The following is a 225,434-nucleotide window of genomic DNA, read 5'->3' as shown; positions in this document are numbered from 1 at the left end:
CGCCCGGGGGTTGCCCTTCTTGATCGCCGCGATGTCCAGGCCCAGCTGGAAGCCGGGCCGCCGCCAGGGCACCCACACCACCCGGTCCCCGAAGATCCGCGCCGTCAGCGCCTCCCCGTCGGCGGCGGTGGCGATCGCGATCCCCGCGTCGGGGTGCAGGTGGTCCACGTGCGCCGCGTCCACCAGGCCGTGCATCGCGGTGTCGATCGAGGGCGCGGCGCCGCCCGTGCCGAAGGCGCAGAAGTCGAACGCCGCGACCATCTCGTCCTCGCGCTCGACCCCGGGGTACACCCCCGCCAGCGCCCGCAGCCGGTCCAGCCGCAGCACCGCCAGGCCGCGCTCGGCCAGGGTGCCCAGGTCTCCCCCGGACCCCTTGACCCACATCACCTCGGCCGGGGTGCCGGTCACGGGATCGGCCGCCGTCCCCTTGGCCGAGGTGTTGCCCCCCGCGAAGTTCGTGTTCCGCGGATCGGCCCCCAGCGCGTGCGACCGCTGCAGCAGTTCCTCAACCGGCGACGTCATGACACCTCTCCGCTCGCTCGTTCACCCGTCACCTCCCGCGGACACCCGGCGGGGCCTTCGTGGGAGACCCGGGGCGCGGCGCGGCGAGATCTTTTTAAAAACGTTTTAACGACGGTGAAAAAGCTATGTGACACGCATGACACTGTCAACGCCCCCATGTCGGATCACGGGCCGAAAACCGTCAGGCGGGCCGAAAGTACCGCCGCCGACTGGCGGACCATCGGTTGTTACGTTTTAATCAATGCACATGAGTTCGGTGAGCATAAAGGAAGTCGCGACACGGGCCGGGGTGTCCCCCGGCACGGTCTCCAACGTGCTCAACCGCCCGGAGAAGGTCGCCGAGGCCACCCGCACCCGGGTCGAGGAGGCCATCCGCGACCTCGGGTTCGTCCGGCACGGCTCCGCCTCCAGCCTCCGGGCCGGGCACAGCCGCACCGTCGGCCTGTCGGTGATCGACATCGGCAACCCCTTCTTCACCGACGTGGCGGCGGGGGTCGAGGAGGTGGCCAGCGAGCGCGGGTACGCGGTGATCCTGGGCAACTCCTCGGGCGACCGGCTCAAGGAGGAGCGCAACCTGCTCGTCTTCGCCGAACAGCGGGTCCGCGGGGTGCTCATCACGCCCGCCGGGGCGAACCTGGCCAAGCTCGACCAGCTCAAGGAACGCGGCATCAGTGTGGTGCTGGTGGACCACCCCGCCGAACGCGCCGACCAGTGCTCGGTCGCGGTCAACGACATCACCGGCGGCTCGCTGGCGGTCTCCCACCTGCTGTCCACCGGCGCCGAGCGGATCGTCTACGTCACCGGCCCCCTCACCATCCGCCAGTGCGCCGACCGCCTGATCGGCGCGGAGCGGGCGCTGGTCGCGGCGGGCCGCGACCCCGGGGAGACGCTGGAGGAGATCGCGATGAGCGCGATGAACGCCAGGTCGGGGCAGCAGGCGGCGGAGAAGATGATCGCCGAGGGGCGTCTGCCCGACGCCGTGTTCTGCGCGAACGACCTGCTCGCCCTGGGCATGCTGCGCGGGCTGCTCCAGGCGGGCGTGCGGGTCCCCCGGGACGTCTCCCTCATCGGCTACGACGACATCGACTTCGCCTCGGCGTCGACCGTCTCGCTCAGCTCCGTCCGGCAGCCGACCCACCGGCTCGGCCGGGTCGCCACCGAGCTACTGCTGGACGAGTGCGACAATCCCGAGTCGCACGCCCATCAGCAGATCATGTTCCAGCCCGAGCTGGTCATCCGCGAGTCGACTCTTTGAACCCGCTTCACCCGGTGGTCCCGTCCCCACCCGGGGAAGGACGCCTGCGCGCCTCCTTGGCGGCCTGCCTGGCCGCCTCCTTCGCCTCCTTGGCGGCACGGGCGGCCTCGACCTTGGCGCTCGCGGCGTATTTGTCGACGTACTCCTGACCCGAGAGCTCCATCAGCGCGTACATGATCTCGTCGGTGACGGCGCGCAGGACGAGGCGGTCCTCCTCCATCCCGTAGTAGCGGGTGAAGTCGAGCGGCTTGCCGAACTTCACCCCCGGGCGGATGCCCAGCTTGGGAAGGACACTGCCCGGGGGCATCATCTCGAAGGTGTTGACCATCGCCCACGGGATGACCGGCACGCGCGACTCCAACGCCAGGCGGGCCACACCGGTCTTGCCCTTGTAGAGGCGGCCGTCGTGGGAGCGGGTCCCCTCCGGGTAGATGGCGAGCACGTGCCCCTCGTCGAGGATGCGCCTGCCGGTGCGCAGGGCCGCCTCGCTGGCCTTGCCTCCGGAGCGGTCGATGGGGACGGTGCCGACACCGCTGAAGAAGGCCTTGCTCATCATTCCCTTGAGACCGCGGCCGGTGAAGTAGTCGGACTTGCCGAGGGAGATCACCTTGCGCCGCAGGAACAACGCACCGAAGAAGTGGTCGGCGAACGACAGGTGGTTTCCGGCCAGGATCACCGGCCCCTCCTTCGGCACGTTCCCCACGCCCTCCACCCAGGGACGGAAAATCAGATGGAGGAAGGGCGAGAGGATGGCCTTCACCACCCAGTAGAACACTCGATGCTCCTTCGGTTGACAGGCGTGGACCTGGAGTTATCCTCCCACTTCCGATCCCGGTCACCTACCCCGCCGAACCACCCAAATCGACCTCTCGCAAAACACGTCCCAGTCGTGCGACGATCGGGCGAAACTTACTAGGAGCCGCGATGCCAGTCATGCCCGGTGCGGAGGCGTACCACCATGCGGGGGGACAGATCGGCGTCCTGCTCTGTCATGGATTCACCGGATCGCCACAGTCGTTGCGCCCCTGGGGTGAATACCTGGCGGCGGCGGGCATGACGGTGGCGCTCCCGAGGCTGCCCGGCCACGGCACCACCTGGCGGGAGATGGCGCGCACCCGCTGGGAGGACTGGTACGCCGAGCTGGACAAGGCCCTGGCGGACCTGCGCGGCAGCTGCGCCGAGGTCTTCGTCATGGGCCTGTCGCTCGGCGGGTGCATGGCGCTGCGGCTGGCCGAGGTGCACGGTGACGGGATCAAGGGACTGGTGGTCGTCAACCCGTCGATCGTCAACGACGCGCCGCTGCTCAGGCTGGCTCCCCTGCTCAAGTTCGTGGTCGCGTCGGTCCCCGGCGTCGCCGGGGACATCAAGAAGGAGGGGGCGGCCGAACTCGGCTACACGCGCACGCCGGTCAAGGCCGCGGCCACCCTCCTGCGGCTGTGGTCGTTGACCCGATCGGAGCTGGGTAAGATCACCCAGCCTGTCCTGGTTTTCCATAGTCCGCAGGATCATGTTGTGAAACCGGGGAGTGTGCGTATTCTGCGTGAGAGGCTGACCGGGGGGAATCTGAATGTGGTGGAGCTCGCCGACAGCTATCACGTCGCGACGCTTGACAACGATGCTGATCGGATCTTTGCGGGGAGCCTGGAGTTCATCACCGCGAACGCGTCTGTACCCTTGCAGAGAGACTGATCGCGAGCGGGGGATGCGCGGTCTCCGGGAGAAAGTGATCGGCCGATGAACAACGGGCCCAGCTAGGTGACACCTCAAAGCGATGAGGACGAGGTCTGGCGTCAGATCGTCGCGTCCTTCAACGACACCGCCGAGCGTGACTCGGCGAATCAGCCGTGGCCGGACAGTGAGAACCTTCCGGCCGAGCCTCCGCGACGGGTGATCAAACAGTCGGACGAGGAGGACCTCCTGAGGGAGGACGACCCCGCGGACGACACCGAATCCGGTACGGAACAGTCCGGCGGCGAGGAAGAAGAGGGGCACTACGTGCCCCCGCCCCCACCCCCACTGCCCAAGACCGACGCCACCACCAAGATCGCATGGCTGGCGCTGTTCGGCGGCCCCGCCTACCTGCTGCTGAGCGCCGCGCTCAACTGGAACCTGGAGGGGTGGATGCTCTTCACCGCGGTCGCCGCGTTCATCGGCGGTTTCGTGGCGCTGGTGGTCCGCATGGGCGACGGCCCGCCCAACGACTCCGGCTGGGACGACGGCGCCGTCATCTGAGCGGGGCGCCCGGCCACGGCCACCCCACCCGGGCGGGTCATCGGCCGCGGCCGTCCGAGCGGGTCATCCGGTCGCGACCGGCTGAACAGATCATCTGCCACGCTCGCCCGAGCGGGTCGTCCACGATCGCCGGGCACGACCGTCGCTGCCCGGACTACGGCTTGGCGCGCTCCGAGGTGCCGAAGCGCTCGATCACGTCGGTGTACTTGCCGGAGGCGTCGACCACGTGGCCGACGGTCCACACGGTGCCGGTGCCCGGCAGGTAGGCCACCGACTGGAGCCGCACCGTCCGGGGAGCGGCGGTCTCCGGACCGCGCAGCGCCTTGACCGTGCGCCCGTCGTAGCGGAGCAGGAACGCCTCGCCGGGCCGCTCCAGGTCGACCCCGGAGATCCAGAAGTGACCCTTGCGGTCACCCGTCACCCCGTACAGGCGGACGTCACCGGCGGGGAGGGACACCCGGGACCACTTCTTGCCGTTCCACGACAGGACCAGCGGGACGATCCCGCCGGCCTCCCGGTAGACGCCACCGACGGCGAGGGCCCGCTTGGGCCCGTCGAGGTGGACGTCACGCAGATAGCCGCCGGCGATATCGGGGGTCTTGAAGGTCTTCCAGCGCCCGCCGGACTGCTTCATGATCAACGGCTTGCCGCCGGTGTCGCCCACCGCCCACCCGTCGTTCTTGCCCGACAGCGCCACCCCGTACAGCGTGCCCCGCTCGCGAAGGTGGGTGAGCTTCCACTTCGAGCCGGCGCCGGTGCCGGTGACGATCATGGGCAGCTTGTCGCGGCGGCCGACCGCGACCACCCGGCCGGGAACGGCCGCCACCCCGCCCAGCCAGTCGCCCGAGTGCAGCTTGTCGACGATGATCCTGTCGAAGGACGCCCCGTCCCCCCTCGCCAGATAGGGGAGGCCGTCGTGCCCCTCGCCGACGGCCCACAGCTCGGTCGCCGAGGCCGCGGCGACGGAACGTAGGGGCCCTGCGCCGGTCGGGTCGTTGCGGATGCCGACCTCGTTCCAGGAGGAACCGTCCCAGTGGGTGATCGCGCCGCGGCTCTGCCAGACGTCCCAGACGCTCTGCTGGCCGACCGCCCACACGCTCGTGGCCGAGACCCCCGCCACGTCGGACAGCGATCCGTCACTGCTCAGGCCCGCGCTCACCGGAGCCTGCCATGCCTCGGCCGCGGGCGGGCTGACGGGGTCGGCGTGGGCTGGGAACGTTTGCGGAGACAGCAGGAGCAGGCCTCCCGCGCAGAGAACCAGCGCACGCCGCGGAAGGCGACGGGTCATGTTTCAAATGGTACGGGGCTCGCGTGCTCCCCGTGTGCCGGTCTCCCCACTTGACCGGCGCGATCTGGAAAGACGGCCTGTCCTTGGTCATCGGAAGGGTCACCGGGACGCCGGACCTCCCGGCTCTCCCGCCTCCCCCGGAAGGCCCTGAAGGCCCGGATCGGGCTCTCCTCGCGCGGGGCCCGCGTGGTCGCCGGTGCCGGGGGATCTCGCCGGGGCCGTACCGGGACCGGCGTCCGTGACAGCGTCCGCGACGGGGTCCGCGACGGGGTCCGCGACGGGGTCCGGGGGCGCCTCGCCTTCGGGGCGCGGGTGGTCCAGCTCGGCGACCACCGGCAGGTGGTCGGTGGCGGCCACCAGATCGGCCGGGTCGGCGTCGACCCCGCCGCAGGAGACCACGGAGAAACCCTCGACCGCGAAGATCGCGTCGATCCGCTTGTGCGGGCCCCTGGCGGGGAAGGTGAAGCCGTCGCCGCGCGGCGAGACCGGATAGCAGTCGGTCAGCCGTTCGGCGAGGTGTTGCCAACTCGGCTGGCCGGACTGCTCGTTGATGTCCCCCGCCAGCACCGGCAGCGCGCCGAACCGGTCGGCCACCTCCCGCAGGAGCCTCACCGCCTCGTCCGCGTGACGGCGGCGGGCGGTCTCGTCGAGGTCCAGGTGGATGGAACCGACGGCGACCCGCCGTCCGCCCGCCTCCACCACGGCGATCGCGATGGCGCGCCGCTCCAGGGGGAAGAAGGACTCCAGGAGATGACCCTCCCCGTGCAGCAACCGCACCCCGGGACCGGTCAGTACGGCGACTCCGCCCCTGCGGCGGCCCGCGGCCACGACCAGCCCGCCGAAGGCGGCCAGCCGCCTTCGCCTGCGGCGCCAGCACAGGAACCGGGGCGCCTCCTGCACGCAGAGCACGTCGGCGCGGAGCGCGGCGACCACCCGCCCCAGCGCCGGGACGTCGTCCTTCATGGAGCGCACGTTGTAGCTGGCGATCCTGAGCACCACGGCCACCTCACTTCGCGACGCGTGCCGCGAGGATAGCCGCGCGCCGCCGGGCGTACCAGCCGCCCGCTCCGATCGGCATGCTCACCGCCGGGCGTGCCGGGCGTTCACCCCGGCCGGCACGCTCACCGCCGGACGTGCCGGCCGCCCGCCCTCATCGGCATGCGGGCGGCCGTACGCGCCGGAAGCGGTCAGCGCCTGCGGGCGAGATCCGCGGCACCCACCAGACCCGCCGCCGCGCCGAGCTCGGCGCAGCGGATGTCGGCCAGCGGGCGGTGCCCCCGGCCGCTCAGATGGGTGTTGTAGAACTCGCGGGTCTCGTCGATCCACAGGTCGGCGGCACGCGAGACGCCACCGCCGAGGACGAAGCAGCCCGGGTCGAGGACCGCGGCGAGGTCGGCCAGGCCCTGGCCGATCCAGCGGGCCATCGAGGAGAACGCGGCCAGCGCGGCCGGGTCGCCCTGCCGGGCGGCCTCGGTGACCTCCTGACCCTCGATCTGGTCGGGCGTTCCTCCGGCGATCTCCAGGAGTTTGACCGCCTGGTCCGGCTCGGCCTCGGCGATCCTCTTGGCCTCGCTGACCAGGGCGCTCCCGCTGGCGTACTGCTCCCAGCAGCCGAGGTTGCCGCACCCGCACAGACGTCCGCCGGGAACCGCCTGCATGTGGCCGAGCTCGGCGCCCATGCCCCAGCGCCCCCGGTAGAGGGAGCCGTCGAACACGATGCCGCCGCCGATGCCGGTACCGACGGTCACGCACACCAGGTGGGTCTCGCCGCGACCGGCACCGAACCTGGCCTCGCCCCACGCCATCGCGTTGGCGTCGTTCTCCACCACGACGGGAAGGCCGACCATGTCGGAGACCTTCTTCTGCAGGGGCTCCTCGCGCCAGGCGAGGTTGGGGGCGAACCGGACAATGGACCTGGTCTCGTCGACGAACCCGGCCGCGCCGAGACCGACGGCCTCGATCTCCCGACCCTTGGAGAGCTCCAGGATCGCGTCACCGATCGTGTGGGCGACCTGGTCCGGATTCTCCGCCGGGGTGGGCCGCAAGAGATGCTCGACGATCTGGCCGTCCTCGTCCACGACTCCCGCCGCGACCTTCGTACCGCCAATGTCCACACCGATGGTCAGCGCCATTGTCCATTCATCCTCTCCCCCTGGGCTCACCCCAGGTCGATGTGCTCCACGGGGGTGTCTCCTCGCTCGCGCTCCCGTTCCCGCTGCGCGGGAGCGGGCTTGCCGAGTCCGTCGACGGCCGACTTGAAGGCGGCGAACAGCTCGGTGCCCGCCTGCATGAGGTGGTCGGTGACGGCACCGCCACCGCCCGACTCGCGCTGTGCGGCCATCGCGCGGCAGACGGGGCAGGCCCGGCAGATGTACTCCTCATGCTCCGAGACCGCCTCCTCCCACACGTCCCGCTCTCTTCTGCGGCCACCACCGGAGAACGCGCCGCCGACCCCGGTCATCGTGCCCTTGATCAGGTTCTTGCGCAGTTCCCTGGTCGCTTTCTGCTGCAGCGTGTCGAAGAGCTTGAACGCCTCCTCGGCGGCGGTGCCCAGCGGGTCCTTGCCGCTCTGGGACCGCTCGTCACGCGCTCGTTCGTCCCGTGCCCGTTCCTTTTCCTGCTTTCCGGCCGCGCTGTCCTTCTCGCGCTCCACGGACCCGGCGCGGTCGCCGGGCCGGGCCCACGGGGTCCATCCGGCCCGCTCCTCCTGCCTGGCCCGCCTGGCGCGTTCCTCGAACCACTCGGCGCGCGCGTCGCGATCGGTCTGCGCCGGACCCGAGGCCCCCTCGGAACCCGTGGCCTGCTCAGGGCTCGGGTCCTGCTCGGAGCTCGGAGCCCGCTCGGAAGGCGCGGCCTCGGCCACGGCCTCCACCTCGACCACCTCCAGGCGCGCGACCTTCTCGACGCTCTCGCCCCCCGCGGGCTTCCCGGCGTTCTCCGGCCGCTCGACGGACTCGACCCGCTCGACCCGCACGACGGACTCGACGGACTCGACGGACTCGACGGACTCGACGGACTCGGACGATCTGGTGCGCCCGCCCTTCGGGGACTTCCCCGCCGGGTCCGCGCTCCGCCCCTTCTGGGTCGTCTTCCCCGCGCGCCGGCCCTTCTGGGCCTTGCCGGTGCCCTCGGCGCCCTCGGGACCCCCGGTGCTTCCGGCGATCCCGGTGCTCTCGGTGCCTACGGCCTCGGACGGCGGCGTCACGGCGCCTGCGGCCTTCCGTGGCTTCCTCGGCGCGCGCGGCTTCGGGGTCTTCTCTGCGTCGTTCGTGTTATCGGTCATCAGGCCCTCCCGATTCGAACCGTACCCGGAGAAACCCGTCTCGGAGCGCGGCGTCCCGCACCGACCTGCGGGCCAGCGCGGCGGGCAGGGCCAGGACCCGGCGGTAGGAACCGGCGTTGACGATCAGCTCGTCGCCCTTGCGCGCCAGATCCACCTCGTCCTTGTCCGCGAGCGGCAGGGCCAGGATCAGCTCGCCCTCGGCGGTGATCCGCAGCGGCGGGTCGACGGAGGGCGGGGCGAAGGGGTCGCCCTCGCCGTACATGGCCTCGGCGACGGCGGCGAGGGCGTCGAGGCCGACGGGCTCGGCCTCGAGGTACGGCACGATGTGCACGGGCAGCGGCGCGAAGGACTCCCCGACCTCGGCCAGGTGCCGGGCCTGGGCCCGCACCCATTTCCGCCGCCACAGGTCGGCGCCCTCGGAGGGGAAGACACGGTTGGCGATCACCGCGTCCACCCGGTAGCCGTACAGGCTGAGGGAGGTGAGCGTGCGCCGGGCCTCGGCGAGCACGACGGCCTCGGGGGTGAGCACCAGCCGGACGCTCGCCCCGGGCCCGGTGAGCAGCTCGCGCACCTCCATCAGGCCCCGGTGGAGCCGCTCGCCCGCGCCGATCACGTGGTCTTCCGGCATGCTGACCTGCGCCAGGCGGCGGACCAGCGGGGAGATGGTGCTCAGCAGCCGCCTGCCGATGGGCAGCAACCGGTTCACGTGCCAGTCGAGGGCCTCGGGCAGGGCGAGCAGCCGGAGCGTCTCAGCGGTCGGGGCGCAGTCGATGACGATGACGTCCCACAGCCCGGTGCGCGCCTGCTCGCGCAGCTCCAGCAGCGCGATGACCTCCTCTGCGCCGGGCAGCACCGTGATCTCCTCGGCGGTCACCTCGTCGAGGCCGAGCTCGGCGAAGACGCCTCTGGCGTAGTCGCGCAGCTCACCCCACTGGCGTTCCAGCGCCCTCTGGGTGTCGACCTGGTGGAGGGAGAGACCGGGCGCGATCTCCGTGGGCTCCCCGCCGGCCCGCACGCCGAGGGCGTCGGCCAGCGAGTGGGCGGTGTCGGTGGAGACCACCAGGGTCTTCAGCCCGGACCTGGCGGCGAGCGTGGCCGTGGCGGCGGCGACGGTCGTCTTGCCGACGCCGCCCTTGCCGGTGAAGAGCAGGACCCTGCTCACGCCGCCTCCCGGCGGGAGGGCGCGGGACTCCGCTCCGCGACCGCGCCGTGCCGCGCGCCCCGCTCCCTCATGGGGTCTCGACGCGCTTCTTCAGCCCCTTCAGGGCGGTGTCGATGATGACCTTCTCCGCCTTCCGCTTGATCATGCCGATCATCGGCACCTTGAGGTCGACGGCGAGCTCGTACGTCACCTCGGTGCCGCTGCCCGCGTCGGCAAGACGATAACTTCCGGTGAGCCCGGAGACCATCTTTCCCGCCTCGGCGATGCTCCAGTCGACGGACTCGTCGCCGTGCCAGGTGTAGCGGAGGGTGTACTCGTCGCTGATCACGCCCGCGTCGAGAACGAACCGGACCGTTTCCGGCCGGCCGTCCTCTCCCGTGGAGAGGACGCGCGCGGCCTTCACCTGCCCGGCCCACTCCGGGTACGAGGGGAAGTCGGCGATGACCGTCATGATGGTCGACCGGTCCGCGCCGATCGTGATGCTGGAGGTGGTGCGATCAGCCATGGGGCAACCGTACTGCTTCACGATCGTCCGCGTACGCCCGGCGGGGCCGGGCGCGGCTGCCGCGGTGGCCGCTACCACTCCAGGACGTAGGGGACGCCTCTGTTCCGGAAGTGCCCCACGTTGAGGCATTCGGTCCTGCCGATCCGGGTGCGGGCGGCGAGGGGCTGGTGCACGTGGCCGAAGAGGGCGTAGCGCGGCTGGGTCCGCCTGATCGCCTCCAGGGTGGCCTCGCTGCCCCGCTCGAAGCGCCGGGCGACCACGTCGTAGAGCAGTTCGGGGATCGCGGGAGGGATGTGGCAGCAGAGCACGTCGACCTCGCCGACGGCCTCGACCTTGCGGGCGAACTCCTCGTCGTCGATCTCGTGCGGCGTCCGGTACTGGGTGCGCAGGCCGCCCCCGACGAAGCCGAAACGCAGGCCGCCGATCTCCACGGTCTCGCCGTCGAGCACGTGGTGGCCCTCCCTGACGTACTCGGGCCAGTAGATCGGCAGGTCCACGTTGCCGTAGGTGAGGTACGCGGGAGTCGGCATCGCGGCGAAGATCTCGCCGTACTGCCGCCGGACGGAGCGCTCGATGTGGTCGCGCGGGTCGCCCTCCAGCGAGGCCCACAGCGCGGAGGACATCGCCCGCGCCTCGTCGAACCGCTTGGCCGTCCGCAGCGCGATGAACTCCCCCGCCCGCTCGGCCCCGAAGAGCTCGGCGAAGATGCCCTGGGAGTGGTCCTCGTAGTCGACGAACAGGATCAGGTCGCCCAGGCAGATCAGCGCGTCGGCGCCGTCTCCCGCGCGGGCCAGCGCGTCGGCTCTTCCGTGCACATCGCTGACGACATGAACCCGCATGCCGGACATCCTAACTACCAATAAATAGGGCCACATGGGACGAACCCGACGAGGCGGGAACGTGACGGGACACACGGCGCGGCCGACGGTCCGGCGCGACGGTAGTTGCTACCGTGAAATCCCTCTTCTTGACATCTTCGCCTCCCTGAAGGGAGGGGATTCTCACGGTCGCCCGTGAGGGTTCCTGCTTCACCGCCAACCGCCCGCCAGAGAGGACTCTCCTTGAGGTCTTACGTCAGCTCCACAGGCGTTTTACCTCTCCGCCAGCCCGGCGGCGAGGATGTTCTTCGCGGCGTTGACGTCCCGATCATGGGACGCGCCGCACGCGCATACCCACTCGCGGACACCCAACGGCATGGACCGCTGGATCGTGCCGCACGCCGAGCACAGCTTCGACGAGGGGAAGAACCGGTCTACGACCAGAAGTTCCCGCCCGTACCACTGCGTCTTGTACTCCAGCATGGACCGCATCTGGCGCCAGGAGGCGTCGGAGATGGCGCGGGCCAGGCTGTGGTTCTTCACCAGGTTGCGCACGGCGAGGTCTTCGATCACGACCGTTTGGTTCTCACGGACGAGACGAGTGGTGACCTTGTGCAGATGATCACGCCTGCGGTCGGCGATACGGGCATGCACCCGCGCCACCTTGAGTTTCGCTTTTCGCCGGTTCGCCGAGCCCTTCTCCTTGCGGGAGAGGGTGCGCTGAGCCTTGGCGAGCTTGCGGCGGTCGGCCCGCTCATGCTTCGGATTGACGATCTTCTCTCCGGTGGAGAGCGTCGCCAACGCCGTGATACCCGCGTCCACCCCGACCACGTTCGGAGTCGGGGGGAGCGGGGTGATGGTGTCCTCGCACAGGATCGACACGAACCAGCGCCCTGCCGCGTCCTTGGTCACGGTCACCGTGGACGGCTGCGCGCCCTCGGGAAGGGGGCGCGACCACACGATGTCCAAAGGCGCGTCCATCTTCGCGAGGGTGATCTGAGCGCCCCGGTGCTTGAACGCCGAGCGGGTGTACTCGGCGCTGAGGCGGGACTTCTTGCGGGACTTGAACGCCGGGTACTTCGCCCGCTTGGCGAAGAAGTTCGTGAACGCTGTTTGAAGGTGCCTGAGGGCCTGCTGGAGCGGGACCGACGACACCTCGTTCAAGAACGCGAGATCCTCGGTCTTCTTCCACTGCGTCAGCGCCGCCGACGACTCCACGTAGGAGACCTTGCGTCCTTCCAGCGTGTAGGCACGGGTGCGCTCTTCGAGAGCTTTGTTGTAGACGAGGCGGGCGCAGCCGAACGTGCGAGACAGCTCCGCTGCCTGCTCGTTCGTCGGGTGGAAGCGGAACTTGTAGGCCCGCTTCACGATCTGCGCCATGCCTCACATGCTACCGCAAGATCAGTTAAGTTCCGGGTGGGGCGGGTTGTATGGATCCAGGCCCGCTCAGGCGCCACAGCGCCTTCCCGCTCCCGTTTCCTCCCCGGCCTGAAGGCCGGAGTATCCACAGGAGTTATTCGATAACGCCTGGGTGACGAATTTACTCATGCGTAACTTATCGCGATAACTTCCAGGCAGCCCATCGATCGTGCGTCTCCAGGAGTGACCCGTGCGCGAGTACAGCGTCCCCGTGCTGGTGGATGTCCCCGCCTCCGCCAACCTCACCGACACGGTGTTCCGGCGTGCCGAGGAGGAGCCCGACGTCGTCGCCCTGCGGCGCAAGGTCGGCGACGACTGGACGGCGGTCACCGCCAGGGAGTTCCGCGACCAGGTCGCCGGGGTGGCCAAGGGCCTGATCGCGGCGGGGGTGGAGTCCGGTGACCGGGTGGCCCTGATGTCGCGCACCCGCTACGAGTGGACCGTGATCGACTACGCGATCTGGACAGCCGGGGCGGTCGGCGTGCCGATCTACGAGTCCTCCTCGGCCGACCAGGTCGCCTGGATCATCTCCGACAGCGGCGCGAAGGCCGTGTTCGCCGAGCTGGAGTCGCACGAGGAGACCATCCGCGAGGACGCGGCCGGGCTGCCGGGCCTCAAGAACGTCTGGCGCATCGACGGCGGCGCCCTGGACGAGCTCACCGCGCTCGGCGCCGAGGTCCCCGACGGCACGCTCGCCGAGCGCAGGACCGGGCGCGGCATTGCCGACCTGGCGACCATCGTCTACACCTCGGGCACCACCGGCAGGCCCAAGGGCTGCAGCCTGACCCACGACAACCTGCTGTTCACCGCCAGGAACGTCGCGCAGGGGCCGCTGGAGCGCCTGTTCGTCGTGGACGGCAGGGCGGCGCTGCTCTTCCTCCCGCTCGCGCACGTCTTCGCCCGCATCATCGAGATCGTGCTGATCGAGACCGGCACGATCCTCGCCCACACCCCCAACATGAAGAACGTCGCCCCCGACCTGCAGGCCTTCAAGCCCACGTTCCTGCTGGGCGTGCCCCGCGTGTTCGAGAAGGTCTACAACGGCGCCGAGCAGAAGGCGTCCGCCGAGGGCAAGGGGAAGATCTTCCACGCCGCGGCCGACACCGCCGTCGCGTGGAGCAGGGCGGAGTCGGCGGGCGGCGCGGGGCTGGGCCTCCGGCTCAGGCACGCCCTGTTCGACAAGCTCGTCTACCGCAAGATCCGCGCCGCGACCGGAGGCAGGCTGACGACGGCGGTGTCCGGCGGTTCCGCCCTCGGCGAGCGGCTCGGCCACTTCTTCCGCGGCGTGGGCATCGAGACCCTGGAGGGCTGGGGCCTCACCGAGACCTCCGCGCCGTCCTCGGTCAACATGCCGGGGGCCAACAAGATCGGCACCGTCGGCAAGCCGTTCCCCGGCGTCACCATCGGCATCGGCGACGACGGTGAGGTGCTCGTCAAGGGCCGCCACGTCTTCCAGGGCTACTGGAACAACGACGAGGCCACCGCCGAGGCGATCGACGCGGACGGCTGGTTCCACACCGGCGACATCGGCGAGCTCGACAAGGACGGCTACCTCCGCATCACCGGGCGCAAGAAGGAGATCATCGTCACCGCCGCGGGCAAGAACGTCGCCCCGGCCCCGATGGAGGACCACATCCGCGCCCACCCGCTGATCAGCCAGGCGATGGTGGTCGGCGACGACAGGCCGTTCGTCGCGGCGCTCGTCACGCTCGACGTCGAGGCCCTGGAGCAGTGGAAGGCCGCCAACGGCAAGGCGGGGGCGGACCTCACCGAGCTCAGCTCCGACCCGGCGATCGTCGCCGAGGTGCAGAAGGCGGTGGACGGCGCCAACAGGTTCGTCTCCAAGGCCGAGCAGATCAAGAAGTTCGCCGTCCTCGACATCGACATCAGCGAGGAGAGCGGGCACCTCACCCCGACCCTGAAGATCAAGCGCAACATCGTGATGCGCGACTTCGCCAAGCAGGTCGACTCCCTCTACAGCTAGGGGTCTCCGCGGGCTCCGGGCACCCTGGAGCCCGCGCGGGTCTCCGTGTGGCTCGGCGCGACATGACAGCCCGCGGCTGTGATCCGCGTCGCTGTCAGGCGACGTGTCCCAGCACCAGGGCGGCGATGACCGGGCCCATGTACAGCAGGGGGAAGACGACGGTCGAGTACGAGCGCGCCCGGAGCACGGTGACGACGGCTCCGGCGAAGTACAGCACCAGGCAGATCCCGGCCAGGACGCCGATGACCGGCACGAACAGGCCGGCGAGCAGGCCCACGGCCCCCGCGGCCTTGGCCGCGCCGAGCCAGGTCCACCACGAGCGGGGAACGCCGTAGTCCGTCAGCGGCTCCACGACCCAATCAGCGCGGCGGAGGAGAGAGAAGGCCGAGAAACCCACCCAGAGGGCGGCGAGGACGGTGACGACGACGGCAGTGGTGGACATGGGGACACTCCCTGGTGGTGCTTCCTTGTGACACCGATCCTGCGAGCCCCGGTTGATATCTCCGCGATGCGTTCACGATGCACGGCCTCCCGGCCTCCCGGCCTACCGACCGGCCTGCGACCCGGCGGGGACCGTTTCGCCCGAGGTCCGGTCAGCGGCCGCGGGCGGTCGGTGACCGGGTGACGGGCCGGTCGGTGGCGCGGTGGCGCCGGAGGGCGGCGGTCGACGCGGTTCGGCCGCCGGGCGGCATGGGGACATCCGGCCCGCCAGGGACGTGCCTCACGGGCAGGCTCACCGGCCGGTACGCGTCGCCGTACCTGTTCCGTGCCCGTTCCCGGCATCGGGACCTGCTCGTCTAGGGGGTCTCCGCGGGCTCCAGGAGGCGGGCGAAGCGGGAGGCGGCGAGGTCCCAGTTCCACTCGCGCGCCGCCCACTCGCGACCGCGCTCCCCCATCGCACGCGCCCCGGCCGGGTCCTTGAGCAGGCCGACCAGGGCCGCCGCGACCTCGTCGGGGCGGGTGCCGTCGACGACCAGGCCGGTCTCCCCGTTCAGCACGGCGTCGGGGGCGCCGCCCGAGGAACCGGCCACCACGGGCAGGCCGCTGGCGGAGGCCTCCAGGTAGACGATGCCGAGTCCCTCCACGTCGACGCCGCCCAGGCGGGTGCGGCACGGCATGGCGAACACGTCGCCCGCGGCGAGGTAGCCGGGCAGCTCCGCCTCCGGCACCGGGCCGGTGAGCCTCACCGAAGCGCCCATCGGCCGGGCCAGCCGTTCCAGGGTCCTGCGGTACGGGCCCCCGCCGACGATCAGGAGCACCGCGCCGGGCACGTCCCCGACCACGACGGGCCAGGCCCGCAGGAGCGTGTCCTGGCCCTTGCGCGGCACCAGCCTGGACAGGCAGACCACCACCGGCCGCTCCCCCAGGCCGAGTCGCGCGCGCACCCGCTCCCCGCCGGCCCCCGGGTGGAACACCCCGGTGTCGACGCCGGGCGCGAGCCGCACCAGCTTGTCCGCCGCTATCACCCTGGCCAGCCGCCGCCGGGTGTACTCCCCCAGGTAGGTGACCACGTCGGCGTCCGCCCCGATTCTGGCGAGCACCCGGCGGCCGATCGGTATCCCGGCCCAGCCCGCCTCGTGGCCGTGGGTGACCATGACGACGTGACGGACCCCGGCCTCGCGCATCCGGGGCGCGAGCAGCCCGAGCGGTGCCGCCGCCCCGAAGACCACGGTGTCGCACCCGAACTCGGCGACCAGCCCGGCGGCCCGGCGGGCGACGGCGGGCGTGGGCAGCATCAGCGAGGTCGGGTGCCGCACGACGGGGTACGGCTGGCGCAGGTCGAAGGCCGCGCTGCCGGCCCACCGGGGGGCGTAGACGACGACGGAGCCGGGCGGGCGGCGGGCGATGAGACCGTACACGAACGACTGGATCCCCCCCGCGCGGGGCGGGAAGTCGTTCGTGACGACCAGCGTGCGGCTCACGGTTCGGGGAGGCCGTTCAGCCGTGCCCAGGATCGCGCCAGGGCGATGCGCTGCGGCGTCGTGGGATGCGATGCATAAAGTACATATTCGACTAGATCAGGTGACAAATCCGAAATATTGGTACCCGCCAGTCGTCTCTGCATGGCGACGAACGTCGCCGGGTCCCTGGTCAGGTCCAGCGCGTGCACGTCCGCACGGGCCTCGATCTGCCTGCTCACCAGGTTCTGGGCCGGTCCCGACAGGACCGTGGCCAGGCTCAGCAGCCCCATGACCAGCCCCACCGCCCTCGGGTCGCCGAGGGAGGAGATCCCCGCCCGGCGCCGTACGGCCCCCGCGGAGGTCACCGCGTAGAGCAGGCACGCCCCGAACGCCGCGCCCAGGCCGCCGACGAGCGTGCCCGACAGCACGTCGCCCGCCTTGGCGTGGCCCAGCTCGTGGGCGACCACCAGCTCGACCTCGCCGGCGGGCGCGCGGAGCAGCGTGTCGTAGACCACGATCCTGCGGGTCGCGCCGAATCCGGAGACGTAGGCGTTGAGCGCGGTGGTCCGCCGGGAGGCGTCGGCGACGAGCACGTTCTCGACCGGCACGCCGTCCCTGGCGGCCATGGCGAGCAGGTCGTCGCGGAGCTGCCCAGCCTCCAGCGGCCTGAAGTCGTTGAAGACCGGCTCGACGAGCACCGGGTAGGCGAAGGAGGCGACCACGGTCAGGGCGAAGGCCCCGGCCGCCGCGGGGATCCACCAGCGCCGGTAGCGCCGCGCCAGGGCGATCACCGCCAGCACCATGATCGCGGTCAGCGCGGTGCCGATGCCGGTGCTCTTGGCCCGGTCCGCCGCCCACGCCGGCCAGGCCTGGGTGGACAGCCCGAAGTCGCGCAGGTAGCTCTCCGACCACATCCCCAGGGGCCAGCGCAGGATCGCCACGGCCACCGACAGCGCCAGCACGCCGAGGAGCGCCCGCAGCCACCAGGGCCCCGGCAGCCGGCCGGCGAGCCGCGCGCCCAGCGGGGTGGCCACCAGCACCCCCGCCACGACCAGCGTCAGGCCGAGCGACAGGTAGCCGGGAAGGCTGACCAGCGCGTCGAACGTCTCGGCCCTGGCGATCTGCTCGGCGGTGAAGTCGCGGGCCGGATCGGGAGCGACGGCCGGGGCCCCCTCCGGCAGCGCCCTCCAGGGCGTGGTGAACGCCACGACCGCCAGCGTGACCACCCCCAGGGCGGCCAGCGCCCACCCCGCCGGCCGCACGCCCGCGGGCGTGTCCGTCGTGCTCAGCATCACGTGAGTTCCTCCCTGAGGTAGTCGCGCCAGGCTCGGGTGAACTCGTCCACCGGCAGGCCGAGCGTGCTCCCGACATCGCTACCGTAGAGCCTCACCAGGGCCTTCTCCCCGAAGCGCTCCGCGACGAACCGGCAGGCGAGCCACGCCTCCTCGTAGGCCTGCGCGAGCCTCGGCGCGCCGGGGGCGAAGTCGGCCGGGCCGGGGAGCCGGTCGGGCAGGACGCCCGAGCGCACCTCGGCGGCCAGTTCGGCGGCGGCCGTACGCACCGCGATCCCGGCGTCGCGGTAGCCCGCGTAGTCGGCGAAGCCCTCCGACAGCCACATCGGCACCCGGCCGCCGCGGGTCGCGCCGGTGGCCACGTGGGCGAGCTCGTGGGTGATCACCACGTCCCTGCCGGTCGCGGTGAGCCGGGCGTACCCCGACGGCAGGACGATCACCCGGTCCGCGGTCGCCATCGCGGCCAGGCCGCGGGTGCTCCCGGCCCCGGCGAGCGCCGCGGCCTCGGCGTCGGTGGCGGGGAAGAGGACCACCACGGAGACCGGCCCCCAGATCGCCGCGATCGTCGCGCGGGCCCGGTCGGCCCTGGCCGCCAGATCCCGCAGGACGCCGGCCGGGACGCCGTGGCCGATCACGAGGGAGTGCTCGCCCCGGACGGTGACCGCGGCGCCCTGCCACAGGTCGCGGGGGTCGCGCGGGCTCCGGGAGGCGTACGGGACGAGAGTGCGGGGGGCGCGCGGGAGGGGCGCGGCTCCGGCCAGGAGGGGTCCCGTCCCGGCGAACGGACCGGCGCTCATCAGCGCCAGCATCCCGGCGAGCACGGCGCGGCGCCCTTTCGGGACGGACACGAGCCGATGGTACTCGACCGGCATGGAGCGGCCCCGGCCCTCCTGGTGGAGGGCCGGGGCCGCTTTTCCGTGCTCGGGCGCGTGCTCGGGCATGTGCTCGAGCGCGTGCCCCGACGCGGGCTCGGGCTCAGGTTCCGTGCCTGGGCTCCGTGCTCACGCGGGTGCCGGGCGCCGTACGGGGCTCAGACCCCGGGCCGTACCGCTCCGGCGAAGGAGGACCTGTAGTAGCCCGCCAGCCTCACGACACGGACCGTCTTGCCGCTGCTCGGCGAGTGGACCATCCTGCCCTTGCCGACGTACATGCCGACATGGCCCTTTCCACTGAAGAACAGCAGGTCACCGGGGCGCAAGTTGCTCCACGAGACCTTTTTCCTGATCGACCTGTACTGGCTGTGCGTGATCCTGGGAAGGGACACGCCCGCCTTCCGCCAGGCGTACCGGACGAGCCCCGAGCAGTCGAACGCTCCGGGACCGGAGGCTCCCCACCGGTACGGATCGCCGATCTGCCTCTTGGCCGCCGAGACCGCCTTACCGGCCCGGACCTTCTGCAGTGCCGCCCTGCTCTTCTTGACCTTGACCTTGACCTTGGCCTTGGTTTCTGCCTTGGCCCTGGTCCCGGCCTGAGAGGCGGTCTTCTTGGTGCTCCCGGCCTTCTCTGAGACCCCGGCCACGCTGTTGACCAGTATCTCGGAGGGGCCGTCCACCGCCTGCGCCGCCGTGGACCCCAGGGTGACCGCTCCGGCTGAGGCGGTCAGGGTGAGGGCGATGCCGCCGAGGGAAAGGCGGAAAAGGCGCGACAGACGGGGGTTGTACGGGGTGGTAGACAGGATTTCTCCTTGGGACTTCCACTGATGCCTACCGGGTTAGCTGACGGATTCGGGCTTGGAAGATGCCCTACGGCACAAACGCGCCGATTCACCCCTGGCCACGCTGTATCGGGCCTTTTGGGTCCCCGGTTCCATGCCTCCTGGCTGCATAGATTCGGCGGGCCGCCGCGATGAGCCCTGCCCCCGGGTGGGGGCGCGGCGGCCGGTTGGATTTCTATAGGGACACCGGCCCGAAGACCGACATTCGCCGCGACGGCGTGGCTTGCACGTCGCGACGCCAGAAGTTACCCCGATCTCCAACTTTCGGCAAAGCATTCGCCAAATCGGGAGCACGGACACCCCTATTGATCTTCCTGTTACCCCTGCTTAATAGCTATTTATGCTATTGAGATATGACTCTCGTCACACCCTCGACATCACACCCGACAAATCACGATTTTGTAATGTTCATCACATTCTTCGTGATCCAGGTTCGAGCCCCGCGAGTGGACCCTCCCGGGGCGGCCGGCCGGACGCTCCCAGCGCCCGGCGCACGTGCATGCGCCGTAGATCGACTTCCGCAAGTCCGCCTCGGCGATCTCGAATCCGGCGGCGTTCCACCCCCCGGCCAGAAGGGCCCTCCCCGATCGTCGGGGGCGTCACAGCACCATCAAGCGCGAGGGATATGTACCTGTTTGAGGGATTTTGGGTTGGGTATGGCGGGCACGTCACCTCAAGGGGGCGGTAGCAATGTCGAACCGCTTGTTCCAAGACCGACACGACGCGGGCCGGGTACTCGCGGGTCTCCTTGAGAAGTACCGGGGCCGGCCCGGCGTCGTCGTCCTGGGGCTGCCCCGGGGTGGCGTACCGGTGGCGTACGAGGTCGCCACGGCCCTGGACGCCCCGCTCGACGTCTTCCTCGTCCGCAAGCTCGGCGCTCCCGGAAGGGAGGAGCTCGCGATGGGGGCGATCTCCAGTGGCGGGGTGATCGTCATCAACGAGGACATCGTCAGGGGCCTCGACATACCGCCGGAGACCATCCGGCAGGTCGCCCAGCGCGAGGGACGGGAACTGCTCCGGCGAGAGCAGGCCTATCGTGAGGGGCGCCCGCCACCGGACCTCGCGGGCAGGACCGTCATCGTGGTGGACGACGGCCTCGCGACGGGTGCGAGCATGTGGGCCGCCCTGAACGCCCTGCGCCGCTCCCGGCCCGCCAGGACCGTCGTCGCCGTGCCGGCCGCGCCGGAGTCCACCTGCCAGGATCTCGCCGCCGTGGTGGACGAGGTCGTCTGCGCCACCACGCCGTCGCCCTTCCTCGCAGTCGGGCAGTCATACTGGGACTTCTCTCAGACGACCGACGAGGAGGTAGGCGACCTTCTCCGCGCCGCGTCGAGGTCACATCCGACCGCGACGGGCGCGCGGGCGGTCCCCGACGTGGCCGTCATCCGGCTGGAGGCGCGTCCCACCGAGGACGGCGCACCGGATGATCACCTGCTGTTCGATCTGGTCGGCGACGCGCGCTTCGTGCTGATCGGCGAGGCCTCCCACGGCACCCACGAGTTCTACGCGGCGCGCGCGCGGATGACGCGGCGGCTCATCGAGGAGAAGGGGTTCTGCGCCGTGGCGGCGGAGGCCGACTGGCCGGACGCCTACGGGTGAACCGCTACGTCCACGCCCGGAGCGACGACGCGACCGCCGAGGAGTCGCTGCGCGGCTTCGAGCGCTTCCCGGCCTGGATGTGGCGCAACTCGGTGGTGCTGGACTTCGCCGGGTGGCTGCGCGAGCACAACGACGACATCACCGGGGGCGAGCGGTCGAAGGCGGGGTTCTACGGGCTGGACCTCTACAGTCTCCACCGGTCGATCCACGAGGTCATCTCCTCCCTGGAGCGGATCGATCCGGCCGCCGCGTCCCGCGCCCGCGAGCGTTACGCCTGTTTCGACCACCGCTCAGCCGACGACGGCCAGGCCTACGGCTTCGCGGCGGCCTACGGGGCGGGCCAGTCGTGCGAGCGGGAGGTGGTCGAGCAGCTCGTCGACCTACAGCGCCATGCGCTGGAGTACGCGCGGCGAGACGGGCTGCTCGCCGAGGACGAGCTGTTCTACACCGAGCAGAACGCCCGGGTGGTCAGGGCCGCGGAAAAGTACTACCGCACCATGTTCGGCGGGCGGGTCTCCTCCTGGAACCTGCGTGATCGCCACATGGTGGAGACCCTGGAGGCACTGGCCGACCACCTGAGCCGCCGACGGGGCAGCCCTGCGAAGATCGTCGTGTGGGCGCACAACTCCCATGTCGGCGACGCGCGCGCGACCGAGGCCGCGGCCCGCGGTGAGGTCACCATCGGCCAGCTGGTGCGGGAACGGCATCCCGGCGACTGCCGTCTCATCGGCTTCACCACCTACACGGGCACGGTGACCGCCGCAGACGACTGGGGTGGACCGGCCGAGCGCAAGCGAGTGCGGCCGGCGCTCTCCGAGTCGATCGAGGAGCTCCACCACGAGGTGGGGGAGAAGGAGTTCCTCCTCTCGTTCGGTACCGCGCCGCGGGTGGCCGAGGTGTTGCGCAAGGCACGCCTGGAGCGGGCGATCGGCGTCATATACCGCCCGCAGACCGAGCGGCGGAGCCACTACTTCCAGACCCGCGTCTCCGAGCAGTTCGACGCCGTGATCCACATCGACGAGACGCGAGCCGTGGAGCCTCTCGAACGGACCGCCGGCTGGGAAGAGGGAGAGCCGCCGGAAACCTACCCGTTCGCCGTGTGACGCGTCGCCGGGTCAGGCGGGCTCACCCGCCCGGATCGCCGTCACCCGAGCGGGCGCGTCGCGGTATCGCCACCGGCACGTCGCACGAGCCGGGGAGTGAGATACGGGGCCAATGGCGACAACGGGGTCGGGCCCGGCGCGGTCAGGGGCGGACGGCTCCGACGATGCGGCGGCCGTAGGCGGACAGCGGGACGACCTTGACGACGTCGCCGGTCTGCGGGGCGTGCACGATCTGGCCGTTGCCCGCGTACATGCTGACATGGCCGAGACCCTCGCTGAAGATGAGGTCGCCCGGCTGGAGCTCGCTCAGCGAGACCTTGCGGCTCGCGCCCCAGCTCCACTGCTCCCAGGTCGTGCGGGGGAGGCTGACTCCCCCGCTGCGCCAGGCGCTCTGGACCAGGCCGGAGCAGTCCCAGCCGCCGGGGCCCGTGCCACCGTACTGGTAGGGCTTGCCGACCTGGGCGAAGGCGAACTGCAGGGCGGCGCGGGCATTGCCCGAGGCGGAGCCGTTGTACTGGATCCCGGCGCTCTCGGGGTTGCCCGTCCTGAAGGCGTTGAGCTCGCGCAGGATCTTCGTCTGAGCCTTGACCATCTTGTCGGCCTTGGCCTTCTCCCTGGCCAGCTCGTCACGCGTCTCGTCGGCCTCGGCCAGCGCCTTCTTGGCCTGGTCCCGGCTGGTCCGCAGCGCCTTGGTGGCCTCGTCGAAGGCGTTCAGGGACTGGGCGCGGGAGGTGGACATCTGGTCGGCGGCGGCCAGGCCGCTCAGCAGGGCGCCGGGATCGGCCTGGTAGATCATGCCTTCCCAGCCGTTGACCACGCCGACCTGGTAGGTGCTGACGGCCATCGTGACGAGCTCCTTGCGCAGCCCGGCGACCTGCTCGTTCTGGCGGGTCAGGTCCTCGTTGAGCGTGCTGTACTTCTTCCTGGCCCGCTTCCACTTCTCCGAGGCCTGGTTGTACTTCTCGACGACCTGGTCGGCCTGCTCGTTGAGCTTCTCCAGCTTCTTCTTGGCCTGGGCGGCCGTCGGCCTCGGCTCGGCGGACGCTCCGCCCACCGGCAGCGTCAGCAGCGCGAGAGCGAGCCCGGCCGCCACCGGTATCCGAATCAGTCCAACCGGCAAACCCGCCACGGCCACGTCAACGCCTCCCGACTGCACCAGACCTGCGGCGAATAGTACAGAAGAAGTAATGATTGACTCACCTTTTCGCCGGGTTTGCTCCTTAATTGCAGGTGAACCCCTTTACCCGCGACCGGCGGCGCCCGTCTCGCGAGCGGCGGCGCCCCGGCCACGGGGGCGGTCCGCCTTCGCGGGAAGCGGTCCGCTCCGGCCCCTGGGAGCGGGGAGCGGCCCGCCCCGGACCCCGCCCGGTCGCGCTACCCGCAGGCGGCGATGGCGCAGATCTTGGCGGTCATCTTCCTGGCGTCACGCAGCTGAACGGTCCAGTCGCTCCTCGCGGGCTTGGCGTACTCGCCCGCCCAGAGGTAGACCAGGACGGCGTTGCCCTTCCTGACCAGCACGCTCCGGTCGCCGCCCACCCCGGCCCTCCTGCCGTAGTAGACCTGCCCGGAGATCCTCAGCGCCTCGTCGCCGAGCCCGGTCAGGCGCGAGGAGGCGTAGCGGTAGCCGGTACCCGAGCCGGTCCTGGCCCCGCACCTGGTCAGGGCGGCGCGCACCTGGGCGACGGCCGAGGCGGCCGAGGCCCGCGAACCGTACAGGATCACCTGCTCGACCTTCATGAAGTCCGGCACGCCGGTGAAGGTCACCGTCCGCGCGGCCACCCGGCCGGTCGCGGCCAGCGTGCTCCTGTCACACGGGTTGACGGCCAGCCTGGCCTTCGCCGAGTTGCCGACCTGCCAGTTGGTCTCGGGGTCGTCGTCCTTCTTGGCGGCGTCCTTCTCGTACAGCAGGAAACCCTTGGGGATGGCGGCCGTCGTGGCCGCCGCGGGTGTGGTGACGGTCGCTCCGGCGGCCAGGACGGCGAGGGCGAGCGTTATGATCTTCTTCATCGAATCAAACCTCCTGGGTGATCCGATGCTCGGCGACCGCGAAAGGTTTACGCGCGCCCCAGACGCCGGAGAAGAAGCACCGAGGGCACCGGCCTGGCGCCCATCCTGCGGACCGACTCGGCCACCTCGCGATCAGAGGAGACCACCGCGACCGCACGCCCCGCGGGCTCGGCGCGGACCAGCTGTCGGATCAGGTCGTCGGCGATCTGGTTCGGGGCGCTGAACATCACGCGCACCCCCCTGGGTGCCGACACCGGGACCGGCCCGTTCAGCTCGGCGCCGTCGAAGACACAGGTCAGCTCGGTGCGGGTCTGCGCGTAGAGCGCGCCGAGACCGGTGAGGAGGCGGGTGCGCTGGTCGGCCAGGGTGAACGTGCCGTAACCGGTCTTGGTCACGTTGTAGCCGTCGACGATCAGGTGGATCTGCGGCAGCGCGAGCAGCTGGTCGAGCAGGGCGGGGTCGTCGTCGGCGAGCGCCCGCGCGGGAACCGCCTGGACCCCCTGCCTGCCGGGCGCCACCGAGGCCACCGAGTCTGCGGGACGGTGGATGCCCGAGGGCAGGGCGAGCTCCCTGCGCAGCCCGGCGGCGGCGTCCTGCAGGGCGTCGAGCAGCATGCGCACCTTGGTGTCCTCCACGCTGCGGCCCTCGCGGGCGGCCCTGCGCGTCGACTCCAGCTGCCGCTCGGCGTCGGCCAGCCGCTCGCGCAGGCGGCGCAGCTCGCTCTCCACCGTGCTCCCCGCCGAGAGCGCGGCGGCGCGCGCCTCGTCGGCCACCTCCTGGGCGGCGGCGGCGCGCGCCTCGGCCGCCCTGGTCCGCTCACGGGCGTCGTGCAGCCTGCGGCGCAGGTCGGAGACCTCCGAGCGCGAGGTCTTGAGCTGCTCGCGCAATCGCTCGGACTCCTCCTTGGCCGCGGTCTTCTGGGCGGCCAGCTGCTCGCGCAGCCGGGATACCGTCTGCTCCTGCGCCGAGCCCTCGGCCACGGCGGCCGACCGCTCCAGGTCGGCGCGGGCCGTCTCCACCATGTCCACCCAGCCGGGCGGCCGGGTCAGGTAGGCGGCCGCGGCCACCATGACGGGCTCGGCGGCCGGCGGGACCGTGCCCTCGGCGAGGCTCGCGACCAGCTCGGGCCAGCCCTCGGTCAGCGTCTCCGCGACCAGCTCGCGGAACTTCTTGTCGGTCTCCAGCTGTGCGGCGATCGGCGCCCCGCCCAGCCTGGCCCGCTTGCGGGGGTCGAACCTGGCGATCCCCTTCAGGGGCAGCGGCACCGAGGCGGCGGGCATCGAACCGAGAATCTGGGAGGCCAGCTCCACGACATGTAAGCGAACCTGCTCGGGTAACGGACGAGACAGGCCCTCTCCGGCTGAACTCATCACGGCCCCTACTCGGATCGGTCTTCACGTCAAGGGTACGGCTACCGCACCCTGACCCCGACCTGACCGGGAGTCGACCGGTGGCCGACGAGCCCGTGAACGCTTTGTGGACAAGCGCTTGCTGGTGGGTTACGACTGTGCGGATCGCCTTGTGACGCACGCCACCCGGGAGAGCGCGATGGACGAGCCGACGAACGAGCCCGGCCGGCAGGCCGACAAGAGCCTGCGGACATCGACCCGCGACCTCGAGGAGTTGCGGGAGCGAATGGGCTCGTGGCTCGCCGGAAGGGTGGGCTCCCCCGTCGCCGTCTCCCCGCTGTCCCGCCCCTCGGGCAACGGCATGTCCAGTGAGACCCTGCTCTTCGACGCCTCCTGGACCTCCGCCGAGGGCGGGCACGACCTCGCGTGCGTCGCCCGGATGGCCCCGGCGGCCGAGGCGGTGCCGGTCTTCCCCGGCTACGACCTCGGCAGGCAGTACGAGGTCATGCGGATGGTCAGGGAGCGCGCGGGCGTGCTCGCGCCCCGGGCCCTGTGGTACGAGCCCGACCCCGGGCGGCTGGGCGCCCCGTTCTTCGTGATGGAGCGGCTCAGCGGCGACGTGCCGCCGGACGTGATGCCCTACACCTTCGGGAGCTGGCTGCTGGACGCCTCCCCCGCCGACCGCGACCGGCTGCAGCGGAGCAGCGTCGAGATCCTGGCCACGCTGCACGACGCCCCGTTCACCGCCGAGGAACTGCGCCCCCTGGAGATCCCCGGGACGGGCGGGACCGCGCTGCGCAGGCACGTCGACGAGCAGCGGGCCTACTACGAGTGGGCGCACGGCTCGATGCCCGTCCCGCTGCTGGAGCGGGCGTTCGGCTGGCTGGAGGAGCACTGGCCGGCCGATCCGGGGCCCGACGTGCTGAACTGGGGCGACGCCCGCATCGGGAACGTGATGTACCGCGACTTCACCCCGGTGGCGGTGCTCGACTGGGAGATGGCCGCGATCGCCCCCCGCGAGCTGGACATCTCCTGGATGATCTTCCTGCACACCTTCTTCCAGGACATCACCGAGTTCATGGAACTGCCGGGGATGCCCGACTTCATGCGGCGCGAGAACGTCTGCCAGACGTACCACGAAATAACGGGATACAAGCCCCGGGACATGGAGTTCTACGAGACGTACGCCGCCCTCAGGCACGGCATCATCATGGCCCGCGTCCGGCAGCGCCAGGTCCACTTCGGCGAGCAGGCCATGCCCGACGACCCCGACGACCTGGTGATGCACCGGGCCCTCCTCGAACGGATGCTGGACGGGAGTCACTGGAGCTGAGGCCCCCAGGAGGCCCCCAGGAGGCCCTCGCGGCCGCCGGAGGGCGCGGGCTCTCCCGGTACCGGCGCGCACCGGCCCGGGATGGCCCGGTGCGGTAAATGTCGGTCGGGGCTTCTATGGTCGTGAATCGTGGACTACGCCGTGCAGGGAACACTCGACGAGCTGGGCACCCCGCTCAGCCAGATCACCTTCGTCGTGTTCGACCTGGAGACCACCGGCGTCTCGGCGGGCGAGCACGCGATCACCGAGATCGGGGCGGTCAAGGTCAGGGGCGGCGAGGTGCTCGGCGAGTTCGCCACCCTGGTCGACCCCGGCTCGCCGATCCCGCCGTTCATCTCGGTGCTGACCGGCATCACCGACAGCATGGTGGTGGCGGCGCCGAGGATCGAGTCGGTGCTGCCGTCCTTCCTGGAGTTCGCGGCCGGTTCCACCCTGGTGGCGCACAACGCGGGCTTCGACCTGGGGTTCGTCAGGGCGGCCTGCGCCGCGCACGGCTATCCCCCGCCGGCCCACCAGGTGGTCGACACCGTCGACCTGGCCCGCAAGCTGCTCACCCGCGACGAGGCGCCCAACTGCAAGCTGTCCACGCTCGCCAAGATCTTCAGCCACACCGAGCCCTGCCACCGCGCGCTCGCCGACGCGCGGGCCACCGTCGACGTGCTGCACGCCCTGCTGGAGCGGGCGGGCTCCTTCGGGGTGCAGACGCTGGAGGAGCTCAAGGGCTTCGTCCGCGCGCCCACCCCCGAGCAGCGCCGCAAGCGGCACCTGGCCGACTCTGTGCCGGCCGGTCCCGGCGTCTACGTGTTCGAGGACGAGGGCGGCGACCCGCTCTACGTCGGCAAGAGCACCAACCTGCGCAACCGCGTGCGCGGTTACTTCACCGCGAGCGAGACCAGGCCGCGCGTCCGCGAGATGATCGGCATCGCCGCGCGGGTCAGGTCGATCGCCTGCGCGACCTCGCTGGAGGCCGAGGTCAGGGAGCTGCGGCTGATCGGCTCGGCCAAGCCCCGCTACAACCGCAGGTCGCGCTTCCCCGAGAAGATGTTCTGGCTCAAGCTGACCGACGAGCCGTTCCCCCGCCTGTCGGTCGTCCGCGAGGTCAGGGATGACGAGGCCTCCTACCTCGGCCCGTTCAACAGCATCCGCGCCGCCGAGGACGCCCGCACGGCCCTGCACGAGACGATCCCGCTGCGGCAGTGCACCGAGCGGATCACCCCGCGCACCAGGCGCTCCGCCTGCGCCCTCGCCGAGATCGGGAGGTGCGGGGCGCCGTGCGAGGGCCGCCAGAGCCCCGGCGAGTACGCCGTGCACGTCGTGGCGGCCCGCCGGGCGATGGAGCTGGACGCGGCCCCGGTCTTCTCCGCGATCGAGGCCAGGATGGAGCGGCTCGCCCTCGACCAGCGCTACGAGGAGGCCGCGGCCGACCGCGACCGGCTCGCCTCCTACATCCGCACCTCGGCCCGCATGCAGCGGCTGCGGTCGCTGACCGCGATCTCCCAGATGGTCGCCGCCGCCCCCCTGCCGAGCGGCGCCTGGGAGATCCACGTCATCCGGTACGGGCGGCTAGCCTCGGCCGGGGTGATGCCGAAGGGCGCCCACCCCACCCCGTTCGTCGAGGCGCTGACCGCCACCGCGGAGACGGTGCCGCCGGGCCCCGGGCCGGTCCACGCGGCCAGCGCCGAGGAGACCGAGTGCGTCCTGCGCTGGCTGGAGACCCCCGGGGTGCGGCTGGTGCAGGTCGAGGGCACCTGGAGCCTGCCCGTCTCGGGCGCGGGGCGGCTCAAGGCCCGCATCGACCGCGCCTACCAGACGGTCGAGCCGCGCCGGGCGCGCGAGGGCCGCCCGCTGCGCTGACGTCCGCGCTGATAGCTTCTGAGACGAAATGCCGCACTCAACGAGGAGGAAGCTCGTGGTCACCGCGATCGTTCACATCAACGCCGAGGTGGACCGGATCTCCGAGGTCGCCCAGACGGTCGCCGAGATCGACGGGGTGAGCGAGGTCTACTCCATAACCGGGGAGTACGACCTGCTGGCCATGGTCCGCGTCCCCGCCTACGAGGAGATCGCCGAGGTCGTCCCCGGCCGGATCAACAAGGTGGACGGGGTGCTGCACACCGAGACCCACGTCGCCTTCCGCGCCTACTCGCGGCACGACCTGGACGCCGCCTTCTCGATCGGCCTCGGCGAGTCCGACTGATCCTCACCCGGGCCGACACCCGGGCACGGCCCGGCGGGTCCGGCGGGGGCCGCCTCACCCGGGCCGGCGCGGCCCGAGGCGCGCCGTGACGGTGACGTCACCCTCGCCGGTACGGCCGCCGGTCTCGCCCGCGGTGGGCAGCCGCGCCCGCACCTCGAACCCCCCTCCGGGCAGGGTGCCGGCCGCCAGCGTCCCGCCGAAGAGGGCGGCCCGCTCGCGCATGCCGAGCAGGCCGTGCCCCGCGGCCGCCGCGGGGACGGTCCTGCCGTCGTCCCGTACGAGAACGTCGAGGAGACCCGGCCGCCAGCGCAGCGTGACGCGGGCCGAGCGGGCACCGGCGTGCCGCAGGGTGTTGTCGAGCGCCTCCTGGACGATGCGGTAGGCCACCAGTTCCAGGGCGAGCCCGACCTCGGCGGGCCTGCCGTCCTCGACCACGTCCACCCGCAGGCCCCGCGCCCTGACCCCGGCGAGCAGGTCGCGCAGGTCGGAGAGCCTGGGCTGGGGCGTCCTGCCGGCCGAGAGACCGTCGAGGTCGAGCAGCGCCAGGGTGCGCTGGAGCTCGACGAGTGCCTGGCGCCCCGACTCCTCGGCCACCCTCAGGGTCTCCCTGGCCCGCTCGGGGTCCTTGTCCATGATCATTCGACCGGCGCCCACCCCGAGCGTCATCATGCTGATCCCGTGGGCGACGACGTCGTGCAGTTCGCGGGCGATGCGCGCCCGCCTCTGGGCGAGCTGGGCGCCGGCCAGCGCCTCCCCCTGGTCGGCGAACCTGGTCTCCCAGGACCTGAGCCTCAGCAGCAGGAGTCTGCGCTCCCGCACCAGGCCCGCCACGGCCACGCACAGGACGAGCGTCGCGCACGACAGCAGGATGGGGAACATCTGCCCGGTCAGGAGGTCGGCACGCCACATGGCCGCAATCTAGAACGGCCGCCCGGGGCGCTACATCCCCTCGTGGGCGGATCTTGTATCCGCCCACGAGAGGAGGACCTCCGGCGCCGTGGCGACTCGGGCCGCCCGGCCGGGACGGTTCCCGGCCGCGGGCCGGAACGCCTCCGGCCGTCCGGGACGACGCCGCCCAGACGGCCTTGGCGGGCGAGGCGGCCGGGGCCTCGCCCGGCCCCCTCCCCGGCGAAGGTCAGGACGACTTCAGTGCCCGGCTGACCTCGATCCAGCGGTCGAGGGTCTCGGCCGCGGCACCGGAGTCGACGGCCTTCGTCGCGCGCTCGTACCCCGCGGCCATCGCGGCGTTCAGGTCGTCGCCGGCACCGTCGCCGGCACCGTCACTGGCACCGTCGTCCGCGCCCTCGCCCGCGCCGTCGAGGGCGACCAGCGCGGCGGCGGCGTTCAGCAGCACCGCGTCGCGGACCGGCCCCGTCCTGCCGCCGACCAGGTCGCGGACGGCCTGGGCGTTGAACACCACGTCCCCTCCGCGCAGCGCGTCGGGCGCCGCCCTGGGGATGCCGAGGGCCGCCGGGTCGAAGACGACCTTCTCGAGGGCGCCCCTGCGCACCACCCAGACCGTGGAGGTCGTGGCGATGGTGAGCTCGTCCAGCCCGTCGTCGCCCCTGAAGACCAGCGCGGAGACCCCTCGCTCGGCGAAGACGCCCGCGACGGTGGGGAGCATCCCCGCGTCGAAGATGCCGATCGCCTGGGCGGCGGGCCTGGCCGGGTTGGTCAGCGGGCCCAGGAAGTTGAAGATCGTGGGGACGCCGAGCTCCTTGCGCGTGGGGCCCACGAAGCGCAGCGCCGGGTGGTAGACCGGCGCGAAGCAGAAGGCGATCCCGGCCTCGACGGCGACCCTGGCGGTGTCGGCCGGGGCCAGGTCGAGCACGATCCCGAGGTGCTCCAGGACGTCGGCGGCGCCGCAGGAGGAGGAGGCGGCCCGGTTGCCGTGCTTGACGACCCTGGCCCCCGCCGCGGCGGCCACGATCGCGGCCATGGTGGAGACGTTGACGGTGTGGGCCCGGTCGCCGCCGGTGCCGACGACGTCGACGACGGGGCCCTCGACCGACAGCGGGGTGGCCCGCTCCAGCATCGTGCGCGCCAGGCCGGTCACCTCCGCGACCGTCTCGCCCTTCGCCCTCATCGCCACCGCGAAGCCCGCGATCTGGGCGGACGTGGCGGAGCCGGACATGATCTGGTTCATCGCCCAGGCGGCCTCGTCGGCCGTCAGGTGCTCGCCCGCGATCAGGGCGGACAACAGCGCGGGCCAGGTGGTGCGCGCGTCCATGGAGGTCTCCAGGGGGGTTTCCGGGGGGTCTACCGGGCGGACAGGCGGGTGGACAGGCGGCGGCGCATCAGGTCGGCGACGGTCTCGGCGAGGACGACCGGGTCGATCGGCTGCGGCACGACGGCCTCGGCCCGCGACCACTCGGCCAGCCAGCGGTCGTCGCGGCGGGCGATCAGCAGGCAGATCGGCGGGCAGTCGTGGACCTCGTCCTTGGCCTGGCGGGCCACGCCCATGCCGCCGGCCGGCTGCGCCTCGGCGTCGAGCACCGCGACGTCGATCTCCCCGGAGTCGAAGTGCTGGACGACCTTGGCGTGGGTGGCGCACTCCACGATCTCCACGAGGGGCACGTCGCCGGCGGGGCGGCGGCCGATCGCCTGCCGCACCTTCTCGCGGGTGCTCGCGTCGTCGCTGTAGACGAGGACCCTCATCTTGTCGTCGGTGCTCACGGTCGCGCTCACTATCCCTCGTCGATGTATGGTCACCTGGGATGCTACCGGTCAGCCGGTCCGGAGACCCAGGCCGGAGCCGACGGCGAGCGAATTGCCCCATACGTCCACTTTGGGGGGACGTGCGCACCCGCTATCGGGGGGTCGTGCGGCGACCCGAGCAGGAGAGCCGCAATAATGCTGCCCGTGGCGACAGCATCCGCAATTTCAACGACGACGACAGCACACTCGTCCCGCAGACCCGATCTGGTCAGCGTCGGGACGATTGTCTGGCTGTCCTCCGAGCTCATGTTCTTCGCGGCGCTGTTCGCGATGTACTTCACCATCCGGTCGGTGAGCATCGGCCAGGGCCTGCCCTGGCCCGAGGCCCATCTGAACGTCCCGTTCGCCCTGGCCAACACGATCATCCTGGTCCTGTCGAGTGTGACCTGCCAGCTGGGCGTGTGGGCGGCAGAGAAGGGCCAGGTCGCCAAGCTGCGCTTCTGGTACATCGTCAGCTTCCTGATGGGCGCCGTGTTCGTGGGCGGCCAGCTGTACGAGTACAGCCAGCTGGTCCACGAGGGGCACACGCTGTCGCACTCCGCGTACGACTCCGTGTTCTACCTGACCACGGGCTTTCACGGCCTGCACGTGACCGGTGGACTGATCGCGTTCCTGTTCATGCTGGGACGCACGTACGCCGCGAAGCGCTTCACCCGTGAGCAGGCGACCAGCGCGATCGTCGTGTCCTACTACTGGCACTTCGTCGACGTGGTCTGGATTGGCCTTTTCGTAACCATCTATGGCATTCACTAAGGAATCGGGGATCTCTGTGAATAGGATCACCGCTGGGCGGCGGCATCCCCTCGCGAGATACGCCGTCCTGCTCCTGGCCCTGGGCCTGATCGGCGGGGTCTACACCGTCGCGCTCGCGGTCTCCCCCAGCCGGCAGGCCGACGCCGCCATCGCGTCCGGCAGGGCCGACGACGTGGCGGAGGGCAAGAAACTCTTCGAGCAGAGCTGCTCCAGCTGCCACGGCCTCAACGCCGAGGGCACCGCGCAGGGTCCGACCCTGATCGGCGTCGGCGCCGCCTCCGTGGACTTCCAGGTCGGCAGCGGCCGCATGCCCCTGGCCAACCCCAGCGCGCAGGCACCGCGCAAGCCCCTGGCGCCCTGGGTCAACGAGGACACCGTCCGGCAGCTCGCCGCCTACGTGCAGTCACTCGGCGGCGGCCCGACCGTCCCGACCGACGAGCAGGTCGACGCCTCCAAGGGCGACAAGTCCAAGGGCGGGGAGCTGTTTCGCGCGAACTGCATCCAGTGCCACAACTTCGTCGGCGCCGGCGGCGCCCTGACCCAGGGCAAGTACGCACCGCCGCTCCACGAGGCCACCGAGAGGCAGATCTACGAGGCGATGATCACCGGTCCGCAGGCGATGCCGGTGTTCAACGACAGCATCATCACCCCCGAGCAGAAGCGGGACATGATCGCCTACATCGTGGGCGTGCGTGAGGAGCCCAACCCGGGCGGCGCCGGTCTCGGCCGCATCGGCCCGGTCACGGAGGGTCTGGTGGCCTGGGTCGTCGGGCTCAGCCTCCTCTCCCTGGCCGCCATCTGGATCACCGCGAAGAGGCGACAGGCCAAATGACTGACAACAATCACGACATCGAGCAGCCGGAGGAGCGCGCGCCGAAGCGCGTGATCGGCACCCCCTCCCCGGCGGCGAGCACCTCGCTTCTCGGCCGCGACGAGCCGAGGAAGACGGACGTCGTCCAGGTTCCCGGGGTGGTCCCGCAGGACGAGGCGACCGCGAAGAAGGGCGAGCGGTACGCCGCCCTCTGCTTCCTGGTCGCCTTCCTGGGGGGCATCGGCTTCGTGGTGTCGTACGTCGTCTTCCAGGTCGGCGACATCGAGAAGACGCAGGTCTCCAACCTCGCGCTGGGCGGCACGCTCACCCTGGCCCTGCTCGGGCTGGCCGCGGGCCTGACCACCTGGGTCCGCATGGTCATGCCCAAGTACAACCTGGTCCAGGAGCGCCACACGATGGCCTCCGACCCCGAGACCAGGTCCTACGTGGCCGAGACCTTCCTGCAGGGGGCGAACGAGAGCGGCATCGTCAAGCGCCCGCTGCTGCGCCGCACCCTGCTGGCCGCCGCCGCCCCGCTCGGCCTGGCCCCGCTGGTCCTGCTGCGCGACCTCGGCCCGAGCCACACGAACTTCCCGGAAAAGCTCCGGCACACCGTCTGGGGCGAGAAGACCAAGGACGGCAAGCCGCGCAAGCTCCTCGTCGAGGGAAGCGGCTCTCCCATCAGGGCCGCCGACTTCAACTCCCCCGGCGGCATCCTCTCCGTGGTGCCCGAAGGGTACGAGCACGACCTGAACGCGCTGGCCAAGGCCACACTGATCCTGATCAAGTTCCGTCCCGAGGAGCTCAAATCCGGGACCAACCTGAACTGGACGCACGACGGGATCGTGGCGTACTCCAAGATCTGCACGCACGTCGGCTGCCCCGCGGCCCTGTACGAGCAGACCACCCACCACATCCTGTGCCCGTGTCACCAGTCGACCTTCGACGCCGCCGACGGCGCCAAGGTCATCTTCGGCCCGGCCGCTCGGCCGCTTCCTCAGCTGCCGATCGCCGTCGATAATGAGGGATATCTCGTCGCAACGGCGGATTTCGCGGTCCCTGTCGGTCCCAGCTTCTGGGAGCGCGGCGACGCCGAGGCCGAGGTCCGTGAGAACGGAGCCCAACAGTAATGAGCATCGAAACCGTTCCGAAGCCCATCGAGGGTGCGAGCACCTTCGTCGACGACCGCATCGGCGCGGGAAACTTCCTCCGGCGCAACCTGCGGAAGATCTTCCCCGACCACTGGTCGTTCCTGCTGGGTGAGATCGCGCTCTACTCGTTCATCATCCTGCTGCTGACCGGCACGTTCCTGACGTTCTTCTTCAAGCCCGGCATGGGCCACGTCGAGTACGCCGGCTCGTACGGCCCCCTGCAGGGCGTCACCATGTCCGAGGCGTACGCCTCGTCGCTGAGCATCAGCTTCGACGTGCGCGGCGGCCTGCTGATGCGGCAGATGCACCACTGGGCGGCGCTGCTGTTCATCGGCGGCATGATGGTGCACGCGCTCCGGGTGTTCTTCACCGGCGCCTACCGCAAGCCGCGCGAGCTCAACTGGCTGATCGGCGTGCTGCTGCTCACGCTGGCGCTGCTCGAGGGCCTGACCGGTTACTCCCTGCCCGACGACCTGCTCTCCGGCGCCGGTCTGCGGATCACCGAGGGTGTGGCGATCTCGCTGCCGCTGGTCGGCACCTGGATCACCTTCTTCCTCTTCGGCGGCGAGTATCCGGGCGAGGACGTCATCGCGCGCTTCTACTCGCTGCACATCCTGCTCATCCCCGGCATCCTGCTCGCGCTCATCACGGCTCACATGATCCTGATGTGGGTCCAGAAGCACACGCAGATGCCGGGCAAGGGCCGCACCAACGAGAACGTGGTGGGCGCGCCGTTCTACCCGGCTTTCATGATCAAGGCCGGCGCCTACTTCATGTTCACCTTCGGGGTCATCGCGATGCTGGGCACCTTCGCCCAGATCAACCCGATCTGGCTGTTCGGTCCCTACACCCCCGCCGACATCTCGGCGGGCTCGCAGCCCGACTTCTACATGGGCTTCCTCGAAGGCGCGCTGCGCCTGATGCCCGCCTGGGAGCTCAACCTCTTCGGCGGCGCGGGGGGCACGCTCGCGATGAGCGTGCTGATCCCGGCCCTGGTGCCGATGGGCATCGTCATGACGGGCCTGGCGCTGTATCCGTTCATCGAGCAGTGGGTCACCGGCGACCGCCGCGAGCACCACGTCGCGGAGCGTCCCCGCAACAACCCGCACCGCACCGCGATCGGCATGTCGGCGGTCACGTTCTACGGCGTCCTGTGGCTGCTGGGCGCCAACGACGAGATCTCCGCGTTCTTCCACATCTCGCTGAACTGGACGACCTACGCGGGCCGGTTCCTGGTGATCGCCGGCCCCGTGCTGGCGTACATCATCACCTACCGGACCTGCCTGGGCCTGCAGCGCAGCGACGCGGCGATCATCAGCCACGGTGTGGAGTCCGGTGTGATCAAGCGGCTGCCCCACGGCGAGTACATCGAGGTCCACGTCCCGCCGCACGAGGCCATCGAGGCCCACATGCGGGGCAAGGAGGCGATCCCGATCGTCTCCGGAGACGGCGCGGGCCCGAAGAACCGCGACGACATCCCGTCCAAGGGGATGCGCGGCCCGCTCGGCAGGCTGCGCGCCAAGATGAGCGCGGCGTACGGCGGCGAGAAGATCCCGCTCGACGACGGCCACGGTCACGGCCACGGCGAGGACCACGACGCCATCGGCGCGGGTCACGGGGAGCACGCGGCGGTCGGCCAGTCCGGAGACGACAAGTCTCTGACCCGCTGACCCGCCACGGCTGACGCCACCCGGAGGGCCCGGACACCGCATGGTGTCCGGGCCCTCCGTTTTGCGCGTCACCGGAGGCGTCACCGGAAGACGGCCTCGCATGTCACCGGACGCCGGACGACGGCCTCGTATGTCCTCGGAAGTCGGACGACGGCTCCGCACGTCACCTGACGACGGCTCCGAGTGGTGCCGGACGACGGGCACGGCAGTGCCCCCGAGCTGCCCCCGAGCTGCTACAAGGCCCCCGCGGAGGCCCCCAGAAGGCTTCTGCGGGCCTTTCCCCGGCCGAGGCCAACAGGGGGGGACTCATCCCGTGCCCCCGGCGCTCCCAGGGGACGTCAGGACGCCGCCGGTCAGACGTCGTCGGTGTTGAAGTGCTTGAGGCTGCTCCACTTGAGCCACTCTTTCCAGCTCTCCTGCCAGTGGCCCCACCCGTTCAGGGGCTCCAGGACGCGGGGCGAGCCGGTGATGATGATCGGGTCCCCGATCAGGGTGTTGTCCAGGAACCACTTGGCGTTGCTCGGGCTGACGTTGACGCAGCCGTGGCTGACGTTGGAGTTGCCCTGGGAGCCGACCGACCACGGAGCGGCGTGGATGTACTCGCCGCTGTTGGAGATGCGGACGGTGTCGTAGACGGTCAGCTGGTAGTAGCCGGGGGAACCGGGCCCGATGCCCGGGGAGGTCATGACGGTGACGTTCTCCCGCGACATGGCCAGGTGCACGCCACTGGTCGTGTGGTACTTCCAGTTGCCGCCCTGCCCGGCGCTCATGGGAATCTCGCGGACGACCTTGCCGTCGCGCTTCACGGTGAGGTGGTGCGTCTGGACGCTGCCCCGGGTGATCTGCGAGCGGCCGATCTTGAAGTTGACGGTCTTGTTCGCCGCTCCGTACAGGCCGTTGCCGCCGCGTACCCCCGCCAGGCGGGCCTCGACCCGGACCCTCGTACCGGCGGGCCAGAACTTCTTCGGGCGGAAGTGGACGTTGCGGGCGTCGAACCAGTGCCACGCCCCCAGGACCGGCCTGGAGGTGCGGACGAACAGGTTGCGCTCGATGGAGACCCGGTCGGTGACGTCACGGTCGAAGGTGATCATCACCGGCATGCCGACCCCGACGGTCAGGCCGGTCGTGTCCCTGCCCGGCATGAAGTTCTCGATCGCGAAGGCCTCGCGTTTCCTCACCGTGGAGAAGGAGGAGGTCGTGGTGGTGACGGCGCCCGCCGGGTTGACGGCCGTCACGGAGACCTCGTAGGAGGCCCCTGGAGCCGCGACACCCCTGCTGCGCCACTGGGTACCGTCGGCGCTGAGAACGCCCGGCAGGGAGCCTTTGGCGCCCTTCACGGCCCTGACGGCGACCTGCCGCAGGGTGCCGCCCTGCGCCGCGACCAGGACGGGGGTGTCCGTGGGAACGCCCCTGGCCCTGTCGAGAGGGGCCACGGTGACGACGGCCGCGGCGACGGCGGCGGGTGAGTTCTGCGACGCCTGTGGCGTCCGGCCGCCCTGTACGGCGGTGTTTCCCGAGTTTCCCGAGCAGGAGGCCACCAGCGCGAGAGTCAGCAGTCCCGCTCCCTGGCTCGAACCACGGATCGCGTGCCCCACATGAACTCCCCTGTCCCGGACTGAACCACTGATTCAGTTATTACCCGGAGTAAGCGGTTCACCACATAAGACATCCACCCTAGGCGCCAAATAAACGCCAAAAAGCGGGCCACGGAAGCTTTCCGTGGCCCGCTCGGACGGCGGTGGGACGCGGGGTCAGTGCGAGAAGTTGCCCCGGTAGTACTCGAAGACGAAACCGATCATGCTCATCACGATCGCGAACACGCCGATCAGGAAGAGCCACCAGCCGATGACCAGGCCGACCGCGCTGAGCGCGACGGCCAGGCAGACGAAGAGCGGCCACCAGCTGTGCGGGCTGAAGAAGCCGAGTTCGCCGGCGCCCTCGCTGATCTCGCCCTGCTTGTCGTCCTCCGGCTGATCGCCGATCCGGCGGGCCGTGTACATGAGGTAGTAACCGATCATGAACGCGAAGCCCACCGAGATGGCCATCGCCGTCGTGCCGACCGGCTCCTTGGACCAGTACCAGTAGACGACGTCCACGGCGGCGAAGAAGACGCCGCACAGGATGAACAACCAGCCCTGGACCTTCATCGGTTCTCCTCCAGCTCACGGGCCGGGATGTGCGGGTGCTTGAGGTCGAACGCCGGGCGCTCGGACCGGATCCGGGGCAGCGAGGTGAAGTTGTGCCTCGGCGGCGGGCAGGACGTCGCCCACTCGAGCGAGTTGCCGTACCCCCACGGGTCGTCCACGGTGACCTGCGGCGCGGTCTTGTGGGTCTTCCACACGTTGTAGAGGAACGGCAGCGTGGAGGCGCCCAGCAGGAACGCGCCGACCGAGGAGACCATGTTGAGGTCGGTGAAGCCGTCGATCGGGCTGTAGTCGGCGTAGCGGCGCGGGAAGCCCTGCGCGCCGAGCCAGTGCTGGACCAGGAAGGTGGTGTGGAAGCCGACGAACAGCGTCCAGAAGTGGATCTTGCCCATCGTGTCGTTCAGCATCTTGCCGGTGAACTTGGGCCACCAGAAGTAGAAGCCCGCGAACATCGCGAACACCACGGTGCCGAAGACCACGTAGTGGAAGTGCGCGACCACGAAGTAGGAGTCGGAGACCTGGAAGTCCAGCGGCGGGGAGGCCAGGATGACGCCGGTCAGCCCGCCGAACAGGAACGTCACCAAAAAGCCGATCGAGAACAGCATCGGCGACTCGAACGACAGGTGGCCGCGCCACATGGTGCCGATCCAGTTGAAGAACTTCACCCCGGTGGGCACCGCGATGAGGAACGTCATGAAGGAGAAGAACGGTAGCAACACCTGTCCCGTGGGGAACATGTGGTGCGCCCACACGGTGATCGACAGACCCGCGATGGCGATCGTCGCGCCGACCAGGCCGATGTAGCCGAACAGCGGCTTGCGGCTGAAGACCGGCAGCACCTCGGTCACGATGCCGAAGAACGGCAGCGCGATGATGTAGACCTCCGGATGGCCGAAGAACCAGAACAGGTGCTGCCAGAGCAGCGCGCCTCCGGTCTGGGAGTCGAAGATGTGCGTGCCGAGCTTGCGGTCGGACTCCAGCGCCAGCAGCGCGGCGGCGAGCACCGGGAAGGCCATCAGCACCAGGATCGAGGTGAGCAGGACGTTCCAGGTGAACATCGGCAGGCGGAACATGGTCATGCCCGGCGCGCGCATGCAGACGATCGTGGTGATGAAGTTCACCGAGCCGAGGATCGTGCCCAGACCGCTGATGGTCAGGCCGACGATCCACAGGTCGCCGCCGATTCCCGGCGAGCTGATCGCGTTCGACAGCGGGGTGTAGGCGAACCAGCCGAAGCTGGCCGCGCCGCCCGGGGTGATGAAGCCCGACAGGGCGATGAGGCTGCCGAAGGTGAAGAGCCAGTAGCTGACCATGTTCAGCCGCGGGAAGGCGACGTCGGGGGCGCCGATCTGCAGCGGCATGAGCTCGTTGGCGAAGCCCGCGAACAGCGGGGTCGCGAACATCAGCAGCATGACGGTGCCGTGCATGGTGAACAGCTGGTTGAACTGCTCGTTGCTGGTGAACTGAAGACCCGGCTGCGCCAGCTCCGCCCTCATGACCAGCGCCATGACGCCGCCGATCAGGAAGAAGATGAACGAGGTGATCAGATAGAGATGTCCGATGATCTTGTGATCGGTGGACGACGCCCACTTCGTGATGATCGAGCCCTTGCGGGTCGGCACCGGGGAGAGGACGAGGGGTTCGTTAAGTGCGGTCACTGGGCACCCGCCTGGCTAGCGATGTACTGGTCGAACTCGTTCTGCGGAACGAGCTTCACCGAGAAGAGCATCCTGCTGTGGTCCACGCCGCAGAGCTCGGCGCAGCGGCCGGCGTAGACGCCCGGCTTCACGGTGTCGACCTCGAACTTGTTGGTCACGCCGGGGATCACGTCGCGCTTGAAGTGGAACGCCGGGACCCAGAAGGAGTGGATGACGTCCGGCGAGTGCAGGTCGAACTCGACCTTCTTGCCGGCCGGCAGCACCAGCTGCGGGCCCTTCGTGTAGTCCGCCGCGGGCTTGCCGACGACCTGGACGGTCTTGCCGTTGTACTCCGTGGTGAAGCGCCAGCTCCACTGGAAGCCCTCGACCTTGACCTTCACGTCGGGCTTGCCGGACATCTCGTTGATGTAGTTCTGGTCCCGCGCGGTGAAGAAGAAGAACACGCCGACCATGATGATCGGCACCACCGTGTAGAGGATCTCGATCGGGAGGTTGTACCGCACCTGAGGCGGCAGCTCCTCCTTGGAGTTCTTCTTCTTGCGGTGGAAGGCAACGGACCAGAGGATCAGGCCCCACACGACCACACCGGTGGCGAGGGCGGCGATCCACGAGCCGTTCCACAGACTCTGGACGGCGTCGGACTGCTTGGTGACGCCCTCGGGCAGGCCCCCTCGGGACCAGTCTTCGGCACTGCACGCCGTCAGGGAAACCAGCAGCAGCGCCAGAGCGGCAGCGCGTGGCACCCGGCGGCGGGCCAACGAACGCCGTGCAGAACGGCGGGTCGGACTCACGGATCGCCTACCCCACAGATGAAGCCCAGGAGTCGCTCCTGGGCGGTCGTTTGTTCACGTTCAAGATTTCGTAGTTCACAGCTTCACACTGGGGGACACATTAGCGCGGACACCCCTCGCCCTCCCCCGCAGCCCCCGCCCGCACCACGCGTGGTGCGACGATTGGGGACGTGGCGTACTTCGACGCGGCTTCCACGGAGCCGCTGCACCCCCAGGCGCGCGAGGCTCTCATCGCGGCCCTCGACGTCGGCTGGGCCGACCCCGCCAGGCTGTACGGCTCCGCCCGCCGGGCAAGGATGTTACTGGAACAGGCGAGGACCGAGGTGGCCGAGGCCCTGGGCGCCAGGGCCGACGAGGTCTCGTTCACCTCCTCCGGCACCCAGGCGGTGCACCTGGGCGTGCTCGGCACCCTGCGCGGCCGCCAGCGGGCCGGTCGCCGCCTGGTCACCTCGGCCGTGGAGCACTCCTGCGTGCTGCACGCGGCGGGCGTCCACGAGCGCGACGGCGGCTCGGTCGAGACGGTCGGCGTCGGGATCACCGGCGCGGTCGACCCGGAGGTCTTCGGCGAGGCGGTCCGCGCCGAGGGCACGGCCCTGGCCTGCCTGCAGAGCGCCAACCACGAGGTCGGCACGCTCCAGCCGGTCGCCGAGGCGGCGGCGGCGTGCGCCGAGGCGGGGGTGCCGCTGCTGGTGGACGCGGCCCAGACGGCGGGCAGGATGCCGCTGCCCCCCGGCTGGTCGGTGCTGGCCGCCAGCGCGCACAAGTGGGGCGGCCCCGCGGGGGTCGGCGTGCTGGTGGTCCGCAAGGGCACCCGGTGGCGCACCCCGCTGCCCGAGGACGACCGCGAGCGCCGCAGGGTCCCCGGGTTCGAGAACGTGCCGGCGATCGTCGCGGCGGCCGCCGCGCTGCGCGCCACGGTGGCCGAGTCGGCCATGGAGTCGGCCAGGCTCTCGGCGCTCGTGGACCGCGTCAGGACCGAGGTGCCCCGGCTGGTCCCGGACGTCGAGGTCATCGGCGATCCGGTCGTACGAGCGCCGCACATTGTCACCTTTTCGTGTCTTTACGTGGAAGGTGAGGCGTTGCTGACGGAACTCGACAAGGCCGGGTTCTCGGTATCGTCCGGCAGCTCCTGCACGGCGAGTACGCTTCGTCCGTCGCATGTTCTGGAGGCCATGGGAGTGCTCACGCACGGGAACGTCCGCGTTTCGCTACCCCGGGGCACCTCGGCGACGGATGTCGACCGTTTCCTCGCCTTCCTGCCGGACGCGGTGCGGAGGATACGCGAGGAGGCCGGTGTCAAGCTTTGATCAACATTCGGGGAGTGAAGACGTGATGACCTCCGGCCAGACCACTCCGGCGGGATCGGCACAGCCTCCCGCCCTGACCATCGACGCGCTGGGCAAGAAGTGCCCGATCCCGATCATCATGCTGGCGGCGCAGATCAACGACGTGCCGCGCAACGGGATCGTCGCGGTCCTCGCCGACGATCCGGCCGCCTTCACCGACATCCCCGCCTGGTGCCGGCTGAAGTCACACCACCACGTGGGCAGCTACGAGCTCCCGGAGCGCGGCTGGGCCATTCACGTGCGCCGCAACTACTGACATGTCCTGAAATTGGGTATGACCTCCCCCGAAAACACGCCAAATGGTTCGGGGGGACGGCATGAGCGGTGAGACGGCCAGAGATCTGATGCACGCCGGGGTCCGGTGCGTCGAGGCACACGAGACACTCGACCGGGCGTCACAGATGATGCGGGACATGAACGTGGGCGCGCTGCCCATCTGCGGCAGCGACGACCGGCTGAAGGGGATCATCACCGACCGCGACATCGTGGTCAAGTGCGTGGCACAGGGCCTGGACCCCTCCCAGATGACCGCGGGAGACCTCGCGACCGGTCTGGTCTGGGTGTCCTCGGACGCGAGCGTCGAGGAGGCGCTGGCCAAGATGGAGCAGAACCAGATCCGGCGGCTGCCGGTGATCGAGGACGGCCGCATCGTCGGCATGATCACCGAGGCCGACCTGGCCAGGAAGCTGTCCGACGACAAGCTGGCCGAGTTCGTGCACCGCGTCTACGCGAGCGGCGGCTGACACCCGGCCCGCGCGAGCACCTGACACGGCGGCCCGGCCGGTGGACCGTACCGGCGGTACCGGCGGTCCACCGCCGGGCGACGGGCCCGGCGGTGGACCGGTGGCGGCGCGGTGGCGGCGCGGTGTCCCGGCCGTGGCGGCTCAGGCGTGGTGGCACTTCACGAAGGGGGCCACCTCCGCGGCGGCGTCGGCGCCGTAGGCGTCGGCGAGGCGCTCCAGGAAGACCTTCTGGCCGAGCTCGTACTCCTGACCGCCGACACGCTCCAGGACGTGGGTGGCGGTGAGGTTGCCGACCTGGCCGCAGCGCTCCAGGGACAGGCCCCAGGCCAGGGCGGACAGGAAGCCGGAGCGGAAGGCGTCGCCCACGCCGGTGGGGTCGGCCTTGCCGAGCTCGGGCGCCGGGGGGACGTGCAGGGACGGCTCGCCCTTGCGGTCGATGACGACACCCTTGGGACCGAGCGTGGTGACGCGGACGCCGACCCGATCGAGGATCTCCTCGTCGCTCCAGCCGGTCTTCTGCTCGATCATGCCCTTCTCGTAGTCGTTGCCGAACAGGTAGGCGGCGCCGTCGACCAGCTCGCGGATCTGCTCCCCGGGCATGCGGGCGAGCTGCTGGGAGGGGTCGGCCGCGAACGGGATGCCGCGCTGGCGCGCCTCGGCGGTGTGCCTGAGCATCGCCTCGGGGTCGTTGGGGCTGATCAGCACCAGGTCGAGGCCGCCGACCCGCCGGGCGACCGGGTCGAGCTCGATGAGGCGGGCCTCGGCCATCGCGCCGGTGTAGAACGACGCGATCTGGTTGTGGTCGTCGTCGGTCGTGCACAGGAAACGGGCGGTGTGGTGCGTCTCGGAGACGTGGACGGAGTCGCAGTCCACACCGTGGCGCTCCAGCCAGGAGCGGTAGTCGGCGAAGTCGGTGCCGACCGCGCCGACCAGAAGGGGCTTGAGTCCCAGGCAGCCCATTCCGAACGCGATGTTGGCCGCGCAGCCGCCGCGGCGGACCTGCAGGTCGTCCACGAGGAACGACAGGGAAACCCGATCAAGCTGGCCGGCGATGAGCTGGTCGCTGAAGCGGCCGGGGAAGGTCATCAGTTGATCGGTCGCGATTGAGCCGGTGACGGCGATGCGCACGGGGTTCTTCTCCTCGTTGTCTGCATCTTCGGAACGTGGGCGATTGAGCCGCACGGGAAGTTGAGCCACGCAAGAATACGCGACCTTCCCCACGTCCCGCTCTTACCCCACGGGCTACCCCGATCGGGCACGCCAAAGCCCCGCGGAGTGACCGAGTCACCCCGCGGGGCCGGGCGCTCTCGCCGGTCCGGCTCGCCTGCCGAGCTCGCCTAGTTGAACGAGTCTCCACAGGCGCACGAGCCGGTGGCGTTGGGGTTGTCGATCGTGAAGCCCTGCTTCTCGATGGTGTCGACGAAGTCGACGGTGGCGCCCACGAGGTAGGGAGCGCTCATCCGGTCGGTGACCACGCTCACGCCGTCGAAGTCGGAGACGACGTCGCCGTCCATCGAACGGTCGTCGAAGAAGAGCTGGTAGCGCAGACCGGAACAGCCGCCGGGCTGCACGGCCACGCGCAGCTGGAGACCTTCCTCGCCCTGCTGCTCCAGCAGGCTCTTGACCTTCGCCGCGGCCGCGGAACTGAGGATCAGGCCCTGCGCCGTGGTCTCGCTGCTCTCAACCGACATGTTGGTGACTCCCGCGTCTGCGTCAGCCGCTCCCCGGGAACGGCTGTCTGTTTATGACGTCCTTCTCAGACGCTACCAACACCCGTCCCCCTGTACACATTCCTGAGACGACAGACACATCCACCTTCGGACAAAAACCCATCCCCCGGAATAAAGCCCCAATCCTGTGTGTCATCATTAGTCGTCACTTCGACGATAAGGGGGTGTGGCCATGACGACCACCGAGACCGGGCTTCCGCTCTTCGTCCTCGGCAGAGGTGTCGACCCGCACAGCGAGCGCGGCGTCGACTGTCCCGGCGAGTTGCCGTCGGCTTCCGACCCGGCGCTCGTGGAGCGCGCCAGGAGGGCCAAGGCGGCGCTCGGCGACCGGGTCTTCGTGCTGGGCCACCACTACCAGCGCGACGAGGTCATCCAGTTCGCCGACGTGACCGGCGACTCGTTCAAGCTCGCGAAGGAGGCCGCGGCCCGCCCCGACGCCGAGTACATCGTCTTCTGCGGCGTGCACTTCATGGCCGAATCCGCCGACATCCTCACGTCGAGCTCCCAGAAGGTCGTGCTGCCCGACCTCGCGGCCGGGTGCTCGATGGCCGACATGGCCACCTTCGACCAGGTGGAGGAGTGCTGGGAGGCTCTGGAGGACGCGGGGATCGCCGGGGTCACCGTCCCCGTCACCTACATGAACTCCAGCGCCGACATCAAGGCGTTCTGCGGTCGCAACGGCGGCGCCGTGTGCACCTCCTCCAACGCCAGGCGCGCCCTGGAGTGGGCCTTCTCACGCGGCGAGAAGGTGCTCTTCCTCCCCGACCAGCACCTGGGCCGCAACACCGCGGTGCTGGAGATGGGCCTGTCGCTGGACGACTGCGTCGTCTACAACCCGCACCGGCCGAACGGCGGCCTGACCGCCGAGCAGCTCGAGAACGCCAAGGTGATCCTCTGGAAGGGGCACTGCTCGGTGCACGGCCGCTTCAGCGCCGAGTGCGTGGACGACGTCCGCGCCCGCATCCCCGGCGTCAACGTGCTGGTGCACCCCGAGTGCAGGCACGAGGTCGTCACCAAGGCCGACCACGTCGGTTCGACCGAGTACATCATCAAGAAGATCGAGGAGGCTCCGGCCGGGTCCTCCTGGGCGGTGGGCACCGAACTGAACCTGGTCAAGCGGCTCGGCGCCATGTTCCCCGACAAGAACGTGACATTCCTGGACCGGACGGTCTGCTACTGCTCGACGATGAACCGGATCGACCTGCCGCACCTGGTGTGGGCGCTGGAATCGCTCGCCGCCGGCCAGGTCGTCAACCAGATCACCGTGGACGACGACACCGCCCACTGGGCCGGGGTCGCCCTGGACCGGATGCTGGCCCTGCCCTGACATCGGCGGACGTCGGCGGACCTGAGCGTGGACGGGCCCCGGCGGGTGGTGACCCGCCGGGGCCCGTCGCGTGCCGGGGACCTGTCGCGTACCCGGGGTCGGGGGAGCACCGCGTGAGCGGGGCCTATTCGAGCTCGTAGACCACCTTGACGCTGACGGAGACGTTCCGGCGGCCGGGGCTGATCGACGCCCTGTCGACGGCCGCGGCGAAGCCGAGGATCGGCGTCGGCGGGGTGACGTTCTGCTCGCTTATCTCCATGACACGGCCGAGCCCGCGGGCCGCGAGCCTGGCGTACTGCGTGGCGCGGTTCTGGGCGTCCCTGAAGGCGGCCTCGCGCGCCAGCCTGAGCGGCGCGCGGTTGTCGGACACCTCGAAGGAGATGCCGTTCAGCCGGACCGCCTCGCCGACGGCGGCCGCCGCCTCCACCACGTCGTCCGCGTCGTCGATGTCGCGCACTATGGCCTCGACGCCCTGCGTGGCCCGGTAGCCGGAGATCGTGGGGTACTCCTTGTACTCGGGGCCGAGGGTCAACTCGTCGGTCCGCAGGTCCCTCGCCGCGACCCCGGCCGCGAGCAGCGCCCGCGTCAGGTCGGCGGCGGCGGTACGGGCGGCGGTGAACGCCGCGCCGGCGGTGGGACGGCGCACCTCGACGCCGGTGTCCAGACGCATGATGTCGGGGGTGGTGGACACGGTGCCCTCGCCCACGATCGTGATCTGGGGGCGATTTCCCTCCGCGGTGGTCGCGGAGGGCTCGGAGTCCGCGAGCGCGGTGCCGCCGGACAGACCGGCGAGGAACAGTCCCGTGGAGACGAGCACGGCCGAGGCCACCGCCTGAGACGTCTTGATCATAAAGTCATGGCACCACGGGACCGCGGCCGCGGCGGCGAGCGCTGCGTGGGCCCTGTCGTGTCTTGGCCGAATCCCGGACGGGTATTTTGCCGCCGACCGGGTTGGATTCCGGGCAGATCGCGGCGAGCGGGCACGAGCCGGTCTTGGGCGGGCGGACGCGGCCCGGTCCCGGGCGGGTGGACGTCGCCCGGATCCGGGTCTGTGGAAGCGGCCCGGATCCAGGTGGGTGGAAGCGGCCCGGGGCCGGGTGGGCGGACGCCGTCTAGATCCGGGTGAGCCCCCGCCACCAGCCCAGCAGCCCGCCGTCGCCCTCGATGGCGTAGTCGTCGGGGCTGCGTCGCCCCCAGACGACCTGGAGCAGGTCGGCCGACGTGGCGGCGCGCACGGTCACGGTGCCCGGTTGCAGGGACCGCCGGTGGTGGAAGCGGTCGGGATCGAGGGTGATCACCCACCCGGCTCCGGTGTCGGCCTGCAGGGAGATCGTCTCGCCTCCGCCCCTGAGGTCTGCCACGTCCGGGTTCCACTTCACGTATGGCAGGACGTCGAGGAACTCCTCGACCCCGTCGGCCGCCACGTGCTCGTCGATCACGACCGGGACGCCCAGCGCGAGCTCGGCGTCCACCCGGTGCACGAGGGTCTCGTGGAGCATCCGCCTCGACCAGAACCGCACCCGCTTCTCCCCGCCCCAGGACCACACCGGCGCCTGCGGGTCCTGCGACAGCAGCGCCTCGGGCAGGAAGGCGGCGCCCTCCCCGAGCCAGGCGGGATAGCCGCCCGGGTCGGCGGGCAGGCCCATGTCCATGCCGTCGCGGTCGTATCGCCGCTCGGCCAGGTCGCGCACCATGGCGGCCACCCACCGGTGCACGCCTCCGGTGTGGGTGACGAGCCTCGCCAGATCCCAGCCGGGACAGGTCCGTACGGAAACGGACATGTCACGCCCCTTCAGGACGTCGGCCATCCGGGCGATCTCCACGGCGGCGGCCGCGGCGTGCTCGGCGTGGGTCCACTCCCTCATGTCAACCCTCTCGCGTGAAGCGCATGAACTGCTTCTCGTACTCCTTGGCGTCGGTGCTGGTGACCAGCAACCGCTGCACCTTCCCGGTGAAGTCGAACACCACCGCCTCGTAGCCGGAGCCCTTGCGCCGCCAGCCCGCGATGTGCTCGTCGTCGTACCAGCCGATGAGCCGCTCCGTCTCGAACGGGATCCGGACCTTCGCCGGAGCGTCGGAGCCGGTGGACCAGACGCAGATCTCCTTCTTGCCCTCCTTGCAGTACGTCAGCAGGGACGAGCCTGACGGGGAGATGTCGTCGCCCTCGACCGTGATCGGCGTGCCCACGTCCAGCAGCGTCTGCAGCACGGTGCCCTGCGTGTCGTAGAAGCGGATGCGCTGGGTCTTGCCGGTGAGCGCCCAGGTGCCGACGGCCCGGCCGTCGCCCCGCCAGAAATAGCTCCACTTGCCCGCGTCCTTCTCCTTCACGCGGACGACCTTCGCCTTCTTCGTGGCGACGTCGATGATCGCGAAGCCGTACTCCTTGCTGATGTCGCCGACCGCCTCGTAGAGGGTCACCAGGCCGCGCCTGCCGTCCGGCGACCACTGCGGCAGCGTCGGGTAGATCGGCGCCTTGGTGATCCTGATCCTACTCGCCGCGCCGGATCGATGATCGACGATCGACACGATCGCGTAGCTCTGCGCGTCGTACATCCGGTCGGTGCCCAGCGCCTGGGTGCCCTCGGCGTTGACCGTGTACTGGAAGTACTTGCCGTTCTTGACGAACCGCCCGGTGTCCCGCTCGCGGACGTAGAGGGTCTTGTCCCAGTCGAGGCTGTAGGAGCTCAGCTTGATCGGGTCCTGGTCGCTCTCGTGGAGCGTGAGCGAGCTGCCGGGCAGCTTGATCGTGCTGTCGGCCTCCGGCACCGTCGGAGCGGTGGGAGTAGGGGTGTTCGCGGCCTTCGTACTGCCCGCCCGGGTGGTCCCCGGCGTCTCGGTGGTGCCGCGCAGCGCCAGCACGACGCCCCCGGCCACGAGGGCGGTGACCAGCACGCCTCCCACGATCACCGGCCACGCCCCACGCCCGCGCCGGGCGGGGGCGGCCTGTGCCGGGTACTCCGGTGCCGCGGGGTTCCGGTACGGCGCCCCCTCCGAGGAGGGGTAGGTCGCGGGACCGCCGTAGGGCTGGTGTCCTGGCTGTCCCGGATATCCCGGCGGCGGGTGCCCGGGGCCCTGCGGGGGGTAGCCGCCCGCGTAGCCGTCGGGGCCGGGATACCCGCCGGGGGAGGACCGCGTGTGAGGCGGCCCCTGCGGCGGGAAACCGTGGGGCCCGGACTGCTGGACGTGGCCGCGAGGGTCCGGCTGCCGGACGTGCCCGGGGTTCTGGGCATGACCGTGGGGGTTCGACTGCTGGGGGTACGGGACGTGGCCGCGAGGGTCCGGCTGCTGGGGGTGACCGGTGGGGCCGCCCTGCGGGCCCTGCGCCGGGTGTCCCCCGCCGGGCCCGCTCGGCTGGGAGAACGGCTGCGGCCCGGAGTGCTGCCGGTGGGCCCACTGGACATGGTCGTCGCCGCCCGGGCTCCGCTGCCCGTACACGGTGTGCCCGGGGTCGTTCCCGCCTGAGCCGGGGCCGGTCCGCTGTGCCGCGGCGGCCGAGCCCTCGGCCAGGATGCCGCGCGGCGCGGTGGGCGGCGCCGCACCGGTCACGCCACCCGGGCCGCCCGCGTGGCCGAGCAGCCGCAGCAGCGCCTCACCCGCCGCGGGCCGCTGGGCGGCGTCCTTGGACAGGCACTGCCCGACCAGGTCGCGCAGCGCCGGATCGGTGATCGCCCCCAGGTCCGGCTCCATGTTCATGATCCGGTTGAAGATCGCCGGAAGACTGTCCGTACCGAACGGCGGCTGCCCGGTGGCCGCGAAGACCATCGTGCAGCCCCAGGCGAACATGTCGGCGGGCGACCCCGCGTTCTCCCCGGCCAGCTGCTCGGGGGTCATGTAGGAAGGGGTGCCGATCGCCATCGCGGTCAGCGTGGAGGTCCGGTCGAGCGCCTTGGCGATGCCGAAGTCGATCACTCGGGGGCCGTCGGGGGCCAGCAGCACGTTGGACGGCTTGAAATCGCGGTGCACGATCCCCGCCTGGTGGATGGCGACGAGCGCGGTGACCGTGCCGATCGCCAGGCGGTGCAGGCCCGCGCCCTCGCGCGGGCCCTCGGTGGTCACGACCGCGTCGAGCGTCGGGCCGTCGATGTACTCGCTGACGATGTACGGGCGATGCCGGTCGACCCCGGTGTCGATCACCGCGGCGGTGCAGAAGGGCGCGACACGCTGGGTCGTGCTGACCTCGCGGACGAAGCGTTCCATCGCCTCCTCGTCCTGCGTGAGATCCGCGCGGAGCAACTTGACCGCGACGCGTGCCCCCGTCGGGGAAACGCCCAGGTAGACCGTGCCCTGGCCTCCCTCCCCGAGCCTGGCGGTGAGCCGGTACTCCCGCACGTGCTCGGGATCCCCGGGCCGCAAGGACGCGAGGTCCGCCATGGTCACACCCTTCTCCCGCGATGGATTTCCGGTCCCATTGTGGGGGCAAAGGGTCACAGGACGTACATCAAATCGCAAGCCGGACAGCCACGATGGCGCGTTCCAGACGGCCGCGCGCATCGCGCGGAAAGGCCGGGCGGGAAGGGCTTCGCGAGGACCTCTCAGAGGCCGGGCGCACCCCAGAGGGGGAACCAGCGGCCGAGATCCGGCTCGATCTCCAGCTCGCCGCCGATCGCGCCGCGCACCTGCAACTCCAGCGCGTTGTCCCTGCGCTGTGCCCGCCCTCCCCCGTACCCGGACGCCTGCCCACCCGCCCGCTCGGCGGGCAGCGGGGCGAACGGGTAGAAGGTGCCCTGCTTGTAGAGGTAGACCAGGGCGAGCCCGCGACCGTCGGGGGCGGCGAAGGAGACCAGCGAGCAGAGCAGGGAGGGGCCGAAACCCGCCGCCTCGAGGGAGGAGTTGACCGCGTGCAGGTCCGTGACCAGGTCACCGAGCATGTCGGGGGCCCGGCGCACCAGCAGCCACGTGTAGCCGAAGGAGTCCTTCGACACCTCCACCGGGGGGCCGCCTCCGGCGTCCAGCAGCTGGGTGACGTCGCGCTCCAGCTCGGCGAACGCCCCGCCCTCGGCCGAGCGGAAGCAGACCGCCCCCACCCCCGTCGGCGCCAGATCGGTGGCGGCCTGCAGGGTGACCGCGGCCGAGGGCAGCGCGAACAGCGCGTCCAGGTCGGCCCTGGCCGGTTCGCTGCGCCCCATCAGCGCGTCCCACCAGCGCATCGGATCACTCCCCCCTCACGCCCCGTGCGACCGGGCGTCCGGTCACCCGCCCTGCCCGAGCTGGGCGGAGATCCTGCCGAGCTGCTCCAGTCGTCGCTCCAGCGGCGGGTGGGTCGCGAAGAGCGCGGCCAGGCCGGCCTTGCCGGACAGGGCCGGCGCGAAGAAGAAGGCGTTGAACGGCTCGGCCTCGCGCAGGTCCTTCGTCGGGATGCGGGCCATCTCACCGCTGATCTTGACGAGGGCGCTGGCCAGGGCGGAGGGGCGCTGGGTGAGCAGTGCTCCCGCGCGGTCGGCGGCCAGCTCGCGGTAGCGCGACAGGGCACGGGTGAGCAGGAAGCTGACCGCGTACACCAGGACCGAGACGAGCAGGATGATCACGCCGATCGGCAGGCCGCCCCTGTCGTCGCGCCCGCGCCCGCCCAGGCCGCTGTAGAGCGCGACCCTGGTCATCAGCCCGGCGACGATGCCGAGGAAGGACGCGATCGTCATGACCGCGACGTCACGGTGGGCCACGTGGGACATCTCGTGGGCCAGCACGCCCTCCAGCTCGCCGCCGTCGACGCGGCGCAGCAACCCCGTGGTCACGCAGACCACGGAGTTCTTCTGGTTACGGCCGGTGGCGAACGCGTTCGGGACGTCCGAGTCGGCGATCGCCACCCGCGGCTTGGGCATGTCGGCCAGCGCGCACAACCTGTCGACCATGCCGTGTAGCTCCGGAGCCTCCTGCGGGGAGACGACACGTCCGTGCATCGCGAACAGCGCGATGCGATCGGACATGAAGTACTGCACGAGCAGGATGCCGCCGGCGATCAGCAGCACCACGACGGCCCGGACGCCCAGCGCGATCAACACGGCCACGAAGACCACGTAGAGCAGTCCGAGCAGGAACATGGTGACCACCATGCGCCTGGTCAGGCCCCGGTCCGGGGCGAACCGGGTTTGTGCCATATGCCCAAGCTAGCCGGGAATCAGCCCTTCATTGCCGAGCATCTCCCGCACTTCGTCCATGGATGCGTCGGCCGGAGGCAAAATCAGCTCCGAGGACTCCAGGCTGTCGTCGGGCAGCGCCTTGCCGACGTGACGGACCTTGTCGAGCAGGGCGTGCAGCCGCACCCGGAAGGCCTCCTCCTCGCCGGCCTCGATGGCGGCCTCCAGCTCGGCGTCCAGCGCGTTCAGCACGTCGAGGTCTGCGGGGGCGATGTCGATCTGCCCCTCCCCCATGATGCGGACGATCACAGGCCCTCCCCCGGCTGGCGCAGCTGCTGCGTCTGGTTGGACTGCTGCTGCTGAGGCGGCTGCTGGGGCTGGGGCTGCTGGTGGGGCTGGGCCGGGCCGGGCGTGATCGCGCCCTGCGGCGCGGGGCCCTGGCCGAGCTCGGCCTTCATCCGCGCGATCTCCAGCTCCACGTCGTGCCCGCCGCCCATGCGGTCGAGCTCGGCCTGGATGTCGTCGCCGCGCTGGCCGCTGAAGTCGTCGAGCGCGCCGCTGGCCAGCAGCTCGTCGATGGCACCCGCGCGGGCCTGCATGGAGGCGGTCTTGTCCTCGGCGCGCTGGATCGCCAGGCCGACGTCGCCCATCTCCTCGGAGATGCCGGAGAAGGCCTCGTTGATCCGCGTCTGCGCCTCGGCGGCGGTGTAGGTCGCCTTGATCGTCTCCTTCCTCGTACGGAAGGAGTCGACCTTGGCCTGCAGCCGGTGGGAGGCCGTGGTGAGCTTCTCCTCCTCGGCCTGCAGGTTGTCGTGCTGCACGCGCAGGTCGGCGATCTGGGTCTGCAGGCTGCCACGTCGGGTCAGCGCCTCACGGGCCAGGTCCTCGCGGCCGACTCCGAGCGCCTTGCGGCCCTGCTCCTCAAGCTTGCGCGACTGCGCCTCGATCTGGTTGATCTGAAGCTCCACGCGCTTGCGCGAGGTGGCGACGTCCGCCACACCCCGGCGCACCTTCTGCAGCAACTCCAGCTGGCGCTGATATGAGTAGTCCAGGGTCTCGCGAGGATCTTCCATCTTGTCCAACGCGTTGTTCGCCTTGGACCTGAAGATCAGCGAAAGTCTCTTCATCACGCTCATGCGCGTCGGCCGTCCCCTTCTTCAAGTGCGCTTCGGGTCACCCCAAGTGAGTCCAGCCCCCCGAAAAGCACCGGAGCCACCATAGGGTTCACCCTACGCATAACGCGCGGGGGCGTCACTAAGTTGCACTCCCGGTAGGCTGACGTTGTGTTCCGACGTACCCAGACCACCGCGGACGACTCCCCCGCCTCCGCCAACGATCCTAAGCCTGCGGGCAAGGGGCGTCCCACACCTAAGCGACGGGACGCCGAAGGCCGTCGCCGGCAGCCGGTGAACGCCCCCCAGAACCGCAAAGAGGCCTACAAGAACCTCCGCGAACGCCAGGCCAGCGAACGCGTCAAGGCGCGCGAGGGCATGCTGCGTGGCGACGAGCGTTACTTCCCCGCCCGGGACAAGGGGCCCGCCAGGAAGTTCGCGCGTGACTGGGTCGACTCCCGTCGTCTCGCCAGCCAGTACTTCCTGCCGTTCTCCCTCCTCATCCTGCTCCTCACCTGGATCCCCTTCCCCGCTGACATCCGCGGGTACGTCTACGTCGCGGTGATCACGGTCGGCTGGCCGCTCATGATGGTCGGCGTGCTCCTCACCTCGATCTGGGTGTCCTGGAAGGTGAAGAAGCTGACCGCCGAGAAGTTCCCCAACGAGAACCTCAAGGGTGTCGGCTTCTACGCCGCCATGCGGGCGCTGCAGATCCGCAAGCTGCGCTTCCCGCCGCCCACCGTGCTGCCCGGCGGCAGGCCCGTCCCGCCGAAGAACTGACGGCGGAGCCGGCCACGGAGACAGCGGCGCCCGGGAGGCACCGCGGCCGAGCGCGTTCCCGGACCCCGTCCCCTCCACGAGGGGGGCGGGGTTCTTCGCGTCCCCGCCGGCGAACCCCACTCGCGAACCGGACGAGCGTCATCCTGGACGACGGTCACTCCTCCATGACGGTCACTCGACGACGTTCCAGTCCAGCTCGCCGCCGGTGACCACCGGTTTCCAGAAACCGATGGACCCGCCGGTCTCCAGGGCGTGCGCCGTCGCCCGCAGCAGGCCGTAGTACGACCTGATCGGAACGCCGCCGGGCGTGAAATCCATCATGCCCTCGTGATCGGTGTCGCCGACGTCACGTATCACGGAGTCGATCACCAGGTGGTTGCCGCTCCCGTCGGCGCCGAACGGGATCATCCGCCCGTCCCACCACTCCGTCCGCGCGTCGGCGTCCGTACCGTCCCCCTCGACCTCTCCGTCTATCTCGCACAGCCGCCGCCAGGTGTCACGGATCTCGCGGACCCCCTGGTTCCATTTGCCGAGGAACCCGAACGGCCAGGTGTCGGCCACGGCGGAGGCCCCGTCGTGGCGCAGCAGGGAGGCACGTAGATCATCGGGGAAGCGCAGGCCCATCTGCGCCTCGGCGACGGCGATCGTACGGGCTCTGGCGGGCTTGCCCAGCGTGCGAAGGCTCGCGGGGGCGTTGGCCTCCAGCCACCTCTCGATGCGGCGCCACTGGCGGTTCACCGCCCGGGTCACCCTCGGATCGACCGCCCGCACTCGCGCGGCCCGCGCCCGTGGGCGGCAGTCGGCGTCGGGAACGACCACGGGGGTCTCGGCGGTCTCGTACGGCCGGACGGGATCCAGCCCTTCCCCGGCGGCCTCGAAGAGCTCCCGCACCTCGGGCGCCTCGGGCGCCTCGGGCACTCCGCGGCACGAGTCCCCCGAACACTCGTCCTTCCGGCACACGACGGCGGTCAGATTCCTCGTCGGCTCCACCTCGTCCGTGGGGCGCGCCGCCGAGTCCGCCGGGCCGCTCGATCGCGGAAGCTCGCACATGTCGTCCGCGCCGGGCGAGTTCCGGAAACCGGTCGCCTCGACCGTCTCCGTCCCGTTCGAGAAGACCGCGCTCTCCAGCGCCTGCGTGCCGAAGGCGAGCAGGCACAGCCCGATCCCCACGGCACCCCAGTGGACCAGGCGGCCCCGGGTGGCCTCGTCCAGCGGCCCTCGCGGCGTCCGCGGCCCCCGCTCGAACATCCGCTCGACGGCGGTCCTGACGGCGGAGGGGGGCCTGGCGTACCGTCTGAGGTCCTCGTCCGTGGGGGTGCCGAGGATGGGCGCGGGGGGCCATCGCGGCGCGCGCCCTGCTCCCGAGCCCGGCTCCCCGGCCGGGGAGGCGATCCCGGATCTCTCGACCGGAGAGGCGGCCCGGCGTTCCTCCGCCCGGCGCCACAGGCGGGCGACCGCCACGACGACGGCCGCCAGCGCCGCCGCGGCGAGCGCGCACTTTACCCTCCGAGAAGTGATCAACCGCAACACGCCCGGCAGGGTATCCCGAATCATTCCGAAATACGGTGCCTACTAATGTCGGACCATGGAATTCCGCCACCTTGGCCGCAGCGGTCTCATGGTCAGTGAGATCAGCTACGGCAACTGGATCACACACGGTTCCCAGGTAGAGGAGGACGCCGCCAGGCAATGCGTGCGAGCGGCACTCGACGAGGGGATCACCACCTTCGACACCGCCGACGTGTACGCGGGTACCAAGGCGGAGGAGGTTCTCGGCCGCGCTCTCGCGGGGGTTCGCCGCGAGTCTCTGGAGATCTTCACCAAGGTCTACTGGCCGACCGGACCCGGCCCCAACGACCGGGGGCTGTCGCGCAAGCACATCACCGAGTCACTGCACGGCTCGCTGCGCCGCCTGCAGACCGACTACGTCGACCTGTACCAGGCACACCGCTTCGACAACGAGACGCCGCTCGAGGAGACCCTCAAGACCTTCGACGATCTCGTCCGCCAGGGCAAGGTCCTCTACATCGGTGTCAGCGAGTGGACCGCCGACCAGATCGGCCGGGCACTGAAGATCGCCGACGAGATGGGCTTCGACCGCCTGGTCTCCAACCAGCCCCAGTACTCCATGCTGTGGCGGGTCATCGAGGCCGAGGTCGTGCCGCTGAGCGAGAAGGAGGGCGTCGGCCAGGTCGTCTTCTCCCCCATCGCCCAGGGCGTGCTCACCGGTAAGTACCGGCCGGGGCAGCCGCCTCCCGCCGGTTCCCGGGCCACCGACGACTCCGGAGGGAAGAACTTCATCGCCCGGATGCTCAACGACGACGTGCTCACCCGCGTTCAGCAGCTGGAGCCGGTCGCCGCCGACCTCGGCCTGACCATGGCCCAGCTCGCGGTGGCCTGGGTGCTGCAGAACCCCAACGTGTCCTCCGCCATCGTGGGGGCCAGCAGGCCCGAGCAGGTGCGCGACAACGTCAAGGCCTCCGGGGTGAAGCTGGAGTCCGAGGTGCTGAAGAAGATCGACGACATCCTCGGCCCGATCGTCGAGCGCGACCCCGCCAAGACCGTGAGCCCCGAGCGGCGTCCGTAGCGCGGTGACCGGTCCCGGCGAACGCCGGAGGCGTTGACCGGGTCTCTCGCGTCCGTGCGCGGGCCCGGAACGGGAAAGAACCCCTCGGTTCCTCATCTTCAGCGAGGGTCCGAGGGGTTCTCCATTCATCCGGGTTCACTCCGGGCGCAGTGACATCCCCTCGTACTCGACGCGCTCGCCTTCGAGCAGGGTGACCTTCTCGACTCCGGACTCAAGCAGCTCACGCCAGCTTTCACCGAGCCACGACTCGGCATCCGCCTGGCTCGGGAACGTGTCGGACGGCGAAACACCCTCGACCACCTCGCCACCATTCGCGTTTTCGTAACGCCAGCGCCACGTCATGCCATAGCTCCTTCTCACGGGTCCTGCCGGTGCCCCTCGGCGGCTCAGCGAACACTACCTCTCCCGGGCACTCCCGGGCATGAAGGCGAGATCATGACCTCGTGCTCCGCCGCCGGGACGTTCCCGGCACCCCCGGCACGCCGCGGGAGTCGTCAGCGTCCGCCAGGAGACGGAGGCGCGCGACCTCTCGACCGGCTCCTCGACCCGACAGGAGAGCGGGCGTGAAGATCTTGATCTCCGGCACGGCGAGCGCGGGCGGATGGCCGGCACCGGACTGCGGGTGCGCCTCCTGCGCCCGTGTCACGCCGGGCCGCCGCCCCGTCTCCGTGATACTCGACGTCCCGGTGGCACCCGACGGCTCCCTGATGCCCGGCGGCTCCCTGCCGCTCGACGGTCCCGGTGGCTCGGTGCCCCTCGACGGTTCGGTGACGCCCGGTGGTTCGGTGACGCCCAGCGGTTCGGGAACACTCGACGGCTCGACGGCAACCGGCGGCTCGACGGCGCCCGGCGGTCTCGCGCGGCTGCCGCCGACCGGCCCGCTTCCGCCCGGCTACCACACCTCGGCCGGCCCGGACGGCCTCACCGTCACCACCCCCGGCGGCCGGCGCGTCCTCCATGCCGCTTCTTCCTCGCCCGTCTCTCCCCCGTACAGCGAGTCCCCGCCCGGCGGGCCTCCGCGCGACGAGCGGGGCGTGCGGGAGGGGGATACCGGTGGCGCGGGAGAGGCGTTGGACCTGGTGCTGCTGGACGTGCTGGACCGGCCAGAACGGCTTGGGGACCTGCGCCGGCGGGGCCTGGTCGGTGAGCGGACGCACGTGGTGGCCGTCGGTGTCGACCACCGGGTCCCCACGGAGGCGGAACTGAACAGGCGGGCCGCGCTGTGGGGCGTGCGCGTCGTACCGGACGGCACGATCGTCGACACCGGCGAGCCTCCGCCCGCTCCGGTTCCCCCGCCCAGGAGGACCCTGCTGCTCGGGGGGAGCCGGTCGGGCAAGTCGGCGGAGGCCGAACTGCGGCTGGCGGCGGAGCCCGAGGTGCTCTACGTCGCGACAGGCCCGTCCGGCGCCGGCGACCCCGAGTGGCTGCGCCGGGTCCGGGCGCACCGCGACCGCAGGCCCGCGCACTGGAGGACCATCGAGACCACCGACCTGGCCGGGCTGCTGCGGTCCGCCGACGTCCCGCTGCTGATCGACGGGCTCGGTACCTGGGTGGCCGCCGTCTTCGACGAGTGCGACGCCTGGCCGGGCGGCGACGGCTCCACCCGCGAGGACGGCAGCGGCGGCAAGGGCGGCGGGAACGGCGGGAACGCGGTCGCGGCCCGGTGCGACGACCTGGTGGCGGCCTGGAGGCAGACCCGGGTCCGGGTCGTGGCGGTATCCGACGAGGTCGGGCTCGGCGTGGTGCCCGGCACCGCCGCCGGCCGGATGTTCCGGGACACCCTCGGCCGGCTGAACCAGCGCCTCGCCCTGGAGTCGGAGGACGCCACCCTCGTCGTCTCCGGCCGTCTCCTCCCGCTCCCCGTCTGATGCCTCCCCGTCTGGCCTTCCCCCTCCGCTCTGTCCCGTGGTCCCCTTCCCCTCTGACCTCCCCCACCCGCTCCCTCCCGTGGCAACCCCCGCTTGTCCGGCTTTCCTGCCTGTCCGGCCTTCCTGAGGCTGTGACCGGCAGCCCTCACCGGGCTTCCAGCACGGCTCCGGCCGAGGCCGTCCCCGAGACGGCACGCCACCGGACCCGGTGGATGTACGCGGGCACGGCGCCGGAGAGACCAAAGGCTACGATCGTCGGTCATGTCCAACCCCTCGCCCCCTCCCAAGGACGGCCCGTCCACGTTCGCCGACGGGGTGCGCCTCGCGATCGGCACGCTGAGCGTCTTCCCGGTCCGTCCAGGAGTGGTCGACCGCCGGGCGGGGGGGATCGCGATGACGGTGGCGCCGCTGGTGGGAGCGGTGATCGGGGCCGCCGGCGGGCTGGTGCTGGTGATCTCCCTGTGGCTGGGGATGACACCGCTTCCGGCGTCGGTGCTGGCCGTGACGATCGTGGCGCTGCTCACCCGGGGACTGCATCTGGACGGGCTGGCCGACCTCGCCGACGGGCTGGGCAGCGGGAAACCCGCCGAGCGGGCGCTGGAGATCATGAAGCGGTCGGACATCGGCCCCTTCGGCGTGGTGACGCTGGTCCTCGTCCTGCTGGTCCAGGTGACGGCCCTGCAGGAGGCCGTCACCCGTGCCGGCGCGGGCGCGGGCGCGATCACCCTGGTCGCGGCCTGCGCGGCCGGACGGCTCGCCCTCACCTGGGCCTGCCGCACGGGCGTTCCCCCGGCACGTCCCGACGGGCTCGGCGCGATGGTCGCGGGCACCGTACGGCGGAGCGTCGCGGTGGCCGTGACCGCACTGGTGCTCGCGGGAACGACGGCGCTGGTCCACCTCCACGGCATCGGTGCCTTCGCCCTGGGGTCTTCCGGCTCCCCGTCCGAGTCCTCCGGCGGATGGGGCTATTGGGCCTACGCGGAAATGCCCTATCCCGGGATGGGCGTCACCGGTATGGATCTCGTGTCTGGCCTGGGGCTGGGGCCGTTCCTCGCCCCTTTGGGTCTCCCCCTGGCCATGCTCGTGGGACTGCTGGCGGCCTGGACCGTACGGCGCAGGGCCGTGCGGCGGCTCGGCGGCGTCACCGGCGACGTGCTCGGCGCGCTCGTCGAGATCGCCACCGCGACGACCCTGCTGGCCTGCACGATCCTCGCGAACTGACCATCTCCCCTGCCTGGACCGAAGCTTGCGGGTGCTTTCGCCCCGCCCGCTCCCGTCGCACACTGACCGTCTTCCCCCGCCCGGCCCGAAGTGGTCGACGTCTCCTTCCTCGTCCATGCCGGTCCGACGCCTCGTTCCTCGTTTACGCAGAGGGCGACCTCTCCTCTTCGTTCGCCCACGTCTGCTGGGTGCCGGGCGAACGAAGAGGTCCGGGGCCCTCTCCCGCCCGGTTCTCACGCCACGGCGGCTGGGATCGATCTCTCGACCGGACGGTATTTGAACAGCAGCGCCGATACCACGGCCAGCAGCGCCGACCCGACCAGGCCGGTGATTCCCGCGACGGCGAACACCGGCGGGTCGGCCGCGTCACCGACGAGCAACATCAGGCCCGCGGAGGCGTTCAGCGATCCGTGCCCGACGACCGCGGGCCAGACGCTTCCCGAATAGAGGCGGAGCCAGCCGAGCAGGGCTCCGAAGGTCACGCAGAAGACGATGAACATCGGCGCGGCCCACGCCCCGAGCTCGGGGTAGTTGTATCCGCGCAGGGTGAGCGGGAAGTGCCAGAGCCCCCAGATCACCCCGGACACCAGGAGCGCCCGCCAGGTGCCGAGTGGCATCAGGCGCGGCAGCAGCCAGCCTCGCCACCCCCACTCCTCGCCGAAGGCCGCGACCGAGTTGATCACCGGAGCGATCAGAACCATCGACGCGACCTGCACGGCCATCAGGACTCCGGCCTCCACCGGAGGCGGCCCGCCCGCCGCGGCCGCCAGGCTCTCGCGGAACAGGCTGAACTCTCGCAGGTCGACGGAGAGCAGGCCAAGGGCGGCGCTGAGCGCGGTCGCGACGACGACCAGCACGGGGATGCCGAACCAGGCCAGTGCGACCAGTGCGAGCGTGCGGCCCCGGCTCCCGCCCGCCGACAGGCCGGTTCGCACGGCCCACTCGCGCCCGGTGGCGACGTCTCCGAGCCGCCTGCCGCGCAGCCGGACGGCGAGGACCCCGAGCGTCGGGGTGAACATTATCGCCACCCCCATCGCCAGGAACACGGGCGTGCTGCTCGACGCGTCCGTCAGCCAGATGGGGAGGGCGAACAACCAGGACAGGCCGAACGCGACGAGCAGGAACAACCACAGGTCAGGGAACCGACGAAGCATGAAACCGCCTTCAGGCGCTTGGACGCGGACGGAAGGAAAGGAAGTGGAAGGCGGCGGAGACGGCCATGAGAGGGCCGACCGCTGCGAGGGGAAGGGGCTGGGCGGAGGGAGGATGGAGTGGATGGACGGGCGGGAACGGGGTGCAGCGGGCGGGGACAGAGGTCAGCGGACGGAGGACACGGGGACGGAGGAGAGGGGGCAAAAAGTCGGCGGGCGGAGGTCAGCGGGCGGCCGGCCCGGTGGACGCCCGGTCCACGAAGGTGTTCAGCAGGGCGGCCCCGCTCTCGGCGTCGTCGATCGAGACGGCGAAGCGGCCACCGGAGACGTAGTCCACCACCAGGCACTCCCCGCCGCGGATCATGACCGTCACGGCCCCGGGCAGGCCCCTGATCCCCCAGCCTCCGACGTTGGACGGGAACCGCTCCTCCGACCAGGCCCGCTCCACCCGCTCGATCGGGATGTGCTTGCGGGGCAGGCGGAACGGCCCGTAGAAGAGCACTACGCCCTCCTCGGTGACCTGCACCCGCACCGAGCCGAAGGTCAGCGCCAGCAGGCCCGCCAGGAACGTGATCGTCGCGGGGATCCACAGCGCGTCGTCGCCGCCGATCAGGGCGAGCACGGCGAGCCCGAGGCCCGCCGCCAGGACGGAGCCGCCGAGCGCGGTGAGCGGGCCGCTGCTCACCGAGGAGACCCACACCGCGCGCTGGCCCTGGCGGAGCGGGAGCCGCCGCGTGGGGACGGCGGACGGCTCGGGACGGTCGTCGGGCCCTGGGCGGGCGGCGAGGGCGCCGAGCCAGCCGCCCAGCACCAATCCCGCGACCGCGAGCAGCGCCCCCCACCCCAGGTCGGCGGCCCGCTCCCAGTCGGGCGCGTCGAGGTTGGCCACCAGCGTGACCGCCTGCAACCCCGGGAAGAACAGGCCGACACCGCCCAGCAGGGCGCCGATCGCCATGCGGCTCGCCCTGCGCCTGAACATCGCGGTGTTGACGAGCGCGAACCCCAGGGCCCCGCCCGCGAGCAGCGCCCACAGGCCCGCCTGGAACAGCAGCGAGACGGTGAACGGCATCGAGCCGTCGGGGGCGCCGGACGGCCCCCAGTGCGTGGCGATCGGATCGGGCAGCCGGTCCCGCAGCGCCAGCGGCGCGGCGATCAGTGCGGCGGTCACCAGTGCGACCCAGCCGGCGGCGATGGACAGGAATCGGGCTCGCAGACCCATGTCGGTCACCCCTTCCAAGGACCGGGCTCCCGGCCCGGTCACGACAGTTCCCTGATGAGCTCGATGACGTCGTCGTGGCGGTAGCCGTACTGGACCGCCTCGTCGAGCAGGGAGCGCAGCTTCTCCTCGATGACGCTGCGCGGGTTCGGGCGGCTGAGCACGCTCACGCCACGGCCCCGGCGGAACTCCAGCACCCCCTCGTCGCGCAGGTCCCGCAGGGCGCGCAACACCGTGTTGGCGTTGATGCCCAGCGCGGCGGCCAGGTCGCGAGCCGGCGGGAGCCGGTCTCCCGGAGCGTACGAACCCTCGGCGACGGCACGTCTGATCGCCTCGGCGACCTGCTCGTGCAGCGGCCGGGGATCGTTCAGATCCAAGGTGAGCAACATAGTGCTAGTGACATTAGCACCAAACCCTCGAATGGTGCCACTGCGAATAGCACCATCGGGCGACAGGATTCGTAGGACGAACCCTCGTTTATGCGTACTGCGCCAGCCCGACTAGCATCGGCCTACGTGACCACTGTGCGGCTTACCCCAACTGACAACGCTGTCTCGTTCGATACCGACGCGCTGGTCGTCGGCGTCCACACCGGACCGGACGGCCTGCTCCCCGCTCCCGGGGCCGAAGGCCTCGACCAGGCGCTCGGCGGCAGACTCGCCGCCACGCTCGAGAGCGTGGGCGCCAAGGGTAAGCCGGGCGAGATCTCCAAGATCCCCACCTTCGGCTCGCTGACCGCGCCCCTGCTGGTCGTCGTCGGCCTCGGCGACGCCCCCGGCGACGGCTACGACGCCGAGGTCCTGCGCCGCGCCGCGGGCACCGCGGTCCGCGCCCTGGCCGGCACCGGCCGGGTGGCGCTCGCCCTGCCCGCCGCGAGCGCGGAGCACGCCGGTGCCGCCGCCCTGGGCGGCCTTCTCGGCGCCTACTCGTTCACCAGGTACCGCACCGTGGGAGAGCAGAGCTCCCCGGTGGGCGAGCTGGCCGTGCTGAGCGACGCCGAGGGCGCCCAGGCCGCGATCGAGCGCGCCACCACGCTGGCCGAGTCGGTCTCGCTGGTCCGCGACCTGGTCAACACCCCGCCGTCGGACCTGTGGCCGGCCCGCTTCGCCGAGATCGCCGAGCAGGTGGGCACCGAGGCCGGTCTGTCGGTGGAGGTCCTGGACGAGAAGGCGCTCAAGGAGGGCGGCTACGGCGGCATCGTCGCCGTCGGCCAGGGGTCGGCCAACCCGCCCCGGCTGGTCCGCCTCTCCTACAGCCACCCCGAGGCCACCAAGAAGCTCGCGTACGTCGGCAAGGGCATCACCTTCGACTCCGGCGGCCTGTCGCTCAAGCCGACGGCCTCGATGGACTGGATGAAGTCGGACATGGGTGGCGCCGGCGCGGTCTTCGGCGCGCTCCTGGCGATCGCCAGGCTGGGCCTGAAGGTCAACGCGGTCGGCTACCTCTGCCTGGCCGAGAACATGCCGAGCGGTACCGCGCAGCGCCCCTCCGACGTGTTCACCAGCTTCGCGGGCAAGACCGTCGAGGTGCTCGACACCGACGCCGAGGGCCGCCTGGTCCTGATCGACGGCATCGCCCGCGCCGGGCAGGACGACCCCGACGTGATCGTCGACGTCGCCACGCTCACCGGCGCTCAGATCGTCGCGCTGGGCTGGCGGACGGCGGGCGTGATGGGCAACGACGACGACCTCCGCGCGGAGATCGTCGCCACGGCGGGCGAGCAGGGCGAGGCCGCGTGGCCGATGCCCCTGCCCGACGAGCTCCGCAAGGGGCTCGACTCCCCGGTGGCCGACATCGCCAACCTGCACCCCGAGCGTTTCGGCGGGATGCTGACGGCGGCCATCTTCCTGCGGGAATTCGTACCGGACGGGGTCCGTTGGGCACACATTGACATGGCTGGTCCCGCCTTCAACAAGGGCGAGGCCCACGGCTACACGCCGAAGGGCGGCACCGGGGCGATCACCCGGACGCTCGTCGGCCTCGCCGAACGCCACGCGGGCGAGCCCGCGCGGTAACCGTCGTCGCCGCGCAAGCGGGTCACAAGCAACCCAGACAAATGAAAAGATGCGGTTGCCGGGGTCAGGCCAAGGGCGGGCACCGGCACGGCGCCGAGCCGGGTTCGGTGGCGGCGTGGATGCGATCGAGGATCCGCGCGGCCGTCCAGGGCACGACAAGGGGCGCGACCGCGAAGACGGTATTCCGATCCGACAAGGAGCTTTCCTGTGGCTGATGGCAGCGGCCCCTACGACATCGTCGTCCTAGGTGGCGGTAGCGGTGGGTATGCCTGCGCTCTGCGGGCGGCCGAGCTGGGCAAGACGGTCGCGCTGATCGAGAAGGACAAGATCGGCGGTACGTGCCTGCACCGCGGGTGCATTCCCACCAAGGCGCTTCTGCACTCCGCGGAGGTCGCCGACGAGACGCGGGAGAGCGCGACCTACGGCGTCAAGGCCCGCTTCGAGGGCATCGACGTGCCCGCGGTCCACGCGTTCAAGGACAAGATCGTCACTCGCGCCTGGAAGGGTGTGCAGGGCCTTCTCAAGAGCAAGGGCATCACGATCATCGAGGGTGAGGGCCGTCTCGCGGGCCCGAACCGGGTGTCGGTGGGCTCCGAGGTCTACGAGGGCCGCAACATCGTGCTGGCGACCGGCTCCGCGCCCAGGTCCCTTCCGGGCCTGGAGATCGACGGCGAGCGGGTCATCACCAGCGAGCACGCGCTCAAGCTCGACCGGGTGCCCACCTCGGTGGTCGTCCTGGGCGGCGGCGTCATCGGCGTGGAGTTCGCCAGCGTCTGGCGCTCCTTCGGCGCCGAGGTGACGATCGTCGAGGCCCTGCCGCACCTGCTGCCCCTGGAGGAGGAGTCCAGCTCCAAGCTGCTGGAGCGCTCCTTCCGCCGCCGCGGCATCAAGCAGGAGCTGGGTGTCTTCTTCGAGGGCGTCAAGACCACCGACACCGGCGTGGTCGTCAGCCTGGCCAACGGCAAGACCCTCGACGCCGAGCTGCTGCTCGTCGCGGTCGGCCGCGGCGCGGTCTCCGCGGGCATGGGCTTCGAGGAGGCGGGCATCGCGATCGAGCGCGGCACCGTCACGGTGAACGAGTTCTGCCAGACCAGCGTGCCCGGCGTGTACGCGGTCGGTGACCTCATCCCGACCCTGCAGCTCGCGCACGCGGGCTTCGCCGAGGGCATCCTGGTGGCCGAGCACATCGCCGGCCTGAACCCCATGCCGATCGACTACGACGGCGTGCCCAGGATCACCTACTCCGACCCCGAGGTCGCCTCGGTGGGCATCACCTCCGCCCAGGCCAGGGAGCGCGGCCACGAGATCGTCGAGCTGACCTACGACCTCGCGGGCAACCCCAAGAGCCAGATCCTGCAGACGCAGGGCGCCGTCAAGATCATCTCGGCGAAGGACGGCCCGGTGCTCGGGGTCCACATGGTCGGCCGCCGCATCGGCGAGCTGGTGACCGAGGGTCAGCTGATCTACAACTGGGAGGCCCTGCCCTCCGAGGTCGCGCAGCTCATCCACGCGCACCCCACCCAGTCCGAGGCCGTCGGCGAGGCGATGCTGGCGCTGGCCGGCAAGCCGCTCCACGTCCACAACTAACGCAAGCCCTCACTCGGAACGCGAGAGAAGACAACCCATGCCGAAGTCCGTACAGATGCCCCAGCTCGGTGAGAGCGTCACGGAGGGCACCGTCACCCGTTGGCTGAAGAAGGAGGGCGAGCGCGTCGAGGCCGACGAGCCGCTTCTCGAAGTCTCCACCGACAAGGTCGACACCGAGATCCCCTCGCCGGCGGCGGGCATCCTCACGAAGATCGTGGTGGCCGAGGACGAGACCGTCGAGGTCGGCGCCGAGCTCGCCGTCATCGACGAGAACGGCACCGAGGGCGCCGCCGCCCCGGCGCAGGAGAAGGCCCCCGAGCCGGAGCCCGAGCCCGAGCCCGCTCCGCAGCAGCAGCAGCAGGCGCAGCCGGCCTCCTCGATCCCGCAGCCCGCTCCGCAGGCTCAGGCCCCGGCGCCCGCGCAGCAGGCTCCGGCCCCGCAGCAGCAGGCCCCCCAGGCACAGGCTCCGCAGGCCCAGGCTCCGCAGACCGTCCAGCCCTCCCCGTCCGCGCCGCCGTCCCCGATCTCGGCGTCCGAGCCCGTCGCGCAGCCGTCGGGCGACAGCCCGTACGTCACCCCGCTGGTGCGCAAGCTCGCCGGCGAGCACAGCGTGGACCTCGACTCGCTGACCGGCACCGGCGTCGGCGGGCGCATCCGCAAGCAGGACGTGCTGGAGGCCGCCCGCGACCAGCGCGAGCGTGCCGCCGCGGCCCAGGCCCCCCAGGCCCCCCAGGCCCCGGCTCCGCAGGCCGCCCAGGCTCCGGCCCAGGCGTCCGCCCCGCAGGCCCCCGAGCCGGTCGTGGTGGACACCACGCTGCGCGGGCGCACCGAGAAGATGTCGCGGCTGCGCCAGACCATCGCCAAGCGCATGGTCGAGTCGCTGCAGGTCTCTGCCCAGCTCACCAGCGTGGTCGAGGTCGACGTCACCAAGATCGCGCGGCTGCGCGACCAGGCGAAGGCCGAGTTCCAGCGTCGCGAGGGCGTCAAGCTCACGTTCACACCGTTCTTCGCCCTCGCCACGATCGAGGCGCTCAAGCAGCACCCGAAGCTGAACGCCACGATCAACAGCGAGACCAACGAGGTCACGTACTTCGACACCGAGCACCTCGGTTTCGCGACGGACACCGAGCGCGGCCTGCTCGTCCCGGTGATCAAGGACGCCGGCGACCTCAACATCGCCGGGCTGGCCCGTAAGATCGCCGACCTCGCCGAGCGCACCCGCACCAACAAGGTGAGCCCGGACGAGATCACCGGCGGCACGTTCACGCTGACCAACACCGGCAGCCGCGGCGCGCTGTTCGACACGCCGATCCTCAACCAGCCGCAGGTCGGCATGCTGGGCACCGGCGCCGTCGTCAAGCGCCCGGTGGTCCTGGACACCCCCGAGGGCGAGGTCATCGCCGTCCGCTCGATGATGTACCTGGCGCTCAGCTACGACCACCGCCTGGTCGACGGCGCCGACGCCGCCCGCTTCCTGACGACGATCAAGCGTCGTCTCGAGGAGGGCCGTTTCGAGAACCAGCTGGGCCTGAACGGCTAGTCACCCGTTCTCTCCCACCGGGCCGGTCCGCGATCTCGCGGGCCGGCCCGGCTCGTTCTCCCCCGGGCGCGGGCGGCTTCCCGCGTCCCGCCGGCCCTCAGGGGTTGAGGGGGCCCGGTAGCCCTCCGAGAGCCCTCGGCGGTGACGCGAATCCGATGGGCGCCCGGTTTCCGAAGATCCGGGGGGAGGTCGATTACATTGGACGACATGAAGATCACAGTGACCGGGTCCTCGGGCCTGCTGGGATCGGCTCTGGTCAAGGCTCTGCGGGACGACGGCGCCAGGGTGGTCCGTTTGGTCAGGCGGGTGCCGAAGGGCGACGACGAGGCCTTCTGGAACCCGGCGAAGGGGGTCGTCGACCGGGAGGCGCTGGAGGGCGCGGAGGCGGTGATCCATCTCGCCGGCGCGGGCATCGGCGACCGGCGCTGGAGCGAGGAGCACAAGCGCGAGGTGGTCGCCAGCCGGGTCGAGGGGACCAGGACCCTGGCGGGCGCGCTCGCGGGTCTGGCGGCGAAACCCGCGGTGTTGCTGTCCGGCTCGGCGATCGGCTTCTACGGCGACACCGGGGACGTGGCGGTGGACGAGACGGCCCCGGCCGGTTCCGGGTTCCTCGCGCAGGATGTGGTGGTGCCGTGGGAGGCGGAGACGGCGCCCGCCGAGGAGGCGGGCATCCGGGTGGTGACGCTCCGTACCGGCCTGGTGCTGAGCGGGCGGGGCGGCATGCTGTCGCAGATCCTGCCCCTCTTCAAGGTCGGGCTGGGCGCCCCGCTGGGGTCGGGGCGGCAGTACTGGTCGTGGATCTCCATCGACGACTGGGTGCTCGCCGTACAACACATCCTGAAAAATCCTGAAATCTCGGGCCCGGTGAATCTGACGGCCCCCGAGCCGGTCACCAACGCCGAGTTCACCAAGGCGCTCGGAGCGGCGCTGCACCGGCCCACGATGCCGCTGCCCGTGCCGGGCTTCGTGCTGCGCACGGTCCTCGGGGAGTTCGCCGAGGAGGGGGTGCTGACCGGCCAGCGGGTGCTCCCGCGGCGCCTGCTCGACAGCGGTTACGCGTTCCGGCATACGCGTCTCAACGAGGCACTGGCCGCCGTACTCTAAAATCCCTGTTTTCGGCGTTCTGGCCGATGAGATCACTTGGGAGACAGACATGGGCAGCCCCGGGCAGTCGCACATCCTCGCGATCGGAGGCGGCTCGTTCCGCGCGTCCACGCGTCAGGGGATCATGGAGGCGAGCCCGCTGCTCAGGTACGCCCTCGACCTCACCGGCCAGGACCGGCCCCGCCTGGGCCTGCTCGCCACCGCCACCGGCGACGACGCGGAGTGGCTGCTGAAGATGTACGGCGCTTTCGGCGCGTGGGACGTCGAGGTCAGCCACCTGACCGTGTTCCCGATGACCAACGTCGAGGACCCGCGCGAGTGGGCGCTCAGCCAGGACATCATCTACGTCAGCGGCGGCAGCGTGGCCAACCTGGCGGCCCTGTGGCGGCTGCACGGCCTCGACGAGATCTTCGAGGAGGCGTGGCGGGCGGGCGTGGTGCTGGCGGGCCAGAGCGCCGGGGCGCTGTGCTGGCACGTGGGCGGCAACACCGACTCCTTCGGGCCGACGCTGCGGGTCTGGTCCGACGGCCTGGGCATGCTGCCCTACTCCTGCGGCGTCCACTACAACTCCGACCCGCAGCGCCGCCGGCTGCTGCACGAGGCGGTGGCCTCGGGCGAGCTGCCGGAGGGCTACGCCGCCGACGAGGGCGTCGCCCTGCACTACGTGGGCACCGAGTTCATCCAGGCCGTCAGCGTGCACCCGGACGCCTACGCCTACAAGGTCGAGCACGACGGGGCGGGCGGGGCCAAGGAGTTCCGCATCGAGCCTCGGCTTCTCACGTCTTAACCACGGACGGGTCAACTACTCTTGAGGCGTGAGTGACCTGGCAATCGTCCGTCTTGGCGTTGACTTCCCCTACGAGCAGGCATGGGATCTTCAGCGGCGCATCCACGCGCGCCGGGTGGCCGAGGAGATTCCCGACACCTGCCTGATGCTCGAACACGCGCCGGTCTACACGGCGGGCAGGCGCACCGCACCGCACGAGAGGCCCTCCGACGGCACCCCGGTCGTCGAGGTCGACCGGGGCGGCCGGATCACCTGGCACGGTCCCGGCCAGCTGGTCGGCTACCCGATCGTGCGGCTCGGCGGCCCGCTCGACGTGAACGCCTACGTGAGGCTCCTGGAGGAGACCCTGGTGCACGTCTGCGCCGACTTCGGGGTCCAGGCGGGCCGGGTGGAGGGGCGCGGCGGCGTCTGGGTGGCCGGAGACCCCTCGCACGGCCTGCCGGACCGCAAGGTCGGCGCGATCGGCATCCGGGTCTCGGGCGGCGTCACGATGCACGGGTTCGCGCTCAACTGCTCCAACGACCCGAGCTGGTACAACCGGATCGTCCCGTGTGGCATCAGCGACGCCGGGGTCTCCTCGCTGTCGGCCGAGACCGGCCGCCGGATCGTGGTCGACGAGGTCCTGCCGTACGCCGAGAAGCACCTGGCGGAGGCGCTCGGCGCGCAGGCCTTCGAGCTGCCCGAGGAAGACCTGTTCAGGCGCTGACCCCGGCACCGTCCTCAGGGCCGTTCTCCCCGCCTCCTCACCCACCGCGACCCGGGTCCGCCGCGACCCGCGGCGGGACATAAGCTGGTGAGGTGAGCGAGCGTGACGATATTTACCGCACCTCGATGTGCACCACCTCGGTCCCTCGACCGACGAAGGAGCTCGCATGACCGTCGCCCCCGAAGGGCGGAAGCTCCTCCGCCTCGAGGTCCGCAACGCCGAGACCCCCATCGAGAAGAAGCCCGACTGGATCAAGACCAAGTTCAGGGCGGGCCCGAACCATACCGAGCTCCGGGCGCTGGTCAAACGCGAGGGGCTGCACACCGTCTGCCAGGAGGCCGGGTGTCCCAACATCTCCGAGTGCTGGGAGGACCGCGAGGCCACCTTCCTCATCGGCGGCGACCAGTGCACCCGGCGGTGTGACTTCTGCCAGATCGACACCGGCAAGCCCAAGGCGTACGACACCGACGAGCCGCGCCGCGTGGCCGACTCGGTGCGGCAGATGGGGCTCAACTACGCGACCGTGACCGGTGTCGCCCGCGACGACCTGCCCGACGGCGGCGCGTGGCTGTACGCCGAGACCGCGCGGCAGATCCACACGCTCCTGCCCGGGTGCGGCGTCGAGCTGCTGGTGCCCGACTTCAACGGCGACCAGGCCCAGCTGGAGGAGGTGTTCTCCTCCAGGCCCGAGGTGTTCGCGCACAACATCGAGACCGTGCCGCGGATCTTCAAGCGCATCCGGCCCGCGTTCCGCTACGACCGGTCCCTGGGAGTGATCACCAAGGCCCGCCAGGCCGGTCTGGTGACCAAGTCCAACCTGATCCTCGGCATGGGCGAGGAGCGCGAGGAGATCGTCCAGGCCATGCGCGACCTGCACGAGGCCGGGTGCGACCTGCTCACCGTGACCCAGTACCTGCGGCCCACCCCGCGCCACCACCCCGTCGAGCGCTGGGTGAAGCCCGAGGAGTTCGTGGAGCTGCAGAAGGAGGCGGAGGCCATCGGTTTCGCCGGAGTCCTCTCCGGACCGCTGGTCCGCTCCTCCTACCGGGCGGGCCGCCTGTACAAGCAGGCCGTCGAGGCTCGTCAGCACGCCTGAGCCCCGGCTCCCCCGAGCCCCGCGTGAAACCGGAAGGACCCCGCTCCCGAGCGGGGTCCTTCCGGTTTTCCGCCCTCGGCTCCCCTCCGGCGTGGCCGGTCCGCGGGCCCCCTCCACCCGGAAAAAGGGAAAGGGGACGGCGGGGCCGCCCGGCTCCGGCGAACGCGTACGGTCACCGGCACCCGGCGGCTCCCGTGCCGGGACCGGCACTCGGCAGGTCACGTTTTCACTTCTTGAGCCCTGGATTTGTATCCTTCAGAACATGGCCAAGAAGCCCGAAGACTCAGAGCGCCCGGGGCGCATCAAGCAGCTCCGCATGATCGCGAAGATCATCAAGGAGGCCAACCCCAAGGGGATGCCGATCGTCTACGCCTCGGCGCTGGGCACGCTCGCGCTGTGCGTGGTGATCGGCCTGGTCACGGGATGGTTCTGGTATCTCCTCATCATCGGGATCATGCTGGCCATGACCGTCGGGCTGGTGGTGTTCGGCCAGCTCGCCCAGAGGGCCCAGTACTCCATGCTGCACGGGCAGATCGGCGCCGCCGCCGCGATCCTGCAGGGCATGCGCGGCAACTGGGAGGTCACCCCCGCCGTCGCCGTCACCCGCGACCAGGACATCGTGCACCGCGTGGTCGGCTACCCCGGCATCATCCTGGTCTCCGAGGGTCCGGGCAGCCGCGTGCAGAAGATGCTGGTCGCCGAGAAGAAGCGCGTCCAGCGGGTCGCGCTGGACGTCCCCGTCTACGACATCCAGTCCGGCGACGGCGACGGGCAGGTCCCGCTGGCGAAACTGCAGCGGCATCTGATGAAGCTGCCCCGCAACCTCAAGAAGCCCGCCCTGTACGAGATCAACAACCGGCTGAAGGCCCTCCCGCAGACGCTGCCGATGCCCAAGGGCCCGCTGCCGCGCGGCGCGAAGATGCCGCGCCCGAAGATGCGCTGATGAGCCTCGCCGGGGTGGGCCGCCACCGGGTGGACGCCGCGGCCACCTCCCGGGCCAACCGCGGCTGGTGGGACGGCGCCGCCGACGAGTACCAGGCGGAGCACGGGGAGTTCCTGCGCGACGCCGGGTTCGTCTGGGGCCCCGAGGGCCTGGACGAGGCCGACGCCCGCCTGCTGGGCGACGTCGCGGGCAGGGACGTGCTGGAGATCGGCTGCGGCGCCGGGCAGTGTGGGCGCTGGCTGGCCGGGCAGGGCGCCAGGGTGGCCGCCTTCGACCTGTCCTTCCGGCAGCTCCAGCACTCCGGCCGGATCGACCTGGAGGCCGGATCCGCGCTGCCGGTGGTCCAGGCGGACGCGGAGGCGCTGCCCTTCGCCGACCGGACGTTCGACCTGGCCTGCTCGGCCTACGGCGCGTTGCCGTTCGTGGCCGACGCCGGGGCCGTCCTGGCCGAGATCCACCGGGTGCTGCGCCCGGGGGGCCTGCTGGTCTTCTCGGTGAGCCACCCGGTCCGCTGGGCCTTCCCCGACGACCCGGGCCCCGCCGGGCTGACCTCCGACCGCTCCTACTTCGACCGTTCCGCGTACGTGGAGATCGGCGAGGACGGGCGGCCGTCCTACGTCGAGCACCACCGCACGATGGCCGACTGGATCGGGCTCATCACCGCGTCGGGGCTGGTGCTGCGAGGGCTGGCCGAGCCCGAGTGGCCGCCGGGCCACGACCGCGAGTGGGGCGGGTGGAGCCCGCTGCGCGGCCACCACCTGCCCGGCACCGCGATCTTCACCTGCGCGCGGTAGACGACCCGCGCACGGCAACACGACCCGCGCACGGCAAGGGGCGCGGAACCCCGCCGGGTGACCCGGCGGGGTGGACCGCTCGCGCCGGACGCGCCCTAGCGGTCGCCACCGACGTTCACGACCAGTCCGCCGAGGGCCTCGAAGGTGGTGAAATCCCCGGCGGAGACGAGGTTCTTGGTCACGGCGACCGTGATCCCGGTGGCCGTGTCGGCGTACGCGGCCGATCCGCCGCTGCCCGCCATGCCGAACAGGGTGAGGCTGTCGAGAGTCCCGGTGGCACCGAGGGCGTACCCGAGGGACCTGGTGGCCGGGAAGGCGGTGACCTCGTCCACGCCGCCGAACTCCGCCGCGGTGATCTCGCGGAGCCGTTCCGGCGAGACGAGCCGGACGCCGTCCACCTCGCCCAGCAGGGCGGCGTACATGCGGGCCACGGCGCGGGCGGACATGGTGCCGCCCGCCGGGATGTCGGAGGTCAGCACGTCGGCGCGGTTGCCGAAAGCGGCGTCGGGCATCGCCGCCATCGGCGCCGCCGTGTAGCCGTCCACGACCCTGAAGAACGGGATGTCCGCGAACATCGCCTCCATGGACACCCCCTCGGGCATCTCGAAGTCGCTCGGCGCGTCCTCCAGGCGGGCCAGCCTGCCCAGCTCGGACTCGGGGACGCCGAAGAACAGCTCGTCCGCCACCCCCAGCGGCCCGGCGACCTCCTCCCGCAGGACCTGGGAGATCGGCGTGCCGGTGGCCCGGCGGACGATCTCACCGACGATGTAGCCGAACGACTGGGGGTGGTAGCCGCTCTTGGTGCCCGGCTCCCACCAGGGCCTGGCGTCGGCGATCGCCGCGCACATCTTCTCCCAGTCGCACAGGTCCTCCGGGGTGGTGTCCACCGGTACGCCGGGCACGCCCGTCGAGTGGGTCAGGGCGTGCCGCACGGTCGCGCGCTCCTTGCCGTGGGCGCCGAACTCCGGCCACAGCTCGACGATCGGCGTGTCGTAGCCGAAGACGCCCCGCTCCACGAGCACGTGCGCCACGGTCGAGGTGACGCCCTTGCCGGTCGAGGCGCTCCAGAACGGCATGTCCGGCGTGACGAGGCGCCCGGTGGCCGGATCGGCGACGCCCGCGACGACGTCGACCACCTGCTCGCCGTGCCGGTACGCGGCGACCTGCAGGCCCCGCTCGGCCCCGGACTCCACCAGCTTGTCGGCCGCTTCCTGGACCCGCTTCTGCATATCGTTCACGGTCTTTCCCTTCGCGATGAGGTGTGTGACCCGTATGACGGCCGGACTCCGGGAAAGGAATCGGTCCGGGGACGGGAAATCGGCCCGGATCTCGGGAACGGGAGATCAGCGCGAGGATCGCCGGGAGATCGCGAGCAGGACGGCGGGCTCCCGCCCGGGATTGCGCAGTGCTCGCACCGGCAGCCCGTCCAGCCACAGCACGTCGCCGCGCCGGAAGGCCCGGTGATCGCCGTCGGAGCAGACCAGCTCGATACGCCCGCGCTCCAGCAGGACGATCGCCCCCCGCCACTCGGCCCCGTCGTGGACGCGCGAGCCGCCGGGCTCGACCACGACCCTCCGCACGTCGAACGACGGCCCGAACCCTTCGGGAGGCGAGGGCGCCGGGTTCTCACCGGCGCCCGTCACAGCGTCTGGGGAAGGTCGAAAGCCGGGAAGAGCTCGGCGCCGAAGGTGGTGATCTGGGTGACCAGCCCGTCCTCGACCCGCAGGACCCCGAGCCACGAGCCGTGGTACTCGGACTCGCCGGCACGTTTGACGTACGCCGCCGCCGCGGGCTGCCGGTTGGCGCGGGTGGGCAGGACCCGCCAATCGCCCCACGCCTCGGGGCCGATCATCGCCGGACGCCACGCGTCGACGATCGCCGGCCCTCCCAGGATCCAGATCGGCGCCGGTGGCATCGACTGCCACGCGTCCGCGCGCAGCACCCCGGCCAGGACGGCGGGGTCGGCCTGCTCGACGGCGTCGATGTAGCGCTGCAGCACCGCGCGCTCCTCGCCGGTCGGATCCGAGGACGGCGCCCACTCCAGCCGTCGCGCCGGCAGGTTCTCCCGCATCGTCGACCGTGCCCGCTGCAGGGTGCTCTTCACCGAGACGACGCTCACTTCCAGCAGCGCGGCGGTCTCCTGCGCCGACCAGCCGAGGACGTCGCGCAGGATCAGCACCACCCGTTGCCGGGGAGGCAGGTGCTGGATGGCGGCCATGAACGCCAATTCGATCGTCTCCTTGGCGACCACGGCGGCGTCCGGCTCGGCGCCGGCGGGCGCGACCGGCTCCAGGAGCCGGTCCGGGTAGGGGCGCAGCCAGAAGACCTCGGTCGGCGACGGCGACGGCACGCCGGGAGTGGCCAGCACCGGCGCCTCGCGCGGGCGCGGGCGGCGCGGGTGGCGGTCGAGGAAGTCCAGGCACGCGTTGGTCGCGATCCGGTACAGCCAGGCCCGGAACGTCGAACGCCCCTGGAAGCTCTCCCGCTTGCGCCAGGCGCGCAGGAACGTCTCCTGCACCATGTCCTCCGACTCCTCGAACGAGCCGAGCATCCGGTAGCAGTGCACCCGCAACTCCCGCCGGTACCTCTCCGCGAGCGCGCCGAACGCCGGCTCGTCACCCGCCAGCGCGGCGGCCAGGACCTCGCCGTCCTCCACCGTTTCCCGGTCTGTCTCGTCCCTGGTCACGACCTCATACCTCCCCTACGGCGTCCCGCCCGGCGCGGCCGCCCCCGGTATGACGGCCACCGGCCGGGAAAGGAATCGGTGCCGGCCCCGATTCCCTCCCGCCCGGACCGCGGGATCCGGCACGAGCCCGGAAACGGGCGGCGATCCCGGAGCCGAAACGGGCACGGGCGAGCACGGGGCGAGCACGGGCACAGGGCGAGGGTAGTGCGGGCGCGATCACAAGCGCGAGCACGGGCGAGAAGAGTGCGGGCGCGATCACGAGCACGGAGCACGGAGCACGGACGAGGAAATGCGGCGCGGAGCGAACGCCGGGGAGGTGGGAGCGGCGAGCCGGGTGCGGGGCCGGCTCAGAGACGTACGACCACGGTGTTCGCCGCGCGGTCGTGCAGGCCGCGCTGGTCGCGGTCCCAGACGAGGGCGGGCACGGCCAGACAGAGCAGGAAGGTCCGTACCAGCACGGCGACGAAGCCGGGGGCGCCGCCACCGAGCGCGGCGACCCGGATGCCGAGCAGGCGCATCCCGAAGGTCATCCCCATGGTGCCCACCAGCAGGAGGTATTCGGCGGCCAGGACCAGGACCGGCACCCAGGGCGACGCGGTGGGGTCGATCCGCAGGAGCCCCTGGGTGATGGCCCAGGTGCAGATCAGCCAGTCGATCACGATGGCACCGATCCTGCGGCCGAATCCGGCCACCGAGCCGCTGCCCTCGGCGGGCAGCCCGAGCCGCTCCCCCGGATGGCCGAGATCGACTCCGGCGGACCTGACGCCGCCGAGCCAGGTCTGGGTCCAGCGGGGCTGCTTGCTGCTCATGCCTCAACGGTAGCCGCACGGGACGCCGCCCTCGCATCCGCCCGCACCCCCTACCGGCTACCGGTATCACGCGAAAGCCGTGGATACCTCCTCTCGCGCCGAGGACGGCACGCCCCTGGGAACCTCCGAGAACCGAGATCGGGGACGTGAAACTCGGGTAAAGGAAAGACCTCTCATACCCGTCAAGAGCGGACTTGAGGACTACCGTGGAGGCGATGTTCGCTTAACACGGGTGAAACAAACGAGACACGGGACGGTAACGGCGCAGGCATACTTTCGGGCTGTTAGCCCGTCCCATGGGAGGTTCGCGTGTTCAACTCCGCCGACGACGTCCTGAAGTTCATCAAGGACGAAGGGGTGCAGTTCGTTGACGTCAGGTTCACCGACCTGCCGGGGACGACGCACCATTTCACGTTCCCCTCGGAGAATTTCGGGGCCGGCGTCTTCACCGACGGCCTGATGTTCGACGGCTCGTCGATCCGCGGGTTCCAGGCCATCCACGAGTCGGACATGCTGCTGCTGCCCGACCCGTCCACGGCCGTGCTCGACCCGTTCAGGCAGCACAAGACGCTCAACATCAACTTCTTCGTGCACGACCCGCTGACGGGCGAGGCCTACAGCCGCGACCCGCGCAACGTCGCCCGCAAGGCGGAGGAGTATCTCAAGGGCACCGGCATCGCCGACACGGTCTACTTCGGCCCCGAGGCCGAGTTCTACATCTTCGACGACGTGCGGTTCGAGACCAACGCCCACTCGAGCTACTACCACATCGACTCGATCGAGGGCGCCTGGAACAGCGGCAAGGCCCAGGACGGCGGCAACCTCGGTTACAAGCCGCGTTTCAAGGGCGGCTACTTCCCGGTCCCGCCGATGGACCACTTCACCGACCTGCGCTCGGAGATGGTCCGCAAGCTCATCGACGCCGGGATCGACGTCGAGATGCAGCACCACGAGGTGGGCACGGCCGGTCAGGCCGAGATCGACTTCCGGTTCAACACGCTGCTCAAGTCCGCCGACACCCTGATGCTGTACAAGTACATCGTCAAGAGCACGGCCCTGGAGCACGGCCACACGGTCACCTTCATGCCCAAGCCGATCTTCGGTGACAACGGCTCCGGCATGCACTGCCACCAGTCGCTCTGGAAGGACGGCGAGCCGCTCTTCTACGACGAGGTCGGCTACGCGGGCCTGTCCGACACCGCCCGCTACTACATCGGCGGCCTGCTCAAGCACGCCCCGTCGCTGCTGGCGTTCACCAACCCGACGGTCAACTCCTACCACCGCCTGGTGCCCGGCTACGAGGCCCCGGTCAACCTGGTCTACTCCCAGCGCAACCGCTCGGCGTGCATCCGCATCCCGATCACGGGCTCCAACCCGAAGGCCAAGCGCATCGAGTTCCGGGTCCCCGACCCCTCCTGCAACCCGTACTTCGCCTTCGCCGCCCAGCTCATGGCGGGCATCGACGGCATCCGCAACAAGATCGAGCCGGTCGAGCCGGTCGACAAGGACCTTTACGAGCTTCCCCCGGAGGAGGCCCGCAACATCCCGCAGGTCCCGGGATCGCTGTCGGACGTGCTCGCGGCCCTGGAGGCCGACCACGAGTACCTGCTGGAGGGCGGCGTGTTCACGCCGGACCTGATCGAGACCTGGATCGCCTACAAGCGCGAGAACGAGATCGACCCGATCCGCCTGCGCCCCCACCCGCACGAGTTCGAGCTCTACTACGACGTCTGAGCCATCAAGCTTCTGAGCTGCGGAAACGCTGACGGTTGATCTGTCAGGGCACACCCAGGCACTCAGGCATCCCGCGAAAGGCCGTCGATCGTCCCTCCGTTGAGGGCACGCTCGGCGGCCTTTCGCATGCGCTCCTCCCCTGGCTCCCCTGACTCCCCTGACTCCCCCGACTCCCCGACTCCCCGACTCCCCGACGGCATGAAGCGCGTGGAGCTTCGCGGCGTGAGTCCGGGATCCCCTGGGTGAACCGGCGAATGTGATCACGTTCGCCGATGAAACTTACATCGGCGAACGTGATTCACCACCGCCGATGTGAGCGGCCTTCTCCCTCGGCCTGCCCGGAACACGGGCCGTCCGGTGCGCCGCGGGCACCGCGTGGAGGATTGCGCCGGGCCGCCGGAAACCGGCGCGGCGACAAAGGCACCGGCCCTTGGCCTGGCAGATCGGGCCCACGGGCCGCCAGGTCGCACCGTACGTATGACCGGCGAGGTCCACCGTGACCCGCGGGAAGTCCGCCATGTCGCGGAGGACCACCCGGCGTCGCGATGCCGGGGTGGATGAGAATGCGCCTTCCCCTGCTCTATCGACTATTGCGAGACACCTCTGTTAATGGGACATTACCCCCAGACATCATTCGGCATACGTCATACGTTACGAGATGGTAACGCCACGTCTGCCACGGATTCTTAGGGCGTGTCATGAGGAGACCTCTCACCGGCGGCGACCCTCGTCAGCGCGGTGCCGGGGCGGACGGCCAGGGCTTCTTCAGTACCGGCGAGCTCGTCCTTCGCGTGCTGGAGGGACCATGAGCCGCCTGTGGCCAATGCTCGGTGCGAAAGAGCGGCCGGCACCGCTCATCCCGCGGCAGGGACATCCGGCCTCACCGACGACGAATCCGCCGAGGCCCACGCTCTACCGGCGATCGCCGCGCATGGCGTGAGGGCGGTCGAACCCCTCGGCCCGGAAAGGCGCACAGCCCTCCGATCGATGTCCTCAACCGCAAGACAGGCGCCGCGCCCGCGCGATGGCACACCCCGACGAGTTCTGCCACGGCGGGGTGATCGCGCGGCGAACACTCTGCTCGGAACCAGCGAAAGGAACAGAGCGTGAAGTCAGCCTTGTCCACCACTGGGAAGGCGTTAGCGGCGCTTGCGGTGTTCGTTGCCGCCGTGTTGCTGCCGACCTTCGCAGGCAGTACCCCGGCATCGGCAGCGGTCCAGGCGACCTACTACGTCGCCCCCGACGGCAACGACGCCAACCCCGGAACGATCGCGTCACCGTTCAGGACCCTGCAGCGCGCGAGGGACGTCGTTCGCACGGTGAACGCCAACATGACCGGCGACATCTACGTGTATCTCCGCGGGGGCAACTATTCGGTCGGCAGCACGATCGACTTCACGCCTGCCGACTCCGGCACGAACAACTACCGGGTCGTATACGCCGCGTACCAGAACGAGACGCCGATCCTCAGCGGAGGCGTTCAGGTAACCGGCTGGACGCAGCACAGCGGCAACATCTGGAAAGCCCCGCTGAATCGCAGCAACAAGCTCCGCGCGCTCTACGTCAACGACAAGCGGGCGTACATGGCCTCGAAGACAATAGGCTCGGCGGGGTGCACCGGAACCTACAACATCACGGCGGGGCAGGCGTCCTGGGCGTGGGAATCGGGTTCGCAGTGCGCGGGAGCGAAGTACGGTCTGAATGACTTCCCCGCCATCGCCGGCAATCAGGACGACATCGAAATAGAAACGGGAACGACCTGGACCACGGCCATCGTGGGAGTACGGCAGGTCACCTCTGACGGCACGAACCGCATCGCTCAGTTCCAGCAGCCGGGAGCGGCCATCGCCCAGGGCGCCTTCAACGGGAACGCCCAGGTCGGCGGCACCCACAAGGTCATGAACGCCTACGAGTTCCTGGACACACCGGGCGAGTTCTTCTTCGACAAGACGAGCCGGACGGTGTACTACTACAAGGCAAGCTCCGAGAACATGGCGACCGCGACGGTTTTCGCACCGAACAACGTGTCCACCCTCATCAAGGTCGCCGGCACCTCCACGAGCGCTCGCGCCCGGAACATCACGTTCTCCGGCCTCACGGTCCAGCACTCCGACTGGAACCTGTTCAACGTGGCCGGCTCGGCGTTCAAGCAGGCCCAGCAGGGTAATCTCGGCGCACAGGCATATGCCAAGCAGAACTTCCACGTCTATTACTACCGCAATGTCGACATGGCGCCCGGCATCATCCAGATCGACAACGCCGACGGGCTCGTCCTGGAGAGGAACCGGATACAGCACACCGGCGTCGACGGAATCAACATGGTCAACGACGTGGTGAACACGCAGCTGATCGGGAACTACACGAACGACATCGCCGGATCCGCCATCGCCGTGGGCCATCCCCAGCACGTCTACATCGGGGACCACACCTCGACGAATCGCGAGAAGTATCCCGCCCAGGTCGAAGGGGCGCCCAAGAACATCACGATAAAGAACAACTACATCTACGACAGCGCCGTGCTGTTCAACGGGCACAGCCCCATCTCGGCGTACTTCGCCGACGGCCTGTCCATCCAGCGCAACCGCATCGAGAAGACCCCGTGGTCCGGCGTGACGCTCGGCTGGGGCTGGTGGAACTTCGACGGCTCGTCAGGCTCGATCGCGCCCAACCGGCCGACCACCACGGCGAAGAACAACACCATCAGCCACAACCACTTCATCGACACGGTGCAGCGCCTGAGCGACACGGCTCCCGTCTACACGCTGGGCAACCAGCCGGGAACCACGATCACCAACAACTACATGCAGGGCGTCCCGTCCGGTCACAAGTACGGACTCCACCCGGACGAGGGCTCGGGGAACATGACCTTCCGCGACAACGTCCTGAGCGTGGACAAGAACATCACCTGGCTCATCAACTCCGACGACTTCGGGCGCAAGCACGATCTGAGCATCACGCAGACCTACGGTCCCATCAACAAGGTCTCCAACAAGAACCTGCCGAACAGCACGATCCACGACATTCTCGTGTCCTCCGACTACGTCTGGCCGTCGCAGGCCTACGGCATCACCGTGAACTCCGGGCTCGAGGACGCGTACCGGAACATCATCCCCCAGAGCAACCTTTCCCTGCCGGATTACGTCCTGCCCGCCAGCACGTTCGTCGCGGCCGGTACGACGTCGATTCCCATCCGGAGCGCCGGGGACGCGAGCAAGTCGGTCTGGCTGGCCCCCTTGGGCACGACCTCCTTCGCCGTCGGCAACACGATGACCAGGGCGAGCGGAACCGCGACCTCCATCGCCGTTCCGACGTCGACCGGCGAGTACCGGCTCTACGTCGTGGACGCCCAGGGGAACCGGTCGGCCGAGTCGAAGTCGCTCGTCAGGCAAGGAAACGGCGGCGGAAGCGGCCAGACCGGCACGATCGTGGGCGGCCAGTCGGGCCGATGCGTGGACATCACCGGCGGCGCCGCGACCAACGGCGCTCAGGCGCAGCTGTGGGACTGCAACGGCGGCACCAACCAGCGGTTGACGTACACCTCCGGCAAGCAGCTGCAGGTGTTCGGCAACAAGTGCCTGGACGCCTACGGGCAGGGCACCGCCAACGGCACCCAGGTGATCATCTGGGACTGCAACGGACAGACCAACCAGCAGTGGAACCTCAACTCCAACGGCACCATCACCGGTGTGCAGTCCGGGTTGTGCCTGGACGCCAACGCCGGCGGCACCGCCAACGGTACGAGGATCATCCTGTGGTCGTGCAACGGCGGCGCGAACCAGCAGTGGAGCCTGCGCAGCTGACGTGAGGTCTCCACCGGGCCGCGGACGATCATACGCGCACCGTCCGCGGCCCACCCCGCCGACGATCGGGATTCCGTCCGAAGTCGTCCCCGTACGAGACGGGGACGACTTCGGATTTTCCCCGTGAAAGTCTTTTGAACCGGGACAATCCAGCCTGCCCAGAAGGTGGGCGTGAGGTCGTCCTACGGCTGGGTGTGGCCGACACCGCGTCCCCTCCCGGCGTTAGATCACCGCCGGACGGGACAGAGAGGTAGAGCCGGACACCGACGCGTCCGGCCGAGGACCAGCACCTGGAGGTTGTGCATGCTTGCTCAGACCACGCGGAAGGCGGCACTGGTCGCCGCGACGGTGGCGGCGCTCGTCGGCCTGGTCGGCGGTTGCGGGGGCGGCGGGGACGACGACGGGGACGACGGTCCCGACGTCGTCAACACGACCGGTCCTGGCGTGGACGACGACGGCGGCACGGACGACGACGGGGACGACAACTGACGGCCACCCCGCGAGGCCACGGGCCGGCTGCGCCTCCACACCGCGCCCCGGCACCGCACCCGGCACCGCACCTGGCACCGCACCTGGCACCACCGCGACCCGCGTGCCCCGCACGCGGGTCGCCGCATGTCGCGATGCCCGCCACCCGCTCGTCCCGGTCGTGACGGTCGTGACGGCCCGATCCTCCGTTTCGAAGCCCTGAGGCCACGATCGGCGATTGCCACCAAGCCCGCACAAAGCGCGTCAAAACCACGCGCGCCGCGCATCGCCGACTTATTGGGCAGACTGGTCATGGCTCACAGGGACCGACCAGGCGAGGTGACGTGGCGGCGCTCCGGGACGAGGAGGCGTATCTCAGGCCTCCCCTGGCCGGGGAGCGGCATTCCGTCCCCCTCGGACCCCTCGGACCCCTCGGACCCCTCGGACCCCTCGGACCCCGGGGACGCTACCGGTTCCCCGGACGTCGCGGTCTCTCCCGGCTCCTCTCCGGCCTTCCCTGGCTTTCCGGTCCTCCCGGCGGTCACGGTCTCCCCCGGCGTCCCGACCCTCACCGGCGCCGCAGGCAGGCCGCCGCGGCCGTGCTCCTGGGAACGTTCCTCCTCCTGAGCGCCTCCACCTGGATACCGACCCGGCCCGTCACCCCCAACCGGATCACCGCCATCGCGTACGCGATCGAGGCCGGGCAGCACCAGCCCGGCTGGCGGGGCGGGGAGATCCCCTACTCCTGGGGCGGCGGCCACGACGATGACCCCGGCCCCTCCTTCGGCACCTGCCAGGGTTACCGGGGGTCGATCAAGCCCTGTCCCGCCACCAGAACCCGCGGCCTCGACTGCTCCGGTCTCGCCCGCTGGGTCTACCACCTCGCCTACGGACGCGACGTGCTGGGACCGGGCAACACCGACGACCACGTCAGACGACTCAAGAAGATCCCCGCCGCCGTGGCGAGGCCGGGGGATCTCGTCTTCTACGGCAAGGTCGGCAAGCGTAAAGTCAGGACCCACCACGTCGGCATCTATGTCGGCCAGGGCAAGATGATCAATGCGCGGAGGACCGGGACCGAGGTGCGGATCGATCGCGTAGCGGCCATCGACGACCTCGCCGGTTACTTCCGCTACGCGAGGAGCCTCTGAGGTCCCGCGAAAACGGCACAGCGGGACCTCCCGCCGTTCACTAGGAGAGATATGCGCCTGGGCGTCATGTTCGACCGTGACCTTCCCCCCGAGTCACTCATCCCCTTCTGCCGCCATCTGGACGCGGCCGAGGTGGACGACGTCTGGGTGGTGGAGGATCTCGGCTGGACCGGGGCCGTCTCGTCGGCGGCCACCGCGCTCGCCGTCACCGAGCGCCTGCGGGTGGGCATCGGGATCACCCCGGCGCCGCTGCGCAACCCGGCCCTGCTCGCCATGGAGCTGGGCAACCTTGCCAGGCTGCACCCGGGCAGGCTCGCGGCCGGCATCGGGCACGGCGTCCAGGACTGGATGCGCCAGGTGGGCGCCCTCGCGCCCTCGCCGCTGGCGTTGCTGGAGGAGACGATCACGGCGGTACGGGGGCTGCTGCGCGGCGAGACGGTCACCCTCCAGGGCAGGGCCGTGCGGCTCGACGGGGTGAGCCTGGTGCATCCCCCCGCCGTCGTGCCGCCGGTGCTGGCCGGGGTGGTGCGACCCCGCTCGCTGGAGCTGTCGGGACGGGTGGCGCAGGGCACGATCCTGCCCGAGGGGGTCGGCCCCCGGCAGATCGAGGACGCCCTGAAGCTGACCGGCGAGGGCGATCACGAGATGGTGGTCTTCGTGAACCTCTACCTCGGTGACGATCCCACGGTGGTCACCGCCCTGACCGAGGGCACCGCCGGGTTCCTGAAGGTCGCCCCGGAGGAGGTCGTGATGGCGGTGGGCTCTCCCGAGGAGGCCGCCGACCAGGTCAGGTCCCTGTGGGAGGCGGGTGCCCGCACGGTCGTGGTCCGCCCGTACGGGCCGGACCCGCTCCCCCAGGTCGACCTGCTCCTGGGAGAGCTCCGCTAGGGGCGGCCGCCGAGGACCGGGGGCCGTCGTGAGCTAGGAGCGGTCGCCCCGGACGCCGGTGAGGCGGCGCAGGACGTCCCACCAGAACGAGGCGCCGAACAGCAGCGCGACCATGGTGAGCAGGTAGCCGGGCCAGTGCCCGGGAGCGATGAGCCGGTCCCACCAGGCTCCGCCGTTCCAGTGGAAGGACGGATCGGCGGAGCCGTCGGGCGGGATCGTGATGCTCACGATCGCGTGATCGAAGATCTTGACCAGCGCCGGGGAGCTGAGGGACTCGGTCACGCACTGGTACGGCTCGGCGAGACCGATCTCGCCACCGGCGCACTTGTCCTTGAGCGCGGCGTACCCGTCCCCGCCGCCGCCCGCGATGGCGCTCACCCCCGCGCGGTAGGCGTTGTCGCGCAGCAGGGTCTTGCCGTACTCCAGCGCGTCCATGCTGAACGCCAGCGTCAGCACCACGCCCAGCGCGAACACCACCCACTTCACGTAGCGGGCGTAGAGCGTGGACAGGCGCTGCATCTCCCCGTTGAACCAGTCCTCGACGCCCTTGCGGAACCTGGGCAGGTCCCGCTGGGCGCCCTCCCAGACTCCCTTGAGGTGGCCCGCGAGCGGGCTGTTGATGGCCTCCAGCTTGGCGAGCAGGCCGTCGATCCCGCCCTCCTCGGCGGCGACCAGCTCCATCACGGCGCCGGAGAACCGCTCGGGCGGGATGTTGGCGATGCTGGTACGGGCGCCCTTGGGGTGGTCGATCTCCTGCAGCCGCTCGTACAGCCGCGCGGTCATGTCCACCGGCGGCGCGAGCCTCTCCGGCGCTTCCCCGGCGCCGGGCCCGCCGTCCACGGGAGAGCCGGTGCCCGCCCCCTCGGCGGCCTCCCCTGCGGCGCTCTCCGGGGCGATCCCCCCGGCGACCTCCTCCGATCCCCTCTCCGCGGCCGCCTGGGCGGCCAGGACCGTGGCCGCGTCGACCCGCATCGGCTCGACCACCGCGGGCGCGGGGTCGGAGCTGTGCACCGGGCGCGGATCGTCCTTGGAGAAGGGCAGCTTCGCGAAGACGTCGGCCATCTTCGACGGGATCCACGACCTGCCGTCCTCCGAGCCGTCCAGGGTGTCCCTGAGGTAGGCCCACAGGAACTTGCTGCGGATCCCGAGCAGCCGGACGAAGGCCTCGTTGATCCCGCTCACCAGGAGCGACAGGAGCAGAAAGGCCAGGATCAGGCCGATGGCCAGGTCAATGTAAACGGATATCAAATGGATCACCCGGACCGTTGATACACGGACGCCCCCGGCGGCGCAACGCGATCACCGAAACAGGTCGGTTTTCGTGACCGGGAGGACGCCCGCGCGAACGGGCACGCGGGCGCGCGGGTGAGTCCTCGTAGAAGCGGGTCAGTCCTCGTAGAAGCGGGTCAGTCCTCGTAGAAGCGGGTCAGTCCTCGTAGAAGACGCGCTCCACGACCCGGCGGGCACGCCGGGTGGCGCGGCGGTAGTCGTCCACGAAATCCTCCATACCGTCGGGCGGGTAGCCGAGGGCGCGGGCGATGAGCCTGCGCTCGCGGGCGTCCACCGGGATCGCGTCGGAGGCGCGGCCCCTGACGGCGACGATGGCGTCGCGGATGCGCGAGGCGAACCGCCACGCCTCGGCGAGCACGGCCTCGTCGGCCTCCGACAGCAGCCCCTCCGCGACCGCCGCGCCCAGCGCCTCCAGGGTGCGGGTGGTCCGCAGCGACGGCCGCGATCCCGCGTGCCGGAGCTGGATGAGCTGGGCCACCCACTCCACGTCGGACAGCCCGCCGGGACCGAGTTTGGTGTGCAGCGCGGGGTCGGCGCCGCGGGGAAGGCGTTCGGCCTCCATCCGGGCCTTGAGCCTGCGGATCTCCAGCACGGCCGCGTCGGAGATGCCCCCCTCGGGGTAGCGCAGCGGGTCGGCCAGGTGCAGCAGCCCGACGCCGAGCTCGGCGTCCCCGGCGGAGAAGCGGGCGCGCAGCAGCGCCTGCGACTCCCACGGCGACGACCACCGCTGGTAGTAGGCGGCGTAGGAGGCCAGGGTACGGACCAGCGGCCCCGCCTTGCCCTCGGGGCGCAGGCCGGGGTCGATGAGCAGCGGCGGGTCGGGGGCGGGCAGGGCCAGCAGGCGGCGCAGCTCGTTGGCCACCTCGAACGCCGTCTCGGTGGCCTGACGCTCCGGCACGCCCTCCAGCGGCGAGTGCACGAACATCACGTCGGCGTCGCTGCCGTACGAGGACTCGATCCCGCCCAGGCGGCCCATCGCGATCACCGCGAACCTCGTGCCCAGCGGGGTGCGGCGCTCCATCTCGACCTTGTCGATCGCGGCGTCGAGCGCGGCCTGGATCGTCACGTCGTTGAGCCCGGACAGCGTCTGGCCGACCTCCTCGATGCCGATGATCCCGGAGAGGTCGGCGACGGCCGTACGGAACAATTCCCTGCGGCGCAGCGCCCGGACCGCGGCCACCGCGCCCTCGGCGTCCCCGGGATGGCGGGCGACCACGGTCCGCGCCTCGGACAGCACCGCCTCGACGGGCCTGGGGGCCAGCTCCGTGTCCGAGCCGAGCATCGCGACCGCCTCGGGGGCGTTCATCAGCAGGCCCGTCACGTAGCGGCTGGTACCGAGCATTCTGGCCAGGCGCGACGCCACGGCGGTCTCGTCGCGGAGCAGCCGCAGGTACCAGGGGGTGGAGCCGAGCTTGTCGGAGATCTGGCGGAAGCCGAGCAGGCCGGCGTCGGGGTCGGGGGCGTCGGCGAACCAGCCCAGCATGACCGGCAGCAGGGTCCGCTGGATCGCGGCGCGGCGGGAGACCCCCGTGGTCAGCGCGCTGATGTGGTTCAGCGCCCCGCCGGGGTCGGCGTAGCCGAGCGCCTCCAGCCGTGCCTTGGCCGCGGCCGTGGAGAGCCGGTCCTCCGACTCGGGCAACCGGGCGACGGCCTGCAGCAGCGGCCGGTAGAACAGCTTCTCGTGCAGGCGCCTGGCCTCCATGGCGTGCTGGCGCCACCTGGTGGTGAACTCCCCCACCGGGTCGGCGGTCATGCCCAGGCTCCGGCCGAGGCGGCGCAGGTCGGCGTTGCCCTCGGGCACCACGTGCGTGCGGCGCAGCCGGTGCAGCTGGATCAGGTGCTCGACCTGGCGCAGGAAGGTGTACGCCTCGGCGAGGGCCTTGGCGTCGTCCCTGCCCACGTAGCCGCCGCGGGAGAGGGCGCCGAGCGCGGGGAGCGTGGCCCGCCGCCGCAGCAGCGGGTCGAGGCGGCCGTGGACGAGCTGGAGCAGCTGCACCGCGAACTCGATGTCGCGCAGCCCGCCGGGCCCGAGCTTCAGCTGGCGGTCGGCCTCTCCGCCGCGGACGTGGGCCTCAACCCGGCGGCGCATGGCCTGGACGTCCTCGACGAACTTGTCGCGGGTGGCGGCCTGCCAGACCATCTCGTTCATCGCGGCCACGTACTGCTGGCCGAGCTCGGCGTCGCCCGCGACCGGCCTGGCCTTCAGCAGGGCCTGGAACTCCCAGGTCTTGGCCCAGCGCCGGTAGTAGGCGAGGTGGCTGGCGAGGGTGCGGACCAGTGGCCCTGCCTTGCCCTCGGGGCGCAGCGCCGCGTCGACCTCCCACAGCGCGCCCTCGGGAGTGCTGGTCGAGCAGGCGCGCATCATGCCCTGGGCCAGCCGGGTGGCGAGCTTGATGGCCGCGTGCTCGTCGAGGGAGCCGTCGGGCCCCTCACGCGGCTCGGCCACGAAGACGACGTCGACGTCGCTGATGTAGTTGAGCTCGCGTGCCCCGCACTTGCCCATGCCGATGACGGCGAGCCGTACCGCCCCCGCCTCGGGGTGCTCGGACCTGGCGACGGCGAGTCCCGCCTCCAGCGCGGCTCCGGCCAGGTCGGACAGCTCGGCGGTCACCCCGGGCAGCGAGACGACCCCGGTGACGTCGCGCGCGGCGAGGTGGAGCAGGCGGCCCCGGTAGGCGGCGCGCAGTGCCGACAGGGTGGCGGTGGAGGCGTCCGTGGCCCTCGGCTCGGGGTCGTCCGGCTCGGCGCCGACCGCGAGCAGCAGCTCCGCGCGGAGCTCCTCCGAGGTCGGGCGGTTCGCGTCCGGTGCCCCGCCGAGCAGGCGCCAGTGGTCCGGGTGCCTGACGACGTGGTCGCCGAGCGCGGCGCTGACGCCGAAGACGCCGATCAGCCGCTCGCGCAGGCCGGGGTCGGCCCGGAGCGCTCCGAGCACGCTGGGATCCTGCTCGGCCAGCCGGTTCAGCGAGGTGAGCGCCAGGTCGGGGTCGGCCGCGGCGACCAGCGAGGTCAGCAGGTCGATGTCGCCGACGGCCTCGGGACCCAGTTCGTCGAGCAGCCGCTCGGCCCTGGCGCCGTCGGCGAAGCCGAGCCTCGCCAGGCGCCCGGCGGTCGTCTGCATCCGAGGCACGGTTTCCACCGACCCTCCATGGTCCTCGATCACAAGCACGGGTGCCCTTCCTCAATCCCTACCCCGAGCGATCAAAGGTGCACGCTCCCCGCGGTCGCGTGGGCCTCGGTTCCCCCCGACGGGTGGGCGGGATCGGCGCGACTCGCCTCCGGATCCCCACCCTGGCCCGTGTCTCAGGCTTTCGGAGCGTCGCCGCACAGGCTAATCCTGAAACTGTGCGGCGTCGTTAGCGGATTCGGAACGTAATCGCGTGGTCACGCGTTTTGGACGGCGATGACGGCCTCGGCGAAACGCTCGGCGAGCGGCTTCCACGCGGCCACCAGGCCTTCCTCCCCCGCCTTCACCTGTGCGTTGAGCTCCTCGACCGAGTGTCCCAGGCCGGTCAGGGCGTCGGCCGAGCCGGCCGTCCAGCCAACGAAGATCTCCGGGGTGGCCTCGGGATGGAACTGCACCGCCCAGGCGTTCTCCCCCAGCCGGTAGGCCTGGTTGGGGTACGGGTCCCCGGTGGCCAGCGGCACCGCGCCCGGGGGGAGTTCTGTGATCGCGTCACGGTGGTACTGCACGGCGGGGGAAGGGCCGAGGCCGGCGAACAGCGGATCCGCTCCGGCGGCGGCCAGCGGGACGACCTCGGTCACGCCGACCTCCAGCCCGTGCTGCCCGCGCCCGACGGCACCGCCGCAGGCGAGCGCCATGAGCTGTGCCCCCAGGCAGATTCCCAGGGTCGGCACGCCCTCCTCGACGCAGACGCGGATCAGGTCGCGGGTGGCCGGCAGCCAGGGACACCGCTCGTCCTCCCAGGCCGCCGCCTCGCCGCCGAGGACGATCAGCCCTGCGGCGGCCCGCTCGGGCACGGCCTCGCCAAGGTAGGGGCGGACGACCTCGCAGACGGCTCCGGCCCCGGACAGCCATCCGGCGAGAAATCCGAGTCCCGCGTCGGCCTCGTGCTCGATGACGGTAATCCTCATACGGCAATTATGGGCTTATATGGGCACAAGGCGGTCAGGGTCGGCGGGGCACGGAAGCCCGCCGCGCTTCATGTCGGCCGTGGACATTGACCTCGGGCACGGGCACCCGCCACCTTGGCATCAGCCCCGCCGGAACCGGAGGCGGGGCTCCATCTCCAAGGAGAACCGATGAACCCCGTCCTCAGTGATGTCGAGGTCCCCGGCGGCGCGCTGCGTGTCGCCCGCTTCGGCACCGGGCCCCGCGTGATCGTGGCGGCGCACGGCATCACCGCCTCGCTGATGGCCTGGGCCGGCGTCGCCCGCCGGCTCCCCGCCGAGTGGTCGCTGGTCGCGATGGACCTGCGGGGCCGCGGCCACAGCGCCGGGCTCCCCGGCCCCTACGGCCTGGCCGCGCACGCCGAGGACGTGAACCTCGTCACCCGCTCCGTGGGCGCCGAGTCCGGCATCGTGCTCACCGGTCACTCGATGGGCGCCTACGTCGCGGCCCTCGCCGCCGCGGGACACGACTACGCCAGGGTGGTGCTGATCGACGGCGGGCTCCCGCTGCCGCTGCCCCCCGGCGCCGACCCCGACGCGGTCCTGGAGGCCACGCTCGGCCCGGCCCTCGCCCGGCTGGACCAGACCTTCCCGAGCATCGGCGCGTACCTGGACTTCTTCAAGGCCCACCCCGCCTTCGCCGAGACGTGGACGGAGGAGGCGGAGGAGTACGTCCGCTACGACGCGTCGGGGCCCGAGGGGCCGGTGCGCTCACGGGTGCGGCGGGAACCGGTCCGCGAGGACGGCCGGTGGATGCTCACCGAGGGCGAGACGGTCGGCGCGGCGCTGCGCGCGATCACCTCGCCCCTGTCGCTGCTGCGCGCCCCGCGGGGGTTGCTGAACCAGCCGGTCGGCATGCTGCCCGACGAGCTGGCCGCCGCGTGGGCCAGGCGGCTGCCCGCGCTGGAGGACGAGGTGCTCGACGACTGCAACCACTACACGATCCTCTTCGACGACCGCTGCGCCTCGCTGGTCGCCGAACACCTCTCCCGCTGAGCCCTCCGGCTGCTCCCGCCGGGCTCCCGGCGGGAACCGCCGGACCGGGCGCGGGTCAGCCGGCCTGGGCGGGAGTGATCCAGATGGCCTTGGCCGCGGCGACCAGGGTGCCGTCGGTCTCGTAGACGGCGCTCTCGCCGAAGAGCTTGCGGCCCTCGCGGCCGGTGGCGCGGGCGACGACGGAGTAGGTGCCACCGGGGTAGATCCGGCGGTGGATCCGCGCGGTCAGGCGGCCGAGCAGGGCGAACTCGCCGGGCCCGAAGTGCGCCCAGCCGGTGGGGCAGTCGAGGGCGGCCCACAGGATCGCGTCGGGGACGGTGCCGTCCGCGTCGGTGATGGTCATCGGGACCCGCCAGCCGGCGGCGACCAGGTCGGTGCCGGGCACCGGGCCGGGGAAGATCCGCAGGCCGTCGCCGGGATCGCGCAGGCCGCACGCGAAGCAGCCGGGGAAGGCGTGCCCGACGAGACCGGCGAAGCCGCCCTCTGCCTTCGCGGCCTCGTTGAAGGGCACGAAGGCCGGGACGTCGAACTCCTCGGCGACCGTGATGGCCTCGACGAGGAGCTTCTCACCGTGGGTGAGGGTCGCGGTGTTGGCGAGGTGGCCCAGGGACAGCTCGGTGTCCAGCGGGGTGGGTGCGTGCAGCGTGACCTCGACGGCCGAGTCGTGCCGGGCGCCGTGCAACGCCTCCGAGACCGTGCCCGCGATCCAGCCGCCGTTCGCGGAGCCCTCGGGACCACGGAAACGCGCCGGAACGGTCAGCACGGTCTGCAGCTCGGACGTCGTCGTCATGCCGCACCTCCTGTCGCCTTTATGGCGATCAATCCTCAGAAATCACGTTAATCGGACCGACCGATTTTACCGGACTGCTTGTACATACAGCCAACTCGGGCTCGATGACGCCCTCATTAGCTGCGGGTAACGCCGGTATGACGTTCGGCGGGCGGCCCCGGAGTACCTCGCCGGGGCGATTCCTCGCCGCGGTGCCCGGATCGCCGCCCCGTCCTCTGGAGAGGGCGGGATCCTGTCATTCCGCCGAGGGTTTCTCCCTCTGTCGCCGCAGGACTTCCTCTACTGCGGAGCCCGCTGCCACCGGAATTGACCGGGGGCGGGGCCGGACGGCTCGTCGCCGTCCGGCCCCGCCCCCTTCACGGTGTGAGAATCAATCCGACCCGGGGTTACAGGACCGGCAGATAGCGGCCGAGCTCGAACTCGGTGACCTGCCTGCGGTACTCGCTCCACTCGGCGCGCTTGTTACGCAGGAAGTAGTCGAAGACGTGCTCGCCGAGGGTCTCGGCGACGAGCTCGCTGCGCTCCATGACCGCGATGGCCTCGTCCAGCGACTGGGGCAGCGGCTGGATGCCCAGCGCCCTGCGCTCGGCCGAGGTCAGCGCCCACACGTCGTCCTCGGCGCCGGGGGGCATCTCGTACCCCTCCTCGATGCCCTTCAGGCCGGCCGCGAGGATCACCGCGAAGGCGAGGTACGGGTTGCAGGCGGAGTCGAGCGAGCGGAACTCGATGCGGGTCGAGCCGCCCTTGTGCGGCTTGTACATCGGCACCCGGACCAGGGCGGAGCGGTTGTTGTGACCCCAGGAGACGTAGCTCGGGGCCTCTCCGCCCGCTCCGGCGATCGCCTCGGCGCCGCCCCACAGCCGCTTGTAGGAGTTGACCCACTGGTTGCAGACCGCGGTGATCTCGGCGGCGTGCGTGAGCAGGCCGCCGATGAAGGACCGCCCGATCTTGGAGAGCTGGTAGTCGGCACCGGGCTCGTAGAAGGCGTTGCGGTCGCCCTCGAAGAGCGACATGTGGGTGTGCATGCCGGAGCCGGGGTGCTCGGTGAAGGGCTTGGGCATGAAGCTCGCCCAGATGCCCTGCTCCAGCGCGACCTCCTTCATGACCAGGCGGAAGGTCATGATGTTGTCGGCGGTGGTGAGCGCGTCGGCGTAGCGCAGGTCGATCTCCTGCTGGCCGGGGCCGCCCTCGTGGTGGCTGTACTCGACGGAGATGCCCATCGACTCCAGCATCATGATCGCGTTGCGCCGGAAGTCGTGTCCCGAGCTGTGCGGCGTGTGGTCGAAGTAGCCGCCGCCGTCGATCGGCTCGGGCCGCTCGCCGCCCTCCGGCCGGCTCTTCAGCAGGAAGAACTCGATCTCCGGGTGGGTGTAGAAGCTGAAGCCCATGTCCGAGGCCTTCGCCAGGGTGCGCTTGAGCACCCAGCGCGGGTCGGCGTGCGAGGGCGAGCCGTCCGGCATGAGGATGTCGCAGAACATGCGGGCCGCGCCCGGCGTCTCGCTGCGCCAGGGAAGGATCTGGAAGGTCGACGGGTCGGGCTTGGCGAGCATGTCCGACTCGTAGACCCGGGCGAAGCCCTCGATGGCCGAGCCGTCGAAGCCGATGCCCTCGGCGAAGGCCCCTTCGAGTTCGGCCGGGGCGATGGCCACCGACTTCAGGAACCCGAGCACGTCGGTGAACCACAGCCGGATGAACCGGATGTCGCGCTCCTCAAGGGTGCGGAGAACGAACTCCTGCTGGCGGTCCAAGGCTTCTCCTTCATTGCCGACGTGCTGCAACACGCCTAGTGGTCTCCCAGTTTGCCCTCTCAGTGTTTCGCACACGTTACGAGGAAGAACGGTGAGATGTGGCATCCGGGCCGTCGCGCCTCCACGTGCCGGCTCCCCTCTCCTCCTACAGTGTGCGACCGGAGCCGCTGGAAGTTCGATCCGGGGGGAAACGATGACGCGTACCGAAGTTCACGGACCACCGCACGCGGTCTCACCACCGGCCAGGCTCACCGAACGCCTCGCGGCACTGGCGATGCCCTGCCCCGTCCATCCGTCGATACACCTGGTCGAGGCCGCGGCGGCCGACTGGGCGCGCGCGGCCGGGTTGGACCCCGATCCCGCCGCCTCCCGGCTGGCCGGGAGGGCGTTCGCCCGTTGCGAAACCGGCGCGGTCACGTCGCTGGCCCGCTGGCTGACCTGGATGTCGCGCCTGCGCCAGGCTCCCGGGGCCCTCACCCCGGTCCTCGCCGTGGCCGCGGGAGGCGAGCCGGGGCCGGCGCCGCTGGAGCGGGCCTTCTCCGGCCTCTGGGCGGCGTGCGCGCCGAGGATGAGCGGCGCGTGGCGCGAGCGGTTCACGGCCGGGCTGGCCGCCCAGCGCGAGGCGATCCTCCTACGCGAGCCACCCGCGGCCCTCTCCCCAGGGACACCCGCGAACTCCCCCGGGGCACCCGCGAAGCCGCGCCCCGCAGGGACACCCGCGAAGCCCTGCTCCCCGGGGACACCCGCGGAGCCGTGCGGGGACGCCTTCGGCCGCTACCTGTTCGACCTGGTGGAGCCGTGCCTGGGGATGGAGGTGCCGGCCCCGGTGTGGCGGAGCCCGCAGTGGCGGGCGCTCGTCGAGGCGAGCGGCGACGTGGCCGCCCGGTGCGAGGAGGCGGTGGCCGGACGCGGCCATGCGGGCACCATTTTTTTGGAACGCTCCAATCGGGAGGCGGAAGAGTGGATCATCGACAGGGTCGCCACCCGCATGGAGGAGCTGTGGACGGCCGCCCGCGCGATCCCCGCGCTCACGGAGCGGCACGACCTGGGCTTCACCGCCTCCCGTGAGGTGACGCGGGTGGCATGCGCTTTCTTGACCATCCCTCGGGCTTACCTGGAGTGGCTCCTGGAAACACCTCGCTATCGTCACTTAGGGTAACGGTTCGATTTCGACAAGTAATGCTGGAGTAACGATGAGCACCATGCTCCTCAATCACAAGCTCGACCGTGCCTTCGGGCACATGGACGTCGACGGCAGCGGATCGATCGAGCGCGAGGACCTTCTCGGCCTCGGTGCCCGGATCCTCGTCGGCTTCGGCGAGTCGCCGACCTCCCCGGCCGGTCACAGGCTCGCCCAGGGCTTCGAGGGGATCTGGCGGACCCTGGCCGCGGAGATCGACACCGACGGCGACGGCGCCATCTCGTCCGAGGAGTTCCGCGCGGGCATGACCTCGGCGTTCATCGAGGGCGACCACTTCGACGCGGTGTTCGCGCCCGCCGCCGAGGCGGTGGCCGGCCTGTGCGACACCGACGGCGACGGGGCCGTGGGGCCGGACGAGTTCTGGACCATGATGGCCGCGTTCGGCACCGCGCGCGAGGACGTGCGGGCCACCTTCGAGCGGCTCGACGGCGACGGCGACGGCGTCGTGTCCGTGGGCGAGCTGGTCGAGGCGACCCGGCAGTTCTACACGAGCGCCGATCCGGAAGTGGCCGGCAACTGGCTGTTCGGTCCGCTGTAGTGGCGCTCACCCCAACGTTCGGCGATCCCCTCACCCGTTCCCGACCCCACCCACAGCCCTTGTCGCACTCCATGTCACTTTCCCTGTCCCCTTCGTCCCCTTCGTCCCCCTCGTCCGCCGCGCCCTCCGGAACACCGGGTCACCCGGAGCCGCCGCGGCCCTCGGGAGTGGCCGCGGCACTGCTGCTGCCCCTCACCGAGGTCGTGCCGGTGATGTCGGCACCGTGCCCGATGCACCCCTCGGTCGACCTGATCGGCACCGAGCTGGCCGCCTGGGCCCGCGAGGTCGGGCTCGAACCTCCCCCCGGCGCCGGATTCGAGCGGATGGCCGGTCGTGCCTTCTGCGGATTCGGCGTGGAGCCGGCGCTGCTGTTCGCCAAATGGCTGACCTGGCTGTTCCACTTCGACGACGAGTGGGACGAGAAGCCCGCCGGGCGCGCGGCCGAGATCGTCGAGGCCACCTTCGCGCGGCTCGACCTCGTCGCCCGCGCGCCCGCGCACGCCTCCTCGCCCGTCGAGCTGGCCTTCGGCGACCTCTGGAAGGCCACCACCGGGCGGATGAGCACCCGCTGGCGGCACCGGTTCCTGGCGGGGCTGGCGGCGCAGGGCGAGGCCTGCCGTACCGAGGCCGAGAACCGCTGCGCGGGCCGCGTGCCCTCCCCCGCCGAGTACCCGCGGCTGCGGCGGGGCACCGCCGGCCCCTACCTGTTCGACCTGGTGGAGCCCTGCCTGGGGGTGGAGGTGCCCGCGGGACTGCGCGAGAGCACGACCTGGCGGACGCTGGTGGACGCTTGCAACGACGTCACCGCCTGGTGCAACGACGTCGCCTCGCACCACAAGGAACGGGCCAACGGCGACGTGCACAACTACGTGACGGTCGCCGCGACCGCGTTCGGCCTCTCCGACACCGGAGCCGTCGCCTGGGTGAACGACCGGATCGCCGCCCGCGCCGAGGACCTGCGGACCTCCGCACGGCGGCTGCCGGCGCTGTTCGACCGTTTCGGGTTCTCGACCGGCCAGGCCAGAGACGTCAGCAAGGTCGCGTGCGCCTTCCTGACGGCGCCGAGGGCCCAGCTGGAATGGCTCCTTGAGTCCAGCCGGTACGACGTGCCGTGACCCGGTGACCGCCGGCCCCCGTTGATCGCTCGTTGATTAAATTGCGGTCTGCGCCGGTTAAGGTCCTTTTAAGCACAAATGAAGGGCCTAAACCATCATGCGCGGGCTGTACCGGGGAATCCCGAGGGTGACGCCCGTCCAGAGGCGGATCACGGCGGTGCTCGCCGCCGCCGCGTCCGTGGCGATGGAGTGCGTCAACATCTGGGTCACGGCGCAGCTCCCGCAGCCTTCCTACACACCGCTGCCGTTCGCGCCCGAGGACGTGGCCGGCGCCGTGTTCCCCGTCCTCGGTGCGCTCCTGGTGTTCCAGCGGCCCCGGCTGGTCATCGGCTGGCTGCTCTGCCTGGGCGGGCTGTGCTCCGCGCTGAACAGCCTCACGGTGAACCTCGCGCTCCTGGACACCGCGCGAGAGTGGATGGTCCTGCCGAAGGCGATCTGGGCGGTCGCCGGGGTGAGCTGGAAGCTGGCCGTCCTCTTCCTGGTCGTGCTGCTGCCGCTGCTCTATCCGGACGGGAAACTGCCCTCCCCGCGCTGGCGGGCGCTGGTCTGGGGCTCCGTCGCCGTCCTGGCGGCCGACGTGCTCGTCACGGACCTGATGCCCCTTTTCGGGCAGCGGCCCGTGGGTTCCTCCCCCCACTTCCTGCGGTTCTCGCTGGACATGCTCACCAACGCGATGATGATCCTGGCCTTCGCCTCGCTGGCCACCCGGTTCCGGCGAGCCGGTCACGAGGAGCGCGGGCAGATCGTCTGGACGCTGGTCGCGCTCGCCACCGTGATCGTCCCCTGGGTGGTCGGCAACCCGGTGTGGTGGCTGGCGTCGTTCACGATCCCGCTGGTCCCGGTCGCGATCACCTTCTCGGTGCTGCGGCACCGCCTCTACGGAATCGACACGCTCATCACCAGGACGCTGGTCGGCGCGGGCCTGGTCGGCGTGATCGGCGGGGTGTACGTGGCGGTGGGCGCCGCCTCCAGCCTGTTCCTGTCGGACGTGGACCGGATCGGCGGCCTGGTCGCCGCGCTCTGCGCGGGGGCGTTCTTCCACCCGATGCGGCGGCTGCTCCAGCGCGGCGCCGACCGCCTCCTGTACGGCGGCAGGGGCGACCCGGTGGCGCTCGCCGCCGAGCTCGGGCGCAGGCTCCAGCGCACCGATCCCGCGGGAGGACTGGCCGCGGCCCTGGACGTGCTGCGCGACGGCCTGGCGGTCACCGGCACGGGCGTGCGCTTCCAGGGCGGCTGGCCCGAGGAGTCGACGGTGGGGACGCTGGAGGAGGTGGCGCGCGACATCCTGCTGGTCTGGCACGGCGAGCCCGTCGGCCGCCTGCTCATCGGCCCGCCGGGCGCCCGGCGCCTGCCGGCCGCGCACAACGAACGGGTCATCACCGCGCTCACGCCGTACGTGGCCGACGCCGCCCACGCGGTCCGGCTGGTCGGCGCGCTGCGGCGCTCCCGGGAGCGGATCGTCACCACCCGCGAGGAGGAGCGCCGCCGCCTCCGCCGCGACCTGCACGACGGTCTCGGCCAGTCGCTCAGCGGGATGGCGATGTCCATCAACGCGGCCAGGCTCTCCCTGCGCGCCTCCCCCGAGACGGCCGAGCGCATGCTCGGTGAGCTGCGCTCCGGCATGGACAGCGTCACCAACGACATCAGGCACCTGGTGTACGGCCTGCGTCCGCCGGCGCTGGACGACCTCGGCCTGGCCGGGGCCGTGGCGGAGATGGCGGGCCCCGACGTCGCCGTGGAGGTCAGGGGCGAGCTGCCGGGCCTGCCCGCCGCGACCGAGGTCGCCGCATACCGGATCGCGCAGGAGGCGCTGACCAACGCGCGCAAGCACGCCGGGGCCGCGACGGTGCGGGTGTCGCTGGAGCGGGGCGAGAACGACCTGAGCGTCCGGGTGCGCGACGACGGGATCGGCGTCCCTCCCGGGCGTCGCTCAGGGGTCGGGCTGGCGTCGATGCGCGAGCGCGCCGCCGAACTGGGCGGGACATGCGTGATCACGACGCCTCCCGAGGGGGGCACCGTGGTCGAGGCGGTACTCCCGGTGAACTTGAATGTGAAGATCTGACCACCGATGTTTTCTTACGGCTCGTGAACGATGGTGAGTATTGCCCTATGACGTTGGTCCAGGTAGCCCTACCCTTGCGCCTGCAATGCTGACATTTCGTGCTCTCGGCCCGTTCCAGGCCCTTCATGGTGAGACATCACTCGACCTCGGCGGCCAGCGCCAGATGGCGGTGCTGGCCCGGCTCCTCGTGGCCGGTGGCCGCGCCGTCCCGGTGGCCATGCTCATCGACGAACTGTGGCCCGGCGAGCCTCCCGCCCAGGCCCTGTCGACCATCCAGGGATACGTGTCGCGGCTGCGGCGCGCCCTGGAACCCGGCCGCGCGCCACGGGAGGAGGCCGAGGTCCTGGTCTCCGCCCCGCCGGGGTACGCGCTGCGCGCCTCGCCCGGTCAGGTGGACACCTGGAGTTTCGAGAGCGCGGTCAAGACGAGCGGCGAGCCCGCCGAGGTGTGGGATCGCCTGGAGGCGGCCCTCGCCCTCTGGCGCGGCCCGGCCCTGGCCGAGTTCTCCGACCTGCCGTGGGCGATGAGCGAGGCGGGCAGGCTGGAGGAGCTGCGGCTGATCGCGGTCGAGCGCCGGGCCGACGCGGGGCTGCTGCTGGGACACTCCGGCGCCCTGGTCGCCGACCTGGAGGCGCACGCCTCGGCGCATCCGCTGCGGGAGGAGGCCTGGCGGCTGCTCGCGCTGGCCCTGTACCGCAACGGCAGGCAGGGGGACGCGCTGGGCGCGCTCCGGCGCGCCAGGATGATGCTCCGCGACGAGCTCGGCCTCGACTTGGGCGCCACCCTGCAACGTCTGGAGTCCGACATGCTGGCCCAGGCCGTGCATCTCCATCCGCCCGCGGAGCCGGTGCGGGCCGCGGAACCGGTAGCGGCGGCGGCGCGCGTGACGCCCGCCGAGAAGCCGGCGCTGCCGGGGCTGCGCGTCGTGGTGGTGGACGACCAGGCGCTGGTCCGCACCGGCCTGCGAGTGGTGCTGGACAGCGAACCCGGTTTCGAGCTGGTCGGCGAGGCCGAGAACGGCGAGCAGGCGATCACGGTGGTCAGGGAGACCTCCCCCGACCTGGTGCTGATGGACATCCAGATGCCCAGGCTGGACGGGCTGACCGCCGCGCGCAGGATCCTGGCCGACGTGGCGCCGCCGAAGGTCGTGATGATGACCACGTTCGGCACGGACGACAACCTCTACGCGGCGCTGCGGGCCGGGGTGAGCGGGTTCGTCCTCAAGACGTCGGCGCCCGAGCAGCTCATCACCGCGATGCGGGCCGCGCAGGCCGGTGACGCGCTGATCGACCCCGCCGTCACCACCCGCCTGATCGCGGCCTTCGCCGGGCGCACCGACCCGTCGGCGCCACCCGGCCTCGCCGGTCTCGGCGACGCGGAGCTCGACCTGATGAAGCTGGTCGCCCGGGGGCTGACGAACCGGCAGATCGCGGCGACCCTGGCGGTCCCCGAGCGGTCGGTCTCGCAGTCGGTGGTCAAGCTGCTCGACCATCTCGGACTGTTCGACCGGGCCCAGCTCGTCGTCACCGCGTACGAGTCCGGGCTGGTCAACCCCGGCGACGTGGGCAGATAGCCATGTCCATGCGGCAGCGCGACCGCGGCCGGGTGCTCGACGGCACCGGTGGCGTGCCCAGGCGGGTCGTCGACGCGGTCACCGTGACCGGCACCGTGACCGGCACCGTGACCGGCACCGTGACCGAGGACGCCCCCGCCTGGCCCGCCCCCTCGCTCGCACGCGGGCTGCTGCGCTCCCCGCTGCGGCTCGCCGCCCTCTCCACGGCGCTCCTGTCGGTCGGACTCACCGTGATCGGCCTCGTGCTGCGTCTCGACCTGCCGCCCGGGTGGCAGCCGGAGCAGCCGGCCACGCCCGACCTGGCGGCGGGACTGACGTTCCCCGTGGTGGGGGCCTTCCTGCTGGCGCACCGCTCGCGTCCGGCCACGGCGTGGCTGATGTGCGCGGGCGGCCTGATGTGCGCGGTCAACTCCTTCTCCGAGGCGGCGATGTTCGCCTTCGCCGCGGCGGGCGACATGGAGGCCGCCGGGTACCTCCGCCTGAGCATGGTCACGGGAAAGGCGGCCGGCGGGTTCCTGCTGGCGATCCTGTTCCCGCTGTACTCCCCCGACGGCCGGCTGCCCTCGCGGCGGTGGTGGCCGCTGGCGGCGGCCGGCGTGGCCGTGTTCGCGGCGAGCCTGCTGCTGAACCTCACCCGCCCGGACCCCGACCCCGCGATCTATCCCTGGCCGCGGGTCATCCCCAACCCGCTCGCGGTGGACGTCCTCGCCCCCTACAACATGGCGGCGCGCGAGGTCGTCGCCGTCCTGATCTCGGTCCTCGCGGTCCTGGCGCTGGTCTCCCTGGTGCTGCGCTTCCGGCGGGCGGACTCCGAGCTGCGTCGCCAGATCGCCTGGCCGGTCTTCGCCTTCGCCGTCTACGTCGCCTTCCTGCTCGCCGGTCCGGCCTGGTGGCTGGCCGCGACGATCTGGACCGGGCTGATCCCGGGGGCCATCGTCTTCTCGGTGCTGCGCTACCAGCTCTACGGCATCGACACGGTGGTGAGCCGCGCCTTCGTCGCCGCCGGGCTGATCGCCGCGGTCAGCGCCATGTACGCGGTCGGCGCGGTCGCCGGGCTCGCACTGTCGGGATACGACCGGATCGGCGGCCTGGTGGCGGCCCTGCTCGCCGGGGTCGTCTTCCAGCCGCTCCGGCACCGGCTCAGGAGCCTGGTCGACCGGCTCATGTACGGCACGCACGGCGACCCGCAGGCGCTCGCCGAGCGCCTGGCCAGAGAGGTCCGCGAGACCGAGCCGGCCAACGCGCTCGCCGCCGTCGCCGCCGTGGTCAAGGACGGGCTGAGCGTCACCGGCGTCGCCGTCGAGGTCTACGAGCCCGGTGCCAGGCAGGTCCAGGTCGGCCTGCTGGGCCCGGCGCCGCGCCGGGTGCCGCTGGTCTGGCACGGCGAGCCGGTCGGACGGCTGCTCCTCGGCTCCCCCGGCCCCCGCAGGTTCGCCGCCGCGCACAACGGCCGCCTGGTCGCGGCGGCCGTCCCGTACGTCGCCGACGTGGCGCACGCCGTGCGGATGACCGCCGACCTGCAGCGCTCCCGGGAGCGCATCCTCACCGCCCGCGAGGAGGAACGCCGCCGCCTGCGCAGGGACCTGCACGACGGGCTCGGCCACGCGCTGACCGACATGGCCATGTCGATCAACATGGCCAGGATCAGCCTGCGCACCGCCCCCGCCTCGGCGGACAGGCTCCTGCTCGACCTGCGCGGCGGCATGGACGCGGTCAGCGAGGAGATCAGGGAACTGGTCTACGGCCTGCGCCCGCCCACCCTCGACGAGCTCGGCCTGGCGGGGGCCGTCCGGGCCCTGGCGCAGGAGGGCACGCCGCGGGTCGCGGTGGAGATCGAGGGCGACCTGTCGGACCTGCCCGCGGCGGCCGAGGTGGCCGCGTACCGCATCGCGCAGGAAGGACTGACCAACGTCCGCAAGCACGCGGGGGCCGGCTCCGCGGTGATCTCGTTGCGGCGCGGGGAGTCGCTGGTGGTCCGCGTCCAGGACGACGGGCGCGGGCTGCCCTCGGGACCGCGCTCGGGGGTCGGGCTGCTCTCCATGCGTGAGCGGGCCGCCGAGCTGGGCGGTACCTGCGTGATCGAGGCGGCCCCGGGCGGCGGGACGGTCGTGGAGGCCGTGCTGCCGATCCCGGCCGCACCGATCACGGCGAGCCGCCACACCCGGAGCTCACCGAGCCTTTAGGGTTCACCCGTTGACGAATGCTCATGTCCAGCGAGAAATCATAATTTCTCGAAAATTGCCGAAATAAACAAAAAATAGGCAAAATCAGATTCTTCTTAACTTACTCCGAAAATACGAAAATGGGTAGTTCGGTCCTTTGGTCCGAACGGCTTGCCTTATATCTTTCCCCCTAATCACGGCCGTCGAGCGAGCTCTGCTCACGGCTCGATCAAAGGAGAAAGCATGTACGGCAAGCGACAGCTGACGGTGCTCGGGGCGGCACTCCTCACCGCGCTCACCCTCGGACCGACCTCGTTCTCACAGGCCTCGGCCACGCCGGATCCCGAGCCGGGCGTGACGGCGAACACCCCGCAGAAAGAGGCCGTGACGGACCCGGCCCCATCGGCGGAAAGCCCGAGGGATTACTGGCGGGGATATCGGGACGGCTACCGGGCCGCCGGACGGGACTGCCGCAGGGCCAGGTCACGCAGCTACATCGGACCGCCCAGCGACTACGACAGAGGTTGGCTGGACGGCTACGACGCCGGATACGCCCGTTTCTGCTGAACGGCGGAACGAGGACACCGAAGCACGACGGGCTGTTCGAGTCCGGCGCCGGGTACCGGGAAAGGACCGGGAAGTGAGCCGAGGCCCCTGGAGGAGGCCTGACCGGAGAACCCGGCGACGGCAGGCGGTCACCTCCTGGCGTCCGCGCGCGTCCATCGGCGGCCGGGGCGGAATCACCTGCACGGCGGGCTCCGGGCGCGCCCCAATAGGATGGCCATGTGGCTCAACTCCGCATCGCCCTGGCCCAGAGCAATCCCGCCGTCGGTGACCTGGCCGCCAACACGGACAGGCTCGTCGAGTGGACCCGCCGCGCCGCCGACCGCGGCGCGCACCTGGTCGTCTTCACCGAGATGTTCCTGACCGGATACCCCGTCGAGGACCTCGTGCTGCGCACCTCGTTCGTGGAGGCGTCGATCGCCGCGATCGAGGAGGCCGCGCGACGGCTGGACGAGGCGGGGCTCGGCGAGATCCCCGTGGTCGTCGGCTACGTGGACCGCGCGAAGCTCGCCCCGCGCGTCGGCCAGCCCAAGGGCGCCCCGCTCGACGCGGCCGCGCTGCTGCACCGGGGCCGGGTGGTCGTCAAGACCGCCAAGCACCACCTGCCGAACTACGGCGTCTTCGACGAGTACCGCTACTTCGTCCGCGGCGACCGCCTGCCGATCTTCCGGTTGCACGGCGTCGACGTGGCGATCGCGGTCTGCGAGGACCTCTGGCAGGAGGGCGGCCCCGTCGCGGTGGTGGCCGAGGCCGGAGCCGGGCTGCTCGTGGTGCCGAACGCCTCCCCGTACGAGAAGGAGAAGGACGACGTACGCCTGGCCCTGGTGGCCAGGCGCGCCCGCGAGGCCGGATGCGCCCTCGCCTACGTCAACCAGGTCGGCGGCCAGGACGAGCTGGTCTTCGACGGGGACTCGGTCGTCGTCTCCGCCTCCGGCGAGCTGGTCGCGCGCGCGGCGCGCTTCTCCGAGGAGCTGCTGATCACGGACCTGGAGCTGCCCGAGGCCAGGTACGGAGGGCTCGGCACCTTCCAGGTGGACGCCGGCGACGGCACCGTGATCACGGTGGACCGGCTGGAGCTGTCGGCCCGCCCCGTCGAGCCGTACGAGCCGCAGGCCCCCACGATCGCCGAGCACCTCGACGACACCGCCGAGGTCTACTCGGCACTGGTCCTCGCGGTCCGCGACTACGTCGCCAAGAACGGCTTCCAGTCGGTCGTCCTCGGCCTGTCCGGCGGCATCGACTCGGCGCTGACCGCCACGATCGCCTCCGACGCCATCGGCCCCGACCGGGTGCACGTGGTGCTCATGCCCTCCCGCTACTCCTCGGACCACTCGGTGAGCGACGCCCAGGAGCTGGTCGACCGGCAGGGGATCAACGCCAGGACCGTGCCGATCGCCGACATCGTCAGCGGCTTCGAGAAGGAGATCGAGCTCTCCGGCCTGGCCGCGGAGAACCTCCAGGCCCGGGTGCGCGGCATGATCCTGATGGGCCTGTCCAACGAGCACGGCCACCTCGTCCTCACCACCGGCAACAAGAGCGAGCTGGCCACCGGCTACTCCACTCTCTACGGCGACTCGGCGGGCGGCTTCGCCCCCATCAAGGACGTGCTCAAGACCCTGGTCTGGGAGCTGGCGCGCTGGCGCAACGCCCAGGCGGGCCGGTCGGGCGAGTTCCTGCACGGGTTCGCGGTGCCGCCGATCCCGGAGAACTCGATCGAGAAGGAGCCCAGCGCGGAGCTCCGCCCCGACCAGCGCGACACCGACTCCCTGCCCGAGTACGACATCCTGGACAGGCTGCTGGACGACTACGTCGAGAAGGACATGGGATCCGCCGAACTCGTCGCCGCCGGACACGACCCGGCCCTGGTCACCCGGGTGATCCGCCTGGTCGACCTGGCCGAGTACAAGCGCCGCCAGTATCCCCCGGGCCCGAAGATCACCCCGAAGAACTTCGGCCGCGACCGCCGCCTCCCCATCACCAACCGCTGGCGCGAGACCACCACCTGACATATCGCGTTTTCCACGCCCTGAACCAGCCATTTTTGAATGTCATCTCGCCGTGCAGGAAGCCGATCTGTAAAGTCGACAGGGTGCGACGTGTTGCGGGATGCGCCCTGATACTGCTGTTGGCCACCGGCTGCGGCGCCAGTAGCCCCACCCTGGACCAGGCCGCCCAAACGCTGGCCAAGGACGCCAAGAAACTTGAATACTTACACCCCACCGTCAATAAGAAAATTGTAGACAAAACCGGGGGAGATGGAAACGATTTTACAACCTGTCCGGAAAAGGGTACTGCATTTCGCTTTCACCAGCTCAGTGGCGACTTTGCAAAAGACAACCAGTACACTCCCGCACAGTTAGCCGACCTAACTACTCGCCCGCTGCAGGACGCACTCATGCGTGTCGGCTACAAAATCGACCGGAACGCCAGCTGGGTGCAGCCCGGTCGAAGCTTCGTGATCCTCCATAAAGAAGATCCAGGCATCACCTTCATCGTTCTCGTACAGGCTTCCCAACCCAACATCGAAGTGATCGGCAAAACTGACTGCCTGTCGGTGAGCCAGTAGTCACGAGGAATTCTCGAAAAGGCGCGCCTGCTCTCGAAGGTGCAGAGCAGAGCGTTTCAGATTTCTTGCAGCGATTCGGCACTGTTCCGCGAGCCGGTCCATGTCCGATCGCCGTCGAACGACGTCGTGATCGAAGCGCTGAGCCGCCGGTCCCGTCCAAGCACGCTCGCCGTGGACCGACCCAGTCTTGATCTGATCAAACAATGTCGTCAGATTCCTCACATAGCCATCAAAGCGGTCCGCGAGCAGTTCTTTCTCATCCGCGAGACGCAGCAGTTCAGCACGTTCGCTCATCGGTCATCCTCCGCGCGCTCTCAGTGCCGCCTCCAACACAGGCTCCAAACGCCCGTAGAAAATATCCTTGAGCTGACGGAGATCCGATTCACCGAGTGGCGGCTGGCCGTGACTTTCGCGCGAGGCGTTGAAAGCAGATAATTGGCTGTCGACAAGCACATCAACAAGATCCGATGCCTCTTCAGGCGATCCCTCGTCCAGAAAATTCTCGATCTCGTCCTGCAGAGTGTTCTTCCAAGCGAGATCGACGGCTTTGGACGCCGTCGCCCCAGCCAAGACGGAGTCCGCAAGGAGATGGCCTGCCCAGCCGCCGACCAGCGCATCCAGAGGGAGAAACAAGAGCTCGACAGCGAACTTGCGATTTTCCTCCGCATCGAGATCAGCCTCGTGTAAACCACTGAAAAACAATGATGCGAGTGCTCCGGCCCTTACTGCCTTGTCGTAGAAAGCTCGGCGCTGCCCTTCTCTTCCCTCTTCCGTGGACGCGTTGCCGAACGGATGTTCCCTACCCAGATCGAGGTCTTCAAGAAATCCGCCGTATCCGCTTCTGAGTGGTGACAGCGCCGCCGGATCACGCAAGAGCCCACCAAAGAAGTTCACCACCGACTCCGCGTTGAGATTCCGCCACCCCTCACCTGGGGCCGTAGGCAGAGAGTCATGTTCTCTGCTCCAAACGACGGCGAGTTCGGGAAAATACTGGGAGATGTGCCTGGCGAGGACCTGGCCGATTGGCGAGGGGACAGGTATGACCTTGGTGTCGCCGGGGAGGTAACGCTTGTCCGACGGCTGGCCGTCCAGGGGCGGGAAGTATTCCAACTTGCTTGGTTCGGGGAGCAGAGAAGGCCATGCCGTCTTGTCTCCGAACACTTTGATGACATTGATCCAGGCGTCCCGGCGGAGGGTGACGACTCCCGCGCCGGGAGCCAGCGCCTTGTCCAGGGCGGCGGCGAGCAACTTCTTGAATCCTGGACGACCCTCGTCGTTGACCACTTCGGGACGCAGCAGCAGCGTCGCGTTGTCGCCGGAGGCAAGCAGTTCCTGGGTCGCCTCGCCGTTCTTGCTCAGCGCCTTGACCAGCCAGTAGGTATTCCAGTCTTCCTCGTCCTCACGGTGACCGCTTTGCTGGGCGAGTGTGGTTCCCGCCTGGACCAGGAATTCGCGCGACTGGCGGGCCAGGCCGAGCAGTGCCGCCATGTCCGCGATGGGCAGATCCCCCAACGCGCGGTCGCGCAGATCTTTAGGAAGGGTGCCCGCCGCGTCTGTTGAGGCGAAGGCCTCGGCCAGCGGGCCCAGGTCCTTCTTCGCCTTCGCCAGGTTGGCCGGGCTGTAGCCGCGCGCGTCGTTCTGGTTTCTCGCGCTCACCGCGGCGAAGATGCCCGCGAAAGTGCCTGCGCCCAGCGTGGCCAGCAGTCCCGCCGAGTAGGCGGCGTCGGCGGTCTTGCCCTGCCCTTCCCCAAGCGCCTCCTGGACCTTCTCCCAGTTCTGGACGCTGGGGTCCTTCTGGTACGCCTGCCATGCCGCCAGGGTTCGTTTTCCGGCGAGGGTCCCGGCGGTCCGGGCCTCCGTCGCGTCGCCGAACGCGAACTCCGCCGTTCTGAGGCCCCCCTGTGAAGCAGTGCCCTCGACGCGCTCGATCGTCTGGGTCCGCCAGGTCAGATCCCGCCGTGTCTCGTCGAGGAAGCGGCCGACACCGTCGAGCACCTCGGCGCCCGGTCCGGCGGGCCAGTCGGTGCCGGCCTCGGCGATGGAGGCCGACAGCCATGGCCTCAGCGTCTGAACGCGCTGCGCGGCGTCGTCCATGGAGGTGATGAGACGCCGTGCCCCGGCCGGATCAATTCCGACAAACTCCGCCATTCGGCCCGGCCTCCTCGGGGAACAGACGCCAGAACAACAAAGCCTCAACAGATTATCGCGGATTCTCAACAACTGAAGATGTTGATAAGAAAAGACTGGCGGCCATCGGGGAAATATGTATCCAACGAGGCCCTCGACTGTGGACCCAAAGCACTTTTCACCGCGTTTCGGATACGCGCTTCCTATTGCGGCAACGGACCATTACTTTTCGTAGTGATCCGATGACGAAACACGCGTCGGTCCCCCAGCGGCCCCGGCACGAGAAAGGAGCCCGCGATGCCCACCCCGCGTGAGCCGGAAGGTGAGACCAGTCCCCTCACCTTCTTCGCCTCCGAGCTTCGCCGCCTGCGCGATCAGGCCGGACTGTCACAGGAACAGCTGGCCCAGCAGATCGCCTATTCGACCGGCCTGGTCAGTATGGTCGAGACGGGCAGGCGCAACCCGTCGCTCGACTTCACCGAACGGTGCGACCGGGCGCTCAGCGCCAACGGCGTGCTCATCCGAATCTGGCCAATGCTGACCTACGGCGTCCTCCCGCCGCGCTTCCGCCCCTGGGTGGACATCGAACAGCAGGCCCACACCCTGCGGGGCTGGGACCCGTTGCTCGTCCCCGGCCTTCTCCAGATCCCCGACTACGCCCGTACGATCCTGGAGGCCTATCCGGGGGTGACCGACGAGCGGGTGCAGGAGCTGCTGACCGCCCGCCTGGAGCGTCAGAAGATCCTGGCGCGCGACAACCCTCCGCCGCTGTGGACCGTGCTCGACGAGGGAGTCCTGCATCGAGGCGTCGGAGGTCCGGACATCATGCGCGATCAGCTCGCCGCGCTTCTGACCGCGTCCGAGCACCGGAACATCTCCATCCAGGTCGTACCAAAAAGCGCCTACGTGACCGGCGGTGCGATCGCTGGTCTGGAGGGAGGATTCTTCATTGCGAGCGCCGAGGGCAGCCTGGATAGTGTATTCGTGGAGTCCGCCGCCGTAGGGCACGTCACGGACCATCCTCGCGACGTGGCGGCGATCTGCAGGCGATACGAAGCGGTCCGCTCGGCGGCCCTGCCCGCGCGGGCGAGCGCCGACCTCATAGCGAAGGTGATGACGGAATGGCAGCAGACCTGACCGGCGCGACCTGGCGCAAATCCTCCCTGAGCGGCTCCGAAGGCGGCAACTGCGTCGAGGTGGCCGTCATCGGCGCCCCTCGCACCGGGTACAAGGCGGACCTCGGCGCACTGCACGTGCTGCGCGACTCCAAGAATCCCGGCGGGCCGAAGCTCTTCTTCACCCGGGCCGAATGGGACGTCTTCATCGCGGGCGTGAAGCTCGGCGAGTTCGACCACCTCGGCGACTGACACCTCACGTCCGAGACGCCGAGGTGCCTGAGCACCGGAAACGCCGAAACCCCGGCGGCCACGGCCGGGGTTTCGTGACGACATCCATGACGCTGCCCGTACGAGGGCCACCGCCCCCAGACGGCCGTACGGGAAAGCCTCAGGGGCCGAGGCCCGCCAGGAGGTGGTCGACGATCCGTTCGGCCAGGTCAGAGGACGCGGCGTAGTCGTCGACGCCCTCGGTGCGGATGTACCACATGACGGTGCCGACCAGGTTCGCCATCGCGAGGGGGACGTCGAGGCCGGCCCGCAGCTCGCCGGTGGCGACGCCGCGCCGCAGCAGGGCGGTGATCGCCGCCCTGCGCGGCTCGATGGTCGCCTGGCGGATGCGCTCCACCAGGCGGGGGTGCCGCTCGGCCTCGTTCATCGCGATGTTCATCACGCAGCGGTTGCGCGCGTCGCACGCGTCGCGCAGGAACACCCGCGCGTAGACGACGAGATCCTCGCGGACCGAGACGCCCGCGACCGGGGGCAGCGGCGTCTTGAGCGTGGACAGCGCGTCGACGAGCAGGTCTTCCTTGTTCGACCAGCGCCGGTAGATCGTGGTCTTGCCGACCCCCGCGCGAGCGGCGATCGCCTCGATCGACAGCTCGGAGAGACCCGCACTCTCCCCGATCAGGTCGAGGGTCGCGTCGATGATGGCCTTCTCCGCCCTGGCGCTGCGGGGACGGCCCGCGGGACGGGGCGTCTGGGCCCCTGCCGCCTGAATCTCGTCGGTGGTCGTCATAGCGCTCCTACACTACCGCCGGTTCCTTACCTGGGCTGATCTCCTCGGGGACGGGAACGGCCCCGGAGGACTTGCCGGGCAGCCACCTGAACACCACCAGGGCTCCGAGCAGCGCGATGACCGCGGAGACGAGGGCGGTGATGTGCATGCCCTCGACGAAGGCGAGCTTGGCCGGTTCGACCAGCGCCGCACCCCGGGCGCCGAGGCCCTGGGCCACGCCCAGCGTGCCGGTCAGCGACTCGCCCGCCAGGTGCCTGAGCTGGTCGGGCAGGCCTGTCAGGGCCGGGGCGATCTGGTCGCGGTAGGTGGCCGAGAGCAGCGAGCCGAGAAGCGCGACGCCGAGCGCTCCGGCCACCTGGCGGACCGTGTTGCTCATGGCCGAGCCGACGCCGGCCTTCTCCCTGGGAAGCGCCTCCATGATCGCGGTGGTCGCCGGGGGCATGATGTTGGCCATCGCCGCGCCCTGGACGAAGAAGACGATCTCCAGCAGGACGACCGGGGTGTTCTGGTCCATCAGCGCGTAGGAGGCCAGCGCGGCGGCCACGACGACCATGCTGACGGTGGCGCTCAGCTTGCCCCCGAAGCGCACGGCCATCTGCTGGCTCAGCGGCGCGAAGATCAGCTGTGCGGCGGCGAAGGGGATCATCAGGGCGCCGGCCTGCAGCGCGCTGAATCCCAGCACGATCTGCAGGTAGAAGACCAGGAAGAACATCGCGCCCATCATCGCGAAGAACACGATGCCGATCATGCCGACCGCGGTGGCGAAGCGCGGGTCGCGGAAGTAGCTGACGTCGAAGGCCGGGTGGTCGATACGGCGCTCGTACCAGATGAAGGCGGCGAGCACGACGATGCCGAGGATGGTCGGTACGAGCACCTCGGCGCTGGCGATCGTGGCCAGCTCCCCGCCCCGGATGATGCCGTAGGTGACGGCGACGAGGCCGATGATGGAGAGGACCACGCCGACCGGGTCGAGCCTGGAGGGCTTGGGGTCACGCGACTCGGGCACGACCAGGCTGATGAGCACCATGCTGATCAGCACGATCGGCAGGTTGACCAGGAAGACCGAGCCCCACCAGAAGTGCTCGATGAGCAGGCCGCCGGTGATCGGGCCGATCGCCACGGCCAGGCCCACCCCGCCGGCCCAGACGCCGATCGCCTTGCCGCGCTCCTGCGGGGGGAAGACGTTGGAGATGATCGCCAGCGTGGCCGGCATGATCGCGGCACCGCCGATGCCCATGAACGCGCGGGCGACGATCAGCTGCATGGGGTCCTGGGCGTAGGCGCTGGCCAGCGAGGCCAGGCCGAAGAGCACCATGCCGACCATGAGCATGCGCTTGCGCCCGGTGCGGTCGCCGATCACCCCGAAGGTGAACAGCAGGCCCGCGAACACGAGCGTGTAGGAGTTGATCGCCCATTCCAGCTGGCTCTGGGTGGCGCCCAGACCCTCCACGGGGTCGGCGATCGTCTTGAGTGCGACGTTGAGGATGGTGTTGTCGAGCACGACTGCCAGGAGGCTGAAGACCAGCACTCCCAGGATCTGCCACCGCCGCGGGTGACCGAGCTGTTGTTCCACGAAGGCCCCGTATTCGATACGCTTAAGTTTCGAAACACCACCGTAGCGTTGATCATTACGATACGCAACCGTATCGTTTCATATTTGTCGTGAAATATCTTGATCTCAGGGTGCGCCCTCCGAGGTGACGCACCGGGACGGGCGGCGGCCGGGATCGGCGACAGCCCGGACCGGGTACGGCTGGAGTAGCGCCGCCCCCGTGCCGCCCCCGTGCCGGCGACAGCCCGGAATCGGGTACGGCCGAGGTCAGGCGGCCACCGGGACAGGTTCGTCGGCCACGGCCGCGGTGCGCCGCCAGAACGGCAGGGCGACCAGCACCATCACCACACCGACCAGCCCGGCGGCGGCGAAGGCCCAGCCGGGACCGGGGCCGTCGATGATCACACCCGCGATGGGCGCCGCGGAGCCGGCGCCGATCAGCAACGCCGTGCCGTGCAGGCCCATCGCCTCGCCACGGGCCCCGGCGGGCACCCAGCGGGTCACGGTCTCGATCGTGGAGGACAGCGCGGGGGCGCACAGCACCCCGGCCGGCAGCAGGGCCAGGACCAGCCAGTGCCAGTCACCGCCGACCAGCCCGACGGGGACGGTGAGCACGCCCATGGCGCCGATCAGGATCAGCGGCGACACCCCTCGGGGCAGCATGCCGTACACGAAACCGCCCATCAGCGAGTAGGCGCACCACAGTCCGATCGCCAGCCCGATCCAGGCGGTGTCGCCGCCCTGCTTCATCGTCGCCACCAGGGACAGCTCGGTGGCGGCCAGCACGAAGGTCGCCGCGACGACCGTGCCGAGCAGCCCGAGCATGCCCGGGGTGAGCCACTGGCGCCGCGAGACCTTTCCCGCCACCTCCTGGAGCTCCTCCTCCGAGCGGACGGGCGGGTTCAGCGCGATCAGCGCCACCCCCGAGGCGACCAGGCCGGCCGCGACGATGCCCATGGTGGGCACGCTGCCGAGGAGGGTCACCCCCGCGACCGCCAGGGCGGGACCGGCCATGTAGGAGAGTTCCACGATCATGGAGTCGAGGGAGAAGCCCATCCTGCGCTGGTCGACCGGGACCAGCGCCGTGAGGCACTGCCTGATCACGCTGAACACCGGAAGGCTGAGCAGGCCCGCGGGCACCGAGGCCGCGAGCAGCAGGGGGAACGGCATCGCCCACGCGGTGGACCAGAAGGCGAGCTGGGCGAGCGTGGTCACCACCAGCACCGGACGCAGGCCGTGGCTGTCGACGAACCTTCCGGCCAGCGGCGAGCCGACCGCCATCCCCACCGTGCTCGCCATGGTCACCAGACCGGCCGCGGCGAAGCCGAGCCCTAACCCGCTGGAGTCGACGACATGCATGGTCAGCGTGATGGCGACCGCGGTCGAGGGGATGCGGGCGACCAGTCCCACCAGCAGCAACGACCGCACGCCCGGGATCGCCAGCAGGCGGCGGTAAGGTTCGAAAGCCATTGTGATTACTTACCTCCGCGAGCATTGTGCCGTACGCCCCTGACACTTCCGCCACTGGATTACCGCGCCGAGGTGCCGCGCACCGCCCGCCGGACACCCCTGACGCACCGCGCACCGCCCGCCCCACCCTGAACGCGCGCACCCGCCGGCGCCCGCCCGCGCGGCACCGGCATGTTCGCCACGGAATATCGTCCGGACGCGCGTCCTCACACTCCGTTACGGCGCCAAAAGGACGAACGTGTCACATACCACCCACACCTGCCCATTGGATTACCACGTCGATCGGGTCTGTTGAACCTGTCGTACGCGTGCAATCATCGAAAACGTCCGGGGACGCCACAGGGGCGCCTCGAGACTTCACTGGAGGTCCCATGTCCTCTTCCGTCACCAACCGGCCGACCTCTCTGTACGGCGGCCAGGCTGGACGAAGGATCACCGTGCGCGACGTCGCCGCCGCCAAGGAGCGTGGCGAGCGGTGGCCGATGGTCACCGCGTACGACGCGATGACCGCCAGGGTCTTCGACGAGGCCGGCATCCCCGTGCTGCTCGTCGGCGATTCGGCCGCCATGGTCGTGTACGGGTACGACTCGACACTGCCCGTGTCGGTGGACGATCTCATGCCCCTGACGGCGGCCGTGGTCCGCGGTTCCTCCCGCGCGATGGTCGTGGCCGACCTGCCGTTCGGTTCCTACCAGTCATCTCCCCAGCAGGCCCTGGAGACGGCCGCCCGATTCATGAAGGAGGCCGGGGCCCACGCGGTCAAGCTCGAGGGCGGGCGGCGGGTGCTTCCCCAGGTCGAGGCCCTGGTCTCGGCCGGCATCCCGGTGATGGCCCACCTGGGCCTGACCCCCCAGTCGGTCAACGCGCTCGGCGGCTACCGCGTGCAGGGCCGCGGCCAGTCGGGCGACGAGCTGATGGCCGACGCCAAGGACCTGGAGTACGCCGGGGCGTTCTCGGTGGTCCTGGAGTGCGTTCCCACCGACCTGGCCGAGCGGGTCACCGCGTCCCTGTCGATCCCCACGATCGGCATCGGCGCCGGGCCCGGCACCGACGCGCAGGTCCTCGTCTGGCAGGACCTGATGGGCCTGACCGCCAGCCCCGCCAAGTTCGTCAAGAAGTACTTCGACCTGGCCCACGAGATGGACAGGGCCGTGCGCAGCTTCGCCGACGAGGTGTCGACCGGCGCCTTCCCCGCCGCCGAGCACAGCTACCGCTGACCGGCCGGGACCGCGCCGCCCCCGGGCGCCGCGGAACCGGTGACCACCGCTGAGCCGCCCCGGCGCCCCGGCGCCCCAGGAGAACCTGGCGGCGCCGGGGCGTCCTCCGTCGTACGGAACGTACGAGAGTCAGACGAGCGTGGCGGGGTCGGTGTTGGCGCCGCACACGACGACGGCCACCCGCTCGCCGGGGGCCGGGGTGTGGACGCCGGACAGCAGGGCCGCGTACGCCGCGGCGCCCGCGTGCTCGGCGGCGATCCTGTGCTCCCGCCACAGCTCGCGCCGCGCCTCGACGATGGCCTCGTCGGAGACCAGGAGGCTCCGCACCCCCGCCGCGCTCGTGATCTCGTAGGCGATCTCGCCCGCCCGGCTGGCGCCCAGGGCGTCGGCCCCCACCCCCGAGACCTCGACGCCGACCGGCCCGCCGGCCTCCAGGGCCCGGTGCAGGGTCGGGATGAGCTCGGGCTCGACGGCGACCACGCGGGCCCGGCCGCCGAGGGCGACGGTGATCCCGGCGACGAGCCCGCCGCCGCCGACCGCGACGACGACCGTGTCGACGCCCCCGGTCTGTTCCAGGAGCTCCAGGCCGACCGTGCCCTGCCCGGCGACCACCTCCGCCTGGTCGTAGGCGTGGATGTCCAGGGCGCCGGTCTCGGCCGCGCGCTTGACCGAGGCCTCGTACGCCTCGGCGTAGACGGCGCCGATCTGGGTCACCCGCGCGCCCAGCGCGCGCAGCCCGGCGACCTTCACCGGGCTGGACACCGTCGGCACGAAGATCTCCGCCTGGACGCCGAGGCTGCGCGCCACGTACGCCACCGCCAGGCCGTGGTTGCCCCCGCTCGCCGCGATCAGCCCGGCCTCGGGGATCCTCTCCGAGGCCAGGGCGCGGTTGAAGCCTCCGCGCGCCTTGAACGACCCCGAGTGCTGCAGCCCCTCCAGTTTCAGGAACACCCCCGGCGACACCTCGACCACCGGTGTGCGCAGGACATGCCCGGCGATGCGCTCGGCGGCCCGCTCCACGTCCCCGATCGACACGCTCACGCGCGCTCCTTCCCCGCAAAACGATCCGGAGGCGGCCGCCCGGCCCTGCGGGCGGCCCCGCGCCGCAGTGTAGAGGGCCGCGGTGCAGAGACGGCGCGGGCCGCGCTCCCGGCGGCGTCAGAAGTCGTCAGGAGAGCGCCTGCTCGAAGTCGGCCCACAGGTCCTCGACGTGCTCGATGCCGACCGCCACCCGCACGGTGCCCTCGCCGATCCCGTGCCGGGCGAGTTCCTCGGCCGTCAGGGAGCGGTGGGAGGTGGTCGCGGGGTGCAGGATGAGCGTCTCGACGCCGCCGAGGGACGGGGCCAGCAGGGCCAGCTTCACCGAGCTCATGAACCGCTCCCCCGCCTCCCGCCCGCCCGCCAGGTCGAAGGAGAAGACCCCCCCGAAGTCGGGCAGGAGCTTGGCCGCCAGCTCGTACGAGGGGTGCGAGGGCAGTCCCGGCCAGTGCACGACGGAGACGGCGGGGTGGGCGTTCAGGCGGGTGGCCAGCTCGCGGGTGTTGGAGCAGTGGCGCTCCATCCGCAGCGGCAGCGTCTGGATGCCGCGTAGGGTGAGCCAGGCGGCGAACGGGTCCGCGGTGGCGCCCAGCTTGGTGGTGAAGGACCACACCTTGCGGTACAGCTCGTCGGAGGCGAAGACGGCGATCCCGCCGAGCACGTCGGTGTGCCCGCTCAGGTACTTGGTGGTGGAGTGCACCACGATGTCGGCACCGTGCTCGATCGGCCTGCACAGGATCGGGGAGGCGAAGGTGTTGTCGACCACCGAGACCAGTCCGGCCTCGCGGGCCGCGGCGCACATGCCCGGCAGGTCGGCGACCTGGGTCACCGGGTTGGCGATGGTCTCCAGGTAGACCAGCCTGGTCTCCGGCCGCACGGCCTCGCGCAGCGCCGCCGGGTCGTCCTCGGGGACGTAGGAGACCTCGATCCGGAACCGCGCCACCAGGTCGTTGATCATCGCGGCGGTGCCGCCGTAGAGCGGCTTCTGCGCGATCAGGTGGTCGCCGGGCTCCAGCAGTCCGAGCAGTACGGAGTTGATGGCCCCCATCCCGGAGCCGGTGGCCACGGCGCCGACGCCGCCCTCCAGCCCGGCGACGGCCTCCTCCAGGGAGCGGACCGTCGGGTTCGACAGCCGCCCGTAGACGAAGGCTCCGTCCGGGCGGCCCATCCCGTCGGCGAAAACGGCCGGGTCGTCGAAGACGAACCCGGAGGTCTGGTAGAGCGGCACCGTGATGGGACGGCTGCCGTTCAGGGGCGGCTGGGGCAGGTGGACGGTGCGGGTCTCCGGACGAAAATCAGTCATGTGTCAAGGATGTCCGGTTAACTAGCTATTTGTCAGATCCAATCAGGCAAGATTGGCCCGCTTCGGGGATCGGGTCCGACCGGTTGGCCACCGGCCGAGCCTGCATGCCTCACCGCCCCCGCACCCACACGACCGGCCACCAAACCGTCCCCGGCTTCCCTCCACGGGCCACCGAAGCACCCCGGGGCCACTCCACGGGGCGCCGAACCACGCGGCCGGCCGGCGAGACGACGACCACGGACGAAGGCCCGCTCGTCGCGGGCCGGAACGCCGCCCAGCTAGATGTCGGTGACGCGCAGGCCCGCGTGGGCCTTGTAGCGGCGGTTGATCGAGATGAGGTTGGCGGTCAGCGCCTCGACCTGGTGGGCGTTACGCAGGCGGCCGGCGTACACGCCGCGCACGCCGGGGATCCGGCCCGCCAGCGCCTGGACGGTGTCGGTGGCCTCGCGGTCGTCACCCGCCACGAGCACGTCCAGGGCGATCTCCTCGACCTCGGGATCCAGCAGCAGGACGGCCGAGACGTGGTGGAAGGCGGCGACCACGCGGCTGTCGGGCAGGACTGCGGCCGCCTGCTGGGCGGCGCTGCCCTCCTCGACCGCGAGCGCGTAGGCGCCCTGCTTGTCGAACCCGAGCGGGTTGACGCAGTCGACGACGATCTTCCCGGCCAGCTCGGAGCGGAGGGACTCCAGCGTTGAGCGGTGCCCGTCCCAGGGAATGGCCACGATCACCACGTCGGCCTCGGCCGCCACGGTCGGGTTGTCCGTGCCGCGCACCGATCCGCCGATGCTCTCCGCCGCGGCCTGAGCCCGTTCCGCGCTCCGCGAGCCGATCAGCACGGTGTGCCCGGCGAGGGCGAACCGCCGGGCCAGGCCCTTGCCCTGGTCGCCGGTCCCGCCCAGGATCCCGATCGAGATCTTGCTCACGTCCGGAATGTCACTGCTCACTCGCCGCTCCTCATCGTCCCCGGTCGCTCAGGGCCGGACTCCATCGACCATATCGCCTGTCCCGATCATCTCAGGGTCGCGTTTCCGGGATCGGCGCGGGGTGTCTGGGGCACGATGGTGCGATGGACGCTGGGTCGGTGACGCTGCTGCGTGAAATCCTGGCCTCGACCGGCTGGGTCGAGCGGACCCGCGAGCTGGGCCTCGCCCTGCGCGCGACGCGCTCCCCCGGCGGGCTGCTGGTGGTCGGCACGCCTCAGGAGGAACCCTGGCACCTGACCGCGCACCTGAGCGACGAGGCCAGGTTCTCCGGGATGCCCCAGCTCACCCCGACGCTGGTCCGCTGGGCGCCCGCCCCAGGAGCGCCCGAGCACCTGCGGGTCGGGCTGGAGCGGATCGAGCGGGCCGGGCGGGGCGAGACGCTGTTCGTGGTGGCCGAGGAACGCGCCCCCGAGGCGCTGCTGGAACGGGTGAGCGACGCCCGCAGGACCGGTACGACGATCCTGGCCCTGGGCGGTGGCGACCCGGATCTGACGGGTCTGGCCCACGACGCGCTGACGATCCCCGAGCGGGCGCCGTTCTCCTTCGACGGAGCCCAGCACCTGGTGAGCATGGCCGCGGGCGAGGTCGCCCGTCGTCCAGGCCCGCGCGACCGCCTGGCCAGGCTGCTGGAGCGGATCAGCGGCCCGCGGGTCACCGACTAGGCCCTCGGAGCGCCGACCGGCCCACCGGCCAGGCCCGCGGCCACCGGCACCACCCGCCCGCCCCAGGCCACCGGCGCCCCTCACCGTCCGGGCATCAAGTCACCGCCCTGGCCAGGCAGCACGGCCGGGCACGACGGGGACAGGGCCGGGTCAGGGCGGGGGACAGGGCCGGGGCACGGCCAGACGGCTAGGGGGCGTTCCAGCGCGCTCCGAGCCGTCCCGACAGCTCCTCGGCCGCGTCCCTGAGCGCCGCGATGACCACGGCCTGCACCGGGTCGGGCTCACCCGAGCGGGTACGGCCGAGGCGGGTCACCGCGTCCAGCTTCCTGGCGCCCACGTTGGTGATGCCCGTGACGACGACCTCGCCGTCCGGGACGTCGAGCAGGGCCAGCGACGGCACGATCGCCACCCCGTGCCCCGCCGCGACCAGGGCGAGCGTGGGCGGGAACTCCTGGATCATGTGCACCCGGTGCGGGGTGAATCCGTGCAGGACGGCGAACCGCTCCAGGGCGTGGCCGCAGGCCTGGTCGGGCGGCCCGGCGATCCACGGCACCCCCGCCAGGTCCGCGACCTGGCGCGGGACCTCCGCCCAGCCCGGCGGGGCCACGATCCGGTACTCGTCCACGTAGAGGGGGTGGGAGACGATGGACTGCCGCGCCGCGACGGTCTTGCCGGCCTTGTCGGCGTCCTCCTCGGTGAGGGCGAGGTCGACCCCGCCGAGGCGGAGCTCCTGCAGCGCGGGCGGCCCGTACAGTTCCCGGATGTGCGGCGTGATCTGGGGGTGGCGCTCGGCCAGCCTGCCCAGCGCGGGCACCAGCAGGTGCCGGATGACCGTGGGGAACGCGGCGATCGCCACCGGCCCGGCCAGCCGCTCGGTGAAACGGATCAGCTCCCGCCTGGCCTCGCCCAGCTCCTCCTCGACGCGCTCGGCGTATCCGGCGAGGACCCTGCCCGCGGGAGTGAGGGCGACCCGGCGCTGCGACCTGTCGATGAGGGAGAGCCCGACCTCCCGCTCTAGGAGCGCGAGCTGCTGCGAGACCGCCGAGGCCGTCAGGTGGAGCGCCTCCGCCGCGCGCATGACGCCGCCGCGACGGGCGACCTCGTGGAGCACCCGCAGCCGCCGGGGATCGATATCCATGCAGCTCAGCTTACGTGGACATTAAGAAAACTTTATTTGCCCTTTAGCGAGCGGGGCGGAAATCATGAGGTCATGAGCTTCTCACGGAAGGAGGTGAGCGCCCCGTGACCCGGCTGGTCGAGCTGAGCCACCCCATCACCGAGGGGATGATCACCTACCCCGGCGTCCCCGGCCCCCGCCTGGGCGTGCACCTGAGCCGGGAGGCCTCGCGGGAGGTCTACGCCCCGGGCACGGAGTTCCACATCGGCAGCGTCGAGCTGGTCGCCAACACCGGCACCTACCTCGACACCCCCTACCACCGCTACCCGCAGGGGCCCGACCTGTCGGGGATGCCGCTGGAGTCACTCGCCGACCTCCCCGGCCTGGTCGTACGGGCCGAGGGGGCGCCCTCCGTGGGGCTCGACCGGTTCTCGGGGCTGGACGTGCGCGGCAGGGCCGTACTCCTGCACACCGGCTGGGACCGGCACTTCGGCACCGAGACGTACTTCCACGGCCACCCCTACCTCGAACCGGAGGCGGCCCGCTGGCTCGCGGAGCGGGGGCCCGCGCTCGTCGGCATCGACAGCCTCAACATCGACGACACCCCGCCCCGCGGTGAACGTCCCGCGCACACGCTGCTGCTCGGAGCGGGCATCCCGATCGTGGAGCACATGACGGGGCTGGCCGCGCTGCCCGGCAGCGGGTTCCGCCTCCACGCCGCGCCGCCGCTGCTGGCCGGCCTGGGGACCTTCCCCGTCCGCGCGTACGCCGTCGTGGACGGCTAGCGGCCGGCCGGCGACCAGCAGACAGCCAGCCGACAACCTCAGTCGTCCCCGTCCCAGGCGCGGTCGTTCTTCTTCCACTCCTCGTTCCTGTCGGCCGCCGTCTTCAGCGCGGCGGCCGCCGCGTCGCGGGTCGGGTACGGTCCCATCCGGTCCTTGTTCGGGCACCCGTCGTCGGGCTCGACGGCCATGTGCGTCAGGCAGAACCACCATTGATCACTCATGCGGCAATACTGCCCAGTGGGAAGCACAACTAGACTGGGGGACCATGACGACACTGCTCCAGCCCGGGCGGATCTCCCCCATCCGCAAGGTGCCCTCTCACATCCAGCGGCCGGAGTACGTCGGGAAGAAGTCCCCGAAGACCGGGGAGTCCGACGTCAAGACCCCCGAGATCATCGAACGGATGCGGGTCGCGGGCAGGCTGGCGGCCCAGGCGCTCGAAGAGGTCGGCAGGCACGTGGCACCCGGGGTCACCACCGACGAGCTCGACCGGATCGGCCACGAGTTCCTCTGCGACCGCGGCGCGTACCCCAGCACGCTCGGCTACCGCGGGTATCCCAAGTCGCTGTGCACCTCGATCAACGAGGTGATCTGTCACGGCATCCCGGACGACACCGTGCTGCGCGACGGCGACATCGTCAACATCGACATCACCGCCTTCATCGGCGGCGTGCACGGCGACACCGACGCCACCTTCCTGGTCGGCGACGTGGACGAGGAGTCGCGCCTGCTGGTCGAGCGCACCCGCGAGGCCACCAACCGGGCCATCAAGGCCATCGCCCCCGGCCGCCAGCTCAACGTGGCCGGCCGCGTGATCGAGGCCTACGCCAAGCGGTTCGGCTACGGGGTGGTCCGCGACTTCACCGGCCACGGCATCGGCACCACGTTCCACTCGGGCCTGATCGTTCCCCACTACGACGACCCGTCACTGGCGGTCACGCTGGAGCCGGGCATGACGTTCACGATCGAGCCCATGCTGACGCTCGGCACCATCGACTACGACATCTGGCCCGACGGCTGGACCGCCGTCACCAAGGACCGCATGCGGACCGCCCAGTTCGAGCACACCATCCTGGTGACCGAGACCGGCCACGAGATCCTGACACTCCCCTGAGGCGCCGGCCCGCTCCGCGGCCACACCACCTCTGAGCTGGGAGAACGGCGAGATCCCCCGGCCGCGCGAGCCCCCTCCCGCAGGTGGGTGCCCGATCCGGGCTAGTCCTGGCAGGGCACCACACCGGTGACGGTGGTTCCCTCGCCGGGAACGCCGTTGACGCTGCACGAACCGCCGAGCTGTTCGAAGTGGGCGCGCATGGCGGCGACGCCCCGGCCCTTCGCCTCCCCGAAGAAGCCGATGCCGTTGTCACTCACCGTCATGCGCAGGCCGCCACGCCCGAAGGTGACGGCGACGGAGACGACACGGGCACCGCTGTGCCGCTCGACGTTGGACAGCGCCTCCCCGAGCGCGGCCAGCACGGCTCTGGCGACCCCGGGCGGAACGTCCTGGGCGGGCAGGGCCCAGATCTCGACGGCGACCCCGGTGCGCTCGGCCCATTCGGTGAGATGCTCTTCGAGCGCCTGGGCCAGGCTCCGGCTGCGGCCCTCACGTACGCGCACTTCCTCGGACACAGCTCAACCTTCCTGATGCACATTGCAGCCACCGGCCCCCCGACCGGATGTGTGACTGGGCGTGGCGCGCGGTGAAAAAGCGCTGCACCCGCTGCGGTGAGCACGAGCCCCCTGGAATACAGGCTACCGGGAGGTGTCCAGGAGAGAGCTCGAAGATAGAAGGGCGTAGCCGTCCGGCTACTCCGCGCCGTCGCGCCTGTTGAGTTTGGCCAGGTAATCATTGTAGGCGTCGAGCTGGGCGTCGCCGCTGCCGCCGTCGCGGGCCGCGGCGGCGTCGGCGCGACGGTCGGCGCGGCGGGCCCCGCGGTCGTCGTGGCGCCACCACTGGAAGGCCAGCGCGAGGAGCACGATGAGGGTCGGGATCTCACCGAACCCCCAGGCGATGGCGCCGCCGGTCTGCTGGTCCTCGATCGCGGACGCGCCCCAGGTGCGGCCGAGCTGGTCGTACCAGTCGGAGGCCAGCACGGTGGTCATGCTCATCAGCGCGATGCCGAAGAACGCGTGGAACGGCATGGTCACGAACAGCAGGATGAGCCGGGCCACGTGCGGCAGCCGGTAGGGGGCGGGATCGACCCCGATGATCACCCAGAAGAACAGGCACCCGCTGAGCAGGAAGTGCACCGTCATCACGATGTGGCCGAGGTGCTCCTCCATCGCGGCGGCGAACAGCGGCGTGAAGTACAGCGCGTAGGTGGAGACGATGAAGATCGCGGTGGCGATCGCCGGGTGGGCGATGACGCGGACGAACCTGCTGTGCAGGATCGTCGTCAGCCACTCCCTGGGGCCCCGGTCGCCCCTGCGTGCGGCGGGGCGCAGGGCGCGCAGCGCCAGGGTGACGGGCGCGCCGAGCACGAGGAAGATCGGCACCATCATCGAGAGCGTCATGTGCTCGGCCATGTGCGCGCTGAACAGCACCTTGGCGTAGCGGGCGACCCCGCTCTGGGTGGCGATCAGCAGGATCAGCACACCGGTGAACCAGGCGGCCGTGCGGCCCTTGGACCAGGAGTCGCCGCGCCGGGCGAGCCGTACGACACCGGCGAGGTAGAGACCGGCCAGCAGGGCGACGAGCGTGCCGGAGAACAGGTCGAACCACCACAGCGTGGCCAGGTTGGCCAGCGAGATCTCCGGCGGCATGGTGTAGCCGAGCACGTCGAAGGCCCTGTCGACGGGCAGGACCGCCGGGGGCGGCGCGGTGCGGGACAGCGCGACGGCCAGCCCGACGGCCGCGAACATGACGACGATCTCACCGGCGGCGAAGCGGAGGAACGTGCCGGATCCGCCCGCCGCGAGCAGCGGCAGGGTCCGCTTGCGGTGCCACCAGCCGACGGCGCCGAGCAGCGCGAACGCGACGGTCTTGGCCACCAGCAGCAGGCCGTAGGAGGAGGTGAACAGCTCGGAGACCGCGCTGAGCCTGGCCAGGACGCTGAAGAGGCCGGACAGCCCCACCCCGACGAAGCACCACAGCGCCAGCGCCGAGAAGCGGGCGACGGCGATCTCCAGATGCGGCTGGCGGCGTAGCGCGTGCGCGCAGAGCATGCCGAGGCCGCCCACCCAGAGCGCGAGGACGACCAGGTGGACGGCGACGCCGGTGGTCGCCAGGTCGTGGTTGGGCGAGGAGGAGGAGTGGCCGGTCAGCGCGGGCGGGAGCATGGTCACCAGGGCGAGGACCAGCAGGCCGCCGGCCGCGCCTGCGGTGATCGCCCCACGGGCGAAGAGCGCGATCGCGATCGAGAACAGCACGACCAGGGTCAGCGAGATGCCCTGGGAGACCTGGCTGGCGAAGCTGGTGAGCTCGTCGCCGCCGAGCACGTCGGCCACCGGCATCCCGAGCGCCTCCGAGAGGCTGAACACCATCGTGGCGGCGGCGGCCCCGGCCCAGACGAGGGCGATCCAGGAGGCGGCCTTGACGTAGCCGAGAGCGGATTTGCCCAGCAGGCCCTTGTCGTTGGGGAGCAGGATCGCGGCGGCCAGGAGCGCGCCGACGGCGAGCACGCCCGCCGCGTCCATCGCCAGCTTCGCCAGCGGCAGTCCCCAGCGGGTGAACGCGCCCTGGTCGGGCAGGCCGGGGATGATGCGCGGGCTCGCGGCGCCTCCGGCGATCATGGCGATCACCAGGGCGGCGACGGCCGCCCCCGCGCCCACCAGTGCGAGCTTCACGACCCGGTCGTTCCGCGGCGCCTCGACCTGTGCCGCCTGCGCGGCCCGCGCGGTCTTGCTCATGGCTGCTTCCTGCCGCGCATGCTGAAGAACAGGCCGATGCCGATGCCGGTCAGGCCGCCGACGACGATCCACATCCAGCCGGGCACGCCTCCCGAGGAGCCGGCGTCCTCGGATTCTCCCGCCGCGGCCGGGCTGAGCGTGGCGGCCGGTGTGCTCGCGGCGGGGCCGCTGGCCGTGCTCTCGGCGCTCTCGGCGCTCTCGGCGCTCCCGGTGCTCCCGGCGCTCTCGGCGGGCTCCGGGGTCTCCGAGGACGGCGACGGGGAGGCGGAGCCGAGCAGGGTGAAGGGGATCTCCCCCTCGATCGGATGGCCGTCGGAGGAGGTGACGCGGTAGGCGATGACGTACTCGCCGGGAGGGAGGTCTCCCTTGACCTTCTGGGTCACCACGGAGCCGTCGGCGACGGCCTTGCCGTCCTGGTGGGTCTCGTCCCCGGAGCGGACGATGACGTTCGGGAAGCGCACCGTGGCGCTGAACGTCAGCTTCACCTCCTCCAGGTTCTCGACCTTCGCGCCCTTGGCCGGGTCGCTGCTCTTGAGCCGGTCGTGGGCGAGGGCGGGCGAGGCGAAAGCCGTGCCGAGAACGAGGGCGGCGAGAAGCGCGAGGGCGACCGCGACAGGGGAAGTCTTCATGGCAACCACAAGGCTACCGACGCGACCACGCGGTCTCGACCTCCCTGTCCGATCCCCGGCCTCGCGCGGGTCGCCCTCGCCGTCCCGATCTACAGCCCTACGCAGGCCAGCGCGTGCTTGTAGGCGTCGACGCTACGGTCCGGCTCGTCGATCCGCTCCAGCACCCGGGCCGCGGTCAGCCAGGCCTGGGCGGTGAAGTGGGTCTCCGGCGCCTGCTTGAGGCATTCGGCCCCGGCGAACAGCTCCCGCGAGGCGTCCGCTCGCATGCCGAGCGCCGCGAGGGTCTCGCCGTGCAGCAGATGGGCCTCCGCCTGCAGGGCCTTGGGCATGCCGTCGAGCAGGGCGCAGACGAAGCGCATGCGCTCCTCGGCCTGCTCGGGCCTGGCGAGCAGCAACTCCACCCGGACGAGGTTCATCGCGCAGCGCATCTTGTCGATCGAGCTGGCGGAGCTCTCCGCCAGCTCCTTCTCCACCTTCAGCAGCACGTCGTGCCAGGTCTTGGCCTCCAGAGGCCTGGCGATCAGCATGACCTGGGCGTAGTCGTTGCGCAGCCGGGCCAGCCGCCACGAGTCGCTGTACTCGGACTGGATGGCCAGGGCGCGCTCGGCGTGCGTGACCGCCTCGTCGGGGTGATCGGTCTCGATGGCGATGATCGCGGCTTCCCAGTGTGCCAGGGTGAGCGCCAGCGGGCTGGCGAGGAGCTCGGCGGCGGCGATCAGCTCGGCGGAGAACTGGCGGGCCCTGAGCAGGTCGCCACGGTCGATATAGGCGGCGAGGAGCTGGATGCCCAGCCTCATGAGGTCGTCGTTCCAGACGGGCCGGACCGCTCCGGTGAGGATCTGCTCGGGAACTCGCATGGCCTGGGCGAGGTCCCCCTTCTCGCGGTAGCAACGCGAGAGCGCGACGGCGACCTCGATGTGACGCTCGGGGTTCGTGGCCGCGGTGTCATTCTCGTGCAGCCCGTTGAGCAGGGCGATCGCCTGGTCCAGATCTCCGCAGGCCTCGGTCGCGAGGGCCAGGCCGTACGCGACGTCCTGCCGCACCTTGGGCAGGCCGGCCAAGCCGCTGTCGGCGAGAAGCTCGGCGTAGCGGGTACGCGCCTCGACGACTTCACCGTTGTCGAGGGCCATGCGCGCGTAGCTCTGCGCGAGCTCGATCTCCTGCATCTGCTCGGTGGTGACACCGTTGATCAGATAGGTCAGGGAACAGTCGAGTTTTTCGGCGAGAAGCTCCAGCACGGCGGGTGTCGGAGTACGCTTGCCACTCTCGATGAGAGACACGTAACTATCCGAGAGTTCTGGATGGGCGAGCTGCGCCTGGGAAAGACCACGTTGCCGACGGACGGTTTTGATGCGCTGCCCCACCAAGTCTTGACCGGTCACGTTACCCCTTGAAAGATATCATTTGAGCAGCAGAACCTACGACAGGAGTCTCCCCGTGCGCCGACGTCTTGCCTTGTCTGCCTTTGCCCTACTCGTTGCGGCCACTTTTGCCGTCACTGGTAATGTTACGACCGAGAGTGCCGATTCGTCTGCCCCCTCGAAGGACCACGGTCAGTATTCTTCGCAGGCCGTCGCCCAGTCCAACCTGGGTTGGGGACACGGATTCTGAGCCGAGGCTCAGCCCGCCCCCAGGCAGGAAACCCGAAAAACCCCATCTCGCCCCCGTGGAGAGCTCTCAGCCAGCGAGTCGCTCCACCCGGCGGGACCGGTGCTCCCACACCGGTGTGAGTGTGCGGGCCTCCGTCACGCACACCGCGGCGACACGGCACCATGAGAACGCCAGGGCGCCCGCGCTCCCGAACCGGTGCCACCGATCGCGGCCGAGCCGGGATCCGAACCCTTCCGCGAAGATCGTTGTCCTTCACGGGGGATCCCGGCCGGCGGAACACCCGCGTATGGTTCGCTTCACATACGTACGGCTTCATCGCAGGTCACGGCTCGCGGGCCATCCGACCCGGATCGAAGGGGTGGCGGTGACGGCCACCCGGCTTCTCTCATCGGCGTCATGTCGTTCCGCCCGCCCTCCGTCGCCGACCGGTCCGCAGACCGGTCGGCGCACGAGCTCCGTGTCACCGTCCACCCCGGGAGCCTCCGTTTTTTCGAACCAGTCATTACTCTGAAAATATATTGAAACAATCCATCATCAAGTCGATGTCCTAAAGCGGTCAGCCGGATTCCCAAAAGGCGGACGGCCTATTTGTCGTGGGCATGAATAAAAAATTCGGCCGTGCGGTCCCACGAAAAAATGGGAAAGCGGCCCGCCCGCGGGGACAGAAACGCGATCCGCGCCCCGGGAAAGCCCGCGAACACGATCCGCCCGTGCGCCCGCGCCGCCTGTGCGCCCGCGGCCGCCTCCCCTCTCTCCGAGTTTCGGCCTCCCGCGCCGGCGCGCCCGCCCGATGCTCGCCGACGCCCGCGGGCGTCTCTAGGTGATCTCTAGGGTCACCTGGGACAGTAGAACCGCGAGAGTTTCGGAAAGATCCGGCGGAGACCGGTGACGGGGGTTCCTTTCTCCGGGCCCGGCCCGAGTCAGGCCTTTTCCAAGCGCCTCCTCTGCCACCACCCACACGGACGACAGGATGGAGGCATCGATGTGCGACTCCCCCTCGCACGCGTACGACGGCGACGACCGGTTCCCCGCGCGTGCGGCTCTCCCCCCCTCCCCCGGTGTAGGAGGCCTCCTCCTCGGCGGGGAACGCCTTGAGGACACGTCGCGGCGGGGCCCGGCGGCGGCGCCCGCCGGGAGGGCGGTCCCGGGTCCGGCACGGTTGGCGAGGGGCACATGACCCACTCCCTACCCGCCTCTCCCTCCGCGGGAGAGCGGTCCCAGGTCAGGCACGACGCCGAAACCCTCTGCTCGTCCGCGCGGCGGACGATAGACATGTTCCTTCCCGACCCCGCAAGGAACACCACGTTTCTCCAGATTTTCGATTCCGCCGTCATCCCGCAGGAGGTGCGGACGAGGATCGTGGTCGATTCGCCGTACGATGTGGCCGGTTTCCCCGCGTCCGTGGAGATAAGGATCGATCCGCTGATCTCCGAGAGATTCCTGGTGATCGACGACCGCCTCGCCGTGACGGGTCACGCGTCCCGGATGGCGATGGTGCGCGCCCCCGTCCTGGTCTCATTGCTGGGAGACCTCTTCGAGCACGTCTGGTCGCGCGCCGAACAGCGGCCCCGGGGATGGAAGGCGCCGTTCTCGCTGACGGAGCAGGAGAAGATCGTTCTGAGAATGGCCGCGGAGGGTATGACGGACGAGGTGATCGGCCGCCGGCTCGGGCTCACCTCCCGCACTGTACGCCGTCACATGGCCAATGCGATGGAGCGGATGGGGGCACAGAGCAGGCTTCAGGCAGGGGTCCGGATCGCCAAAGCGGGGATCGTCTAGGTGGTTCGCGGGAAATCCTGCGTCGCAAACCCGTCGGATAGTGTCTTCCTCACGACTTCGCTGCGCCATGCCCGACCGCGTGGAGGCCTGATGGACGAGACGCGCACCACCGCTCCCGTCGGGGAGAACCTCCCGGTGGAAAAGCTCGGCATTGACATTCTTGGGCCCGTGACCGGCCGGAGGGGCTCGCAGCGGCTCGAGCTGGGAGAGCCCAGGCGACAGGCCGTCCTCTGCGTCCTGGCGATCAATGCCGGGCAGGTCGTCACCAAGGAGAGGCTGATCGACGGGGTGTGGGGGGAGAGCCCGCCGAAGACCGCGGAACAGAGCGTCTACACCTACGTGTCCGGACTGCGCAGGACCCTGGACCCGGACCGGGATCCGCGCAGGCCTTCGAGGGTACTGGTCTCCGTCTCGGGCGGATACTCGTTGCGGCTCGCACCTGAGCAGGTGGACGCCCTGGTGTTCGAACGGTGTCTCGACCTGGCGCGGAAGGCGCACGCGGACAACGCGTACGAGACCGCCCTGCGGTCTCTGAACAGGGCCGTGGGACTGTGGCGGGGCACCTGCCTGAGCGGCATTCCCGGCCCGTCCGCCGAGTTGGAGCGGCACAGGCTGGGCGAGCTGCGCCTGACCGCGCTGGAGCTGCACACGGACCTGCTGCTCCTGCTCGGGCGTCCCCAGGAGGCCGCCGCCCGGCTGGTGCTCCTGACCTCCGAACACCCGCTGCGTGAGCGGCTCCGCGAGCTGTACATGATCGCGCTCTACCGCTGCGGCCGGCAGGTGGAGGCTCTGAGGGTCTATCAGGAGACCCGGCGCCTGCTCGCGGAGGAGTTCGGCATCCAGCCGCACGAGAGTCTCCGCAGGTGTCACGAGCTGATCCTGCGCGCCGACCCGCTGCTCGACCGGCACCCGGTGCTTCCCGCCCCCGAACCGGTCACCGTTCCCGTTCGGGCGCCCATCTCCTCCCTCAGGGATTCGGAGCACCCCGGGAACTCCGGAAACCCCGAGGAGCCCGCGACACCGCACGCCGCCGAGCGGACATCCCCGGACGCGCGGCGCCGTAAGAGCCCGAGGGCGAAGCCGGCCCGCCAGCTGCCACGCGACCCCGTCGGCTTCGTCGGGCGCGCGGAGGAGCTCGTGCGGTTGCGAGGGCTGCTCTCCCCCTGGGACGGCGGCCCACCGCACCACGTCGTCGCGATCACCGGAGCACCCGGATCGGGCAAGTCGACCCTGGCCGTCCGGATCGCACACATGGTCCGCGACCGTTTTCCCGACGGGCAGCTGTACGCGAACCTGCGCGGGGCGACACCGGGCATGAAGCGGCTCGAACCGATCGAGGTGATCAACAGGTTCCTGCGCGACCTCGGCGTGCCCCCGCACGCCATCCCCGCGGACGTCGACGAGGCCGCGGCGCTGTGGCGCGGCGAGCTCGACGGCCGCGAGATGCTCATCGTGCTGGACGACGCCGCCGACCTGGCCCAGATCCGCCCGCTGCTGTCCGTGCCGATGGGCAACGCGATCCTGACGACCAGCCGGGAGAGCTTCACCCTGCTCGACGACTGCGCCCGCATGCCGATCTCCGGGATGCGGCGGACCGAGTCCTCCGCGATGCTCGCGAAGCTGATCGGGGCGGAACGGGTCGCCGAGGACGCCCGGGCCACGAGGCGCCTGATCGATCTCTGCGGAGGCCTGCCGCTGGCCGTCGGCATCGCGGGGGCCCGGTTGGCGAACCGGCCACGCTGGAACGTGAACGATCTGGTGAGACGGCTGGACGACGAGCACGGGCGATTGAGGGAACTGGCGGCGGGCGACCTCGCGGTGCGATCCAGCCTGGCGGTCAGCTACGACATGCTCGCCGACAACGACCACCTCTCCGACCGGACGGCCGCCCGCGCGCTGCGGGCGCTCGGCGTGCTGCAGACGGACGACGTCACCGCGCACATCATCGGCGCCCTGCTGGACGTTCCCGTGGAGACGGCGGAGCATGCGATGGAACGGCTCGTCGACGCGCATCTCGCGGAGATGGACGAGCCGGGAAGATACCGGCTGCACGACCTGGTGCGGTTGTTCGCCAAGGAGAAGGCCGCGAGCGAGGAGAGGGAGGCGGATCGCGACGCCATCCTGGAGCGGGCACTGAGCTCGTACGTCGGGACCACCCGCCTGGCCATGAAGCTGGGCCGCTATCCCCACCCGATCTCGGTGGACGTCGATCTCAGCGCCTCGCCCCTTTCGCTGACCTCCTACGAGGAGGCCCGCGACTGGCTGCGCCGGGAGCAGGCCAACCTCCTGTCCGCGGCCTTCCAGGCGATGTCCGCCCCCCGGGAGCGGACGGCCCGGCTCGGTGTCGCCCTGGTCTTCGCGCTGTTCTGGCACCTCCAGCACGCCGGCCTTCGCGACCAGTTCCTCGCGATCAGCCCGCAGACCCTCGAGATCGGCCGGCGGCTGAACGATCACAGCATCGAGTCGCACGCGCACGGCTTCGCCGGTGTCGCGATGAACATGACCAACCGCCCGGCAGAGGCCGTGCACCACTTCCGGCGCCAGCTGGACCTGTGCCGCCAGTTCTCCGACGCGCACGGCGAGCAGAAGGCGCTGGGCAGTCTCGCCATGAACTACCTCGAACTCGGCCGCTACGAGGAGACCATCGACTGTGCCCGGAAACAGCGGGAGATCGCGGAGGTGATCGGGTACAGGTCGGGCGAGGCCTACGCCCTCACCATGCTCGGAGGCGGGTACAGCGGCCTGCGCCGGTTCGAGCAGGCGCTGGAGGCGCTGAACGAGGCCCTGACCATATGCCACAGGGAGGGCGACCGGTACCAGGAGGCGTCCGTGCACAGCAGGCTCGGCGGCACCCATCTCGCCATAGGGGACGCCAGGTCGGCCAAGGCCTCCTTCGAGGCCGCTCTGGAATGCGCGCGCGCCGAGCGGCTGAGCATCGCCGAACCGTTCCTGCTGCTCGACCTGGCGCGCTCCTACCGGCTCCTCGGCGAGACGGAACACGCCTCGGACCACCTGACGCGTTCCCTCGCGCTGGCCAGGGAGACGGGGAACGAGGAGGTGGAGAAGCAGGCGCTGGCGGAGGAGGCGGCCGTCCGGGACTCCCGGGAGAAGCCGGTCACGCTCCGGGACCAGGCGATGCCGCTCTGAGGACCGCGTGGCCGGGCGCGCGTGCGCGGCCTCGGTACGACCGCCGGACACGAGCGGCCCGATGCGGCAGCCGGACACAACCGCAAGATTCGCCAACGGTCACCCCCCGCGTTCCGTCGTGCCTGCCATGTCCTCCCCCGGACCCGGCTGATGTACTGCTGGAATGAGCGGCATCGAAACACGGCGGCATCGCGGCGTCGGCGAGAGCGTCCTGCGTCCCGACGGGACGCTGAAGGTGACGGGCGAGTTCGCCTACTCGTCCGACCTGTACCTGGCGGACATGATCTGGGGGGTCACCCTCCGCAGCCCGCACCCGTCGGCGTGGATCCGCTCGATCGACATCGGCCCCGCGCTGGCCATGCCCGGCGTGTACGCGGTCCTCACCCACGAGGACGTGCCGGGCGCGAAGTTCTACGGCCTGGACCACCGGGACCAGCCGGTGCTCGCCGTCGACCAGGTCCGATACCAGGGCGAGCCGGTCGCGCTGGTCGCGGCCGACCATCCCGAGCGCGCCAGGCGGGCGGCCGAGGCCGTCGTCGTGGAGTACGAGGTCCGCGAGGCCGTCACCGATCCGCGCCGGGCCGCCTTCGACGCCTTCTGCCCCTCGGTCCACGAGAGCGGCAACGTGCTGCGCCACCAGCCGATCCGGGTCGGCTCCTCGTTCGAGGCCCCCGTGGTCGTCACCGGCGAGTACGAGGTCGGCATGCAGGACCAGGCCTTCCTCGGCCCCGAGTCCGGGCTGGCCGTACCGGCCGAGGACGGCGGGGTGGACCTGTACATCGCCACCCAGTGGCTGCACGCCGACCGGGAGCAGATCGCGCCGTGCCTGGGGCTGCCCGAGGAGAAGGTACGGCTCTCGCTGGCCGGGGTGGGCGGGGCGTTCGGCGCCCGCGAGGACCTGTCCATGCAGGTCCACGCGTGCATGCTGGCCCTGCGTACCGGCCGTCCCGTGAAGATCGTCTACAACCGTGAGGAGTCCTTCTACGGCCATGTCCACCGCCACCCGGCCCGGATGCGCTACGAGCACGGCGCCACCCGCGACGGCAGGCTGCTGTACGTCAGGGCGGAGATCCTGCTGGACGGCGGCGCCTACTGCTCCACCTCCCCCGCCGTGGTCGGCAACGCGGCCTCCCTGGGGGTGGGCCCGTACGAGGTGGACAACGTGTGGATCGACGCCTACGGCGTCTACACCAACAACCCGCCCTGCGGCGCGATGCGTGGCTTCGGCGCGGTCCAGGCCTGCTACGCGTACGAGTCGCAGATGGACAGGCTGGCCGAGGCGTGCGGGATCTCCCCGGTCGAGGTCAGGGTCCGCAACGCCGTCTCCCAGGGGTCGGTGCTGGCCACCGGGCAGGTGATCGACTCACCCGCGCCGCTGGCCGAGATGCTCAGGGAACTCGCCGCGATGCCGCTGCCCGCCCCGCCGGACGCCTCGGACGTTCCAGGCGTCCCGGATCTGCTGAACATGCCGGGCGGCGTCTCGCAGACCACACACGGCGAGGGGGTAAGGCGCGGTGTCGGGTACGGCGTGGGCATCAAGAACATCTGCTTCTCCGAGGGCTTCGACGACCACTCGACCGCCAGGGTGAGGGTGGAGCTGATCGGCGGCGAGCCGCACGTCCTGGTGCACACCGCGGCGGCGGAGGTGGGGCAGGGCCTGCTGATGGTCCAGGAGCAGATCGCCAGGACCGAGCTGGGGATCGACGCGGTGACGGTCGCGCAGGCGGACACGTCGGTCGGCTCTGCCGGGTCCTCGTCGGCGTCGCGCCAGTCCTACGTCACCGGCGGCGCGGTCAGGGCGGCCTGCGAGGCCGTGCGGGAGCGGCTGGCGAAGCTGACGGGCGACGGGTCGTCGCTGGTGGAGGCGCTGGAGCGGGCCGGGGCGGTGGAGGAGACGAGGGAGTACCGGCACCGGCCTACCTTCCCCCTGGACCCGGTCACCGGGCAGGGCGACTCGCACACCCAGCTCGCCCTGTGCGTCCACCGGGCCGTGGTGGACGTGGACGTGGAGCTGGGACTGGTCAAGGTGGTGGAGCTGGCGGCCGTCCAGGACGTGGGTAAGATCATGAACCCGCTGGCGCTGGAGGGGCAGATCCACGGCGGCTCGGCCCAGGGGCTGGGGCTGGCGCTGATGGAGGAGATCCAGGTCCGCGACGGCCTGGTGCTCAACCCCTCGTTCACCGACTACCTGATCCCCACCATCCTCGACATGCCGCCCATGCGGCTGTCGATCATGGAGAATCCCGACCCGAACGCCCCCTACGGCCTGCGTGGCGCGGGCGAGCCGCCCACGCTCTCCTCCACCCCCGCGGTGGCCGCCGCCGTACGGGCCGCCACCGGCCTGCGGCTGCCCCGGGTGCCCATCCGCCCCCACGACATCGCCCTGGAAGGGTGATCCCCTCCGTGGAGGAGGGGATCCGGAGGCGTCGCGCCGGCCGGGGTCAGCCGGCGTCCTCCTGCTCGCAGACGACGCCGTCCTTGTCCCCGTCGATGTACCACTGGTACTCCTCGTGGACGCCCCGGGTGTAGGGGCCGTATCCGTTCTCCGTCGCGGCCCTGCAGCTGGAGAACCTGCGGTCGGTGCCCTCGCCGGACGCGTTCTGCGAGGTGTCCCCGGTGGTGTCCGCCGGGCGGTTCGCGTCGGCCCCGGCGGTGTTCGTGGTGGCCGGGCCGGTGGCCGGCGGGGTCACAGGCTGGTTCGCCGGGGGGGTCACGGGTTGGTTGGCCGGAGGAGTCACGGGCTGGCTCGCCGGGGGGGTCACGGGCTGGTTGGCCGGAGGGGTCGCGGCCGGGCCGTCCGACGGGGTGAAGACCGACGCGCTCGGCTGCGTGCCGCCCGTCGGCTGCGGGACGACGGCCCCCGAGCCGAGCAGCCTGACGACCATCGCGTCCGCCTGCTCCTTGGTGAAGGAACCGGCGATGCTCAGGCTGTCGTCGGTGATCGCCTGGGCGACCCGGGGGGCCGCCACCACCTTCTGTCCCACGACGATCGCGATCTGCTGCCTGACCGGGTCGTCCTGGTTCACCGCTTCCTCGGTCAGGTCGTTGATCTGCTCGCGGAAGGCGGGCGCGAACGCGATCCTGACCGAGTAGGCGCCGCTCTTCTCCTGGATCGCCTCGATCTTCCTTACGGCGTTCACGTTGACCCCGGCGGCGACCGAGTAGCAGGTCTGCCCGAGGTCGTCGGGGTAGGTCTCCGGAATCGTGCAGGCTCCGGGCTTCGCCTCGGTCACCGGGGCGAAGTGGAGGGGGACCGCCAGCCGCCTGGGCGGCGCGCCACCGAGCGGCATGTCGGGATTGCGGGTCATGAGCACCGCGATGGTGCCGAGCACGCCGGTGATCAGCACGACGAGGACCAGGACGGTCACCAGGATCGCGGTGGTGACCCGGCTCGCCCTGGGCTCCCCTGGCGCCCCGTCCGGCGGCTCGCCGGCCCGCCGCCCGCCGCTCCCGGGAACCCCGGCCCCGGGCCCGGCCGCTCCCGGCTCGCCCGGTCCCTGGCCGGTGGGCGCCTGCCCCTCGGCGAGGGCCAGGGTGTCGGCATCGGGGCCACCCGTGCCCCCGGGAACCGAGCCCCCCGGGCCGTCGGAGCCCTGCCCGCCGAGGGGGGTCCCTCCGAAGGCCGGATCGCCGAGCCTCGTGCTCCCGGGGCCCAGGGGGTCGGGGCCGGGACCGCCGAGCCCCGCACCACCGGCGCCGAAAGCGTCGGAGCCGGAACTTCTGGCGCCGAAAGCATCGAAGTCAGAACCACCGGACCCGGCACCGGGCCCGCCGAAGGCGTCGAAATCAGACCCGCCGGGACCGGGAACGGGCCCGCCGGAGGCGGGGAGGCCGGAACCACCGGACCCGGAGCCGGGAGCGCCGAAGGCGTCGAAGGAGCCGCCGGGACGGGAGCCGGCGCCGCCGAAAGCGTCGAAGGAGGAGTCGAAGGAGGAGGAGCCGCCGGGGCCGGCAACGGGGCCGCCGAAACCCCGATCGCCGCGACCCGGCTCGTCGAAGCCGGCCGGACCGCCGGGGCCGGCGGGGTCGGCGGGGGGGCCGTCGTCCGATTTCCCCGTACCGCGGGCGTGGCGTCCGGGCGAGGCGCCAGGGCGGCCCGGCGGGGTGAAGGCGTCATAGGAGCCGGAGGAGGACCACGGCTCGTCAGAGGGGTCGTCAGGCCCGGCTGGAGGTCCCTGCGGTACGGGCGGCCCACCCTGCCCCGCGTGCATCCCCATCGTCATATCCCCGTATTCCTCGCACCTGTTCGCGGCGAGCCTACCGATCGGCGCGGGGAGCCGGTAACCCCGCACGTCACGACGACTCCCTGGAGACCGGACGCCGACGACCGCCGGCGGAATGTCATCGACCTCGGCCCCATTCCCGCCACCCCGTGCGTGACCGCCCCCTTTCGGGGAACGCACAGTGAAGAAGAGGACACGCGCCCACCCTTGGAGGAGCCGTGAAGATCTCCGTTCCCCGTGAGGTCAAGAACCACGAGTATCGTGTGGCGCTGACCCCCGCCGGGGCCCACGAGTTCGTCCGGCACGGCCATCAGGTCTTCGTCGAGAAAGACGCCGGGACGGGATCTTCCATTCCCGACGCCGACTTCCAGAGCGCCGGCGCGACCATCCTCGACTCGGCCGACGACGTGTGGGCCGCGGGAGACCTGGTCCTGAAGGTCAAGGAGCCGGTCCCCGAGGAGTACCACCGGATGCGCAAGGGTCAGGTGCTCTTCACCTACCTGCACCTGGCCGCCTCGCCCGCGTGCACCCGCGCCCTGCTCGACGCCGGGGTCACCGGCATCGCCTACGAGACCGTGCAGAACGCGAACGGCTTCCTGCCCCTGCTGGCCCCCATGTCGGAGGTGGCCGGGCGGCTCGCCCCCCAGGTGGGGGCGTACCACCTGATGCGCCAGGGCGGCGGGCGCGGCGTGCTGATGGGCGGGGTGTCCGGCGTGCACGCGGCCAGCGTGGTCGTGATCGGCGCCGGGGTCTCCGGCATGAACGCCGCGGTCATCGCGCTGGGCATGCAGGCGGAGGTTCTGCTGCTGGACCGCGACATCGACAGGCTCCGCCAGGCGGACGTGATCTACAAGGGCCACTGCAAGACCATCGCCTCCACCACGTACGAGATCGAGCGGGCGGTGCTGAACGCGGACCTGGTCATCGGCGCGGTGCTGGTACCGGGCGCGAGGGCGCCCAAGCTGGTCGACAACCAGCTGGTCTCGCGGATGAGGCCGGGATCGGTCCTGGTGGACATCTCCATCGACCAGGGCGGCTGCTTCGAGGACTCCCGGCCCACCACCCACGCCGAACCGACCTACCGGGTGCACGACTCGGTGTTCTACTGCGTGGCCAACATGCCGGGCGCGGTGCCGCACACCTCGACGTACGCGCTGACCAACGTGACCGTCCCCTACGCGCTCGCGATCGCCCACCTGGGCTGGCGGGAGGCCCTGCGGAACGACCCGGCGCTGGCGCTGGGCCTGAACACGCACGAGGGGCACCTGACCAACCGGCCCGTGGCCGAGGCTCACGGGCTGGAGGCGGTGCCCCTGGAACGGATCCTGCGGGCCTAGCGGCCGGGACGCCTCGTCAGGGACGGCGTCACCGGCCTCCGTACCGGTTTTACCGGCCGGATCAGGGCGCCGGGGTGCCGCTGGGAGCCGGGGCGTCGGTGGCCGGGGCGTCCGTGGCGGGCGCGTCGGTGGCGGGCGCGTCGGTGGCCGGGGCGTCGCTGGGAGCCGCGGACGCGTCGGGGGCGGCCGACGGGTCCTGGCTGGGCGCGACGTCCGGGATGGGCGCCTCGGCGGTGGTGGTGCCCACGCCGCCGCTGCAGGACGCGCCGAGCTCGGGGGTGTCCGGGCCGTTCTTGTACTTCTGGATGAACTTGGGCAGGCGCCCGTCGTTCGCGCTCTCCAGCTTGAGCTGGTGGTTCCAGGAGCTGGCCACGACCTTGGAGGGCAGGCCCGGGTACGGGCTCAGGAGCATGTACTCCTTGGAGGCCAGTTCCCTCAGGGTGTCCACCTCGGCCTTGGGGAGGTCCGGCCGGTAGGTGATCCACACGGCGCCGTGCTCCATGGCGTGGACGGCGTTCTCGTTGTTGATCGGCTGTTCGTAGATGCCGCAGTTCTGCCAGGCCGGGTGGTGCTCACCGCCCATCGGCGGGGTTTCCTTGTACGTCACCTTGGTCTGGGTGTGCTGGCTACCCGCGTACTTCGCGGTGACGACGTTGTCCAGCGAGTTCGTGGCCCGCTCGTTGACCATGTAGAAGGCGACCACCGCTACGAGCAGAACGACGACGGCACCTCCGGCACCCCACATCAGGAACGCGGCCCTGCGCTCCTTGCGCTTCTGCTCCTCACGCATACGGGTGAGGTGCTCACGCCTCGCCTGCGCCTTTTCCTTGGTCATCAACCCTCCAGCCGCAAACAACTTCGGGTCACCCTATGCCCTACCGGCGTATGTGGAGAATAAGGGGATGACAACGCCTGATACAGCGACGTTTCTCGACAGTGGGTACTCTGGGCAGGTAATGGAGATCCCCGGTAAAGATGGTACGAAGTCCAGGCGTGGCGTGGCGGCCGGCGTGCTGCTCGGCTGCCTGGTCGCGGCGGTCGCGTTGCTGCTGGTGGTGGGAAGGACGTCCACCCCGACCGACGCCTCGCCGGAGGCGGGCTTCGCCCGCGACATGTCCGTTCATCACGCCCAGGCCGTCGAGATGGCCTTCATCGCCAGGGACGGGAGCGCGGACGACGCGCTCCGGCGGCTGGCCTACGACATCATCGTCACCCAGACGGCCCAGCGCGGCATGTTCATCGGCTGGTTGCAGCAGTGGGGCCTCAACCAGTCGAGCGAGCGCCCCTCCATGGCATGGATGGCCGGCCACGGTGGCGGTCACGCTGTAACACCGGACGCTCCGGCCGCGATGCCCGGTATGGCAAGTGAGGACGAGCTCAAAAAGCTCCGCGAGGCCACAGGCAAGGACCAGGAGATCCTCTTCCTGCAACTCATGATCCGTCATCACGAGGGCGGCGTGCAGATGGGCAGGGGTCTGCTGAAACTGTCCGACCGCGAAGAGGTGGCCACCATGGCACAGCACATCGTCGACGGTCAGACGGGCGAGATCGAGTTGATGACCGACATGTTGCGGCAGCGCGGCGCCCAGCGGCTGCCTTCCATCCTTTAATGGCGTCGGCGCGTCCCTGTGCGGCCGGTCTCCGGCCAGGGCAGCATGGAGCCAACCTGGCCGGAGGAAAGAGAATGGTGAACGACGAGCCGGAGAACCGCCTGGAGGTGAGCATCTCCGCCGAGGTGGAAATGGGGCAGTACGCCAATTTTGCCTCTGTGTGGCATACCCAGGATGGTTTTGTCCTGGATTTCGCGGTGATCACCAGGCCGCCCCAGCTGGCCAACGACCCCTCCTCAGGGCAGCACTTCGTGAGCGTGCCGACCCGGATCGTCAGCCGGATCCGCATTCCCCCGAGCCAGGTGTTCGAGCTGATGAAGGCCCTCGAACAGCAGCTGACCGCGTACGAGCACGAGACGGGTCACAAGAACTGAGGCCCGACGCGGGCGCCCCCACGCCGGGCCCTCACGAGAGGCCCCCACAACAGACCCTCACGAGAGGCCTCCACAACAGACCTTCACGACAGGCCTCGTGACAGGCCTCGTGACAGGCCTCACGCCAGGCCGATGGCCTCACGCGCCCCGGCCAGCAACCCGCCGGTGCGCTCGACGGCCAGCGCCGCCCCGCCCTCCAGGAGCCGAGACAGCTCGGCCTGGTCGGCCGACAGCTCGGCGTAGCGCTCCTGGACGGGCCGCAGCGTCTCCACCACCGCCTCGGCCGTGTCCCGTTTGAGCGCGCCGTACGACTCGTACGAGAGCGACTCGACCGGCCGGTCCGAGCAGGCCGCGAGGACGGCGAGCAGGTTGGAGACGCCGGGCTTTCCCGCGGGGTCGTACGCGACCTCGGTTCCGGAGTCGGTCACCGCGCGCATGACCTTGCGCCGCAGGTCGGCGGGCGGGTCGAGCAGGTAGATCGTCCCGGCGGTCGAACCATCCGACTTGCCCATCTTCGAGGTGGGCGCGCTCAGGTCCATCACCCTGGCGGCGACCCGCTGGTGCGTGGCCTCGGGCACGGTGAAGACCTCGCCGTACAGCCGGTTGAACCGCAGGGCCAGGTCCCGGGTCAGCTCCACGTGCTGGCGCTGGTCCTCCCCCACGGGCACGGCGTCCGCCCGGTGCAGCAGGATGTCGGCGGCCATCAGCGCGGGATAGGTGAGCAGCGAGAGCCGCACCTCCTCCTGCCGGGCGGATTTCTCCCTGAACTGGATCATGCGCCGCATCTCGCCGAAGTACGCCGTGCTCTCCAGCAGGTAGGCCAGCTCGGTGTGCGCGGGCACCCGCGACTGGACGTAGACGAGAGAGCGGTCCAGACCGCAGGCGAGCAGCAGGGTCGCGGCCTCGCGGGTGCGGGCACGCAGCCGCTCCGGGTCGTGCTTGATCGTCAGGGCGTGCAGGTCCGCGACGGCGTAGACGCAGTCGGCCTCGTCTTGGAGCCGCACGGCGGGCATGATCGCGCCGAGGAGGTTGCCCAGCGTGAGGCGGCCGGTGGGTTTGAAGGCAGAGAAGACGCGCTTTGTCATGGTCACTCCTGGTGAGAAGAGGACCGCCGCACACCGGTCGTACGGCAACGCGCCCGGAGAAGCGAAAACGACCGCCGGTGAACGGCGGCCGTTTGGTGCGCAGTCGGGACTGGCTAGCGGATCCGCCTTTCGACGGCCCGCCACAGACCCAGACTGTGCTTGCTCATGCCGGTGAGTTTAACTCCTGCGCCACCGCGGCGGCAAAGGCGTCCACGTCGGCCTCGGTGGTGTCGAACGCGGTCATCCAGCGGACCTCGCCGGTGGCCTCGTTCCAGGTGTAGAACCGGAAGCTCTTCTGCAGGCGCTCGGTCACGTCCCCGGGCAGGATCGCGAAGACCGCGTTGGCCTGCACGGGACGCGGGATCTCCACCCCGGGCACGTCCCGCACGGCGTCGGCGAGCCGCAGGGCCATCGCGTTGGCGTTGCGGGCGTTGCGCAGCCACAGGTCGCCCGCGAGCAGCGCCTCGAACTGCACCGAGACGAACCGCATCTTGGAGGCGAGCTGCATGGCGCTCTTGCGCAGGTAGCGCAGGCCGCGCACGGCGTCGGGGTTGAGCACCACGACGGCCTCGCCGAACATCAGGCCGGCCTTGGTACCGCCGAAGGACAGCACGTCCACGCCCACGTCAGTGGTGAACGCGCGCAGCGGCACGTCCAGCGCGGCGGCGGCGTTGGTCGCGCGGGCGCCGTCGAGGTGGACGACCATGCCGAGGTCGTGGGCGTGGTCGCAGATCGCCCCGATCTCCTCCGGCGTGTAGAGCGTGCCCAGCTCGGTGGTCTGGGTGATCGACACCACCCTGGGCTGTGCCCGGTGCTCGTCGCCGAAGCCCCACGCCTGCCTGTCGATCAGCTCGGGCGTGAGCTTGCCGTCCGGGGTGGCGACCGGCAGCAGCTTGAGCCCGGCCGACCGCTCGGGGGCGCCGCCCTCGTCGGTGTGGATGTGCGCCGACTCCGCGCAGACCACCGCCTCCCAGTGGGCGGTCATCGAGCGGAGCGCGACCACGTTGGCTCCGGTGCCGTTGAACATCGGCCACGCCTGCGCGGCGGGGCCGAAGTGCTTCCCGAAGACCTCCTGCAGCGCGGCGGTGTAGACGTCGTCGCCGTACGCGGTCTGGTGGCCCCCGTTGGCGAGCGCGATCGCCTGGAGGATCTCGGGGTGGACCCCGGCGTAGTTGTCGCTGGCGAAGCCCTTCACCAGCGGGTCGTGCCTGCGGATGGCATCCGTCACGCGGTCCTCCCCTCCTCCTTCGCGGCGGCCGTGTCGGCGGTGAGGTCGATCCGGGTGCCGTTGGCGTCGGTGCTCCACAGGGCGTCGATCGCCTCGGCGAGGTCGTCGACGTCGGTGAAGCCGGGGAACGTCCGCTCGGGGTTCGCCGCGCGCATGCCCTCGTGCACGAGCGCCTTCACGACCAGGATGTTCGCGGTGGAGCCGGTGCCCTCCAGGGCGTCGGCGAAGGCCAGGGTCCACGCCTCGGAGGCGGCCTTGGCCGTGCCGTACGCCGCGTTGCCCTGGGTGGGACGCTCGGCCGCCTTCGCGGAGACGATGGCGAACCGGCCGCGCTCGCTCGCCTTGAGCAGCGGCTCGAAGGCGAGGGTGACGTGCTGGAGGGTACGGACCAGCAGGTCGTGCAGGAGCGCCCAGTCGTCCAGCGACGTCTCGGCGAAGGTCTTGGACCCGCGCCAGCCGCCGACCAGGTGCACGATCCCGTCCACCCTGCCGTGCTCGGCCCGCACGTCCGCCGCGAGCCTCGCGACGGCGTCGGCGTCGAGCAGGTCGACCGCGAGGGACCCCTCGGCACCGCTCTTGTCGACGCCGATCACCGTGTGGCCCTCGCCGGTGAACCTGCGGACGACGGCCCGGCCCGCGGGGCCGCCCGCACCGGTGACAAGGATGATCATGCTCGGATGCCCTTCGTGGAGTCGACGACATCGCCGAGCTTACGGCGCAGGGCCTCGTAGAACATGCTCAGGGGGAACTCGTCGGGCAGCACCGCGTCCACCACGGCCTTGGGGAATCCCTCGACGGGCAGGGCGTCGACCCCGCGGGCCCAGACCGAGGCGGGGTTCGGCTCGACGTAGGCGGCGACCAGCTGGTGGGCGGCGAGCCAGTGGGCGAGCTTGGAGCGGTCGATGCCGTCCCGGTAGAGCTTCTCGACCTCGCCCCGCAGGTCCGCGACGCCCTCGGCGAGCCGGTCCCAGTCGACGCTCAGCCGGTTGTCGGTCCACCGGACGACGTCGTTGCGGTGCAGGTACGAGAAGAGCAGCTGCCCGCCCAGGCCGTCGTAGTTGCGGACCCGGTCACCGGTGATCGGGAAGCGGAACAGCCGGTCGAACAGGATCGCCAGCTGGACGTAGCGGGCGTGCGGCACGCCCTCCTTCTCCAGCTTCACGGCCTCGCCGAACGCGGTCAGGTCGCAGCGCAGCTCCTCCAGGGAGTAGAGCCAGTACGGCATCCGCTGCTTGATCATGAAGGGGTCGAACGGCAGGTCGCCGTGGCTGTGGGTGCGGTCGTGGATCAGGTCCCAGAGCACGAAGGTGTCCTGGGCTAGCTCCTGCGACGCGATCAGCCTGGCCGCGTCCGGCGGCAGCGCGAGCTTCAGCGTGGCCGCGGCGGCCCCGCTCACCGCGCGGAACCTCGCGGCCTCCCGGTCGGCGAAGATCCCGCCCCAGGTGAAGCGGGCCGGGGTCTCGCGGACCGCGACGGTCTCGGGGAAGAGCACCGCGGAGTTGGTGTCGTAGCCGGAAGTGAAGTCCTCGAAGGCGATCGGCACGAACATCGGGTTGTCGTAGCCGCTCCGCTCCAGCTCGGCCAGCCACTCGGGCCAGATCGTGCGGATCCACACGGCCTCGAGGTGGCGGAAGGTGGTGCCGTTCTGGGTGTACATCGGGAAGACGACCAGGTGCTCCAGCCCGTCCACCCGCTGGGTGTCGGGGTGGAAGGCGTCGAGCGCGTCGAGGAAGTCGGGAACGCCCAGCCCCTGGTCGGCCCACTTGCGGAGGTCGGCGACGACGGCGGCCAGGTAGGCGGCGTCGTGCGGGAAGCGCGGCGCGAGGCGCTCGACGTGCCCGGCGATCTCGGAGACCAGCTCGGCGGCCCGCGGCCTGTCGCCCTCCTCCGGGACCGAGCCGTCCTTGACCTGCAGCGGCCTGAGCGCCTCGACGGCGTCCTTGAGCTTCTGGAACTCGGCGCGGGCCTCGGCGTCTCCGACGGTCGCGTCTCCGGTGGCCCGGATCTTGGCGGCGGGGACGCGGGCGGCCCAGGTGACGAGGTTGCCCCAGAGCGCGGCGTGGTCGTAGTCGCCGATCGAGTCGTCACCGAACAGGTCGGAGTCGGCGACCACCACGACGCGGCCCTCGCCGTGCCGTACGGCCACCGCCAGCGGGCGGTTCGCGGGGGTCGCGGTGGGCGAGGTGGTGAACAGGACGGCCGCGTGGTCGGGGACGGTGAGCACGCCCGACCGGTAGAAGCAGGCGCGACGGGCCCCGGCGAGCAGGTCCTGCCCGTTCTCCGGAGCGTTCTGGGTGGTGCCCGGAACGTTCTGGGGGGTGCCCAGGACCCAGGAGGCCACGCCGTTGTGGGCGTTCCCGGGGTCCCGGACGAGGGTGTGCTCGACGCCCACGCCGAAGCGCGCGAGCAGCTCTGTGAGGTTGCTGCCGTATTTCTCCTGCTCGTACTCGGCCAGCACGACCAGCCCGCCGCCGTCGCGGACGTACTCCTCGATCGCGTCGAGCTCCTCGACGGGCAGGACCGGGCTGCCCAGCCCGGTGGTGTGTTCCCAGCGGTCACCGGAAGGGTGCGCGATCACCAGCACGTCCCGCGCGCTCAGCAGGCCCGGGGTGAGCGGCCCCTCGACGTGCGCGTCAACGGAGTGCCCCAGCCCGCGCAACAGCCCAGCCGCGCGGGCGTAGCTGCTGTCGTCGGGATGGCCGGGATTCATCGTCTCGGCCACATCCCGCCGGATGGTCCACGACTCGCTGTGTGCCTCGTCGAACAGTACGCGCGGGAAAGCTGACACGATAAATCCTCCTTCAGATCAGAGTGGGTAACGGAAAATATACACAATCTATGCCCGTTTTGACGCATCCCTTATGGATCGAGGAGGTTAAAGATCGAGGTCCCGCAGGCGGGGTCAGGCGAAGGACCGGTCGAGCCTGCCGACGACGGTGTCGACGGCCTCGGCACTCAGATGTTCGGTGAGGAGGCGCCTGAGCCCTGCCTTACCGAGGATCGCGCGCCGCCGTCCGAGCCGGATCAGGTCGATGGTGATCTTGGATGCCTGAAGTCCGATGCGAACGGACAGGCCGCGCGTGACGAAAACCACAGCCTCGGCGGCCCCGCCCGTCTCGGTGCGCAACGCACCGATCCGACTGTGGCCACGAGCCGTGCCCGGTCCGGTCGCCGAGTTCCTCGTTGACGGCCAGGGATCGGCGGTGGCGCTCCAGCCCCCGCTCGCACTCGCCCGTGTCCAGGTCGGCCTGGACGTGCACGATGAAGCCGTCGTACGTCTCCGCCGCCGGTTCGCTCACAGACCCCCACGGACTTAATGCCGGCGTGCTCCTCCGTTTACGGATAGACGGACAGTCGGGCATTCACCGCTACTCCCGACCATGGAAATGTTTCGCGCCATAGCCTGATCGCATGGACATCGCGGATCTGGCGGTCGCCGTGATCGGTGCTGTGGCGGGCATCGCGGGCGCCTACTTCGCCTGGGTTTCCGTAAGAAAGAAATCCCCCGGAAAGCGCGCCTCCCGCACCCCGGTCTCCCCGGCGTCCTCCCCCGGAAGCGGTGGCACAATGACGACTTACGACGTATTTGTCTCCTATTCGCACGACGACGCCGACATCGTCACCGACCTGGCCGAGCGGCTGGAGCGGCGCGGCATCCGGGTGGCCTACGACAAGGTTCTCGTCCAGCCCGGTTCGATCATCTTCCACGAGGTGGAGGAGGCGATCAGGAAATCGGCGCACGGGCTGCTCGTCTTCAGCCCCGCGTCGATGGCGAGCGGCCCGGTGATGAACGAGTACTACGTGTTGCTCCAGCGGTCCATGTACGACGGGCAGCTGCTCATACCGGTCATCGTGGAGGACGTGGAGCTTCCAGAGTTCGTCAAGATCCGTTTCTACAGCGATCTGCGCGGCGTCTCCGACGCGGTCTTCGACCGGCGGGTGGACGAGATCGCGAAAGCCGTCCGGAGGGCGCCGTGAGCGACGCGTACATCTCCCACGCCCCGCAGGACGAGCCGTGGACCCACCACGGGGGCAATCCCCTTCACGGAGAGTGTCGAGGCAACCACAAAGGGTACAAAGAGGGCGAAAGGTGACGCCGTAACCGTCATCCAGGGGGGAAGATGCCTGTACGGAGTGCCCGATCCGTTGCCGTCCCGGCAGCGGCACTGCTGGCCGTGACACTGATCGGCGGCTGCGGCGGCGACAGGCCGGCCGCGGTGAGACCCGAGGCCGTCGTGGTCGCGACATCGCCGCCCGTGGCCGTTCCGCCCGCCGCCGACCTCCCCGCGACGGATACCGCCCAGGAGTACACCGAGGACGAGTGCCCGGTCGGCGCCAACACCAAGAGGTTCGCCAAGACCCGCTTCGCGCTGCACGCGGGTCTCGCGCTGGGAGCCTTCTACCGCTACATCTACAAACCGTTGCGGAGCGGTGGGTTCAAGGCCGGAGCGGAGAAGCGGAAGCGGACCTTCGCGAAGGCCGCCCTGGCCGGGCTCTTCACCGTTCACGAGCTGAAGGTCGCCAGGCGCTTCGCCCTGGCCAACCCGACAATGTGCAAGGGCGTCAAAGCGGTCACCGACAGCTTCAGCAACCTGACCGACAAGTTGAAGAACGGCACCGCCACCGAGGCCGACCTCGAGGCCGGCAGGAAATCCTTCGACAGCCTGCGGCAGAACGCCGTGAAGAACGGCTACGACTTCAAGGAGAAGACCGCCATCGTCCCCGGCGCGGGCTGAGCGCACGTCCGACCGGCAGGCCCCGGAGCACGGGGCCTGCCGCGACCGACCGGCCGCCCGGCACACCGCCGACCAGAAGCCCTGCCGCGACCGCCCACCCGACCAACAGGCCAACAGGCCAACCGGCCGCCCGGCCGCCCGGCACAGCGCCGAGCGTCCTGAGACGATCATCCGGAGAACGGTGCCACCATCGCGCGTACGGCCTTCTCGAACCTCAGCGCCTGGTCGCGGTCGACGGTGAACGCGATGGGCCTGCCCCTGCGGTAGGCGGCGAGCGGCCCGGCCGGGGGTCGGTCGACGAGCGCGGCGATCGGCGGCACGGCCCTGGCCACCGGCTGGGCGAACAACGCCGACATCACCCGCACGAGACCGCGTACCGGCTGGCGGAAGGGTTCGAACAGCCCGGTCGCCACGAACAGCGGGTTGTAGAGCACGTAGCTCGTCCGCTCGCCGCTGTAGGTCGAGGCCAGCAACTCTCCGGCCCTGGCGCCCTGCATCGTCGCGGTGAAGGGCCGGTAGTCCCTGGTGAACTGCAGGTCGTCCCAGTGGATCCGTCCCGCGCGGATGCCCCCGACGCCGCACAGGTTGACGATCACGGGTGCCGGCGCCCTCTCCAGGGATTCGCGCAGGCCCTCGGCCATCAGCCAACGGCTGATCACGGACAGGGCGAAGGTGTGCTCGAACCCCTCCTCGGTCTCGACCCTCGCCAGGTTGTACCTGAAGGCGCCGAGCACCAGCGCGTCGATCACCGGGTGCTCGTCGCGGAGCCGCTCGATCAGGTCGCGGGTCTGCCGGAGGGAGCTGAGGTCGGCCTGGACGAAGCGCGCCGCGGGCACGTCCTCGAGCAGGCGCCGGCCGCCCGCCTCGCCGCTGCCCACGGCGATGACCAGGTCGCCCCGCTCGGCGTGGTGCCGGGCGAGGGCCTTGCCGATGCCGCTCGTGCCGCCGGTGATCACTATGGTCCGCCGCATAAGTTGAGACCTTCCTCAAGTTGAGATTGACCTCAACTTACGCGAGGATTCCCGATATGCGCAAGGACGCCCTCCACAACCGCGAGCGCCTCCTCCTGGCGGCCAGGCGGCTCTTCGCCGACCGGGGGCTCGACGTGCCGCTCGAGGAGATCGCGCGTGCGGCGGGGGTGAGCATCGGGACGCTGTACAACCGCTTCCCCACGCGCGCCGAGCTGGTGGCGGCGGTGTTCGAGGACCGGGTGGCGACGGTCGCCGACCTGGCCACGCGCTCGCTCGCGATGGACGACGCGTGGGAGGGGTTCGTCGCGTTCATCACCGGCGTGTGCGAGCTGCAGGCCGCCGACCTCGGCTACAACGATCTCGCCGTACGCGGCGCCACGGCCGACACCGGCACGGGGTACGCGCTGATGCGGCGGATCATCGAGCGCGCCCAGGAGTCCGGCGACCTGCGAGACGACGTCGCGCTCGACGACATGGCGTTCGTGATCTGGGGGGTCGCGGCGACCGTGCGCGCGACGTTCCGCGTCGCTCCCGGCGTCTGGCGGCGGCATCTCGCCCTCACCCTCGACGGCCTGCGCGCCGGCGCGGCCCATCCCCTGCCCGTCCCGCCCATGTCACCGTCGCAGACGCGTGCCGCGATGGGCGAGTGCTGAGGGAGGTCTCTCTCGCGACAGCCGGCGAGCAGGACCGTCCGGCGCGGAGAAGAGCGGGATGTTGCCGCCGTGGCCTCCACAGTCACCGTTTCCACGTTCGTCGCTACAAACGATCATGATGCCGGTGGCCGTTCCCGTGCCCACGAGGGCCCCACGGGTCATGTCCCCCGGAAATCCTGACCTACAGCCGCCGTATCAAATCGTCACTTTCCGGATATTTCATACCTCCGGCCTGGCGAACGGCACTCAGCCGTCGGCAGTCGTACCCCTTCGTGACATCCGCCCTTCAACTTCGGATGCCTAAACTTTGCCGGTGATCAGTAACAAAATAGGGACTCGTTGCGATACCGGACCGAAACAGATGTTGCTTATCTTCGCCTAGACCGATGATTCCTAGGCAAAGACGTGAGGCGGTCATCGCCCGAATACATTCAGGACACGTCTCTTCGGATGAGATTCGAGGCTCGTAAAAGCCGGCGGCACCCAGCCACCGGTTTCCGGCCCGACCCACCCGAACCCCGTTGACCTGGGCCGGGGTTCGGCAGTCGGACCAGCGGTTACCGGCCTCGCTCAACCTGTCGTCACCGCCGCTCACAGAGCCGGTCGGACACGGGGCGGGACCCAAACTCATACGAACTCCATTCCTGGCTGAGTTTCACGACTCAGTGACAAGGATCACATTCAGAACCGGTGTGGCCAGTCAAATCATGCTCACCGGCATACCGCCGAAGATCACTCCTGAAGTGGTGCTCGGAATTCCCGGAAACCTGCCATGGGAATCCACGGGTTCACGGCACGGTAAAGTACTGGAGGAAAATCCTTTGTTGGCATGTTTCAAGAAATTGACGTCCGCGCTGGTCGCGGTGCTGTTTGTCCTCCTGATGACAGATACGGCACACGCCGACTTCAATCCCATCGGCACCGAACCCGATGTCCCTTACGTCCAACCGGCGGACGCGGGCATTCCCAAGCGAGGCTGCGCCACCACGCTGTCCGACCCCAAGAACGCCGCGGGAAGTGTCCCGGCGGTCCAGGTGATCTATGCCTGGCACGAGGAGTCCGGGAACCGCTACGACGACTTCGTCGAGAAGATCGCCAAGATCGTCGACCGGGTGGACTGGTCACTGGACGAGTCCACGAACTACGACCAGCATGTCAGCCTGAGCTGCCGGACCGGCTACGACACCGGCGGCTACGCGGGCTACGCACGCGCCCTCGTGGTACCGGAGAAGATCGAGAACGGGGTGATCGGCGGCGAGACCGCCGCGGACGTCATCGAGGACGATCTGGCGGCGGCGGGTTACGACCACACCAACCGTACCTACATGGTGTTCGAGGACTTCGACGGGACGGCGCAGGCCTTCTGCGAAGTCCTCTGCGTCGCGGCGACCGACGAGTGGGACAGCGCGACCATGCTGCACGAGTTCATCCACCTGTTCGACGTCGACCACGCCAAGGTCACCGAGACGGTCCTCCATGAGGACGCCGACGTCATGTCCACCCAGTGGCACACCTGGCAGGTGGACCAGGAGTTCAACAACTACTACGACCCGAGCGAGACCACGGCCACGTTCTACACGAGCGCCTATCCGCACCCTCGCAAGGCCAACCTCGCCACCTGGTCGATGCTCACCCCGCCGGTCTGCTGCGACGTGGGGTACAGCAACGACCTGCTGACCGCGCAGGAACGCACGATCGAGGCGGACGCGCCCTATGGGTACCCCACGGGCTTCACCTTCTCCGGCGGCGGATGGCTGCAGGTCACTCCCCCCGGAACGGACAGCCAGGTGTCGGCCCGCTACTACGACGGCCGGCGGTCCCTGACCGTGAACGTCCAGTCGTGGGCCGAGGGGATCGTGTCGGTCGCTCGCAAGCCCCAGGTGACCCCGGGGCAACGGTACAAGTTCTTCGTCCGGCTGACGACCGCCACCTCCGGCGACGTCAAGCTGCGGCTCTCCTGGTACAACGCGTCGAACGCGCTGATCTCGAACAGTGACAGCTCGCTCTACGCCCTGACCTCTGATTGGGCGGAGCACAACGTCTCGGCGATCGCACCGGCCGGCGCGGCCACCGTGCAACTCTCGGTGGTGAGCCCGAACGGCCAGTCCTTCGCCTACGTGGTGGACGGCCTCCAACTCAACCGTTGTGACAACACGCGGACCGCCGACGGATGCCGATTGGACAGCGGCCTGCCCACCCCCTGACAAGGACCCCGGCGTCGATTCGCCCTGTCCCGTTCGTCGGATCGATCAGATGAGGCGTACTGGTGATCTTGGGGCGTCCGGCTCTTCCCCGCGTGATCCGCGATCCACCGGTGCCGACGACCGGCGCCCTCGCTGGTTGGCCGACGACCGGCGAGGGCGCCGGTCGTCGGCGGACACCTCAGATCAGGCCGAGGGCGAGCATCGCGTCGGCGACGCGCTTGAAGCCGTCGATGTTGGCCCCGGCCACGTAGTTGCCCGGCATGCCGTACTCTGCGGCGCTCTGCAGGCAGCGGCCGTGGATGTCCTTCATGATCTCCTGAAGGCGGTGCTCGGAGAACTCGAAGGTCCAGGAGTCGCGGCTGGCGTTCTGCTGCATCTCCAGCGCGCTGGTGGCCACGCCGCCCGCGTTGGCGGCCTTGCCCGGGCCGAAGGCGACACCCGCCTCCTGGAAGATCCGGATGCCCTCCGGCGTGGTGGGCATGTTGGCGCCCTCGCCGACCGCGACACACCCGCCGCGCACCAGGTATTCGGCGTCCCTGCCGGTGATCTCGTTCTGGGTGGCCGACGGCATCGCCACCTCGCATGGCACCTCCCAGATGCTCCGCCCCGGCACGAAGGACACGACGCCGCCGCGACGCTCGGCGTAGACGTCCATCCGCAGGCGCTCGACCTGCTTGATCTGCTTGAGCAGGTCGAGGTCGATGCCCTTGTCGTCGACGACGTACCCCGAGGAGTCGGAACAGGCGACCACGGTGCCGCCGAGCTGCTGCATCTTCTCGATCGCGTAGACGGCGACGTTGCCCGAGCCGGAGACGACGACGCGCTTGCCCTCGAAGGAGGTGCCGCGCGCCTTCAGCATCTCGTCGACGAAGAACGCGCAGCCGTACCCGGTCGCCTCGGTGCGGACCTGGGCACCGCCGTAGCCGATCCCCTTACCGGTGATCACCGCGGACTCGTACCGGTTGGTGATGCGCTTGTACTGGCCGAACAGGTAGCCGACCTCGCGCTGGCCGACGCCGATGTCCCCGGCGGGGACGTCGGTGTACTCGCCGATGTGCCGGTAGAGCTCGGTCATGAAGCTCTGGCAGAAGCGCATGACCTCGCGCTGGGAGCGGCCCTTGGGGTCGAAGTCCGAGCCGCCCTTGCCCCCGCCGATCGGCAGGCCGGTCAGGCCGTTCTTGAAGATCTGCTCGAAGCCGAGGAACTTGACGATGCCCAGGTAGACGGAGGGATGAAAACGCAGTCCGCCCTTGTAGGGCCCGAGCGCGCTGTTGAACTCGACCCGGAAGCCGCGGTTGATGTGCACCTCGCCCTGGTCGTCCTCCCACGGCACCCGGAAGATGATCTGCCGCTCCGGCTCGCAGATTCGCTCGATGATCTTGGATTCGGCGTACTCGGGGTGCTTGCCGAGGACCGGTCCGATGCTCTCCAGCACCTCGCGGACGGCCTGGTGGAACTCGGCCTCCCCCGGGTTGCGGCGCAGGACGCTGTCATAGATCGAATTCAGTTTCTCGTGCAACATCACGCGTCTTTCCGGTCGTGGGTTCACGAACTGCGATCCGGGCCTTCGAGGCGCGCAACTCACATCCTTGATCGACCCATGCTGAGACCTTCTTACCCCAGCAGGGGGATCCCAGATCAACCCCGCGGTTGACGACTGCGCGGGGGCCCTACCCCTACCTTCCTGGCTGACAGACCGTCACAGTCCCGCACAGGCAGGGAGAACCATGTTCAAGGACTCAGCCGACTTCCGGCGCGTCGCCTCCGGCGTGTTACTGATAGCCGCCCCGCTGCTCCAGCTCGTCGCCCTCCTCGTCGACCCCGGAACCTGGGGCGACGAGCGCGAGGCGGTCAGCTACGGCGCCAACCCCGTGCTGTCCCAGGTGCAGTCGGTGCTCTACCACTGGTCCTACCTGCTGGCGGGCCTGTCGGTCTTCGGCCTGCTGCACGTGATGCGCCGCCGTACCGTGGTCTTCGGGCACCTCGCGGGCACCCTGACCATCCTCGGCTACGTCAACGGATCGGCCCTGCTGATGACCGACCCGGTGGAGTGGTGGCTCGGGCGGCACCACACCCCCGCGGAGAGCGAGAGGATCCTCGGCGAGATGCTGGACCTGCCCGGCGTCGTCTTCGGCTTCCAGATGCCGTGGCTGTTCTTCGCGATCTTCGGCCTGCCGGTCCTGCTGATCGGGGTCTGGCGGGCCGGGTTCGCGCACTGGGCGGTGCCGCTCGTCGCCGTGCTGTCCTCCGCCGGCTCGATGGTGACCGAGTACGGGCCCTTGACGGTGCCGTTCTGGGCCGCGACAGCGGGCGCGGTCGGCTGGGTCGGGGTGAGGATGCTCCGGATGAGCCGCGAGGAGTGGATCTCGTATTACCCGACGGCCGCTCCCGGCCGGACCACACCCGACTCGTACGCGAACACCACCGCCTGAGCCCGGTCGCGCAGGTGGAGCTTCATCAGCACCCGCGCCACGTGAGTCTTGACCGTGGCCTCACCGACGAAGAGCTTCCCCGCGATCTCGGCGTTGGTCAGGCCGCGCGCCAGGGAGCGCAGCACCTCCAGCTCGCGCGGGGTGAGGTCGGCCAGCTGCGGCGGGGGCGCCGGGTCGTGGCGTCCGGCGAAGGAGGCGATGACGCGGGTGGTGACGGCCGGGTCGAGCAGGGCGTCCCCGGCCACGACGACCCGGATGGCCTCCACGAGCTGCTCGGGCGGCGAGACCTTGAGCAGGAACCCGCTGGTCCCGGCTCGGAGCGCGGCGTAGAGGTTCTCGTCGGTGTCGAAGGTCGTCAGCATCACGACCTTCGGCGGGTCCGGCTGGCCCAGCAGCTGCCTGGCGGCGGTGAGGCCGTCCATCCGCGGCATCGAGATGTCCATCAGCACGATGTCGGGCCTGGTGCGGCGGACCACGGCGAGGGCCTCGACCCCGTCGGGGGCCTCACCGACCACCTCCAGCCCGGGCTCGCTCTCCACGACGAGTTTCAGCCCGGCGCGGACCATCGCCTGGTCGTCGGCGATCACGACGCGGATGTTCACTGCTCCTCCTTGTCAGGCGGCTGGACACCTCGTTCCGGGGCCGGGCGACCGGCGACCCGCACCCGCGGGGGACGGAGAAGGGGGAAGGAGAACCGCCATGCGGGGAGACTAAAGCCTGGTGACCGTCTTGCCCATAGGACAAAACGCCCGGACAAGCCGCTCACAAGTGGGACACAAGTCAGCGGGTCAGGACGCCGGGAACGAGACACTCCGCACGAACCGGTTGGCGACCGCGTCGTCACACCTGCCGGAGGAGCAGAAGTAGATCAGGAGGGCGGGCTCGTCCTGCCGTTCGACGACCCAGCCGGTGAACTCGAGCTGGCCGCCGCGCTGCGGGTCGGCGATCGTCCCCTGCAGGCGCGAGGCGTTTCGCCCGCCCACGCTCACCTGGACAACCTGGGAGAAGACGCTGACCGTCCCGGGAAGCGAGGACTGCAGCGTCTCCTGCAGCTGCTTGGCGCCGCTGAACGGGTCGAGGGTGTCGAGCGTCTGCGCGTAGAAGCCGGCGGCGTCCTGGGGGGCGTCCTTGATGATCTCGTTCGCCGCGGCCCAGTCGGCGGTGACGGGCGTGGCGAACAGCGCGCGGAACTGCTCCACCTTCGGCGAGGCCGCCACGAACACGTCGGCGTGCGGCTCAAGGGTCCAGGTCCCGGGGTACTGGAAGGCGACCGGCACCGCGGGCGAGCCCTCGTACGCCACCCAGGTGTCGTCGCCGCGCAGGAACGTCGCGAGCACCGCCACCAGCGCGACGATCGCCGTGATCGCCACGGCCGCGCCGATGAGGATGCCCTTCCCGCCGGCCGCGGGCTTCTTCTTCGGCGCCTTCCGCGTGCCGGACGCCTCGGTCGTCTCGGACGTCCTGGACGCCGTCTGTGCCGTCGGCGCGTAGGGAGCCTGCACGAGCTGGTACGGCTGGCCGGCGCCGCCGATCGCGTCGCGCAGGTCGGCGATGAACTGGCCGCAGGTGTCGTAGCGCTGCTCGGGCGACTTGGCCAGGGCCCGCATCATGACGCCGTCGACCTCGAGCGGCAGCTCGGGACGGAGCGTGGTGAGCGGCGTGGGGGTCTCGGCGAGATGCGCCCAGAGCAGGGCGATCTCGTTGTCACGCTGGAAGGGCAGCCGCCCGGACAGCGCCTCGTAGACCACGCAGGCCAGGCCGTACTGGTCGCAGCGGCCGTCGATGTGCTCCTTGTTGATCTGCTCGGGCGACATGTATCGGGGGGTGCCGATGAACTGGTTGGTCTGGGTCAGCCCGGAGATCGAGGTGCGGTGCTTGGTGATGCCGAAGTCGGTGAGATAGGCGTGGTCGCCCTCGGTGTGGGCGGCGATCAGGATGTTGGCGGGCTTGACGTCGCGGTGGACCAGGTCGTGGGCGTGCGCGGTGTCGAGCGCGGCGGCCACCTGGGCGAAGATCCGGCTGACCTGGCTGACCGGCATCGGCCCCCGGTCGTAGAAGAGCTTGCGCAGGTCGGGGCCGTCGACGTAACGCATCGCGATGTAGAGGGTGCCGTCGTCGGCGCTGTCGGCCTCGTAGATGGGGATGATGTTGGGGTGGTCGATGCTCGCGACCGTGCGCGACTCCAGCACGAAGCGCTGGCGGAACCGGTCGTCCTCACCGAGAAGCGGATTGAGGATCTTCAGCGCCACCCGGCGGTTGAGCCTGGAGTCGATCGCGAGATAGACGACGGCCATGCCGCCCTTGCCGATGATGTCCTCGATCTGGTAGCCGGCCACTTCCCGGCCGATCAGCGCCCTGTCGTTCACGGACATCACGTCTTGGTCGGCTGGCCGCAGTAGGCGCAGAAGCTGTGGGCGGGGCCCAGCCGCATCCCGCAGCCCGTGCAGTATCTCTGCACCACCGTGTCGCCGGGTTTCGTTCCCGGCCCCGTGGCGGCCCCCGGCCCCGTGTCGTGGCCGGGAGCCTTGTTGTGACCCGGATCGCGTGCCACCAGCACCGGCTGGCCGGGTGTGGAGGAGATCTTGGGCAGCGCCGGGAAGGAGCGGCCGACGACGACCGTGGAGTCGGCCTGCTCGTCGAAAGCCGGTCGCGGTGGTGTCGGTATCGGTATCGGTGGCGAGGTCGGGACCGGGGGCCGGGTCTGCGCGGTCGGACTCGGCTCGGGCTCGGGGTCGTCGGGGTCCTGCGATCCGCGACGCCAGAGCAGGATCGCGGTGGTCAGCACGGCGAGCACCAGCAGGGCGCCGCCGACGAGGAACGGCCACAGGGGCGGGCCCCCCCGGGGCAGGCCGGTGGAGGCGGCCGCCCTCTTGGTGGCCTCGTCCTCGGCGGTGCCGCGCTTGGCCTGCGACGTCTTCAGGTGCGCGGCCGCCACGGTGTGGCCCGGGTAGAGCTCGAGCACGCGCTGGAAGGCGGGGACGGCGTCGCCGTAGTAGTGGGTGTGGAAGCGGGTCAGCGCCTGCTCGAAGGCGGCGTCGATCGGGCCTCTGGCGGGCGCGACGTCCGCCTCGGCCAGGGCCTTGGTGATCTCGCGGATGCCGATCATCCGGGCGTCCTTGCCGCCGCCGAGCAGCAGGCCGACGATCTCGCCCTTCTTGTCCTCGATCACCGGGCCGCCGAGCAGGCCCTTGTCGACCAGGGCGCCCAGTTTCTCCGGCTCGTTGACCTTGTTCTCCGGGTCCTTGAACTCCCGGCCGCCCTCTCCGGCGCCGCCCGCCCGCAGGTGGGCGATGTCGACGGTCTCCGGCAGGTTCGCGGCGGGCCGCCCGGTGAACCCCGCGACCGCCACCGGCGACCCCTCCTTGGCGGGCACCGCGGCGGCGAGCGGGGCGGTGGGCAGGCCCGCGCTCCCGTCGGCGCGGCCGACGGGCCTCAGCACCGCGGGGCTGTCGGGCCTGTCACCGGTACGGGCGATCTCGGCCTTGAACCCCTCCTTGTCGGCGGAGGAGATGTTGGGGAAGACCGTGATCTCGGTGGTGACGTCGATGATGCAGGTGGCGGTGGGCTGCTTGGGCGGGTAGCACTTCTGCAGGTGGTGGTTGAGCTGGTCGTCCTTGAGCTTGTGCCGCTCGAAGTCCTCGGGGATCTTGACCTTGTGGTGCGCGGCGAAGATCTTGTTGGCGGCGTAGATCCGGACGTCACGGTCGGTCTCGACCACCCGGGTGAGGGTGACCATGCCACCCTCGGGGTTGATCACGGTGCCGGTGCCGCTGCCGATCGGCACCTCGTAGGAACGCTCCACGTGAACCAGCTCGCCGATGTGGTCGAGCAACGTGATGTCGACCTTCGCCGTCGCCTCGATCCTGACCACCGCGGGGGTCACCAGGTCGGTGATTCCACTGGGGTGCTCGTGAGCCAGGGCGGGGGTCACCCCGGCGATCACCAAGGAGAGCCCGCCGAACACCACCAGCGCCGAACCGAACCGCCGCATCGCCACTCCCTACAGGGGATAGGACCAGGGTCGCAAACGAGGGTGAATAAGTGAACCGTCCAGCCCCGAGGGCTTGACTTTCTTTTCCGCCATCACCAGTGAAAGGCCATGAGCAGGGCATCGCCACCCCGTCTTGACCATCCCGTTTTACGGCCTATCGTCACGCCCACGCCCCGTCGCGGACAGTTACGCAAAGTCTAATCCTGAGCGGACCCCCGGCGCGACAACGTATACCGTACGAAGATCGGTCCGCAGGAGAAGTCCGCCCTCTCGGACTCGGTCCTCTCAGCTTCGGGGACGCAGCAGCACGGCGGGATCGAAGGAGACCTCGAACGGGGCGAGCAGGTTCGCCACCTCTCCGGCCTCGTGCTTCTCCGCCGCCTTGTACTCGTCACCGGCGAGCTCGTGAACGTGGACGGACGGCCCCTCGGACAGCTCGATCCGCCAGTAGGCGGGGATCCCCGCCGCCGCGTAGGCGGCCCTCTTGAGGTGGCGGTCTCGCGCCTGGGTGCTCGGGCTGACCATCTCGACGGCCAGGAGGATGTCGCGTGGTGCGAACATCAGCTCTGTTTTGTCGATGGCCTCCGTCGGCACCACGACGAGGTCGGGGATGAAGAAGTCGCGCCTGCTCACCCGGAGGTTGACGTCCGGCAGCGGCTCGAACTCCGGCGGCGCGGCGTCTTCGAGGATTCGCGCGAGACGCAAGATCGAACGCTGGTGCAGGGGAATAGGAGAGGGACTCACCAGTAGGCTCCCGTTGAAGAGCTCGTAGCGGTTCCCGTCGTCGGGAAACGTGAGCAGGTCGTCGACAGTGAACGGCGGCTCTCCGTGGAGAACCGTCCGCCTGGTCGTCGGCTCCGTCGTCGCCATCGCGGTCACCTGCTCAGTATCGGGAGTCTCGCCCTCGCCCACATGCTACTTCCCGCAATCTCCCTACTTTAAGTAGCCGATGCGTCACGGTTCGACCATCGGTGGGCGCCCTGGAGGACGGCGGTGTGGACGGCGCGGGCGATGCGGGCGCCCCAGGTGGAGCGGGGGCCGCCGAAGAGTTCCTCGGGGCCTCCGGGAACACGGTCGGGGGCGGCCACGCAGACGGCGTCGGAGGCGGTGCCGGTGCAGGGGAAACCGGCCTCCAGCAGTGCCTGGGTCTTGGCCTCGGTCACCGTCATGACCGCGTTGACCAGGGCGGCGTCGCTCATGGCGACCGGTACGGCGACCGCGATGTTGACCGTTCCCGGCAGGAACATGGGGGCCAGCTCGGGGTCGGCGGCGCCTTCCGGGGCGGCGGCCCAGGTGGGGACGCGCAGGCCGACGGTCGCCACGACCTCCGCTCCCCCGTCGCGGGCCCGGGTGAAGTGGTCGACCGAGGCCGCGGTGAGCATGCCGACCCCCGGGCCCTGCGGGGCCAGCTCCAGCAGGTGGTCCACCGGGTCCATCCGCGAGTATCCGGCGACCACCTGCGCGTTGAGCATCCAGGCGGCCGGGCCGATGCCGCCGCCGACCATGGCCGAGGAGATCGCCCGCCAGCCGGGGCCGAACTCCCACAGCAGCGCGGCCAGCCGGGCGCCGTCCTCCTCGCGGTGGCTCAGCCTCAGGGACGCTCCGTGTGGCCCCCGGCTCCGCCCGTCGACGTCCGGGCGGACCTCGAACCCGCTCACGAACGCCTCCGAGTCGTCACGGTCCCGCTCAAGGGCGCTCCAGGTGGACCTCGGGCCTGCCGCCGGGACCGGCCGCGACGCGGACACGGGCGTCGAAGTGCTCACCGATCAGCTCCCCGGTGAGCACCTCGGCCGGGGTGCCGGAGGCGGCCACCCGGCCGCCCGAGAGCAACATCATCGAATCGGCGTACTGACCCGCGAGGCTCAGGTCGTGCAGGGTCGTGACCACGGTCAGCCCGTCGGCCAGCCGGAGCCGGTCCACGAGTTCCAGCACCTGCTGCTGGTGCCCCAGGTCGAGGGCCGTGGTGGGCTCGTCGAGCAGGAGCACCGGGGCCTGCTGGGCCAGCGCCCTGGCGAGCACGACGCGCTGGCGCTCGCCGCCGGACAGGTGGGCGAGCGGGCGGGCGGCGAGGGAGGACAGGTCCAGCCGCTCCAGCACCGACCCGGTCACCTCGCGGTCGTGGCGGCTCTCGCGGCCCAGGTAGGGGATGTACGGGGTGCGGCCGAGCAGGGCGTAGTCGAACACGGTCATGTCGGCCGGCAGCGCCGGGGACTGCGGGGCGCAGGCCAGCAGCCTGGCCCGCTCCCTGGGCTTGAGCCGCCTGAGCGGCACGTCGTCGACGAGCACTTCGCCCTCGAAGGGCAGCACTCCCGCCAGGGCGCGCAGCAGCGTGGACTTGCCCGCGCCGTTGGCGCCGATGACGGCGAGCCAGTCGCCGTCCCGTACGTCGAGGCCGACGCCGGACAGCACCGCGCGCCGGTCCAGCACGACCGACAGGTCCCTCACCACGAGGTGGCTCACCGGTCTCCCCTCCGCTTCTCCGCTTCACGCGACTTCTCCCCGCGCGACTTCTCCTCGCGCGGCGCGCGGGTCCCGATGGCGCGCTCACCGTACGGGCGGGCCGGCGCCCTCCCCCCGCCGCTCGCGCGGGGCGTCACGTCTCCACCCGGCGGGTCACGCGCAGCACGGCCACGAAGAACGGCGCGCCGACGAAGGCGGTCACCACCCCGATGGGCAGCTCGGCGGGGGCGAGCACGGTCCTGGCGACCAGGTCGGCGAGGATCAGGAAGGCGGCCCCGCCGATCAGCGAGATCGGCAGCACGATCCGGTACGACGCCCCGGCCAGGCGGCGGACCACGTGCGGCACGACGAGGCCGACGAAGCCGATCAGCCCGCTGACCGCGACGGCCGCCGCGGTGGCCAGCGAGGCGGCGAGCAGGACGACGAGGCGGACGCGGGCGGCGTTCAGGCCGAGGGTGACCGCCTCGTCGTCGCCGACCGAGAGCACGTCGAGGAGCCTGCCGTGCAGCAGTATGACCACCACCGAGACGGCGGCGTACGGGGCGACGAGCGTGACCTGGGCCCAGCCTCCGCCGACGTCGCCGAGGATCCAGGCGTAGATGCGCTGGAGTTCCTCCACCCTGAGCTGCTGCAGGAACGTCTGGATCGCGGTGAGGAAGGACGTGACCGCGACGCCCGCGAGGACCAGCGTGGCGGTGCCGCCGCCCCGGCCCGCCGCGCTACCCAGCGCGTAGGCGAGCAGCACGCCGCCGACGGCCCCGGCGAAGGCCGCGGCCGGAATGCCGATCGCCTCGATGTCGCCGCCGGTGAAGACGATCGCCGCCGTGGTCGTCAGACCCGCGCCCGCGGCGGCTCCCAGCAGGTAGGGGTCCGCGAGCGGGTTGCGGAAGACGCCCTGGTACCCGGCTCCGGCGACGGCCAGCAGGCCGCCGACGATCGCGGCGAGCAGGACCCGGGGCAGCCGCAGCTCGGTCAGCAGGCCCAGCTCGACCGGGGCCAGCCCCGAGTCCACCGAGACGAACGGCAGCCAGTCGAGCAGCTGGAGCATCACGCCGCGCGGCGCGATGCCCGCCGCGCCGACCAGCAGCCCGGCGAACATGCTCGCCAGGAGCACGACCACGGCCGAGAGCGTCACCAGCGGGCTCAGCCGTGCCGCCTGCCTGCCCTGGCCACCGGCCTCCCAGACCGCACCGGTGCCGGTGTCCGTGCCGGTGCCTTTGCCGGTGCCGGAGTCCGTACCGGTACCGGAGCCCGTGCCGATGCCTCTGCCGGTGTCCGTGCCGAGGGACGACGACCCGGAGGCCGCGTCGCCGGGACTCACCGGGTGCCCGGGGCGGACGCCTCGTCCTTCGGGGCGGGGAGAGAGCATTTCTCGTTTCTTCTTGTCTTCTTGACGCCGGTCAGCCTGCCGCCACCTTCTGGACGGCGTCGCCGATCTGCCTGGCGAGGTCGACGACGCGCGGCCCCCAGCGGGAGGCGACGTCGTCGTCGAGAAGGACCACCTGGTCGTTCTTGACGGCGGAGAGCTTGGACCAGCCGGGACGCTTGGCGAGGGTGTCCCTGGACTGGCCGCAGCACTTGGTGTCGGCCAGGAAGACGAGGTCGGGGTCGGCCTTGGCGACGAACTCGGCGGAGAGCTTGGGGTAGCCACCGGCCGCGTCGGGAGCCTCGTCGGCGATGTTGGTCATGCCGAACAGCCCGTAGATCTGTCCGATGAAGGTGGTGGAGGTGGCCGAATAGGGAGTGGTGTCCAGCTCGTGGTAGTAGGCGAGCTTCGCGTTCTTCGGCGCGGCGGCGGTGATCTCGTCGAGCTGCTTCCTCATCCCGGCGACGAGCTCGGCGGCCCTGTCGCCGTTGCCGGTGGCGGCGCCGAGATCGGTGATCTGGTCGTAGGCCTCGTCGAGCTTGGTGGCGGCGGGCTCCAGCAGCACGGGGACGCCGACCTTGCCCAGCGCGGCCACGACGCTGTCGGCGTCGTTGGCGACCACGACCAGGTCGGGCTTCCTGGCGATGATCGCCTCCACGTTCGGCTTGAAGCCGGACAGGTCGCTCTTCGGCGCCTCGGCGGGATGGTTGGACTGGTCGTCCACCGCCACGACCTGGGGTCCGGCGCCGATCGCGAACAGGCTCTCGGTGGCGGTGGGCGAGAGCGAGACGATCCGCTCCGGCCTCCTGGCGACGGCGACGGGGCCGTTACCCGCCTCGACGGTGACGGGGAATCCCGCCGCCGAGGGGGTGGCCGCCACGCTCGCGGAGGTGGCGGGGGGTGAGGCGGGGGTGCTCTGGCCGCATCCGGCGAGGGTCAGCGCGGCGAGCAGGGCACCGGCGAGGGCGGCGGGGGCAGCAAGGGCAGCGGGGGCGCTGCGTACGGGCCTCACACGAGGTCCTTTCAGTTGCCGGAACCGAGGGACCCAAAGGAGACGGGTCACCCTTTTCCACGAGGGTCGTCGTCGACGCGGCGGAGGCGACCTGGCTCGACCCCGGGGGGGGCCATGACAGTTGCGGGACAGCGCCGGGCTCACACCGGACTTCGCTCACGCTGCGCGTCAGACGAACGGTATCAATCCCCCCGGAGGTCCCCCCAGGGTCCCCGGTGTCAGGGGGTGCTCGGCCGTGTCCTGCGGCGAACCGTCCTCGACCCGAGCCGCTCCTCGACCCGAGCCGCTCCTCAGCCGAGCCGCTCCTCAGCCGAGCTGCTCCTCGGCGGCGGCGATGATCTCCTGCAGGCGCAGGCCGTGCGCGGCGTCCAGCGGGTGGCCGCCACCGCGCCGTACGGTCAGCGCGAACTCGGCGAGCATGAGGGAGAAGACGTCGGAGCCCAACCGGGTGCCGTCCAGGGACTCCCTGCCGAGACGCCCGTAGATCTCGACGTCGGAGGGCGGGTTCTCCCCCGGCACGCTCATGCACAGCGACGCCTCGCTGACCGCGCCGGTCTCATGCTCCAGCAGCAGGCCGACCCAGCCCAGCGGGTTACCGTGCGCCCGGACCCCGACGACCCTGCCGAGCGCCACGTCCAGCATGTCGATCATGTGCGGGCCGACGTCGAGGATCGCGCCGCGCTCCAGCCGCCAGGAGGTGGCGAAGGCTCCGCCGAGCATCGCCCCTGAGATGTTGGCCGCCCTCCCGCCGAACGGCTCGATGGCCGAGACCCTGGCCAGGAAGGCACGGGTGGCGGGCGAGTAACGCCAGGTGAGGACCATCTGCGAGGCCACGCCCGCCTCGGCGACCGCCTCGGCCAGCCGCCGGGCTCCGTCCAGGTCGGCGGCGAGCGGTTTCTCCAGCAGCAGCGCCTTGCCCGCCTTGGCGGCACGCACCCCCAGCTCGGCCTGGACCGCGGGCGGCACCGAGAACGCGACCGCCTCGCAGTTGTCGAAGAGTTCCTCGATCCGCTCGAAGACCGGGGCGCCGAACCTGGCCGCGGCCTCGGGACGACGGGCCCACACGCCCGCCAGACGCGTGTTCGGACCAGCCGCCAGCATCGGCGCGTGCACCATCTCGGCCCACGGTCCGGCGCCTACCAGACCCACAGATAACGTCACCGATCCAGTTTCGCACGCTCTCCCACCGTGATCGTGTGCCCCGGAGGGTGTTCCACGCCCAGCCGCCGGCGCGCCACCGACACGCCACCGGTAGGCCACCGATATGCCACCGGCGGGTCACCGGCGAGCCATCCGTACCGGCATGATGGGAACCACGATGAACCAGATGACTCTGCTGCGGCACGGCGAGACCGAGTGGAGCCGGGACGGCCGGCACACCGGGCTCACCGACCTGCCGCTGACCGCCAAGGGCGAGGACCAGGCGCGGGCGCTGGCCCCGCTGGTCGCGGGCCGGGCGTTCGACCTGGCCCTGGTGAGCCCGGCCAGGCGCGCGAGGGACACCGCCGAACTGGCCGGGATCGGAAACCCCGAGACCGAGCCCGACCTGTGGGAATGGGACTACGGCGGCTACGAGGGCGTCACCACCGCCACGATCCGCGAGAGCCGTCCCGGCTGGTATCTGTGGCGCGACGGTGTCGTCCCCGGCGACTCCGGCCATCCCGGAGAGAGCGCGGAGCAGGTCGGCGCCCGCGCCGACCGGGTGATCGCCCGCGCCAGGGCGGTGGAGGGGGACGTGGTCGTGGTCGCCCACGGGCACTACCTGCGGGTGCTGTGCGCCCGCTGGCTCGGACTGCCCCCGCAGGACGGGCGTCTCTTCCGTCTGGACACGGGGACCTACTCCCGGCTGGGCTTCGAGCACGGCGAGCCGGTGGTCCTCGCCTGGAACGCCCCCGTCTGACCCCGGAAGGGCCGGGGCGCGACCGGAGCCGGGCAGGGCGCCGCGAGGAGAGCCCCGCGCCCCGGGCCCGCGAGAAACCTCCCGGCCCTCGCGTCCCGGCCGGGCGCGATCACACCGTACGACGGGAAGGTCTCGTTCGGGCGCCTCGCGTCCCTGCCGGGCGCGATCACGCCGTACGGAGGGAAGACCTCGTTCAGGCGGCGAGCTCGACGGGCTGGGGGCCCCGGCCGGTCAGCCATTCGAGGACCTTGCGATGCCCGTGGCAGGCGTCCTCGAAGTGACCCCAACGCCAGTAACGCGGCTGGTCGCGCACTCCGGTGACCCATGTGCGGTAGGACACCGGAGTGGGCGTACCCTCCCCGGTCGCCGCCGAGGCGACGCCGTAAGTGCGGATCACGACGCGCCCGCCTGGTGCGAACAACACGTCGTCGGCAACCGGATACAAGGTCATCTGGTCGAGCACGGTTTGAGCCCCCAATCACTGTGATCTCAAACTCTTCCGTGCCGATCCACTCCCCCGGTTACGTCACAGGCGCGCCACGGTTAACCTGGCGGCCCTGATGTAAAAACGGTGTTACACCGTTAAACCGTCGAACTCCCCATCCTTCACCCCGAGCACCAGGGCGCGAATCTCATCTCGCGTGTAGATCAGGGCAGGCCCCTCGGGGAAACGCGAATTACGGACCGCGATGCTGCCATCCGACAGTTCGGCCAGTTCGACGCAGTTACCCGTCGAGTTGCTGTAGCGGCTCTTGCGCCAGCTGGCCCCGGCAAGGTCAGTGGCGGGCATGCCGTTGTAGGTCTGCTTCATTTACATCTCTCTGAGAAGGTCGCCGAGGATCTCGGCGGTGCCCCCGGGCGTGGTGCTTTCCACGCACAACTGCTCCATGGCCGTGAGGTATGGATCGATATCCTCACGTTTATCCAGGTAGAGGGCACCCCAGAGCTGCTCGACATAGACGACGTCCGACAGGTCGGACTCGGGAAACCGCAAGATGCTGAACGCACCACCCTCGGCCGCGTGCATGCCGAATCGGAAGGGCATCACCTGAAGGGTGATGTTGGGGAGCGAGGACACTTCCAGCAGGTGCTGGAGTTGTTCACGCATGATCTCCTTGCCTCCGATGGGACGCCTCAGGGCCGCCTCGTCGATAACCGCCCACAACCGGGGGCCGTCTTTCTTCGTCAGGCGATCCTGCCGCTGCATGCGCATATGCACACGACGCTCGATCTCCGCCTCCGGCACGTCCGGGTAGCCCAGCCGGATCACGGTGTGCGCGTAGGCGGACGTCTGCAGCAGGCCGGGAATGAACTGCACCTCGTAGGTGCGGATCATGTTCGTCGCCTCCTCCAGCCCCACGTAGGTGGTGAACCAGTGCGGCAACAGGTCGCCGTACTTGTGCCACCAGCCCGGGGTGTTCGCCTCGCGGACCATCTCCAGCAGGCCGCGCCGTTCTGCGTCGTCGAGCACGCCGTACAGGGTGAGCAGGTCTTCCACGTCACGTGTCTTGAAACCGACGCGGCCGAGTTCCATGCGGCTGATCTTGGACTCGGAGGCACGGATGTGAAATCCCGCGGCCTCACGGGTGAGCCCCTTCTCCTCACGCAGCCGGCGCAGGCTCGCTCCGAGCATGATTCGCCGAACAGTGGAACCGGTACCGGGCGGATCCATGGACACGTGGTGCTCCTCGCTCGCTTTCCTGATCGACAGTCTGTCACTTCGTGACCTAAGAATCCTCGGCCACGACCAAGATCCCCTTTCGTCCGTAATCACCCAATCATGGGTAACGGTAGCGGTTGCACAGACCTTATGCACGTGCATTCGCTCTTGCACCTGCACGGGAGTTTGCAGCATGATGACGGCTGTGCAGTCCGCCCAAACCGCGCCCCCCCGAGCGTCAACGTCATGGACGGCGCTCGACTGGTGGCCCCCCGCCGGCTGGTGGCCCGATTCCGCGCGCGATCTCCTTTCCGGATCCCCGGCAGCCATGGCCGGCGCCACCTTCGTGCTCCCGCCCCACGCCGAGTCCGTCCACTCCGCCCGCAGCTTCGCGACGGGCACCCTCACCGGATGGAACCTCGGCGAACTGAGCGAGAACATGGAGCTGGTGGTCTCGGAGCTCGCCACCAACGCCTTCAGACACGGCCTGAGACTGGCCGAGTCGCGGGCCAGGGAGCCGATCCGGCTCTCCCTGCTCCGGCGCGGCGAGCTGGTCGCCTGCACGCTCAACGACCCGGGAGCCGGCTTCCCCGCGCTCCGCGACCCCTCTCCCCTCGACATCGGCGGTCTCGGGCTGCACATCGTCGAGTCGCTGAGCCTCCGCTGGGGCTGGGCACCGCTGGCCCCGTACGGCAAGATCGTGTGGGCCGTCCTCAGAACGGGCCTCCCCCAGGAGCCCGACCCCCTCGACCGCCCGTAGTCCCCGCCCGTAGCTCCCTCACCGCCCGCGATCCCTCCCCGGGCGAGCCGCCGGAACGGCCCCCTTCCCCCGGCCGGCCCGCGGAACGCCCTCCGGCCCGCCCGTACCCCCGGGTCCCCGGGTCTTCCCAGAGCCCGGCGACCTCCCCCGCCTTTCCAGGACCTCCACCGAACCCCTTCCGGACGGCGCCGCCCCTTCCCCTTCCAGAGGCGCCGATCGGTCCCGGGGCCGCCACCCCTCCCGCCTCGCGGCCCCGGGACCGATCAGAACCGGACGTAGAGCTCTATAACGCATCGCATTCTGCGCGGTAGATGCCGTCAGAGATGCCCTCTGCATTACCGTGGATGTTTATGGCTCACGGAGAGTCCCCGCGCGAGATTCCTGAGAGAGCTGCGAGATGGACGATCACCTGCTCGGCTGGTTGAAAACCCTCGACGAAGAACGGCTCGCCCGAGTTCTGGCCAACCGGCTGGACGCCATCGCCCCACCGTGGCCGCGCCGCCTGGACACCCTGGCGCAGCGGCTGGGCAACGGGTTCGCGGTGATGGAGGTCATGCGCGGGTTGCCGCTGCCCTCGCTGGAGGTGGCGCAGGCGTCACTCGCCCTCGGCGAGCAGGCCGGGCCGGAGACGGTCGCCCGGTTCATGGGCGTGCCCGAGGCCGAGGTGTCGCCCTGGCTCGACCTGCTGTTCGACCACGCGCTGGCGTGGCCGGACGGCGAGGGCCGCATCCGGGTGGCGGAGGGGGTCGCCCGGTGGTGGGCGGCGCCCTGCGGGCTCGGCGAGCCGCTCCCCCACTATCTGAACTCCTGGACGGTCAGCGCCGACGCGCTGCGCGGGCTGGCCAGGACGCTCGGCCTGCCGCACGGCCCCAAGCGGCGCACGGTCACCAGGGTCACCGAGATCCTCTCCGACCCGGCGCGGGTGACCGCGCTGCTGGAGAGGGCCCCGGAGGGCGCGAGGCGGCTGCTGGACGAGTTCGCCTGGGACGGCCCGGTCCGCGACGTGGACGGCGGCAGGTTCGTGGTGCCCGGCGCCCCCGAGAAGTGGGCGGCCGACCACGGGCTGCTCTTCCGTCCCAGCTGGAACGTGGCCGAGATGCCCCGCGAGGTGGCGCTCGCGCTGCGCGGCCCCGACTACCACCCGCCCTTCACCCCCGTCCCGCCCGACCTCGCCACCATCCCCGTCGACCCCGAGGCCGTCGACCACCTGATGACGCTGGCCGCCCCGCACGTGGTGGAGCGCTGCGCCGCCATGCTGGAGAACACCGCGAAGTTCCCGCTGCCGCTGCTCAAGGCGGGCGGGGTCGGGGTGCGCGAGGTCCGGCGGGTGGCCAAGGACACCGGCTGCGACGAGGACGAGACCCGGCTGCTGCTCGAGGTCTGCGCGGTGGCCCGGCTGCTGGCCTGGGACGAGTCCGCAGGCGGGCTGGTGCCCACCGAGAAGTTCGACCGCTGGCGACTGGACGACGCCGCCGCCAGGCTCAGGGTGCTGCTGTCGGCGTGGTGGCGGATGGAGCGCTCGTCGCTGCGGAAGGTCGACGGCAAGTACGGCACGGTGCTCGGCGACGACCCGGCCGGAGCCATGGTCGCCCGCGCCCGGCGGGCGCTGCTCGGCGTGCTGGCCCGGCTGCCCGCCAGCACGGCGTGCGTCGACCGGGCGGGGCTGGTCAGGTCCGCGCACTGGCACGCCCCGCTGCTGGACCAGTCGCTGCTGGCCGAGTGCGCCCCCGCCGTACTGGAGGAGGCCCGCATGCTCGGGCTGGTCGCCCTCGACACGATCACCGACCTCGGCCGGGCGATGGCCGGGCTGGACGCCTTCCCCGGCGACGAGATCGACGACTCGTCGCCCATCGTGGAGAACGACCCCGTGCTGGTCGAGTGCTCCACCAGGGCGCTGGCCAGCGTGCGGCGGAGCGCGCTCTTCGGTGCCGACCTCACCGCCGTGGTGACCGGCCCGCCCGCCGGGGAGCTCGCCGAGCTGCTCGACCGGGCCGCGGAACGCGAGTCGCGGGGCGCGGCCTCGGTGTGGCGGTTCACCCCGGCCAGCGTGCGCCGGGCCATGGACTCCGGCTACACCGCCGAGGGCCTGCTGTCCGACCTCGCGGAGGTGGGCACGGTGCCGCAGCCCCTCGACTACCTGATACACGACGTGGCCAGGCGGCACGGCGAGGTCACGGTGACCACCGTCGCCTGCATCGTGCAGGCCTCCGACCCGGCACTGCTCGCCGAGATCGCCGGGCACCGGCGGCTGGGCAGGCTGGGCCTGCGGCTGCTCGCCCCGACCGTGCTGGCCAGCTCGGTGCCCGCCGACAAGACCCTGGCGGCGCTGCGGGAGAACGGCTACGCGCCGGTGCCGATCGAGGACACCGGCGAGATCACCATCCGCAGGGCCCGCGTCGAGGAACCGCAGAACGGGCGGCTGATCCTGCTTCCCGGGGGCCGGGTGGCCGAGTTCGAGCAGCCTTCGTACCCGCTGGTGGAACCACCTCCCGACCCGCACGAGCACGCCCAGCGCCTGCTCGTCGCCGAGGGCGAGGCCTCCCAGTCCGCCGGCAGGACGTGGGCGGTCATCGGCCGGATGGCCTCCCGCCTGCCGACCGCCCAGCAGTCGCTGCTCGGCTTCGTCGTCGACCGCGGCGTACGGGCGGCGATCACGCTGACCGACGGTCTGACCGCCACCATCAGCCACGGCGAGCTGCGCAGCGGCGTGCTCGACGCGTGGTGCGAGGAGGCGGGCGACTACCTGGAGTTCCCGCTGGCCGACATCGTCGAGGTCCGCGGCACCTACGCCTGATCCGGCTAGAGCTTCTTGGCCTTGGCGAGGTCGGCGTGGAGCTGCTCCAGCACGTCGGCGTAGCCCTGGTAGCTGTAGCGCTCCTCGGCGTGCCACTGGTAGACCTGCCCCGCCTTGACCGCGGGCAGCGCGGCGAAGGTCGGCTTCTTCTTCATCTCCTCGGGCCGCATCGACTGGGTGCGGGCGTCCACCAGGATCACGTCCGCCTCGTAGGTGTCGGCGTTCTCCCAGCTCAGGGTCTGCCAGTAGCCGCTGTCGTCGACCTTCTCCGGCACCACCAGGTCCAGGCCGAGTTCCTTGAAGTAGCGCACGTCCGCGTGGTCGTCGGGGTTGGCCACCCACATCGCCTCCGGCCCGCCCGCCATGACCAGGACCTTCAGGCCCTTGGCCTCGGGGGTGGCGAGCGCGGCGGAGGCGGCGTCGAACCTGGCCTTGGCCGCGGTCACCTCGGGGGCGTCGAGGTCGGCGCCGAGAGCGGCCGCGACCTGCCCGTACCTCTCGATGAGCTTGGGCACCGACATCCCGATCAGGCTGACGCCGAGGGTGGGCGCGACCTGCTCGATGGTGGCGGCGGACTTCTGCGGCACGTACCAGAGGGCGTCCTTGGTGTACATGCCGCTGACCAGCAGGTCCGGCTGGAGCGAGATGTACTTCTCGACGTTGAACTCGTCCCACACGTTGCCGATGGACTCGACCTTGGTGATGTCGACGTCGCCGGCCTGGGGGTCCTTCGTGCCGTCCTTGAGCTTGTGCGGCCCGAAGACGGCGACGGGGCGGACTCCGAAGTCCCAGAGGGCCGCGGCGGCGCCGACCTGGGCGACGACCCGGGCCGGGCGCTCGGGCGTGTCGATCTTCTTTCCACGGTCGTCGGTGAAAGTCCACGGACCCGCCGTGGGGGAGGCGGCGGCCGGGGAGCCGCCCGGCGCCGCGGCCGTCTCCGCACCGCTGCCGCACGCGGCCGCCAGGACGAACACGAGACCGAGGCCCGCGGCCATGAATCCCCGCCGCGGCAGGACAGGTAGGGACATTTGCGACTCCAAAGGCTAGGCTTACCTAAATGACTCATGCGTTAGATTAGCCTTACCTAATCATTACCGACGAAGAGGGGTACCCGGTGAGCAGGGCCGCTGTGGCCACGGCCGCGTCCGACACGGTCGCGAAACCGGACGTGACGCGTCCGGAGCGAGCGGGAGGGACGAGACGCCGCTCGGTGGCGCTGGCGACCGGGTTGGTGGCCGGGCTGGCGGCGCTGGTGCTGCTGGCGATGGTCAGCGTCGCGGTGGGCTCCCGCTCGGTCCCGCTGTCCACGGTGCTGGACGCGCTGCTCGCGCCCGACGGGTCCGCGGACCACACGGTCATCAGGGACCTGCGCGTACCGAGGACCCTGATCGGCATCGGCGTGGGCGCGGCGCTCGGACTGGCCGGTGCGCTGATGCAGAGCCTCACCCGCAACCCGCTCGCCGACCCCGGGCTGCTGGGCGTCAACCAGGGCGCCATGTTCGGCGTGACGGTCGCGATCGGGCTGCTCGGAGTGGGCGACCCCTCCCTCTACGTCTGGTTCGCGTTCGCCGGTGCGGCCGGCGCCGCCGCGCTGGCCTACGCGCTCGGCTCCGCCGGGCGGTCGGGCGGCGGGCCGGTGCGGCTCACGCTCGCCGGTGTCGCGCTGGGCATGGTCTTCAACGCCGCGGCCTCGGCGATCCTGCGGACCGACAACGCGATCTTCGACCGGATGCGGTTCTGGCTCACCGGCTCGCTCGCCGGGATCAGCGCCGACGTCGCGGTACGGCTCGCCCCGTTCCTCGCGGCCGGGCTGGTGCTCGGGCTGCTCCTCGCCAAGCCGCTCAACGCCCTCGCGCTCGGCGACGAGGCAGGGCGCGCGCTCGGCGTGAGCGTGGCCCGCACGCGCGGGCTGACCGCGATCGCCGTCACCCTGCTGTGCGGGGCCGCCACCGCCGCCGCCGGGCCCCTGTGGTTCATGGGGCTGGCCGTGCCGCACGCGGTGCGTGCCTTCACGGGGCCCGACCAGCGCTGGGTCCTGCCCTACACCGTCGTGCTCGCCCCCGTGGTGCTGCTCGGCTCGGACATCCTCGGCCGGGTGATCGCCGCTCCCGCCGAGGTGCAGGTGGGCATCATGTGCGCCGTCGTCGGCGCCCCGGTGTTCATCCTGCTCGCCCGCCGCCGGAGGCTCGCCGCCCTATGAGAACCATCCCGTCACCGGCGACCGCCCCGAAGGCCCTTCCCAAGGCCGTTCCCACCGCGCTGCGCCTGGGTTCCTGGTCGCTGCGGCTCTCGCCGCGCGGCCTCGCCGCCGGGACCGCCGTCACCGCCCTGGGAGTGCTCGTCAGCCTGGTCGCGCTGTCCGTCGGCGAGTTCACCGTTCCCATCCCCGACATCGTGGCCGCGCTGTTCGGCGAGGGGCCTCCGGCCGCCGAGCTCATCGTGGGGCGCCTGCGAGCGCCGCGTGTCGTGACCGGCCTGCTGGTCGGCGCCGCGTTCGGGCTGAGCGGGGCCATCTTCCAGAGTCTGACCCGCAACCCGCTCGGCAGCCCCGACTTCATCGGCTTCACCGCCGGAGCCTCCACCGGGGGCATCGCCGCCGTCGTGCTGGGCGGCACCGCCTGGCAGATCGCGGGAGCCTCGCTCGCCGGGTGCGTCGCCTCCGCGCTGGTGGTGTACGCCCTGGCCTTCCGGCGCGGGGTGCAGGGCTACCGGCTGATCCTGGTCGGCATCGGGATCAACGCGCTGCTGGTCTCCGCCGACTGGTACATGCTGACCCGCGCCAACATCAACGACGCCGCCACCGCCGGGGCGTGGATCACCGGCAGCCTCAGCGGGCGCGGCTGGGAGCACGCGATCCCGGTCGCGTACGCGCTGGTCCTGCTCCTGCCCCTCTGCGCCTGGCTGTCGCGCCCGCTGCGGATGATGGAGATGGGCGACGACGCGGCCAAGGCCGCGGGCATCCGCGTCGAGCCGGTGCGCGCGATGGCCATCGTCGTCGGCGTGCTGCTGTGCGGAGTCGCCACCGCCGCCGCCGGACCCGTGATCTTCGTGGCGATGGCCGCGCCCCAGCTGGCCCGCCGGATCGCCCGCTCCCCCGGCGTCACCCTGGTCACCTCGGCGCTGACGGGCGCCACATTACTGGTGGGCGCCGACCTGGCCGCCCAGCGTGTCTTCGCGCCGGTGCAGTTGCCGGTGGGAATCATGACCGCCGCGATCGGCGGCATATACCTGGTGTTTCTACTGCGAAGGGAACGACGTTGAGACTCTACGGCACCGGACTGACGCTCTCCTACGACAAGCGCGTGGTGGCGAGCGACCTGGACGTCACGATCCCCGACGGATCGTTCACCGTGATCATCGGCCCCAACGCGTGCGGCAAGTCCACCATGCTGCGCGCCCTGGCCCGCATGCTCAAACCCCGCACGGGAGCCGTCCACCTGGACGACGCCGTGATCACTTCACTGCCGTCCAAGGAGGTGGCGCGCAGGCTGGGCCTGCTGCCGCAGAGCTCGATCGTGCCCGACGGCATCACGGTCGCCGACCTGGTGGGCCGGGGCCGCTACCCGCACCAGCGGCTGATGCGGCAGTGGTCCCGCGAGGACGAGGTCGCGGTGGCGGCGGCCATGAGGTCGACCGACGTGACCGATCTGGCGGACCGCTGCGTGGACGAGCTCTCCGGCGGCCAGCGCCAGCGTGTCTGGCTGGCCATGGCGCTGGCCCAGGAGACCCCGATCCTGCTGCTCGACGAGCCGACGACCTTCCTGGACATCGCCCACCAGATCGAGGTGCTCGACCTCTGCGCCGACCTGCACGAGCGGGGCAGGACCCTGGTCGCCGTGCTGCACGACCTGAACCAGGCCTGCCGCTACGCCACCCACCTGATCGTGATGCGCGACGGCCGGATCGTCGCCGAGGGCGATCCCGCCTCGATCATCACGGCCGCGCTGGTGGAGGAGGTCTTCGAGCTGCGCTGCGAGATCATCGAGGACCCGCAGAGCGGCACCCCGCTGATCGTCCCCGAGACCCGCCGCCGCACCCCCGTCCACACGTAGGCGCGACCGCGGGTCAGCCCTCCAGCGCGACCCGGCGGGCCAGTCCCAGGGGGAGCCCGCCGGAGCCGGCCAGCGTGTCGTGGAAGGCCCGCAGGTCGCCGCGGCCCGCGGCCAGGTAGTCGTCGCGGATGCGGTCGATCTCCAGAGCCCCGGTCAGGTAGGAGGGCGCCTGGGTGGGCCACGCGCAGTAGCGGTCGACCTCGCCCCTGGCCGTGCCGGGGGTGAGCGACGATTTCGTGGTCATGTACTCCTCGGCCTGCTCGATCGTCATGTCGCCGCAGTGCAGCGAGGTGTCGACGACGATGCGGGCCGCCCGGAAGAGCCGGAAGTCGAGGTGGGCGAGCTCCTGGGCCGGGGTGGTGAAGTAGCCCTGCTCGTGCATGAGCTTCTCGACGTACAGGCCCCAGCCCTCGGTGAGGTACGGGGTGCGGAACAGCTTGCGGGCGGGCCGGGGGTTGTCCGCCATCCACGACAGGTGCCAGTGGTGGCCGGGGTAGGCCTCGTGGACGGCGATGGAGGGCATCTGTGCCCTGGCGTTGGTACGCAGCCGCTGGCGGACCTGCTCCCCGGTGAACGAGGACGGGGTGAACGGGACGAAGAAGTGCCCGATCCTGGAGGTCGACAGGGGCGGGGGCGACATGTAGGAGGCGACGGCGACGATGGGCCGCTGGAACTCCGGCGACGGGACGACCCGGCACTCCTCTCCCCGCGCGAAGGTCACCAGGCCGCGCTCGCGGACGAACCTCCTGGCCCGCTCCGTCTCGGCCTCGTACTCGGCCCGCATGTCCTCCAGCGTCGGCGCGTGGTCGTCCTGGAGCTCGGTGACGGCCGCGTGCCAGTCGCCGGAGCCGCCGTCCAGCCTGGCGGCGACCTCGCGCATCCGCGCGTCCAGCTCGTCGTAGGCGGCCTGCCCCCGCTTGAGCAGCTCGCCGGCGCCGTAGCCGAGCATCTCCCTCTCGCGCAGCAGGGTGGAGTAGAGCTCCTCCCCCATCCGCCAGGTGCCGGTCGCCCGGAACCCCTCGAGGAATCCCACCAGCTCGTCGAAGGCCGCCGCCGCGGGCTCGGCCGCCGCGGCCAGCCGGGCACGCAGGGCCTCGTCGGCGACCTGGCCGGGGACCGTCTCGGTGAGGAAGCGCCGGGCGGTCCGCGACTGGCCCAGCCCTCGCGCGACCAGCAGCGGGGCCGCCAGGGCGGGATCGAGGTTGGCCCGGCAGGCGGCGACGACGTCCGGCACCTCGGCCAGCCGCGCGACGGCCGCGTCCACCAGCTCGGCCTCGGTGGACAGCCGCTGCAGGAACGGCCCGAACATCGAGGAGAAGATCGGCCCCACGTAGGCGGCCGGGTCACGCCGCCAGACGGGCCACGCCTCGTACGCGAGCTCGCCGCGCAGCGTGGACATGACCAGCTCCCGGTCGATCTCGTCCTCGAAGCTCTCGGCCTCCGCGGCGCCCCCGGCGCCCCCGGCGGTCCCGGTGCTCTCAGGACTTTCGGGACTTTCGGCGCCCCCGGGTCTCCCGGGCGCCCGAGCCTCCTGGAGCCGCTCCAGCCAGCGGCGTGCCTCCCGCTCCCTGGCGAGGATGCCGGACTCGGTGAAGTCGCCGAGAGTTCTGTCGTACCCCTGTGCGCCCGCGAGGTTGGCGTAGGCGGGATTCGCCGCCAGATACCAGTCGAGGAAGCCGCTTACGAGCTCGGGAGACGTCATAACGCCGGATCCTACTCGGCGGACGAATCTCCATCACCGGTGTCGTCGCCCGCCGATCTCCCGGTGCCCGGACCCGCCCGGACACCCCCGCGCGGACCCGCTCGGTGCCTCCGGACATACCCGAGTCCGCGGACGAGCGGGCTCGGCTCCGCGGTTCCCATAAACTTCATGCTGTGGGTGACCCGAAGTTCGAGATCCAGATGCTCCACGACCGTGTCATGGTCAAGATCGAGCAGGAGTCCGAGGAACGGCGCAGCACGGCGGGCATCGTCATCCCGGCGACGGTGAAGATGGCCAACCGCCTCGTCTGGGGTGAGGTCTGCGGCGCGGGCCAGAACGCCCGCGCGGTCAAGGTCGGCGACAAGGTCCTGTTCAACCCCGAGGATCAGTACGAGGTCGAGGTCCACGGCCAGCTCTACCTGGTCATGCGCGAGCGCGACCTGCACGCCATCGCCACCCCGCAGACCGACAACGGCACCGGCCTGTATCTGTGAGGCCGGTGAGATCCGCGAGGTCCGTGGACCGCGCGGATCATTTCCGGGTGTAGCCGAGATAGAGCTTGTTGGACCAGTCGGCGGTGGAGAAGGCGGCCAGGACCCGGGTGGTCTTGCCCTTGAGGGTGGACAGGACCACCTGGTAGTGGCCGGAGGACGGGATGACGGCGATGAAGTGCTTCTCGTCCCACCAGCCCCACAGGGCCTTCGGCTTGATGCCGGGCACCTTGGCCGCGAGCTTGCCCGAGGTGCGGTCCCAGACGCAGACGTGCTCGGTGTAGCTGGACGGGCACCAGGTCATCAGGCCCCGCCCCGAGGGGGTGAAGGCGTCCTCCCCGCCGGCGGGCCTGCCGGTCTTGGCCAGGGTGCGGCGGATCGCGCCGTCCTGCCCGTAGAAGCGGGTGCCACCGGCGTGTTCGGCCACGACGTCGACGCCGTCGGAGCTCCACCGGAACCTCGCGGCCTTGTCGACGTTGGCCACAGTCACCGTTTTCGCGGTCTTCGCGACCGCGTCGACGACCACGAACCCGGAGGTCACCCACGCGGATCCGCTCTTCCTCTCGACGGTCAGCACCGCCTTGCCGCCGTTGCGGTTCCAGTGAGCGTAGTGCGCGACGAGCGGCTTCCTCACCGTACGGATCCTGGTGCCCTTGGAGGTCGCCAGGTCGAGCAGGACGACCGAGTCGTAGCCGCTCTGGTAGGAGGTGGGCACCGCGAGGGCCTTCTTCCCCTTCGGCGCGACCGTGATCTCCTGGTAGGCGGCCTGCCGGGTGAACCCGGCCCCCCTACGCAGGTAGGTCATCTTGCCGAAGGAGTAAGAGGTCACCCTGAGCGCGTCCTTGGAATCCTCCCGGACGGTGACCCGGGTGCCGGGCAGCACGATGTCGACGGGCGCGGTCGCGAACACGGCGGCTGCCGGCTCAACGGCGTGCGCGGCGGCGGCCGGCTCGGCGGCGTGCGCGGCGGCCGGAACCGGCACGATCACCGAGACCAGGACGGCGAGGCAACCGAACAGCCGGTAGATCCCAGGAGTCACAGGCACGGCGGAATCCTAAGCCGGAAAGCCCTCAAGATCCTGATCTAGAACGAATCGGTTAGAACAGGTGTGAGAGAGACCGGCCGGGGTGAGGGGACACCGGAAGACGAGCGTTACGGGAGAACGGCGACACCGGGACGCGGAACCCGGAGTTCCCTTCGAGCCGGGGGCGACGCGGCGGGCAGACCGAAAACGAACGGCGATTTTACGGCGGCGGCCTCCATCCCGTCCCCCGCCGTTTTCGCGAAGGGTCCGCGGCGCGCAATGCAAAGTCACCGGCGCCAGGCGGGGTGGATTGAGCCTCGGTGAGCCGTGTGGTCATGTTACGGCCCCTATCACCGATTAATGTCCTCCCATGAGGGATCGGTCAGGGGCACCCCGTTCGCGGGTGTCCACCGCGGCCGGTTACGCGGCGATGGCGATCGGCATCCTGGACATCGTCAGGGCCGTGCTGCCCGCGTTCAGGAGGAGCCGGGTCGGCGAGATCACCGGGTTCCTGCCCGGGACGTTCACCTCACTCGCCCAGGCGGTCTCGCTCGTCCTGGGCATCCTGACCGTCATGCTCGCCCACGGCCTGCGGCGCAGGAAGAAACGGGCCTGGCGGGCGGTGATGGTGCTCCTGCCGCTGAGCGTCCTGGTGAATCTCCTGCACTCGCACCGCCCCCTCGCCGCCGGCCTCAGCACGCTGGTCGTCGTCCTGCTCGTGATCAACCGGCGCGAGTTCGACGCCCTCTCCGACCCCCGCACCCGCTGGCGGGCGCTGTGGAACCTCCTCGTCCTGAGCGCCCTGAACATCGTCATCGGCTGGGTCGTGGTCAGCGCCCACCCCCGGATGATCATCGGTGACCCCGGTGCCGGAGACCGGCTCCAGCACGTGCTGCTCGGCCTCGTCGGGGTGCGGGGCCCGGTCGGGTACTCCTCGGAGCGAACCGCCGACCTGGTCTACTACTCCCTCCTCGGTCTCGGCGCGCTCACCGCGGTGACGACCCTCTACCTCGTCCTGCGGCCGGAGCGGCCCGTCGCCGAACTGGACCCCGAGCAGGAGGAGAAGGTCCGCGAGCTGCTCGCCCGGCACGGCGCCCGTGACTCGCTCGGCTACTTCGCGCTGCGCCGCGACAAGAGCGTCGTGTTCTCCCCGACGGGCAAGGCGGTGATCGCCTACCGCGTGGTCTCGGGGGTCATGCTCGCCAGCGGCGACCCCATAGGGGACGTCGAGGCGTGGCCGGGCGCGATCAGGCGGTTCATGGCGGAGGCGGAGCGGCACGCCTGGGTGCCCGCCGTGATCGGCTGCAGCGAGACGGGCGGCGAGGTGTGGACCAGGGAGGGCCGCCTGTCCGCCCTGGAGATCGGCGACGAGGCCGTCATCGACGTCGCCGCCTTCACCCTCGAGGGGAGAACCATGCGCAACGTCCGGCAGATGGTGAACCGGGTGGAGCGCGCGGGCTACACCTGTCTCGTACGGCGGGTCGGGGACCTCACCGAGGCGGAGAAGGACCGGATCCGGCACGCCGCCGGCTCCTGGCGCGGCACGGACACCGAGCGGGGCTTCTCCATGGCGCTCGGCCGTTTCGGCGACCCCGCCGACGCCGGATGCGTCGTCGTCACGGCGCACGGTCACGCCGGGGTCGCCTCGGGGGCCGAGGCATCCGAGGGCGCGGTGGGCGGTGAGGGCGGCGGGACCGGGCCGGGCGGGGACATCCGCGCCGTCCTGCACTTCGTCCCCTGGGGAACGGACGGCATGTCCCTCGACCTGATGCGTCGCGACCACGCGGCCGACCCGGGCCTCAACGACCTGCTGATCGTCAAGGCCCTGCAGGCGGCCCCGGCCCTCGGCGTGCGCACGGTCTCGCTCAATTTCGCCATGTTCCGCGCCGCGCTCGCCAGGGGCGAGCGGCTGGGCGCCGGCCCGATCCTCCGCCTCTGGTACGGCGTCCTGGTCTTCCTGTCCAGGTGGTTCCAGATCGAGTCGTTGTACAGGTTCAACGCGAAGTTCCAGCCGCTGTGGAAACCCCGCTTCCTGGTCTATCCCGCGGCGCGGGACCTTCCGCGAATCGGCATGTCGGCACTTCAGGCGGAGGCCTTCATCTCCCTCCGCCTTCCCGGGACCGTCTCGCGCCGCATCAGGAGCCTCCTCCCGGGATGCTCCCGCACCTCACGCATTCCATGATCATGGTGACGCGGTGCCGCCGGTGCTCGTAGAACCGGTGACCGAGCGCCGTCACGACGAGCACCCCGCCGAGCAGCAGAAGCATGAACGGCCCGTACTTCTCGTGTCCTATCAGGCCCATGACGAGATGGGCTATACCAGCGGCGACGATGATCGCGCCGACGTTGAGCAGTTCCCTGTTGAGCGTCCACCCCGAGGCGGATCGTTCCCGTTCCGTCTCACTCATGCGTCCAGGCTCACCACCGTCGGTTACGGTCCGCCTCGGATCCCGTCACCGCGATGTAAAACACCGGGCGTCTTCCCGCGCCGGCGAACGTGTGAACCCTGTGATCCGGCGGAAAACACACTCCGGCCGAGACGGGCGACCGGCGGGGGCGCCCGTCAGCCACCGAGCCTGCGGAACGTACGCGCCGCCAGGGGCAGGAAGACGGCGATCAGCAGCAGCGGCCAGACCACGGCCATGAGCGTGGCGTTCTGCGTGACCCAGGACTCACCGCCCCAGCCGGGGTTGTCGAAGAGCTGCCTGGCGGCCGTGGCGGTGGCCGAGAGCGGGTTCCACTCCGCGATCGCGCCGAGCCAGCCGGGCATGGTGCTGGGATCGACGAACACGCTGGACAGGAAGCCGACGGGCCAGACCAGGATCTGCACGGACGTCACCGCCTCCGGTCCTCCCGCGACGAGGCCGATGAAGATGCCCACCCAGATCAGGGCGAAGCGCAGCAGCAGGAGCAGGCCCACGGCGGTCAGCGCCGCGGACGGTCCTCCCCCGGCGCGCCATCCGAGCAGCAGCCCGGTCACGATCATCACGGCCAGCCCGACGACCGAGTTGAGCATGTCGGCGATCCCCCGGCCCATGACGACCGCGGAGGCGCTCATCGGCATCGACCTGAACCGGTCGGTCACCCCCTTGGCCGCGTCGGTGGTGACCGCCATCATCGTGCTCTCCAGGCCGAAGAGCATCGTCATGGCGAACATGCCGGGGATCAGGAAGTCGAAGTAGTCCCCGCCGGGGACGCCGATGGCGCCGCCGAACAGTCCCCCGAACATCAGCACCATCATGATCGGGAAGAACCATCCGAGGATGACCGGGCCCGGCCGGCGGACCCAGTGGTTCAGGTCGCGCAGGGTGATGGTCCAGGAGTCGGCCAGCGCCCAGCCGAACCGGGACACCGGGGATCCGGCGGGCAGGGTCGAGGTCGTCGTGCTCACAGGGATGCCTCCGTACCGGGGATCGGGGTCGTCGTGCTCACGGGAATGCCTCCCGTACCGGGGATCGAGGTCGTCGTGCCCGCGCGGGCGCCCGCGCGGAAGCGGAAGAGGGCGACGCTCAAGCGGGCGCCTCCGTACGGGTGGCCGGGACGTCGGCCGGAACGTCGGCCGGGAGCCGCCGGGCCCCTTCTGCGCCGCCCGTCAGGTGCAGGAACACCTCGTCGAGCGTGGGGCGGCGCAGCGTGACGTCGAGCGGCTCGATCCCGGCGTCACCGAGCGCGGTGGCCATCGTGACGAGCGCCCGGGTGCGCTCGGCTACCGGGACGCTGACCCGGCGCGCCTCGGCGTCCACGTGGACCTCGCCGGACGCGACCCGTGCCGCGAGCGCCTCCGTCGCCGCCACGTCCGCCCGGTCGGCGAGGACGAGGTCGAGCCAGTCGCCGCCGATGGCGGCCTTCAGCTCCTCGGGGGTGCCCTCGGTGACGACCCGGCCCGCCCCCAGCATGGTGATCCGGTCGGCCAGCCGATCCGCCTCCTCCAGGTACTGGGTGGTGAGCAGCACGGTCGTGCCGGAGCCGACCAGGTCGCGGATGGCCGCCCACACCTCCTGGCGGGCGGCCGGGTCGAGGCCGGTCGTGGGCTCGTCCACGAAGAGCACCGGGGGCGCCACGATGAGGCTCGCCGCCAGGTCGAGCCGCCTGCGCATGCCGCCGGAGTACTTGCCGACCGGCCTGCCCCCGGTGCCGGCCAGCGAGAAGCGCTCCAGCAGTTCGTCGGCCCGCCTGCGCGCCCCGGCGGCGGAGAAGTGGTTCAGCCTGCCGAACATCACCAGGTTCTGCCGCCCGCTGAGGATCTCGTCGACCGCGGCGTACTGGCCGACCAGCCCGATCCGCTCGCGTACCTGCCGCGCCTGCGTACGTACGTCGAACCCCGCGACGCTCGCCCGGCCCGAGTCGGGACGCAGGAGCGTGGACAGGATCCGGATCGCCGTCGTCTTACCCGCGCCGTTGGGCCCGAGCAGGCCGCAGACCGTTCCGGCCGCCACCCGCAGGTCGAACCCGTTGAGACCCGTCCCCTCGACGGCACCGGCGTAGTTCTTGCGCACGTCGTGCGCGGCGATCATCACCGCGTCCTGCCCTGCCGCCTTCGCATCCATCCGTTTCACCCTTCACACCCGTCTTCCCGCCCGGCGCCCATAACGGACGATTCGCCCGACATCGGCGCGCTCGTAAAGCGTAGACCGTACCGTACATCGTACGGCTCAGCTACGGTGGTCCCAACGACGAAAATCTGGAGACTGTTCCCGTGAGTGCGAAGAAAGCTTCCGACGCCGACCCGGCACGCAGCCTGGCGCTCCTGTGGGGATCACACAGCAAGCCGGGGCGTTCCGGGCTGACGGTGCGCTCGATCGTCCTGGCGGCCATCGAACTGGCCAACGAGGAAGGACTCGACGCGGTCTCCATGCGGCACGTCGCCGAGCGGCTGGAGGTCGGGACCATGTCCCTCTACACCCACGTCCCCGGCAAGGGCGAGCTGGTGGACCTCATGATCGACACCGCGTACGGGGAGCTCTACGACGACGTGGACGCCCCGTCCCGGCAGCCCGGCGGGTGGCGGGGCGGGCTGGAGTTCATCGCGGCCCGCAACTGGGACCTCTACCGGCGCAACCCGTGGATGCTGCAGATCATCGACGTCCGCTCCACCCTGGGGCCGAACGCGTCACTCAAGTACGAGGCCGAGCTGCGCCCGCTGGAGGGCACCGGCCTGTCGGACGTCGAGATGGACTCCGTCCTGGCCCTGGTGCTCAGCCACGTGGAGAGCACCGCCAGGGCCAAGGCCAACCAGGCCCGCGTCCAGGAGGAGAGCGGGATCACCGACGTCGAGTGGTGGCTGTCCAACGCCCCGATCCTCGAAAAGATCATGGACTCCTCCCGGTTCCCCCTCGCCTCCCGCGTGGGCCGGGCGGCCGGAGAGGCCCACCAGTCCGTCGCCGACCCCGTCCACGCCCTCACCTTCGGCCTGGAGCGCATCCTGGACGGAATCGCCGGCCTGATCGCGGGCCGGAACCGCTCCTGACACCGAAGAACCGCCGGGGGGCGCGAGGACAGCGCGCGCCTGGCGACGGACGAAGCGGGCGTGGACACCGCTCCGCCGGAAACAGAAAAACCGGGGTGTGCGGGACGGGAACGCCCTCGGTAGCCGTTCCCGTCCCGCACACCCCGGCGGGCCGGTTTAGTAGTAACCGGTGCCCGTGATGGCGGCGGTCTGGTTGCCCATGTTCTTCACCCGGTAACGGATGCACGGGGCGGGCGGGGAGGTGCTGGCGGCGACGTAGGCGGCGTGGTCGTTGGCGGCGATCGGCACCGTCCCGATGTACCTGCCGCGGCAGTTAGCGATCTTGACCTTGACGGGCACGCTGTTGGTGTCGAGCTTGACCAGCACGTTTCCGTTGTACTGGGCCGCGGGAACGAGCTCGGGCGTGAGGAACACCTCCTCGCCGGGCTGGACCCTCGCGGCCAGGTTGACGTCGTCGGCGTGGGCGGGGGTGCCGGTCAGTGCGACGGCTCCGGCGGCCGCCAGGACCAACATCGAGGACAGGGCGCGCATAGAACGTCACTCTCCTTATTCGTCTCTGCCGATCCGTCCCTGCGGATCGGACGTGGAGACACTACGGAGAGTCACATCCGGGAAAGATAACGAGGTGGGCGGACCTGGGTAAAACTCCGGGGAGCGCCGGTTTCCCTCCCGGACACACGGCGACATCGGCGGCCGAAGTATCGCCATTGCCATTGCCGAAGGGCAATCACCCCGAAGATCACCCTGGATCAGGTACGCGGCGAAGCCGCCGGGACCGGAACCGGCCTATCGGGTGAGGAGCTTCTGGGCCTCGACGACCAGGTCGAGGTCGAGGCTGAGCTTGAGGCCGTAGTAGACGATGGCGGTGGCGGTCGCCGCGGCGGCGAGGACGACCAGGATCTTGACCGTCCAGCCTCGGCGGCCCAGCCAGGCCGTCCAGGCCGACAGGGTCCGCTTGCCGAACTCCAGCAGCCGGTGGGCCCAGTGGAACTCGGTGGCCAGCACCGCCAGTCCCGCGAAGACGACGAGCCAGCCGGGACCGGGGAAGGGCACCATGATCAGACCGCCGATGACCAGCACGGCGCCGATGGTACCGATGACGATCTTCAGGGTGAGGCGGCCCGCGCGGGTGGACCTGATCCCGTCGAGCCGGCCGTGGATGCCGGACCGTCCGGCCGCCACGCCTTTCAGCGCGTCGGCGTCGCCCGTCTCGATCCCGCCGTCACCTCGGCCGCCCGTCTCGCCTCGCACGCCGGTGGTGCCGTCCTCGCCTCGCACGCCGGCGGTGCCGGTCTCAGACAGCCGCCCGGCTGAGCCGTGAGGCTCGCGCACCCCATCTGAGATCGTCATGTTCTCCCCAGGACAGTCGGTTTCTTCCACAATAGGCTCTGCTGGGCGGACCGGCCCCGCCGACGCCCTCAGATCATCCTCAAGGGGGAGGGCAGGGGGTCCTCCGGGCGGAGAAACCACGAGATCATCGCGACGGCCCCGCCACGCCCGTTCGGGGCGCGGCGGGGCCGTGCGTGCCGTCGAGGCCGAGGTACCCGGCCGCTGTCAGGCCACTGTTCAGGTAGCGGTGCAGGTGACGGTGGACGGAACGCCGTTGGTGCCGGTCCAGGAGGCGTTGAAGCCGAACACCGTGGAGGCACTGGCGGCCAGGTTGCCGTTCCAGTTCACGTTCCGCACGGTGACGTCGGCACCGGTCTGGGTGTGGGCGCCGCTCCAGAGCTGGCTGATCGTCTGGCCGTTCGGGAACGACCACCTGACCGTCCAGCCGGTGATCGCCGAGGTTCCGGTGTTCCGCACCGTCACCTCACCCTGGAAGCCGGTCGGCCAGGAGTTGGCCACCCGATAGGTCGCGGTGCAGCCGCCGCCGACCGGCCCGGTGAGGGTCTTGAAGGTCACCGGGACCGAGGCGGTGGAGCTGTTGCCCGCCGCGTCACGGGCGATCACGTAGAAGGTGTACGAGGTGTCGGCGGTCAACCCGGTCAGCGCGAACGACGCCGAGGTGGGCGAACCGACCTTGACGTCCGTCGCCCCCGCCTCGCGGTAGACGTCGTAGCCGCTCACCCCGACCGCGTCCGTCGAGGCCGTCCAGGTCAGCGTCGCCCCCGACGAGGTGATCGCCGAGGCCACCGGGGTACCGGGCCTGGTCGGCGGAACGGTGTCGACCGGCGGGACGGTCCCGCCGTTGTCGGCGTACACGACGCCGCGGCCGTTGGTGCCGAGGTAGACGCGGCCGTAGACGCGCGGGTCACCGGTGAGCGCCTCGCCCGCGTTGCCGTACTGGTGCTTGTCGTCGTTGATCCTCACCCAGCTCGCGCCGGTGTCGTCGGAGCGGAAGACGCCGGTCACGCCGCCGATCGTGGCGACGGCGTACAGCGCCTGGTAGCCCCCGGCGGAGGCGGACTTGCCGAAGCCGATGTTGACGGCGCTCGTGACGCCGGACAGCTTGGTGAACGACGCGCCGCCGTTGGTGGAGCGCCACAGGCCCGAGGCGGCGCCGGTGTCACTGGGGGGCCCGGCCAGCCAGATGTCGCCCTCGCGGCCGGGTACGGCCTTGAACTTGACGTTGCCCTCGGCGGGCAGCCCGGTCGCGGCGGTGGCCGTGAAGGAGGCGCCGCCGTTGGTGCTGGCGTAGAACCTTCCGCCGCTGAAGCCGTAGAACTTGCTGGAGTTCACCCGGTCGGACTCGACGACGGCTCCCGTCGGCAGTCCGGTGGAGGCGGTCCAGGTGTTGCCGAAGCCGACCGAGTGGTGCACGCCCACGCCCTTGGGCGCCCAGACGAACCGGGAGCCGTCGGCCGCCGCGGCGATCGTGCCGCCCTCGTTGATCCCGCCGGGTTCCGTGCCCTGGAACCAGGTAGCGCCGCCGTCGGTGGAGAACGCGGCGTGACTGTCGTTCGGCCGGTCGGCGTCGGTGAAGTTGCCCGCGCGGACCATGACGGACGGGTTGGTCTCGGCGTAGTCGAGGCTGGTCGTCGAGGTGAAGATCGGCGAGGTGAACAGCATGGGCGGCACGGCGTCGAGGTCGGTGTGCCGGAAGCCGCCGAGGTCGCCCAGGGCGCTGACCAGCGGCGCGCCCGACGGCGGGCTGATCAGGTCGAGGACGGCGGTCTCCTCGAGCCCCTTGGCCATGGGCTTGATGGTGAGCTTGCCGCCGGTGTCCCACTTCTTGAGGTCCTCGGTGCCGTAGACGGTGGCGCCGGTGCCGTACATCATCCGGTTGCCGTCGAACGGGTCGATCTCCAGCGACTCCGTCATCCAGCCGAGCTTGGGCGTCGTCTCCGGTGGCTGCGGGTTGGTCCCGAAGGTCAGCCACGGCGAGGAGGAGATGTCCATCGTGTAGCGGAAGCTGCGCTCCGGGTAGGAGGCGAAGTCCCAGATGCGGGTCCAGGTCGCGCCGGAGTCGGTGGACCTGAAGAAGATCACGTCCGGCCACCAGGATATCTGGGTGGCGACCATGATCGTGCCGGGGTTCTGCCGGTCGATCGTGAGGCCGCTGTAGCCGAAGTAGTCGTCGGCCGAACTGGAGGGGACCGGGCTGATCTGGGTCCAGGCCCCGGTGACGGTGTCCAGCTTCCACACGTCGCCCTTGGCGCCGTCGTAGGGGCCCGCGGTGTCGCTGGTCGCGATGTAGAGGGTGTGGTTGACGTGGTCGAGCACGCCCTTGTGCGCGATGTAGCCGGTGGGCTGCCCGGCCACCCTGCTCCAGGTGGTCCCGCCGTCGGAGGAGCTGTAGACGGTGTTCGCCTTGTCGGCGACGCCGACGTAGATCTTCTGCGTGGTGTTGCCGGCGGTCGCCGAGCTGGGGTCGAAGGTCACCCAGACCACGCCCGGACGGTGGCTGGTATAGCCGTTGGGGTCGGAGGGGTTGTCGGCGTAGTTCCCCGGGTTGGGGAAGCTCGCGACCTTGGCCCAGGTCACACCCTTGTCGGTGCTGCGCCACAGGCCGTTGCCCTCGGGCGCGCCGAGGTAGACGATGCTGTTCCTGTTGGGGTCGACGGCCAGCCGCTCGCCCATCCCCCGGCCCGGCATGTTGCCGCCGAGCTTGAACGGCAGCGGCGTGGCCTGCCAGGTCGCGCCCTTGTCCGCGGAACGCAGGATGGCCCCGTTGTTGGGGTCCCAGCTGTTGGTGTACATCCCGGCGGCGACGTAGACCCGGCTGGTCTCCACCGGGTCGGTGGCCAGGCTGACCACGCCGTTGTATCCCCACTTGTCCCAGCCCACCCAGTCGAGCAGCGGGGTCCAGCTCTTGCTCGACTGCTCCCATCGATACGCGCCGCCGATGTCGGTGCGGGCGTAGATCAGGTTCTGTTCCTTCTGGTTGAAGATGATCCCCGGCACGAACCCGCCGCCGTCGATCCTGACGTTCTTCCACTCGTACGGTTCGGCGGCGGCCACCGAACCGGCCCCGGTCACCACGGTTCCCGCCCCGGTCACGGCACCGGACGCGGACGCCTGGGCGCTCCCGCCTCCGACGGCCGCGCCGACCGACGCGCACGCCACCGCCACGGCGGCGAGCATGCTGAACAGCCTTCTTCGCATGTACGGCTTCCCTTCGCAACGCAACAGACAAACCGCCATGCACGATCAGGTGACGGGACCCTGACCTTCGACCGCCCACGATGTGCGTGCATGAACGCCCAGAGGTTCACATGCCGAACCCCGGGTCGTCAATAGTTTGAATAGGCAACTAACAAACCTGTCGCGAATCACGGTGAACCCCCCGGACACCGACGCGGAAGGGCCCGGAGCGCCGGCCTCCCGCGTCCCGCGTCCCCGGCCTGCCGTGCCCGCATCCCGCGTCCCGCGTCCCGGCATCCCGCGTCCCGGCCTACCGCGCCTCGCAGGAAGCGCCGTTCTCCCGGGGAGGGAGCATCAGCCGCGAGCCGGGCCCCCGCGCGGCGGCCACGTCGCCGGGGTTGGCCAGCGCGCAGCGGTCCAGCGAGAGGCAGCCGCAGGCGATGCAGTCGGTCAGGCCGTGCCGGAGCCGTTCGAGCTGCTTGATGCGGTCGTCGAGCTCGTACTGCCACATCGTCGAGAGTCTCGCCCAGTCGTCCCTGGTGGGGGTGCGCTCGTCGGGAAGGGCGGACAGCGCCTCCTGGATCGTCTTGAGCGGGATCCCGACCCGCTGGGAGACCCTGATGAAGGCGATCCTGCGGAGCGTGTCGCGAGGGAAACGACGCTGGTTGCCCGCGGTGCGGCGGCTGCGGATCAGACCCTTGGCCTCGTAGAAGTGGAGGGCGGAGACCGCGACCCCGCTGCGCGAGGAGAGCTGGCCGACGGTCATCTCCGGATTGTTGGGCATGCGCCAGTCTAACTTGACCTCAATCAATATTGAGGTTGCAGAGTGGGGGGCATGACATTCGCGGAGGCGGAAAGAGGGGGAGCATGACATTCACGAAGGCGGAACTCGCCTATCTCGCGGAGCAGCGCCTGGGCCGCCTGGCCACGACGGGCCCCGGCGGCTCCCTGCAGAACAGCCCGACCGGGTTCCGCGTCGACATCGAGACCGGCGTCGTCGACATCTACGGCCGCGCGATGGGCACCACCAGGAAGTTCCACAACGTCCGGACGAACCCGCAGGTGGCCTTCGTGGTGGACGACGTCGCCTCCACCGACCCCTGGCGGGTCAGGGGCGTGGAGATCCGCGGCGAGGCAGAGGCCGTCGAGGACCACGATCCGCCCTCCCCGTACTTCAGCCGGGAGATCATCCGCATCCACCCCAGGCGGATCATCTCCTGGGGCGTCGACCCCGCTCAGGAGGGCATGAAGGGTCGCGACGTCTGAATCCCCGTACCCGGGTGCGCTTCCCCTGCGGGGCAGGCGAATCAGGTAAGAATGGCGCATGACGAGAGCACTGGTGCTGGGTGGCGGGGGCGTGGCGGGCATTGCCTGGGAGGCCGGAATCATCACCGGTCTGCGCCGGGCGGGCATAGAGCTGGGAGGGGCGGACCTGATCGTCGGCACCTCCGCCGGGTCGGTGGTCGGGACGCTCGTCGCCACCGAGGCCGATCTGGAGAGCTCGGTCGGCGTCCAGGCGAACACGGAGGTCGCGACCGTCTCCGCCATCGACATGGAGGCGGTCATGACCGCCTTCAGCCTGCTCTACGACCCGTCTCTGGACCCCCAGGAGGCCCGGCGCCGGGTCGGCGAGATGGCCCTCGCGGTGAAGGACACCGGCGCCAGGATCGAGACGATCGGTAACCGGCTGCCCGTCAAGGAGTGGCCGGAGCGCCGCCTGCTGATCACCGCCGTCGACGTGGGGACCGGCGAGTTCGTGGTCTGGGATCGTGACTCGGGAGCGCCGCTGGTGTCGGCGGTCGCCTCCAGCTGCGCGGTCCCGTGCGTGTTCCCGCCGGTGGAGATCGGCGGGCGCCGCTACATGGACGGCGGGGTCCGCTCGGCCACGAACGCCGATCTGGCGGCGGGCAGCTCCGCCGTGGTCCTCCTGGAACCGCTGGCGCACACCTCGCCGAAGGCGCGGCTCAAGGCCGAGCTCGCCGAACTGGGTGACGCCGCGATCGCCCACGTCGTCCCCGACGAGGCGTCGGTCACCGTGTTCGGCACCAACGTCCTCGACCCGGGCCTGTGGCGCCCCGCCTTCGAGGCCGGTCTCGCCCAGGCTCCCGCCGTCGAGGAGAGCGTGGCCAGAGTCTGGAAGGACTGAGATCGGCGTGAGCGGGGTGGCGCCACTGTGGGTGGTGAGCGGGCCGCCGGGGGGTGGGAAGTCGACCGTCGCGGCGGCGCTGCTGGCGCTGCTCGACCCGGTTCCCGCGCTGCTCGACAAGGACACCGTCTACGGCGGCTTCGTCGCCGCCACCCTTCGCGCCCACGGCCGCGACGACGGAGAACGCGAGGGCCCCTGGTACGACGAGCACGTCAAGCGTCACGAGTACGAGGGGCTGACCGAGGTCGCCCGGCAGATCCGTTCGCACGGCTGCCCGGTGATGCTGGAAGGCCCCTTCACCACCCAGGTGCACGACGCGGCGGCGTGGGAACGCTGGGCCGGACGGCTGGGCGGGCCGCCCATACGTCTCCTCTGGATCCGCTCGGACGGTCCGACGCTGCGTTCGCGGTTGGAGGCCAGAGGTCTCGCCAGGGACGCGGGCAAGCTCGACCGCTTCGAGGACTACCTGCGGGCCATCAGGGTCGACGAACCACCCGTCGTGCCCCACGACGAGATCGACAACCGGCCCGGCGCCCCCGCGCTCGCGTCACAGCTGGACAGGCTCGTCACCTCCTGGAACACCGGTCCCTAGTGCGACGTTCCTTGAAAACCTGGGTCTACGGCGGCCTTCGCATCGCTGATGGCCACGCGGTCACCATGTGCGCCTTCTCCCGAAACAGCGCCGGATGGCAGCGCTTCCTGACCTTGCTGGAGCAGGCCAACCCGGTCGGCACGATCGCGGTGATCACCGACAGTCTCTCCAGTCACAACAGCGTCTCCACCCGCGAATGACTCACCTAGCATCCACGGATCCAGCAGGTGTTCGTCCCCAAGGGTGCCTGTTGGCTCAACCTGCGGGAAGCCCGGTGGCGCATCTTCCACCGCCAGGCCCTGGCCGGGAAGGCCTTCGCCGATCCCGAAGAGATCGCCTACGCCACCGCCGTGGCCATCACCCAGCTCAACACCCGCTCCCGCCCTTGGATCTGGGGCCGCCCGGCTCCCGAGCCTCGTCGCCGCCGACGCCGTTTTGCCCACCTGCTTTGAGGAACGTCGCACTAGGAGTTCTCCTCAGTGTGGGCTCGCTCGGTGGCGGTCTCCCGCAGCACCCGCTGCACGAGTTCCCGGGCCTGGTCTAGTGACATGGTGTCCAGCAGGAACCTGGCGTCGCCGTCCCTGACATATCTTGGGACCTGCATCGTAACTAGGTCCTGCAGCAGCTTTGGTGCGGCGACGGCGTCGGCGCTGATCTGCTCGATCTTGTTCAGCAGGATGAGTTCTTCCAGCCGCCGCCCGCCATCTGGGCTGGTCGTGGTCTCCCTGAGCTGGATCTCCTCGTTCGTGACGATGGCCACTGCCCTGCCCTCGATCTCAGCAGCGGCGATCTGGCGCAGGGCTTCGGTGAGGGCCGGGTCGTCGGGGTTGGCTGCGCCCATGGTGAGTGCCTGCAACTGCACACCTCGCGCCGCCAGTGTCTCGGTGAGGGTCGCGGTTAGGTCGGCGCGGAGACGCTCGTAACCGACCAGGAGCTCCTCCAGTGTGCGGGGCTTGAGAAAACGGGCCCGTACGACCGGGTCGAGTACCCGCTCGACGAACCGCTGGACCGGCAGGTCCTCGCCGAAGGCGCTGACAAGCGCAGGGGCCGCCGACGCGGGGATTCGCAGGAGCACCCCCATCTCGACGCGGAGACGGAATCCTTGCACGATGACGAGAAGGGGTTCCAGGGCTATGTCGTAGTCGTCGGGGTTGTGGTCGTCGGCCCATCGCAGGAACAGGACGCGGGCGGGAATCAGGACTACATGCTTAAGGCTCGGCTGGTAGGTACTTCCCTCAGGCATCGGATCGGGGAGCACACCGTCAGGGGTAACCACTACGCCGATCATGCCGATGGGGACGGTAACGTCCGGCGGTTCGGGGTCCCAGCGGGCCAGTGCACCCAACAGGCGCCACCCGAAGGAGCGCCCGTGCACTGGCTGCGTCTGTGCGGAAGGTGCGTTGATGTCGTCTAGACGGGCCAGCGCGGCCAGCAGCCGCTGCCCGAAGGAGACTTCAGGCCGCATCGGTCGGCGCCTTCTGCTGGGTGATGGTCGGCGGTTTGGCCTCGGCGGGCAGGGCGGCGAGGCGGGCGAATTTCTCCACCACCAGCGGTGCGGCGACCCCTAGCCCGAGTGCGCCAAACGCCCCGGTTATTTGCCCACTGGCCGCTGCCGCCGCCGCGAGCACCGCGCCCACTCCCGCCCGGATCGCCACCGACGTCCAGTAGGCTGCCCGGCCCTGCGGGATCGGTTGTCGCCAGGACCATTTGCGTGCCCGTCTGATTCGCGCGTGCAATTCCAGGGCCTCCACGCACAGCCCTCCCGCCAGGCCCCACAAGGCCGCCCACAACACGAGCATGAGCTGACCGTAGACCCAAACCGGGTGTTCTTTAAGGGGTATCGGCCCGGTGCTGCTGTACCGGCGGCTGCCAGATGTGCGCCTATGCGACGTTCCTCAAAGCAGGTGGGCAAAACGGCGTCGGCGGCGACGAGGCTCGGGAGCCGGGCGCCCCAGATCCAAGGGCGGGAGAGGGTGTTGAGCTGGATGGTGGCCGCGGCGGTGGCGTAGGCGATCTCTTCGGGATCGGCGAAGGAACTCAGGTTTCTCCGGCCCGCGACTGTATTCCAGAAAGGAACGTCGCACTGGCCTCCCCGGGCTTCGCGTCCCGGGCTTCGCACCCAGCCCCGCGCACGACCTCACGGCCGGCCGCCGCGCGGGTACGCCCCGCCGAGCCGAAGTGTCCGCCCCGCGCCCGGCGTCACGGACGGCCGCGCGACGACGGGAGACGGGCGCCGGGGAGCGGGATCACGGAACCTGGAAGCGGTCGTCCCTGGCGTCGGTGATCGCCATGTGGCCGGGCAGGTGACCGATGGCGAAGGACACCCCGCTCGCCATGACGGCCGCCTGCGGCGTCACCCCGCAGGCCCAGAAGACCGGCGTCTCCCCCGCCCGTATCTCGACGGGGGCGCCGAAGTCGGGCACGCCCAGGTCGGCGATCCCGATCTCGCCGGGGTCGCCGACGTGGATCGGCGCCCCGTGCACGGCCGGATACCTCGCGGTCACCCGTACGGCGGCCGAGACCAGGGAGGCGGGGACCGGGCGCATCGAGACGACCAACGGGCCGCTCAACGATCCCGCGGGACGGCAGGCGATCGAGGTGAGGTACATGGGCACGTTCGTCCCCGCCTCGATGTGCCGCACCGGCACCCCGGCCCTCAGCAGGGCGTCCTCGAAGGTGAAGCTGCAGCCCAGCAGGAAGGCGACCAGGTCGTCCCGCCAGACGTCGCGAGCGTCGTCGACGTCGGCCACGGCCCTGCCGTCCTCGTAGACGCGGTAGGCGGGCAGGTCGGTGCGGAGGTCGCCGCCGAACAGGCCGGTGCTCACCGCGCCGGGGTCGCCGACGTCCAGGACGGGGCAGGCGACGGGGTTGCGCTGGGCGAACAGGAGCAGGTCGTAGGCGAGCTCGCGGGGCACGGCGAGCAGGTTGGCCTGGGTCCAGCCCCGGCACCACCCCGCGGTGGGTGCCCGCAGCCCCTCCCTGAAGTGCTTGCGGGCCTGCGCGGGGGTGAGCGCCGCTACGTCCATCAGCGGATCATAGCCTCGGCCCCGCCTCCCGGCCAGGGTCCCTCACCCGCGCGGGAAACGCGCGACCGGCCTCCGCCGGTACGCGGCCGGGCGACGCGTCCCTCACCCGCGCGGGGAGTGCGCGAGCGACCTCCGCCGGTACATGATCAGGCAGCGGTGTCCCCAGCCGGCACGGGGAACGCGGGTGCCGGACACCGGCGGCTCCAGCGGCTCCGGCGGCTCCGGCGGCTCCGGCGGCTCCGGCGGCTCCGGCGACCGGAATATCGGTGAAGCCCGAATCCCAGGAATCTCGGATATCGGACACCACCGTCAGGCTGAGGCCAGGTGGAGCGGGAGTTCTCTAGATGAGATGACCAGTAAGGCGCTAAAGGATATCCATAAACATCCCGATCAAGGAGCCAAAATCCCTTTTGGAACGATTCGACAAAATTGAGTTACATTTCATGACATGTTTGCATTGCAGCTATAACGTCCCGGCCTTACGTTCCCGGTATGGATCTCGAGCTCCGACACCTCAAGATCGTGCGCGCGGTGGCACAGGCCGGCAGCGTCACCAAGGCCGCCACCCACCTCGGATTGGCCCAACCCGCCCTGACGGCGCAGCTCAAACGGATAGAGCGGGTTCTCGGGGGAGCTCTTTTCGAACGCGACCACAACGGCGCCAGGCCCACGCCTCTGGGGCAGCTGGTCCTGTCACGCGCGATGGTGCTGCTGCCCGCGGCCCGCGAACTCCAGGAGGAGGCACTTCGATTCGCCAACGCGAACGCCGACATCCCCAGCTACCGGCTGGGCGCCACCCACGGACCGATACTCGGCGGTCTGATGGACCGCCTCGCCACCGCCTGGCCGTCCACCCCGGTGAGCACCCACACCTCTTGGTCCGCGAGGGAGCTCACCGCCATGGTGATGCTGGGCCGGATCGACTTCGCGTTCATCGGCGCCTGCGGGGAGAGCCCCCCGCCGGTGGAGGGGCCGGTGGTGTGGTCGACCGTGGGGACCGATCCGGTCTTCGTGCTGCTCAACGAGGACCATCCGCTGGTGGACAGGGAGGAGGTGGAACTCGCGGAGCTGGCCGACGAGCAGTGGACGGTCACCCCCGGCGACAGCTGCTTCGGCGACTGCTTCGCCACGGCCTGCGCGCGCGCCGGTTTCACTCCCAAGACCATCTACGAGACCGACGTGGCCACCTGCATGCACCTGGCCAAGGTCGGCCGCGCCGCCGCGCTGTGCCAGGCGACCTTCCAGCCCGCCGAGGGGCTGAAGCTGGTGCCGCTCGCGGGAGCTCCGCTGCGCTGGCGGCAGTTGCTCGGCTGGCACCCGGAGGCGTCCAGCGCCGCGGTCGCGACGTCGATCCTCGAACACGCGAAGGCCGCGCATTCCGACGCGATCGGGCGGAGCAGGCGATACGCCGCGTGGCTGGCCGGGAACCCCGGGCTGGGCACCTCTCCATAACGTGACGATAGGAGATATCTGGTAGAGGCGCGCCTCATGTGTACGCCGTTACTTTGACGGCACCCCCCACATGAGGAGAGAACCCATGCTCCGCAGAAGTGCCGTGACAGCGGGCTTCGCGCTCGCTGTCGCGATGGTGGCCACCCCCGCCACCGCCGCTCACCAGGGACCCGGCGAACCGGCCGCCCCGTACACCCTCGCCGAGGCCCGGACACTGGTGCAGACCACCGCCAAGCCGTCACCGGGCCTGGTCGACGCCGTCCGGCGCGACCTCGGAGGCACCGCCGAGCAGGCCACGGCCAGGCTGATCAACGAGGCGGCCGCCGCCAAGATCGAGCCCGCCCTCCGCGGGCAGCTCGGCGCCGCCTTCGCCGGATCCTGGGTGACCGGTCCCACCTCCAACCTGGTGATCGCCACCAGCGACTCCACCAAGGTCGCCTCACTCGCGAAGTCGGGCGCGGAGGTCAAGCTCGTCAAGAACTCCCTGGCCACGCTCGACACGGCCAAGGAGCGGCTCGACCAGCTCGTGCCCACCGCGCCGAAGTCGATCCCGTCCTGGTACGTCGACCTGCCGAGCAACAGCGTCGTCGTGCTGGCCGGTGACGTCGCCGAGGCGCAGGCGTTCGTGGACGGCAGCGGCGTGGACAGGGCGCTGGTCCGCGTCGAGGCCTCGCAGGAGAGGCCCAGGCCCCTCTACGACGTCCGCGGCGGCGACGCCTTCTACATGGGCGGCCGCTGCTCGGTCGGTTTCTCTGTCACCCGCGGCAGCCAGGGCGGCTTCGCCACCGCCGGCCACTGCGGCACGCCGGGCACCGCCACCCAGGGCTACAACCGGGTCGCCCAGGGCACCTTCCAGGGCTCGTCCTTCCCCGGCAACGACTACGCGTGGGTCGCGGTCAACACCAACTGGACCCCGACCGGCGTGGTGAACGGCTACAGCGCGGGCATCCTTCCGGTGACCGGCTCCACCCAGCAGGTCGTGGGCAGCTCCATCTGCCGCTCCGGCTCCACCACCCAGTACCGCTGCGGCACCATCAGCCAGCACAACACGAGCGTCACCTACCCCGAGGGCACCATCACCGGCCTGACCCGCACCACCGTGTGCGCCGAGCCCGGCGACTCCGGCGGCTCCTACATCTCCGGCAGCCAGGCCCAGGGCGTCACCTCCGGCGGCTCGGGCAACTGCACCTTCGGCGGCACCACCTACCACCAGCCGATCAACGAGATCCTCTCGGTGTACGGGCTCACCCTGGTGACCAACGGGACCCCGCCGCCCACCGGCTGCAGCGGCTACCAGAACTCCTACACCGGCTCGCTGACGTCCAACGCCAACGCCTACCAGCCCGGCACCTCCGGCTACAGCGCCGGCGCGGGCGTCCACCGCGTCTGCCTGGACGGCCCCAACGGCACCGACTACGACGCCTACCTGCAGAAGCTGAGCGGCTCCACCTGGACGACCGTGGCCAGCGGGACCACCCCCAACCCGGATGAGGCCTTCACCTACAGCGGCACCGCGGGCACCTACCGCGTACGGGTGCACGCCTACAGCGGCTCCGGCTCCTACACCCTCGGCCTGACCAGGCCGTAGGGCTTCCCGCCGCCCTCCCCCACGAGCCCGTGCGACCTCGTGGGGGAGGGCGGCATCGCCATGCCCGGACGTCGAGAACAATGGAGGGATGAGCGACCTTCTGACGCTGAGCGAGGGCGCGGTGCTGACGCATCTCGCCACCCGGGCCGAGCTGGCGAGCGGGGTGCTGCCCGCCTCCGACGACCTGCGGCTGTGGGCCCGGCTGGCCGACGGCGAGGGGGTGCCGCTGGCGGGCGGTGGCCGGATACGCACCTCGCTCGACACCGGCGAGCCCGTCCTGACCGGCCCCGACGGCTGGCTCGACGGGGTGGAGCCCGAGCAGGTGGTCGCGCTGCGCCTGCGCGGTGGCACCCTGGAGCTGTCGGTCACCGAGCTGGACGACGTCCCCGCCGAGCGGGCGGTGCGGGTCGTCCAGGAGTTCGGGGAGCAGGCGCTCGACGCGCTGCGCGCCTTCGCCGAGGGGCTGGAGCCCAGTCCCGGCGTGCCGGTCGACGTCGTGGTCCTGGAGCTGCTGATGAAGGCCCCCGAGACCTTCGCCGACCCGCTGCCCCCGCTGTCGCCGCTGCTGCGCAACGCCTCGCTGGAGCTGCGCGACGGCCGGGTGGGCATCGTGGGCGCGCCGTGGGACACCGCGTCGGTCGCCGACCTGGCGCCGCTGGACATCATCAGGCTGGCCCTGGTGCGCAGCGCGCTGCGGACGTACGGCGAGGGCGCCGACCTCTCCAAGGCCGTCACCTACCTGTCGCGGTCGGAGGTGGTGCTCGCGAGGATCGCCGACGAGGTGGAACGCGAGCCGCTCGGCCCGGCGCTGGTCGAGGCCCTGCCCCGCACCGAGCCGGCCGCGCTGCTGCTGATCGCGAGGTCGGCCGAGGGCGAGGGCCGCTCGTTCGAGGCGTCGGGGCTGATCTCCGAGGTGCTCTCCCTCTCCCCCGGCATGGCACCGGCCGTGCGCGACGCCGCCGAGTACGCCGCGTGCCGCACCGACCCCGGCGCCCCGCTGCCCGAACGGGCCGCGCACCTGTTCCGGCAGCTGCTCGCGTACGCCTACCGCCCGGCCCGTCACCGGCTGATCGAGGACCTGATCGCGTTGAGCGTCCGGGTGGCCGAGCCCGCCCTGGCCGACCTGGCGCTGTTCGAGAACGACGTCGTCGGCGAGTTCCTGGACGCGCGGGCCGAGTGGCTGCGCGACGACGAGGTGGAGCTGCTGGAGTCCTGGCGGCGGACGCCGCTGCGGCTGTGGGAGGTCCTCGGCGTGTCCGGGGACGAGATCACCGTGGCCGCCGCCGGCGACGGGGGCGAGGCCGGGGAGCGGGTGACGCTGACCGACGAGCTGCTGTCCGGGCAGGCGCTGCCCGGGGACCTGATGCTGACCAGAGTGCTGGGCGACGGGACGGGGCCGCACGTGTTCGGCCACCCGTTCAAGGTCGATCCTGAGCGCAGGGAGGAGATGCTCGCCCTGCTCGCCGACCCCGTCGACCCCTACGCGGTGGCCGCCTTCTTCAGGCGCCCCCGCCGGGCACCGGGCGCCGCGGGCGCGCCCGGCGGGACGGGCGGGACGGGCGGGACGGGCGGGACGGGCGGGACGGGCGGGACGGGCGGGGACGCCGGTCGCTGAACGACTCCGTCGCTCCCGCCGGCACCTTCGGGCAGGGCCGCCCGTGCTCGACCGGCCGCTCTCACCGTTCTCTCACGCCGGGCAGGTAGAACGAGGTCGTGAACGAACAACCCGCCGTGAAGGTGCTGGTCGTCGATGACGAGCCGAACATTCGCGAGCTGCTGTCCGAGGCCCTGGAGTTGAACGGCTTCGCCGTGCGGACCGCCGCGGACGGCCGCCAGGCGCTGGAGGCGGTGGCCCGGGAGCGGCCCGACATCATCGTGCTGGACGTGATGATGCCCGCTCTGGACGGGTTCACGGTCGCGCGCAGGCTCCGCGAAGCCGACGACAGTCCCCTGCTGCTCTTCCTGACCGCCAAGGACGCGGTGGCCGACCGGATCGCCGGGTTGACCGCCGGTGGTGACGACTACGTGACCAAGCCCTTCAGCCTGGAGGAGGTGGTCCTGCGGCTGCGGGCGATCATGCGCAGGATACGGCCCGCGCAGGAGCAGGTCGACGACGGCGTGCTGCGCTACGCCGACCTGGAGCTCGACGAGCAGGCCCACATCGTGCGGCGGGCAGGGCGGGCGATCCACCTGTCGCCGACGGAGTTCAGCCTGCTGCGCTACCTGATGATCAACGCCGAGCGGGTGGTCAGCAAGGCGCAGATCCTCGACCGCGTGTGGGACTACGACTTCGACGGCGAAAGCAGGATCGTGGAGTCCTACATCAGTTACCTGCGGCGGAAGATCGACGCTGAGGGCCCGCCGCTGATCCACACGTTGCGCGGTGTCGGCTACCGGTTGCAGGGCCTCCCGTGAGACGGGCCTGGCCCCTGCGGCATCGGCTGCTGGCCGCGCTGCTCGGTCTGTGCGCGGTCGGGCTGGCGGCGTTCGCCACCGCGAGCGTGCTGCTGCTGGAGCGTTCGCTGCTGTCTAGGGTGGACGCCCAGCTGACCGAGACGGCCGTCACCTTCGGCCGGCGCCCGCTCCCGCCCCTGCCACCGCCGCCGGTGGCCAGGGGACAGTCCGTCCAGATCCCGACCCAGTTCAAGATCGCCTTCTACGACCCCTCCGGGACCTTGCTGCGCAGTCTGCCCGTCGAGAACGGCGACGGGCCCGTCGTCCCCGCCGCGGCGATATCCACCGTCCCCCAAGACCCGATCACCGTGCCAGGCACGGGGACGGGTCAGTGGCGGGTGCTGGTCAGGAGCCTGCCCGACGGCACCAGGCTGACCGTGGCGATGTCGCTGGAGCCCAGCCGGGCGACCGTGCAGCAGATCCTGGTCATCGAGGCGGCGGCGGGCAGCCTGGTGCTGCTGCTGCTGGGCACGCTCGCCTTCGCCGTGGTACGGCTGGGCCTGCGCCCGCTGACCCGCATGGAACAGACCGCCGAGGCCATCGCGGGCGGGGACATCGACCGCAGGGTCGGTGACACCGACCCCGACACCGAGACAGGCCGCCTCGGCGGCGCGCTGAACACCATGCTGGAACGCCTGGCCACCGCGCTCCGCGAGTCCGAGCGCTCCGAACGGCGGTTGCGGCACTTCGTCGCCGACGCCTCGCACGAACTGCGCACCCCGCTCACCTCCATCAGGGGCTTCGCCGAGCTCTACCATCACGGCCAGGACGCCAGGGACCCGGTGGCCGAGCGGCTGCTGCGCAGGATCGAGGCCGAGGCCGAACGCATGGGCGTGCTGGTGGAGGACATGCTGTTGCTGGCCAGGCTGGACCAGGAACCCGCGCTGGAGCCCAGCGTCGTGGACCTGCACGTGCTGGCCGGAGACGTGGTGCACGCCGCTCGCGCCCGCGATCGCGAGCGGCCGATCCGGCTGGTCATCTCCGACGGTCCGGTGTTCGTGCGCGGTGACGAACGCCGCCTGCATCAGGTCATCGCCAATCTGGTCGGCAACGCCATCCAGCACACCTCCCCGGGCACCGAGATCGGCCTCACCGTCGCTCCGCGCGCGGTCGCCGGGGTTCCCGCTCCCGGCGTCGTGCACGCCGGGGCCGGACCCGCCCCCCACCGCGGAGCCGCGCTCGTCGAAGTGCGAGACGAGGGGCGGGGCATCGATCCCGAGCACCTGCCGTACCTGTTCGACCGCTTCTACCGGGCCGATCCTGACCGCTCCCGCGACAGCGGAGGTACCGGGCTGGGCCTGGCCATAGCCGCCGCGCTCGTGCGGGCGCACGACGGCCGGATCGAGGTGACCAGCGCCCCCGGCCGCGGCACCGCCTTCCGCGTGCTTCTCCCGCTGGAGCAGCCCCAGGACGGCTGAACACCCACCGGCGGTTCATCTTCGCGTCGGACGCGGTTCACACATTGTTCCCAGCTTGGTGCTGTCAGATGTGTGCCGACGAAAGGAGGAACATGCTGGCAAGGTTCCGCAAACCAGCCGTCTCCGTGGTCCGCGACGGCGATCGAAGCGGGTCCGGCGCCGAACCGGCCGGTGACCGGGGTCACCGGCTGCGGGCCCCGAGCAAGCTGCACGCCTTCAACCGATATGAGATCAAGTACCTCGTGGAGGCGTCGGAGGCCGCCGCGCTCAGGGAGGAGATCGAGCAGCGGCTGGATCGCGACCGTCACAGCGGCCAGGAGGGTTACGGCATCTGGAGCGTCTACTACGACACCCGGCAGCTGCGCTTCTACTGGGAGAAGATCGAGGGCCTGAGGTTCCGCAGGAAGCTGCGGGTGCGCCACTACGGCGACCGGTTCGCCGTGCGGGACGATACGCCGGTGTTCGTCGAGATCAAGCAGCGGGTCAACCGGGTCACGCAGAAGCGCCGGGTGAGCCTGCCCTACCGGGACGCGCTGCGCCTGTGCGGCGGCCGGCAGATGGTCGAGCACGAGCCGTCCCAGCGCGCGTTCCTGCAGGAGGTGCTCGACCTCGTCTCGCGCCTGGACCTGCGGGCCGTCGCGATGACCGGTTACACCCGGCACGCCTACGTGGGCCGCGACGCCGACGTGGGCCTGCGCGTCACCTTCGACCACCGCGTCCGGGGCCGTGACCGCGACTTCCACCTGGGCGCCGACGCCGAGAACAGGCTCATCGTCCCCGCTCACATGGCCATCGTGGAGGTCAAGGCCAACGAGCGCGTGCCGTACTGGCTGACCGACCTGACCGCCAGGCGGAACCTGCAGGTGGTCCGGGTCTCCAAGTACTGCCAGAGCGTGGAGGCGCACGGGCTGGCCCCCCGCTCGGTCTTCCACATCCCCGACCACGATCTCGATCTCGGCCGCAACCGGCCGACCGTTCTCCCGGAGGCATGACACCGCATGGACTTCTCCTTCCAGGACCTGTCCGGCACGTTCAGCGTGGCCGACATCGCGATCGCGATGTCGCTGTCGTTCGTGCTCAGCGCGATGATCGGCTGGGTGTACCGGGCCACGCACCGCAACGTGTCCTACAGCCAGTCCTACGTGCAGACGCTGGTCATCCTGGGCATGCTGATCTCACTGATCATGCTGGTCGTCGGCTCGAACATCGCCCGCGCCTTCGCCCTGGTCGGCGCGTTGTCGGTGGTGCGGTTCCGCAACGCCATCAAGGAGACGCGCGACGTCGGGTTCATCTTCCTCGTCATGGGCGTCGGGATGGCCGTCGGTACCCGCTTCTACCTGCTGGCCGTCGTCGCCGCCGTGGCGATCTCGCTGATCATCGTGGTCATGCACCGGTTCAACTGGTTCCAGCTCAACGTGCGGCGGCAGGTGGTCAAGGTGCAGGTTCCCGCGGACGAGGACTACACCGCGGCCATCCAGGACGTGCTCATCCGGCACACCGAGGAGTTCGAGCTGGTCAGCATGGAGTCGATCCGCGGGGGCGCGCTGACGGAGCTGATGTACACCGTGAAGATCAAGAAGGGCAGCGAGCCGGCCGACGTGATGGCCGCGCTGCGCGAGCGCAACCACGGCCAGTCGGTCACCGTCCTGACCGGATACGACCAGAGCGACCTGTAGGCCGGCACCATGACGCAGCTCAAGCATCGCATCCCGGTCAAACTCCGGCACAACTGGAAGCTGGTCGTGCTGTGCGCGGCGTTCCCGGCCCTGTGCTGGGGTGTGCTCGGCAGCGGGATGATCCGCCCGTACGTCGCCGTCTCCCAGGCCGCCGAGGCCGAGACCGTCATCACGAACCTGACCGGCACCAAGGACCTGTTCGACACCTCCGTGGCGCACGAGGTGAAGCTCACCTTCACCGACGCGGCCTACGAGGACATGCTGAGCGAGTACTTCAAGGACGGCGAGAAGAAGTACCTCGAAGCCGACCTGACCGTCGACGGCATCCGCGTCCCCAGCGTGGGTGTCCGGCTCAAGGGCAACTCCACCCTGGCCGGGCTGACCTGGAAGGGACAGTCCAGGCAGCGGGGCATGCCCGGCGGCGGACAGCGGCGCGGAGGTGTGCCCGAGGGTTTTCAACCACCCGAGGGTTTCCAACCACCCGAGGGTTTCCAACCGCCCGACGGTTTCCAACCACCCGAGGGCGGCGGGCCACCCGAGGGCTCCCGATCACCGGGCGATGGGCCGCCGACCCGGCAGCATGGCGAGGGCGGGCAGCCCAGGGGCGGCGGGTTCGGCGCGTCCTTGAAGGGCGAGGAGCCGGAGAACCTGCCGTGGCTGATCAGCTTCGACGAGTTCGTGGAGGGCCGCCGCTACCAGGGGCACAGCCAGGTGGCCGTACGGCCGGCCGCGATGGGCTCGACGACGATGCTGAACGAGGCGCTGGGCATCGCGCTGGTCGGCGCCTCCGGTGAGCCCACCCAGCGTTCGGCCCACAGCGCCTTCACCGTCAACGGCCGCGCCTCCACACCGCGCCTGCTCGTGGAATACCTCGACGAGGGCTACGCCGAAGGCCTCGGTGAAGGCGTGCTGTACAAGTCGCTGGCCAGTGGCTCCTTCACCTACAAGGGCGAGGACCAGACCGGGTACACCACCGACTTCAAGCAGGTCAACAAGGTCGGCGGCCAGGATCTGCAGCCGGTCATCGATCTGGTCAAATGGGTGAACCAGGCCTCCGACTCCGAATTCGCCGCGGGCCTGGGCGAGCGTTTGGACGTGGAGTCGTTCGCCCGTTATCTGGTCCTGCAGAACCTCATGGTCAACTTCGACGACATGGCCGGCCCCGGACGCAACTACTACCTGTGGTACGACCTGGACACCAAGAAGTTCAAGGTCATCACCTGGGACCTCAACCTCGCCTTCAGCGGTGACGCCAAAAGCGGGGTGAACGACACGATCACGATGGGCTTCGGCCGGGGACGTCCTCAGCAAGACCAGCAAGCCCGGCAGGCCCAGCCGTCTCAGGGTCTCGCCCCGCCCCAGGGCGGCCGGCAGCAGCGTCCGGAAGGCGGCGCCATGATGCGCGCGGGCCACCCTCTGAAGGAGAGGTTCCTCAAGAACGCCGCCTTCAAGAAGGTCTACCAGGAGCAGTATCGCGCCCTGTACGCCAAGCTGCTCGGCAACGGCACCGCATCCGGCCTGCTCGACGATCTCACCACGTCATACAAGCTGAACGAGAACGCCGACACCGCCAAGGCCGACACCGAGGCGCAGAACCTGCGCACGTTCCTGCAAACCCGTACCCAGACGCTGCGGTCCGACAAGGCGATCGGCGGCGCGTGACGTCCTTGCGATCACTCGGGTTCCGGCCGCCCCCACCTCGCGAGGTCAGAGGGTGCGCAGGAAGGCCAGGCCCGAGGTGGCGAGGGCGTCCTGGGTCTCGGCGAGGGGACGCCAGATCGAGGCGGCGACGGCGATCGTCTGGTTGTGCGCGGTGAACGACTCGATGTAGAGCGGGCCCCGGTAGTCCACGGCGCGCAGGGCGTCGGCGAGGGCGGGCCAGTCGAGGTGGTCGGCGCCGGGCGCGCCCCGGTCGTTGGCGCAGACCTGCACGTGCGCGACCAGGTCACCGGCCCGCCGCACGGCCGCCGCCGGGTCCCGCTCCTCGATGTTCATGTGGTAGACGTCCAGCGCGAGGCCGACGCCAGGGATCCCGCCGACCGCCTCGACGGCCTGCTCGACGGTGTTGATCAGGCTGGTCTCGTAGCGGTTGAGCGGTTCGACGGCGACCGTCACCCCGCGCTCGGCCGCGTACTCGCCGACCGGGGCCAGGTTCTCCCGCAGCTCGGCGTAGCAGGCCTTGCGCTCCTCGTCCGACATCCGCCAGGTCCGTCCCACCGAGGCGTAGGCGGGTCCGCCGATCACCGGGCTGCCCACCGCCACCGCGGCGTCCACGCACCCGCGCAGGTAGTCCTGGGTGGCGGCGACCGTCGCCGCGTCGGCGCCGACCAGCTCCCTGCCCGGCGCCATGGCGAGCACCACCGAGGCCTTCAGCCCGAGGTCCGCCAGCAGGTCGGCCGCCCGCGCGGGATCCCAGTCGCCGGCCTGCTCCACGGGCAGTTCGATCGCGTCGAACCCCCAGGCGGCCACCTGCGGCGCCAGCCGGGCGAGATCCTCGTCCGTCAGCGGTGAGACCCATACCCACGTGTTGACCCCGATGGGGAACATCGGCAACCTCTTCCCTGAGTTCGGTGCGGGCTCGTCGTGAGCCCGCGGACATGGCGGCGGGTTCCGGGCACCGCCGCCCGGCGGTGCCCGGAACCCGGTGGATCGGCCTTACTTGCCGCCCCAGTCGGCGGGGAAGTCGGGCAGCTTCTCGCAACCGCAGAGCGCGTAGTGCAGCGGCGGCATGTTGGGCTGCAGGTAGCTGTCCAGGTTCTCGGAAGTGATCTTGGGCTGGGGCAGCTTCCAGGTCTTGGGCACCTCCTCGCCCTTGAGGATCTTCAGGGCGGCGATGATCGGGGTGCGCCACTGGTAGGTGGGGTAGGTCGGCGCGACGGCCGTGAGGCCGCCGCTCTTCCACTTCTGCAGGAAGTCCTGCTGGTCCTCGCCGACGATCGCCGGCACCGGGACGCCGGCGTCCTCGAACGCCTCGACGGCCGCCACGGCGGTGGCGCCCGCGTCCATCCACACCCCGTCGATCTTGCCGTGCCGCTGGATGTAGTCGCTCACGATGCTCTTGGTCTTGGCGGCGTCGCCGTCGGTGAACTCCACCCCGACCACGTCGAGCTGGCTCTTGTCGAAGGTGACCTTCGCCGCCGACCAGCGGGTCTCCAGCACGTCGACGCCCGGCAGGATCCGCAGCGCGAGGACCTTGCCCCCGGCGGGCACCTTCTCCACCAGGAACTCGGCGCCGTCGGCGCCGAAGGCGTAGCCGCCGATGGGGTTGATGAACGTCACCGGGCAGTCGGTGTCCACGCCGCGGTCGAAGACGATCACCGGGACCTTGGGGCAGGCGCCCGTCACCGCGGGGGTGAGCGTCGCGGTGGTGTTGGGCGAGACGATCAGCGCGTCACAGCCCTTGCCGACCAGCTCGGCGATGTCGGAGATCTGCTTGTCGTCCTTGCCCTCCGCGTCGAGGGCGGTGAACTTCTTGATCTCCTTGTGCAGCGCCACCTCGGCCTGCATGGTCTTCCAGCCCACCTGCCGCCACGGGTTGTTCACGGCGGCGTTGGAGAAGCACAGGTTGTAGGGCCCGTCCTTCTTGTACTTGGCCGTGTCCACCATCTCCGGGGCGATGGCCTGCTCCCACGGCTTGTCCGCGGGCCCCTCCGCGCTCTGGGTCCGCATGGCCAGCTGGGCGTCGTAATCGGCCTGGACGAAGAACTTCGACTGCTCGCCGGTGTTGGGGGACGCGGCGGCGGACGAGGCCGCCGCGGACGTCTCGGGGGCGGCACTGGAAGTCACCGGCTTGTCGCTGGCGCATCCCGCGGCGAGCAACATCGCGGAGACACCCGCGACGAGCACCGTTATCGGCCTGTTCAATGAAGGTCTCCTTCTTTTTTTCTGGGGGTGCGTTCAGACGCGTACTGCACGCCTGAACGGAAGCCGTACGGCACTCGCCGCGACCGCGGCGATGATGATCACGCCCTGGACGGCGAACTCCAGGGCCCCCGAGATCCCGTACAGGTTGAGCAGGGTGAACAGCGCCTCGAGGGTGAAGGCGCCGGCCATCGCGGCGATCACGGAGCCTCGCCCGCCGCCGAGCGCCACGCCGCCGAGGACGACGGCCGTGATGGCCTGGAACTCCAGGCCCTGCCCGACCTGGGCCGAGACTCCCGCGAAGCCGCCGAGCAGGATGCCCGCGACGGCCGCGGCCAGGCCGGAGAGGACGAAGGCGGCGATCCTGGTCCGGTTGACCCGGACCCCGGACAGTCCGGCCGCGCGCTCGTTGTCGCCGGTGGCGATGAGCCGCTTGCCGAAGTCGGAGCGCATGAGGAAAATCGCCGCGGCGCCCGCGGCCAGGAGGATGAGCACCGACCAGGGCACCGGGCCGAGGTCCTTGCGGCCGAACATCCTGAACGTCTCCGACAGCGCGCCGCGCGGGGCGCCGCCGGTCCACAGGAACACCGCGCCGGACAGCACGAGCATCATGCCGAGCGTGGTGATGAACGACGGCACCCGCAGCCCGGTGGTGATGACCCCGTTGGCGAGCCCGACCAGCAGCCCGATCACGATCAGCAGGGCCAGTACCGGCCAGGTCGCCTGCTCCTGACCGTCGATCAGCCGGGCGGCCACCACGACCTGCACGGTGACCAGCGACCCGACCGACAGGTCGAACTCCCCTGAGACGATCACGAAGTACTGCCCGGCCGCCAGGATGACCAGCGGCGCGGCCCGCTTGAGGAAGGCGAGGAACCCGGCGGGCTCCAGGAAGAACGGGTTGACCAGCGCGATCAGCACCAGCAGCACCGCGAGCACGGCCAGGATCGGCCCCATGGACCTGAGGGCTCTCATCGGGATCGCCTCCGGGCGGTACGGCGGGCGTAGACGGCCACGGCGGCGACGATGACCACGCCGCGGACCACGTCCTTGAAGAACGCGTTGACCTCCAGCTGGTTGAAGACGCTGTCGAGCACGGCGAGCAGCAGCACCCCGCCGACCGTCCCCACGACCCCGCCCCGGCCTCCGGCCAGGGCCGTGCCGCCGAGGACCACCGCGGCGATCGACTCCAGGTCGTAGCCGCCGTCGGTGCCGACCGTGGGCGCGCCCGCGCCGAGCCTGCTCGCCAGCAGCAGCCCGGCGACGCCCGCGCAGACCGAGCACAGGACGTGCGCGGCGACGACGATCCTGCCGGTCCGTACCCCGGACAACCGGGCCACCTCCTCGTCCCCGCCGACCGCGTAGATCCGGTACCCGAGCCTCGTGCGGCGCAGCAGGAACCAGACGGCGACCGCGACGGCGGCCCAGAGCAGCGCGGAGACCGGGACCGGCCCGATCCTGTCGTAGCCGAGCCGCTGGAAGGACTCGGGCACGCTGCCCGCGGGCCCGTCGTAGAGGTGGTCCACGATCCCCTTGACGATCAGTGCCGTGCCGAGGGTCGCGATGAAGGCGTGGACGTGCAGCCGGGTGATGACCAGGCCGTTGACCAGCCCGATCAGCGCGCTCACCGCGAGCACCGCCGCGACGCCGGGGACGATCCCGCCGTCCTGCCCGGCCATGATCTCGGCCGCGACGAGCGAGGTGAGGCTGATCAGGTACGCGACCGACAGGTCCAGCGACCCGACCAGGATCGCCAGCGTCTGCCCCACCGCGACGATGCCCAGCGCGGCCGAGCGCTGCTGGATGCCGACGACGGTCTCCAGCGTGAGGAAGTTCCCCCCGTCGAAGGCCACCAGCACCCATCCGACGAGCATCACCCCGACCAGGGCCAGGTAGATGACCTGGGTCGAGCCGATGCGGCCCGCCAGGCCGCGCCGTCCGCCGCCTCCCGGCGGGACGGGGGCGGCGGGACCCGCGGTGCCGGTCGCCGCCGCGGGCCGGACCCGGCCGGTCATGCCGTCACCTCCCCTGCGGCCAGGCGCATGACGGCCTCCTCGGAGGAGCCCGCCGGGAGCTCCCCGGCGAGGCGGCCGTCGCGCATCACCATGACGCGGTCGCTCATGCCGATCAGCTCGGGAAGCTCGGACGAGATCATCATGATCGCCATTCCGTCCTCCGCCAGGCCGCGCATCAGGTCGTGGATCGCGGCCTTGGCTCCCACGTCGACCCCGCGCGTGGGCTCGTCGAAAATCAGGACCTTCGGCGCCACGGTCATCCACTTGGCCAGCACGACCTTCTGCTGGTTGCCGCCGGACAGGTAGCGGACCTCCTGGTCGGGGCGTGGCGGATGGAGCCGTACCGCCTTCAGGAGTTCGAGGACGCCGGTCCCGCCGGTCCCGCCGATCCGGCCTCCGTCGCCGATCCTGCGCACCGAGCGGGAGACCAGCAGGGCGTTGTCCCGTACGGACTGGCGCAGCGCGAGCCCCTCGGCCTTGCGGTCCTCGTTCACCAGGCCGATCCCGGCGGCCACGGCCTGCCGTACCGACACCGGCCGCAGCGGGCTCATCGTCCCGCGCGTGAACGGCTCGGCGCCGAAGAGGGCCTTGGCCAGCTCGGTGCGCCCCGACCCCTGCAGGCCGGCCACCCCGAGGATCTCGCGTTCGCGCAGTTCGAGGTCGATCCCGTCGAGCACGGCGTTGCCGCCGCCGCGCACGCTGAGCCGTACCTCGCCCGGTTCCGTGCCCCTGGCGGGGAAGTAGGTGCCGAGGTCGCGGCCCACCATCAGCCTGACCAGCTCGTCGGAGGTCATCCCGGCGGTGTCGGCGGTCCTGACCAGCGCGCCGTCCTTCAGCACCGTCACCCGGGTGGACAGGTCGAAGACCTCTCGCAGCCGGTGGGAGATGTAGAGGACGGCGATCTTCCGTTCCCGCAGGCGGGCCACCAGCCGGTAGAGCAGTTCCACCTCGTGTTCGGCCAGCGCCGCGGTGGGCTCGTCCATCACGATGATCCGGGCGTCCTGGGAGAGCGCCTTGACGATCTCCACGACCTGCTGCTGGGCGATGGAGAGATGGCGGACCAGGTCGCGGGAGGTGAAGGAGGTCTCGCCGAGTTCCTGGAGCAGCCGGGTGGTGGCGCTCTCCATCGCCTCCCTGTCGACCAGCCCCCGCCGGACGGGCTCGCGGCCCAGGAAGACGTTCTCGGCGACGCTGCGCTCGGGCAGCAGGTTGAACTCCTGGTAGATGATCGCGACCCCGGCGCGCTGGGCCTCGACCGGGTGGGCGAAGGACACCTGGGCGCCGTCGATCTCGACGGTGCCCTCGTCCGGGGCGTGCACCCCGGCGAGGACCTTCATCAGCGTGGACTTGCCGGCGCCGTTCTCCCCGACGACCGCGTGCACCTCTCCGGCGGCGACGTCCAGATCGACCCCGCTCAGCACGCGAACCCCGAGAAAACTCTTGGCGATGCCACGCATCCTCAGGATCATGGGGTGACCGTCCCGGCGTGTGGCTCGGTGACGGTAAAGCTCGTCAGGCGCGCTATGGGTAGGGCGAATATGTCCAAAAAGTCGGTTTTGACGACACCGGATGGTAATTGATTCGTCGGTAACCGCCCGATTTCCTCCATGATTCCGGATGCTAAAGCGCCCTTATGCCGACGGTCAAGCAAAAGCACGTCACCATTTGGCATAATGGAACAGGTGGAGGGCCTAAGTTGCTTTGACGCGGCGGAAACAAGGAGTGTTGACTGTGCGCATGCTTAGCGAAGCTAACGGTTCGATCGCCGGCGCGGGGGCGCTTCTGAACATCCTGCGCGACGGTCAGGCCAGAACGAGAGCTGAGTTGGTCCAGCTCACCGGGCTGGCCAGATCCACCCTGGCCCAGCGTCTCGACGCGCTGCTGAGCCAGCAGTGGATCATCCCGACCGAGGAGGCCATCTCCTCGGGGGGCCGTCCGGCCATCGCCTTCACGTTCAACCGCACCGCCCGCGTCGTCCTCTCCGCCGACCTCGGCGCCACCCACGCCCGGGTGGCGGTCACCGACCTCGGCACCACGGTCCTCGCCGAGCGCGCGGCCGAGGTGTCGATAGACCGCGGCCCCGAGGAGACCCTCGGCTGGCTCCAGCGCACCTTCGAGGAGATGCTCGCCGAGACCGGCCACCGCCCGGACGAGATCTGCGGCATCGGCGTCGGCCTGCCCGGCCCGGTCGAGCACAGCTCGGGACGACCGGTCAATCCCCCGATAATGCCCGGCTGGGACGGTTTCCCCGTTCCGGAGTGGCTCGGCTCGCGCCTCGGCGCCCCCGTTCTCGTCGACAACGACGTGAACATCATGGCGCTGGGCGAGCACTGGGCCGCCCGCCCCGAGGCCGACCACCTCATCTTTGTCAAGATCGGCACCGGCATCGGCTGCGGCATCATCAGCGACCGCCGCCTGCACCGGGGCGCGCAGGGCGCGGCCGGCGACATCGGGCACATCCGGGTGGCCTCGGCCCTGGACACCGTCTGCCGCTGCGGCAACGTCGGCTGCCTGGAGGCCGTCGCCAGTGGCGCCGCCATGTCCGCCAAGCTGTCCGCGGACGGGGTGCGGGCCGAGGACAGCCGCGACGTGGTCCGCCTCGTACGCGGCGGCAACACCCACGCCGTCCAGCTCATCCGGCAGGCGGGCCGCGAGGTCGGCGACGTGCTCGCCTCGATCGTCAACTTCTTCAACCCCTCGGTGATAGTCGTCGGCGGCGACATCTCCGAGGCCGGGGAGCAGGTGCTCGCCGGTCTTCGCGAGGTCATCTACAGCCGGTCGCTGCCCCTCGCCACCCAGCACCTGACCATCACCGCCAGCGAGCTGGGCGACCGCGCGGGCGTGATCGGCGCCGCCGTCATGGTCATCGAGCACGTGCTCGCCCCCGGCAGCGTCGACCGGTCCGTGTCCGTCCCCACCCTCTGACCGATCGTGCCCGTCCCCACCGCCTGACCGATCCGTGCCCGTCCCCACCGCCTCACCGGTCGTGCCCGTCCCCACCCTCTGACCGGTCGTGCCCGTTCCTACCACCTGACCGGTCCGTACCCGTGACGGCCCTCCGACCGGTCGTGCCCGTTCGCGCCCTTCGACCGCGCCGGTGAGCGAACGGCGAGCGAGCGTCGCTCGTGGGACACTCGTTCGACCATGGACGCCGAACCCGTAAGAACCGCCCGGCTCACGTTGGAGCCGCTGGCGGTGCACCACGCGGCCGAGATGGCCGAGGTGCTCGGCGATCCGGCCCTGCACGCCTTCATCGGCGGTGCGCCCGAGACCGCCGGGCAACTCCGCGACCGCTACGCCCGCCTGGTCGCCACCCCGCCACCGGGCCGGGAGGAGTCGTGGCTCAACTGGGTGATCCGCCTCGACGCCCCGGACGGCTACTCGGACAACGACCAGAACCGGCCGGTCGACGCCCCGGACGGCGACTCGAACCGGCTGGTCGGCTACGTCCAGGCGACCGTCACCCGTGACCGCGCGCTCGTGGCCTGGGTCGTGGGAACCCCCTGGCAGGGCCGCGGCATCGCCGGGGAGGCGGCGGTCGCACTCGTCGCGTGGCTCAGGGAGCACGGCACTGCCACCATCGTCGCCATCATCCATCCCGACCACTCCGCCTCGTCGGCGGTGGCCCGCCGCGCGGGCCTGGTACCGACCGGCGACAGGGTGGACGGCGAGGTCGTCTGGAGCTCCGTCCGGTTCCCGGGCCGGCCGTCGCCGGGACGCGTCTGAGTAGGAATGCTCAGGGGCGGCTGAGTGCGCGCGCCCTCCCCGAACTCCCTGACCTTCGAAATGCTCAGCCCATGAAATGGTGGATTTTCCTGGTCGGGCTCGTCGCCACGGTGGTCGCGGCGTGGCTGCTCGTGTACGCCCACGTCCCGCTCTCCGCGTTCCTGTCGCTCGGGCTCGGCGCGATCAGCCTCATCTGGCTGATCGTGCTCCTCACCCTGCCGTGGAACCTCTACTTCGGGGCACGCCAGGTGGTCCACGAGATCCACGTGTCCAGGGAGCGCGGCATCGAGGTGCCCGAGGGGCACGAGGCCGAGGCTCTGGAGATCGCCCGGCGGATGCGCCGGTTCGCCATCGGCGGCCACGTCGTCTCCGCGGCGCTCCTGGCGGTCATCACCTACTTCTCGGGCGCCTCGGTGGGCTACTACTTCGCCGGGTTCTACCTGCTGAGCACCGGTTTCCGCCCGGCGGGCGCCTACCTGTCCCACCTTCGCGAGCGGGTCACCACGCTGATGAGCGAGGCCCGCCACCCTCGTGAGGACATCGTCTCCCTCGTCGCCCGGGTGGACGGCCTGGCCGCCGAGGTGACCGCGCTGACGAAGGCGGCCGAGCGGCTCCGGGGCGTCACCGAGACGCTCGGCGCCGACCTGCGGAACGGCGACGAGGCCCTGGAGCGGCGGATCACCGGTCTCGCCCGGCGTTTCGAGGACACGGTGGACGGTCTCACCGACAACCACGAGGTCATCACCGGCCTCAAGGCCTTCCTGCGCCTCGTCCGCGCCGACGCCCACGGTCACGGTCACGGTCACGCCTGACCATCGCTCCGCGGTACGGCGGGAAGGCCCGCGGAAGCGAGAAGGTCCGCGTACGGCGGGAAGGGGGACTCTCAGCGGGGGATCAGCTCCTGTGACCCGCTGAGCTCCCGGGTGAACCAGGTGATGGTGCGGCGCAACCCCTCGATGACGTCGATCTTCGGTCGCCAGCCCAGCGCGGAGGTGGCCAGGGAGATGTCGGGGCGGCGGATCTCGGGGTCGTCGTCGGGGCGGCAGACGAAACGGATCGGTGATCCCGAGCCGGTCAGGTGGCGGACCGTCTCGGCCAGGGCCAGCACGGTCAGCTCGGTGGGATTGCCGATGTTGACCGGGCCGGTGAGCTCGCCGCGGGCCAGGGCCACGATCCCCTCCACGGTGTCGTCGACGTAGCACACCGATCTGGTCTGCCCGCCGTCACCGGCCACCGTGATCGGCTCACCGCGCAGCGCCTGACGCACGAAGGTGGGAATGGCCCGGCCGTCGTAGGGCCGCATCCTGGGCCCGTAGGTGTTGAAGATCCGCACGATCGCGGTGTCGGTGCCATGACAGGTACGGTACGCGGTGGTCAGGGCCTCGGCGAACCGCTTGGCCTCGTCGTAGACACTGCGCGGCCCGACCGGGTTGACGTTGCCCCAGTAGCTCTCGCGCTGCGGATGCTCCAGCGGATCCCCGTAGACCTCGCTGGTGGAGGCCAGCACCAGCCGGGCCTCCTTCTGCCTGGCCAGCCCCAGAACGTGCAACGTGCCCAGGCTGCCCGCCTTCAACGTCTCGATCGGATGACGCAGGTAGTCCACCGGCGAGGCCGCCGAGGCGAGGTGCAGCACCAGGTCCACCTCCCCCGGCACATGCACGAAACCGGTCACGTCACACTCCACCAGCCGGAAGGCCGGCAACCCCACCAGATGCTCGACGTTACGCGGCGAACCGGTCAGGAAGTTGTCCAGGCAGACCACCTCCGCCCCTTCGGCCACCAGACGCTCGCACAGATGCGAGCCCACGAACCCGGCCCCACCGGTCACCACGACCCGCCGCCCGTTCACCGCACACCCACCTCCGTCAACCGCGCGGCGGCATCCAGGACATCCCAGACGCCGATCTCCAGCAATCCCGGATCGGGCTGGTACCCGTAGGGGTCGCCGAGGCCTCCGGTCCACAGGACGGTGTGCGGCCCCGTCTCGGGAGGCCCCCACCTGGCGGGCGAGACAGGCCCGAACAGCACCACGGAGGGAGTGACGAAGGCCGCCGCCAGATGGGCCACCCCGGTGTCGCCGCAGATCAGCAACCGGGCCCTCGCCATCAGCCCGGCCAGTTCGAGCGGGCCGGTGCGCCCGGCGAGCACGGATGTGGACGGCAGCCCGGCGAGCAACGCCACCCGCTCGGCGAGGTCCCGCTCCTTCTCGCTCCCAGTGATCACGATCTCGTGCCCGTTGTCCCGCAGCTCCGCGGCCACGAGCGCGAACCGCTCCGGCGGCCAGCGCCTGGCCGGGTACGCGGCTCCCGGGTGGACGACGACCGGCCGCGACCCCTCGTCACCGAGCCGGGGGCGCTCCAGTTCCAGGTCGGCGGGATCGGCCTCGATGCCGTACCAGCCGAGCAGGTCGCACCAGCGCCGCACCTCGTGCACGCCGTCCGGCCAGTCCGGTCCGTACGCGTCGGGGAAGGCCGGGTGCGTGTGGGTGAGCAACCGCGCCGGGCCGGTGCGGTGGAGCGCGGCGATGCTGTGCGGGCCGCCCCCGTGCAGGTTGACGGCGACGTCGACGCGACGGCCGAGCGGCGGTACGTGACCGGGTCCCGACACGTCGCACACCTCGTCCACCCCGCCGATCAGCGGCACCAGGGGCGCCAGCGCGGAGGGCGCGGCCAGCACGATCCGGTGGCCGGGGTGGGAGCGCCGCAGGGCGCGCAGGGCCGGTACCGCGGTGAGCAGGTCCCCCAGTCCCAGCCCTCGCAGCACCACCATGAGCGGCCGGTCCCCCGCGGATTCCGCCACATCGACGCTCCGCCCTCCGGCGTCGGTGTCGCCGACGGTCTCGAGGGGGCTCGCGTGCTCAGGTACCAGGGGGACTCTCATGTGACTGCCTCTTTCGCGAACGTCGGGGCGCTCCTCATGTGACGGCCTCTTTCACGAACGTCAGGTGGTCGACCGCCTCCACGACCCGCGTGCTCGGCACCGACGACAGGCAGGGGTGACCGGGGACCGGGCAGGTGCCGGCCCGGGTCCCCCCGCAGGGAGCCCGCTGGTCGCCGAGGATCACGGTCGGCACCCCGTACGGCGCCCAGCGCCCGGCGGGGACCACGGGGGCGAACAGGCTGACGACCGGCGTGCCGACCGCGGCCGCGAGGTGGGCGGGACCGGCGTCGGCGACGACCACCGCGCACGCTCCCTCGAGCACCGCGGCGAGCTCGGGAAAGGTCGTCCTGCCGCCCAGGTCGACGACGGACCTTCCCGGATGCCCGCCCGGCCGCCCGCCGCGTGGGGCCGAGGGGTCGTCCGAGCCCCGGCCGCCCGTCGCGACGGACTGCCCGTCGACCCAGCCCTCGGTGAAGGTGGGCTCGTCGGCCTCCTCCCAGCCGCGCAGGCGGACGGGACCACCGCCCATCCAGCCGCCCGCGAAGAGGGGGCCGGGCGACAGGCCGTGCTGCCCGACGCCGGAGGCGATCCGCGCGGTGAGCGCCCGCTCGTCCTGGCCGCCGGTCACGACGACCCTGCGGCCCGAGCGGACCAGGTCGTGGACCGCGCGCGACCAGCTCTCCTCCGGCCACGCCCTGGCCGGGGCCGACACCCCGGGGTGCAGGACCACGTAGCCGGGCGGCCCGGTGAGATGGCCGACGTCGAGCAGCGGGCGTCGTACGGCGAGGTTGCCCGGATCTCCCTTGGGAAGTTCGAATCCCGCCGCACCGGCGAGCCCGAGCATGCGCTCGGGCTCCGGCACGTCCACGTCCTCGTCGACGACGTGCCGCACGTCGAGCAGCGAGCCGGGGTAGTCGGCGGAGATCGCGGCGATCCTCAACGCACCCGCGAGCCTGAACAGCAGGGCCAGCGGCAGCGGCGACTGGTGGTGCGAGGTGAGGATCAGCGCCTGCTCGGGGGCCACGTCCCGGACGATCCGCAGCAGCCTCAGGACGTGCGGGCCGGTCATGGGCGGCGCGGCCGGGTCGATCCACGGCGTGCGCCATTCCACCACCCGCGACACCCCGGGCAGCAGCTCGGCGGCGGCCCGGCCGTACGGCCCGGTCAGCAGCACGACCTCCCGCGCGCTCGCGGCCACCGCGCGGATCGCGGGCCCCGCCAGCAGGACGTCGCCCGCGTTGTCCACGCGGGCGACGAGAACGGTGCCGGTCATCACCGCTCCCCGGGCCGGGCCACGGCGGTGGTCTCCCCGTTGACCACGGGGGCGGCCGACGGATCATGAAAAATCACGTTTTTTCCGAGAAATCTCATGGTGCTCGGCCTCTCGTTCGATATCTAATGACTACCGAGCGGAGCGGCCATACAAACCGAAAAATCGTATATAAGCGCAGTTGAGAGGGTTATGCGATTACTTTTATCGCTATAAGTAATCGTTCCCAGGATTAGCTGGTTCCCCGGCCGGGTAACGAGGCGGATCACCGCGACGGTGGATCTCCCCCACGAGACTGAAGCGCCCCCGAACGGGACCGGACGTCCCCCTGACGGGGCCGGACGCTCCCTGCCGGCCGGACGGCCGGAATGACCCGGACGGCCCGATGACCAGATGGCCGGGAGGCCGGGGGCAGGAAGACCGGGGGCAGGGCTCAGGGGGCCGTACGGGACGGGGTGCCCAAAAGCCGGTCAGCCGGGGAGGAGATGGGCGTTGGGCTCGCGGGCACGGCCCGCCAGCTCGGGGATCTCCACCACGGCCACCCCGGCCGCCGCGAGTTCCTCGGCCCCGTGGCAGTCGACGAAGACCAGCGGCTCGCGCCAGGCCATCACCACGCGCCGGACGCCGCTGTCCAGGATCAGGCGGGCGCAGGTCCTGGGACGCGACCTGCGCGCGCTGCACGGCTCCAGGCTGCTGTAGACCGTGGCACCGGCCAGCCGCGGATCGTCCGGGGAGATCTTGCCGAGTGCCGACTCCTCCGCGTGGACGTGGGGATCGCCGCCCTCCCGCGAGTATCCCCGGGAGATCTCCTCGCCGCCGGCTGAGACGACCACGGCGCCGACCGAGAAGGCCGTCTCCGAGGGCGGGCACGACCTCGCCAGGTCGCACGCCAGCTCCAGCCAGTCGTGGTCGCTCATCCGAACCTCCTCAGCTCAGCGAATAGCGCAGGAGGGTGACGTCGCCCATCTTGCGGACCTCCGCCAGGTCCATCCTGCGGCGGCGGTCGCGGGGGAAGTCCCCGCCCAGCACGAAACGCGGGGCGGCGGGGTCGCCGACGAAGAACGGGGCGACGACGAGGTGGAGCTCGTCCACGAGGTCCTCCCGCAGGAAGCGCGTGTGGACGGAGGTGCCGCCCTCGACCATCAGGCGGCGCACTCCCCGCCCGTGCAGGTCCGAGAGGACGCGGCCGAGATCGACCGTGTCGCCGCCGTCGCCGCCGTCGCCGCCGTCGCCCGGGGCACCGGCGCCGACCACCTCGGCGGCCCCGCCGAGACGGCCGGCGAGCTTCGCCACGGCCGCCGGCGCGGCGTACACGATCTTCTCCGCGTCACCGGCGGTGAAGAAGGCAGCGTTCGGGTCGAGGTCCCCGGTGACGGTCAGCGTCACCTTCGCCGGAGAGGGCGGCAGGCCGCGCGCGACCCGCTCCCGCCCGCGCTCCGGTGACCTGACCAGGAGCCGGGGATCGTCGCGGCGGACGGTGCCCGCCCCGACCAGGATCGCGTCACAGGTGGCGCGGACCGCGTCGACCCGGTCGAAGTCCTCGTCGTTGGAGAGCAGGAGCCGGTGCGGCGTGACGTCGTCGATGTATCCGTCGACGGACATCGCGCAGCTCAGCAGCACGTACGGGCGCTCGCCCACCCTCCACCTCCCCGGTCGGGCACCGGCCGATCGTAACAACCTCCCTCCCGTCCGCTCGCGGCGAGGCCCGCCCCCCGCGCGTCCCGCCCGGCGCGCTCCCGATCGGCCACGCGGCGGCGAACACGGAATGTCATCTGTACGTCAGCGGCAATTCCCCGATTGTTTACCCTCTGTTAACCTAAAATTGAAGCTTTCCAAATGAAGGGTCATAAATGCGTGTGAGCTCCCCGAGCCGTGGTCACGGGCGCTTTCCCGGCCCCCTGCGCCGTCTCCGAGGACCGGCCGGCCATCGCCTCCGCGGCACCGATGCCTCGTGCACCCGCGCCGCCCACGCCTCGCACGCCCACACCACGCACACCACCCGCGCCGCCCGCGCCGCCCGCGCCGCCCGGGGCGAGGGAGAGGCGTGACGGCGAGCCACCCGGCGCGCGAGTGCCGCGAGGGCGCGGGGCACGACCGGCGGTCTCCTCGCTGATGGGATGGACCCTGGCGTTCGCCGTCGTGGCGATCCTCTTCGTGCTGGCCAGCGGGGCCAACGACGGCGCCACCATCATCGGCCTCGGGCTAAGGTTCCCCCGCTCCCCCGGCTGGGCGGTCGCCGTGCTCCTGGTGTCCGTGCTCTTCGCCGTCCCGTACCTCCTGGGGGTCGCGGTCGCGCGCACGTTCACCGAGCGGCTGGCCGGGCTCGGGACGAGCGGCGGCGCGGCGGCGTTCCTGGTGGGAGTGGTGATCGCGGTGGCGGTGGTCGCGGTGCTGACCGGCAGGGGCCTGCCGACCAGCCTGACCCTCGCGGTGATCGGCGGCATCAGCGGCGCGGGACTCGGCGCCGGGCTCCCCGTGTCGTGGCGCGACCTGGGCACCGTCCTGGCGATCGGGGCCGGCGCGCCCGTGGCCGGGCTGGCCCTGGGCTACCTGCTGGGGGCCGTGTCGCACCGCGTGCCGTCCTACCGCCGCATGCCGCGACTGGTGTTCACCACCCACCTGCTCGCCTACTCGGCCCAGTGCGTGGCGTACGCGGTGAACGACGGCCAGAAGATGATCGCGGTGGTGAGCGTGGCGATCGGGGTGAGCCGTGACGGGCTCGGCGGGGTGGGGCCCGTCGAGGTCCCGCCGGTGTGGATGGCCGCCCTGGTGGCAATCTTCCTCGCCGGCGCCCTGGCGAGCCTGATCCGCGTCGGAGGCCGGCTGGGCCGCGGGGTGGTCATCACCCGCCCGCTGCACATCGTCTCCGCCGAGGCCGCGGCCACCGGCGCCGTCCTCGGCAGTTCGGCCCTGGGAAGCCCGGTGAGCATGACCCAGTCGATCACCGCGGGGGTGGTCGGCGCGGCGACGAGCGAGGGAGCGAGGAGAGTGCGATGGCAGGGTGTCGTGAACGTGGGTACGGCGTGGCTGGTCACGCTGCCGTCGTCGATGGCGCTGGGCTGTCTCGGCGGTCTCGCGCTGAGGCTGACATGAAGCGCGCCAAGGGCAGGACCCGGAGGTTCGCGCGCGCCTGGGACGACCTGCGCGGCCGGTCGGGGCGGCGGATCGTCGGGCTGGTGAGGGACCAGGTCGCCATCGCGCGGGCGGGGGCCGAGCTGGCCCGCTCGGTCGCGTCCGGCGAGATCGAGCGGTCGGCGGCGCGTGCCCGGATGGCCGACGTGGAGCACGAGGGGGACGAGGCCAGGGCCGAGCTGGTACGGCTCCTGCGACGGGTGCTGGCGACCCCGATCGACAGGGAGGACCTGTTCAGGCTCTCCCGCTCGATCGACGACGTGCTGGACCAGCTGCGAGACCACGTACGCGAGATCGACCTGTTCGGGCCGGAGGACCTGCGGTTCGCGGCCGAACCGCTGCAGGCGGTGATCGACGGTCTCGACGAGCTGGAGGGCGCCGTGCTGAAGATGATCGACGCCCCGGCCTCGGTCACCGTGGCCGTGCTGGCCACGCGCAAGGCGTGCAGCCGCGTCCGCCAGCTCTACCAGGCCCGGCTCGCCGAGCTGTTCGCCGGGCCGCTGGACATGGACACCCTGCGCAGGCGCGAGCTGCTGTCGCGGCTCGACGCGGTGGGCCGCCGGCTCGGCGAGGCCGCCGACGCGCTCGCGGACGCGATGCTCAAGCGGAGCCACTGAGGGCGCCCTGGGGTCGTTCGCGCGGGGGCGCCGGGACGACGAGACGGCGGGCCGGGAACTCCCCCGCGGCCGGATTCGTCATTCACCATGCGGCGTCCATCCTGTGACGTCCCCGACGCTGAGAGGCATCTCCCGTGCGTGGCTCATTCTTCGGAAACCTTGACCAGGACCGGCTCCCCGACCATTTCGCCCTGCAGAACGCCAAGATGCTGCGGGTGCGGCTGGGCGGGGAGGTGCTGGCCCGGCAGGGGGCGATGGTCGCCTTCCAGGGGCAGATGGACTTCGACTACGAGGGCGCGGGGAGCGTCGGCCGCTTCCTGAAGAAGATGGTCAGCGGGGAGGGCGCGCCGCTGATGCGGGTCCGCGGGCAGGGCGTGATCTTCTTCGCCGACAACGCCACCGACGTGCACCTGTTCTACCTGGAGAACGAGGCGCTCACCGTCAACGGCACCAACCTGCTGGCCTTCGACCCGCAGCTCACCTGGGACATCCAGCGCGTCCAGGGCGCGGGCGTCGCCGCCGGCGGCCTGTTCAACACCACGCTCAAGGGCACCGGCTGGGTGGCGGTCACCGCGCACGGCGCCCCCGTGCTCCTCGACGCGGCCCAGGCGCCGACCTTCGCCGACGGCCAGTCCGCGGTGTGCTGGAGCGCGGGGTTGCACGTGGGCGTCAACCGCACGATGAAGGCGGGGGCGCTGATCGGGCGAGGCAGCGGCGAGGCCCTGCAGCTCGCGTTCCGGGGAGAGGGCTTCGTCCTCGTCCAGGCGAGCGAGGGCCCGATCGTCCCCCAGTCCGGCGGCTGATCCCGGTGGTCACGGCCTGACCTGGATGAGCCCGTGGGCGCCGGTGGTCAACCAGGGGCGGCCGGTGGCCTCCAGGGCCTTGACCACGTCGCCGTCCAGGCCGACCGCGACCTCCGACTTCAGGGTTCGCAGCGCCGCGACCGGACCGGGGAAGTACGCGGTGGCCTCGGCGAACGGGGTGGTGTGCGGCCAGGCCCTGTCGCCGACCAGACGGCGGTAGTTCAGGTCACCCTTCATGATCGTCAGTGACGCGGACGCGAAGTCCTCCCGCATGCCGACCGGCATCTCGCGGTAGGGCAGGGGCGCGCAGGAGAAGGCGTGCGCCCGGACGAGCAGCCGTCCCGACCCGAGCGCCGCCCGCAGCCGTCCCGCGGCCTGTGCCGCCTCGCCGCCCGCGGCCGACATGCGCCGCAGGCAGGCCAGGACGTCGGCCGGGGTGGCGTCGGACACGTAGTACGGCAGCGGCTTGACGTGCAGGACGACCTCGCCCGTTCCCCGGGCGTGCAGCAGGTGGTCGATCAGGACGAGGTCGGGCAGCAGCTCGCTCCCGGCGTTGTCGGCGACGAGGCAGATCCGCGCGACACCCTCGTGACCGGCCTCGTCATCGGGAACGCCGGAGACACTGAAGGCGCCGGCAGCCCCGGGACCGCCGAGAACACCGGGAGCACCGGAAACACCGGGAACGCCGGAGGCACCGGGAACGCCGGCCCCCTCGCCGCCGACCAGCGACCACAGGAGCGCGCTGTCGTCGGCCACCAGCCCGGATTCGCGGCCGGCGAGCTCGGGGCCGGCCGCGACCCGGAACACGAGGTCGGCCCGGTTGCCCCACAGCGCCCTCAGGGTCAGCATCCGGGCCAGCTCGGCGGGGGGCAGGGCGGCCAGGGCGTCGAGCTCGCGCAACTCCTCGTCGACGGCCTCGCCGGACAGCTCGGCCTGCTTGAAGGGCTCGAACGGGTCGACGCCCTGCCACGCGCCGGGGCCGAAGTAGCCGACCGCGGACAGGAGCTTGCGGTAGAAGTAACTCTCCGCCCACAGGAACGGCGCGTCGTCCCACCGCCGCCCGATGTGGCCCCGGTCCCAGCTCTCCCACAGGTCACGGTCGTGCGCGGAGCCCTCCAGCGGTTCGATGATCCCCTCGATCTCCTCGAGCAGCAGGTCGAGGGCCCGGTTCACCCGGATGTCGTACGGCGTGGCGGCCCGGACCTTCTCGATCAGGGCGGGGTGCCGTTCATGAAGGACCCGCCACGGATAGGAACCGGGGACATCGCTCAGGAACTCCGGCGGATCGCAGGGCGCCGAGGGCGCTCCGGACAGCTGCCGGGCATCACCGTCTGCCATTTCCGACTCCTTTTTTGACGCAGGACGACTCTTGTTATGAAATATGTTTAGCTAGAGCGAACAGGCGGTCACGCCGCTTGACGGAGGGAGCCGTAGGTGGGCACATCGGAGCGTCGCAGCGGTGAGGAGCTGGACCGCCACGACGCCGTCGGAGCCCGGATGCGGCAGTTCCGCAAGGAGCGCGGTCTGACACTACGCGGTCTCGCCACTCACTCCGGGCTCTCGATCGGGTTTCTCTCGCAGGTCGAGAGGGGTATCTCCTCCATCGGCCTGACCGCGCTCAACAGCGTGGCCACCGCTCTCGACCGCAGCGTGGCGGAGTTCTTCAACGACGTGCCGCCCGCGGAGGAGACCGAGGAGGAGCGCGCCCCGGCCTCCCAGCTGCCGAGCCACTTCACGCTCACCCGCTCGGCGACGGCCGCCACCGAGTACATCTCGGGCCAGCAGACCTACCGCATGCTCTCGGCCAGGGGCCCGAACCTGGTGCTCGAACCGCTGCTGGTGCACATCGCGCCCGGCGGCAAGCGCGAGAACTCCTACGGTCACGCCGGGGAGGAGTTCGCCTTCGTGCTGGAGGGCGAGCTCCTGTACGAGGTCGACGGCGTCGAGCACCGGCTGCACCCTGGCGACAGCGTCCACCTGAGATCGACCGTCCCGCACAGCATGTTCAACGACACCGACCGGGTCACCACGGTCGTGTCCGTGGTGACCCCCCGGCTGTTCTGACCTCCACCCGCCGGGGCGGCGGAGACGGCCGGCGGCGGCGCGGGGTGAATCGGTGACTGCGCCGAACGGTCGATGACGGCGCGGGGCGGCCACCGACGGCGCGGAGCGATCAGTGACGGCGCAGGGCGCGGGCCGCCAGCGCGACCGCGGCCAGCGCGCCGAGCGCCCCGGCGGCGACCGCCCCGCGCCGGCGGGAGACGCGCCGCTGGATCTCGGCGTACGGCACCGTGCTGAACGACACGAGCTCGTAGCGGGAGACGTAGAGACCGGGCAGCAGCCGTTCCAGGCCGTGCTCGACGCGCTTGCGCAGCAGGAACGACCGGGAGGCGACCTTGTCGCGCATCTCGACGAAGTTCTCCAGCGCGAGCTCGGCGATGGTGTCGGCGTTCTCCTTGCGGCGGGACCCGTACATGGCGAGGGCCCGGGGGAAGTCGTCGCCGGTCTCCTCCAGGCAGCGGTCGAGCTCCACGCAGTCCTCGAAGCCGCAGTTGGCGCCCTGGCCGTAGAAGGGGACGATGGCGTGGGCCGCGTCGCCGAGCAGGCCGACCACCGCTCCGGCGGTGCCGCGTACGTGCCAGGGGCGGGCCCGCATGGTGACCAGGTGCCCGATCGGGTTGTGGGCGTAGTCCCCGGCGAGGTGGGGCATGAGGGCGCGGGCGTCGGCGTAGTTGGCGGCGAAGAACTCCTCGAACCGCTCCGCGGTGTCCAGCTCCGCGAAGCTGCCCGGACCCGACTTGGGCCAGAACAGCGTGCAGGTGAAGGACCTGTCCGGGTTGGGCAGGGCGATCATCATGGCCTTGCCGCGCGGCCAGATGTGCAGGGCGCCCGGGTCGAGGGCGAACCCGCCGTCGTGCGCCGGGATCGTCAGCTCCTTGTAGCCGTAGTCGAGATACTCCTGGCTGAAGTCGAAGCCGGGAAGGAACTGCAGCCGTCCCCGTACCGCGCTGTAGGCGCCGTCGGCGGCGAGCACGACCGGGGCGGCGCGGGTGACGGGACCGCCGGGCGTGTCGAAGTCCATCCGGCCCGAGTCGACGTCGAGCCCGGTCAGCCGGTGCTCGAAGAGGGCACGGACCCCGGGCATGCCGAGGGCCGCGTCCAGCAGGGTGCGGTTGAGCTCCGAGCGGCTGATGGAGTTGATCGCCCGCCGCCCTCCGGCGCTGTACGGCTGGAAGGCGAGCGTGCCGTCGGGGGCGTGCGTCATCCGGCCGGGCATCGGCAGCGCGGCCTTCAGCACGGTCTCGTCCAGCCCGATCCGGCGCAGCGCGTCGATCCCCCGCTCGGAGATCGCCAGGTTGATCGAGCGCCCGCGCTCGGGGGCGGCCCCGCGCGGGTCGGGCCTGCGCTCGTACAGGGTGACCTCGTAGCCTCGGCGGGCCAGGTAGCAGGCCGTCAGGCAGCCGACCAGCCCGGCGCCGACCACGGCGACCTCGCCGGGTGAACTCATGCCGGTCTCACCTCCCCGGCGAGCGCGTCTGCCGCCCGCCAGCAGTCGTGGAACGTGGAGTACATGGGCACGGGGGCGAACCGGATGACGTCCGGGCGCCGCACGTCGGCGAGGACACCGTGGACCTCGTGCAGCCGGGCGGCCAGGTCGGCGACCCCTCCGGCGACACCGACGGCACCGGCGCCGCCCCCGGTCACCCGGAGGGAGAGCTGGGCTCCGCGCCTGGCCGGGTCGGCGGGCGTGACGATCTCCAGCGGGCGGTCGCGGGCCACCTCGGTGAGCAGCCGTTCCAGGTAGCCGGTGAGCGCCAGGCTCCGCTCCCGCAGCGCCGCCATCCCGGTCTCGGCGAACATCCGCAGCGAGACCCGGACCGGGGCCATGGCGAGGATCGGCGGGTTGGAGATCTGCCAGGCGTCGGCGGTGGGGACGGGGACGAGTTCGGGCCGCATCTCGAAGCGGGTCGCCTGCTCGGTGCTCCACCACCCGGCCAGCCGAGGCAGCTCCGGGTCGGTCACGTGGCGCCGGTGCACGAAGCAGCCGGCGACCGCGCCGGGACCGGCGTTGAGGTACTTGTACGAGCACCAGGCCGCGAAGTCCACGTCCCAGTCGTGCAGCGCGAGCGGCACGTTCCCCGCGGCGTGCGCGAGGTCCCAGCCGACGATGCACCCGGCCGCGTGCCCGGCGGCGGTGACGGCGGGGATGTCGAGGAACTCGCCGGTCAGGTAGTTGACCCCGCCGAGGAGCACGAGCGCCACCCGGTGCCCCTCGCGGGCCAGGTAGTCCGTGATGTCGGCGGTGCGCAGGCAGTCCTCGCCCTCGCGGGGGCGCAGGCGGACCACCGTCTCGTCGGGGTCGAGGCCGTGGTGCACAGCTTGGCTGCGCACCGCGTAGCTGTCGGAGGAGAAGGCGTGGTCCTCGATGACGATGCGGGTGCGCTCGCCCGCCGGACGGTAGAAGGTCGCCATCATCAGGTGCAGGTTGACCGTGAGGGAGTTCATCACCACGGTCTCGTCGGGGAAGGCGCCCACCAGGGTGGCGGCGTCCTCGCGCAGCTCGGCGTGGTAGGGCAGCCAGGGGTGTGCCGCCCGGTGGTGTCCCTCGACCGCGTGCAGGGCCCAGTCGTCCAGCTCGGCGGAGATCGCGGCGCGGGCGGCACGGGGCTGGAGGCCGAGCGAGTTGCCCGCGAAGTAGGCGACCTCGGGGTAACGGCAGGAGGCGGGGGCGGGCGGGACGAGGAACTCCGCGCGGCGGCACACCGGCTTCCCGGTGCCCCCGGCCTGCTCGGCGTGCTCGGCGTCGGCGGCCAGCGCCTCCCGCTCGCCGGGGCCGCCGGGGCTTCCGGGACCGCCGGAACCGTCATGTCCGCCCAGGTCGCGGCGCGGGCCACCGGCCGGGTCACCACGCGGGTCACTGCGCGGGTCACGAAGGCCGCCGGGACGTCCCGTCCTCGCGGCCGTCACGCCGACACCTCGATCGCCGGGCCTCCGGCGCGCTCATTCGTCACGTCGTCTCCTCCTCCCCTCTTATGTTCACCCATACTGAACTGAGGTGAAATTAGCGGCGCGCGACGATTCCGGCCGCACGCTTTGCGGACGGAAGGTTCTCCGGGCATCCGGTTTCGAGATGACGGAGCGTCACCGAGGAGGGCGGCGTCTCACTCTCGGTTAACGCGTTGTCGCCACCTTCTTCGGGGAAAGGTCCAGCGACGGCAGTACCTCGGTGCCCAGCAGCTCCACGCCGCCGTCGTCGGTGAGACCGTGCGGAGTACCGAACTCCACCCGGTGCGCGCCCGCGTCGAGGAGGGCCTGGGCCTGCGTGGCGACCTGCTCCGGGGTGCCGGAGAAGGCGAACAGGTCGAGCAGGTCGCCGGGGATCAGCCGCCCGGCGTCCTCGTCCCTCCCCGCGCCGACCAGTTCCTTGACCCGGCCGAGCAGGTCGGCGGGGATCTCCACGGTCGGATCGAGGTCGGCGACCACCGCGAGGTACATGGCGACCTCGGCGCGCGCCCTGGCGCGGGCCGCGGCGCCGTCGGCGTCCACGACGGTCACCGCGCCCAGGACGACGCCGATCTCGCGAGGGTCACGCCCGGCCGCCACCGCCCCGGCCGCGACCCGCTCGCGGATCACCCCGACCATCGCCGGGTTCGCGCTGCCGCCCACCTTGATCTCGTCGGCGACCCGCCCGGCCAGCGCCGCCCCTCGCGGGCCCCAGGCGCCGAGGAGCAACGGCGGCCGGGTCCGGTGCACGGGGTAGCGCAGCCGGGTGCCGGGCGCGAGACGGAACATCTCCCCCTCGTACCCGCCGGTGTCACCGGCCAGCAGCCGGTAGACCACCTCGGCGGCCTCCGCCAGCGCGGTCAGTGGCCTGGGCTGGGCGATGCCCACAGCGCCGAGCCAGGTGCCGCGCGCCAGGCCCAGGTAGGCGCGGCCGTGCGAGGCCAGGTCGAGGGCGGCGAGCTGCCCGGCGATCTCGTACGGTGCCGTCGAGTACGGGTTGAGACAGGCCGCGCCGAGCCGCACCCTCTCGGTGGCGGCGGCCATCTCCAGCAGGGGAAAGACCGGCGGCTGGTACATCAGGTCGCCGAACACGCTCAGCACGTCGAAACCGTGCTCCTCGGCGTGGCGCGCGAGCCGCGCGTAGTCACCGGCCCGCTTGTCGCTCTGCAGGCCGAGACCGATCTCAGCGGCCGTCATCGCGAACCCCCGGCCCGGCGGCCGGCGCGGCCCCCTCAGGTCGGCGCTCATCGCGAACCCCCGGCCCGGCGGTGGTCGCGCGAATCCCCGGCTCGGCGGTGGTCATCGCAGTCCCCCTCGGTCGGTGGTCATCGCAGTCCCCCTCGGTCGGTCGTCATCGCGGCCCCCTCGGTCGGTCGTCATCCCGGTCCCCTTCAGGTCAGGTCGGCGGAGTTCATCCGGCGGCGGCGGGTCCGCTCCACCCTCATCACCAGCCGCTCCTCCGGGTCGGGGCAGGCGAACAGGGTGTCCCGCGCCAGCCAGTCGCCCTCGGCGAGGTCGCGCTGCTTGGCGGCGAGGAAGGGCAGCACCGAGGCGAGCGCGTAGACGCAGAAGTGCTCGCCGTCGGGGAGCCGCAGGTGGGCACTGTTCTCCAGCGTGAAGCGGTCACCCACCTCCATCCCGCAGACGGATCTGCCCTCGATGCGGTCGACCACCACCCGCAGGTCGTACAGCTCCATGTCGCCGTCGCCGTTCCCGCCGATGTCGTCCATGCCGGTTCCTCCCTCGGCCCGTCCAGGCCGTGATCCTCGCTGTCGTACGGCGTGCGGCCCGGCCGGTGGGGGTACCGCCTCCGGCTCGGCGTCCGCGCGGGCGGCCGGCCTCCGGTCACGAGGTGAGCAGTTCGGAGTGGTGGTGCACGATGAGCCAGTCGCCGTCGACGCGGCGCAGCACGTCGGTCACCCGGCTGCGCCGGGCGGGCCCGCCCGGCGGTTCGGCGACGAGCACGTAGCGGGCGACGCCGGTGTCGTCCCACACGTCGATCCGCTTGTCCTCGGCCGCCAGCCGGTCGAGGCGGGGACGGGCTCCCGAGCCGTCCCTGTCGTCGCGGTAGGCGTCGAGTTCCGCCCGGGTCCGCAGCGGTCCCGGCAGGTGCGTCTCCCAGGTGGTGACCTCGGCGTGCAGGTGCCCGTCGAACCGGCGGCGGTCCGCCGCGAGGAACGCGTCGTACATGTCGTCGATGCCCGCCGCGATCAGGTCGGCGTCCGCGCCGGAGGCGGTGTTCACGGTTTCTCCCATCCCGACCGGTCGTCGCGGACGACCCGGCCGCCCTTCATCACCCAGCGGACCCCGCGGAAGGCCGAGGTGTCCGCGAGCGGGTCCGCGTCCATCGCGATGAGGTCCGCGTACTTGCCGACCTCGACGGTGCCGAGATCGGCGTCGGCGCCGAGCCAGCGCACCGGGCCGAGCGTGCCGGCGTGGAGCGCCGCTGCCGGGCCGAGGCCGCCCTCGGACATGCACTCCAGCTCGCGTACCGAGGCGTTGGTCCCCTCGAAGTCCCAGAACGGCGGCATGTCGCTGCCCAGCAGGACGTCCACCCCCGCGTCGAGGGCCATGGCGTAGCTCTCCAGGTGCCGGGGTCCGGCGCCGAGCGAGCGGCACTGCATCCACTCCGGCACCCCGAGCTCGTCGAAGAACTCCTTGCAGCGGGTGACGAGCAGTGTCGGCACCAGGGACGTACCGCGTTCGGCCATCCTCTTCGCGACCTCGGGGGTGAGCTGGTAGCCGTGCTCCACGCAGTCGAGGCCCAGCTCGACGGCCTCGGCGATCACCGCCGCCGGGCCCGCGTGCGCGGTGACCTTGCGGCCCCAGGCGTGCGCGGTCTGCAGCGCCGCCGCCAGCTCGTCGGAGAACAGCTGCGGGGTGTCGATCCTCTCGTGCTCCCCGGCGATCCCGCCCGAGATCATGATCTTGATGAGGTCGGCGCCCGCCTTGACCTGGCTGCGCACCCCGCGCCGGAACCCGTCGGCGCCGTCGCACTCCAGGGTGTCGCTCCCCTCGTGCCCGTGGCCGCCGGTGCACACCAGGGCGCGACCGGCGGTGAAGATGCGCGGGCCGATCGCCCGGCCCGACTCGATCGCCCGGCGCAGCGCGAAGTCGGCGTGGTCCTTCTCGGCCACGCACCGCACCGTGGTGACCCCGCAGTGCAGGGTGCGCCGGGCGCCGTCGGCCATGTAGAGGGCGAGCTCGTGCGCCGTCATGTTCTTCACGCTGTCGCCTCCCCTGCCGGGGAGCGACAGGGACAGGTGGGTGTGCATGTTGACCAGGCCGGGGGTGACGTGCGCGCCGTCGAGGTCGATCGGGTGGGCGTCGCCCGTCCGCTCCAGGATCTCCTCGCGGGGGCCCACGGCCGCGATCCGGTCGCCCCGGATCCACACCGCCGCGTCGGCGATCCGCCCCTCGTCACTCGCCGCTCCGGCCGCCGCCGTACGGCTCCCCGGGGCCGCACCGGGAACACCGCAGGCGCGGGCGTCGGTGACGGTGCAGTTGACGAGGACCATGTCGTTGACCGCGCCGTTCATCGGGCCGCCCCTGTCCCGTAGGTGCGGCGGGCGGCGTCGGGTGAGACGTAGCCCTCGGCGACGTCACGGCGCACCAGCTCGGGATCGCGCTCGCGCGGATCGCCGTGCCCGCCGCCCCC

The 225,434-nt window shown here is 70.8% G+C and carries 205 protein-coding genes and 1 riboswitch (1 of these 206 running past the window's edge); of the genes, 91 read left to right on the top strand and 114 right to left on the bottom strand.

The window, feature by feature from the left end; all coding sequences use genetic code 11:
* Positions 1-522 carry the beginning of a bifunctional aldolase/short-chain dehydrogenase gene (locus ACTOQ2_RS01025; protein ID WP_440097739.1) on the bottom strand. 1,521 nt of this gene lie to the left of the window's left edge, so 522 of the gene's 2,043 nt are visible here — the first part of the coding sequence; the start codon lies at positions 520-522; its stop codon lies beyond the left edge, outside the window.
* A gap of 247 nt (positions 523-769) precedes the next feature.
* On the opposite strand from ACTOQ2_RS01025, the gene ACTOQ2_RS01020 reads away from it, so the two are divergent.
* A complete protein-coding gene (locus ACTOQ2_RS01020) occupies positions 770-1,777 on the top strand; it encodes a LacI family DNA-binding transcriptional regulator (protein ID WP_440097738.1) in 1,008 nt (335 codons plus the stop codon).
* 7 nt (positions 1,778-1,784) lie between these two features.
* On the opposite strand, the gene ACTOQ2_RS01015 is transcribed toward ACTOQ2_RS01020, so the two are convergent.
* Complete coding sequence (locus ACTOQ2_RS01015; RefSeq protein ID WP_440065230.1) at positions 1,785-2,552, bottom strand: lysophospholipid acyltransferase family protein; 768 nt, start codon at positions 2,550-2,552, stop codon at positions 1,785-1,787.
* Positions 2,553-2,701: 149 nt separating this feature from the next.
* Between ACTOQ2_RS01015 and ACTOQ2_RS01010 the strand changes: the two genes are divergently transcribed.
* On the top strand, positions 2,702-3,466 hold the full coding sequence (locus tag ACTOQ2_RS01010) for an alpha/beta hydrolase (RefSeq protein ID WP_440065231.1): 765 nt from the start codon (positions 2,702-2,704) through the stop codon (positions 3,464-3,466).
* 66 nt (positions 3,467-3,532) lie between these two features.
* Positions 3,533-4,009: a hypothetical protein gene (locus tag ACTOQ2_RS01005; RefSeq protein WP_440065232.1), complete on the top strand. Its 477-nt coding sequence runs from the start codon at positions 3,533-3,535 to the stop codon at positions 4,007-4,009.
* A gap of 154 nt (positions 4,010-4,163) precedes the next feature.
* Here ACTOQ2_RS01005 and ACTOQ2_RS01000 read toward each other — a convergent pair whose 3' ends face one another.
* The 8 genes from ACTOQ2_RS01000 to ACTOQ2_RS00965 form a co-directional block, all read right to left on the bottom strand.
* Entirely contained in the window at positions 4,164-5,297 is a 1,134-nt protein-coding gene (locus tag ACTOQ2_RS01000; RefSeq protein WP_440097737.1) for a hypothetical protein, read from the bottom strand.
* A gap of 99 nt (positions 5,298-5,396) precedes the next feature.
* On the bottom strand, positions 5,397-6,293 hold the full coding sequence (locus tag ACTOQ2_RS00995) for an endonuclease/exonuclease/phosphatase family protein (protein ID WP_440097736.1): 897 nt from the start codon (positions 6,291-6,293) through the stop codon (positions 5,397-5,399).
* 191 nt (positions 6,294-6,484) lie between these two features.
* Positions 6,485-7,429 carry an ROK family glucokinase gene (locus ACTOQ2_RS00990; protein WP_440065235.1) on the bottom strand — a complete coding sequence of 315 codons (945 nt, stop codon included), beginning with the start codon at positions 7,427-7,429 and terminating at the stop codon, positions 6,485-6,487.
* Positions 7,430-7,455: 26 nt separating this feature from the next.
* Positions 7,456-8,580, bottom strand: coding sequence for a hypothetical protein (locus ACTOQ2_RS00985; RefSeq protein WP_440097735.1), 1,125 nt, complete (start codon positions 8,578-8,580; stop codon positions 7,456-7,458).
* Entirely contained in the window at positions 8,570-9,742 is a 1,173-nt protein-coding gene (locus ACTOQ2_RS00980) for an ArsA family ATPase (protein ID WP_440097734.1), read from the bottom strand. Before ACTOQ2_RS00980 ends, ACTOQ2_RS00985 begins: the two co-directional genes overlap by 11 nt.
* Before the next feature lie 67 nt (positions 9,743-9,809).
* Positions 9,810-10,247 carry an SRPBCC family protein gene (locus ACTOQ2_RS00975; RefSeq protein WP_440097733.1) on the bottom strand — a complete coding sequence of 146 codons (438 nt, stop codon included), beginning with the start codon at positions 10,245-10,247 and terminating at the stop codon, positions 9,810-9,812.
* Between the two features lie 71 nt (positions 10,248-10,318).
* Positions 10,319-11,086 (bottom strand): metallophosphoesterase family protein, encoded by a 768-nt coding sequence (locus ACTOQ2_RS00970; protein ID WP_440097732.1) that lies wholly within the window; start codon positions 11,084-11,086, stop codon positions 10,319-10,321.
* 252 nt (positions 11,087-11,338) lie between these two features.
* Entirely contained in the window at positions 11,339-12,445 is a 1,107-nt protein-coding gene (locus tag ACTOQ2_RS00965) for an RNA-guided endonuclease InsQ/TnpB family protein (protein WP_440097731.1), read from the bottom strand.
* Between the two features lie 229 nt (positions 12,446-12,674).
* Here ACTOQ2_RS00965 and ACTOQ2_RS00960 point away from each other — a divergent pair, with 229 nt between their 5' ends.
* Positions 12,675-14,468, top strand: coding sequence for an AMP-dependent synthetase/ligase (locus ACTOQ2_RS00960; RefSeq protein WP_440097730.1), 1,794 nt, complete (start codon positions 12,675-12,677; stop codon positions 14,466-14,468).
* Positions 14,469-14,562: 94 nt separating this feature from the next.
* On the opposite strand, the gene ACTOQ2_RS00955 is transcribed toward ACTOQ2_RS00960, so the two are convergent.
* The 5 genes from ACTOQ2_RS00955 to ACTOQ2_RS00935 form a co-directional block, all read right to left on the bottom strand.
* Entirely contained in the window at positions 14,563-14,910 is a 348-nt protein-coding gene (locus ACTOQ2_RS00955; RefSeq protein WP_440097729.1) for a DoxX family protein, read from the bottom strand.
* Between the two features lie 355 nt (positions 14,911-15,265).
* Positions 15,266-16,390, bottom strand: coding sequence for a glycosyltransferase family 4 protein (locus ACTOQ2_RS00950; protein ID WP_440097728.1), 1,125 nt, complete (start codon positions 16,388-16,390; stop codon positions 15,266-15,268).
* The gene (locus ACTOQ2_RS00945; RefSeq protein WP_440097727.1) at positions 16,387-17,661 is read right to left on the bottom strand and encodes a M48 family metallopeptidase; all 1,275 of its coding nucleotides are present in this window, start codon (positions 17,659-17,661) and stop codon (positions 16,387-16,389) included. Before ACTOQ2_RS00945 ends, ACTOQ2_RS00950 begins: the two co-directional genes overlap by 4 nt.
* Entirely contained in the window at positions 17,661-18,509 is an 849-nt protein-coding gene (locus ACTOQ2_RS00940) for a hypothetical protein (protein ID WP_440097726.1), read from the bottom strand. The genes ACTOQ2_RS00945 and ACTOQ2_RS00940 overlap by 1 nt, the downstream gene beginning before the upstream one ends.
* A 182-nt stretch (positions 18,510-18,691) precedes the next feature.
* The gene (locus ACTOQ2_RS00935) at positions 18,692-19,213 is read right to left on the bottom strand and encodes a C40 family peptidase (RefSeq protein ID WP_440097724.1); all 522 of its coding nucleotides are present in this window, start codon (positions 19,211-19,213) and stop codon (positions 18,692-18,694) included.
* Positions 19,214-19,346: 133 nt separating this feature from the next.
* Positions 19,347-19,506: riboswitch (cyclic di-AMP (ydaO/yuaA leader) on the bottom strand.
* Positions 19,507-20,077: 571 nt separating this feature from the next.
* On the opposite strand from ACTOQ2_RS00935, the gene ACTOQ2_RS00930 reads away from it, so the two are divergent.
* A complete protein-coding gene (locus ACTOQ2_RS00930) occupies positions 20,078-20,974 on the top strand; it encodes a phosphoribosyltransferase family protein (RefSeq protein ID WP_440097723.1) in 897 nt (298 codons plus the stop codon).
* The gene (locus tag ACTOQ2_RS00925; protein WP_440097722.1) at positions 20,971-22,077 is read left to right on the top strand and encodes an erythromycin esterase family protein; all 1,107 of its coding nucleotides are present in this window, start codon (positions 20,971-20,973) and stop codon (positions 22,075-22,077) included. The genes ACTOQ2_RS00930 and ACTOQ2_RS00925 overlap by 4 nt, the downstream gene beginning before the upstream one ends.
* A gap of 142 nt (positions 22,078-22,219) precedes the next feature.
* On the opposite strand, the gene ACTOQ2_RS00920 is transcribed toward ACTOQ2_RS00925, so the two are convergent.
* The 3 genes from ACTOQ2_RS00920 to ACTOQ2_RS00910 all read right to left on the bottom strand — a co-directional run bounded on the left by ACTOQ2_RS00920 (position 22,220) and on the right by ACTOQ2_RS00910 (position 25,454).
* Positions 22,220-23,206: an NlpC/P60 family protein gene (locus tag ACTOQ2_RS00920; protein ID WP_440097721.1), complete on the bottom strand. Its 987-nt coding sequence runs from the start codon at positions 23,204-23,206 to the stop codon at positions 22,220-22,222.
* A gap of 245 nt (positions 23,207-23,451) precedes the next feature.
* Complete coding sequence (locus tag ACTOQ2_RS00915; protein ID WP_440097720.1) at positions 23,452-24,084, bottom strand: hypothetical protein; 633 nt, start codon at positions 24,082-24,084, stop codon at positions 23,452-23,454.
* A gap of 47 nt (positions 24,085-24,131) precedes the next feature.
* Positions 24,132-25,454 (bottom strand): NYN domain-containing protein, encoded by a 1,323-nt coding sequence (locus ACTOQ2_RS00910; RefSeq protein WP_440097719.1) that lies wholly within the window; start codon positions 25,452-25,454, stop codon positions 24,132-24,134.
* 178 nt (positions 25,455-25,632) lie between these two features.
* On the opposite strand from ACTOQ2_RS00910, the gene ACTOQ2_RS00905 reads away from it, so the two are divergent.
* From ACTOQ2_RS00905 to ACTOQ2_RS00895, 3 genes are all read left to right on the top strand, one after another.
* Complete coding sequence (locus ACTOQ2_RS00905) at positions 25,633-26,766, top strand: phosphotransferase family protein (RefSeq protein ID WP_440097718.1); 1,134 nt, start codon at positions 25,633-25,635, stop codon at positions 26,764-26,766.
* A gap of 129 nt (positions 26,767-26,895) precedes the next feature.
* Positions 26,896-28,620: a DEDD exonuclease domain-containing protein gene (locus tag ACTOQ2_RS00900; protein ID WP_440097716.1), complete on the top strand. Its 1,725-nt coding sequence runs from the start codon at positions 26,896-26,898 to the stop codon at positions 28,618-28,620.
* A 55-nt stretch (positions 28,621-28,675) separates the two neighbouring features.
* Positions 28,676-28,963, top strand: a complete 288-nt coding sequence (locus tag ACTOQ2_RS00895) for an Lrp/AsnC family transcriptional regulator (protein ID WP_440065255.1) — start codon at positions 28,676-28,678, stop codon at positions 28,961-28,963.
* A gap of 54 nt (positions 28,964-29,017) precedes the next feature.
* On the opposite strand, the gene ACTOQ2_RS00890 is transcribed toward ACTOQ2_RS00895, so the two are convergent.
* The 3 genes from ACTOQ2_RS00890 to ACTOQ2_RS00880 all read right to left on the bottom strand — a co-directional run bounded on the left by ACTOQ2_RS00890 (position 29,018) and on the right by ACTOQ2_RS00880 (position 31,621).
* Positions 29,018-29,872 carry a sensor histidine kinase gene (locus ACTOQ2_RS00890; RefSeq protein WP_440097715.1) on the bottom strand — a complete coding sequence of 285 codons (855 nt, stop codon included), beginning with the start codon at positions 29,870-29,872 and terminating at the stop codon, positions 29,018-29,020.
* Between the two features lie 226 nt (positions 29,873-30,098).
* The gene (trpD, locus tag ACTOQ2_RS00885) at positions 30,099-31,193 is read right to left on the bottom strand and encodes an anthranilate phosphoribosyltransferase (protein WP_440097714.1); all 1,095 of its coding nucleotides are present in this window, start codon (positions 31,191-31,193) and stop codon (positions 30,099-30,101) included.
* 29 nt (positions 31,194-31,222) lie between these two features.
* Positions 31,223-31,621 carry a hypothetical protein gene (locus ACTOQ2_RS00880; protein ID WP_344917239.1) on the bottom strand — a complete coding sequence of 133 codons (399 nt, stop codon included), beginning with the start codon at positions 31,619-31,621 and terminating at the stop codon, positions 31,223-31,225.
* A gap of 195 nt (positions 31,622-31,816) precedes the next feature.
* Here ACTOQ2_RS00880 and ctaE point away from each other — a divergent pair, with 195 nt between their 5' ends.
* Genes ctaE through qcrB form a run of 4 tightly spaced genes read left to right on the top strand, consistent with a single transcriptional unit; the run spans position 31,817 to position 36,066 of the window.
* A complete protein-coding gene (gene ctaE / locus ACTOQ2_RS00875; protein ID WP_362676657.1) occupies positions 31,817-32,434 on the top strand; it encodes an aa3-type cytochrome oxidase subunit III in 618 nt (205 codons plus the stop codon).
* A 16-nt stretch (positions 32,435-32,450) separates the two neighbouring features.
* Positions 32,451-33,266, top strand: coding sequence for a cytochrome bc1 complex diheme cytochrome c subunit (gene qcrC / locus ACTOQ2_RS00870; protein WP_440097713.1), 816 nt, complete (start codon positions 32,451-32,453; stop codon positions 33,264-33,266).
* Positions 33,263-34,375, top strand: a complete 1,113-nt coding sequence (gene qcrA / locus ACTOQ2_RS00865; RefSeq protein ID WP_440097712.1) for a cytochrome bc1 complex Rieske iron-sulfur subunit — start codon at positions 33,263-33,265, stop codon at positions 34,373-34,375. Before qcrC ends, qcrA begins: the two co-directional genes overlap by 4 nt.
* On the top strand, positions 34,375-36,066 hold the full coding sequence (gene qcrB / locus ACTOQ2_RS00860; RefSeq protein WP_440097711.1) for a cytochrome bc1 complex cytochrome b subunit: 1,692 nt from the start codon (positions 34,375-34,377) through the stop codon (positions 36,064-36,066). The genes qcrA and qcrB overlap by 1 nt, the downstream gene beginning before the upstream one ends.
* 353 nt (positions 36,067-36,419) lie before the next feature.
* On the opposite strand, the gene ACTOQ2_RS00855 is transcribed toward qcrB, so the two are convergent.
* The 4 genes from ACTOQ2_RS00855 to ctaC all read right to left on the bottom strand — a co-directional run bounded on the left by ACTOQ2_RS00855 (position 36,420) and on the right by ctaC (position 40,611).
* Positions 36,420-37,661: an Ig-like domain-containing protein gene (locus ACTOQ2_RS00855; RefSeq protein ID WP_440097710.1), complete on the bottom strand. Its 1,242-nt coding sequence runs from the start codon at positions 37,659-37,661 to the stop codon at positions 36,420-36,422.
* A gap of 156 nt (positions 37,662-37,817) precedes the next feature.
* The gene (locus ACTOQ2_RS00850; RefSeq protein WP_362676667.1) at positions 37,818-38,213 is read right to left on the bottom strand and encodes a cytochrome c oxidase subunit 4; all 396 of its coding nucleotides are present in this window, start codon (positions 38,211-38,213) and stop codon (positions 37,818-37,820) included.
* On the bottom strand, positions 38,210-39,868 hold the full coding sequence (gene ctaD, locus ACTOQ2_RS00845) for an aa3-type cytochrome oxidase subunit I (RefSeq protein WP_440097708.1): 1,659 nt from the start codon (positions 39,866-39,868) through the stop codon (positions 38,210-38,212). The genes ACTOQ2_RS00850 and ctaD overlap by 4 nt, the downstream gene beginning before the upstream one ends.
* Positions 39,865-40,611, bottom strand: a complete 747-nt coding sequence (ctaC, locus tag ACTOQ2_RS00840; RefSeq protein ID WP_440097706.1) for an aa3-type cytochrome oxidase subunit II — start codon at positions 40,609-40,611, stop codon at positions 39,865-39,867. The genes ctaD and ctaC overlap by 4 nt, the downstream gene beginning before the upstream one ends.
* Positions 40,612-40,829: 218 nt before the next feature.
* Here ctaC and ACTOQ2_RS00835 point away from each other — a divergent pair, with 218 nt between their 5' ends.
* The 3 genes from ACTOQ2_RS00835 to ACTOQ2_RS00825 all read left to right on the top strand — a co-directional run bounded on the left by ACTOQ2_RS00835 (position 40,830) and on the right by ACTOQ2_RS00825 (position 42,748).
* Complete coding sequence (locus tag ACTOQ2_RS00835) at positions 40,830-41,966, top strand: cysteine desulfurase family protein (protein ID WP_440097705.1); 1,137 nt, start codon at positions 40,830-40,832, stop codon at positions 41,964-41,966.
* A gap of 25 nt (positions 41,967-41,991) precedes the next feature.
* Positions 41,992-42,261, top strand: coding sequence for a sulfurtransferase TusA family protein (locus ACTOQ2_RS00830; RefSeq protein WP_440065268.1), 270 nt, complete (start codon positions 41,992-41,994; stop codon positions 42,259-42,261).
* A 61-nt stretch (positions 42,262-42,322) separates the two neighbouring features.
* Positions 42,323-42,748: a CBS domain-containing protein gene (locus ACTOQ2_RS00825; protein WP_440097704.1), complete on the top strand. Its 426-nt coding sequence runs from the start codon at positions 42,323-42,325 to the stop codon at positions 42,746-42,748.
* Positions 42,749-42,889: 141 nt separating this feature from the next.
* On the opposite strand, the gene ACTOQ2_RS00820 is transcribed toward ACTOQ2_RS00825, so the two are convergent.
* Both ACTOQ2_RS00820 and ACTOQ2_RS00815 read right to left on the bottom strand, forming a co-directional pair.
* A complete protein-coding gene (locus tag ACTOQ2_RS00820; RefSeq protein WP_440097703.1) occupies positions 42,890-43,876 on the bottom strand; it encodes a carbohydrate kinase family protein in 987 nt (328 codons plus the stop codon).
* A 209-nt stretch (positions 43,877-44,085) separates the two neighbouring features.
* Positions 44,086-44,439, bottom strand: coding sequence for a HesB/IscA family protein (locus ACTOQ2_RS00815; protein WP_030910261.1), 354 nt, complete (start codon positions 44,437-44,439; stop codon positions 44,086-44,088).
* A gap of 211 nt (positions 44,440-44,650) precedes the next feature.
* On the opposite strand from ACTOQ2_RS00815, the gene nadA reads away from it, so the two are divergent.
* The gene (gene nadA, locus ACTOQ2_RS00810; RefSeq protein ID WP_440081800.1) at positions 44,651-45,805 is read left to right on the top strand and encodes a quinolinate synthase NadA; all 1,155 of its coding nucleotides are present in this window, start codon (positions 44,651-44,653) and stop codon (positions 45,803-45,805) included.
* A 124-nt stretch (positions 45,806-45,929) separates the two neighbouring features.
* Here the strand turns inward: nadA and ACTOQ2_RS00805 are convergent, their stop codons facing one another.
* From ACTOQ2_RS00805 to ACTOQ2_RS00775, 7 genes are all read right to left on the bottom strand, one after another.
* On the bottom strand, positions 45,930-46,655 hold the full coding sequence (locus ACTOQ2_RS00805) for an SIMPL domain-containing protein (protein ID WP_440097702.1): 726 nt from the start codon (positions 46,653-46,655) through the stop codon (positions 45,930-45,932).
* Positions 46,656-46,917: 262 nt separating this feature from the next.
* Positions 46,918-47,670, bottom strand: a complete 753-nt coding sequence (locus ACTOQ2_RS00800) for a maleylpyruvate isomerase family mycothiol-dependent enzyme (protein WP_440097701.1) — start codon at positions 47,668-47,670, stop codon at positions 46,918-46,920.
* Position 47,671: 1 nt separating this feature from the next.
* On the bottom strand, positions 47,672-50,176 hold the full coding sequence (locus ACTOQ2_RS00795) for a serine/threonine protein kinase (protein ID WP_440097700.1): 2,505 nt from the start codon (positions 50,174-50,176) through the stop codon (positions 47,672-47,674).
* 161 nt (positions 50,177-50,337) lie between these two features.
* On the bottom strand, positions 50,338-50,952 hold the full coding sequence (gene pspAB / locus ACTOQ2_RS00790; RefSeq protein WP_440097699.1) for a PspA-associated protein PspAB: 615 nt from the start codon (positions 50,950-50,952) through the stop codon (positions 50,338-50,340).
* A gap of 42 nt (positions 50,953-50,994) precedes the next feature.
* On the bottom strand, positions 50,995-51,900 hold the full coding sequence (gene htpX, locus ACTOQ2_RS00785) for a zinc metalloprotease HtpX (RefSeq protein ID WP_440065279.1): 906 nt from the start codon (positions 51,898-51,900) through the stop codon (positions 50,995-50,997).
* Positions 51,901-51,909: 9 nt separating this feature from the next.
* Complete coding sequence (gene pspAA / locus ACTOQ2_RS00780) at positions 51,910-52,188, bottom strand: PspA-associated protein PspAA (RefSeq protein WP_350947458.1); 279 nt, start codon at positions 52,186-52,188, stop codon at positions 51,910-51,912.
* On the bottom strand, positions 52,185-53,015 hold the full coding sequence (locus tag ACTOQ2_RS00775; protein ID WP_440097698.1) for a PspA/IM30 family protein: 831 nt from the start codon (positions 53,013-53,015) through the stop codon (positions 52,185-52,187). Before ACTOQ2_RS00775 ends, pspAA begins: the two co-directional genes overlap by 4 nt.
* Before the next feature lie 147 nt (positions 53,016-53,162).
* Here ACTOQ2_RS00775 and ACTOQ2_RS00770 point away from each other — a divergent pair, with 147 nt between their 5' ends.
* Positions 53,163-53,771, top strand: coding sequence for a DUF3043 domain-containing protein (locus ACTOQ2_RS00770; RefSeq protein WP_440065281.1), 609 nt, complete (start codon positions 53,163-53,165; stop codon positions 53,769-53,771).
* A 171-nt stretch (positions 53,772-53,942) separates the two neighbouring features.
* On the opposite strand, the gene ACTOQ2_RS00765 is transcribed toward ACTOQ2_RS00770, so the two are convergent.
* Positions 53,943-55,301 carry an SMI1/KNR4 family protein gene (locus ACTOQ2_RS00765; RefSeq protein ID WP_440097697.1) on the bottom strand — a complete coding sequence of 453 codons (1,359 nt, stop codon included), beginning with the start codon at positions 55,299-55,301 and terminating at the stop codon, positions 53,943-53,945.
* Positions 55,302-55,356: 55 nt separating this feature from the next.
* Here ACTOQ2_RS00765 and ACTOQ2_RS00760 point away from each other — a divergent pair, with 55 nt between their 5' ends.
* A complete protein-coding gene (locus ACTOQ2_RS00760; RefSeq protein WP_440065285.1) occupies positions 55,357-56,358 on the top strand; it encodes an aldo/keto reductase family protein in 1,002 nt (333 codons plus the stop codon).
* 135 nt (positions 56,359-56,493) lie between these two features.
* Here the strand turns inward: ACTOQ2_RS00760 and ACTOQ2_RS00755 are convergent, their stop codons facing one another.
* Positions 56,494-56,700 carry a hypothetical protein gene (locus ACTOQ2_RS00755; protein ID WP_362836278.1) on the bottom strand — a complete coding sequence of 69 codons (207 nt, stop codon included), beginning with the start codon at positions 56,698-56,700 and terminating at the stop codon, positions 56,494-56,496.
* A 221-nt stretch (positions 56,701-56,921) separates the two neighbouring features.
* On the opposite strand from ACTOQ2_RS00755, the gene ACTOQ2_RS00750 reads away from it, so the two are divergent.
* Together ACTOQ2_RS00750 and ACTOQ2_RS00745 are read left to right on the top strand one after the other, a co-directional pair.
* Complete coding sequence (locus tag ACTOQ2_RS00750) at positions 56,922-58,226, top strand: bifunctional adenosylcobinamide kinase/adenosylcobinamide-phosphate guanylyltransferase (RefSeq protein WP_440097696.1); 1,305 nt, start codon at positions 56,922-56,924, stop codon at positions 58,224-58,226.
* Positions 58,227-58,487: 261 nt separating this feature from the next.
* Positions 58,488-59,447: an adenosylcobinamide-GDP ribazoletransferase gene (locus tag ACTOQ2_RS00745; protein WP_440097695.1), complete on the top strand. Its 960-nt coding sequence runs from the start codon at positions 58,488-58,490 to the stop codon at positions 59,445-59,447.
* Positions 59,448-59,680: 233 nt separating this feature from the next.
* On the opposite strand, the gene ACTOQ2_RS00740 is transcribed toward ACTOQ2_RS00745, so the two are convergent.
* The 3 genes from ACTOQ2_RS00740 to ACTOQ2_RS00730 form a co-directional block, all read right to left on the bottom strand.
* A complete protein-coding gene (locus ACTOQ2_RS00740; RefSeq protein ID WP_440097694.1) occupies positions 59,681-60,601 on the bottom strand; it encodes a lysostaphin resistance A-like protein in 921 nt (306 codons plus the stop codon).
* A gap of 220 nt (positions 60,602-60,821) precedes the next feature.
* A complete protein-coding gene (locus tag ACTOQ2_RS00735) occupies positions 60,822-61,817 on the bottom strand; it encodes a DUF1648 domain-containing protein (RefSeq protein WP_440097693.1) in 996 nt (331 codons plus the stop codon).
* 38 nt (positions 61,818-61,855) lie between these two features.
* The gene (locus ACTOQ2_RS00730) at positions 61,856-62,191 is read right to left on the bottom strand and encodes a GntR family transcriptional regulator (RefSeq protein WP_344916610.1); all 336 of its coding nucleotides are present in this window, start codon (positions 62,189-62,191) and stop codon (positions 61,856-61,858) included.
* Positions 62,192-62,329: 138 nt separating this feature from the next.
* On the opposite strand from ACTOQ2_RS00730, the gene ACTOQ2_RS00725 reads away from it, so the two are divergent.
* From ACTOQ2_RS00725 to ACTOQ2_RS00685, 9 genes are all read left to right on the top strand, one after another.
* Entirely contained in the window at positions 62,330-63,829 is a 1,500-nt protein-coding gene (locus tag ACTOQ2_RS00725; protein WP_440097692.1) for a leucyl aminopeptidase, read from the top strand.
* A 207-nt stretch (positions 63,830-64,036) separates the two neighbouring features.
* Complete coding sequence (gene lpdA, locus ACTOQ2_RS00720) at positions 64,037-65,416, top strand: dihydrolipoyl dehydrogenase (protein ID WP_440065292.1); 1,380 nt, start codon at positions 64,037-64,039, stop codon at positions 65,414-65,416.
* A gap of 37 nt (positions 65,417-65,453) precedes the next feature.
* Positions 65,454-66,956, top strand: a complete 1,503-nt coding sequence (sucB, locus tag ACTOQ2_RS00715) for a 2-oxoglutarate dehydrogenase, E2 component, dihydrolipoamide succinyltransferase (RefSeq protein ID WP_440097691.1) — start codon at positions 65,454-65,456, stop codon at positions 66,954-66,956.
* A gap of 207 nt (positions 66,957-67,163) precedes the next feature.
* Positions 67,164-68,060 (top strand): TIGR01777 family oxidoreductase, encoded by an 897-nt coding sequence (locus tag ACTOQ2_RS00710; protein WP_440097690.1) that lies wholly within the window; start codon positions 67,164-67,166, stop codon positions 68,058-68,060.
* A 49-nt stretch (positions 68,061-68,109) separates the two neighbouring features.
* Positions 68,110-68,847 carry a Type 1 glutamine amidotransferase-like domain-containing protein gene (locus tag ACTOQ2_RS00705; protein ID WP_440065296.1) on the top strand — a complete coding sequence of 246 codons (738 nt, stop codon included), beginning with the start codon at positions 68,110-68,112 and terminating at the stop codon, positions 68,845-68,847.
* A gap of 28 nt (positions 68,848-68,875) precedes the next feature.
* Positions 68,876-69,553 carry a lipoyl(octanoyl) transferase LipB gene (gene lipB, locus ACTOQ2_RS00700; RefSeq protein ID WP_362676720.1) on the top strand — a complete coding sequence of 226 codons (678 nt, stop codon included), beginning with the start codon at positions 68,876-68,878 and terminating at the stop codon, positions 69,551-69,553.
* Between the two features lie 166 nt (positions 69,554-69,719).
* Positions 69,720-70,649 carry a lipoyl synthase gene (gene lipA, locus ACTOQ2_RS00695; protein WP_440097689.1) on the top strand — a complete coding sequence of 310 codons (930 nt, stop codon included), beginning with the start codon at positions 69,720-69,722 and terminating at the stop codon, positions 70,647-70,649.
* A 262-nt stretch (positions 70,650-70,911) separates the two neighbouring features.
* Positions 70,912-71,592: a DUF4191 domain-containing protein gene (locus ACTOQ2_RS00690; RefSeq protein WP_440097688.1), complete on the top strand. Its 681-nt coding sequence runs from the start codon at positions 70,912-70,914 to the stop codon at positions 71,590-71,592.
* Positions 71,592-72,386, top strand: a complete 795-nt coding sequence (locus ACTOQ2_RS00685) for a class I SAM-dependent methyltransferase (RefSeq protein WP_440097687.1) — start codon at positions 71,592-71,594, stop codon at positions 72,384-72,386. Before ACTOQ2_RS00690 ends, ACTOQ2_RS00685 begins: the two co-directional genes overlap by 1 nt.
* Positions 72,387-72,481: 95 nt before the next feature.
* Here the strand turns inward: ACTOQ2_RS00685 and ACTOQ2_RS00680 are convergent, their stop codons facing one another.
* From ACTOQ2_RS00680 to ACTOQ2_RS00665, 4 genes are all read right to left on the bottom strand, one after another.
* A complete protein-coding gene (locus tag ACTOQ2_RS00680; protein ID WP_440098070.1) occupies positions 72,482-73,615 on the bottom strand; it encodes a serine hydrolase domain-containing protein in 1,134 nt (377 codons plus the stop codon).
* A gap of 114 nt (positions 73,616-73,729) precedes the next feature.
* Positions 73,730-74,029 (bottom strand): hypothetical protein, encoded by a 300-nt coding sequence (locus tag ACTOQ2_RS00675; protein ID WP_440097686.1) that lies wholly within the window; start codon positions 74,027-74,029, stop codon positions 73,730-73,732.
* On the bottom strand, positions 74,026-75,072 hold the full coding sequence (locus ACTOQ2_RS00670; protein ID WP_440097685.1) for an RNA polymerase subunit sigma-70: 1,047 nt from the start codon (positions 75,070-75,072) through the stop codon (positions 74,026-74,028). Before ACTOQ2_RS00670 ends, ACTOQ2_RS00675 begins: the two co-directional genes overlap by 4 nt.
* Positions 75,073-75,419: 347 nt before the next feature.
* Positions 75,420-75,881, bottom strand: a complete 462-nt coding sequence (locus tag ACTOQ2_RS00665; protein ID WP_440097684.1) for an RDD family protein — start codon at positions 75,879-75,881, stop codon at positions 75,420-75,422.
* Between the two features lie 309 nt (positions 75,882-76,190).
* On the opposite strand from ACTOQ2_RS00665, the gene glnA (ACTOQ2_RS00660) reads away from it, so the two are divergent.
* From glnA (ACTOQ2_RS00660) to ACTOQ2_RS00640, 5 genes are all read left to right on the top strand, one after another.
* Positions 76,191-77,615 (top strand): type I glutamate--ammonia ligase, encoded by a 1,425-nt coding sequence (gene glnA, locus ACTOQ2_RS00660; RefSeq protein ID WP_362676736.1) that lies wholly within the window; start codon positions 76,191-76,193, stop codon positions 77,613-77,615.
* 1,169 nt (positions 77,616-78,784) lie between these two features.
* Positions 78,785-81,415, top strand: coding sequence for a lectin (locus ACTOQ2_RS00655; protein ID WP_440097683.1), 2,631 nt, complete (start codon positions 78,785-78,787; stop codon positions 81,413-81,415).
* A gap of 303 nt (positions 81,416-81,718) precedes the next feature.
* Positions 81,719-81,904: a hypothetical protein gene (locus ACTOQ2_RS00650; protein WP_440081769.1), complete on the top strand. Its 186-nt coding sequence runs from the start codon at positions 81,719-81,721 to the stop codon at positions 81,902-81,904.
* Positions 81,905-82,482: 578 nt separating this feature from the next.
* Positions 82,483-83,034, top strand: a complete 552-nt coding sequence (locus ACTOQ2_RS00645; protein ID WP_440097682.1) for a C40 family peptidase — start codon at positions 82,483-82,485, stop codon at positions 83,032-83,034.
* A 51-nt stretch (positions 83,035-83,085) separates the two neighbouring features.
* Positions 83,086-83,922, top strand: a complete 837-nt coding sequence (locus ACTOQ2_RS00640) for an LLM class flavin-dependent oxidoreductase (protein ID WP_440097681.1) — start codon at positions 83,086-83,088, stop codon at positions 83,920-83,922.
* A 33-nt stretch (positions 83,923-83,955) separates the two neighbouring features.
* Here the strand turns inward: ACTOQ2_RS00640 and ACTOQ2_RS00635 are convergent, their stop codons facing one another.
* The 3 genes from ACTOQ2_RS00635 to ACTOQ2_RS00625 all read right to left on the bottom strand — a co-directional run bounded on the left by ACTOQ2_RS00635 (position 83,956) and on the right by ACTOQ2_RS00625 (position 89,304).
* Positions 83,956-85,179 carry a hypothetical protein gene (locus ACTOQ2_RS00635; protein WP_440097680.1) on the bottom strand — a complete coding sequence of 408 codons (1,224 nt, stop codon included), beginning with the start codon at positions 85,177-85,179 and terminating at the stop codon, positions 83,956-83,958.
* A 169-nt stretch (positions 85,180-85,348) separates the two neighbouring features.
* Positions 85,349-88,330, bottom strand: coding sequence for a bifunctional [glutamine synthetase] adenylyltransferase/[glutamine synthetase]-adenylyl-L-tyrosine phosphorylase (locus tag ACTOQ2_RS00630; RefSeq protein WP_440098069.1), 2,982 nt, complete (start codon positions 88,328-88,330; stop codon positions 85,349-85,351).
* A 263-nt stretch (positions 88,331-88,593) separates the two neighbouring features.
* Positions 88,594-89,304, bottom strand: coding sequence for a type 1 glutamine amidotransferase (locus ACTOQ2_RS00625; protein WP_440097679.1), 711 nt, complete (start codon positions 89,302-89,304; stop codon positions 88,594-88,596).
* Between the two features lie 168 nt (positions 89,305-89,472).
* Between ACTOQ2_RS00625 and ACTOQ2_RS00620 the strand changes: the two genes are divergently transcribed.
* A complete protein-coding gene (locus tag ACTOQ2_RS00620; RefSeq protein WP_440097678.1) occupies positions 89,473-90,336 on the top strand; it encodes an alpha/beta hydrolase in 864 nt (287 codons plus the stop codon).
* A 55-nt stretch (positions 90,337-90,391) separates the two neighbouring features.
* Here the strand turns inward: ACTOQ2_RS00620 and ACTOQ2_RS00615 are convergent, their stop codons facing one another.
* Both ACTOQ2_RS00615 and glnA (ACTOQ2_RS00610) read right to left on the bottom strand, forming a co-directional pair.
* Positions 90,392-91,126: a hypothetical protein gene (locus ACTOQ2_RS00615; protein ID WP_440097676.1), complete on the bottom strand. Its 735-nt coding sequence runs from the start codon at positions 91,124-91,126 to the stop codon at positions 90,392-90,394.
* A 386-nt stretch (positions 91,127-91,512) separates the two neighbouring features.
* Entirely contained in the window at positions 91,513-92,874 is a 1,362-nt protein-coding gene (glnA, locus tag ACTOQ2_RS00610) for a type I glutamate--ammonia ligase (protein ID WP_440097675.1), read from the bottom strand.
* 193 nt (positions 92,875-93,067) lie between these two features.
* On the opposite strand from glnA (ACTOQ2_RS00610), the gene ACTOQ2_RS00605 reads away from it, so the two are divergent.
* From ACTOQ2_RS00605 to ACTOQ2_RS00565, 9 genes are all read left to right on the top strand, one after another.
* Positions 93,068-94,033, top strand: a complete 966-nt coding sequence (locus ACTOQ2_RS00605; RefSeq protein ID WP_440097674.1) for a hypothetical protein — start codon at positions 93,068-93,070, stop codon at positions 94,031-94,033.
* 34 nt (positions 94,034-94,067) lie between these two features.
* Positions 94,068-94,613 carry an EF-hand domain-containing protein gene (locus tag ACTOQ2_RS00600; RefSeq protein ID WP_440065317.1) on the top strand — a complete coding sequence of 182 codons (546 nt, stop codon included), beginning with the start codon at positions 94,068-94,070 and terminating at the stop codon, positions 94,611-94,613.
* Between the two features lie 167 nt (positions 94,614-94,780).
* Positions 94,781-95,728, top strand: coding sequence for a terpene synthase family protein (locus ACTOQ2_RS00595; RefSeq protein WP_440097673.1), 948 nt, complete (start codon positions 94,781-94,783; stop codon positions 95,726-95,728).
* Positions 95,729-95,855: 127 nt separating this feature from the next.
* A complete protein-coding gene (locus ACTOQ2_RS00590; protein ID WP_440097671.1) occupies positions 95,856-97,790 on the top strand; it encodes a sensor histidine kinase in 1,935 nt (644 codons plus the stop codon).
* Positions 97,791-97,875: 85 nt separating this feature from the next.
* On the top strand, positions 97,876-99,363 hold the full coding sequence (locus ACTOQ2_RS00585; protein WP_440097670.1) for a BTAD domain-containing putative transcriptional regulator: 1,488 nt from the start codon (positions 97,876-97,878) through the stop codon (positions 99,361-99,363).
* 8 nt (positions 99,364-99,371) lie between these two features.
* Positions 99,372-101,546, top strand: coding sequence for a histidine kinase (locus ACTOQ2_RS00580; RefSeq protein ID WP_440097669.1), 2,175 nt, complete (start codon positions 99,372-99,374; stop codon positions 101,544-101,546).
* Between the two features lie 222 nt (positions 101,547-101,768).
* Positions 101,769-102,092 carry a hypothetical protein gene (locus ACTOQ2_RS00575; RefSeq protein ID WP_440097668.1) on the top strand — a complete coding sequence of 108 codons (324 nt, stop codon included), beginning with the start codon at positions 101,769-101,771 and terminating at the stop codon, positions 102,090-102,092.
* A 218-nt stretch (positions 102,093-102,310) separates the two neighbouring features.
* Positions 102,311-104,095, top strand: a complete 1,785-nt coding sequence (locus tag ACTOQ2_RS00570) for an NAD+ synthase (RefSeq protein WP_440097667.1) — start codon at positions 102,311-102,313, stop codon at positions 104,093-104,095.
* A gap of 83 nt (positions 104,096-104,178) precedes the next feature.
* Positions 104,179-104,655 carry a hypothetical protein gene (locus tag ACTOQ2_RS00565; protein ID WP_440097666.1) on the top strand — a complete coding sequence of 159 codons (477 nt, stop codon included), beginning with the start codon at positions 104,179-104,181 and terminating at the stop codon, positions 104,653-104,655.
* On the opposite strand, the gene ACTOQ2_RS00560 is transcribed toward ACTOQ2_RS00565, so the two are convergent.
* Both ACTOQ2_RS00560 and ACTOQ2_RS00555 read right to left on the bottom strand, forming a co-directional pair.
* Positions 104,656-104,949 (bottom strand): hypothetical protein, encoded by a 294-nt coding sequence (locus ACTOQ2_RS00560; protein ID WP_440097665.1) that lies wholly within the window; start codon positions 104,947-104,949, stop codon positions 104,656-104,658.
* Between the two features lie 3 nt (positions 104,950-104,952).
* A complete protein-coding gene (locus ACTOQ2_RS00555) occupies positions 104,953-106,803 on the bottom strand; it encodes a hypothetical protein (protein ID WP_440097664.1) in 1,851 nt (616 codons plus the stop codon).
* A gap of 276 nt (positions 106,804-107,079) precedes the next feature.
* Here ACTOQ2_RS00555 and ACTOQ2_RS00550 point away from each other — a divergent pair, with 276 nt between their 5' ends.
* Both ACTOQ2_RS00550 and ACTOQ2_RS00545 read left to right on the top strand, forming a co-directional pair.
* Positions 107,080-107,919 carry a helix-turn-helix domain-containing protein gene (locus tag ACTOQ2_RS00550; protein ID WP_440097663.1) on the top strand — a complete coding sequence of 280 codons (840 nt, stop codon included), beginning with the start codon at positions 107,080-107,082 and terminating at the stop codon, positions 107,917-107,919.
* On the top strand, positions 107,904-108,149 hold the full coding sequence (locus ACTOQ2_RS00545) for a DUF397 domain-containing protein (RefSeq protein ID WP_440097662.1): 246 nt from the start codon (positions 107,904-107,906) through the stop codon (positions 108,147-108,149). The genes ACTOQ2_RS00550 and ACTOQ2_RS00545 overlap by 16 nt, the downstream gene beginning before the upstream one ends.
* A 139-nt stretch (positions 108,150-108,288) precedes the next feature.
* On the opposite strand, the gene ACTOQ2_RS00540 is transcribed toward ACTOQ2_RS00545, so the two are convergent.
* The 3 genes from ACTOQ2_RS00540 to ACTOQ2_RS00530 form a co-directional block, all read right to left on the bottom strand.
* A complete protein-coding gene (locus tag ACTOQ2_RS00540) occupies positions 108,289-108,915 on the bottom strand; it encodes a TetR/AcrR family transcriptional regulator (protein ID WP_440097661.1) in 627 nt (208 codons plus the stop codon).
* Positions 108,916-108,922: 7 nt separating this feature from the next.
* Positions 108,923-110,488 (bottom strand): MFS transporter, encoded by a 1,566-nt coding sequence (locus tag ACTOQ2_RS00535; protein WP_440097660.1) that lies wholly within the window; start codon positions 110,486-110,488, stop codon positions 108,923-108,925.
* A gap of 246 nt (positions 110,489-110,734) precedes the next feature.
* Positions 110,735-111,937 carry an MFS transporter gene (locus ACTOQ2_RS00530; protein ID WP_440097659.1) on the bottom strand — a complete coding sequence of 401 codons (1,203 nt, stop codon included), beginning with the start codon at positions 111,935-111,937 and terminating at the stop codon, positions 110,735-110,737.
* A gap of 371 nt (positions 111,938-112,308) precedes the next feature.
* Between ACTOQ2_RS00530 and panB the strand changes: the two genes are divergently transcribed.
* Positions 112,309-113,154, top strand: coding sequence for a 3-methyl-2-oxobutanoate hydroxymethyltransferase (gene panB, locus ACTOQ2_RS00525; protein WP_440084417.1), 846 nt, complete (start codon positions 112,309-112,311; stop codon positions 113,152-113,154).
* Positions 113,155-113,283: 129 nt separating this feature from the next.
* Here panB and ACTOQ2_RS00520 read toward each other — a convergent pair whose 3' ends face one another.
* The 3 genes from ACTOQ2_RS00520 to npdG all read right to left on the bottom strand — a co-directional run bounded on the left by ACTOQ2_RS00520 (position 113,284) and on the right by npdG (position 116,439).
* Positions 113,284-114,195, bottom strand: coding sequence for a threonine/serine dehydratase (locus ACTOQ2_RS00520; RefSeq protein WP_440097658.1), 912 nt, complete (start codon positions 114,193-114,195; stop codon positions 113,284-113,286).
* A gap of 127 nt (positions 114,196-114,322) precedes the next feature.
* Positions 114,323-115,495 carry a trans-sulfuration enzyme family protein gene (locus ACTOQ2_RS00515; RefSeq protein ID WP_440097657.1) on the bottom strand — a complete coding sequence of 391 codons (1,173 nt, stop codon included), beginning with the start codon at positions 115,493-115,495 and terminating at the stop codon, positions 114,323-114,325.
* 278 nt (positions 115,496-115,773) lie between these two features.
* Positions 115,774-116,439: an NADPH-dependent F420 reductase gene (npdG, locus tag ACTOQ2_RS00510; protein ID WP_440097656.1), complete on the bottom strand. Its 666-nt coding sequence runs from the start codon at positions 116,437-116,439 to the stop codon at positions 115,774-115,776.
* A gap of 122 nt (positions 116,440-116,561) precedes the next feature.
* On the opposite strand from npdG, the gene ACTOQ2_RS00505 reads away from it, so the two are divergent.
* Entirely contained in the window at positions 116,562-117,140 is a 579-nt protein-coding gene (locus ACTOQ2_RS00505; protein WP_440097655.1) for a hypothetical protein, read from the top strand.
* 187 nt (positions 117,141-117,327) lie between these two features.
* On the opposite strand, the gene ACTOQ2_RS00500 is transcribed toward ACTOQ2_RS00505, so the two are convergent.
* The gene (locus ACTOQ2_RS00500; protein WP_440097654.1) at positions 117,328-118,278 is read right to left on the bottom strand and encodes a LysR family transcriptional regulator; all 951 of its coding nucleotides are present in this window, start codon (positions 118,276-118,278) and stop codon (positions 117,328-117,330) included.
* Positions 118,279-118,382: 104 nt separating this feature from the next.
* Here ACTOQ2_RS00500 and ACTOQ2_RS00495 point away from each other — a divergent pair, with 104 nt between their 5' ends.
* Positions 118,383-119,042 (top strand): cyclase family protein, encoded by a 660-nt coding sequence (locus ACTOQ2_RS00495; RefSeq protein ID WP_440097653.1) that lies wholly within the window; start codon positions 118,383-118,385, stop codon positions 119,040-119,042.
* A 38-nt stretch (positions 119,043-119,080) separates the two neighbouring features.
* Here the strand turns inward: ACTOQ2_RS00495 and ACTOQ2_RS00490 are convergent, their stop codons facing one another.
* Positions 119,081-119,263, bottom strand: coding sequence for a hypothetical protein (locus ACTOQ2_RS00490; RefSeq protein ID WP_440065341.1), 183 nt, complete (start codon positions 119,261-119,263; stop codon positions 119,081-119,083).
* A gap of 44 nt (positions 119,264-119,307) precedes the next feature.
* On the opposite strand from ACTOQ2_RS00490, the gene map reads away from it, so the two are divergent.
* Complete coding sequence (gene map, locus ACTOQ2_RS00485; RefSeq protein ID WP_440084410.1) at positions 119,308-120,156, top strand: type I methionyl aminopeptidase; 849 nt, start codon at positions 119,308-119,310, stop codon at positions 120,154-120,156.
* Between the two features lie 101 nt (positions 120,157-120,257).
* Here map and ACTOQ2_RS00480 read toward each other — a convergent pair whose 3' ends face one another.
* From ACTOQ2_RS00480 to ACTOQ2_RS00465, 4 genes are all read right to left on the bottom strand, one after another.
* Complete coding sequence (locus tag ACTOQ2_RS00480; RefSeq protein ID WP_440065344.1) at positions 120,258-120,671, bottom strand: sensor histidine kinase; 414 nt, start codon at positions 120,669-120,671, stop codon at positions 120,258-120,260.
* Positions 120,672-120,848: 177 nt separating this feature from the next.
* A complete protein-coding gene (locus ACTOQ2_RS00475; protein ID WP_440097652.1) occupies positions 120,849-122,891 on the bottom strand; it encodes a cytochrome c oxidase assembly protein in 2,043 nt (680 codons plus the stop codon).
* A complete protein-coding gene (locus tag ACTOQ2_RS00470; RefSeq protein WP_440097651.1) occupies positions 122,888-123,520 on the bottom strand; it encodes a copper resistance CopC family protein in 633 nt (210 codons plus the stop codon). The genes ACTOQ2_RS00475 and ACTOQ2_RS00470 overlap by 4 nt, the downstream gene beginning before the upstream one ends.
* Positions 123,521-123,609: 89 nt before the next feature.
* The gene (locus tag ACTOQ2_RS00465; RefSeq protein ID WP_440098068.1) at positions 123,610-124,884 is read right to left on the bottom strand and encodes a helix-turn-helix domain-containing protein; all 1,275 of its coding nucleotides are present in this window, start codon (positions 124,882-124,884) and stop codon (positions 123,610-123,612) included.
* Positions 124,885-126,304: 1,420 nt separating this feature from the next.
* On the opposite strand from ACTOQ2_RS00465, the gene ACTOQ2_RS00460 reads away from it, so the two are divergent.
* From ACTOQ2_RS00460 to ACTOQ2_RS00450, 3 genes are all read left to right on the top strand, one after another.
* Positions 126,305-126,910 (top strand): helix-turn-helix transcriptional regulator, encoded by a 606-nt coding sequence (locus ACTOQ2_RS00460; protein WP_440097649.1) that lies wholly within the window; start codon positions 126,305-126,307, stop codon positions 126,908-126,910.
* 90 nt (positions 126,911-127,000) lie between these two features.
* Positions 127,001-130,057 (top strand): AfsR/SARP family transcriptional regulator, encoded by a 3,057-nt coding sequence (locus tag ACTOQ2_RS00455; RefSeq protein ID WP_440097648.1) that lies wholly within the window; start codon positions 127,001-127,003, stop codon positions 130,055-130,057.
* A gap of 163 nt (positions 130,058-130,220) precedes the next feature.
* Positions 130,221-132,452 carry a xanthine dehydrogenase family protein molybdopterin-binding subunit gene (locus tag ACTOQ2_RS00450; RefSeq protein WP_440097647.1) on the top strand — a complete coding sequence of 744 codons (2,232 nt, stop codon included), beginning with the start codon at positions 130,221-130,223 and terminating at the stop codon, positions 132,450-132,452.
* A 46-nt stretch (positions 132,453-132,498) separates the two neighbouring features.
* Here ACTOQ2_RS00450 and ACTOQ2_RS00445 read toward each other — a convergent pair whose 3' ends face one another.
* Positions 132,499-134,280 (bottom strand): excalibur calcium-binding domain-containing protein, encoded by a 1,782-nt coding sequence (locus ACTOQ2_RS00445; protein ID WP_440097646.1) that lies wholly within the window; start codon positions 134,278-134,280, stop codon positions 132,499-132,501.
* 218 nt (positions 134,281-134,498) lie between these two features.
* Here ACTOQ2_RS00445 and ald point away from each other — a divergent pair, with 218 nt between their 5' ends.
* Positions 134,499-135,617 (top strand): alanine dehydrogenase, encoded by a 1,119-nt coding sequence (ald, locus tag ACTOQ2_RS00440; RefSeq protein WP_440097645.1) that lies wholly within the window; start codon positions 134,499-134,501, stop codon positions 135,615-135,617.
* Between the two features lie 61 nt (positions 135,618-135,678).
* Here ald and ACTOQ2_RS00435 read toward each other — a convergent pair whose 3' ends face one another.
* On the bottom strand, positions 135,679-136,452 hold the full coding sequence (locus tag ACTOQ2_RS00435) for a DUF3105 domain-containing protein (RefSeq protein WP_440097644.1): 774 nt from the start codon (positions 136,450-136,452) through the stop codon (positions 135,679-135,681).
* 163 nt (positions 136,453-136,615) lie between these two features.
* Here ACTOQ2_RS00435 and ACTOQ2_RS00430 point away from each other — a divergent pair, with 163 nt between their 5' ends.
* Together ACTOQ2_RS00430 and ACTOQ2_RS00425 are read left to right on the top strand one after the other, a co-directional pair.
* Positions 136,616-137,227 carry a DUF305 domain-containing protein gene (locus ACTOQ2_RS00430; protein ID WP_440065362.1) on the top strand — a complete coding sequence of 204 codons (612 nt, stop codon included), beginning with the start codon at positions 136,616-136,618 and terminating at the stop codon, positions 137,225-137,227.
* A gap of 74 nt (positions 137,228-137,301) precedes the next feature.
* On the top strand, positions 137,302-137,601 hold the full coding sequence (locus ACTOQ2_RS00425; protein ID WP_329092600.1) for a DUF3467 domain-containing protein: 300 nt from the start codon (positions 137,302-137,304) through the stop codon (positions 137,599-137,601).
* A gap of 119 nt (positions 137,602-137,720) precedes the next feature.
* Here ACTOQ2_RS00425 and trpS read toward each other — a convergent pair whose 3' ends face one another.
* The 5 genes from trpS to ACTOQ2_RS00400 form a co-directional block, all read right to left on the bottom strand.
* A complete protein-coding gene (gene trpS, locus ACTOQ2_RS00420) occupies positions 137,721-138,686 on the bottom strand; it encodes a tryptophan--tRNA ligase (protein ID WP_440097643.1) in 966 nt (321 codons plus the stop codon).
* Between the two features lie 163 nt (positions 138,687-138,849).
* Positions 138,850-139,914 carry a threonine aldolase family protein gene (locus ACTOQ2_RS00415; protein ID WP_440097642.1) on the bottom strand — a complete coding sequence of 355 codons (1,065 nt, stop codon included), beginning with the start codon at positions 139,912-139,914 and terminating at the stop codon, positions 138,850-138,852.
* Positions 139,911-140,585 (bottom strand): SDR family NAD(P)-dependent oxidoreductase, encoded by a 675-nt coding sequence (locus tag ACTOQ2_RS00410; protein ID WP_440097641.1) that lies wholly within the window; start codon positions 140,583-140,585, stop codon positions 139,911-139,913. Before ACTOQ2_RS00410 ends, ACTOQ2_RS00415 begins: the two co-directional genes overlap by 4 nt.
* Positions 140,582-142,702, bottom strand: a complete 2,121-nt coding sequence (locus ACTOQ2_RS00405; protein WP_440097639.1) for a DUF6421 family protein — start codon at positions 142,700-142,702, stop codon at positions 140,582-140,584. The genes ACTOQ2_RS00410 and ACTOQ2_RS00405 overlap by 4 nt, the downstream gene beginning before the upstream one ends.
* Before the next feature lie 114 nt (positions 142,703-142,816).
* Positions 142,817-143,041, bottom strand: a complete 225-nt coding sequence (locus ACTOQ2_RS00400) for a hypothetical protein (protein ID WP_440097638.1) — start codon at positions 143,039-143,041, stop codon at positions 142,817-142,819.
* A 284-nt stretch (positions 143,042-143,325) separates the two neighbouring features.
* Here ACTOQ2_RS00400 and ACTOQ2_RS00395 point away from each other — a divergent pair, with 284 nt between their 5' ends.
* Together ACTOQ2_RS00395 and ACTOQ2_RS00390 are read left to right on the top strand one after the other, a co-directional pair.
* Entirely contained in the window at positions 143,326-143,892 is a 567-nt protein-coding gene (locus tag ACTOQ2_RS00395) for a toll/interleukin-1 receptor domain-containing protein (RefSeq protein ID WP_440097637.1), read from the top strand.
* Positions 143,893-144,035: 143 nt separating this feature from the next.
* Positions 144,036-144,650, top strand: a complete 615-nt coding sequence (locus ACTOQ2_RS00390) for a hypothetical protein (RefSeq protein ID WP_440097636.1) — start codon at positions 144,036-144,038, stop codon at positions 144,648-144,650.
* A 167-nt stretch (positions 144,651-144,817) separates the two neighbouring features.
* On the opposite strand, the gene ACTOQ2_RS00385 is transcribed toward ACTOQ2_RS00390, so the two are convergent.
* A complete protein-coding gene (locus tag ACTOQ2_RS00385; RefSeq protein WP_440097635.1) occupies positions 144,818-145,621 on the bottom strand; it encodes an SDR family NAD(P)-dependent oxidoreductase in 804 nt (267 codons plus the stop codon).
* Positions 145,622-145,677: 56 nt separating this feature from the next.
* Between ACTOQ2_RS00385 and ACTOQ2_RS00380 the strand changes: the two genes are divergently transcribed.
* Positions 145,678-146,274 (top strand): TetR/AcrR family transcriptional regulator, encoded by a 597-nt coding sequence (locus ACTOQ2_RS00380; RefSeq protein ID WP_440065371.1) that lies wholly within the window; start codon positions 145,678-145,680, stop codon positions 146,272-146,274.
* Between the two features lie 881 nt (positions 146,275-147,155).
* Positions 147,156-148,478, top strand: coding sequence for a hypothetical protein (locus ACTOQ2_RS00375; protein ID WP_440097634.1), 1,323 nt, complete (start codon positions 147,156-147,158; stop codon positions 148,476-148,478).
* Between the two features lie 178 nt (positions 148,479-148,656).
* On the opposite strand, the gene gdhA is transcribed toward ACTOQ2_RS00375, so the two are convergent.
* A complete protein-coding gene (gene gdhA / locus ACTOQ2_RS00370) occupies positions 148,657-150,000 on the bottom strand; it encodes an NADP-specific glutamate dehydrogenase (protein ID WP_440097633.1) in 1,344 nt (447 codons plus the stop codon).
* Between the two features lie 205 nt (positions 150,001-150,205).
* On the opposite strand from gdhA, the gene ACTOQ2_RS00365 reads away from it, so the two are divergent.
* Positions 150,206-150,910 carry a hypothetical protein gene (locus ACTOQ2_RS00365; RefSeq protein ID WP_440097632.1) on the top strand — a complete coding sequence of 235 codons (705 nt, stop codon included), beginning with the start codon at positions 150,206-150,208 and terminating at the stop codon, positions 150,908-150,910.
* On the opposite strand, the gene ACTOQ2_RS00360 is transcribed toward ACTOQ2_RS00365, so the two are convergent.
* From ACTOQ2_RS00360 to ACTOQ2_RS00320, 9 genes are all read right to left on the bottom strand, one after another.
* Positions 150,850-151,512, bottom strand: coding sequence for a response regulator (locus ACTOQ2_RS00360; RefSeq protein WP_440065377.1), 663 nt, complete (start codon positions 151,510-151,512; stop codon positions 150,850-150,852). The two genes, ACTOQ2_RS00365 and ACTOQ2_RS00360, sit on opposite strands and share 61 nt — an antisense overlap.
* Before the next feature lie 186 nt (positions 151,513-151,698).
* Complete coding sequence (locus ACTOQ2_RS00355) at positions 151,699-153,282, bottom strand: serine/threonine-protein kinase (protein ID WP_440097631.1); 1,584 nt, start codon at positions 153,280-153,282, stop codon at positions 151,699-151,701.
* Positions 153,282-154,901, bottom strand: coding sequence for a hypothetical protein (locus tag ACTOQ2_RS00350; RefSeq protein ID WP_440097630.1), 1,620 nt, complete (start codon positions 154,899-154,901; stop codon positions 153,282-153,284). The genes ACTOQ2_RS00355 and ACTOQ2_RS00350 overlap by 1 nt, the downstream gene beginning before the upstream one ends.
* A 285-nt stretch (positions 154,902-155,186) precedes the next feature.
* Positions 155,187-155,771, bottom strand: coding sequence for a Uma2 family endonuclease (locus tag ACTOQ2_RS00345; RefSeq protein WP_440097629.1), 585 nt, complete (start codon positions 155,769-155,771; stop codon positions 155,187-155,189).
* A 68-nt stretch (positions 155,772-155,839) separates the two neighbouring features.
* Entirely contained in the window at positions 155,840-156,496 is a 657-nt protein-coding gene (locus tag ACTOQ2_RS00340; protein ID WP_440098067.1) for an adenosylcobinamide amidohydrolase, read from the bottom strand.
* 91 nt (positions 156,497-156,587) lie between these two features.
* Positions 156,588-157,361: an ABC transporter ATP-binding protein gene (locus ACTOQ2_RS00335; RefSeq protein ID WP_440097628.1), complete on the bottom strand. Its 774-nt coding sequence runs from the start codon at positions 157,359-157,361 to the stop codon at positions 156,588-156,590.
* A 133-nt stretch (positions 157,362-157,494) separates the two neighbouring features.
* Positions 157,495-158,730 (bottom strand): FecCD family ABC transporter permease, encoded by a 1,236-nt coding sequence (locus ACTOQ2_RS00330; protein ID WP_440097627.1) that lies wholly within the window; start codon positions 158,728-158,730, stop codon positions 157,495-157,497.
* A 31-nt stretch (positions 158,731-158,761) separates the two neighbouring features.
* Complete coding sequence (locus ACTOQ2_RS00325) at positions 158,762-159,739, bottom strand: ABC transporter substrate-binding protein (protein ID WP_440097626.1); 978 nt, start codon at positions 159,737-159,739, stop codon at positions 158,762-158,764.
* A gap of 306 nt (positions 159,740-160,045) precedes the next feature.
* The gene (locus tag ACTOQ2_RS00320; RefSeq protein ID WP_362676871.1) at positions 160,046-160,900 is read right to left on the bottom strand and encodes a Gfo/Idh/MocA family protein; all 855 of its coding nucleotides are present in this window, start codon (positions 160,898-160,900) and stop codon (positions 160,046-160,048) included.
* Between the two features lie 157 nt (positions 160,901-161,057).
* On the opposite strand from ACTOQ2_RS00320, the gene ACTOQ2_RS00315 reads away from it, so the two are divergent.
* The gene (locus tag ACTOQ2_RS00315) at positions 161,058-161,639 is read left to right on the top strand and encodes a histidine phosphatase family protein (protein ID WP_440097625.1); all 582 of its coding nucleotides are present in this window, start codon (positions 161,058-161,060) and stop codon (positions 161,637-161,639) included.
* 193 nt (positions 161,640-161,832) lie between these two features.
* Here ACTOQ2_RS00315 and ACTOQ2_RS00310 read toward each other — a convergent pair whose 3' ends face one another.
* The 3 genes from ACTOQ2_RS00310 to ACTOQ2_RS00300 form a co-directional block, all read right to left on the bottom strand.
* Positions 161,833-162,036, bottom strand: a complete 204-nt coding sequence (locus ACTOQ2_RS00310; RefSeq protein WP_350970701.1) for a hypothetical protein — start codon at positions 162,034-162,036, stop codon at positions 161,833-161,835.
* 177 nt (positions 162,037-162,213) lie between these two features.
* Positions 162,214-162,450, bottom strand: coding sequence for a DUF397 domain-containing protein (locus ACTOQ2_RS00305; protein WP_344749145.1), 237 nt, complete (start codon positions 162,448-162,450; stop codon positions 162,214-162,216).
* Positions 162,451-163,311 (bottom strand): helix-turn-helix domain-containing protein, encoded by an 861-nt coding sequence (locus ACTOQ2_RS00300; RefSeq protein ID WP_440065473.1) that lies wholly within the window; start codon positions 163,309-163,311, stop codon positions 162,451-162,453.
* Between the two features lie 316 nt (positions 163,312-163,627).
* Between ACTOQ2_RS00300 and ACTOQ2_RS00295 the strand changes: the two genes are divergently transcribed.
* Positions 163,628-164,059, top strand: a complete 432-nt coding sequence (locus ACTOQ2_RS00295; protein ID WP_440097624.1) for an ATP-binding protein — start codon at positions 163,628-163,630, stop codon at positions 164,057-164,059.
* Between the two features lie 397 nt (positions 164,060-164,456).
* Complete coding sequence (locus tag ACTOQ2_RS00290; RefSeq protein ID WP_440097623.1) at positions 164,457-166,853, top strand: helicase-associated domain-containing protein; 2,397 nt, start codon at positions 164,457-164,459, stop codon at positions 166,851-166,853.
* 5 nt (positions 166,854-166,858) lie between these two features.
* Here ACTOQ2_RS00290 and ACTOQ2_RS00285 read toward each other — a convergent pair whose 3' ends face one another.
* Positions 166,859-167,881 (bottom strand): ABC transporter substrate-binding protein, encoded by a 1,023-nt coding sequence (locus ACTOQ2_RS00285; protein ID WP_440097622.1) that lies wholly within the window; start codon positions 167,879-167,881, stop codon positions 166,859-166,861.
* Positions 167,882-167,967: 86 nt separating this feature from the next.
* On the opposite strand from ACTOQ2_RS00285, the gene ACTOQ2_RS00280 reads away from it, so the two are divergent.
* Genes ACTOQ2_RS00280 through ACTOQ2_RS00270 form a run of 3 tightly spaced genes read left to right on the top strand, consistent with a single transcriptional unit; the run spans position 167,968 to position 170,905 of the window.
* Positions 167,968-169,053 carry a FecCD family ABC transporter permease gene (locus ACTOQ2_RS00280; RefSeq protein ID WP_440097621.1) on the top strand — a complete coding sequence of 362 codons (1,086 nt, stop codon included), beginning with the start codon at positions 167,968-167,970 and terminating at the stop codon, positions 169,051-169,053.
* Positions 169,050-170,114, top strand: coding sequence for a FecCD family ABC transporter permease (locus tag ACTOQ2_RS00275; RefSeq protein ID WP_440097620.1), 1,065 nt, complete (start codon positions 169,050-169,052; stop codon positions 170,112-170,114). The genes ACTOQ2_RS00280 and ACTOQ2_RS00275 overlap by 4 nt, the downstream gene beginning before the upstream one ends.
* Positions 170,111-170,905, top strand: a complete 795-nt coding sequence (locus ACTOQ2_RS00270; RefSeq protein ID WP_440065398.1) for an ABC transporter ATP-binding protein — start codon at positions 170,111-170,113, stop codon at positions 170,903-170,905. Before ACTOQ2_RS00275 ends, ACTOQ2_RS00270 begins: the two co-directional genes overlap by 4 nt.
* 13 nt (positions 170,906-170,918) lie before the next feature.
* Here ACTOQ2_RS00270 and ACTOQ2_RS00265 read toward each other — a convergent pair whose 3' ends face one another.
* Positions 170,919-172,607 carry a DUF885 domain-containing protein gene (locus ACTOQ2_RS00265; protein WP_440097619.1) on the bottom strand — a complete coding sequence of 563 codons (1,689 nt, stop codon included), beginning with the start codon at positions 172,605-172,607 and terminating at the stop codon, positions 170,919-170,921.
* A gap of 173 nt (positions 172,608-172,780) precedes the next feature.
* Between ACTOQ2_RS00265 and ACTOQ2_RS00260 the strand changes: the two genes are divergently transcribed.
* Positions 172,781-173,101, top strand: coding sequence for a GroES family chaperonin (locus tag ACTOQ2_RS00260; protein WP_344748144.1), 321 nt, complete (start codon positions 172,781-172,783; stop codon positions 173,099-173,101).
* Between the two features lie 37 nt (positions 173,102-173,138).
* Here ACTOQ2_RS00260 and ACTOQ2_RS00255 read toward each other — a convergent pair whose 3' ends face one another.
* Positions 173,139-174,143, bottom strand: coding sequence for a hypothetical protein (locus ACTOQ2_RS00255; RefSeq protein WP_440097618.1), 1,005 nt, complete (start codon positions 174,141-174,143; stop codon positions 173,139-173,141).
* 349 nt (positions 174,144-174,492) lie between these two features.
* Here ACTOQ2_RS00255 and ACTOQ2_RS00250 point away from each other — a divergent pair, with 349 nt between their 5' ends.
* On the top strand, positions 174,493-176,304 hold the full coding sequence (locus ACTOQ2_RS00250; RefSeq protein ID WP_440097617.1) for a phosphatidylglycerol lysyltransferase domain-containing protein: 1,812 nt from the start codon (positions 174,493-174,495) through the stop codon (positions 176,302-176,304).
* Here ACTOQ2_RS00250 and ACTOQ2_RS00245 read toward each other — a convergent pair.
* The 4 genes from ACTOQ2_RS00245 to ACTOQ2_RS00230 all read right to left on the bottom strand — a co-directional run bounded on the left by ACTOQ2_RS00245 (position 176,258) and on the right by ACTOQ2_RS00230 (position 178,669).
* Positions 176,258-176,530, bottom strand: coding sequence for a hypothetical protein (locus tag ACTOQ2_RS00245; RefSeq protein WP_440097616.1), 273 nt, complete (start codon positions 176,528-176,530; stop codon positions 176,258-176,260). The two genes, ACTOQ2_RS00250 and ACTOQ2_RS00245, sit on opposite strands and share 47 nt — an antisense overlap.
* A 155-nt stretch (positions 176,531-176,685) precedes the next feature.
* Complete coding sequence (locus tag ACTOQ2_RS00240; RefSeq protein ID WP_440097615.1) at positions 176,686-177,513, bottom strand: ABC transporter permease; 828 nt, start codon at positions 177,511-177,513, stop codon at positions 176,686-176,688.
* Positions 177,510-177,635, bottom strand: coding sequence for a hypothetical protein (locus tag ACTOQ2_RS00235; RefSeq protein WP_440097614.1), 126 nt, complete (start codon positions 177,633-177,635; stop codon positions 177,510-177,512). Before ACTOQ2_RS00235 ends, ACTOQ2_RS00240 begins: the two co-directional genes overlap by 4 nt.
* Positions 177,632-178,669, bottom strand: a complete 1,038-nt coding sequence (locus ACTOQ2_RS00230; protein WP_440097613.1) for an ATP-binding cassette domain-containing protein — start codon at positions 178,667-178,669, stop codon at positions 177,632-177,634. Before ACTOQ2_RS00230 ends, ACTOQ2_RS00235 begins: the two co-directional genes overlap by 4 nt.
* Positions 178,670-178,818: 149 nt before the next feature.
* Here ACTOQ2_RS00230 and ACTOQ2_RS00225 point away from each other — a divergent pair, with 149 nt between their 5' ends.
* Positions 178,819-179,589 carry a TetR/AcrR family transcriptional regulator gene (locus ACTOQ2_RS00225; RefSeq protein ID WP_440097612.1) on the top strand — a complete coding sequence of 257 codons (771 nt, stop codon included), beginning with the start codon at positions 178,819-178,821 and terminating at the stop codon, positions 179,587-179,589.
* A 156-nt stretch (positions 179,590-179,745) separates the two neighbouring features.
* Here the strand turns inward: ACTOQ2_RS00225 and ACTOQ2_RS00220 are convergent, their stop codons facing one another.
* The 4 genes from ACTOQ2_RS00220 to soxR form a co-directional block, all read right to left on the bottom strand.
* Positions 179,746-180,120 (bottom strand): hypothetical protein, encoded by a 375-nt coding sequence (locus ACTOQ2_RS00220; RefSeq protein WP_440065412.1) that lies wholly within the window; start codon positions 180,118-180,120, stop codon positions 179,746-179,748.
* Positions 180,121-180,375: 255 nt separating this feature from the next.
* Entirely contained in the window at positions 180,376-180,939 is a 564-nt protein-coding gene (locus ACTOQ2_RS00215; protein WP_440097610.1) for a TIGR02611 family protein, read from the bottom strand.
* A gap of 216 nt (positions 180,940-181,155) precedes the next feature.
* Positions 181,156-184,137 (bottom strand): cellulose binding domain-containing protein, encoded by a 2,982-nt coding sequence (locus ACTOQ2_RS00210; RefSeq protein WP_440097609.1) that lies wholly within the window; start codon positions 184,135-184,137, stop codon positions 181,156-181,158.
* A 289-nt stretch (positions 184,138-184,426) separates the two neighbouring features.
* Entirely contained in the window at positions 184,427-184,900 is a 474-nt protein-coding gene (soxR, locus tag ACTOQ2_RS00205; protein WP_440065417.1) for a redox-sensitive transcriptional activator SoxR, read from the bottom strand.
* A gap of 83 nt (positions 184,901-184,983) precedes the next feature.
* Here soxR and ACTOQ2_RS00200 point away from each other — a divergent pair, with 83 nt between their 5' ends.
* Genes ACTOQ2_RS00200 through ACTOQ2_RS00180 form a run of 5 tightly spaced genes read left to right on the top strand, consistent with a single transcriptional unit; the run spans position 184,984 to position 187,306 of the window.
* Positions 184,984-185,382, top strand: a complete 399-nt coding sequence (locus ACTOQ2_RS00200; protein WP_362676909.1) for a PPOX class F420-dependent oxidoreductase — start codon at positions 184,984-184,986, stop codon at positions 185,380-185,382.
* Between the two features lie 58 nt (positions 185,383-185,440).
* Complete coding sequence (locus ACTOQ2_RS00195; RefSeq protein WP_440097608.1) at positions 185,441-186,262, top strand: patatin-like phospholipase family protein; 822 nt, start codon at positions 185,441-185,443, stop codon at positions 186,260-186,262.
* 7 nt (positions 186,263-186,269) lie between these two features.
* Complete coding sequence (locus ACTOQ2_RS00190) at positions 186,270-186,854, top strand: AAA family ATPase (protein WP_440097607.1); 585 nt, start codon at positions 186,270-186,272, stop codon at positions 186,852-186,854.
* Between the two features lie 11 nt (positions 186,855-186,865).
* The gene (locus ACTOQ2_RS00185; protein WP_440097606.1) at positions 186,866-187,054 is read left to right on the top strand and encodes a hypothetical protein; all 189 of its coding nucleotides are present in this window, start codon (positions 186,866-186,868) and stop codon (positions 187,052-187,054) included.
* Between the two features lie 27 nt (positions 187,055-187,081).
* Positions 187,082-187,306 carry a hypothetical protein gene (locus ACTOQ2_RS00180; protein ID WP_440097605.1) on the top strand — a complete coding sequence of 75 codons (225 nt, stop codon included), beginning with the start codon at positions 187,082-187,084 and terminating at the stop codon, positions 187,304-187,306.
* A gap of 11 nt (positions 187,307-187,317) precedes the next feature.
* Here the strand turns inward: ACTOQ2_RS00180 and ACTOQ2_RS00175 are convergent, their stop codons facing one another.
* The 3 genes from ACTOQ2_RS00175 to ACTOQ2_RS00165 form a co-directional block, all read right to left on the bottom strand.
* Positions 187,318-188,319 carry an SPFH domain-containing protein gene (locus tag ACTOQ2_RS00175; protein WP_440097604.1) on the bottom strand — a complete coding sequence of 334 codons (1,002 nt, stop codon included), beginning with the start codon at positions 188,317-188,319 and terminating at the stop codon, positions 187,318-187,320.
* Positions 188,309-188,653, bottom strand: a complete 345-nt coding sequence (locus tag ACTOQ2_RS00170; protein ID WP_440097603.1) for a hypothetical protein — start codon at positions 188,651-188,653, stop codon at positions 188,309-188,311. Before ACTOQ2_RS00170 ends, ACTOQ2_RS00175 begins: the two co-directional genes overlap by 11 nt.
* Positions 188,654-189,100: 447 nt before the next feature.
* Positions 189,101-189,880: a putative hydro-lyase gene (locus ACTOQ2_RS00165; protein ID WP_440097601.1), complete on the bottom strand. Its 780-nt coding sequence runs from the start codon at positions 189,878-189,880 to the stop codon at positions 189,101-189,103.
* A gap of 492 nt (positions 189,881-190,372) precedes the next feature.
* On the opposite strand from ACTOQ2_RS00165, the gene ACTOQ2_RS00160 reads away from it, so the two are divergent.
* From ACTOQ2_RS00160 to ACTOQ2_RS00125, 8 genes are all read left to right on the top strand, one after another.
* Positions 190,373-191,332 (top strand): LysR family transcriptional regulator, encoded by a 960-nt coding sequence (locus ACTOQ2_RS00160; RefSeq protein WP_362676917.1) that lies wholly within the window; start codon positions 190,373-190,375, stop codon positions 191,330-191,332.
* Positions 191,333-191,417: 85 nt separating this feature from the next.
* Positions 191,418-192,920 carry a S1 family peptidase gene (locus ACTOQ2_RS00155; RefSeq protein WP_440097600.1) on the top strand — a complete coding sequence of 501 codons (1,503 nt, stop codon included), beginning with the start codon at positions 191,418-191,420 and terminating at the stop codon, positions 192,918-192,920.
* Positions 192,921-193,008: 88 nt separating this feature from the next.
* Positions 193,009-194,535: a hypothetical protein gene (locus ACTOQ2_RS00150; RefSeq protein WP_440097599.1), complete on the top strand. Its 1,527-nt coding sequence runs from the start codon at positions 193,009-193,011 to the stop codon at positions 194,533-194,535.
* Between the two features lie 98 nt (positions 194,536-194,633).
* Positions 194,634-195,335: a response regulator transcription factor gene (locus ACTOQ2_RS00145; RefSeq protein ID WP_362871813.1), complete on the top strand. Its 702-nt coding sequence runs from the start codon at positions 194,634-194,636 to the stop codon at positions 195,333-195,335.
* Positions 195,332-196,792 (top strand): sensor histidine kinase, encoded by a 1,461-nt coding sequence (locus ACTOQ2_RS00140; RefSeq protein ID WP_440097598.1) that lies wholly within the window; start codon positions 195,332-195,334, stop codon positions 196,790-196,792. Before ACTOQ2_RS00145 ends, ACTOQ2_RS00140 begins: the two co-directional genes overlap by 4 nt.
* 92 nt (positions 196,793-196,884) lie before the next feature.
* A complete protein-coding gene (locus ACTOQ2_RS00135) occupies positions 196,885-197,784 on the top strand; it encodes a polyphosphate polymerase domain-containing protein (RefSeq protein WP_440097597.1) in 900 nt (299 codons plus the stop codon).
* A 6-nt stretch (positions 197,785-197,790) separates the two neighbouring features.
* A complete protein-coding gene (locus ACTOQ2_RS00130) occupies positions 197,791-198,468 on the top strand; it encodes a DUF4956 domain-containing protein (protein ID WP_012891466.1) in 678 nt (225 codons plus the stop codon).
* A gap of 9 nt (positions 198,469-198,477) precedes the next feature.
* On the top strand, positions 198,478-200,130 hold the full coding sequence (locus ACTOQ2_RS00125; protein WP_440097596.1) for a CotH kinase family protein: 1,653 nt from the start codon (positions 198,478-198,480) through the stop codon (positions 200,128-200,130).
* 45 nt (positions 200,131-200,175) lie between these two features.
* Here the strand turns inward: ACTOQ2_RS00125 and ACTOQ2_RS00120 are convergent, their stop codons facing one another.
* The 5 genes from ACTOQ2_RS00120 to ACTOQ2_RS00100 form a co-directional block, all read right to left on the bottom strand.
* Positions 200,176-201,015 carry a sugar phosphate isomerase/epimerase family protein gene (locus ACTOQ2_RS00120; RefSeq protein WP_440097595.1) on the bottom strand — a complete coding sequence of 280 codons (840 nt, stop codon included), beginning with the start codon at positions 201,013-201,015 and terminating at the stop codon, positions 200,176-200,178.
* A 108-nt stretch (positions 201,016-201,123) separates the two neighbouring features.
* A complete protein-coding gene (locus ACTOQ2_RS00115) occupies positions 201,124-202,332 on the bottom strand; it encodes a substrate-binding domain-containing protein (protein WP_440097594.1) in 1,209 nt (402 codons plus the stop codon).
* 33 nt (positions 202,333-202,365) lie between these two features.
* Positions 202,366-203,304 carry an ABC transporter permease gene (locus ACTOQ2_RS00110; protein ID WP_440097593.1) on the bottom strand — a complete coding sequence of 313 codons (939 nt, stop codon included), beginning with the start codon at positions 203,302-203,304 and terminating at the stop codon, positions 202,366-202,368.
* Complete coding sequence (locus ACTOQ2_RS00105; protein WP_440097592.1) at positions 203,301-204,344, bottom strand: ABC transporter permease; 1,044 nt, start codon at positions 204,342-204,344, stop codon at positions 203,301-203,303. Before ACTOQ2_RS00105 ends, ACTOQ2_RS00110 begins: the two co-directional genes overlap by 4 nt.
* The gene (locus ACTOQ2_RS00100) at positions 204,341-205,813 is read right to left on the bottom strand and encodes a sugar ABC transporter ATP-binding protein (RefSeq protein WP_440097591.1); all 1,473 of its coding nucleotides are present in this window, start codon (positions 205,811-205,813) and stop codon (positions 204,341-204,343) included. Before ACTOQ2_RS00100 ends, ACTOQ2_RS00105 begins: the two co-directional genes overlap by 4 nt.
* Before the next feature lie 268 nt (positions 205,814-206,081).
* Between ACTOQ2_RS00100 and ACTOQ2_RS00095 the strand changes: the two genes are divergently transcribed.
* From ACTOQ2_RS00095 to ACTOQ2_RS00085, 3 genes are all read left to right on the top strand, one after another.
* On the top strand, positions 206,082-207,269 hold the full coding sequence (locus ACTOQ2_RS00095) for an ROK family protein (RefSeq protein ID WP_440065443.1): 1,188 nt from the start codon (positions 206,082-206,084) through the stop codon (positions 207,267-207,269).
* A 219-nt stretch (positions 207,270-207,488) separates the two neighbouring features.
* Complete coding sequence (locus tag ACTOQ2_RS00090; RefSeq protein WP_440097590.1) at positions 207,489-208,070, top strand: GNAT family N-acetyltransferase; 582 nt, start codon at positions 207,489-207,491, stop codon at positions 208,068-208,070.
* Between the two features lie 71 nt (positions 208,071-208,141).
* Positions 208,142-208,882 carry a hypothetical protein gene (locus ACTOQ2_RS00085; protein ID WP_440074143.1) on the top strand — a complete coding sequence of 247 codons (741 nt, stop codon included), beginning with the start codon at positions 208,142-208,144 and terminating at the stop codon, positions 208,880-208,882.
* Positions 208,883-208,953: 71 nt separating this feature from the next.
* Here ACTOQ2_RS00085 and ACTOQ2_RS00080 read toward each other — a convergent pair whose 3' ends face one another.
* The 5 genes from ACTOQ2_RS00080 to ACTOQ2_RS00060 form a co-directional block, all read right to left on the bottom strand.
* Complete coding sequence (locus ACTOQ2_RS00080; protein WP_440097589.1) at positions 208,954-209,919, bottom strand: UDP-glucuronic acid decarboxylase family protein; 966 nt, start codon at positions 209,917-209,919, stop codon at positions 208,954-208,956.
* The gene (locus tag ACTOQ2_RS00075) at positions 209,916-210,950 is read right to left on the bottom strand and encodes a glycosyltransferase family 9 protein (RefSeq protein WP_440097588.1); all 1,035 of its coding nucleotides are present in this window, start codon (positions 210,948-210,950) and stop codon (positions 209,916-209,918) included. The genes ACTOQ2_RS00080 and ACTOQ2_RS00075 overlap by 4 nt, the downstream gene beginning before the upstream one ends.
* A gap of 34 nt (positions 210,951-210,984) precedes the next feature.
* On the bottom strand, positions 210,985-212,223 hold the full coding sequence (locus tag ACTOQ2_RS00070) for a glycosyltransferase family 9 protein (RefSeq protein ID WP_440097587.1): 1,239 nt from the start codon (positions 212,221-212,223) through the stop codon (positions 210,985-210,987).
* A gap of 467 nt (positions 212,224-212,690) precedes the next feature.
* A complete protein-coding gene (locus tag ACTOQ2_RS00065) occupies positions 212,691-213,137 on the bottom strand; it encodes a dCMP deaminase (RefSeq protein WP_440097586.1) in 447 nt (148 codons plus the stop codon).
* Positions 213,138-213,147: 10 nt separating this feature from the next.
* The gene (locus tag ACTOQ2_RS00060) at positions 213,148-213,858 is read right to left on the bottom strand and encodes a RibD family protein (RefSeq protein WP_440097585.1); all 711 of its coding nucleotides are present in this window, start codon (positions 213,856-213,858) and stop codon (positions 213,148-213,150) included.
* A gap of 474 nt (positions 213,859-214,332) precedes the next feature.
* Here ACTOQ2_RS00060 and ACTOQ2_RS00055 point away from each other — a divergent pair, with 474 nt between their 5' ends.
* From ACTOQ2_RS00055 to ACTOQ2_RS00045, 3 genes are all read left to right on the top strand, one after another.
* A complete protein-coding gene (locus tag ACTOQ2_RS00055; protein ID WP_440074152.1) occupies positions 214,333-215,313 on the top strand; it encodes an anion permease in 981 nt (326 codons plus the stop codon).
* On the top strand, positions 215,310-215,969 hold the full coding sequence (locus ACTOQ2_RS00050) for a DUF47 domain-containing protein (protein ID WP_440074153.1): 660 nt from the start codon (positions 215,310-215,312) through the stop codon (positions 215,967-215,969). Before ACTOQ2_RS00055 ends, ACTOQ2_RS00050 begins: the two co-directional genes overlap by 4 nt.
* Positions 215,970-216,103: 134 nt before the next feature.
* Positions 216,104-216,772, top strand: coding sequence for an AIM24 family protein (locus tag ACTOQ2_RS00045; RefSeq protein WP_440074154.1), 669 nt, complete (start codon positions 216,104-216,106; stop codon positions 216,770-216,772).
* Between the two features lie 9 nt (positions 216,773-216,781).
* On the opposite strand, the gene ACTOQ2_RS00040 is transcribed toward ACTOQ2_RS00045, so the two are convergent.
* Complete coding sequence (locus tag ACTOQ2_RS00040) at positions 216,782-218,110, bottom strand: damage-control phosphatase ARMT1 family protein (protein ID WP_440097584.1); 1,329 nt, start codon at positions 218,108-218,110, stop codon at positions 216,782-216,784.
* Between the two features lie 96 nt (positions 218,111-218,206).
* On the opposite strand from ACTOQ2_RS00040, the gene ACTOQ2_RS00035 reads away from it, so the two are divergent.
* The gene (locus tag ACTOQ2_RS00035) at positions 218,207-218,836 is read left to right on the top strand and encodes a helix-turn-helix domain-containing protein (protein WP_440074157.1); all 630 of its coding nucleotides are present in this window, start codon (positions 218,207-218,209) and stop codon (positions 218,834-218,836) included.
* 109 nt (positions 218,837-218,945) lie between these two features.
* On the opposite strand, the gene ACTOQ2_RS00030 is transcribed toward ACTOQ2_RS00035, so the two are convergent.
* The 6 genes from ACTOQ2_RS00030 to ACTOQ2_RS00005 all read right to left on the bottom strand — a co-directional run bounded on the left by ACTOQ2_RS00030 (position 218,946) and on the right by ACTOQ2_RS00005 (position 225,315).
* On the bottom strand, positions 218,946-220,280 hold the full coding sequence (locus tag ACTOQ2_RS00030; RefSeq protein ID WP_440097583.1) for an FAD-dependent oxidoreductase: 1,335 nt from the start codon (positions 220,278-220,280) through the stop codon (positions 218,946-218,948).
* Positions 220,277-221,740, bottom strand: coding sequence for a kynureninase (kynU, locus tag ACTOQ2_RS00025; protein WP_440097582.1), 1,464 nt, complete (start codon positions 221,738-221,740; stop codon positions 220,277-220,279). Before kynU ends, ACTOQ2_RS00030 begins: the two co-directional genes overlap by 4 nt.
* 204 nt (positions 221,741-221,944) lie before the next feature.
* Entirely contained in the window at positions 221,945-223,024 is a 1,080-nt protein-coding gene (locus tag ACTOQ2_RS00020) for an LLM class flavin-dependent oxidoreductase (RefSeq protein ID WP_440097581.1), read from the bottom strand.
* A 143-nt stretch (positions 223,025-223,167) separates the two neighbouring features.
* Positions 223,168-223,506 carry a TIGR04076 family protein gene (locus ACTOQ2_RS00015; RefSeq protein ID WP_440074164.1) on the bottom strand — a complete coding sequence of 113 codons (339 nt, stop codon included), beginning with the start codon at positions 223,504-223,506 and terminating at the stop codon, positions 223,168-223,170.
* Positions 223,507-223,621: 115 nt separating this feature from the next.
* Positions 223,622-224,020, bottom strand: coding sequence for a DUF4440 domain-containing protein (locus tag ACTOQ2_RS00010; RefSeq protein ID WP_440074167.1), 399 nt, complete (start codon positions 224,018-224,020; stop codon positions 223,622-223,624).
* Positions 224,017-225,315 (bottom strand): amidohydrolase family protein, encoded by a 1,299-nt coding sequence (locus ACTOQ2_RS00005; RefSeq protein WP_440097580.1) that lies wholly within the window; start codon positions 225,313-225,315, stop codon positions 224,017-224,019. The genes ACTOQ2_RS00010 and ACTOQ2_RS00005 overlap by 4 nt, the downstream gene beginning before the upstream one ends.
* Positions 225,316-225,434: the final 119 nt, after the last annotated feature.

The sequence above is a fragment of the Streptosporangium sp. H16 genome, assembly GCF_051918855.1.
Taxonomy (GTDB): domain Bacteria; phylum Actinomycetota; class Actinomycetes; order Streptosporangiales; family Streptosporangiaceae; genus Streptosporangium.
This window is presented reverse-complemented; position numbering and strand designations above follow the sequence as displayed.

Excerpts from the sequence above, each read along its gene's own strand:
- ACTOQ2_RS01020 (WP_440097738.1), top strand. The coding sequence starts at position 770 with ATGAGTTCGGTGAGCATAAAGGAAGTCGCGACACGGGCCGGGGTGTCC.
- ACTOQ2_RS01010 (WP_440065231.1), top strand. The coding sequence starts at position 2,702 with ATGCCAGTCATGCCCGGTGCGGAGGCGTACCACCATGCGGGGGGACAG.
- ACTOQ2_RS01000 (WP_440097737.1), bottom strand. The coding sequence starts at position 5,297 with ATGACCCGTCGCCTTCCGCGGCGTGCGCTGGTTCTCTGCGCGGGAGGC.
- ACTOQ2_RS00990 (WP_440065235.1), bottom strand. The coding sequence starts at position 7,429 with ATGGCGCTGACCATCGGTGTGGACATTGGCGGTACGAAGGTCGCGGCG.
- ACTOQ2_RS00985 (WP_440097735.1), bottom strand. The coding sequence starts at position 8,580 with ATGACCGATAACACGAACGACGCAGAGAAGACCCCGAAGCCGCGCGCG.
- ACTOQ2_RS00975 (WP_440097733.1), bottom strand. The coding sequence starts at position 10,247 with ATGGCTGATCGCACCACCTCCAGCATCACGATCGGCGCGGACCGGTCG.
- ACTOQ2_RS00970 (WP_440097732.1), bottom strand. The coding sequence starts at position 11,086 with ATGCGGGTTCATGTCGTCAGCGATGTGCACGGAAGAGCCGACGCGCTG.
- ACTOQ2_RS00965 (WP_440097731.1), bottom strand. The coding sequence starts at position 12,445 with ATGGCGCAGATCGTGAAGCGGGCCTACAAGTTCCGCTTCCACCCGACG.
- ACTOQ2_RS00955 (WP_440097729.1), bottom strand. The coding sequence starts at position 14,910 with ATGTCCACCACTGCCGTCGTCGTCACCGTCCTCGCCGCCCTCTGGGTG.
- ACTOQ2_RS00945 (WP_440097727.1), bottom strand. The coding sequence starts at position 17,661 with ATGCTGAGCACGACGGACACGCCCGCGGGCGTGCGGCCGGCGGGGTGG.
- ACTOQ2_RS00915 (WP_440097720.1), bottom strand. The coding sequence starts at position 24,084 with ATGAAGAAGATCATAACGCTCGCCCTCGCCGTCCTGGCCGCCGGAGCG.
- ACTOQ2_RS00910 (WP_440097719.1), bottom strand. The coding sequence starts at position 25,454 with ATGAGTTCAGCCGGAGAGGGCCTGTCTCGTCCGTTACCCGAGCAGGTT.
- ACTOQ2_RS00905 (WP_440097718.1), top strand. The coding sequence starts at position 25,633 with ATGGACGAGCCGACGAACGAGCCCGGCCGGCAGGCCGACAAGAGCCTG.
- ACTOQ2_RS00890 (WP_440097715.1), bottom strand. The coding sequence starts at position 29,872 with ATGTGGCGTGCCGACCTCCTGACCGGGCAGATGTTCCCCATCCTGCTG.
- trpD (WP_440097714.1), bottom strand. The coding sequence starts at position 31,193 with ATGGACGCGCGCACCACCTGGCCCGCGCTGTTGTCCGCCCTGATCGCG.
- ACTOQ2_RS00880 (WP_344917239.1), bottom strand. The coding sequence starts at position 31,621 with ATGAGGGTCCTCGTCTACAGCGACGACGCGAGCACCCGCGAGAAGGTG.
- ctaE (WP_362676657.1), top strand. The coding sequence starts at position 31,817 with ATGCTGCCCGTGGCGACAGCATCCGCAATTTCAACGACGACGACAGCA.
- qcrA (WP_440097712.1), top strand. The coding sequence starts at position 33,263 with ATGACTGACAACAATCACGACATCGAGCAGCCGGAGGAGCGCGCGCCG.
- qcrB (WP_440097711.1), top strand. The coding sequence starts at position 34,375 with ATGAGCATCGAAACCGTTCCGAAGCCCATCGAGGGTGCGAGCACCTTC.
- ACTOQ2_RS00850 (WP_362676667.1), bottom strand. The coding sequence starts at position 38,213 with ATGAAGGTCCAGGGCTGGTTGTTCATCCTGTGCGGCGTCTTCTTCGCC.
- ACTOQ2_RS00830 (WP_440065268.1), top strand. The coding sequence starts at position 41,992 with ATGACCTCCGGCCAGACCACTCCGGCGGGATCGGCACAGCCTCCCGCC.
- ACTOQ2_RS00825 (WP_440097704.1), top strand. The coding sequence starts at position 42,323 with ATGAGCGGTGAGACGGCCAGAGATCTGATGCACGCCGGGGTCCGGTGC.
- ACTOQ2_RS00815 (WP_030910261.1), bottom strand. The coding sequence starts at position 44,439 with ATGTCGGTTGAGAGCAGCGAGACCACGGCGCAGGGCCTGATCCTCAGT.
- nadA (WP_440081800.1), top strand. The coding sequence starts at position 44,651 with ATGACGACCACCGAGACCGGGCTTCCGCTCTTCGTCCTCGGCAGAGGT.
- ACTOQ2_RS00805 (WP_440097702.1), bottom strand. The coding sequence starts at position 46,655 with ATGATCAAGACGTCTCAGGCGGTGGCCTCGGCCGTGCTCGTCTCCACG.
- ACTOQ2_RS00800 (WP_440097701.1), bottom strand. The coding sequence starts at position 47,670 with ATGAGGGAGTGGACCCACGCCGAGCACGCCGCGGCCGCCGCCGTGGAG.
- ACTOQ2_RS00795 (WP_440097700.1), bottom strand. The coding sequence starts at position 50,176 with ATGGCGGACCTCGCGTCCTTGCGGCCCGGGGATCCCGAGCACGTGCGG.
- pspAB (WP_440097699.1), bottom strand. The coding sequence starts at position 50,952 with ATGCGCTGGTGGGACGCGCTGATGGGGCGCAGCGAACCGGCCAGGGCC.
- htpX (WP_440065279.1), bottom strand. The coding sequence starts at position 51,900 with ATGGCACAAACCCGGTTCGCCCCGGACCGGGGCCTGACCAGGCGCATG.
- ACTOQ2_RS00775 (WP_440097698.1), bottom strand. The coding sequence starts at position 53,015 with ATGAGCGTGATGAAGAGACTTTCGCTGATCTTCAGGTCCAAGGCGAAC.
- ACTOQ2_RS00760 (WP_440065285.1), top strand. The coding sequence starts at position 55,357 with ATGGAATTCCGCCACCTTGGCCGCAGCGGTCTCATGGTCAGTGAGATC.
- ACTOQ2_RS00755 (WP_362836278.1), bottom strand. The coding sequence starts at position 56,700 with ATGACGTGGCGCTGGCGTTACGAAAACGCGAATGGTGGCGAGGTGGTC.
- ACTOQ2_RS00745 (WP_440097695.1), top strand. The coding sequence starts at position 58,488 with ATGTCCAACCCCTCGCCCCCTCCCAAGGACGGCCCGTCCACGTTCGCC.
- ACTOQ2_RS00740 (WP_440097694.1), bottom strand. The coding sequence starts at position 60,601 with ATGCTTCGTCGGTTCCCTGACCTGTGGTTGTTCCTGCTCGTCGCGTTC.
- ACTOQ2_RS00735 (WP_440097693.1), bottom strand. The coding sequence starts at position 61,817 with ATGGGTCTGCGAGCCCGATTCCTGTCCATCGCCGCCGGCTGGGTCGCA.
- sucB (WP_440097691.1), top strand. The coding sequence starts at position 65,454 with ATGCCGAAGTCCGTACAGATGCCCCAGCTCGGTGAGAGCGTCACGGAG.
- ACTOQ2_RS00710 (WP_440097690.1), top strand. The coding sequence starts at position 67,164 with ATGAAGATCACAGTGACCGGGTCCTCGGGCCTGCTGGGATCGGCTCTG.
- ACTOQ2_RS00705 (WP_440065296.1), top strand. The coding sequence starts at position 68,110 with ATGGGCAGCCCCGGGCAGTCGCACATCCTCGCGATCGGAGGCGGCTCG.
- lipA (WP_440097689.1), top strand. The coding sequence starts at position 69,720 with ATGACCGTCGCCCCCGAAGGGCGGAAGCTCCTCCGCCTCGAGGTCCGC.
- ACTOQ2_RS00690 (WP_440097688.1), top strand. The coding sequence starts at position 70,912 with ATGGCCAAGAAGCCCGAAGACTCAGAGCGCCCGGGGCGCATCAAGCAG.
- ACTOQ2_RS00685 (WP_440097687.1), top strand. The coding sequence starts at position 71,592 with ATGAGCCTCGCCGGGGTGGGCCGCCACCGGGTGGACGCCGCGGCCACC.
- ACTOQ2_RS00680 (WP_440098070.1), bottom strand. The coding sequence starts at position 73,615 with ATGCAGAAGCGGGTCCAGGAAGCGGCCGACAAGCTGGTGGAGTCCGGG.
- ACTOQ2_RS00665 (WP_440097684.1), bottom strand. The coding sequence starts at position 75,881 with ATGAGCAGCAAGCAGCCCCGCTGGACCCAGACCTGGCTCGGCGGCGTC.
- ACTOQ2_RS00650 (WP_440081769.1), top strand. The coding sequence starts at position 81,719 with ATGCTTGCTCAGACCACGCGGAAGGCGGCACTGGTCGCCGCGACGGTG.
- ACTOQ2_RS00640 (WP_440097681.1), top strand. The coding sequence starts at position 83,086 with ATGCGCCTGGGCGTCATGTTCGACCGTGACCTTCCCCCCGAGTCACTC.
- ACTOQ2_RS00630 (WP_440098069.1), bottom strand. The coding sequence starts at position 88,330 with ATGCAGACGACCGCCGGGCGCCTGGCGAGGCTCGGCTTCGCCGACGGC.
- ACTOQ2_RS00625 (WP_440097679.1), bottom strand. The coding sequence starts at position 89,304 with ATGAGGATTACCGTCATCGAGCACGAGGCCGACGCGGGACTCGGATTT.
- ACTOQ2_RS00620 (WP_440097678.1), top strand. The coding sequence starts at position 89,473 with ATGAACCCCGTCCTCAGTGATGTCGAGGTCCCCGGCGGCGCGCTGCGT.
- ACTOQ2_RS00615 (WP_440097676.1), bottom strand. The coding sequence starts at position 91,126 with ATGACGACGACGTCCGAGCTGCAGACCGTGCTGACCGTTCCGGCGCGT.
- ACTOQ2_RS00605 (WP_440097674.1), top strand. The coding sequence starts at position 93,068 with ATGACGCGTACCGAAGTTCACGGACCACCGCACGCGGTCTCACCACCG.
- ACTOQ2_RS00600 (WP_440065317.1), top strand. The coding sequence starts at position 94,068 with ATGAGCACCATGCTCCTCAATCACAAGCTCGACCGTGCCTTCGGGCAC.
- ACTOQ2_RS00585 (WP_440097670.1), top strand. The coding sequence starts at position 97,876 with ATGCTGACATTTCGTGCTCTCGGCCCGTTCCAGGCCCTTCATGGTGAG.
- ACTOQ2_RS00580 (WP_440097669.1), top strand. The coding sequence starts at position 99,372 with ATGCGGCAGCGCGACCGCGGCCGGGTGCTCGACGGCACCGGTGGCGTG.
- ACTOQ2_RS00575 (WP_440097668.1), top strand. The coding sequence starts at position 101,769 with ATGTACGGCAAGCGACAGCTGACGGTGCTCGGGGCGGCACTCCTCACC.
- ACTOQ2_RS00560 (WP_440097665.1), bottom strand. The coding sequence starts at position 104,949 with ATGAGCGAACGTGCTGAACTGCTGCGTCTCGCGGATGAGAAAGAACTG.
- ACTOQ2_RS00555 (WP_440097664.1), bottom strand. The coding sequence starts at position 106,803 with ATGGCGGAGTTTGTCGGAATTGATCCGGCCGGGGCACGGCGTCTCATC.
- ACTOQ2_RS00550 (WP_440097663.1), top strand. The coding sequence starts at position 107,080 with ATGCCCACCCCGCGTGAGCCGGAAGGTGAGACCAGTCCCCTCACCTTC.
- ACTOQ2_RS00545 (WP_440097662.1), top strand. The coding sequence starts at position 107,904 with ATGGCAGCAGACCTGACCGGCGCGACCTGGCGCAAATCCTCCCTGAGC.
- ACTOQ2_RS00540 (WP_440097661.1), bottom strand. The coding sequence starts at position 108,915 with ATGACGACCACCGACGAGATTCAGGCGGCAGGGGCCCAGACGCCCCGT.
- ACTOQ2_RS00530 (WP_440097659.1), bottom strand. The coding sequence starts at position 111,937 with ATGGCTTTCGAACCTTACCGCCGCCTGCTGGCGATCCCGGGCGTGCGG.
- panB (WP_440084417.1), top strand. The coding sequence starts at position 112,309 with ATGTCCTCTTCCGTCACCAACCGGCCGACCTCTCTGTACGGCGGCCAG.
- ACTOQ2_RS00515 (WP_440097657.1), bottom strand. The coding sequence starts at position 115,495 with ATGACTGATTTTCGTCCGGAGACCCGCACCGTCCACCTGCCCCAGCCG.
- ACTOQ2_RS00505 (WP_440097655.1), top strand. The coding sequence starts at position 116,562 with ATGGACGCTGGGTCGGTGACGCTGCTGCGTGAAATCCTGGCCTCGACC.
- ACTOQ2_RS00500 (WP_440097654.1), bottom strand. The coding sequence starts at position 118,278 with ATGGATATCGATCCCCGGCGGCTGCGGGTGCTCCACGAGGTCGCCCGT.
- ACTOQ2_RS00490 (WP_440065341.1), bottom strand. The coding sequence starts at position 119,263 with ATGAGTGATCAATGGTGGTTCTGCCTGACGCACATGGCCGTCGAGCCC.
- map (WP_440084410.1), top strand. The coding sequence starts at position 119,308 with ATGACGACACTGCTCCAGCCCGGGCGGATCTCCCCCATCCGCAAGGTG.
- ACTOQ2_RS00475 (WP_440097652.1), bottom strand. The coding sequence starts at position 122,891 with ATGAGCAAGACCGCGCGGGCCGCGCAGGCGGCACAGGTCGAGGCGCCG.
- ACTOQ2_RS00470 (WP_440097651.1), bottom strand. The coding sequence starts at position 123,520 with ATGAAGACTTCCCCTGTCGCGGTCGCCCTCGCGCTTCTCGCCGCCCTC.
- ACTOQ2_RS00460 (WP_440097649.1), top strand. The coding sequence starts at position 126,305 with ATGACCCACTCCCTACCCGCCTCTCCCTCCGCGGGAGAGCGGTCCCAG.
- ACTOQ2_RS00455 (WP_440097648.1), top strand. The coding sequence starts at position 127,001 with ATGGACGAGACGCGCACCACCGCTCCCGTCGGGGAGAACCTCCCGGTG.
- ACTOQ2_RS00450 (WP_440097647.1), top strand. The coding sequence starts at position 130,221 with ATGAGCGGCATCGAAACACGGCGGCATCGCGGCGTCGGCGAGAGCGTC.
- ACTOQ2_RS00445 (WP_440097646.1), bottom strand. The coding sequence starts at position 134,280 with ATGACGATGGGGATGCACGCGGGGCAGGGTGGGCCGCCCGTACCGCAG.
- ACTOQ2_RS00435 (WP_440097644.1), bottom strand. The coding sequence starts at position 136,452 with ATGACCAAGGAAAAGGCGCAGGCGAGGCGTGAGCACCTCACCCGTATG.
- ACTOQ2_RS00425 (WP_329092600.1), top strand. The coding sequence starts at position 137,302 with ATGGTGAACGACGAGCCGGAGAACCGCCTGGAGGTGAGCATCTCCGCC.
- trpS (WP_440097643.1), bottom strand. The coding sequence starts at position 138,686 with ATGACAAAGCGCGTCTTCTCTGCCTTCAAACCCACCGGCCGCCTCACG.
- ACTOQ2_RS00410 (WP_440097641.1), bottom strand. The coding sequence starts at position 140,585 with ATGATCATCCTTGTCACCGGTGCGGGCGGCCCCGCGGGCCGGGCCGTC.
- ACTOQ2_RS00395 (WP_440097637.1), top strand. The coding sequence starts at position 143,326 with ATGGACATCGCGGATCTGGCGGTCGCCGTGATCGGTGCTGTGGCGGGC.
- ACTOQ2_RS00390 (WP_440097636.1), top strand. The coding sequence starts at position 144,036 with ATGCCTGTACGGAGTGCCCGATCCGTTGCCGTCCCGGCAGCGGCACTG.
- ACTOQ2_RS00385 (WP_440097635.1), bottom strand. The coding sequence starts at position 145,621 with ATGCGGCGGACCATAGTGATCACCGGCGGCACGAGCGGCATCGGCAAG.
- ACTOQ2_RS00380 (WP_440065371.1), top strand. The coding sequence starts at position 145,678 with ATGCGCAAGGACGCCCTCCACAACCGCGAGCGCCTCCTCCTGGCGGCC.
- ACTOQ2_RS00375 (WP_440097634.1), top strand. The coding sequence starts at position 147,156 with ATGACAGATACGGCACACGCCGACTTCAATCCCATCGGCACCGAACCC.
- gdhA (WP_440097633.1), bottom strand. The coding sequence starts at position 150,000 with ATGTTGCACGAGAAACTGAATTCGATCTATGACAGCGTCCTGCGCCGC.
- ACTOQ2_RS00365 (WP_440097632.1), top strand. The coding sequence starts at position 150,206 with ATGTTCAAGGACTCAGCCGACTTCCGGCGCGTCGCCTCCGGCGTGTTA.
- ACTOQ2_RS00355 (WP_440097631.1), bottom strand. The coding sequence starts at position 153,282 with ATGTCCGTGAACGACAGGGCGCTGATCGGCCGGGAAGTGGCCGGCTAC.
- ACTOQ2_RS00350 (WP_440097630.1), bottom strand. The coding sequence starts at position 154,901 with ATGCGGCGGTTCGGTTCGGCGCTGGTGGTGTTCGGCGGGCTCTCCTTG.
- ACTOQ2_RS00345 (WP_440097629.1), bottom strand. The coding sequence starts at position 155,771 with ATGGCGACGACGGAGCCGACGACCAGGCGGACGGTTCTCCACGGAGAG.
- ACTOQ2_RS00330 (WP_440097627.1), bottom strand. The coding sequence starts at position 158,730 with ATGCTCTCTCCCCGCCCCGAAGGACGAGGCGTCCGCCCCGGGCACCCG.
- ACTOQ2_RS00315 (WP_440097625.1), top strand. The coding sequence starts at position 161,058 with ATGAACCAGATGACTCTGCTGCGGCACGGCGAGACCGAGTGGAGCCGG.
- ACTOQ2_RS00305 (WP_344749145.1), bottom strand. The coding sequence starts at position 162,450 with ATGAAGCAGACCTACAACGGCATGCCCGCCACTGACCTTGCCGGGGCC.
- ACTOQ2_RS00300 (WP_440065473.1), bottom strand. The coding sequence starts at position 163,311 with ATGGATCCGCCCGGTACCGGTTCCACTGTTCGGCGAATCATGCTCGGA.
- ACTOQ2_RS00295 (WP_440097624.1), top strand. The coding sequence starts at position 163,628 with ATGGCCGGCGCCACCTTCGTGCTCCCGCCCCACGCCGAGTCCGTCCAC.
- ACTOQ2_RS00290 (WP_440097623.1), top strand. The coding sequence starts at position 164,457 with ATGGACGATCACCTGCTCGGCTGGTTGAAAACCCTCGACGAAGAACGG.
- ACTOQ2_RS00285 (WP_440097622.1), bottom strand. The coding sequence starts at position 167,881 with ATGTCCCTACCTGTCCTGCCGCGGCGGGGATTCATGGCCGCGGGCCTC.
- ACTOQ2_RS00275 (WP_440097620.1), top strand. The coding sequence starts at position 169,050 with ATGAGAACCATCCCGTCACCGGCGACCGCCCCGAAGGCCCTTCCCAAG.
- ACTOQ2_RS00265 (WP_440097619.1), bottom strand. The coding sequence starts at position 172,607 with ATGACGTCTCCCGAGCTCGTAAGCGGCTTCCTCGACTGGTATCTGGCG.
- ACTOQ2_RS00250 (WP_440097617.1), top strand. The coding sequence starts at position 174,493 with ATGAGGGATCGGTCAGGGGCACCCCGTTCGCGGGTGTCCACCGCGGCC.
- ACTOQ2_RS00245 (WP_440097616.1), bottom strand. The coding sequence starts at position 176,530 with ATGAGTGAGACGGAACGGGAACGATCCGCCTCGGGGTGGACGCTCAAC.
- ACTOQ2_RS00230 (WP_440097613.1), bottom strand. The coding sequence starts at position 178,669 with ATGGATGCGAAGGCGGCAGGGCAGGACGCGGTGATGATCGCCGCGCAC.
- ACTOQ2_RS00220 (WP_440065412.1), bottom strand. The coding sequence starts at position 180,120 with ATGCGCGCCCTGTCCTCGATGTTGGTCCTGGCGGCCGCCGGAGCCGTC.
- ACTOQ2_RS00215 (WP_440097610.1), bottom strand. The coding sequence starts at position 180,939 with ATGACGATCTCAGATGGGGTGCGCGAGCCTCACGGCTCAGCCGGGCGG.
- ACTOQ2_RS00210 (WP_440097609.1), bottom strand. The coding sequence starts at position 184,137 with ATGCGAAGAAGGCTGTTCAGCATGCTCGCCGCCGTGGCGGTGGCGTGC.
- soxR (WP_440065417.1), bottom strand. The coding sequence starts at position 184,900 with ATGCCCAACAATCCGGAGATGACCGTCGGCCAGCTCTCCTCGCGCAGC.
- ACTOQ2_RS00200 (WP_362676909.1), top strand. The coding sequence starts at position 184,984 with ATGACATTCACGAAGGCGGAACTCGCCTATCTCGCGGAGCAGCGCCTG.
- ACTOQ2_RS00195 (WP_440097608.1), top strand. The coding sequence starts at position 185,441 with ATGACGAGAGCACTGGTGCTGGGTGGCGGGGGCGTGGCGGGCATTGCC.
- ACTOQ2_RS00175 (WP_440097604.1), bottom strand. The coding sequence starts at position 188,319 with ATGCGGCCTGAAGTCTCCTTCGGGCAGCGGCTGCTGGCCGCGCTGGCC.
- ACTOQ2_RS00170 (WP_440097603.1), bottom strand. The coding sequence starts at position 188,653 with ATGCTCGTGTTGTGGGCGGCCTTGTGGGGCCTGGCGGGAGGGCTGTGC.
- ACTOQ2_RS00165 (WP_440097601.1), bottom strand. The coding sequence starts at position 189,880 with ATGGACGTAGCGGCGCTCACCCCCGCGCAGGCCCGCAAGCACTTCAGG.
- ACTOQ2_RS00160 (WP_362676917.1), top strand. The coding sequence starts at position 190,373 with ATGGATCTCGAGCTCCGACACCTCAAGATCGTGCGCGCGGTGGCACAG.
- ACTOQ2_RS00155 (WP_440097600.1), top strand. The coding sequence starts at position 191,418 with ATGCTCCGCAGAAGTGCCGTGACAGCGGGCTTCGCGCTCGCTGTCGCG.
- ACTOQ2_RS00150 (WP_440097599.1), top strand. The coding sequence starts at position 193,009 with ATGAGCGACCTTCTGACGCTGAGCGAGGGCGCGGTGCTGACGCATCTC.
- ACTOQ2_RS00135 (WP_440097597.1), top strand. The coding sequence starts at position 196,885 with ATGCTGGCAAGGTTCCGCAAACCAGCCGTCTCCGTGGTCCGCGACGGC.
- ACTOQ2_RS00130 (WP_012891466.1), top strand. The coding sequence starts at position 197,791 with ATGGACTTCTCCTTCCAGGACCTGTCCGGCACGTTCAGCGTGGCCGAC.
- ACTOQ2_RS00125 (WP_440097596.1), top strand. The coding sequence starts at position 198,478 with ATGACGCAGCTCAAGCATCGCATCCCGGTCAAACTCCGGCACAACTGG.
- ACTOQ2_RS00120 (WP_440097595.1), bottom strand. The coding sequence starts at position 201,015 with ATGTTCCCCATCGGGGTCAACACGTGGGTATGGGTCTCACCGCTGACG.
- ACTOQ2_RS00110 (WP_440097593.1), bottom strand. The coding sequence starts at position 203,304 with ATGAGAGCCCTCAGGTCCATGGGGCCGATCCTGGCCGTGCTCGCGGTG.
- ACTOQ2_RS00105 (WP_440097592.1), bottom strand. The coding sequence starts at position 204,344 with ATGACCGGCCGGGTCCGGCCCGCGGCGGCGACCGGCACCGCGGGTCCC.
- ACTOQ2_RS00100 (WP_440097591.1), bottom strand. The coding sequence starts at position 205,813 with ATGATCCTGAGGATGCGTGGCATCGCCAAGAGTTTTCTCGGGGTTCGC.
- ACTOQ2_RS00095 (WP_440065443.1), top strand. The coding sequence starts at position 206,082 with ATGCTTAGCGAAGCTAACGGTTCGATCGCCGGCGCGGGGGCGCTTCTG.
- ACTOQ2_RS00090 (WP_440097590.1), top strand. The coding sequence starts at position 207,489 with ATGGACGCCGAACCCGTAAGAACCGCCCGGCTCACGTTGGAGCCGCTG.
- ACTOQ2_RS00085 (WP_440074143.1), top strand. The coding sequence starts at position 208,142 with ATGAAATGGTGGATTTTCCTGGTCGGGCTCGTCGCCACGGTGGTCGCG.
- ACTOQ2_RS00075 (WP_440097588.1), bottom strand. The coding sequence starts at position 210,950 with ATGAGAGTCCCCCTGGTACCTGAGCACGCGAGCCCCCTCGAGACCGTC.
- ACTOQ2_RS00070 (WP_440097587.1), bottom strand. The coding sequence starts at position 212,223 with ATGACCGGCACCGTTCTCGTCGCCCGCGTGGACAACGCGGGCGACGTC.
- ACTOQ2_RS00065 (WP_440097586.1), bottom strand. The coding sequence starts at position 213,137 with ATGAGCGACCACGACTGGCTGGAGCTGGCGTGCGACCTGGCGAGGTCG.
- ACTOQ2_RS00055 (WP_440074152.1), top strand. The coding sequence starts at position 214,333 with ATGGGATGGACCCTGGCGTTCGCCGTCGTGGCGATCCTCTTCGTGCTG.
- ACTOQ2_RS00050 (WP_440074153.1), top strand. The coding sequence starts at position 215,310 with ATGAAGCGCGCCAAGGGCAGGACCCGGAGGTTCGCGCGCGCCTGGGAC.
- ACTOQ2_RS00040 (WP_440097584.1), bottom strand. The coding sequence starts at position 218,110 with ATGGCAGACGGTGATGCCCGGCAGCTGTCCGGAGCGCCCTCGGCGCCC.
- ACTOQ2_RS00030 (WP_440097583.1), bottom strand. The coding sequence starts at position 220,280 with ATGAGTTCACCCGGCGAGGTCGCCGTGGTCGGCGCCGGGCTGGTCGGC.
- ACTOQ2_RS00020 (WP_440097581.1), bottom strand. The coding sequence starts at position 223,024 with ATGAGCGCCGACCTGAGGGGGCCGCGCCGGCCGCCGGGCCGGGGGTTC.
- ACTOQ2_RS00015 (WP_440074164.1), bottom strand. The coding sequence starts at position 223,506 with ATGGACGACATCGGCGGGAACGGCGACGGCGACATGGAGCTGTACGAC.
- ACTOQ2_RS00005 (WP_440097580.1), bottom strand. The coding sequence starts at position 225,315 with ATGAACGGCGCGGTCAACGACATGGTCCTCGTCAACTGCACCGTCACC.